This is a genomic window from Paenibacillus massiliensis subsp. panacisoli DSM 21345, from assembly GCF_000426545.1.
GTDB lineage: Bacteria > Bacillota > Bacilli > Paenibacillales > Paenibacillaceae > Paenibacillus > Paenibacillus panacisoli.
The window spans coordinates 1-230,686 of the sequence record NZ_AUFO01000007.1; the positions used below are offsets into that span (position 1 = coordinate 1).

201 protein-coding genes and 1 pseudogene (1 of these 202 cut by a window edge) are annotated in these 230,686 nt (G+C 48.7%); 57 read left to right on the forward strand and 145 right to left on the reverse strand.

Annotated features, from left to right (window positions below):
- Nucleotides 1–330 (forward strand): IS30 family transposase (locus tag K331_RS0103160; protein ID WP_028589149.1); only part of this gene is annotated, 330 nt, incomplete at its 5' end.
- Here the strand turns inward: K331_RS0103160 and K331_RS0103165 are convergent.
- The 5 genes from K331_RS0103165 to K331_RS0103185 all read right to left on the reverse strand — a co-directional run bounded on the left by K331_RS0103165 (nt 304) and on the right by K331_RS0103185 (nt 3,225).
- Nucleotides 304–813, reverse strand: a complete 510-nt coding sequence (locus K331_RS0103165) for a hypothetical protein (protein WP_028589150.1) — start codon at nt 811–813, stop codon at nt 304–306. The two genes, K331_RS0103160 and K331_RS0103165, sit on opposite strands and share 27 nt — an antisense overlap.
- A gap of 207 nt (nt 814–1,020) precedes the next feature.
- On the reverse strand, nt 1,021–1,506 hold the full coding sequence (locus K331_RS0103170; protein ID WP_028589151.1) for a EutP/PduV family microcompartment system protein: 486 nt from the start codon (nt 1,504–1,506) through the stop codon (nt 1,021–1,023).
- A 204-nt stretch (nt 1,507–1,710) separates the two neighbouring features.
- A complete protein-coding gene (locus K331_RS0103175) occupies nt 1,711–2,280 on the reverse strand; it encodes a hypothetical protein (protein WP_028589152.1) in 570 nt (189 codons plus the stop codon).
- A gap of 141 nt (nt 2,281–2,421) precedes the next feature.
- Nucleotides 2,422–2,817, reverse strand: a complete 396-nt coding sequence (locus tag K331_RS28810; protein ID WP_051289587.1) for a contact-dependent growth inhibition system immunity protein — start codon at nt 2,815–2,817, stop codon at nt 2,422–2,424.
- A gap of 201 nt (nt 2,818–3,018) precedes the next feature.
- Complete coding sequence (locus K331_RS0103185) at nt 3,019–3,225, reverse strand: helix-turn-helix domain-containing protein (protein ID WP_028589153.1); 207 nt, start codon at nt 3,223–3,225, stop codon at nt 3,019–3,021.
- A 171-nt stretch (nt 3,226–3,396) separates the two neighbouring features.
- Between K331_RS0103185 and K331_RS32580 the strand changes: the two genes are divergently transcribed.
- Entirely contained in the window at nt 3,397–3,684 is a 288-nt protein-coding gene (locus K331_RS32580) for a hypothetical protein (protein ID WP_028589154.1), read from the forward strand.
- A 214-nt stretch (nt 3,685–3,898) separates the two neighbouring features.
- Here the strand turns inward: K331_RS32580 and yqeK are convergent, their stop codons facing one another.
- From yqeK to K331_RS0103240, 10 genes are all read right to left on the reverse strand, one after another.
- On the reverse strand, nt 3,899–4,516 hold the full coding sequence (gene yqeK / locus K331_RS0103195) for a bis(5'-nucleosyl)-tetraphosphatase (symmetrical) YqeK (protein ID WP_028589155.1): 618 nt from the start codon (nt 4,514–4,516) through the stop codon (nt 3,899–3,901).
- A gap of 143 nt (nt 4,517–4,659) precedes the next feature.
- Nucleotides 4,660–4,974 carry a hypothetical protein gene (locus K331_RS28815; RefSeq protein WP_051289589.1) on the reverse strand — a complete coding sequence of 105 codons (315 nt, stop codon included), beginning with the start codon at nt 4,972–4,974 and terminating at the stop codon, nt 4,660–4,662.
- Between the two features lie 170 nt (nt 4,975–5,144).
- A complete protein-coding gene (locus tag K331_RS32585; RefSeq protein WP_051289591.1) occupies nt 5,145–5,477 on the reverse strand; it encodes a DUF3024 domain-containing protein in 333 nt (110 codons plus the stop codon).
- Between the two features lie 246 nt (nt 5,478–5,723).
- Entirely contained in the window at nt 5,724–6,233 is a 510-nt protein-coding gene (locus tag K331_RS0103210) for a GNAT family N-acetyltransferase (RefSeq protein WP_028589157.1), read from the reverse strand.
- A gap of 478 nt (nt 6,234–6,711) precedes the next feature.
- Nucleotides 6,712–7,020 (reverse strand): hypothetical protein, encoded by a 309-nt coding sequence (locus K331_RS0103215; protein ID WP_028589158.1) that lies wholly within the window; start codon nt 7,018–7,020, stop codon nt 6,712–6,714.
- A gap of 193 nt (nt 7,021–7,213) precedes the next feature.
- Nucleotides 7,214–8,935, reverse strand: a complete 1,722-nt coding sequence (locus K331_RS0103220) for a helix-turn-helix domain-containing protein (RefSeq protein ID WP_028589159.1) — start codon at nt 8,933–8,935, stop codon at nt 7,214–7,216.
- Nucleotides 8,936–8,980: 45 nt separating this feature from the next.
- Complete coding sequence (locus tag K331_RS0103225) at nt 8,981–9,757, reverse strand: (2Fe-2S)-binding protein (protein ID WP_028589160.1); 777 nt, start codon at nt 9,755–9,757, stop codon at nt 8,981–8,983.
- A gap of 1 nt (nt 9,758) precedes the next feature.
- Entirely contained in the window at nt 9,759–10,799 is a 1,041-nt protein-coding gene (locus tag K331_RS0103230) for an ABC transporter substrate-binding protein (protein ID WP_028589161.1), read from the reverse strand.
- Nucleotides 10,800–10,950: 151 nt separating this feature from the next.
- On the reverse strand, nt 10,951–11,229 hold the full coding sequence (locus tag K331_RS0103235; protein ID WP_018883110.1) for a hypothetical protein: 279 nt from the start codon (nt 11,227–11,229) through the stop codon (nt 10,951–10,953).
- Nucleotides 11,230–11,255: 26 nt separating this feature from the next.
- Entirely contained in the window at nt 11,256–11,825 is a 570-nt protein-coding gene (locus tag K331_RS0103240) for a TetR/AcrR family transcriptional regulator (RefSeq protein WP_028589162.1), read from the reverse strand.
- 177 nt (nt 11,826–12,002) lie between these two features.
- Here K331_RS0103240 and K331_RS30880 point away from each other — a divergent pair.
- Nucleotides 12,003–12,703: pseudogene (locus tag K331_RS30880) on the forward strand (NAD(P)-dependent oxidoreductase).
- A 489-nt stretch (nt 12,704–13,192) separates the two neighbouring features.
- Here the strand turns inward: K331_RS30880 and K331_RS0103250 are convergent.
- From K331_RS0103250 to K331_RS0103290, 8 genes are all read right to left on the reverse strand, one after another.
- Complete coding sequence (locus tag K331_RS0103250; RefSeq protein ID WP_028589163.1) at nt 13,193–13,774, reverse strand: chloramphenicol phosphotransferase CPT family protein; 582 nt, start codon at nt 13,772–13,774, stop codon at nt 13,193–13,195.
- 799 nt (nt 13,775–14,573) lie between these two features.
- Nucleotides 14,574–15,155 carry a hypothetical protein gene (locus K331_RS0103260; protein ID WP_028589165.1) on the reverse strand — a complete coding sequence of 194 codons (582 nt, stop codon included), beginning with the start codon at nt 15,153–15,155 and terminating at the stop codon, nt 14,574–14,576.
- A gap of 61 nt (nt 15,156–15,216) precedes the next feature.
- Nucleotides 15,217–15,729 (reverse strand): immunity 22 family protein, encoded by a 513-nt coding sequence (locus K331_RS0103265; protein WP_028589166.1) that lies wholly within the window; start codon nt 15,727–15,729, stop codon nt 15,217–15,219.
- A gap of 196 nt (nt 15,730–15,925) precedes the next feature.
- Nucleotides 15,926–16,474: a hypothetical protein gene (locus K331_RS28830; protein WP_226383524.1), complete on the reverse strand. Its 549-nt coding sequence runs from the start codon at nt 16,472–16,474 to the stop codon at nt 15,926–15,928.
- A gap of 320 nt (nt 16,475–16,794) precedes the next feature.
- Nucleotides 16,795–17,679: a radical SAM/SPASM domain-containing protein gene (locus K331_RS0103275; RefSeq protein ID WP_036634129.1), complete on the reverse strand. Its 885-nt coding sequence runs from the start codon at nt 17,677–17,679 to the stop codon at nt 16,795–16,797.
- 523 nt (nt 17,680–18,202) lie between these two features.
- Nucleotides 18,203–19,654: a 6-phospho-beta-glucosidase gene (locus K331_RS0103280; protein ID WP_028589168.1), complete on the reverse strand. Its 1,452-nt coding sequence runs from the start codon at nt 19,652–19,654 to the stop codon at nt 18,203–18,205.
- A gap of 193 nt (nt 19,655–19,847) precedes the next feature.
- Nucleotides 19,848–21,770, reverse strand: coding sequence for a beta-glucoside-specific PTS transporter subunit IIABC (locus K331_RS0103285; RefSeq protein WP_028589169.1), 1,923 nt, complete (start codon nt 21,768–21,770; stop codon nt 19,848–19,850).
- A gap of 443 nt (nt 21,771–22,213) precedes the next feature.
- Nucleotides 22,214–23,146 (reverse strand): metallophosphoesterase family protein, encoded by a 933-nt coding sequence (locus K331_RS0103290; protein ID WP_028589170.1) that lies wholly within the window; start codon nt 23,144–23,146, stop codon nt 22,214–22,216.
- 132 nt (nt 23,147–23,278) lie between these two features.
- Between K331_RS0103290 and K331_RS0103295 the strand changes: the two genes are divergently transcribed.
- The gene (locus K331_RS0103295; protein ID WP_028589171.1) at nt 23,279–23,686 is read left to right on the forward strand and encodes a hypothetical protein; all 408 of its coding nucleotides are present in this window, start codon (nt 23,279–23,281) and stop codon (nt 23,684–23,686) included.
- 117 nt (nt 23,687–23,803) lie between these two features.
- Here K331_RS0103295 and K331_RS28835 read toward each other — a convergent pair whose 3' ends face one another.
- Nucleotides 23,804–24,733 (reverse strand): helix-turn-helix transcriptional regulator, encoded by a 930-nt coding sequence (locus K331_RS28835; RefSeq protein WP_051289593.1) that lies wholly within the window; start codon nt 24,731–24,733, stop codon nt 23,804–23,806.
- Nucleotides 24,734–24,851: 118 nt separating this feature from the next.
- Here K331_RS28835 and K331_RS28840 point away from each other — a divergent pair, with 118 nt between their 5' ends.
- Nucleotides 24,852–25,760, forward strand: a complete 909-nt coding sequence (locus K331_RS28840; protein WP_036634069.1) for an EamA family transporter — start codon at nt 24,852–24,854, stop codon at nt 25,758–25,760.
- 132 nt (nt 25,761–25,892) lie between these two features.
- On the opposite strand, the gene K331_RS0103310 is transcribed toward K331_RS28840, so the two are convergent.
- The 5 genes from K331_RS0103310 to K331_RS0103330 form a co-directional block, all read right to left on the reverse strand.
- Nucleotides 25,893–27,389 (reverse strand): extracellular solute-binding protein, encoded by a 1,497-nt coding sequence (locus K331_RS0103310; protein ID WP_028589172.1) that lies wholly within the window; start codon nt 27,387–27,389, stop codon nt 25,893–25,895.
- Between the two features lie 44 nt (nt 27,390–27,433).
- Nucleotides 27,434–28,306: a carbohydrate ABC transporter permease gene (locus K331_RS0103315; protein WP_028589173.1), complete on the reverse strand. Its 873-nt coding sequence runs from the start codon at nt 28,304–28,306 to the stop codon at nt 27,434–27,436.
- Between the two features lie 53 nt (nt 28,307–28,359).
- A complete protein-coding gene (locus K331_RS0103320; RefSeq protein WP_404821466.1) occupies nt 28,360–29,226 on the reverse strand; it encodes an ABC transporter permease in 867 nt (288 codons plus the stop codon).
- Between the two features lie 344 nt (nt 29,227–29,570).
- Nucleotides 29,571–32,018 (reverse strand): helix-turn-helix domain-containing protein, encoded by a 2,448-nt coding sequence (locus K331_RS0103325; protein ID WP_028589174.1) that lies wholly within the window; start codon nt 32,016–32,018, stop codon nt 29,571–29,573.
- A gap of 267 nt (nt 32,019–32,285) precedes the next feature.
- Nucleotides 32,286–33,137: an aldo/keto reductase gene (locus tag K331_RS0103330; RefSeq protein WP_028589175.1), complete on the reverse strand. Its 852-nt coding sequence runs from the start codon at nt 33,135–33,137 to the stop codon at nt 32,286–32,288.
- A 165-nt stretch (nt 33,138–33,302) separates the two neighbouring features.
- Here K331_RS0103330 and K331_RS0103335 point away from each other — a divergent pair, with 165 nt between their 5' ends.
- On the forward strand, nt 33,303–33,752 hold the full coding sequence (locus K331_RS0103335; RefSeq protein WP_028589176.1) for a MerR family transcriptional regulator: 450 nt from the start codon (nt 33,303–33,305) through the stop codon (nt 33,750–33,752).
- A 215-nt stretch (nt 33,753–33,967) separates the two neighbouring features.
- Here the strand turns inward: K331_RS0103335 and K331_RS28845 are convergent, their stop codons facing one another.
- The 3 genes from K331_RS28845 to K331_RS0103350 form a co-directional block, all read right to left on the reverse strand.
- Nucleotides 33,968–34,348: a hypothetical protein gene (locus K331_RS28845; RefSeq protein ID WP_051289595.1), complete on the reverse strand. Its 381-nt coding sequence runs from the start codon at nt 34,346–34,348 to the stop codon at nt 33,968–33,970.
- A gap of 65 nt (nt 34,349–34,413) precedes the next feature.
- A complete protein-coding gene (locus K331_RS0103345; RefSeq protein ID WP_028589177.1) occupies nt 34,414–35,760 on the reverse strand; it encodes a sensor histidine kinase in 1,347 nt (448 codons plus the stop codon).
- Complete coding sequence (locus tag K331_RS0103350; RefSeq protein WP_028589178.1) at nt 35,760–36,437, reverse strand: response regulator transcription factor; 678 nt, start codon at nt 36,435–36,437, stop codon at nt 35,760–35,762. Before K331_RS0103350 ends, K331_RS0103345 begins: the two co-directional genes overlap by 1 nt.
- 591 nt (nt 36,438–37,028) lie before the next feature.
- On the opposite strand from K331_RS0103350, the gene K331_RS0103355 reads away from it, so the two are divergent.
- From K331_RS0103355 to K331_RS0103370, 4 genes are all read left to right on the forward strand, one after another.
- Entirely contained in the window at nt 37,029–37,808 is a 780-nt protein-coding gene (locus tag K331_RS0103355) for a polyphosphate polymerase domain-containing protein (protein WP_028589179.1), read from the forward strand.
- A complete protein-coding gene (locus K331_RS0103360; protein WP_028589180.1) occupies nt 37,801–38,487 on the forward strand; it encodes a DUF4956 domain-containing protein in 687 nt (228 codons plus the stop codon). Before K331_RS0103355 ends, K331_RS0103360 begins: the two co-directional genes overlap by 8 nt.
- 128 nt (nt 38,488–38,615) lie before the next feature.
- Nucleotides 38,616–40,868: a carbohydrate-binding domain-containing protein gene (locus tag K331_RS0103365; protein WP_226383525.1), complete on the forward strand. Its 2,253-nt coding sequence runs from the start codon at nt 38,616–38,618 to the stop codon at nt 40,866–40,868.
- Between the two features lie 593 nt (nt 40,869–41,461).
- Entirely contained in the window at nt 41,462–42,487 is a 1,026-nt protein-coding gene (locus K331_RS0103370; RefSeq protein ID WP_018883136.1) for an AI-2E family transporter, read from the forward strand.
- 316 nt (nt 42,488–42,803) lie between these two features.
- Here the strand turns inward: K331_RS0103370 and K331_RS0103375 are convergent, their stop codons facing one another.
- Entirely contained in the window at nt 42,804–43,649 is an 846-nt protein-coding gene (locus K331_RS0103375; RefSeq protein WP_226383526.1) for a methyl-accepting chemotaxis protein, read from the reverse strand.
- Between the two features lie 387 nt (nt 43,650–44,036).
- Here K331_RS0103375 and K331_RS0103380 point away from each other — a divergent pair, with 387 nt between their 5' ends.
- From K331_RS0103380 to K331_RS0103390, 3 genes are all read left to right on the forward strand, one after another.
- Nucleotides 44,037–45,545 carry a pectate lyase family protein gene (locus K331_RS0103380; RefSeq protein WP_028589183.1) on the forward strand — a complete coding sequence of 503 codons (1,509 nt, stop codon included), beginning with the start codon at nt 44,037–44,039 and terminating at the stop codon, nt 45,543–45,545.
- 313 nt (nt 45,546–45,858) lie between these two features.
- Nucleotides 45,859–46,110: a DUF3892 domain-containing protein gene (locus K331_RS0103385; RefSeq protein WP_028589184.1), complete on the forward strand. Its 252-nt coding sequence runs from the start codon at nt 45,859–45,861 to the stop codon at nt 46,108–46,110.
- A gap of 773 nt (nt 46,111–46,883) precedes the next feature.
- Nucleotides 46,884–47,786: a manganese catalase family protein gene (locus tag K331_RS0103390; RefSeq protein WP_028589185.1), complete on the forward strand. Its 903-nt coding sequence runs from the start codon at nt 46,884–46,886 to the stop codon at nt 47,784–47,786.
- Between the two features lie 155 nt (nt 47,787–47,941).
- On the opposite strand, the gene K331_RS0103400 is transcribed toward K331_RS0103390, so the two are convergent.
- The 3 genes from K331_RS0103400 to K331_RS0103410 form a co-directional block, all read right to left on the reverse strand.
- On the reverse strand, nt 47,942–48,529 hold the full coding sequence (locus K331_RS0103400) for a DJ-1/PfpI family protein (protein ID WP_028589186.1): 588 nt from the start codon (nt 48,527–48,529) through the stop codon (nt 47,942–47,944).
- On the reverse strand, nt 48,504–48,914 hold the full coding sequence (locus K331_RS28850; protein ID WP_051289597.1) for a GNAT family N-acetyltransferase: 411 nt from the start codon (nt 48,912–48,914) through the stop codon (nt 48,504–48,506). The genes K331_RS0103400 and K331_RS28850 overlap by 26 nt, the downstream gene beginning before the upstream one ends.
- Nucleotides 48,915–49,020: 106 nt before the next feature.
- Nucleotides 49,021–49,473, reverse strand: coding sequence for a MarR family winged helix-turn-helix transcriptional regulator (locus K331_RS0103410; protein WP_028589187.1), 453 nt, complete (start codon nt 49,471–49,473; stop codon nt 49,021–49,023).
- Between the two features lie 120 nt (nt 49,474–49,593).
- Here K331_RS0103410 and K331_RS0103415 point away from each other — a divergent pair, with 120 nt between their 5' ends.
- The 3 genes from K331_RS0103415 (at nt 49,594) to K331_RS0103425 (ending at nt 51,738) form a co-directional block, all read left to right on the forward strand.
- Entirely contained in the window at nt 49,594–50,040 is a 447-nt protein-coding gene (locus tag K331_RS0103415) for a GNAT family N-acetyltransferase (RefSeq protein WP_028589188.1), read from the forward strand.
- Entirely contained in the window at nt 50,033–50,668 is a 636-nt protein-coding gene (locus K331_RS28855; protein ID WP_051289599.1) for a YczE/YyaS/YitT family protein, read from the forward strand. The genes K331_RS0103415 and K331_RS28855 overlap by 8 nt, the downstream gene beginning before the upstream one ends.
- Nucleotides 50,669–50,943: 275 nt before the next feature.
- Complete coding sequence (locus K331_RS0103425) at nt 50,944–51,738, forward strand: alpha/beta fold hydrolase (RefSeq protein ID WP_226383527.1); 795 nt, start codon at nt 50,944–50,946, stop codon at nt 51,736–51,738.
- A gap of 261 nt (nt 51,739–51,999) precedes the next feature.
- Here the strand turns inward: K331_RS0103425 and K331_RS0103430 are convergent, their stop codons facing one another.
- Complete coding sequence (locus tag K331_RS0103430) at nt 52,000–55,071, reverse strand: X2-like carbohydrate binding domain-containing protein (protein ID WP_028589190.1); 3,072 nt, start codon at nt 55,069–55,071, stop codon at nt 52,000–52,002.
- Nucleotides 55,072–55,481: 410 nt separating this feature from the next.
- Nucleotides 55,482–57,107 carry an amino acid permease gene (locus tag K331_RS28860; protein WP_028589191.1) on the reverse strand — a complete coding sequence of 542 codons (1,626 nt, stop codon included), beginning with the start codon at nt 57,105–57,107 and terminating at the stop codon, nt 55,482–55,484.
- A gap of 177 nt (nt 57,108–57,284) precedes the next feature.
- Here K331_RS28860 and K331_RS31345 point away from each other — a divergent pair, with 177 nt between their 5' ends.
- On the forward strand, nt 57,285–57,461 hold the full coding sequence (locus K331_RS31345) for a YjfB family protein (protein ID WP_018883150.1): 177 nt from the start codon (nt 57,285–57,287) through the stop codon (nt 57,459–57,461).
- 59 nt (nt 57,462–57,520) lie between these two features.
- Here K331_RS31345 and K331_RS0103445 read toward each other — a convergent pair whose 3' ends face one another.
- On the reverse strand, nt 57,521–58,312 hold the full coding sequence (locus K331_RS0103445; protein WP_028589192.1) for a PaaX family transcriptional regulator C-terminal domain-containing protein: 792 nt from the start codon (nt 58,310–58,312) through the stop codon (nt 57,521–57,523).
- A 149-nt stretch (nt 58,313–58,461) separates the two neighbouring features.
- On the opposite strand from K331_RS0103445, the gene K331_RS0103450 reads away from it, so the two are divergent.
- Nucleotides 58,462–59,157, forward strand: coding sequence for a metal-dependent hydrolase (locus tag K331_RS0103450; RefSeq protein ID WP_028589193.1), 696 nt, complete (start codon nt 58,462–58,464; stop codon nt 59,155–59,157).
- Nucleotides 59,158–59,420: 263 nt separating this feature from the next.
- Here the strand turns inward: K331_RS0103450 and K331_RS0103460 are convergent, their stop codons facing one another.
- The 5 genes from K331_RS0103460 to K331_RS0103480 form a co-directional block, all read right to left on the reverse strand.
- A complete protein-coding gene (locus tag K331_RS0103460) occupies nt 59,421–60,494 on the reverse strand; it encodes a site-2 protease family protein (protein ID WP_028589195.1) in 1,074 nt (357 codons plus the stop codon).
- A gap of 117 nt (nt 60,495–60,611) precedes the next feature.
- The gene (locus K331_RS0103465; RefSeq protein WP_028589196.1) at nt 60,612–61,790 is read right to left on the reverse strand and encodes a metal ABC transporter substrate-binding protein; all 1,179 of its coding nucleotides are present in this window, start codon (nt 61,788–61,790) and stop codon (nt 60,612–60,614) included.
- Nucleotides 61,791–61,952: 162 nt separating this feature from the next.
- Nucleotides 61,953–62,855: a metal ABC transporter permease gene (locus tag K331_RS0103470; protein WP_028589197.1), complete on the reverse strand. Its 903-nt coding sequence runs from the start codon at nt 62,853–62,855 to the stop codon at nt 61,953–61,955.
- Entirely contained in the window at nt 62,789–63,508 is a 720-nt protein-coding gene (locus K331_RS0103475) for a metal ABC transporter ATP-binding protein (protein ID WP_036634076.1), read from the reverse strand. The genes K331_RS0103470 and K331_RS0103475 overlap by 67 nt, the downstream gene beginning before the upstream one ends.
- A gap of 387 nt (nt 63,509–63,895) precedes the next feature.
- Nucleotides 63,896–64,375, reverse strand: coding sequence for a Fur family transcriptional regulator (locus K331_RS0103480; RefSeq protein WP_028589199.1), 480 nt, complete (start codon nt 64,373–64,375; stop codon nt 63,896–63,898).
- A gap of 313 nt (nt 64,376–64,688) precedes the next feature.
- Here K331_RS0103480 and K331_RS0103485 point away from each other — a divergent pair, with 313 nt between their 5' ends.
- Nucleotides 64,689–67,262 (forward strand): glycosyl hydrolase, encoded by a 2,574-nt coding sequence (locus K331_RS0103485; protein WP_028589200.1) that lies wholly within the window; start codon nt 64,689–64,691, stop codon nt 67,260–67,262.
- A gap of 157 nt (nt 67,263–67,419) precedes the next feature.
- Here K331_RS0103485 and K331_RS0103490 read toward each other — a convergent pair whose 3' ends face one another.
- The 6 genes from K331_RS0103490 to K331_RS0103515 all read right to left on the reverse strand — a co-directional run bounded on the left by K331_RS0103490 (nt 67,420) and on the right by K331_RS0103515 (nt 74,262).
- The gene (locus K331_RS0103490; RefSeq protein ID WP_028589201.1) at nt 67,420–68,703 is read right to left on the reverse strand and encodes an apiosidase-like domain-containing protein; all 1,284 of its coding nucleotides are present in this window, start codon (nt 68,701–68,703) and stop codon (nt 67,420–67,422) included.
- Nucleotides 68,704–68,885: 182 nt separating this feature from the next.
- Nucleotides 68,886–70,193 carry a PTS sugar transporter subunit IIC gene (locus tag K331_RS0103495; RefSeq protein ID WP_028589202.1) on the reverse strand — a complete coding sequence of 436 codons (1,308 nt, stop codon included), beginning with the start codon at nt 70,191–70,193 and terminating at the stop codon, nt 68,886–68,888.
- Nucleotides 70,194–70,271: 78 nt separating this feature from the next.
- Nucleotides 70,272–70,592 carry a PTS sugar transporter subunit IIB gene (locus tag K331_RS0103500; protein ID WP_028589203.1) on the reverse strand — a complete coding sequence of 107 codons (321 nt, stop codon included), beginning with the start codon at nt 70,590–70,592 and terminating at the stop codon, nt 70,272–70,274.
- A 23-nt stretch (nt 70,593–70,615) separates the two neighbouring features.
- Nucleotides 70,616–70,963: a PTS lactose/cellobiose transporter subunit IIA gene (locus K331_RS0103505; RefSeq protein ID WP_028589204.1), complete on the reverse strand. Its 348-nt coding sequence runs from the start codon at nt 70,961–70,963 to the stop codon at nt 70,616–70,618.
- A gap of 223 nt (nt 70,964–71,186) precedes the next feature.
- Complete coding sequence (locus K331_RS0103510; protein ID WP_028589205.1) at nt 71,187–73,139, reverse strand: BglG family transcription antiterminator; 1,953 nt, start codon at nt 73,137–73,139, stop codon at nt 71,187–71,189.
- Nucleotides 73,140–73,200: 61 nt separating this feature from the next.
- A complete protein-coding gene (locus tag K331_RS0103515; protein WP_028589206.1) occupies nt 73,201–74,262 on the reverse strand; it encodes a LacI family DNA-binding transcriptional regulator in 1,062 nt (353 codons plus the stop codon).
- 406 nt (nt 74,263–74,668) lie between these two features.
- On the opposite strand from K331_RS0103515, the gene K331_RS0103520 reads away from it, so the two are divergent.
- Genes K331_RS0103520 through glpK form a run of 4 tightly spaced genes read left to right on the forward strand, consistent with a single transcriptional unit; the run spans nt 74,669 to nt 79,510 of the window.
- Nucleotides 74,669–76,132 carry an L-fucose/L-arabinose isomerase family protein gene (locus K331_RS0103520; RefSeq protein ID WP_028589207.1) on the forward strand — a complete coding sequence of 488 codons (1,464 nt, stop codon included), beginning with the start codon at nt 74,669–74,671 and terminating at the stop codon, nt 76,130–76,132.
- Nucleotides 76,133–76,179: 47 nt separating this feature from the next.
- A complete protein-coding gene (locus tag K331_RS0103525) occupies nt 76,180–77,025 on the forward strand; it encodes a transketolase (RefSeq protein ID WP_028589208.1) in 846 nt (281 codons plus the stop codon).
- A 2-nt stretch (nt 77,026–77,027) separates the two neighbouring features.
- Nucleotides 77,028–77,963, forward strand: coding sequence for a transketolase family protein (locus K331_RS0103530; protein WP_028589209.1), 936 nt, complete (start codon nt 77,028–77,030; stop codon nt 77,961–77,963).
- Between the two features lie 14 nt (nt 77,964–77,977).
- The gene (gene glpK, locus K331_RS0103535; RefSeq protein ID WP_028589210.1) at nt 77,978–79,510 is read left to right on the forward strand and encodes a glycerol kinase GlpK; all 1,533 of its coding nucleotides are present in this window, start codon (nt 77,978–77,980) and stop codon (nt 79,508–79,510) included.
- A gap of 306 nt (nt 79,511–79,816) precedes the next feature.
- Here the strand turns inward: glpK and K331_RS0103540 are convergent, their stop codons facing one another.
- Nucleotides 79,817–80,140 (reverse strand): MGMT family protein, encoded by a 324-nt coding sequence (locus tag K331_RS0103540; protein ID WP_028589211.1) that lies wholly within the window; start codon nt 80,138–80,140, stop codon nt 79,817–79,819.
- A gap of 244 nt (nt 80,141–80,384) precedes the next feature.
- On the opposite strand from K331_RS0103540, the gene K331_RS0103545 reads away from it, so the two are divergent.
- Complete coding sequence (locus K331_RS0103545) at nt 80,385–80,693, forward strand: hypothetical protein (RefSeq protein WP_028589212.1); 309 nt, start codon at nt 80,385–80,387, stop codon at nt 80,691–80,693.
- A 173-nt stretch (nt 80,694–80,866) separates the two neighbouring features.
- Here K331_RS0103545 and K331_RS0103550 read toward each other — a convergent pair whose 3' ends face one another.
- Nucleotides 80,867–81,106: a hypothetical protein gene (locus tag K331_RS0103550; RefSeq protein WP_028589213.1), complete on the reverse strand. Its 240-nt coding sequence runs from the start codon at nt 81,104–81,106 to the stop codon at nt 80,867–80,869.
- Nucleotides 81,107–81,378: 272 nt separating this feature from the next.
- Between K331_RS0103550 and K331_RS0103555 the strand changes: the two genes are divergently transcribed.
- On the forward strand, nt 81,379–81,858 hold the full coding sequence (locus K331_RS0103555; RefSeq protein WP_028589214.1) for a C40 family peptidase: 480 nt from the start codon (nt 81,379–81,381) through the stop codon (nt 81,856–81,858).
- 89 nt (nt 81,859–81,947) lie between these two features.
- Here K331_RS0103555 and K331_RS0103560 read toward each other — a convergent pair whose 3' ends face one another.
- Nucleotides 81,948–82,409 carry a hypothetical protein gene (locus K331_RS0103560; protein WP_028589215.1) on the reverse strand — a complete coding sequence of 154 codons (462 nt, stop codon included), beginning with the start codon at nt 82,407–82,409 and terminating at the stop codon, nt 81,948–81,950.
- 296 nt (nt 82,410–82,705) lie between these two features.
- On the opposite strand from K331_RS0103560, the gene kduI reads away from it, so the two are divergent.
- The 3 genes from kduI (at nt 82,706) to kduD (ending at nt 85,138) form a co-directional block, all read left to right on the forward strand.
- Nucleotides 82,706–83,539: a 5-dehydro-4-deoxy-D-glucuronate isomerase gene (kduI, locus tag K331_RS0103565; protein WP_025679529.1), complete on the forward strand. Its 834-nt coding sequence runs from the start codon at nt 82,706–82,708 to the stop codon at nt 83,537–83,539.
- A gap of 70 nt (nt 83,540–83,609) precedes the next feature.
- Nucleotides 83,610–84,386: a DeoR/GlpR family DNA-binding transcription regulator gene (locus K331_RS0103570; protein WP_036634082.1), complete on the forward strand. Its 777-nt coding sequence runs from the start codon at nt 83,610–83,612 to the stop codon at nt 84,384–84,386.
- Nucleotides 84,383–85,138: a 2-dehydro-3-deoxy-D-gluconate 5-dehydrogenase KduD gene (kduD, locus tag K331_RS0103575; RefSeq protein ID WP_028589217.1), complete on the forward strand. Its 756-nt coding sequence runs from the start codon at nt 84,383–84,385 to the stop codon at nt 85,136–85,138. Before K331_RS0103570 ends, kduD begins: the two co-directional genes overlap by 4 nt.
- Nucleotides 85,139–85,386: 248 nt before the next feature.
- Here kduD and K331_RS0103580 read toward each other — a convergent pair whose 3' ends face one another.
- Both K331_RS0103580 and K331_RS0103585 read right to left on the reverse strand, forming a co-directional pair.
- Nucleotides 85,387–85,908 carry a hypothetical protein gene (locus K331_RS0103580; protein WP_028589218.1) on the reverse strand — a complete coding sequence of 174 codons (522 nt, stop codon included), beginning with the start codon at nt 85,906–85,908 and terminating at the stop codon, nt 85,387–85,389.
- 75 nt (nt 85,909–85,983) lie between these two features.
- Nucleotides 85,984–87,015, reverse strand: a complete 1,032-nt coding sequence (locus K331_RS0103585) for a LacI family DNA-binding transcriptional regulator (RefSeq protein ID WP_028589219.1) — start codon at nt 87,013–87,015, stop codon at nt 85,984–85,986.
- A 232-nt stretch (nt 87,016–87,247) separates the two neighbouring features.
- On the opposite strand from K331_RS0103585, the gene K331_RS0103590 reads away from it, so the two are divergent.
- Both K331_RS0103590 and K331_RS0103595 read left to right on the forward strand, forming a co-directional pair.
- A complete protein-coding gene (locus K331_RS0103590) occupies nt 87,248–88,528 on the forward strand; it encodes an apiosidase-like domain-containing protein (RefSeq protein WP_084165328.1) in 1,281 nt (426 codons plus the stop codon).
- 69 nt (nt 88,529–88,597) lie between these two features.
- Nucleotides 88,598–90,502: a beta-glucoside-specific PTS transporter subunit IIABC gene (locus K331_RS0103595; RefSeq protein WP_028589221.1), complete on the forward strand. Its 1,905-nt coding sequence runs from the start codon at nt 88,598–88,600 to the stop codon at nt 90,500–90,502.
- Nucleotides 90,503–90,645: 143 nt separating this feature from the next.
- Here the strand turns inward: K331_RS0103595 and flgB are convergent, their stop codons facing one another.
- The 8 genes from flgB to K331_RS0103635 all read right to left on the reverse strand — a co-directional run bounded on the left by flgB (nt 90,646) and on the right by K331_RS0103635 (nt 105,262).
- A complete protein-coding gene (gene flgB, locus K331_RS0103600; protein WP_028589222.1) occupies nt 90,646–91,053 on the reverse strand; it encodes a flagellar basal body rod protein FlgB in 408 nt (135 codons plus the stop codon).
- Nucleotides 91,054–91,192: 139 nt separating this feature from the next.
- Nucleotides 91,193–94,195, reverse strand: coding sequence for a GAP1-N2 domain-containing protein (locus K331_RS28865; protein ID WP_051289601.1), 3,003 nt, complete (start codon nt 94,193–94,195; stop codon nt 91,193–91,195).
- Nucleotides 94,195–95,457 (reverse strand): TRAFAC clade GTPase domain-containing protein, encoded by a 1,263-nt coding sequence (locus tag K331_RS0103610; RefSeq protein WP_028589223.1) that lies wholly within the window; start codon nt 95,455–95,457, stop codon nt 94,195–94,197. The genes K331_RS28865 and K331_RS0103610 overlap by 1 nt, the downstream gene beginning before the upstream one ends.
- A gap of 33 nt (nt 95,458–95,490) precedes the next feature.
- Complete coding sequence (locus tag K331_RS0103615) at nt 95,491–96,126, reverse strand: hypothetical protein (RefSeq protein WP_028589224.1); 636 nt, start codon at nt 96,124–96,126, stop codon at nt 95,491–95,493.
- A 20-nt stretch (nt 96,127–96,146) separates the two neighbouring features.
- Nucleotides 96,147–97,427: a vWA domain-containing protein gene (locus K331_RS0103620; RefSeq protein WP_028589225.1), complete on the reverse strand. Its 1,281-nt coding sequence runs from the start codon at nt 97,425–97,427 to the stop codon at nt 96,147–96,149.
- A gap of 45 nt (nt 97,428–97,472) precedes the next feature.
- A complete protein-coding gene (locus K331_RS0103625) occupies nt 97,473–99,950 on the reverse strand; it encodes a hypothetical protein (protein ID WP_028589226.1) in 2,478 nt (825 codons plus the stop codon).
- Nucleotides 99,951–99,952: 2 nt separating this feature from the next.
- On the reverse strand, nt 99,953–103,342 hold the full coding sequence (locus tag K331_RS0103630; RefSeq protein WP_028589227.1) for a tubulin-like doman-containing protein: 3,390 nt from the start codon (nt 103,340–103,342) through the stop codon (nt 99,953–99,955).
- 117 nt (nt 103,343–103,459) lie between these two features.
- The gene (locus K331_RS0103635) at nt 103,460–105,262 is read right to left on the reverse strand and encodes a vWA domain-containing protein (RefSeq protein ID WP_028589228.1); all 1,803 of its coding nucleotides are present in this window, start codon (nt 105,260–105,262) and stop codon (nt 103,460–103,462) included.
- A 392-nt stretch (nt 105,263–105,654) separates the two neighbouring features.
- Here K331_RS0103635 and K331_RS0103645 point away from each other — a divergent pair, with 392 nt between their 5' ends.
- From K331_RS0103645 to K331_RS0103665, 5 genes are all read left to right on the forward strand, one after another.
- Nucleotides 105,655–106,566: a hypothetical protein gene (locus tag K331_RS0103645; RefSeq protein WP_028589229.1), complete on the forward strand. Its 912-nt coding sequence runs from the start codon at nt 105,655–105,657 to the stop codon at nt 106,564–106,566.
- Between the two features lie 281 nt (nt 106,567–106,847).
- The gene (locus K331_RS0103650) at nt 106,848–108,302 is read left to right on the forward strand and encodes a spore germination protein (protein WP_028589230.1); all 1,455 of its coding nucleotides are present in this window, start codon (nt 106,848–106,850) and stop codon (nt 108,300–108,302) included.
- Nucleotides 108,299–109,462: a Ger(x)C family spore germination protein gene (locus K331_RS0103655; RefSeq protein ID WP_028589231.1), complete on the forward strand. Its 1,164-nt coding sequence runs from the start codon at nt 108,299–108,301 to the stop codon at nt 109,460–109,462. The genes K331_RS0103650 and K331_RS0103655 overlap by 4 nt, the downstream gene beginning before the upstream one ends.
- A gap of 30 nt (nt 109,463–109,492) precedes the next feature.
- Nucleotides 109,493–109,699, forward strand: coding sequence for a hypothetical protein (locus K331_RS28870; RefSeq protein ID WP_018883196.1), 207 nt, complete (start codon nt 109,493–109,495; stop codon nt 109,697–109,699).
- A gap of 12 nt (nt 109,700–109,711) precedes the next feature.
- Entirely contained in the window at nt 109,712–110,839 is a 1,128-nt protein-coding gene (locus K331_RS0103665; RefSeq protein ID WP_028589232.1) for a GerAB/ArcD/ProY family transporter, read from the forward strand.
- 404 nt (nt 110,840–111,243) lie between these two features.
- On the opposite strand, the gene K331_RS0103675 is transcribed toward K331_RS0103665, so the two are convergent.
- The 17 genes from K331_RS0103675 to modA form a co-directional block, all read right to left on the reverse strand.
- On the reverse strand, nt 111,244–112,347 hold the full coding sequence (locus K331_RS0103675) for a toxic anion resistance protein (RefSeq protein WP_028589233.1): 1,104 nt from the start codon (nt 112,345–112,347) through the stop codon (nt 111,244–111,246).
- An 11-nt stretch (nt 112,348–112,358) separates the two neighbouring features.
- The gene (locus K331_RS0103680; protein WP_028589234.1) at nt 112,359–113,129 is read right to left on the reverse strand and encodes a hypothetical protein; all 771 of its coding nucleotides are present in this window, start codon (nt 113,127–113,129) and stop codon (nt 112,359–112,361) included.
- A gap of 172 nt (nt 113,130–113,301) precedes the next feature.
- Nucleotides 113,302–114,354, reverse strand: coding sequence for an ATP-grasp domain-containing protein (locus tag K331_RS0103685; RefSeq protein WP_028589235.1), 1,053 nt, complete (start codon nt 114,352–114,354; stop codon nt 113,302–113,304).
- On the reverse strand, nt 114,351–115,178 hold the full coding sequence (locus K331_RS0103690) for an HAD family hydrolase (protein WP_028589236.1): 828 nt from the start codon (nt 115,176–115,178) through the stop codon (nt 114,351–114,353). Before K331_RS0103690 ends, K331_RS0103685 begins: the two co-directional genes overlap by 4 nt.
- On the reverse strand, nt 115,175–116,326 hold the full coding sequence (locus K331_RS0103695; RefSeq protein ID WP_028589237.1) for a cysteine protease StiP family protein: 1,152 nt from the start codon (nt 116,324–116,326) through the stop codon (nt 115,175–115,177). The genes K331_RS0103690 and K331_RS0103695 overlap by 4 nt, the downstream gene beginning before the upstream one ends.
- Nucleotides 116,327–116,339: 13 nt before the next feature.
- On the reverse strand, nt 116,340–117,599 hold the full coding sequence (locus K331_RS0103700) for a phosphoribosyltransferase family protein (RefSeq protein ID WP_028589238.1): 1,260 nt from the start codon (nt 117,597–117,599) through the stop codon (nt 116,340–116,342).
- A gap of 58 nt (nt 117,600–117,657) precedes the next feature.
- Nucleotides 117,658–118,830: an HpcH/HpaI aldolase/citrate lyase family protein gene (locus K331_RS0103705; protein WP_084165334.1), complete on the reverse strand. Its 1,173-nt coding sequence runs from the start codon at nt 118,828–118,830 to the stop codon at nt 117,658–117,660.
- A gap of 238 nt (nt 118,831–119,068) precedes the next feature.
- Nucleotides 119,069–119,812 carry a TerC family protein gene (locus K331_RS0103710; RefSeq protein ID WP_028589240.1) on the reverse strand — a complete coding sequence of 248 codons (744 nt, stop codon included), beginning with the start codon at nt 119,810–119,812 and terminating at the stop codon, nt 119,069–119,071.
- Nucleotides 119,813–119,841: 29 nt separating this feature from the next.
- Nucleotides 119,842–121,083, reverse strand: a complete 1,242-nt coding sequence (locus K331_RS0103715; RefSeq protein ID WP_028589241.1) for a TerD family protein — start codon at nt 121,081–121,083, stop codon at nt 119,842–119,844.
- 30 nt (nt 121,084–121,113) lie between these two features.
- Nucleotides 121,114–121,695 carry a TerD family protein gene (locus K331_RS0103720; protein WP_028589242.1) on the reverse strand — a complete coding sequence of 194 codons (582 nt, stop codon included), beginning with the start codon at nt 121,693–121,695 and terminating at the stop codon, nt 121,114–121,116.
- 143 nt (nt 121,696–121,838) lie between these two features.
- Nucleotides 121,839–122,411: a TerD family protein gene (locus K331_RS0103725; protein ID WP_028589243.1), complete on the reverse strand. Its 573-nt coding sequence runs from the start codon at nt 122,409–122,411 to the stop codon at nt 121,839–121,841.
- A gap of 68 nt (nt 122,412–122,479) precedes the next feature.
- Nucleotides 122,480–123,073 carry a TerD family protein gene (locus K331_RS0103730; protein WP_018883210.1) on the reverse strand — a complete coding sequence of 198 codons (594 nt, stop codon included), beginning with the start codon at nt 123,071–123,073 and terminating at the stop codon, nt 122,480–122,482.
- Between the two features lie 422 nt (nt 123,074–123,495).
- Nucleotides 123,496–123,813 (reverse strand): DUF6509 family protein, encoded by a 318-nt coding sequence (locus K331_RS0103735; protein WP_018883212.1) that lies wholly within the window; start codon nt 123,811–123,813, stop codon nt 123,496–123,498.
- Between the two features lie 25 nt (nt 123,814–123,838).
- Entirely contained in the window at nt 123,839–125,746 is a 1,908-nt protein-coding gene (locus tag K331_RS0103740) for an ATP-dependent DNA helicase (protein WP_028589244.1), read from the reverse strand.
- Between the two features lie 80 nt (nt 125,747–125,826).
- Nucleotides 125,827–126,246: a hypothetical protein gene (locus K331_RS0103745; RefSeq protein ID WP_051289603.1), complete on the reverse strand. Its 420-nt coding sequence runs from the start codon at nt 126,244–126,246 to the stop codon at nt 125,827–125,829.
- 235 nt (nt 126,247–126,481) lie between these two features.
- Nucleotides 126,482–127,147 (reverse strand): molybdate ABC transporter permease subunit, encoded by a 666-nt coding sequence (gene modB / locus K331_RS0103750; protein WP_028589246.1) that lies wholly within the window; start codon nt 127,145–127,147, stop codon nt 126,482–126,484.
- A gap of 3 nt (nt 127,148–127,150) precedes the next feature.
- Nucleotides 127,151–128,017, reverse strand: a complete 867-nt coding sequence (modA, locus tag K331_RS0103755; RefSeq protein ID WP_404821467.1) for a molybdate ABC transporter substrate-binding protein — start codon at nt 128,015–128,017, stop codon at nt 127,151–127,153.
- Nucleotides 128,018–128,303: 286 nt separating this feature from the next.
- On the opposite strand from modA, the gene K331_RS0103760 reads away from it, so the two are divergent.
- A complete protein-coding gene (locus K331_RS0103760) occupies nt 128,304–129,266 on the forward strand; it encodes a helix-turn-helix transcriptional regulator (protein ID WP_028589248.1) in 963 nt (320 codons plus the stop codon).
- 64 nt (nt 129,267–129,330) lie between these two features.
- Here the strand turns inward: K331_RS0103760 and K331_RS0103765 are convergent, their stop codons facing one another.
- Complete coding sequence (locus K331_RS0103765; protein ID WP_028589249.1) at nt 129,331–130,218, reverse strand: helix-turn-helix domain-containing protein; 888 nt, start codon at nt 130,216–130,218, stop codon at nt 129,331–129,333.
- 169 nt (nt 130,219–130,387) lie between these two features.
- On the opposite strand from K331_RS0103765, the gene melA reads away from it, so the two are divergent.
- Nucleotides 130,388–131,689, forward strand: coding sequence for an alpha-glucosidase/alpha-galactosidase (gene melA / locus K331_RS0103770; RefSeq protein ID WP_028589250.1), 1,302 nt, complete (start codon nt 130,388–130,390; stop codon nt 131,687–131,689).
- Between the two features lie 429 nt (nt 131,690–132,118).
- On the opposite strand, the gene K331_RS0103775 is transcribed toward melA, so the two are convergent.
- The 8 genes from K331_RS0103775 to K331_RS0103810 form a co-directional block, all read right to left on the reverse strand.
- Complete coding sequence (locus K331_RS0103775; protein WP_028589251.1) at nt 132,119–133,093, reverse strand: aldo/keto reductase; 975 nt, start codon at nt 133,091–133,093, stop codon at nt 132,119–132,121.
- 276 nt (nt 133,094–133,369) lie between these two features.
- Entirely contained in the window at nt 133,370–134,374 is a 1,005-nt protein-coding gene (locus K331_RS0103780; protein ID WP_028589252.1) for an anti sigma factor C-terminal domain-containing protein, read from the reverse strand.
- A 1-nt stretch (nt 134,375) separates the two neighbouring features.
- A complete protein-coding gene (locus K331_RS0103785; protein WP_028589253.1) occupies nt 134,376–134,867 on the reverse strand; it encodes an RNA polymerase sigma factor in 492 nt (163 codons plus the stop codon).
- Nucleotides 134,868–135,225: 358 nt separating this feature from the next.
- Nucleotides 135,226–135,735, reverse strand: a complete 510-nt coding sequence (locus K331_RS0103790) for a PTS sugar transporter subunit IIA (RefSeq protein ID WP_028589254.1) — start codon at nt 135,733–135,735, stop codon at nt 135,226–135,228.
- Nucleotides 135,736–135,957: 222 nt separating this feature from the next.
- Nucleotides 135,958–138,633 (reverse strand): YhgE/Pip domain-containing protein, encoded by a 2,676-nt coding sequence (locus K331_RS0103795; RefSeq protein WP_028589255.1) that lies wholly within the window; start codon nt 138,631–138,633, stop codon nt 135,958–135,960.
- 261 nt (nt 138,634–138,894) lie between these two features.
- On the reverse strand, nt 138,895–141,321 hold the full coding sequence (locus K331_RS0103800; protein ID WP_028589256.1) for a glycogen/starch/alpha-glucan phosphorylase: 2,427 nt from the start codon (nt 141,319–141,321) through the stop codon (nt 138,895–138,897).
- A gap of 17 nt (nt 141,322–141,338) precedes the next feature.
- Entirely contained in the window at nt 141,339–142,442 is a 1,104-nt protein-coding gene (gene glgD, locus K331_RS0103805) for a glucose-1-phosphate adenylyltransferase subunit GlgD (protein WP_028589257.1), read from the reverse strand.
- 38 nt (nt 142,443–142,480) lie between these two features.
- Nucleotides 142,481–143,635 (reverse strand): glucose-1-phosphate adenylyltransferase, encoded by a 1,155-nt coding sequence (locus K331_RS0103810; protein WP_028589258.1) that lies wholly within the window; start codon nt 143,633–143,635, stop codon nt 142,481–142,483.
- 335 nt (nt 143,636–143,970) lie between these two features.
- On the opposite strand from K331_RS0103810, the gene K331_RS32925 reads away from it, so the two are divergent.
- Nucleotides 143,971–144,102, forward strand: coding sequence for a hypothetical protein (locus K331_RS32925; protein ID WP_018883228.1), 132 nt, complete (start codon nt 143,971–143,973; stop codon nt 144,100–144,102).
- A gap of 191 nt (nt 144,103–144,293) precedes the next feature.
- On the opposite strand, the gene K331_RS0103820 is transcribed toward K331_RS32925, so the two are convergent.
- From K331_RS0103820 to murI, 15 genes are all read right to left on the reverse strand, one after another.
- The gene (locus K331_RS0103820) at nt 144,294–145,097 is read right to left on the reverse strand and encodes a DUF3891 family protein (RefSeq protein ID WP_028589259.1); all 804 of its coding nucleotides are present in this window, start codon (nt 145,095–145,097) and stop codon (nt 144,294–144,296) included.
- Between the two features lie 296 nt (nt 145,098–145,393).
- Nucleotides 145,394–146,380, reverse strand: a complete 987-nt coding sequence (locus K331_RS0103825) for a copper amine oxidase N-terminal domain-containing protein (protein WP_028589260.1) — start codon at nt 146,378–146,380, stop codon at nt 145,394–145,396.
- A 296-nt stretch (nt 146,381–146,676) separates the two neighbouring features.
- The gene (locus tag K331_RS0103830) at nt 146,677–149,070 is read right to left on the reverse strand and encodes a glycoside hydrolase family 95 protein (RefSeq protein WP_028589261.1); all 2,394 of its coding nucleotides are present in this window, start codon (nt 149,068–149,070) and stop codon (nt 146,677–146,679) included.
- Nucleotides 149,071–149,204: 134 nt separating this feature from the next.
- The gene (locus tag K331_RS0103835; protein WP_028589262.1) at nt 149,205–149,687 is read right to left on the reverse strand and encodes a DinB family protein; all 483 of its coding nucleotides are present in this window, start codon (nt 149,685–149,687) and stop codon (nt 149,205–149,207) included.
- 234 nt (nt 149,688–149,921) lie between these two features.
- Complete coding sequence (locus K331_RS0103840; protein WP_028589263.1) at nt 149,922–151,412, reverse strand: UxaA family hydrolase; 1,491 nt, start codon at nt 151,410–151,412, stop codon at nt 149,922–149,924.
- Complete coding sequence (locus tag K331_RS0103845; protein WP_028589264.1) at nt 151,405–152,901, reverse strand: tagaturonate reductase; 1,497 nt, start codon at nt 152,899–152,901, stop codon at nt 151,405–151,407. The genes K331_RS0103840 and K331_RS0103845 overlap by 8 nt, the downstream gene beginning before the upstream one ends.
- A 250-nt stretch (nt 152,902–153,151) precedes the next feature.
- A complete protein-coding gene (locus K331_RS0103850; RefSeq protein ID WP_018883235.1) occupies nt 153,152–154,159 on the reverse strand; it encodes a LacI family DNA-binding transcriptional regulator in 1,008 nt (335 codons plus the stop codon).
- A 207-nt stretch (nt 154,160–154,366) separates the two neighbouring features.
- Complete coding sequence (uxaC, locus tag K331_RS0103855; RefSeq protein WP_028589265.1) at nt 154,367–155,788, reverse strand: glucuronate isomerase; 1,422 nt, start codon at nt 155,786–155,788, stop codon at nt 154,367–154,369.
- A 552-nt stretch (nt 155,789–156,340) separates the two neighbouring features.
- Nucleotides 156,341–157,831 (reverse strand): UxaA family hydrolase, encoded by a 1,491-nt coding sequence (locus tag K331_RS0103865; protein ID WP_028589267.1) that lies wholly within the window; start codon nt 157,829–157,831, stop codon nt 156,341–156,343.
- Nucleotides 157,832–157,858: 27 nt separating this feature from the next.
- On the reverse strand, nt 157,859–159,337 hold the full coding sequence (locus tag K331_RS0103870) for a tagaturonate reductase (protein WP_028589268.1): 1,479 nt from the start codon (nt 159,335–159,337) through the stop codon (nt 157,859–157,861).
- A gap of 277 nt (nt 159,338–159,614) precedes the next feature.
- On the reverse strand, nt 159,615–160,619 hold the full coding sequence (locus K331_RS0103875; protein WP_028589269.1) for a LacI family DNA-binding transcriptional regulator: 1,005 nt from the start codon (nt 160,617–160,619) through the stop codon (nt 159,615–159,617).
- A gap of 175 nt (nt 160,620–160,794) precedes the next feature.
- A complete protein-coding gene (gene uxaC / locus K331_RS0103880) occupies nt 160,795–162,219 on the reverse strand; it encodes a glucuronate isomerase (RefSeq protein WP_028589270.1) in 1,425 nt (474 codons plus the stop codon).
- A 324-nt stretch (nt 162,220–162,543) separates the two neighbouring features.
- Nucleotides 162,544–162,954 carry a ribosomal maturation YjgA family protein gene (locus tag K331_RS28875; protein WP_036634093.1) on the reverse strand — a complete coding sequence of 137 codons (411 nt, stop codon included), beginning with the start codon at nt 162,952–162,954 and terminating at the stop codon, nt 162,544–162,546.
- Between the two features lie 110 nt (nt 162,955–163,064).
- On the reverse strand, nt 163,065–163,754 hold the full coding sequence (locus tag K331_RS0103890) for an HAD family hydrolase (RefSeq protein WP_028589271.1): 690 nt from the start codon (nt 163,752–163,754) through the stop codon (nt 163,065–163,067).
- A 40-nt stretch (nt 163,755–163,794) separates the two neighbouring features.
- Nucleotides 163,795–164,586: a glutamate racemase gene (gene murI, locus K331_RS0103895; protein ID WP_028589272.1), complete on the reverse strand. Its 792-nt coding sequence runs from the start codon at nt 164,584–164,586 to the stop codon at nt 163,795–163,797.
- 244 nt (nt 164,587–164,830) lie between these two features.
- On the opposite strand from murI, the gene K331_RS0103900 reads away from it, so the two are divergent.
- On the forward strand, nt 164,831–165,457 hold the full coding sequence (locus tag K331_RS0103900) for an FMN-dependent NADH-azoreductase (RefSeq protein ID WP_018883244.1): 627 nt from the start codon (nt 164,831–164,833) through the stop codon (nt 165,455–165,457).
- 217 nt (nt 165,458–165,674) lie between these two features.
- Here the strand turns inward: K331_RS0103900 and K331_RS0103905 are convergent, their stop codons facing one another.
- The 5 genes from K331_RS0103905 to K331_RS0103925 all read right to left on the reverse strand — a co-directional run bounded on the left by K331_RS0103905 (nt 165,675) and on the right by K331_RS0103925 (nt 169,918).
- On the reverse strand, nt 165,675–166,187 hold the full coding sequence (locus K331_RS0103905; protein WP_028589273.1) for a hypothetical protein: 513 nt from the start codon (nt 166,185–166,187) through the stop codon (nt 165,675–165,677).
- A gap of 239 nt (nt 166,188–166,426) precedes the next feature.
- On the reverse strand, nt 166,427–166,582 hold the full coding sequence (locus K331_RS32135; protein WP_018883246.1) for a hypothetical protein: 156 nt from the start codon (nt 166,580–166,582) through the stop codon (nt 166,427–166,429).
- Between the two features lie 334 nt (nt 166,583–166,916).
- Complete coding sequence (locus tag K331_RS0103915) at nt 166,917–167,996, reverse strand: lactonase family protein (protein WP_028589274.1); 1,080 nt, start codon at nt 167,994–167,996, stop codon at nt 166,917–166,919.
- A 110-nt stretch (nt 167,997–168,106) separates the two neighbouring features.
- Nucleotides 168,107–168,580 (reverse strand): OsmC family protein, encoded by a 474-nt coding sequence (locus K331_RS0103920; protein WP_028589275.1) that lies wholly within the window; start codon nt 168,578–168,580, stop codon nt 168,107–168,109.
- Between the two features lie 126 nt (nt 168,581–168,706).
- On the reverse strand, nt 168,707–169,918 hold the full coding sequence (locus K331_RS0103925; RefSeq protein ID WP_028589276.1) for an MFS transporter: 1,212 nt from the start codon (nt 169,916–169,918) through the stop codon (nt 168,707–168,709).
- A gap of 330 nt (nt 169,919–170,248) precedes the next feature.
- Here K331_RS0103925 and K331_RS0103930 point away from each other — a divergent pair, with 330 nt between their 5' ends.
- Nucleotides 170,249–171,172: an AEC family transporter gene (locus K331_RS0103930; protein WP_028589277.1), complete on the forward strand. Its 924-nt coding sequence runs from the start codon at nt 170,249–170,251 to the stop codon at nt 171,170–171,172.
- Nucleotides 171,173–171,556: 384 nt separating this feature from the next.
- Here K331_RS0103930 and K331_RS0103940 read toward each other — a convergent pair whose 3' ends face one another.
- Both K331_RS0103940 and zwf read right to left on the reverse strand, forming a co-directional pair.
- Nucleotides 171,557–172,231 (reverse strand): SOS response-associated peptidase, encoded by a 675-nt coding sequence (locus K331_RS0103940; protein WP_028589278.1) that lies wholly within the window; start codon nt 172,229–172,231, stop codon nt 171,557–171,559.
- Nucleotides 172,232–172,289: 58 nt separating this feature from the next.
- Nucleotides 172,290–173,783: a glucose-6-phosphate dehydrogenase gene (zwf, locus tag K331_RS0103945; protein ID WP_028589279.1), complete on the reverse strand. Its 1,494-nt coding sequence runs from the start codon at nt 173,781–173,783 to the stop codon at nt 172,290–172,292.
- 292 nt (nt 173,784–174,075) lie between these two features.
- On the opposite strand from zwf, the gene K331_RS0103950 reads away from it, so the two are divergent.
- Nucleotides 174,076–174,393, forward strand: coding sequence for a hypothetical protein (locus tag K331_RS0103950; protein WP_028589280.1), 318 nt, complete (start codon nt 174,076–174,078; stop codon nt 174,391–174,393).
- 150 nt (nt 174,394–174,543) lie between these two features.
- Here K331_RS0103950 and K331_RS0103955 read toward each other — a convergent pair whose 3' ends face one another.
- From K331_RS0103955 to hrpB, 12 genes are all read right to left on the reverse strand, one after another.
- Nucleotides 174,544–175,146 (reverse strand): nitroreductase family protein, encoded by a 603-nt coding sequence (locus K331_RS0103955; protein WP_028589281.1) that lies wholly within the window; start codon nt 175,144–175,146, stop codon nt 174,544–174,546.
- 145 nt (nt 175,147–175,291) lie between these two features.
- Nucleotides 175,292–175,519, reverse strand: coding sequence for a hypothetical protein (locus K331_RS0103960; protein ID WP_028589282.1), 228 nt, complete (start codon nt 175,517–175,519; stop codon nt 175,292–175,294).
- A 305-nt stretch (nt 175,520–175,824) separates the two neighbouring features.
- Nucleotides 175,825–176,322, reverse strand: coding sequence for a metallophosphoesterase family protein (locus K331_RS0103965; RefSeq protein ID WP_028589283.1), 498 nt, complete (start codon nt 176,320–176,322; stop codon nt 175,825–175,827).
- 92 nt (nt 176,323–176,414) lie between these two features.
- A complete protein-coding gene (locus tag K331_RS0103970; RefSeq protein WP_028589284.1) occupies nt 176,415–176,843 on the reverse strand; it encodes an Rrf2 family transcriptional regulator in 429 nt (142 codons plus the stop codon).
- A gap of 28 nt (nt 176,844–176,871) precedes the next feature.
- Nucleotides 176,872–177,249 carry a DivIVA domain-containing protein gene (locus tag K331_RS0103975; protein ID WP_018883258.1) on the reverse strand — a complete coding sequence of 126 codons (378 nt, stop codon included), beginning with the start codon at nt 177,247–177,249 and terminating at the stop codon, nt 176,872–176,874.
- Nucleotides 177,250–177,340: 91 nt separating this feature from the next.
- The gene (locus K331_RS0103980) at nt 177,341–178,345 is read right to left on the reverse strand and encodes a Gfo/Idh/MocA family protein (RefSeq protein ID WP_028589285.1); all 1,005 of its coding nucleotides are present in this window, start codon (nt 178,343–178,345) and stop codon (nt 177,341–177,343) included.
- Nucleotides 178,346–178,369: 24 nt separating this feature from the next.
- Nucleotides 178,370–178,729 (reverse strand): helix-turn-helix transcriptional regulator, encoded by a 360-nt coding sequence (locus tag K331_RS0103985; RefSeq protein ID WP_018883260.1) that lies wholly within the window; start codon nt 178,727–178,729, stop codon nt 178,370–178,372.
- A gap of 312 nt (nt 178,730–179,041) precedes the next feature.
- Complete coding sequence (locus K331_RS0103990; RefSeq protein WP_226383528.1) at nt 179,042–180,262, reverse strand: acyltransferase; 1,221 nt, start codon at nt 180,260–180,262, stop codon at nt 179,042–179,044.
- Nucleotides 180,263–180,492: 230 nt separating this feature from the next.
- The gene (locus K331_RS0103995; RefSeq protein ID WP_028589287.1) at nt 180,493–181,125 is read right to left on the reverse strand and encodes a general stress protein; all 633 of its coding nucleotides are present in this window, start codon (nt 181,123–181,125) and stop codon (nt 180,493–180,495) included.
- Nucleotides 181,126–181,307: 182 nt separating this feature from the next.
- Nucleotides 181,308–181,490 carry a hypothetical protein gene (locus tag K331_RS32420; protein WP_211237321.1) on the reverse strand — a complete coding sequence of 61 codons (183 nt, stop codon included), beginning with the start codon at nt 181,488–181,490 and terminating at the stop codon, nt 181,308–181,310.
- Between the two features lie 60 nt (nt 181,491–181,550).
- Nucleotides 181,551–181,790 (reverse strand): hypothetical protein, encoded by a 240-nt coding sequence (locus K331_RS32425; protein WP_211237322.1) that lies wholly within the window; start codon nt 181,788–181,790, stop codon nt 181,551–181,553.
- 90 nt (nt 181,791–181,880) lie between these two features.
- Nucleotides 181,881–184,484, reverse strand: coding sequence for an ATP-dependent helicase HrpB (gene hrpB, locus K331_RS0104005; RefSeq protein ID WP_036634151.1), 2,604 nt, complete (start codon nt 184,482–184,484; stop codon nt 181,881–181,883).
- 268 nt (nt 184,485–184,752) lie between these two features.
- Between hrpB and K331_RS0104010 the strand changes: the two genes are divergently transcribed.
- Nucleotides 184,753–185,616 carry a HEAT repeat domain-containing protein gene (locus K331_RS0104010; protein ID WP_028589289.1) on the forward strand — a complete coding sequence of 288 codons (864 nt, stop codon included), beginning with the start codon at nt 184,753–184,755 and terminating at the stop codon, nt 185,614–185,616.
- 94 nt (nt 185,617–185,710) lie between these two features.
- Complete coding sequence (gene gluQRS, locus K331_RS0104015; protein WP_028589290.1) at nt 185,711–186,778, forward strand: tRNA glutamyl-Q(34) synthetase GluQRS; 1,068 nt, start codon at nt 185,711–185,713, stop codon at nt 186,776–186,778.
- A gap of 99 nt (nt 186,779–186,877) precedes the next feature.
- On the opposite strand, the gene K331_RS0104020 is transcribed toward gluQRS, so the two are convergent.
- The 9 genes from K331_RS0104020 to K331_RS0104060 all read right to left on the reverse strand — a co-directional run bounded on the left by K331_RS0104020 (nt 186,878) and on the right by K331_RS0104060 (nt 198,247).
- Nucleotides 186,878–187,699 carry an SDR family oxidoreductase gene (locus tag K331_RS0104020; RefSeq protein ID WP_051289608.1) on the reverse strand — a complete coding sequence of 274 codons (822 nt, stop codon included), beginning with the start codon at nt 187,697–187,699 and terminating at the stop codon, nt 186,878–186,880.
- Nucleotides 187,700–187,902: 203 nt separating this feature from the next.
- Nucleotides 187,903–188,751, reverse strand: coding sequence for a protein phosphatase 2C domain-containing protein (locus K331_RS0104025; RefSeq protein WP_028589292.1), 849 nt, complete (start codon nt 188,749–188,751; stop codon nt 187,903–187,905).
- 14 nt (nt 188,752–188,765) lie between these two features.
- Nucleotides 188,766–189,518 carry a vWA domain-containing protein gene (locus K331_RS0104030; protein ID WP_018883269.1) on the reverse strand — a complete coding sequence of 251 codons (753 nt, stop codon included), beginning with the start codon at nt 189,516–189,518 and terminating at the stop codon, nt 188,766–188,768.
- Between the two features lie 51 nt (nt 189,519–189,569).
- Nucleotides 189,570–191,672, reverse strand: coding sequence for a membrane protein (locus tag K331_RS0104035; protein WP_028589293.1), 2,103 nt, complete (start codon nt 191,670–191,672; stop codon nt 189,570–189,572).
- Between the two features lie 310 nt (nt 191,673–191,982).
- On the reverse strand, nt 191,983–192,258 hold the full coding sequence (locus K331_RS0104040; RefSeq protein WP_018883271.1) for a WXG100 family type VII secretion target: 276 nt from the start codon (nt 192,256–192,258) through the stop codon (nt 191,983–191,985).
- A 219-nt stretch (nt 192,259–192,477) separates the two neighbouring features.
- A complete protein-coding gene (locus K331_RS0104045) occupies nt 192,478–193,017 on the reverse strand; it encodes a WXG100 family type VII secretion target (protein WP_028589294.1) in 540 nt (179 codons plus the stop codon).
- 5 nt (nt 193,018–193,022) lie between these two features.
- The gene (locus K331_RS0104050; protein WP_028589295.1) at nt 193,023–193,847 is read right to left on the reverse strand and encodes a hypothetical protein; all 825 of its coding nucleotides are present in this window, start codon (nt 193,845–193,847) and stop codon (nt 193,023–193,025) included.
- A gap of 16 nt (nt 193,848–193,863) precedes the next feature.
- Complete coding sequence (gene essC, locus K331_RS0104055; protein ID WP_028589296.1) at nt 193,864–197,859, reverse strand: type VII secretion protein EssC; 3,996 nt, start codon at nt 197,857–197,859, stop codon at nt 193,864–193,866.
- Between the two features lie 67 nt (nt 197,860–197,926).
- Complete coding sequence (locus tag K331_RS0104060) at nt 197,927–198,247, reverse strand: hypothetical protein (RefSeq protein ID WP_018883275.1); 321 nt, start codon at nt 198,245–198,247, stop codon at nt 197,927–197,929.
- A gap of 777 nt (nt 198,248–199,024) precedes the next feature.
- Here K331_RS0104060 and K331_RS0104065 point away from each other — a divergent pair.
- Entirely contained in the window at nt 199,025–199,264 is a 240-nt protein-coding gene (locus K331_RS0104065) for a hypothetical protein (protein WP_018883276.1), read from the forward strand.
- Nucleotides 199,265–199,380: 116 nt separating this feature from the next.
- Here K331_RS0104065 and K331_RS0104070 read toward each other — a convergent pair whose 3' ends face one another.
- The 5 genes from K331_RS0104070 to K331_RS0104095 all read right to left on the reverse strand — a co-directional run bounded on the left by K331_RS0104070 (nt 199,381) and on the right by K331_RS0104095 (nt 203,107).
- A complete protein-coding gene (locus K331_RS0104070) occupies nt 199,381–199,836 on the reverse strand; it encodes a GNAT family N-acetyltransferase (protein WP_028589297.1) in 456 nt (151 codons plus the stop codon).
- A gap of 112 nt (nt 199,837–199,948) precedes the next feature.
- Complete coding sequence (locus K331_RS32140) at nt 199,949–200,092, reverse strand: hypothetical protein (RefSeq protein ID WP_166653172.1); 144 nt, start codon at nt 200,090–200,092, stop codon at nt 199,949–199,951.
- A 249-nt stretch (nt 200,093–200,341) separates the two neighbouring features.
- A complete protein-coding gene (locus K331_RS0104080; RefSeq protein ID WP_025676976.1) occupies nt 200,342–200,674 on the reverse strand; it encodes a L,D-transpeptidase in 333 nt (110 codons plus the stop codon).
- 93 nt (nt 200,675–200,767) lie between these two features.
- A complete protein-coding gene (rsgA, locus tag K331_RS0104085; protein WP_404821468.1) occupies nt 200,768–201,823 on the reverse strand; it encodes a ribosome small subunit-dependent GTPase A in 1,056 nt (351 codons plus the stop codon).
- A gap of 687 nt (nt 201,824–202,510) precedes the next feature.
- Nucleotides 202,511–203,107, reverse strand: coding sequence for a DUF2087 domain-containing protein (locus tag K331_RS0104095; RefSeq protein ID WP_028589299.1), 597 nt, complete (start codon nt 203,105–203,107; stop codon nt 202,511–202,513).
- 268 nt (nt 203,108–203,375) lie between these two features.
- On the opposite strand from K331_RS0104095, the gene K331_RS0104100 reads away from it, so the two are divergent.
- Together K331_RS0104100 and K331_RS0104105 are read left to right on the forward strand one after the other, a co-directional pair.
- On the forward strand, nt 203,376–204,347 hold the full coding sequence (locus tag K331_RS0104100) for a YpdA family putative bacillithiol disulfide reductase (protein WP_028589300.1): 972 nt from the start codon (nt 203,376–203,378) through the stop codon (nt 204,345–204,347).
- Nucleotides 204,348–204,472: 125 nt separating this feature from the next.
- On the forward strand, nt 204,473–204,916 hold the full coding sequence (locus K331_RS0104105) for a DUF441 domain-containing protein (protein ID WP_018883284.1): 444 nt from the start codon (nt 204,473–204,475) through the stop codon (nt 204,914–204,916).
- Nucleotides 204,917–205,060: 144 nt separating this feature from the next.
- Here the strand turns inward: K331_RS0104105 and K331_RS0104110 are convergent, their stop codons facing one another.
- Nucleotides 205,061–206,818 carry an ABC transporter ATP-binding protein gene (locus K331_RS0104110; RefSeq protein WP_028589301.1) on the reverse strand — a complete coding sequence of 586 codons (1,758 nt, stop codon included), beginning with the start codon at nt 206,816–206,818 and terminating at the stop codon, nt 205,061–205,063.
- 12 nt (nt 206,819–206,830) lie between these two features.
- Nucleotides 206,831–207,850, reverse strand: coding sequence for an aminoglycoside phosphotransferase family protein (locus K331_RS28885; RefSeq protein ID WP_051289610.1), 1,020 nt, complete (start codon nt 207,848–207,850; stop codon nt 206,831–206,833).
- A 111-nt stretch (nt 207,851–207,961) separates the two neighbouring features.
- Here K331_RS28885 and K331_RS0104120 point away from each other — a divergent pair, with 111 nt between their 5' ends.
- On the forward strand, nt 207,962–208,474 hold the full coding sequence (locus tag K331_RS0104120) for a hypothetical protein (RefSeq protein ID WP_028589302.1): 513 nt from the start codon (nt 207,962–207,964) through the stop codon (nt 208,472–208,474).
- Nucleotides 208,475–208,661: 187 nt separating this feature from the next.
- Here K331_RS0104120 and K331_RS0104125 read toward each other — a convergent pair whose 3' ends face one another.
- Nucleotides 208,662–208,964, reverse strand: a complete 303-nt coding sequence (locus K331_RS0104125) for a HesB/YadR/YfhF family protein (protein ID WP_028589303.1) — start codon at nt 208,962–208,964, stop codon at nt 208,662–208,664.
- 574 nt (nt 208,965–209,538) lie between these two features.
- Between K331_RS0104125 and K331_RS0104130 the strand changes: the two genes are divergently transcribed.
- Nucleotides 209,539–211,296, forward strand: coding sequence for an ABC transporter ATP-binding protein (locus tag K331_RS0104130; protein WP_028589304.1), 1,758 nt, complete (start codon nt 209,539–209,541; stop codon nt 211,294–211,296).
- Nucleotides 211,297–213,447, forward strand: coding sequence for an ABC transporter ATP-binding protein (locus tag K331_RS0104135; protein ID WP_028589305.1), 2,151 nt, complete (start codon nt 211,297–211,299; stop codon nt 213,445–213,447).
- Between the two features lie 266 nt (nt 213,448–213,713).
- On the opposite strand, the gene K331_RS0104140 is transcribed toward K331_RS0104135, so the two are convergent.
- On the reverse strand, nt 213,714–215,345 hold the full coding sequence (locus K331_RS0104140) for a PucR family transcriptional regulator (RefSeq protein ID WP_028589306.1): 1,632 nt from the start codon (nt 215,343–215,345) through the stop codon (nt 213,714–213,716).
- A gap of 171 nt (nt 215,346–215,516) precedes the next feature.
- Between K331_RS0104140 and allC the strand changes: the two genes are divergently transcribed.
- The 7 genes from allC to K331_RS0104175 all read left to right on the forward strand — a co-directional run bounded on the left by allC (nt 215,517) and on the right by K331_RS0104175 (nt 224,932).
- Nucleotides 215,517–216,761, forward strand: coding sequence for an allantoate deiminase (allC, locus tag K331_RS0104145; protein WP_028589307.1), 1,245 nt, complete (start codon nt 215,517–215,519; stop codon nt 216,759–216,761).
- 25 nt (nt 216,762–216,786) lie between these two features.
- Nucleotides 216,787–218,037, forward strand: coding sequence for a pyridoxal-phosphate-dependent aminotransferase family protein (locus K331_RS0104150; RefSeq protein ID WP_028589308.1), 1,251 nt, complete (start codon nt 216,787–216,789; stop codon nt 218,035–218,037).
- A 186-nt stretch (nt 218,038–218,223) separates the two neighbouring features.
- Complete coding sequence (locus K331_RS0104155; RefSeq protein WP_028589309.1) at nt 218,224–219,633, forward strand: uracil/xanthine transporter; 1,410 nt, start codon at nt 218,224–218,226, stop codon at nt 219,631–219,633.
- A 65-nt stretch (nt 219,634–219,698) separates the two neighbouring features.
- Nucleotides 219,699–220,955 (forward strand): amidase family protein, encoded by a 1,257-nt coding sequence (locus tag K331_RS0104160; RefSeq protein ID WP_028589310.1) that lies wholly within the window; start codon nt 219,699–219,701, stop codon nt 220,953–220,955.
- On the forward strand, nt 220,952–221,824 hold the full coding sequence (locus K331_RS0104165) for a fumarylacetoacetate hydrolase family protein (RefSeq protein ID WP_028589311.1): 873 nt from the start codon (nt 220,952–220,954) through the stop codon (nt 221,822–221,824). The genes K331_RS0104160 and K331_RS0104165 overlap by 4 nt, the downstream gene beginning before the upstream one ends.
- A gap of 311 nt (nt 221,825–222,135) precedes the next feature.
- Nucleotides 222,136–223,539 (forward strand): NCS1 family transporter, encoded by a 1,404-nt coding sequence (locus tag K331_RS0104170; protein ID WP_028589312.1) that lies wholly within the window; start codon nt 222,136–222,138, stop codon nt 223,537–223,539.
- A gap of 34 nt (nt 223,540–223,573) precedes the next feature.
- Nucleotides 223,574–224,932, forward strand: coding sequence for an allantoinase (locus K331_RS0104175; RefSeq protein ID WP_028589313.1), 1,359 nt, complete (start codon nt 223,574–223,576; stop codon nt 224,930–224,932).
- A gap of 158 nt (nt 224,933–225,090) precedes the next feature.
- Here K331_RS0104175 and K331_RS0104180 read toward each other — a convergent pair whose 3' ends face one another.
- The 4 genes from K331_RS0104180 to K331_RS0104195 all read right to left on the reverse strand — a co-directional run bounded on the left by K331_RS0104180 (nt 225,091) and on the right by K331_RS0104195 (nt 230,045).
- The gene (locus K331_RS0104180; RefSeq protein WP_028589314.1) at nt 225,091–226,056 is read right to left on the reverse strand and encodes an S-layer homology domain-containing protein; all 966 of its coding nucleotides are present in this window, start codon (nt 226,054–226,056) and stop codon (nt 225,091–225,093) included.
- A gap of 194 nt (nt 226,057–226,250) precedes the next feature.
- Nucleotides 226,251–227,993 (reverse strand): arginine--tRNA ligase, encoded by a 1,743-nt coding sequence (gene argS, locus K331_RS0104185; RefSeq protein ID WP_028589315.1) that lies wholly within the window; start codon nt 227,991–227,993, stop codon nt 226,251–226,253.
- Nucleotides 227,994–228,469: 476 nt separating this feature from the next.
- Complete coding sequence (locus tag K331_RS0104190) at nt 228,470–228,799, reverse strand: four-helix bundle copper-binding protein (RefSeq protein ID WP_018883301.1); 330 nt, start codon at nt 228,797–228,799, stop codon at nt 228,470–228,472.
- Nucleotides 228,800–228,986: 187 nt separating this feature from the next.
- Nucleotides 228,987–230,045, reverse strand: coding sequence for a CobW family GTP-binding protein (locus K331_RS0104195; protein ID WP_028589316.1), 1,059 nt, complete (start codon nt 230,043–230,045; stop codon nt 228,987–228,989).
- 225 nt (nt 230,046–230,270) lie between these two features.
- On the opposite strand from K331_RS0104195, the gene K331_RS0104200 reads away from it, so the two are divergent.
- Nucleotides 230,271–230,686: the 5' portion of a MogA/MoaB family molybdenum cofactor biosynthesis protein gene (locus K331_RS0104200; protein WP_028589317.1), read on the forward strand. The gene runs 127 nt beyond the window's last position; the window shows 416 of its 543 coding nt (coding positions 1–416); its start codon is at nt 230,271–230,273; its stop codon lies off the right edge, out of view.

Consider the following 230,686-nt stretch of genomic DNA (forward strand, 5'->3'; position numbering starts at 1 on the left):
TTTGGTGTAGCGGCCTCGCAGTACCCTGCCCATGCATTTCAAACCGCTACCGCAGACCGTGGCAAAGAGTTTGCCTGTTACGCCAGCCTGGAAGCCACTCATGGCCTAGAGGTGTATTTCGCAGATCCGTACTCCTCCTGGCAACGCGGTTCGAATGAGAATGCCAATGGCCTCTTACGAGAGTTTTTCCCCAAAGGGACGGATTTCGCACAAATCACGGATGAAGCGCTGGAGACCGCTCTGCGCTTGATTAATCTCAGACCACGAAAATGCTTGGGGTGGAGAACCGCTCACGAATCCTTTTCAGAGGAACTGTCGCACTTGGCTTGACAATCCGTCAATATCAAAATTAAATTCTAATTCATTGGCATCCATTATGCTTTTAAGGTGCTCGAATTTTTGTATTAATTCTCTAGAAAATTCAAAAATCTGAGCCCGTAGAAAGATAAACTTATTTGAACTTTCGATAGTCTGATCATTGAAAGGGGATTGCTCAGTTAACCAAATTATTCTGTCGGCCTCGTGGATTACTTCAACATAGTAACCGCCACAACCAAATATTCCGCAGGTGCATGTAAATAAAGGATATATTCCCGGATTAAGTAAGGATTTAAAAAATTCTTCTACTATAAATACTTCATCTTCATCTAGTTTATTCTCATTAATATATAAGAGGAGTCTCCAATCAACTATAGGAACCATTCGACCTTTTACTCTTGTAATATTCTTGTATGTTTTTCTGGTCTCTATTTTCATCTCTATAGACAACTTATCTGGTTTGAATTCCCTATCTTTCTTTGAGTGAAGCTCCATATTTCACCTCTGTCTTTTACGATCCTTATAAGTCATTGCAGTATTTCGCTTAACGTTCTTGTGTTCACGAGCCCGAGAGACTTAAGGGAGCGTAGCGACTGGGTGCGAAGCACTTAGTCTCGCAGGGTTGTCTGCCTGATCCACTTCTTCGCCTAACTCTTCGGGCAGACCAAGGGGGGGTGTCCCCTGCAGCGTGAACACGGGTTATCAGATGTTGTCATCTCTATTGTCAGTTAATCTAATAAGTTTATTGTTATACAATTGTAATCTCTCTTCGAAACTAATACGACTTCTTTCAAAATCTCTTGTCCATTTGTACATCATCTTTAACATTTTTATATCTGGTTTATAATGACTCTTTTCAATACCGAGTTTTTGTTTTAGAAACCGTATAAAAATTCTAAGCTTCCGTTTCCATAATGGTGTATCAAGAAAAATTATTGTATCAGCCATATCAAATAAGCATCGATATGATTCTCTATCTGTTCCTTCGAATATCCAAGATCCCCTACTGTCAATATTGTTAATTACCGCAATTTGTTCTTCCTGTGTTCGTTTATATCTTTCATTTTCTATTTGATGATGAACAATACAGTCAAGTTCAAACCATGGAATACCTAATGTCTTTGATAATCTCTTGGCTAATGTTGTTTTACCACTTGCTACTATACCAATTATCAAAATTTTGTTCATTTGAGGTTTTGCTCCTAATAAATTTTGCACTTTGGCAATTTCCGATAACGTTCTCGTATTCACGACGCCGAGAGGCTTAAGGGAACAAAGTTCCCCGGCTGCGCTTGCGTAGTTGCCTCGTAGGTGTGTTCGCCTGACTCCACTTCTTGTCGATTTATTCAGGCGAAGCTAGGAGCTGTTAGGCTCCGCCGTGTGAATATATTGTTATCGGATATCCCCTCTTACAGTGCGGCTTAAAAATGATATTATTGAAGAACTCTTAGATAGCAATGAGTTTATTTTTATGAGATCTTGAATAAACAATTCAATTTTGCTTTCTACTTCATCAATGAACTCATTTACAGTGATACAGATATTTTTCTCTTTGTCTCTATTTGAATTGATAAAGTAATTATCTTTATAGACAATGAAATCACCAAAATCTCCCGCTTCATAAAACAACTCTGATATGTAAACATAATCATTGATCCTTCTAAACTCTAACCAGACCCATGGGCTTTCAATATAATGTATAGCAACATAATCAGATATTTGCTTCTTAAACGACTTAGCCACCAAGTATAGCTGTTCAAAATGTATCAAAAGTGCCTCTGAGAATATTTCAGGGTTTTTACCTATTGTCTCCTCTGAAGGGTATGGAAGATAGTAATAATCTCCCAACCTAACATTGAATTCACCGTAAATGTTCTTAAATTCTCTTTCTAATTCTTCAAGATCTGCTAACCTTAATTCATCCTCGTAATATACTTTGTATATTATTTTTATTTTTACCATTCCTTAATTTAAGGGGATTTCCGATAACGTTTCTGTATTCACGACCCGACGTATGTCGGAGTCCGGCGAATGCCGTACCCAGGGCGTATGCCCGCAGCGTGAATATTATGTTATGTGGTGTACCGGCCTTCTTGAATCTACTTACAAATGATCGCTTCTGTATTTACTTATGTGCTCTTCTAATGTCTTTCTCGCTTCTTCATAGATTCTAATCACTTCATCCAATTCATTCTTCAACTCTTTATGTTCTTTCCAATATTCTTTCTCCACTTTGAGTATCGAACAAAATAAATCTCCGATATATAAATTTCCTGATCCGAATGGGTTCTGTATTAATTGCTCTAAGGCTAGAGGTAAAAGAAAATCTAGATTCATTTGTTGCCCAATCAAAAGTCTTAAATCTTCATTATTCAATTCACAAAGAGGTTTATTCCTTAATCGATGTACTTGGATCACTAATGAAGAAGCAAAATTCGGTTCGCCCCAATATTTTCCTTCAAGTTCTTCAAGGGTTTTGGTTAGATCTATTTGTTGCATGGCTTCACCCTCTTAAATAAATGGTTTCCGTTATGTCACATAACGTTCCTGTATTCATGGACCCCGAAGGGGTTGTCTGCTGAAATGCTTCCTGAAATCCTTCTCGTAGACCAAGGCTCCAAAGGAGCCGCTGCTTGAATATTATGTTATACGACGGAATCGCTTCTCTGATTGACCAAAATCTTCTTTTCTTCTTTAACTTTATTCGGGATCTGCTTTATGTTCCAATAAATCTCCAGGCTGGCATCCCAATGCTGTACATAATTTATCAATTACTTCTAACGATACATACTCGTTTGTATTGAGCTTTGCCATCGTCGCCGATGAAATACCCGTCATTTTCAATAAATCTTGTTTCTTAATTTCTCTGTCAATCAACAATTTTTGAAATGGTTTATAACTTATCATTGGGTACTCCTTCATATCCGTATTGAATTTTTCTTTAATTATATGAAAATATATTTCCTTAATCAAAAATATATTTGATATGTCTTGAATATATTTTTCGTTATGATAAAATAATATTCAACAAGTTAAATTTTTGTTCGCAAAATAAAATATAACGGAGTGTGATCATTTATGCATCATTCTTTAGAAGTCTTACTTGATTCGTTGATACGTAATCGAATTGAAGCCTTATATAGCGATCTTCTCAAGAACAACACCATTTATAATCAATTCTCATCTGATCGAAATCTTTACTTCAAACAGTTACATGAACTTCTACCTCAGGAAATGCATAAAACTCTATTTCTTTACGATGATGCAGACCTCTCAGTTCAAACAATCCTAGAACGTGAAATCTACTTGCAAGGTTTTAAGGATGCTCTTCAATTACATAATGAATTAAATATAACTTCTAATTGAGAGCCAAACGGCTCTCTTTTCATTTGATTCTGTCGTATAACGTTCCTGTATCCACGACGTCCCACCGACTTAAGCGACCAACGGGAGCGGCCGCGATACGGTTAGTCGGTGCGGATGTGTCCGCTGATTCTGCTTCCCTGCCGATCGCTTCAAGCGGACCGAGGGCTGTCAGGCCCGAAGCGTGGATATGATGTTAGCAGATGTTAATGTCATCTTAGAATTGCTTCAAAAGTTCTTCTCTTGCTTTGATTAACCACGGATGGACTAATTTCAATTTGTCTCTTTGTTCCCATATGTTATTTAAATAGATTAGTATTCCTTCTGTTATTTTGTGTTCATCCACTTTCGTTCGTATGTCCTTCAAATATTGATGGTCTCCTGGAAGTTCCCATGAGATCTTATCAGAAATAAATAAGACTTTATCCAATAAAGAGGAATGTGGCTTCATAGTTGTATGACACTCTACTGCACTTAACATTTCTTGATCATCAATTTTAAATATTTCAATAGCCATTGCTTTTGATAGCTTTTGATGTACGATTCGGGCATAAGTTCTCTCTTCCGGCAAGATTTCTATTGAAAGCACTTCTGCAACATGTAACATTTCTTTCACTGGAATGACATTACTTATATCATGAAGAAGTCCTACTTGCTCCGCTTTCAATGGATCTACATTATATAATTGAGCAACTCGTCTTGCTTCAGCTGCGACTTTCAATGTATGCTCCAATGTTTCTTTGTCATTATGTATTGTGAAAAACTTCTGGATATCATACTTTAGGTCATTCGTTAATTTAAAGTTTGGCACAAACTGTTCAAGTATGGTGTTCATGTTTTTGGGTTCCCCTTTGCATTAATTTCTGCTAACGTTCCTGTATTCATGAACCACGGAGGGGTTGTCTGGCGAATGCCAGATCAAGGGCGAATGTCCGCAGCGTGAATATTATGTTAGATGATGTTGCTAGCTTCTTTGAATCACTCACTATATGATCTTGAGGCTTTAATCAATTCATCTTCTTCATCAAAAACTCCCAACACTCTGTCAATATCACTTACTTCATAGCTTCTGACTACAATAAGCTGTTGCATATGAAGACCTGGTGGGTCAATGTTTGGTCTAGATAAGTTATTTAATAATCTTTCTGGTGTATATAAAATGCTCCATCTTTTGGAACCATCCGTGAAATACATCGTGATTTCTATCCAATTCCATTCTTCTGGATTATCAGTTTCAACCTCATCATCGAAATGCCATCTTAATAACCTTGATCTTAAATTCAGTTCTTTCACAATGTTTTCACCTCTCTTTGTAACCTAGCAATTTCAGCTAACGTTCCCGTATTCATGAACCCCAAAGGTTGTCTGCTGAAATGCCTCTTCGAAATCCACCTCGCAGACCAAGGCTCCAATGGAGCCGCCGCTTGAATATTATGTTATGAGATGTCATTGACCTCTTCGAATCAACCCCAAAACATTCCGTTATGCCCCTCGTCCACTATCTTTAATTGCGTTTCAAAATCTTGATTCGGTTCGATATCATCTATGAAATGCCATTTATTTTTACTATCTTGCCAATAGACTTTCCATTTGCTTTTTTCATCTATTCTGAACTGAGCTACTGGCATCTGCACCCATATATCACTTTTGTAGCCTTGTCTTTCTTCTATTAGTGTCACATTGTTTCCTCTGATCTTGTAACTGACTTTAATCTGGTTTTTCAAATGAACTGGTACTTTGTTTTGTGTGTAACTGTCCATAATTTTCATAATCCGCTTCTTCGTAAAATCATCCATTTATGGCTCTCCTGTCTTATCCGTTTTACTCTGTTTATATCACAATGATGTCTCATAACGTTACTGTATCCACGACGTCCCACCGACTTAGGCGACCAACGGGAGCGGCCGCGATGCGGTTAGTCGGTGCGGATGTGTCCGCCTGAATCCAACTTCCCAACTACTCTCCTTCTAGCGGACCGAGGAGCCGTTAGGCTCCGATGCATGGATATGATGTTATATGATTGGGATGCCTACTCGAATTACTTAACAATTCGGAATCTCGAAAGTTTGTGAAATCACTTTTTGTAGTCCTAAGCCATCAATCTCAATAGTCTCTTGTTCTTCGAAGAACTCAATATTATGTTCTTCATAGTATTTCTTCCAAAATCTCACTGCTGGTTTATTTTCCACTAGTTGACCGATACTAATTTTTCCTTTTAATTGCTTAAATACTTTCTCTATTCCTAACGAAGCAATTCTATTACCGCGATATTTCCTTAATAAAAATAATTCCTGTATTGTAAAATTAACTCCTTCTGGAACAAACGGAGGGGAACAAACTAATATGAAGCCAATTGGTTTGCCTAGATGCATAACAAAAAATGGATGCAACTCCTCTCTCTCTAGGTACAGGTAAGTATTTGTTGGATCAAATTTCCCATCATCTTTTAGATCTTCACAGGTATATTCTGATAAGTCATACAAATATAAATTATACAAATTCAAAAAAGTATCGGCTTGATCTTTTGTTATTTTTGTAATCTCAATATCCATTTGAAATGACACCTCTTTTTTATATTCTTTGCCCCCCTTTCATATAACGTTCCTGTATTCAGGAACCCCGAAGGGGTTGGCTGTATGCAACCGCTTCCCCCAAATTATCTACGGCAGACCCAGGGCCGAACGGCCCGCAGCGTGAATATTATGTTATCTGCTGTTTCTCTCTTTTTCGATTAATCAGTTAGCAAATCTTTCAATAACCATTCATTATTGTTTCCGTCTTTCGAAACAAACCAAATATGACTATACTTTTCCTGTTTATATATTGCACTTTTGTATTTAAGAAAATCACTCATTCCATATACAGGAGAAGCATTTCTGATTAACAGGGCTATAGGGTAATTACGTATATGATATCTTATACGGTGATTTTTGCGAAGAAAAATTTGGTGAAAAAGGGGGGATCTTCTGCACCCCAAGGGAATCAAGCAACCTTCCAATGTCTTCTTAATTCTTTACCCAAGCTGTAATACTAATCAATTTGTTCTGATGAATAATAATAAACCATTGAACCAGCCACTATTTCGCTTGGCGATCCCCCTTTCCCCAAACAAATACCAATATTCTTTTTACCCGCAATTGAATGGTTGATCTGAGAAGAAACAACATCATATATCCGCTCTTCTCCATCCACTGTTTTAATCACGATCTGATCACCGATAATCTCTTGGATTTTTGAAGGAAGAAGATCATCCAACTCTTCATTCGCCCCCATCACGATAGTTCCGTATTCAGGTGTATCGAAGACCAAACCTACGCCAAACAACATCTTTGTTTCCATTCTCTGACCTCCTTATCTCTAATCTATGAATAGCTCGCTCCTGATCCTGATACACTTTTTTCGTTATCATGTTTGTATATTTTAATCTCGTGATTTCAATCAGTTCATTTGGCTGCATTATATTCAGGATATTCTCCACTAATCCAATGCATCTTGGATATACGTAAAAAGGGGAGTCACAGTTCAACTCCCCTCACCCCAACAACGCCTGCTCAATCTGATCCACAATCCCATTAATCCCCATCGGCCCATAACAACCAATCCACATTGCCGCATCTACCGAATGCACTCGTTGCTCTTCGCCCCGACCAAGCATCCCCAAAACTCGCTGCTCTGTCGCAGATATCCCATCCTGCATAAGTTCATTACTTAGCAAAAAGTAGTGACTTGCCTGCACTGCTGGTAATCTCTCAACCGAGATATGATAGGCTGTGTCGGAGGTATCTGCGACAAATAACGGAACAGGCAGACCTAGATCACGGTACAGCACAGCCCCTGTGCGATGAGCGGCGGAATGCACGCGAACGAGAGAGTCCAGCGGGCGGATCAGAGCGACGCTTTTGCCTGCCAATACGGAAGCTAATTCCTCAGACAACAAAGCCGTTCTACGAAGATAATCCGCAATAATCTGCTTGCCTTCTGCTCGTTTACCTGTCAGTTCACCGAACAGACTAAGGATTGTCTGCCAGTTTTCATTACGTTTGAACATCAGTACAGGAGCAACCCCACTTAACCGTTCAAGATACTGCTCATGCACCTCAGTGCAGATAATAAGATCCGGTGCAAGTCGTTCTACGGCAGGCAAATCGGGGTATTCATACGTACCCAGTAATTCGGTGTCCTGGAGACCTGCCCGAAGGGACTGTGGGAAAGATAACACGCTGCTTCCTAGTCCAACACTCCCTACCGGAGACAAGCCCAGCGCCAGCAAATGATCTGCATACTGCACATCAAGGACAGCGATACGTTGTGGTGTTTCGGTGACAGTGTACTCCCCTTGCATATGGCAGATGACCGGTCCTTGGGCTGATTCATAGGATGAAGCTGTGCGGTTTTGCAGTAGAGCTTTCGCATAGTCTGCATCGGTTCTCGAAGAGGCAGCATGCCGGTAATGCAGCGGTGGGACGCCAACATACTTTTTAAACGCCCTGCTAAAATAATACATATCCCGATAGCCCAGCTTGTCGGCAATTTCTCCTATGGAAGCATCCGTATGACGTAGCATGCGTGAGGCACTTTCCATGCGTAGCTGAATGACGTACTCCATCGGTCCGAGGTGCTTTTCTTGTTTGAAGCGGCGCTGCAACTGTCTTACACTACAGCCCGCGAGGGTAGCCAGATCTTTCAGCTCCAGATTTTGACGATAATGCGACGCAATGTAGGAAGCGACCACATCCACCATGTCGGGCTCCGCTCCCCCCTGACCATGTTCATATGCCATGATCAGTTCGTAGATCATCCCCTGGAGCAAAGCATTGGCATAAAATCGTTCCAGCCCTTCGCCACGGCGCCATTTGGCAACGATTTTTTCGGCGTTTTCGATCCATTCGGCATGGGCTACCGAGTTTTGTACAAATGATCTACGCAGCGGATGTTTTCGGTACGAAGGCATAACAATAGAGGCTCCCTCCATAGAAGAAGCCTTGTACTTGATCACCATATAATGAATGTCCTCTGATCTGGCCGTCAGCGTGTAGGATGATCCCTTCACCGCATGACAGGCAAAAGAAGCTCCAATGTGGCAACCCTCGCCATCCATTGCAAGTTCCCCTTCCCCTCCGTATGCCAGCAGCAGTACATTAGAAGTTACATTTGTTTCGTGTAAAATGCTGCCTGTCTGCAAAGTACCGCTATATCCGTCAAGCATCTTGATTGCTGTATCACTCCAACCACTTGTCTGTTCTTGCAGCGGCATTTCTCTCATCTCCTGACAATCGCATAGGTATAATCATTGCTGTTGTCATTGTAGTTGAGATTCTTTCTCATTGTCAATTTTCGGACATTTGAGACAATATTCCCCTGACATCTGGTAGTAAAAGCAGCAGGTGATCCGCTCACTTTTGGCAACATGCACATTGTCTTTACAATCGGTAAAACGGGTCAACGGGTTCTTTCTCTCACCAAACACTTGCCCCGATGCCACCTGCGTCAAATAGGAGAAGTCCTCTTGAATGATCTTACGTTCCTGCTCCGTCTCACCTTCATCAGGAGCGAATAGTCGCCCGATCCGTACCATGATATTCTCCCAGAGAATACTCATCGAAAGGGGTGCAATCGTAGCAAGTGTCTTTAACAGAGGTGTCAGTTGAACTGCAAACATCTCCTGGACCGCCTTTTCCCGCCATATGTCCCGGTCCCCAGTCAGTTCTTCAGCCCGAAGCTCGTTCACCGCTAGAAAAGGAAATCGTGTACCCTCCTCATGTTCTTTGAGTTTCGGATGATAGAGAAAGGTGTTCTCCAGCTCAAAGGTTACATGCTGATGATGAAACGTCATCGCGGTCACCAGCGGAGCCGTCCATAGATAGCCAAGTCGCTTGGCTAACATGGAAGCAGCAACCTTCATGTCTGGTGCATCGATATAATGTTGAAACCAACTGATATACTCTCGGCACGCCTCTTCGTCATGCAGCTCACTCAGCGCAATGCTACGGACACTATGTTGAGGCGGCTCGCCAAGCAAAATCGAATGATCCTCCACCGTCTCTTTCCATATGTCTGTCGAGAGATATCGGCTCATATTAGTTCGATCCGAGCAGGGCTTCCGAAGCCTGATCTACAATCAGATTAATCGCAAGCGGTCCGTAGTACGCGATCCATAGTGTGGAGTTTACATCATACGTACGGTTATTTTTCACAGCATCAAGAGACTTCCATACCGGATTGTTCACCATCGCCTCTGCTTCTACGGCAAACAGCTCATCCGACAGGACAAAATAACGATCTGCTCCAATCTCAGGAACTTTCTCCATCGAGACTTCTACGGAAGTATCATCCTTGATTCCCTCAACGAGTGCAGGCATTTTCAAGCCCAGATCATTATACAGAATAACACCTGTACGGTGCTCGAGGCCATGAACACGAATGCCTTCTTTACGCGGACGAATCAGCGCTACCGTCTCATCACCCAGCTTCTCAGCCAGTTTCGTTTTCATTCCTGCCACTTTCTCTTCATATGCTGTACGTACTTTCTCTGCCTCGTCCTGCTTGCCAGTAATTTTAGCCACTGTAGCTAACGTATCGCGCCAGTCTTCGTAGAAATCGAGTACCAGGATAGGTGCAATTTTACTCACACTCTCATAATGCTTCTCTTGGAAGTCGGTCATGATGATCAAATCTGGATCTAAGGCTACGATGGCTTCCAGGTTCGGCTCGTCCCGTGTACCCAGAACTTCAACGCCATTCGCCTGATCACCCAAGTATTCTGGAAAATCAGTGTTCCCTCCAGCGATAACACTACCTGCCGGCTTTTCGCCAACCGCTAACATTTGATCCAAAAACTTAACATCCAGCACGGCAACTTTCTTCGGTTTTTCGTTTAGCGTGATGTCGCCCATCATACCCTTGATCGTTACTGGAAAAGCGCCGTCGGTCTTCGTTTCTGTACTCGCAGGTGTATCCGAAGGTGTTGCCGCGGATTGTTTACCGCTATCTGTACCTGCTCCGGCACCACACGCCGTCAGGACTAGAATCAGGGCCAACATCAAGCCCATCAGTAATCGTGATTTGTGAGCAGCATAGCCTTTGCTTCCGGCCGCTTGCCCGTTTGTTCCTTGTTTCATTTGTAAATCCTCCTTATGCATACTAGCGATAATGATTTTCATTATCGAAACATAAAGAGAGCATAAACGATCTGTGCATCGTGTTACCATGTACTTTTGCGACACTTCAGTCGGACTAATGCGACATCATGATTCATGTTTTACCAATCCATTATCCACCTTTTAATTTCTCAGCAATATAAGCATGCAGACGGTAAATGTCTGAAAGAAGCTCTTCTTCCTCCGGCGTATTTCCATACTCCCCGAGCCAACGTGGTGTGCGGATATGCCAATCCTCTGTCAGGTATTGCTTGTCATCGCGATACTCTAAAATATGTTCCAGGAAATATTCCAGAGAGCCGAAGGATTGTTTCTGATTATCGCTGATAATGGATTGTGTGTTCTCAATGATTGTATGTAACATTTGTTGAATATGCCCTTCTGGAGTCATAGTTGATCTCCTCCAAAGGAATATTTTTAAGGATTCATATCCAGATTTCGTTCAAGCATTGCTCCTATACGTTCAGCCATCACGGAAGGTGGGAGAGGCTTTTCATGTGTAAACCACCATTCCACGACTCCAACGATAGCTCCCCCCACAAACTGAACCTCCACAAGTTGATCTTTCATTAATTCGGTGTTCATAGTACCTGGAATGCTCTCGTTCCCCTTCTGTAATTCATGGATAAAAAAGTCCAGAAACTGCTTACGAAAAAAAGAACTGCCTTTACTCACCAGCAATGCGGAGAAAAATAAAAAGTGCTTCTCAAAATATTCAAACCACATGAATACCATGTTGTTATAACCCATGTCTATCTCCGTAGATTCACAGACTTCACGCAAATTCTCAATATGCTCTGTGATGAGTTTATTCAGAAGATCAAATTTATCTGTGTAATGAAGATAGATCGTTCTCCGGCTGATATCCGCTTTGTCGGAAATGTCCTGGATCGTAATATGATCAAAATCTTTGTTCATCATCAGTTCAATAACCGCCGTTTTGATAGCTTCTTGGGATTTGCGTATCCTTCGATCCACCTTTACCACTTCATATCACCCTTTTTCTTCATTGATAATACGCAGTCTCAAACCATCTGTGCACAAATGCACGCAATCCAGCTTTTTAGCCATTGCAAGATTTTTATTTGTGTATACCATTATACATATATGATAAATAATACACTACTGTGCACTAATTCACAGTAAGAAATGGAGTTTAACCATATGAAAATTGCAGTAATTGGGGCTACCGGAGGAACAGGAAAAAAAGTGATCGAACGCGCCCTTGGATTAGGGCATGAAGTTATTGCTGTTGCTCGTCGTCCCGAAGCCATTTCTTCAACAGAAGGACTTACTGTTAGAAAAGGGAATGTGTTCGATTTACCTGTTATGATTCAGGCGATTTCAGGGGCAGAGGCTGTCATCAGTTGTATAGGCCCTCCCCTCAACGTATCATCCACTTCCGCCAAGAAGGGCTTGGGTAATCTCAGCGCCTCTTTACGTACAATTAAGGCTAATTTCTCACCAGGAACGGTCATGTCTGAAGGAATTCCAAATATCATTACGGCCTGTCAGCGTACAGGGTTAAACGTATTGTGATGCAAAGCGGCATTAATTTGAGCGATGGTGGAGAGCTTTCTTATGTCAGCAGTCTCGCCGTGCGTCTGATGCGCCGTATTTTTTGGAAGGCCATTCAGGATAAAAGTATTGCGGAACAAGCGCTCATCCAAAGTGAGCTCGATTGGGTCATCGTTCGTGCATCCGTGCTTCAGTATGCGGAAGGGAACTTGAAATATACGGCTGGCCCACTCGCTCGCATCAATCCACTTGGTGCACTTCCTTTTGCAGATTGTGCTGATGGGCTAGTACGTGCGGCAGCCAGCCAGCCCGATTGGACCGGGAAAATTGTGAATATAGGGAGATAAGTAGTTCGGATTGGAGGTTTGTTTAATTTCTTATATGCTCTATGTAGGCCATTGTTCAAAACCAATAAATCGATGCCCCAATGAGTACGGAAACATCGATTCATATCATCTAACTATGAGGTGAGGCTTGGTTGGCCCCAATCCCTGACTTTCATGTGAAGCCATATTCAGCTCATCCTGGTCACTTCCTATTCAATTCCAGATCATATCCTTCACCAGACATAACGGTTGCCTGCCTTCCCGTAGCTCTCATCACTGCATTTCCTATTACTGCACCTTCTTTCCAACCAACTCTTGTTTGATTCTGCGAATCTGGTTGAGGCGGTTCTGCACATGAGCGACAAAAGCTTGAATGATTGCGGCTAGAGATACCGTCTCTCCTTTGAAGTTAATGCCGGTTTCTCCCATTCTTCGTTAAGTTCAGCACGATCATCAGCATCAAGATGGATTCCAGTTAGTCATCTCTTCTATTTACTTCCGCTAAGTCTTTTAACTTCGACTTAACTTCTTGAATGCCGAGTACTCCTTCTCGGAGTTCATATAACTTAGTATCATTTCCGCACATGCAGCTGAACTTAATTCTTCCGTGTTTACTTCCAGATCATACTCATCATAGGCGTATATGTAATCGAACTGGGAATGGGCTAGACCTATCTCGCGATCCCCCCTGCTTTGCTCTCTTCTGGTGAGTTCTTCTTTGGAGCAGTGAACACCAACAAACAATATCGGATAATCGGCAAGCAAATCATAAAATTCGTTAAACCACTTGTCATCGCTGATAACCGTATCCACAATTACATTCAGGCCCAGCTCCGAAAATAATTTAATGGTAGAATAGTACAATGAGCCAATCGGGCCAAAAAGGATATCTGACATCACACCCGGCTCCACTTCTCTTGTTGGTTTCATATCTGGATATGTCGTATCGATGAACTGATCATAATTTTGGAAAAATTGATCTACTGACAGATGATGCAACGGCATTTCTGCCTGCTTTTTCATTTCCAGCGCAATGCTTGTCTTTCCTGAACTTGACGTTCCGTTTAAAAAGATAATGAGTCCTTTTTCCATATACATCACCCTTATCTATAAAATTGGTGCCGCTTTAGCTGAGCCTTTCTCCTCTTAATATCTCCTTTGAATTACTGCTTCACTGCCATCATTCATTCCAAAATCCAACGATTTTCTGGTTTACCAGATCCGCTTACTCGTGATTAATCGCATGACCTGTATCTCGAATGATCTCATAATCTAACTGGTTGCGCTGCAGCTTATGTATTGCTTTTGGATAGTTAGAGAGGATGTCATGTTCCAGTTTTCAAAGCAATTGCTTTGACTGCTTTCAACTAGATAACACTAATCCAGTATATTTCGCTCCACAAAATCCAAAAAATCTCTTTGCATCGAGCCAAGAGGAAGAATTACTTTCATAATTCTGAACCTACAACGCTGCCCCTTGATGCTAAATGACCATCCTGCAGCAGACAGGGAAGCATCCTTATACTTTTGATCCTCTAGCTCAGCTACTTCGTACTCAACTTTATCTACCACTCTAGTAGAAAATAGATTGAGATACAGGATAATCACTCTATCCTGGCTTATTAGCAATATAGCCCGGCTTGTACGAGCCGAAAAGCTTTGAGGCGTTGCATAGCAAGCTAGCATATCCGGTTCTCTGTGAGGTTCGGATAGCCTGTTAATCAATTTCTTGGTGATGAATAGCATGGTCAGATACCTTTACCTTTCTACCTTTTACTTTTCTGCCATTTACCTTTTGATTGGGGTGTTCTGACACCTACCTATCCAAAAGAAAACAACAGAAGCAACAATCTAGCCATCGAGTATTAGTCACCTCAAGGCTCAGATTCTGCTACTGCTGCTCTACGGGCTCAGCATCAAATTGAGCTGCATGCACCTGGATATCCATTTCATGTCCATCATTCGTTGTGACATATACTTTCCAGTCGGTTGGAACCTCCGGCTCAGTAGGTAGCTGAAAGACAAGATTCGCTTGCGTTCCTGCTTGGACTTCTTCTACTTGATCATCCTCCGTACCTGATTGCTTTAGATGAAATATCACCATACCCGACGCATTTTTATTATCCACCTGTACTCTCAGGTATGAGCCATTGGAGGCGAGTGTTGTGAATGAATTCTCGAAGCTGTTCAATCCTCGATGTCGTGTATCCACAAATATTACTTCGTCAGGTTCGTTCGCGATGGACTCCAGCAGCGCTTTGTCTTGAATGAGTACAGGTAGGCTATCTGAATCACTGGTCTGCTCATCTACATACGATGAACTGTGGGAACTCGTCTGCACAGCAGGGGTTGAAGAAAGTGTCTCTGAATCCACGCTACTCCACATGACGTTCTGACGAATGAGAAGTGATCCGACCACGATTACCCCGATGCCTAGCACAACGGCCGGGATATATCTTTTATTGAGTTTCATGGCTATATGGGACGCATGTGTACATCATTGGGTTCACGCCCCTCCCTCCTTCCGTTCATATCTAGTCAAGTGTCTCATAACGGATGGCATGTAACAAGGCCAGCGGCATCCGATCACCCTCGTGCTCTACTGCATTTCCTGGCAGCGCCGGGCCGAGTGGTCCAATCGCACTGATACGTTCAGCCGCACTTGCTGCCGATGCACAGCTCGAAGGGTCCTCCACCAGATTGAGCAGGCATTCGTTGATCGCTCCATGCGGAGAATCATTGCCATAGATCAGGATTAGGGAGTTATAAGGAGCCAGTAGCACCTCAAGCCCTTCCGGCAGATGCTCGGTAAATGCATGATGGGGACTGTAGTCATTTCGCATATAATTTATGAATTCCTGACGTTCCTTCGGTCCCCGGATATAGTGAGCCTCCATGAAATCCTCATCCAGATCGGACAGTCCCGACTGCTGCTCAAATAACGAAGCATGCCGCTCATCGTTCGCATCCCGCACAATGGCTATGTATGACATAAATTCCTCGTCTGTAGCAAAATTCCCTGCCCAAATCGTCACAATATGCCGCATCGTTATCTCCTTATGAAGAGTTATGTAGGGTTAGATTACATCTTTCAAATGAAGGGGTCGCACTGAAGAAAGCGTAATCAAATGCATTCCTTCTAGTGTACCTAATATGTACAACCTTTTCAAATCTTTGTACTATTCTTTGTTCTTTACTCTCTGTTCTTTGTACTTTTTTCTATTCTTTGTTCTTGTTCTTTGTTTAGTTCCTTATCCTCTTCTGATTCACCAAGGTTCGTGCTTTATAGAAAATCCAAGTACTCAACAATGACTCTTGATCTCTATGAACTGCTATTTTATCGGAGAAATAAAAGTCATCTAAGGATACACTGATCTTCCCGATCGGGACTACAGGTTCTTTGCAGATCCATTCATCAAATTGCACATGCCCCTGCCCAGACATTTCAAACGGTTCTTTGGGAAGTAAATACAGCATGCCGTCCGTCCACGGATGATTCTGTAGTGTAGACTCATTAATGGAATAGTAATGATAGTTCGTGTGTCGTCCTTTAATGCACCCATTTCGAAAACTCCCGATCACTGCCCCTCGATCAAGTACAGCAAAGAACATAGACCATATAAGGTCTGTCGTTGCAAATACAGCTGTAGCTAGTTCATTGTTATACAGTGTCTGCTCCCGCGGTTCGAAGCTACTGATATGATGATGATTGGAGCCATGAAATACATATTCGCCCTTCGCGGATACATACTGAAGAAAACGGTGCTTAGGGAATTCTAAAGTATATTCCATAAGCCGCCCTTCATGGACGGATTGGAGGAGCTCTTCATATTTCTCCATTTCGTTCTTAGTAAAGACAGCTGTGGGAGAAGGATACATCAATATCGATAGAATCAATGAAATCATCTGCTCTGATATACCCTCCCTAGCCAAAGAAGTCTCCCACCCATTCACTCATCACGCTGACTGAATCTACTGCTCACAAGACATTCTCATAAACGTAAGATGCTAGTATGTGCATTTCACGGAGCTGTTTATAGCCGTATCATCAGCTCATACTCCATACTGCTCACACTACCTGCTCACGAACAATTAGGCCGCACTAGACTCGATTATGCTCCCTCGCCGAATCGCTTGCGATAGCCACATTTGCGGCATAGCTCCTCCACAGCCTGTCTATTGGAAAATCCATAATAGATCCGGTTCGCGCGGTCACCATCCACGATGCTGCTGAAGGACTGCTCATATACATTACCCAAATTAATGACGCCTTCACCATCCAGACAGCATGGCACGACGGTACCGTCGACCAGAATCGCCGCTTGACTACGGAGCGCATGGCAGAAGCCACGGCCATCATCCTCTGGCGCGTCCAGACTTGGCCATTCGAACTCGTGATCCTGGTTCAGATAGACATTCGGGGCGATTTTGAGACCTTTACCAGGCTCGACCTTTTCCTCGATTCGAAAATCCAGGTTGAATTCCTGCTCAAGCATCTCCAGTGTCTCCCGGTTACGCTGGCGCTCCATATTCGTAATGTTGTCCTGGGTCAGGTTCCAGAGACGGAACGAGATCAGGACATTATGCTTCACCGCTTCACGGACAAATGACAAAATATGTCCCACGTACCCCTCACGATCCACCGAGCCCTCGTGACCGTCAAAGCTGTGCAGCGAGAAGTTCATTTGCCGCAAAGCCGGCTGTCCGAGCAGCTTATGAGCCGTCTTCGGCAGTAGGGTGCCGTTCGTCGTTATATTCACCTTCAAGCCCTTTTCATGGGCAGATTCCAGCAATAGATCGATCTTCGGATGCAGTAGCGGCTCACCCTTGACGTGCAGATAGATATGATCCGTATGTGGCTTGACCTGATCCAGTACGGTGCGAAAGGTATCGGGATCAATGAATTTTTTGACCCGCTGTGTCTGCGGACAGAAGCTGCAGGCCAGGTTACAGATGCTTGTAATCTCAATGTATACTTTCTTGAACTTTTTCAAAATCCTAGTCCCCATTCTTACATTCTCAGGGCCCTACGGGCCGCTATCCAAGTGCTATGATTATACCGGGTTCTGGACCTAAGGTAAACCGTCGGCTGCTGTCACTCATCCCTGACCGGCTTTGTTAAGCCCTCAACTGCAGTGACGCCCACACCTGCACAACATTGCTGCCGCAGACTTTAGTTAGCTACTCCATTGCTACATACGCAAGGTTCCTGCAAAATCGTTCCCCTCTCCTATATCTATCCCAACGATTAAATTGTCGAAACCATATACCTGATCTGATCCCTCATAGATTGCTTAATAATCCCCAAAAAACAATAAAAGATCAGGAACAGAGCCTGTACCTCCCTTCCTGATCTTTACTGAATTTGTTCATTAGAGCTGTATAGTTACTTTTAGCTTATACTGGTCCTTTTGGCTTGCTGAACTGTTTTGCTTAAAAATTCATTCTTGTAGCTTATTGCTATATCCCTTACTTCAGCCACACTAATGTTAACACTCGATAGGTACAGTGTGTACGCCTCTATTCCTCAGAGAAATAGGAAGCACCATTGCTGGCAATGACTTGCTTATACCAATGAAAGCTTTTCTTCCGTACACGACGCAGTGTTCCCGTACCATCGTTATTGCGATCCACATAGATGTAGCCATAGCGCTTCTTCATTTCACCCGTACCTGCACTCACCAGGTCAATCGGGCCCCAGCTCGTATAGCCAAGCAGAGGGACTCCGTCCTGAATCGCTTCCGCCATCTCGGCAAAATGTCGATCCAGATAATCAATACGATAGTCATCCTCTACCGTATCATTGTCCAGAAGCACATCCTGTGCGCCCAGTCCATTTTCCACGATGAATAATGGCTTGTTATACCGATCATACAGCTGATTGCACGTAATACGCAGCCCCTTCGGATCAATGGCCCAGCCCCATTCCGACAGCTGCAAATGCGGATTCTTGATCGTACCGAATACGTTCCCATCCGTCGTATCTCCCTGCAGCTCCGGATCAGCACTGTCTACATTGCTGGCGTAGTAGCTGAAGCCAATATAATCAACGGTGTGACACCGTAATATCTCTTCATCCCCGATCTCCATGTCGATATGTAGCCCATGCTCACGGAAGTAACGCAGAATATAGCCCGGATATTCACCTTTGGACTGCACGTCGATGAGGAACAGTGATTCGCGCTCTCTGCCGATCGCCTTCCACACATCCTCAGGATTGCAGCTATACGGGTACACAGCTCCCGCCGCCAGCATACAGCCGATCTGGGCACCTGGAATGATCTCATGGCAGGCTTTGACGGCCAGAGCACTGGCGACCAGCTCATGATGTGCAGCCTGATATAAGCTTTGCTTGAAATTCTCTCCAGGCACCTGCACCATCCCGGCGCCAATGAACGGCGCATGCAGCAGCATGTTAATCTCATTGAAGGTCATCCAATATTTCACTTTATGGCGATAACGCTCGAAGAGTGTGCGCGCATACCGCTCGTAGAAGCTAATGAGCTTGCGATTCTTCCAGCCGCCATAGGTCTTCACGAGATTCACAGGCAGATCGAAATGACAGATCGTCACGACAGGCTCAATACCATATTTCAATAGTTCATCGAAAACCCGGTCATAAAATTGTAGCCCTGCCTCATTCGGCTCACTCTCATCGCCATTAGGGAAAATTCGTGTCCATGCGACGGACATACGGAAGCATTTAAAGCCCATTTCGGCAAATAGCTTGATGTCCTCCTCATAGCGATGATAGAAATCAATTGCCTCATGTGACGGATAGTAGGACCCCTCCTGCGGCTCAAGGGACTCCACCTTCCCCAGTGCAATATCCCACCGTTGCTTGCCGATTGGCATCAAGTCTATAGTAGATAGCCCTTTGCCGTCCGCCAGATAGGCTCCCTCCAATTGATTCGCTGCTGTGGCTCCTCCCCACAAAAATCCTTCCGGAAATGCGGTCATTCTCTCCTGCATGTTATATCCCTCCATTATAATTCTTGGCGTTACTTATATGCTTAGTATTCCTCATGTACGTTGTATTCCACTACGCACTGGCCTCTCTTCGCTGCGCCTTCTCAGAAAAAGGAGATGAACACGAACCCTGTGCCCATCTCCAATGATTGATGCTAATACATCTCACATGTCATCTGGTTAAGGTACTAGCGCGTTAAGCCAGTACAGTCAGCAGCTTATCTCCCGAGTGAATGGAGCCCCCAGACCCACTGCCTACAACATCGGCAAATTGTCCTGTATTAGCAATTACGATGGGGGTAACCAGCTCATAGCCTGCCGCCTGAATGGCGTCCATATCAAATTCCACAAGCAGATCGCCGATGCTGATCCGTTGACCGTCCTGCACATGCACGGTGAAATGCTCACCCTTCAGCTTCACGGTATCTTGACCGATATGAATCAGCAGCTCTACTCCGTCATCCGAAACGAGACCGATCGCATGCTTTGTACGATATACAGTCTTTACCACACCATTCACTGGGGATACGACCTTACCTTGGGTAGGACGAATGGCAATGCCTTTTCCCATATGCTCACCAGCAAACGTCACATCTTGAATATCCTTCAGCTGTACGACCTCACCAGTCATTGGGCTAGCGATCTCATGTTGGCCACTAGTAACAGACTGTGGTTTGTTCTCAGGAGCTGGCGTCGACTCAGCTTGTACTTGCTCCTTGAAGCCGAACAGGTATACGAGCAGGAAGCCAAGTGCAAAAGCTACCACGACTGCAACAATCGACATCAGGAAGGAGCTATCTACTCCTGTCTCTGGATTAATCATGCTTGGGAAACCAAAGATACCAAGTCCGCCGATCATGAAGGTCTTTGTACCCGCGATACCCAGAATTCCTCCGCCAACCGCTGCTGCGATACAGCTCATGATGAACGGACGCTTCAGAGGAAGCGTTACCCCGTAGATCGCTGGCTCGGTTACCCCGAAGATCCCGGAGATGAAGGCAGGAATACTAAGCGACTTGAGCTTCTGATTGCGAGTCTTCAGCATGACGCCCAGCACAGCACCAGTCTGAGCAAAGGAAGCAGCGAATACCATCGCGAGAACCGGGTCTTGCTTCAGTGTAGACAGGTTGAGGATCGCCACTGGCACCAAGCCCCAGTGCAGACCGAACAATACGAATACTTGCCACAGACCACCCAGGATGATACCAGTAATTGTCGGGCTCAGATTATAAATCCAGATAGCTCCTGCACCGATCAGTTGACCCGCCCAGGTAGAGATTGGACCAATAACAATGAATGTAGCAGGTACAATGACGAGCAGCGTGAAGAAGGGAACCAGGAACGTCTTGACGACATTCGGAATCACTTTCTTAAAGAAGTTCTCAATCCGAACAGCCACATAAGTTGCCACGATAATAGGAATAACTGATGAGGAATAGGTCATTAGTATGACCGGAATGCCCAGGAACGTAATGTGCACCGGCGATTCGAACAGTGAGCCTGAGAATAACGTGTACAGTGCATCACCACCGGTCAGCGTAGACAGCGTCGGATAGACAAGGGTCGCCCCGATGGCCATTCCGAGAAACGGCGAGCCGCCGAATTTCTTGATGGCTGTATAACCCAGGAAGATCGGGAAGAAGTAGAACAAGGAATCCCCGGTAGCATTCAGCAAATGATAGGTTCCCGAGGTATTGCTAAGCCAACCGAAGGACACGAACATAGCGGCGAAGCCCTTGATCATCCCTGTAGCGGCCAATAATCCGAGAAGCGGTGTAAATACACCGGAAATCATATCGATAAAGCGGCTGAACAAGCTTACTTTTTGACCGTCATTTGTGCTCTCATCCTCTACAAAGCCCTCCGTTGGGAGATTCCCCACTTTGACCACAGCCTTGTAGACATCTGGTACCTCGTTGCCGATGACGACCTGGTATTGACCTCCGCTTTGCATAACTGTAATAACGCCAGGGAGATTTTTAAGCTCCTCTGTCTTGGCAACGCTTTCATTCTTAAGTTTGAAGCGCAACCGAGTGACGCAGTGGAACACACTATTTACATTTTCGGGACCACCGACGCGCTGCAAAATATCTTTGGCTAATTGATCGTAGTTGCTCATCCTGATCATCTTCCTTTCTGATCAGCAATTGTGCACCATCGTTCATGAGATGGGTACGAATTGCTCATGGTCGTAAATGCTACTTAGGTTACAAGGAAAATTCGAAGCTCTAACCAACCGCCCTTTTAGATAAAGCGCTTACAAGTTCTGCTTGAATAGATTCCCACTAGAAGCAAAGATCTATCCTTGCAGAAGATACTTGAAAAAACGCAGCCTGCATGGCAGGTTCATCCAAAGTGCGAATATTACTGACGCAAAAAGGCAAAACCATACCTTTTGTCCAAAGGTATCGGTTTTGCCTGATTTAACAGTAACACCCGATCTTTGTATGCGTTTTCTTAATACTAACGTACCATCTTCGATTATGCAATAGGTCTCGCAAAATTTTTATAAAGGTAGGGCTGATGGCACACTCGCTCCTACCAATCCCCCTAGAAAACGCCTTATAATTCCCGGGTGAGAATGAGCAACCTGCTATCCACGTTGACAATCTTCGTTCCGTTGCTCAGCTCTATCATCGGCGTATCCCAATGGGTATGTCCGCAGAATACCACCGTCTCCGGCCCAGCTACCAGCTCATCGTGAATCAACACTTCCCCTTGCAGCCCCTGCTCGGCTAAGCCTGGGCTCTGATGCAATAGAAGTACATCCGGCTGGCGCTGCAGCAGCAAGCGCACGGAGCGCAGGTACGACGCCGGGTCCATGCGATTCGGCTTATCCTGACGCCCGATAATACCGCCAACTCCAGCAATCTGCAGCTGATCCGCACTCACGATGGATGGTGAGGCGATATGTTGTATCCCTTCCTCCAACTGAAGCCTCCGGGCTACCTCTATACTGACGAGATCGTGGTTGCCATCCACGCCGATGACCCAGTTGAAAGCCTGTCGGAACGCTAGCCATACAGGAAGGGGATCCCCACTTGCCCCCCTCCGCCCTCGCTGTGCATACAGATCTCCACACAGCAGTACTCCTGCTCGCTCTGGGCGAATGTTGGGAAATTCCACAGCCAGCAAGAGTCTGATATGCGCTGGTAGCACTTCCCCGAGCAGGAGATCAGCTTGAAATATATTCGTAGACGGTTCATTATGCACAGTATTCTCTACTGCTGCCTCTTCTGCACTCTGCTGTGTATCCATACCTGCAGATGTCGTTACAGATGTCGAATTAGTATGCAATTCTCCAGAAGAGGAGCGACTTACAATACCTTGCAGATCTGAAGCTACAATTAGAGCATCCAGTGATGTAGGCAATCCGGTCACTGTGCCATGCAGGATCGGAAGCCAAGCTTCCTGGACGGTTCCTCCCGTCCCTGCATTGATATATGGATACTGATCCAGCGGATCGTTACTTAGACGTACAATATTCAAGGCCATACAGCAGCCTCCTTTCATCCTTCGACCTACTAGTACTTTGACCAGCTCAAAATACTCCTTATTATATATTCCACATTTTCCCTAATGAGTGTATACTTGAACATTATAACCTGACAAAGGAAGTTGTGTCTTATGAAAATGCCTGTTCTGCTTAATGTCTTCCGCATTCTGCTTGGTGGACTTATTGTGCTCATGACGTTATCTACTGCCTTGGTATTATTTCTTCTCCCGCAGGAGCACACCTTCTCTCCCGTCCTTGGATCACAGGAAATTCCTTTCTACATCTGGATTATGTTCCGAACCTTGCTGATCCTGCTCCCACAGACGCTAGCCTTTATATTCATTACTCAGCGCAAATACAAGCTCAGTGTCACTATGCTCGCCACAGGCTGCGTTATTGCCTTGTTCAGTATAACTGGCATCTCGTTGCCGATTCAGCTTGGATTGCTTCTGGTACTACTGCTTCATGGCCCCAGCAAACAGTACATGCAGGCCAAGGCTCCAAGCTTGAATTCATCTATGAACAGACTTCAATCCTAGCGTCCCAGGCCAACATCTCACTTGCCCTCTCCTTCAACGCTCTGCCAGGACACGCCACATTGCCTCTTCTAGTGGTGTTGTCCTGTGCCTGTTATAGCCCTTTCTCTACTATATTCCCTACTCTCCTATGTCCCTTCCTATCACTGTTGCCCCGTGTCCATGCCTCCCTATCTTCTGCTTCCTGTAGGCTAGCGGGGTCATGTTCATCGCTTTTCCGAATTGATAGATGAAGTAGCTTGTGCTATTGAAGCCCACCTGATACGCCACATCCGTGACATTAGTTTCAGGCTGCTGCAGCAGCAGCAGGCTTTGTTGAATCCGATAATCCATCACATAAGTTACAGGTGTCCGCTTCAGAAATCGCTTGAAATACCGGCAGCATTCCGCCCTGCTCAGCTGTCCCGCTCCTGCAATATCCTCCAAGCTAATTCCTTCCGCAAAATGTTGATGTATATGGTCCAGCATATCCTTCATTCTGCGATTTTTCAGCATTTCTCCTTCCTTATACTCCAAAGGAAACCCGTAACTCAGCAGGCCCTTCCATATATGCGCCAACTGAATCGTGATATCCAGCTCATAATGAGCAGGTCGCTGCTCAATCAGACGATCGATTTCCATGATGGCCTCTGCAATGCTATGAGCCCAATGCTCTTGAGTATGCAGCATAAGATAAGGTAAATTCGTCGCTTCTATATACGGGTATACATAAGCGCCAAATAGCTCCTGTGAGACCATAAAGCTCGGGGACACATTCAGACAGATATACACACATCCCGAGTCGCGATAATCCGTTACCTGATGAAGTCGGCCGCTATTGATAAATAAGCCGTCCCCTTCGTTCACGATCACTTTGTCTTCTTGAATGTGGAATATGGCCTGTCCCTTAACGACCAGAACGAACTGAAACTCCTCATGCCAGTGCAACGGGATATATCCGTTTATATGGTGACTGATCGTTGTGCGGTAGCTTGCGAGAGGCAATACGGTCGTACGATGCTTGGTCAGCTCTCTATGCTGTTGATCAATGGTAAAATCCTTAATTTGCATGCCGCATCCTCAATATCCTTATATTTTTCGTTCTGATTATAGTATATATTAATACATTTTCTCTTTATCATAGTCAACGACAGATACTATTTTGATATTTCAATGGAGCGATTAAACTATGAGTAGAGGAAGAGGAATATTTTTCATCATTACTGGAGCTATCTTTTGGGGGATTGGCGGCACCGTTGCCAAAAAGCTATTTCAACAATACGGGATCGATATGGGCTGGCTCGTTACGATTCGCCTGCTGATTGCAGGCGGTCTGCTCCTTGGAGTGCACACTTGCAAAAGAGGGTTAGCTGCCACCTTTGATATCTGGAGTCATCGCAAGCTATCCATGCAGCTTATTATATTCGGAGTAGTAGGCATGCTCGGAGTTCAATATACTTATATGGCTTCTATCGACAGGGGAAATGCTGCAGTAGCGACATTGCTACAATATTTGGCTCCAGTCATGATTATGATCTATGTAGCCATCCGTAAGTACGCAATGCCGACAAGGAAGGACCTGTATACTGCAGTTCTGGCTTTGCTGGGTTGCTTTCTCTTACTGACAAATGGATCACTATCACAACTATCGGTACCGCCAGATGCAGTGATCTGGGGCGTACTATCCGGGGTTGCGCTCGCCTTCTATACTCTATATGCTGTTCGTTTTCTGGAGTCCTACGATTCGCTTGTTATTGTGGGCTGGGCGATGATGATCGGAGGAGCTGCGTTAAGCATCATCCACCCGCCTTGGCACATGGGTGCTGCGAACTTACCGTTGGAGGCCTATATTTATTTGATCTTCGTGATCCTGTTCGGTACGATGCTGGCTTTTTGGATGTATGTCGAAAGCTTGAATAGCTTATCCCCCAAGGAATCAAGTCTTCTGGGCAGTCTGGAGCCACTTGCCGCCGTATTAACGACTGTGTTCTGGCTGCAGGATTCCTTCGGATGGGTACAATGGCTTGGGACCGTCTGTATCCTTGTTATGGTGCTTTTCTTGACAGTGAAGGGAGAAGCTACATTAGAGAAGGCTTGAGCAACAAAGGTCTCGTTAGTGGAGTTATGGAGTTACAGAAAGAAGCCCCGACATTGCTGAGGCTTCTTTTCGCTTCTATGTGCTCTGCTATTTTCGACTTGAACCCTGTTATCTTCTCTTCCGTGAGACCTGCTATTTCTTCCCGAGCGCTTCATAGGAAGCCTTATACTCGGCAGCCATGGCATCCCCGCCGCTGTCTCTCCAATGCTGGATCTGTGCTCTCCAGCCCGCCTCGTCGATATTCCCCATGATGAACTTCGTCTGGGCATCCGTAATCAGCTGCTCCAGCTCACCACCACGCTCTACAAAAGTCTGCGATCGCAGTGTCAGCACAGGATTAGGCACGATATGCTGCTCATTTCCGTATACGATCTGCTTGTTCTTATTGAACAGCTCACCCTCCTTGGGCTTCCGCTCCATGTTGTAATGCTCCCCGCGCTGCGGGAATGTATCCCGATAAGGCTTCACCTCCTGAGCATCCTTATCCCGATCAATAATGACTGTGTATTCACCTTCCACCTGATAGTGGATGCCCTCCACTCCTTTATTAATCAGATTCACCATCTCTGGCTCGAATAATTGATTGATGAACGTTAGGATTCGGTCTAATTCTTCCTCGCTGGTTACTTTGGAGGTAGGGATCGCCAGGAAGCCTGTATTACCACTCTCACCGGGTACCCGAATGCCATCCGGTCCCTGAAGTGGGGCCACATCCATGACTGCACCAGGGACTACCTTATCCAGCTTGGTCTGCACAGACTGAGCGTTGCCGCCAGATATGCGCAGGTTGGCTCTGCCCGATTCATAAGCCTTGTTCAATTCGGAGGAATCCACGACGGCAAAGTCCTGATTGATCAGTCGTTCCTCATACAGCCTTCTAAGCAGCTTCATCACCTCGAAGAAGGTCTCATCCTCAAATTCGGGATAAAAGTTACCATCGGCATCCATGCCCCACTTGTTCGGCGCTCCTTGAGAGACAGCCAGCCGGGTGATCGTGGAGGCCGTGCCCTGATTGTAGCCTTTATCGAGCATCATGCCATAGGTATCGCGCTTGCCATTACCATCGGGATCACCCTCGGTGCTGAATTTGATGATTTCATACCAGTCCTCCAGCGTCACCGGTGCCTCAAAGCCGCCCTGATCCAGCCAGTCCTTGCGATAGCTTACAATCGCGCGCCCCATATCGCGGAAGAGAGGTACTCCGTACACACGCCCATCGACGCTAATGTTATCGTAGTAGGCTTGCGGCTGCGCAGCCAAATGCTCGTATTTGGGCAAATGGTCCGTAATATCCCAGAACAGTCCTGCCTCCAGCGAGTTGATCGTCGTTGGGGTGTAATTCAGCTTAATCAGCTTGGGAAGCTCATTGGAGGCGACCATGACGTTGACCTTCTCATCGTAGGCCGAGTGCGGAATCCATTGAATTCGCAGATCCGTCTGTGTGAACTCCCGCAGCTTTTCCTCTAATGGATTGGTGGAATTCGGAATCTCACCGACCTGATTCACGACCAGGGTAAGGGGATAGGGTCCGTCACCGAGCTCTGCTCCCTGATCTCCCGCACCGCATGCACTCAGTATACTTACCGCCAGTAGCGCGGATACAACCTTGCCAGCCCATCTTTTGTTCATTACCAGCCCTCCATAGCAGTTGGATTGGATGATTCAGATTCTTACTAGCCTTTGACCGAGCCCAGCATCACTCCCTTGGCAAAATGCTTTTGCAGGAAGGGGTACACGAGGAGGATCGGGAAGGTGGCAAATACGATTACCGCCATCCGAACCGTCAGCGGCTGCACGTCGGTCTGATCGAAGTTCGCGTCGCCTACGCGGCTTTGTGCCAAGATAACAATCTCCCGCAGCAGCACCTGAATAGGCCATTTCCGGTTATCGTTGATGTAGAGAATCGCACTGAAGAACTGGTTCCAGTGAGCCACCGCGTAGAAGAGACCAAATGTCGCCATAGCAGGCAGTGACAGGGGAATGACAATCTTAATAAGCACCTGGAGCTCATTGCAGCCGTCGATCTTGGCCGAGTCCTCCAGACCATCCGGGATCTGCTGGAAGAAATTCTTCAGTACGATCAGATTGAAGGCACTGATGGCGCTTGGAATCATCAGGGACCATAGCGTATTCGTCAGCTGTAGCCCGCTTACCACAAAGTACGTGGGGATCATCCCCCCGCTGAACAGCATAGTGAACAGCACGCCCAGCAGGATCATATTTCGTCCCCGCAGATTCGGCTTGGACAGCGGGTAGGCCATGAGAGAGGTAAATACGAGATTGATCAAGGTGCCCACAACGGTAATATAGACGGAGACCATCATACTGCGCGGAAGCGTATCTGATGAGAAGATATACTGGTAGGAGACTGTGGACCACTCCTTGGGCCACAAGATCAAGCCTCCTCTCGCTACCTCAGCCGGGCTTGCGAAGGACACTGCCAGTACATAGACGAATGGCAGCACACATACAACAGCGGTGAGCGCAAGCAGCGTATAATTCACTACATCAAATAGTCGATTCCGCCACGACTTGTCTTGGATCATGGCTTTCAACACTCCTTTGGGAGGAAGCTTGGAATGGATATCACTGAGTACACTTAATACACGCCCTCTTCACCGAACCTTTTGGCAAGCCAGTTAGCCCCCAATACCAGAATGAGCCCAACCAGCGACTTGAATAGACCGACAGCAGCACTGTAGCTGTACTGTGCCTGAGTCATCCCCTTGGTATAGACATACGTATCGAATACATCACCGACCTCCCGGTTGGTAGGGGCAATCATCAGGAAGATCTGCTCGAAGCCCGTATCCAGAAAGTTCCCCAGTCGCAGAATCAGCAAAATCACGATCGTGCTGCGAATGGCAGGCAATGTAATATGCCAGAGCTGGCGCCATCTGCTGGCCCCATCAATGCGGGCTGCTTCATATTGCTGCAGATCGACTCCTGCAAGTGCAGCCAGGAAGATTACCGTCCCCCAGCCTACTTCCTTCCAGATCGACTGCGAAATAATCATCGTTCGGAACCAATCTGCCTCCAGCAGGAAGGCGATCTTGTCGCCCGTAAGGCGATAGATCAGCTCATTCAGAATCCCGTTCTCGGTCGTGAACAGAATATAGAAGATTCCGACCACCACCACCCAAGACACGAAATGCGGAATGTAAATAAAGGTCTGCACAAAACGCTTGAAACGATGATGCCGCACCTCATTGAGCATGAGAGAAAGGATGATCGGCAGCGGGAAAAAGAAAATCAGATTGTACAGTGCCAAAATGAATGTATTGCGGAACAGCATCCAGAATTGCGGCTCACTGAAAAAGCGTTCGAAATGCTTGAACCCCACCCACGGGCTACCAAAGAAGCCCAAATGCGGTCTGTAGTCCTGAAAAGCCATCGAGATGCCGTACATGGGTACATATTTGAAAATAACAAAATACAGCACGCCTGGGAGCAGCATCAGATACATCCATTTATCCCGGACCAGATCCTTGATCAGCTGCTGCCGCTTCTGTCTGCGAAGATCACGTCGAAGTGATGGTCTACTGCCGTTCAGCGCTTCATTCGCATTCATTTCATTGACTCCCCCTCCTGCTTCGCCGAGGTTATTTGTAAGCGATTACAGATTCAATTATTTCTTGATCGCCCTATGTACGTCTATACGCCGTTCATGACTTCATGAGAAGACCCATGGTAGTAGCGTTCTCTGGCATGCATTGTGCCGGAAATGACCTAGGAGTGTGCCTATTTAAACTTTCAGCATGCTAGGGTCATGCAGAATAATCGTTAGCTCTCCTAGCTATCCTATCTCCCCTAGCCTCCTTTATCCCGGTATTGTCCTGGCGTCATACCGAAGGCCTTGCGGAAGGCGCGAATGAAGGCGCTAATATTGGTATACATGACCTTGTTGCCGATCTCGGCAATTTTCATATCCGTCGTATCCAGCATCACCTTGGCCTGATTCATTCGATACGTGAGCAGATATTCACTGAAGGTACTGCCGACCTCTCTCTTGAACACTCGGCTCAGATAGACCGGATGAAAGCTCATGACCGTAGCACAATAGTCCAGCGAAATATCCTGATCGAATTGCTCATGAATGATGCTGACCATCTTGTGCGCGATATTGACGAATTGTCCTTCTGTCCTTTCAGATAGCATCGCGCGTATCGGCTCAAACAGCTTCGTATGGAACCAGTGGACGATCTCCTCCTTGGTCTGAAGACGAAATAGCTGCTTCAAGGTGCGCTCACTTTCCAGCACGGTGAGTGTCGATATCCCCTGCTCCTGCACCATCTTCAGAATCTTGGAGGCCAGTTGCAGCAGCAGCAAATGACGCTGACGAAGCAGCTCGCCCTTGCCCAGAATCTCTCCCAGATACTGCTCGAATACCTCCTGAGCCGGCTCTAATCTTTGCTCCCGCAGAAAACCGATCAAGCGATCCTCCAGGGCCCGAAGGTGGGTGTAAATCGCTGTTTGGCTCTCTCCGTTCTTCTCTACATCCTCGAAATGAACGACGATGTCGGCGCCGAGACGAAAGCGAAGGGATAAAGCAGAGATACTCTCCTCGTAGGCTCTTACGGTATCAGAGAGTATGCTGAAAGACGAGCTGATGCCTATGCTCACCTGCAGTCCCAGATAATGCTTCACCTGCTCTCTAATCCGTTCGGCCCTGTGTAGGAACTGCTCCCGGCAGACGGCTGCATCATCGGAATCGGACGTTAGCAGAGTCACCTGGGACTGGTATACACTGATGGGCGTGAATCGTTCTCGTTCTGGTAGCAGCTCTGCAACGATATTGCTAATCGCAAATAGCAGCAGCTCCCGCTCCTCCTCCTGAAAGCGCGTATTTTGCAGGTTGTCTATCTCCAAGGCAAGGACACCAAGCCGCCTCCAGTCTGATGGAAAGCCATATCGTTCTGCCTGTCCTTGCTCCTGCTCCCCGGACATTTGGCCCGTGAATAGCTTGAGTACGTAGAACTCTCGCAAATAATTCGCCTGCGCTCGCATCTGTTGATCCAGCTCCTCATTGGTTCGCGCCAGGAAATGCAGGCTGCTATGGATATAATCAAGCTCGTCCGTCCTTCTCTCCCCGTGCTCATCACGGGAGCGTCGATCCAGACTCTTGGCTGCATGGAACAGCCTGTGGATCGGTCGATACATCTTCCGGCTTCCTAGCAATGCAAAAGCCAGCACAGTGATGAGCAGCAGTAAGCACATAGTTACTGTCAACACAGCCATCTTGCGCGTCTCCTCAGTCACTTGCTTCGGTGAGACGAGAGACACATAGGACCAGCCATTATATTCGGAGCTGTTATATATAACGCGGACCTCATCCCCATGGATATTCGCCAGGAATGTGCCATGAAGAGCAGCCGTACGTGCCTGCTCAGCGGCAATTCTGCGGTTAATGCCGCCGTACTCCTCCGCGTCAGCGTCAGTTGACATCAGGTCTTCACCTTGACGATTGATAATGAACTGGCGTGTAAGCGGATGGTTCGGAATTAGCATGCTACGCAGCTCGTCCTTATTGATCTCCAGGATGAGCATTCCTGTAGGACTCGTGTGCCGCTTTGGCTGGAGCGGGATCTTATGAATGAGCTGCAGCGTATCCGATGCGGCAGAGGCCGTAACTGTGATTTCATCGGCATCTGCGCGCTCGGTCATGGGTTCGTTACGAGATGTGACTCCGCTACTTGAGATACCTTGGGTAGCTGTGTTTCTTGTGGTATTTCCCAAGTCATCCGAGCCTATCACAGGAGAAATATCTAGTGTGTCTGTGGGTACGATTGCGGATGTTCTCGGCTGTGTATACCACAAGATATTGTCCTTTCTGCTCAGTATGTCACCCCAACGCTGCTCCGCTTCTCCAGGCTCCAGCTGCTTCAGTCCATAGAGATCCACCTTCCACCCGTGTTCAAGATTGACCAGTTGGACCTGATTTAGTACAGCCTGGCTTTGTAAATTGAACATCTCCAGCATGAGCTTCCTCACCTCAACGAAATCCTTACTAGTGAGCTGCTGCTTCATAACCGTATTGAATTGCGTGGATTTTTCGAACTGCAGGGCTGCATTCTCCATAGATCTAAGCAGTTGCTCCACTCGCATCTGCGTCTGGTTCAGCAGATGGACGTTGCTTTGATTCACCTTCTCTTCCATATCACGCGCAGCGGCATAATATAAAAAAATCCCGATCACAATCGTCGGGACAGCGCCTAACAGCAAGCTGAAGGTGGCGATCTTCAACATATATTTGTTCATATTCTCTTGCTCCTTCGGTGATGAGCCTTGGCTTTCATACCGTGAGCCTGTGCTTGAACATGCAAGGCCCATCCACGCTCCGCGACAGGGAGCATGAACAGGCCTGCTGGTCATGGGCTACAATTCCATATCTATGACATGTAACCAAGAAATAGAACCTACGGAAATAAAGAAAGGACAAAAGATGATCAACATGACCATCCTGCCCTTCCCTTCTTTATAGAACTGTGGTCAACACGTGATAAGTGAACGGTTCAAGCTAAGTTGTTACAGATCCACTCTCAAGGTGCCCAGCATCTTGACGAATTTCGGATCGTGATGCGAAAAGAAAAGACTTTCCCGCGTATCGAGTGCTGAAATCTGCTCAGTATCGTCCGCGCTCAATTCAAAATCGAAAATGTTGAAGTTTTCGACGATTCGCTCCTTACGTACCGATTTAGGGATCACAACGATATCACGCTGAACGAGCCAGCGCAACACGACCTGGGCCACGGACTTGTTGTACTTCGCTGCGATGGAGGTTAGCACCTCGTTGCCGAACATATTGTGAAGCCCTTCAGCGAACGGTGCCCAAGACTGATGCTGCACTCCCTGCCCTTTCATAAAGTCACCGCTCTCATACTGCTGGTAGAACGGGTGCGTTTCCACCTGATTGACGGCGGGTACGATTTCGTTATGCAAGATGAGGTCCATCAGACGGTCGGGAAGGAAGTTACTAACACCGATCGCCTTGATTTTGCCTTCACGGTACAGCTCTTCCATAGCCCGCCAAGCACCGTAATAATCGCCGAACGGCTGGTGTATCAGGTACAGATCCAGATAATCCAGCTGCAGCTTGTTCAAGGATTTGGAGAACGCCAGCTTGGTACTCTCATAGCCGGCATCCTGAATCCAGAGCTTGGTCGTAATGAACAGCTCCTCACGCGGTACACCGCTACGCTTAATCGCGCGTCCCACCGCCTCTTCATTCAGATAACCAGCAGCGGTGTCGATCAGGCGGTAACCGGCCATCAACGCTTCGTATACCGCGTTCTCGCACTCCTCCGCATCGGGAATCTGGTAGACACCAAAGCCGATAATCGGCATTTTCACACCGTTGTTCAATGTTACTGTTTGCATTGTATTTCCTCCCATGGCTCAAATGTATAATGACAAACGGCCACAATTTACTAGAACCGGACATCACAGCAGGTGATTTACGCTTGCAGCCGTTTTGCATTACACTAAGCTTATTACCTTCGAGTTACACTAAGTCAATCGAATATTTATTAAGGAGGATTACATATGCATACTGTCAAAGAAGCGGCAAGGATTACGGGGCTCACTGAGCATGCTGTACGTTTTTACACAGATAAAGGGCTGGTGCCAAGCTTACAGCGCAATGAGAATAATATCCGCCTGTTCGATGGAGAATCCATCAACTGGTTGTATGGTGTCAAATGCCTCAAGCAATCCGGAATGCCGATCGAAGTCATCAAGTTGTACGTTGATCTCTGTATTGAAGGGGATGCCACTATTAAGCAGCGCTTCGAAATCATGATGGAGCAAAGAGAAGCGGCACTCCTTCAGCTTGAAGAAGCCAAGCAGCGCGTAGCCCACTTGGAAGAGAAGACCGCTCTGTACCAGGCCATTCTGGAGGATCGGGCCCCGGACATAACCAATCCCGCTATTTGGGACAAAATTCGGCATATGCATTGTGACGTATTTTATTCGCCCACTGTCGGGAAGGCGTAGAGAAAGTATTCATAACTGTATCAACCATCTTGAGCAGTAAAGAATGAAGTCTATATCCTTCTGTATTGCGCTCATATAGCACGCTGGTTCAATGAAAATAGCGACCGTTCGGGACTTTGTTCTCTCGTCCCTGACTGTCGCTATTTCATGTCTTCATTCTGTCCACTAATGAATCTCCCAGCACTTACCGTGTAAGGCAGGGGTGTACAGAGGACTCAAATCTCTTGAGGTGGGAACTGGCCTTCGTCATAGGACAGCTTCAGCGTTTGTAGAGCCCATGATGAGGTCTCTCCGAGCAGCAGGCTCATCGCGATGAGCTCCAGATCATCGGAAATATAGGCCGAGACGTCTGGACTGGACATGACCCGATAAGACTGCTTGAAGGCTTGCTCGCGTAGAGAATGAATAGCAGCCAGCTCCTGCTCGGACAGCTGTTCACGAGACTTCTCCAGACGCTCGAACTCCGCTACCCACTGCTGGTCGAATTCTGGCTCCTCCCGTCCTTCCAGTGCCTCTTCCTCATTCAGCTCTCGCAGGAACTCATAATATTCAGGGGTTATGGCGCGATTATGCCATTGTCGAAATAATTCATTCATCGTCTATCCTACCTCTCTGTTTCCGTCCGCGTTTTTGATTATGTTAGGCCGATATAGCAATAACCTCAAGAGAGCTTGACGTAAAAGGTAGCTCCCTCTCCGAGCAAGCTTTTGGCATAAATCTCTCCCTTGTGATGTCTGACGATAGATCGGGCGATCGCAAGTCCCAGTCCATATCCGCCTTGCTTGCGGTTACGTGAGGCGTCTGTACGATAGAACCGATCAAATATTCGCTCCAGATGCTCCGGTGCAATCCCTTCTCCGCTATTGGTCACAGCCAGAACTACGTCATTATGCTGCTTGGCCAGCGACACCTCCACCGTCCCTTTCGACTGCGAGTACTTGATAGCATTATCGAGCAGGATTAGAACCACCTGTATGATCTGCTCACGATTACCATGCACCGTCAGCTTCGGCTCAACGGCATATTCAAGCCGGATATCCTTCTCGAACATGACCGCTTCCATGGTCAGAACAATATTCTCTACCGCCTCACTTATGTTGAAGGTCGTCTGAATGAGATCAGGCCGCGAATGCTCCATCTCCGTCAGATACAGCAGATCATTCGTCAGCTTGGCCATCCGCTCCGTCTCGGACTTGATGTAATGCAGCCATTTCGCCTGAGACTGAATCGTCTCCTCGGAATTCGCAAGCAGTACATCCGTATTCGTGTTAATCACCGCAAGCGGTGTCTTGAGCTCATGTGAGGCATCTGCAATGAACTGCTTCTGCTTCTCGAACGCTTCCTTCACCGGCGCTATAGATCTATTGGCAAAATACCGACTCAGGAAATAAATCACGACTAGCATAACCAACCCTACCAGTGTGAAGGTATAGATCAGATTGTTCAGTATTCCCTGACGGGAGGTCACATCCATGAACACATACATATGTCCTGCATCATTGGACATCGAGGTGTACATCCACACATTTCCATTTAGCTTGAATTGGCCCTCATTGCGCGCCTGCTTGATAGCAGCCTGAAGGGCTTCCGTGTAGAAGGAGTCCTCCATGTCGATCAGCTTGGAGGATACACTTGTCTGCTGTCGGTCCACATCGGTCTGGATCATGAAGGAGACAGAACGCTGTGGAGGTCCCTCCCCCTGCATGCCACCACCAGATTCATTTCCCCCTGCTGGGCGCGTTGGCTGATCAGCTGCACCAGTCCCACTGTCCACATTACCTTGCACGCCGCGATTTCCAGGCTCTCTCGCTCCTCCTCCACTCCCAGGCATATGTGAAGGGTCATCAGGCATTCGGTAGAAATCCGAGACACGATACAACTCCATGCGAATGTCCCGGTACACGTTCTGATACGTGATGATATAAATGGTAGCGAATGATACAAGCATCATGACAGATATGAAGATCAGATTAACAAGCAGGAAGCGATTTCTAAGCTTGTTGAACATTAAGTCGTCACCTCAAGCACATAACCTACACCCCGAATGGTACTGATCCGTACACGGGACTGCAGGAAGGTCAATTTTTTGCGTAAAAAAGAAATATAGACCTCTACGTTGTTGTACTCCACCTCCGAATCGAACCCCCACAGCTTCTCGATGATCTGTTCCTTCGAGGTAACCGCCTGCTTGCGAGTAATCAGCAGCTCCAGCAGCTCTCCCTCCTTGAGGTTGAGCTTCATTTCCTTGCCTTCTACCATCAGCTTGAGATGCGTTTTGTTCAGCTCAATATCCCCGAATTTCATGGCATCCTCCGGGATGACCTCCCCCTTGCGTCGTAAGGCTGCACGAATGCGGGCCAACAACTCTTCGGTTGCGAATGGCTTAGCAATATAATCATCAGCCCCATAATCCAGTCCGCTTACCTTATCCGAGAGCTCTCCCTTGGCTGTGAGCAGAATGACTGGAGTATGCTCTCCATTAGCCCGCAATGTCTTCAGTACAGTCAAGCCATCCAGCTTCGGCATCATGATGTCCAGCAGCAGCAGATCATAAATGCCGCTCTGTGCATAATCCAGCGCATCCCTGCCGTCATGTACCATATCCACCGAATAGTTATTCTTCTTCAGGATCTGAGATACCGCCTCTGCTAAATGCAGCTCATCCTCAGCTATCAATATTCTCATGCTTCGTCACCCTTTATGTCTGTATTTATCGCAACGGTTATTGGAGGCGATTATCTTCTTCGCACGAATCACAAGACCTTTCATGCCTGGTCCACCTCGTGAATGGCCTGCTACTTAATGTATTACTGGCTTTTGTATTACCGCCTGCTGTATTGCTATTCATTATAACAAGGCAACCTTGAAAATACCTTAATGATGTACCTATGTTCCTAGCTTCGATAAGTTAATATATCTTTCTGTTTATTTGCTTAATTTGCTAATCCGCTTATCTACTTTTTTGCTTTTGTTCTAATTTCGATTGTGTTGAGCGGGCTGTTCCATTTATTCGTATGGAAGCATCAGAGTATCACAAGGATCTGTTAAAGGAGGATTAATAGCTTTTATTAGATGAAGGTAAAAAACATTGACGCTATGTAAACATATTTAAGATTCATTAAAGGTTCGACCTCTAAGATACAGATATCAAAGCAAGACAGCATCACAACACAAACGCACAGCACAGATGCAATTCACCACAGGCAACTCAAGCAAGTGCATCACTTGGGGTGATCCCTGACCTACCAACTTCCATTTAGAAAGGATTGACTACATATGGCTATTGAAGTGTTCAACCGCTATGAAAGCAAGTATCTGCTCGACTACACCGCATATCAGAGATTACTGACCGACCTGCTTCAGTATATGGAGCTGGATGATTACAACAAGCAGCATGAGTTCTACTCTATCAGTAATCTGTACTTTGATACTCCCAGCAACACCTTGATTCGCACCAGCCTCTCCAAGCCCAAATACAAGGAAAAGCTGCGTCTGCGAGCCTACGGAGTGCCTGCCGACAATGCGAAGGTGTACCTGGAGATCAAGAAGAAGGTGTTCGGATTGGTGAACAAGCGCAGAACTGCCTTGAAGCTAAATGAGGCGTATGAATTCGTCAGAACCGGGACTGCTCCGCAACTGGCTGATTACATGAACCCTCAGGTTGTGGAGGAGATCAAGTATTTTCTAAGCTTGTACAACCTGGAGCCCAAGGTCTATCTGGCTTATGAGCGTAAAGCCCTGTTCGATAAGAGCAGTCGTGATCTGCGTATCACCTTCGACACCAACATACGCAGTCGCCGCTTCGACCTCAAATTGGAGGATGGCGATTATGGAGCTCCCCTTGTAGAAGACGGACGCTGGCTGATGGAGGTCAAGGCCGAGAAGACTGTTCCACTATGGCTCTCCCGAATGCTCTCCGATCACGGATTGTACCGGACGAGCTTCTCCAAGTATGGCAATGAGTATAAGAAAATGCTGCGCAATGGCAGTCAGGCAGAGACAGATCTGCATATCCCGCATAACCCAAGAGAAATGGAGCGTGTTCTATATGCTTGATACTTTATTTAACTCAACCGTGAGTGATTCCACCCTGACGCTGGGAACATCCATATTAACGATCTGCATTGCCATTCTATTAGGCGCCATCATCAGCTTGACCTACATGAAGACTAATACAGGGGCCCACTCGCAAAGCTTTACCTTAACCATGGTCATTCTGCCTGTCATCGTCGCCATCATCATTCTGCTCATTGGCAGCAATATTGCACGAGCATTCAGTCTGGCTGGAGCCTTCTCTATCATTCGTTTCCGAAGCGCACCTGGTGATCCGAAGGATATTGCCTATGTCCTGTTCACGATGGCAGCTGGTCTGGCTTGTGGTGTCGGTGCTTTTGAATACGCCGTACTATTCACTCTGATTCTATGTGTGCTGATGTTCGTCCTGAGCAAAGTGAACTTTGGTGCCCGCAAGCACCAGCAGAAGCTGCTGAAGGTGACCATACCGGAGAATCTCAGCTATGAAGAAGCGCTCGATGAAGTGTTCAAGCAGTACAATGTCGGCTATGAGCTGCGCAAAATCAAGACAACCGAGCTCGGCAGTCTGTATGAGCTGGTGTATGCAGTCACGCTCCATCCAGCTACGAACCAGAAGGAATTCCTGGACGCGATTCGCTGTCGTAACGGGAATCTGGACCTCTCACTCACGATGAATCCGACACCGATGGCTGAGTACTAATTCATTGATCCATTGATTGTATCCAAGTGAGTCTTAATCAACGAGTCTTATCCATTGATAAATGTAATGTTTAACCCGGATCGCATGTATTGCTCCAAATCACTAGTTCATTTCTGAAAGGATGATCCATGATGAAGAAAATAATTGCAGGCAGCAAACTTTGGTCGATTGTGATGATTACCGCTTTGGTTACCGCTTGCGGAGGGCCAACAGGCACTTCCGCAACTACGACCTCCGGCGTAGCAGCCTCTCAAGTAAGTGCCGCGGCGGTGGCCAGCTCTAGCCAGGCGAAGCAGGCTACCTTCGCAAGTCTCGTGAGCTTCGATACAGCGGATCAGACAGCTACCTGGTCAGCCAGTGAGGCAACAACCATCACCATGAATGGTACGACTGCCTCGATCTCCGGCAACGGAGCAAGCGCTGAGGGTGGACAAGTAACGATCACCGAGGCTGGTACCTATGTGCTAAAGGGGGAGCTGCGTGACGGACAGATTCTCGTCAATGTCGCTGACAAAGGCACGGTACAGCTCGTCCTGAACGGAGTGACCATACACAATGAGGATAGCGCCGGAATCTTCGTGCAAAAAGCGGGCAAAGCCATCATTACACTTGCGGATGGCACAGTAAATACAGTCACTGACGGTGCTAAATATGTGTATGCTGATGCTGCAACAGACGAGCCGGATGCCGCGATCTTCAGTAAGGCAGATCTAACCTTCAATGGAACGGGCAAGCTGAATGTGACAGCAAACTACAATGACGGGATCACGAGCAAGGATGAGCTGCGAATCGTCAGCGGAGAGTTCAACGTGAAGGCAGCCAATAATGGTATTAAGGGCAAGGATCTCGTGGCGATTCAAGCCGGTACCTTTACTATTGAGGCAGAGAATGACGGGATCAAGTCCACCAATGACACCGAAGCAGACAAAGGCTTCGTCGCTCTTCAGGCAGGTACCTATCATATCCAAAGCGCTCATGATGCCATCCAGGCTGAGACAGTGCTTGTGATCGAAGATGGAACATATCAGCTAGTCACAGGTGGAGGCAGCGCCAATGCAGAGGTGAAAACAGAGCAAATGCCTGGGGGCCGAGATGGATTTGGTGGTAGTGACTTTGGAGATAGCGGTATGACTCCACCGGAAATGGGCACGCCTCCAGAAGGTGCTCCTTCTGATGGCACTCCTCCCGAGGGGCTCCCAGACAACTCTACTCCCGACAGCAATAGTCAGGCTGGAACAGCAACAGACAGCAGCACTACAGGTACAACGGTGACAACGGAAGACACAGAAAGCACCAGCGCGAAGGGCCTCAAGGCAGGCACGGATCTGATGATTCACGGCGGCTCCTTCACCATTGATGCCAAGGACGATGCATTGCACAGCAATAGTAGCCTGACCGTGAATGACGGACAGCTCAGCCTCGCTACCGGTGATGATGGACTTCATGCCGATGCAGCGCTCACCATTAATGGTGGAACCATTAAAGTAACACAAAGCTATGAGGGGCTGGAGGCCTCGATCATCACCCTCAATGGTGGTGATGTACGGATTACAGCCTCCGATGATGGTGTTAACGCAGCTGGCGCCGAAGATCTAGTGACAGACACAAGTACAGATAGCTTAGCAACGACCAGTAATGTATCTGCTTCAGCTAGCACTTCCACCTCTTCCATGAGCAGACCTGGTGGACCGGGACAGGCGACCAATGATGCGCTCTATATTCACGGCGGCACATTGACAGTGAATGCCGATGGTGATGGCCTGGATTCGAACGGCTCCATCTACATGACAGGCGGTACCGTCATTGTCAACGGTCCTACCTCCAATGGTAATGGCGCTCTGGATTACGATGGTAGCTTCGAGATGAGCGGTGGATATCTGGTAGCAGCCGGAAGCTCGGGCATGGCGCAAGCTATCTCTGATACTTCCAGCCAGAATGCCATTTCGATGACCTTTACCGAGCAGCAGCAAGCGGGCACACTGGTGCATCTGGAGGACAACAGCGGCAACTCGATCCTGACCTTCGCCCCGGCTAAAAACTATCAATCCATCGTCATTAGCTCACCAGAGCTTAAGGCCGACGGCTCCTATGTTCTCTATTCTGGTGGTACCTCCACAGGAACAGCAAAGGATGGACTGTATAGTGGCGGTACTTACAGTGGCGGCACCAAAGTAGTCTCGTTTACCGCATCAGGAAATGTAACCTGGTTGAACGAGTCTGGAGTCACAGAAGCTCGCAGCGGTATGGGTGGCCCTGGCGGCATGGGCGGCGGCCAAGGCGGGCCTGGTGGTGGAAGAACAAGATCTCAAGGCGATGACGCAAGCTCGGATTCTAAATCGAACACAGGCTCGGGCTCTACTACGGGTACCTCCACTAATTAAGTACCATACATGGGCGACAGACTATTCATCCCTCATCACATAGAACAACATTTATAGAACAGTTCTTATAAATCAACACTTATAGATCCAACAGTTATAGATCAATTCCCAGGTAACTCTAACAATAACGCAGTAAGGCAGTGCCCTTGGTAGGTCCTTCTACCGGGGAGACTGCCTTGTTTTTTATTATCCGAGCAGCTCGGCTCAGCCCCCTGATCCAATCCACTAGAAGACTCAGAACACATGATTCGATTTACGAAGCTGTTATTCGCTCATAATCCGAGCACACACTACCGATAATATGATTTTGTAAGGGATGATTCATCCGCCTGCTCATATACATAGAACAAGTCTTGAGGTAAAATGGAAACTGTTCGGTTACAGAAATCGTATATACTTAGATGTAGCTGTCCTATACATATGTCATGCGTCAACACATGAGTCAATGACCAAGACATTGTACCCATGTCAGAATGACAGGGTGTCTCTCACAAGAGCCATCATGCGTCATTATCCATAGGTATTAGCTGTGGATCGCTCCGAGCTGTTAGCTCGTGAGATCAGTCTTTTGCAAACGGGGGAAGTAACACATTATGGAAACGTTGCGCGTATTTTTTGCCAATGCAGTGGTCCGCAGAATATTATTCCTTCTGCTGGTCGTGCTGCTCTTAGTCAGCCTGAGGCATATGCTCAGCCTGCTACTCTTGCTCTTTCTGGTGACATTCGTCATGGGGCGCCTTCAGGAGCTTGTCACACGGAAGCTCAGTCGTTTATTCCCCGTCTCACCGGTGCTAGTTATTATCTTCCTGTATTTGCTGCTAGTCGGTGGGCTGCTTTACGGGATATTCAATTACATGCCCAAGCTGGTTACGCAGCTGATCGCCGTCATTGGCAGCATTAGTCATTTTCTGGACACACCGCACAATAACGAGATCATACGGTATCTGATCAGTCTCCTGGAGAAGGGCGATATTAACTATCAAGCTTATCTTGGGAATGCCATAGCCTATATCACTACTCTCGGTAAATGGCTGCAGATTATCCTGATCGTTATTATTCTCAGCTTCTTCTATCTACTGCAAAGAAAGACGATCGTCCAGTTTACCGAGAAATTCCGTACTAGTAAAATTAGCTGGGCTTATAAGGAATTTGCATATTTCGGGCAACGATTTACTTCCTCTTTCGGTAAAGTAATCGAGGTTCAGCTGATGATTGCCCTCTTCAATACCGTGTTCACGATGATCGGGTTGTGGCTGTTCGGCTATCCATATTTGTTCGCATTGACGATTATGGTATTCCTGCTGAGTCTGATTCCCGTAGCAGGGGTTATCATTTCTCTGATTCCGATCAGCATTATCGGTTTTCAGGTGGGCGGCTTCATGCTAGTGGTCTGGACTTTCGTCATGATCATGGCAGTACACGCGCTAGAGACGTACTTCCTGAATCCGCGACTATACGCCCATAAGACTAAGCTGCCAATGTTCTACACGTTCTTGATTCTGATCTTCTCCGAGCATTATTTAGGCATCTGGGGACTGATTATCGGTATCCCGATCTTCATGTTCCTGCTGGATATTCTGGAGGTTGAACAGGGTCCCAAGAAGCCTACGAACGTATAATTACGAGTACCACTAAGCTTTCAGATCTCTATTGAGACCGCCCTAAACAAACAGGCGCTTCGCTCTATACCAGCGGAGGGCCTGTTTTCAGTTCCATACCGTGTCTGCAAAAATAAAACAAAACGAAGAAGCATCATCATCGTCATTTTCCCATATGCATATGTTGCATATAGCCACAATGTGATTTCATGTAGATCTGCATTCTTCATAGTTCGATTAGTAACACTATAAATGCAATATACAGACAATTAGAACCATTTCAAATCATATATATTGTTGAATGAATGTTGCTTGATGGATTTAAGAAAATTGCCACTTAGATTCGTTTGGCAATGTCCCGTATATTCTCGGCGTAGGCTGCAAGCTGCTGCATCGAAGCAGCGATCTCCTCTGTTCCTGCGGCCTGATTCCCGCTCAGCTCCGAGCAAGCAGTGAGCTTGACTCGTAGCTCATGGATGTGACTATGAATAGAAGTCAGCATCTCCTCCACCTCACTGGACGTAGTACTACTTGAGTCTGCCATCGTACGAATCTCCTTCGCCACAATCCCGAAGCCTCTCCCAGCTTCTCCTGCATGGGCAGCCTCAATCGCTGCATTAATGCCGAGCAGACGTGAATTATCGGCGATACTGCGAATGAAGCGAAGCATGCTGTCAGCCCGCTCCAGCTCCGTGAGCACCTGACCTCCCAGCTCATTCAGCACATGTACTTCTGACATCAGTGTATTGGCTGCTCCTGCTATGCCATCCGACAATTCCCGAATTTCAGATGAGCTATCGGCCAGCTTCTCAGCGGCTCCTTCAAGCGTTAACTGGTTGTGCAGACTGATTCCCATCGTCAAAATACCGAAACATTGCTGGTGTTCATTATGGAGGGGCATGGATATCGATTTGAAGGGATAGCCGTAGACCTCCTCCGGTACACTGACTGTAATCATACTATTCGTATCCAGAGCCTTTCGAATACCTCCCGTTGGTGGAATCGGGGCCCCAAGCTTGAGGCCTATGTCCAACTTTTCTCCGGGCAGATAATATATAAATTTCTCTTGATCCGTTAGGGCAAACATTACATCCGAAGGAATCAGTCTCTGCACCAATGGCAAAGTTGCCGCTAAGGAGCTCAGCATATGCTCTAGGCTGTTTGACGCGTCTTTATTTGTCATATCCACCATCCTCATTTCTCATGCTTACATTACAAGTCTACTAAGTATATCGGCTACCAGATTGATTTAATATGCGCTTATTTACAGCTGAATCACACAGAATATGCAACTTCGAAAAATGTAAATATAAGTCATAGAAAGCGCTTGCAATTCTTGGGGATTTTGCTATATGATGTTGCCATGAACGTTAGCAGCCTAAGTCTTGCACCGAGATAAGACGGTCTATATCTTGAGGGCGACAGGAGGGGTGTCCGGAATTGATCGTGTTCACAGCTTATACAGCTGCAACCAGAGCATGCTTATGCCAATCCATCAAATGATGGGGTAATCCATCTGTGATGGCTGATCGTCCTTCTTCTTTTAATCTCTATGAAATGAGGTACGTACATGAAGAAAAACTATTGGAACATGCTGATCGCGTCTGCCCTTGCTGCCGTCTTATCTCTTAGTGTAGTGCTGCCAGTCGGTGCTGAAGATGCCATTTCTGAAAACGTTAACATTTCTCCTGCCGTTAATGGAGTTACATCGGACGTGTATGCCAGTAGCCTGACTCTCGCCGGGGCCAACAGCGTCTATGATCTGAAGGGCTTCTCAAGCGGGAATACCGGGGGCGGGATCGTCGCCGAGAGCAATACGACGCTGTATAAAAAAGTGTATACGGCCTCAGATTTGGCTGCAGCTTTGAAGAAGAACTCCGGCGTCAAGGTTGTAGAGATTATGAACGACCTCAATCTGGGCTGGAATGAACTGCCGACCGATGCCAAAAAGTCACCTTTTGCTGCACATAACTCTCCTCTCACCCATCCTGTGCTGCTGCAGACCGGAGTCAGTAAGGTAACCATTGATGGCTTCGATGGACTGACCATCTTCTCTGCGAACGGCTCCAAGATCAAGCATGCTGCCTTCACGATCAAACGGAGTTCCAACGTCATCATCAGGAACCTTGAATTCGATGAGCTCTGGGAATGGGACGAGTCCAGCAAGGGTGATTATGACAAGAACGACTGGGACTATGTCACAGTGGAAGAGAGCGACAAGGTATGGATTGATCACTGTACCTTCAACAAAGCCTACGACGGGTTAGTTGATTCCAAAAAAGGAACGTCTGGTGTAACTGTGTCGTGGTCCCTCTTCAAAGGGGACGACCGTTCCTCTAATAGCTGGGTAACCCAGCAGATTAACGCTTTGGAAGCCAATCGCTCCGCATACCCCATGTACGATTATCTGCGTAGCAGCGCTGTTGGTCTGAGCAAGAATGATATCATTGCCGTGGCTAGCTCCCAGAAAAAAGGACATCTCGTCGGTGCCAATGAGCTAGCGTCAGATAACCCTGATCTGAGCATTACACTGCATCATAATTATTATGTAGACCTGCAGGATCGCTTGCCTCGTCTTCGCGGCGGAAATGCACACGTGTACAATGTCGTTGCAGATAGCTCCGCTGCAGAGCAGGCGAGCAAGATCATTACTCCTGCGATGGCAAGTGCCATCTCCTCCAAAGGATATAAATTTGGCGTTACCAGTAACGGGGCAATCTCTACCGAAGGTGGAGCTGTACTTGTCGAGAAATCACAGCTCATTGGCATTCAGTATCCGCTACGCAACAATCAGAAAAATGCATCGAATGCCACATACACTGGCAAGATTAAGGCTGTAGATACCATCTACACCTTTAACGGCCAGACATTCCGTGGAGGCAGCGAGACGGCTAACAGCCCATTAGCACCTATACCAGCAACGGTAATCCCCTTCTCGTGGTCAGGCATCTCCTCACTGCCTTACAGCTACAGTCCGGAGGACCCTGCTGGGCTGAAGACTCTGCTTAGCGGCAATAACGGAGCAGGTGCAGGAAAGGTGTCATGGGATAAGCAGAACTGGCTCAAGACATCCTACTAGATTTGCCTATTATCGAGAAGCGACAAACCCTATGGTGGTTTGGTGGTTTGGTGGTTTGGTGGTTTGGTGGTTTGCTGGTTTGCTGGTTTGCTGGTTTGCTGGTTTGCTGGTTTGGTGAGTTGGTGAGTTGGTGAGTTGGTGTGCCCGATGGACTCAATGAACTTGGTATAGTCCCCCTTCGATATGGGGACGATACGCATAGCCAAGATCAGCTTATAAAAGATAAGGAGTTGTTCGACTCATGCAATCTAACCAATCTAACCAACCTAATCAACTTAATCAACTTAATCAACCTATTCAAACCACACAGTCCATGCAGCCACTCCAATCAAACACCAATACGCGCGAGACCTTCGTCGCTGTACAAAAAAACGGTGACGGTGATCTGACTGCATTTCAGACCTCAGGCGGGCGCGTATTGGATTATCAGCAAGCACTGCTGGAGGTTCAGAATGGTACCATCGCTGGGGTCAACGTATTCAAGGGAAAAGACGGGGATGCCTATATCCGCGGTGATGCTGACGGAGATCCGACCAATAATCTGGACCAGCTTCCCCTATTCTGATTTTATTTCAGAAGACATCAAGAGAAACGACTCTGACGCCATTCATTGCATCACGATGAATGGCGTTTGACCTTTTACAAGCCGCAAAGATTACTTAATCTACGACAAGATTATTACCTTCCAAGTAGACTCATACAGCAACAACTAGATTGAACCTGCAAAAATAACTCCTTCTATTCATAGTGCACCTACTTGTAGGCACCTTTGTGGATGATTTGATGATAATCACCATTGCAAAGCATAACGAACTGAAATATATGGGCTGTAATGTAGCAAATCCAGGGCTAAGCCCTGGATTTTGTTGTGTTACAAAGCTCCGTACTACTGTGTCATCAGAAAGTCTGCTTAAAATAGTTCAACACATAAAATAGAAGAGTATATCTTCTTTATTCGGGAAAAGCTTAAAGAAGGTCACGCGCGACACCTCACCCAATCGACAGTTATTATCCACCCTCACTTCATGGCGCATACGTCCCTGCATGAAATGCAGGCTGCTCCATAGATCGTAATTTTGGACTTCGCTGTCTTCATTCTCCACCAGGAAGTGTTGTAAAGACATTCGCATCTCTGGTTCAAAATTTTGAAGATTTGGTGTAAATTACCCTCTCTTATTGGAAAAACCTGATTCGAATTTCCAAATAACGTATATGTACAAGTATATCCTCGTTGCTCTGATAGCTGTTACGCCAGATTGAACTGGATGATGAGCGCTGCGTCTAATTGGTTAAGCATTAGTCCAATTCATTAAAGAACTACAAGGAGGCTACACAAAGATGTTCAAACGTATGGATGAGATTGCAATTGAAATTCCTAATGTCGGAAAGCCAGACCCTAATGCTGCTGCTGCGGTACAGGAGCTTCTTGGCGGGAAATTCGGTGAAATGTCGACTCTGAACAACTACCTCTTCCAGTCGTTCAACTTCCGCTCCAAAGAAAAGTTAAGACCTTTCTATGATCTGATCATGAGTATTACCGCGGAGGAATTGGGCCATGTCGAGCTTGTCTCTCACGCGATAAATAAATGTCTGCAAGGATCTACCTTCCTTCAGGACCCCGACCGCTCACCGCTGGACGGCGTAAAGGATGCTCGCTTATCCTACCACTACTTAGCCGGAGGCCAAGGAGCCTTGCCTGTCGATTCAATGGGCAACCCGTGGAACGGTACTTATGTCTTCAATAGCGGTAACCTTGTGGAGGATTTGCTCCACAACTTCTTCCTGGAATGCGGAGCCAGAACCCACAAGATGAAAGTATACGAGATGACAGACCATCCAGCGGCCCGTGAAGTAATCGGCTACCTGCTGGTCCGTGGCGGCGTTCACGTCGTGGCTTATGCCAAGGCACTTGAAGTGGCTACCGGGGTCAACGTTACAAAGCTGGTGCCTATTCCCTCATTGAACAACAAAGCCTTCAATGAAGCACGCAAGTATGAGGACAAAGGGACACACACGAAGCTGTATACGTGGAGTGACAAGGATTTTACAACGATTGATCAGATCTGGAAAGGTACTCATCCTGAGGATGGCTCCACATTGGAGGTCGTGCATGGTGTTCCAGCAGGTGCTCCCATTCCAGAGGCTCCAGCAGTGGAAGAAGAATTTGCCCCCGGTATATCCAAGGACGAATTCAACGAAATCGCCAAGCGGCTCAAGCAGGCAGGAAATATCACAAGCTAGACCAGCTGGCAGCTGAAGGATAACACAGGGCTGTAATTCATTGAGGAGCTCCTTAGCTCAATAGCTAACCATGATTCGTTGTAGGCTACGTCATTCGCAACAGCAGGAGATTGTTGTTGCAACGAATTCTCTCCTGCTGTTGTTTTCAATATCGTTCATGCTTCTTCTACAACAATTCCCTGTGTCTCGTAGGGATAATCAATGCCTCGCTTCACCTGCTCCTTCGCTTCCTTACCCAGTATTAACTCAACCATATACAGTCCAAGGTCAATCGAGGTGGATACACCGCCAGCTGTGATTACGCCCCCATCCTGTACGATTCTAGCCTGCACAACCTCGCTTACATAGGGTTCGAGCAACGCATATTGCAGCGGATGGGTAGTTGCCTTAATATCCTGAAGTAGTCCAGCTGCCCCGAGCAGCAGAGAGCCTGTACAGACAGAGATCAGATATTGCGCGTGCTCGGCCTTCCTCAGCGAAGCTACAAACTCCTCATCATACCGCAATTGGCGTGTACCCATTCCACCCGGAATGAATACAGCATCATATTCTGACAGATCAGGATTGACGTTGTCGATCTTGATGGTAAGGCCGAGCTCATCACGAACCTCTGTATGGCGGGCACAAATATCAAAGGTTGCGTCCCTCGTGATGTCAAAATGCCGTAATTTTGTGATCACATCATAAAACCCTATGAAATCCAGGAAAGTAACCCCATCAAACAGCACGAGAGCAAACTTCATAGCAAGACCTCCTACTCCACAAAAATACGAGCCATATAATATTCATCCACGTGTTGTCCACGAATGCGAATGGAGTTCCTCTGCCTAGCCCTTGGCTCGAGTATTCACGCAATACACCGATAACCAGATAGGCACTATGACGAATCTGCGCCAATTCACTGCCCCGTGCAACTAGATGACCTACCAGACGCCCTTCGTCCTCCGCTACAAGAATGGTTGAATGCTCAGCATCCAGCAATGGCTGGTTGATGAATCGATGCTGCTCGACTGAAGTCGTTCGCTCATCAGGCTCCAGCAGCATGAATTCGCTCTCCTGATCCAGCGTATAGCATAATTGAAGATGCTGTTCCAGATCAGCTTCTGTTAACGGCCTGATCTTTATCATATGTATATTTCCCCTTCTCATGAATACACCCTGTTTATCACATTCCCCTAACATTGTAGCAGAAGCACAGGTTTTTCATTGTGACATGGGACTCCTCCGGCAGCGCTTAATATTCCCGCTTGTTCCCCTTTTTCACATGTTCCCATTCAACCTCAACGTTATGCCGAACCTGCTTCAGCAGTCGATAAATCGTCTGGGTCTCTTCCTCGGAAAGGCCTGCAAGCGCCGTGCTATTGGAATATTCCCCTTCTCTTCGCAAAACAGGATAGAGACTTGTCCCCTTCTCCGTGGGATAGAGCTTTTTGATCTTCTTATTCTTATCATCATCCCTCTTCTCAATGAAGCCTTGCAGCTCCAGCTTAGCTATGGCACGAGCCGCTGTCGTACGATCCACCTTGAGCATCTCTGCTACCTTCTCCTGAATCGTTCCAGGGTTCTCACATATTCGCACGAGATATAGGTACTGTCCTTTGGTTAACTCAAACTCCTTGAATTCAATATTGCTGATTGAGTCTAATGCTCTTGCGATCATTCCGATTTCACGGAGAATTTCTGGCATACACACACCCCTTGTTTTTTGTTGCATTTACAACAATAATCATTTCGTATATACTCTTCTTGCAACCTAGTTTTATTATGACGTGGTGCGCGTACTAAATCCAGAGTGGATGAACACGAAGTGAATGTGAAGAGAATAACAGAGGACTTTGATCTGCAGCGTGTGATGAACATTCGCAAGGAAGTATTTGTCCTTGAACAAGGCGTTCCCCTGGAGGACGAATTTGACGAGTTCGATGTATTGGATGGCTCATGTGAGCATGTATTGGTATATCATGAACTGCTTCCGGTAGGAACAGGCCGAGTCCGGCAAGTAGACGGGACGGGGAAGCTGGAGCGTATCTGTATCCTTTCCTCCTATCGCAAGTATGGACTTGGCAAGGTGATCATTCAGGCACTGGAGGAAGTGGTGCGAGAACAAGGTCTCTCCCAGGTGAAGCTCCATGGACAGACCCAGGCCGAAGGCTTCTACCAGAAGCTAGGATATCGGACAGCATCGGATGTCTTCATGGAGGACGGTATTCCTCACGTGCTGATGACGAAGACGCTCTCCCCTACATATGCGTAGAGCAGGCACCTTACGATATATCTGGTTTGTAATCGGCATAATGATCCTTACGCTTGGGGTTTCTCTCACCATTCAATCCAATCTGGGAGCCTCACCCTTTGATGCGCTACTTGTTGGGTTATCTCAAGAGGTGGGACTTACGGTAGGCAGTTGGGAATTAATTATTGCTATTATTTTGATCGCATTCAATGCATGGCTGGAAAGACGGAGGCCAGAAATACTAGGACTGCTGAGTGCTTTTCTGACAGGGCTCGGGATTGATATGTGGCTATGGGGATTGGAGAAGATACTTACCCCTGACCCATGGAGCCTGTGGATTAACCAGCTGCTGTGCTTTGCCGCTGGTCTAGTTATCACAGGACTCGGCACTGCAATATATTTGGTTACCCGCATGGCTCCAATCCCTGTGGATCGACTAACCCTGAATCTTCAAAAGCTGCTTCACACGAACATACAGCTATCCCGAACGTTGGTGTATATTCTATTCCTATCTCTCGCTTTGCTACTTCATGGTCCTATTGGGCTGGGGACGATATTAACGGTATGCTTTGGCGGGTGGATTCTGGGTTTCTTTATGTCTTTTACTGGGAGGAAGCTTCGCTTGAGAGCATCACATAAAAACACCTGAAAATCCAAATAATGAATTGAACCACAGTTGACAGGTTGAGAGCCAATAGCTGCTCGACCCCACTGGCCCATAATGAGGAGGTTCAATGAATGAGAAGGTCCCTATATATCCTGAGTTCACTAGTATTGGCTGGAATGATTAGCATAAGCACTACATGTCCTGTAGGAGCAACTAGCGCTGCTGCAACTGCTTCCACTGCTATAACTGCCATAGCTGTGGACGCTAGCAAAGTTAATCCCTTTTCCAATACTCATTTGGCAGAGGGAAACACCGCAATGCAACCGGAAGGGTTAGCTGCAACCGAAATGCACAATACACATAAGCCACAGAAGCAGCAAGCACTTACCTTTGTTCTCGTCCATGGAGCATGGGCAGATGCTGCTTTCTGGGATCGGACGGCTGAAGCTCTACGCAAGCAAGGACATACTGTCTATGCTCCTGAATACGCTGGCCATGGCAGCCTCTATAACCCCCGCGTTACTCACGATCAAATCGCTGACTCTGTCGTCAAATATATTAAGGACAAACGTCTCAAGCATTTTATACTCGTCGGTCACAGCTTTGGGGGATCTGTCATTCAAAAGGTGGCCGAGCAGGTACCTGAGCGAATTCAGCGTCTGGTCTTCTGGGATGCCTTCGTCGTGCCTGACGGGCAAAGTGTGGCCGAGCAATTCCCGGCACCACTGCGGCAAGCATTCCAACAGCTGCTGGACGCCTCCGGCAACCATACGATCAATCTGCCCTTTCCCGTCTTCCGAGACACCTTTGTGAACACAGCCACCTTGCGGCAGGCCAAAGATATCTACAGGAAGGTTAAGCCTGAGCCGGGCGGACCTCTTTTTGAACCACTAGAGCTCAAGACCTTTTATCAGCTAGGGATGATCCCCAAGAGCTATCTCTTTTTGACGTCCGACATAGCACTACCGCAGACGCCTTTCGGGTTCCATCCCTCACAGAGCAGTCATCTTGGTCAATACCGCCTTATTGTTGGCAAAGGTGACCATATGACATCAGCCTTCGTCCACCCTACCTATCTTGCACATAAGCTGTATGAGGCAAGCCGGGACTGAGCTCAAGCGGCACCCCAGGATTCTCCCTTCCACAAACTCACATGTCAGCAAGCGACAGTCATCCCACAACTGGGGTTAACTATCGCTTGCTGCGAATCACTTATAAATTTAGTAAAGCTATCCGGTTATGGGTTGTCAGACACTAAATTCAAATGCTCAGTTCTTGCCTCCAGTTCATATGCTAAGCTCACATGCTTAGTCGACATGCCAAGTTCATGACCCGGCTCATTCACTCAGTTGCTCAGCCCACATGTTTGACGATCATTTAGGCTCTCTACCCCAAATTAGCTGCCCAGCCACATAGACCGGAATCTCCGGACGCTCGATGTAAGCGGTTGCTGAAGAGTTGAAAGAATAATCATCAGCCTGATTATAGTTACTCCAGTCGTTCTTCACGATGCGCACTTGAATGTCCAGACTTTGGCCTGCAGACAGGGTACCTGCTCCTGCTCCAAAGCCAATCTCGGCGTAGGTATCTGCCGTGACGGAAGGCTGGGTTACCTTCTTGAAGCTTCCTTTCAGATGTTCTGCCCCGACAGTAGACCAGTCGAAGAAGATCTGCTGTCCCTGCTCTCCGTTAGCTGTATAGTAATAACGCAGAGTGACATCCGACAGCGCCATAGGCTCACTTCCTGTGTTCGTTAGACGAATCCTCGGATTCAGTGTGTTGGAAGCAGGTGCTGTCGTTCCATTGTAGGCTGCCACCTTCAGCGCCCCATCGGGAAGCGGGGTAGTTGGCGTTGAGTCCAGTACATTTAAGGTCAACGTAGCAGGATTGCCACTGCTGAAATGGAAGACCAGTGCATGGTTCCCCTTCGTCAATTCGGCCAGATAGTCCTTCAAGATCGTGACTGTCGAGCCGACAACGGTGTAATCACGGCCTTCGACAAGTGTGGCTGCACCGCTGCGAACATCAGTCAGTGTATTCCCATTAGGTGTGATAGTAACCTTCACATCGCCCGCCACCTCGGGATTGAGATCGAAGGTTGCGCTTTGTGGAGTAATGGATGCCGATTGCCCTGGCAGCTGCGGCGTATTCGTCGGATCGGCATATAGAATCCCCCGCCCGTTCGTGCCCAGATATACGCGTCCATAGATTCTCGGATCGCCTGTAATGGCTACATTTATAGATGCATATTGATGTGCATCATCGTTAATACGAACCCAGCTTGCGCCAGCATCATCCGAGCGGAACACACCGCGCACATCATCGACCTTGGCGCTTGTATAGATTGCCATGTAATCCTGACCTGGCGCTGCCTTACCAAAGCCTACCACATTAGCCTCCTGCACATTGGAGAGCTTGGTGAAGCTGGCTCCCGAATCCGTCGAATGCCATAATCCGTACAATCCGTCCCTCGAGCCTCCTGCTAGCCAGATATCCCCTTCACGTCCTGGCATGGCCTTGAAGTCCAGGTCACCGCTGGCCGGTAATCCCGTTGCCGCTGTCGCTGTGAAGGTAGCTCCCCCGTTGTTACTTACATAGAAGGTCCCAGCCGAGAAGCCATAGAATTTATCCGGATTCACCCGATCCGAAGCTACCTTGGCACCTGCTGGAATACCCGTGCTGAGCGTCCACGAGTTACCTGAATTTGTTGTGTAGTACACGCCTTCAGCAAGACTCCAGACGATAGCCTCTCCATCCGCAGCCAAGGCTACTGTGCCTCCGCCTTCCTTGGTCTGAGGATGGTTGGCAGTGTACCAGTTCGCTCCTCCGTCACGGGAGAGACCAAAGATTTTGGCAGTCGGATAATTGGCATCCACTCCTCCAGCTCTTACGACAAAGCCAGGGTCCAGTTCAGCATAATCCAGACTGAATGAGTTAGAGGGATTCAAGTGCATTCTGGTCGGCACTGCATCCAGTTGAGTATGCCTAAATCCGCTGATATCAGCCAAGGCACTGATTAACGGGGCCCCCGTAGGCGGACTGATCAAATCTCGAACGTACGTCTCCTCTATCCCCTTGGCCATAACTGAAATGTCTATTTTGCCATTAGGCTCGTCCCAATTGGTGACATTGTCACTTCCGTATAGTGTAGCCCCGGTTCCATACATCATCCGATCACTATCGAACGGGTCAATCTCCAGATCACCGATCATCCAGCCGAGCTTAGGTGTAGTCTCCGGTGGAGCAGGATGCGAGCCAAAGTCAAGCCAAGGAGCCGCTGATATATCTTGCTTGTACTTGAGCTTGCGGCTTGGATACCCGTCCCATTCCCAGATTGGGCTCCATGTCTCTCCGCCGTTAGTGCTCCGATAGATCTGTTCATCGGGCCACCAGGCATTCAACGAAGCGACCATCACGGTGTCAGGGTTCTGTGCATCCACAGTCAGGCCGCCGAATCCAAAGTGCAGATCAGGATCATTCGATTTGAGTGGGCTGACGTCTGTCCAGACACCTGTGGCTGTATCCAACTTCCATACCGCCCCTTTCTCCCCACGATACGGTCCCGCTCCGTCAATGTAGCTGATATACAAGTCACCGTTCGCGGACAGCACACCATGGTGCGGTATATAGCCTGCAGGCTGGCCCGGAATTGCGGTCCATGTCACGCCCCCGTCTGTGCTGCGGAACACATTATTGCTCTTATCTGCGACACCAACATATATCGTCTGAGTAGCAGTGCCCGGCGCACTTGAGGTCTTGTCGAAGGTAATCCAGGATAAGCCCACGATGTCACCCTGATAGGAGTCCCCAGGAACCTCAATATAGGTGCCCGGATTCGGGAAAGCATTTACTTGCGTCCATGTCGCTCCATAATCACTGCTCTTCCATAATCCATTGCCGCTACGTGCTCCAAAGTACAAAATATTATTCTTATTGGGATCAACAGCCAGCCGCTCTCCCATCGACCGTCCAGGCATATTGCCGCCTACCTTGAACGGAAGCTGTGTCTCTGCCCAGGTATTCCCTCGATCTGTAGAGCGCAATATATATCCATTATCGGGGTCCCAATCATTCGTGTACGTCCCCACAGCCATGTATACCCGATCAGGATCGACAGGGTCCGTGGCTAGCGCATCGACCCCATTTTTGTTCCAGTCCTCGAATCCGACCCAATCGGTTAGCGGTATCCAGCTTTCGTCACTGGGATTCCAGCGATAGGCGCCTCCTATGTCAGTTCGTGCATAGATCAGATCCTTTTCGCTTTCATTAAAAATAATGCCTGGAATAAACCCGCCACCTCCACCTGTGACTACACTTTTCCACGCATAGGATTCACTAGGTGCCGCCTCCAGCGAATTTGGAAGCGCTAACATAAATGAAGAGCCTAATAGTGCCGTCGCCAGCACCATCGTTCCCCATTTGCGACCCTTTCTTAGCCTCGACATGACAATCCCTCCTTTTTCATAGTGGATGAATTTGTTCAACCTCTGAGAAAATAAGAAATGAATGCTCATCATCACCTCACTTCCTTCAGCATGCCAGGAACATGATGCGACTGAACGATCTGTTGCTTCCTGCGGAATTATCCCTATCCACGGAAGTTGTCCAATGCGCCGGTTAAGAAAGGAATTATTTTCCTTTCAACATCTTAACACAAACCATTCCTCGCATCCATAGTTTCAGCTCAAAAAAAGTAAAAGTTTTACATTTTTAGTCAAAATAAAAACACTGTATGCCGCATCGCACACAGTGTTCTTCACTCCTCTATACTTGCATATTTCCTACCTACGTATCTCATATACCCACTTAATTTTCGCTACCCGCTCTGCTTACATTGGCTTGTGGATCAAGTATATTAAGGCTTGTCAGGCCTTTCCTGCTCCTGTTGAGCCTTTGCAGAGTGCGACGACTCGGACTCCTCCACTATGGGGTGATGCATATTCGCATCATAAGTCTCCTTGCTTGATCCCTTTCGTCCATTCCGTTCACTCCCTACCTGTCGGACTGGAGTCAGCTCTTCAGCCAGCTCTGCTGACACTGGAGTATAGGCTGGAGCAGGAACTGGACCTTGCAGCTTGGACCGCAGCGTTATGGCTTCCACGCTACTGCCGGCTGTGAGCCGCCTACGCTGCAGCAGTGCGCGAGATAGATATATCGCAGTGAACAAGGCCATGAACGACAAACCTGCTATCAAGCCTCCTCCCTGCCCCGGAATCAGTGGCATACTCACGATAATGACAAGCAGACCTGCAATCGCGATCCACGAGGTATACGGGAACCCGCGCATTGGTTGGGAGGCAGCCAGAGGGCCTCTGTTCCTGAGACGTAATCTGTAGTGACTTAGCAGCATCATGACATATGAGAATAACAGGGCGAAGCCGCCTGAACTGACCAGAAACAAGTAAACGCTTTGCGGCAGGAGCAACCCAAAGCCAAGTGCAGCCAGCATGCCACTACCGGAGATGAGAATCCCGCGATAAGGGATATCAGATCGGTCCTTCATCCAGCGTGGTGTGTGCCCTTCCTCTGCCAGTGAGCGCAGCATCCTGCCTAAGCCAAACACGGAAGCCAGCATCGTCGAGAGAATCGCAGAGACGAGCACAATGTTCATGACTGTGCCAGCCCAACCGAGACCATAGACTTGAAGCGCGGACACGAATGGGCTAATATGCTCCGATATCCGCTGTGGCGGCATCAGCATGAACAAAGAGACCATCGCTAGCAAATACAAGGTTACCAACGTAATCAACGTATACCGGATCGCCTTCGGAACGATAATGTCCGGCCGAGTCGTCTCGGAGGCTGCCAGACCAAGCACCTCAAAGCCCGCATAGGTGAACATGACCATCAGCATGCTACCGGCAACCCCACGAATCCCACCAGGCAGCCACGCGCCATGGGCCAGCTCATCTACGCCCAATGGACGTTGCTGTCCCGAAAAGGTCACCGCGACCAGAATTCCAGCTACGACGACGAAGCCCATTATGGCCGCCAGCTTCACCGCCGCAAGCCCACTCTCCAGCTGACTGAGCCGCTTCGCACCCAGCAGGTTCAACAAGGTGACAGTGATAATGATTAGCGCTCCGACTAGTGGTAGCGAAATCCCAGGGTACCAGCCTTGCAGGAGAATCGAAGCTGCCGTAGCTTCGCTAGACATCGCAAGCACCAGTCCACTCCAATAGACCCAGCCTACAATGAAGCCTGCCCCCTTTCCGAAAGCCTGCTCTGCATAGCTACGGAATGACCCTGCTGCTGGTTGCCCCACGGTCATTTCAGACAACGCAGAGAGAATGAAATACACGAGAATTCCGCCAAGGATATACGCGAGTAGCACCGACGGTCCTGCTGCGCGAATAGCAACAGATGATCCCAGAAAGAAAGACCCACCGACCACGGTTCCCAGCGCCAGCATCGTCAAATGCCACACCGACAATCCTTTATTGTGTTGATTATTATATGTCTGCTTATCGTGAGCCTCCATAACTCTCCTCCCGTACTTGTGTATACGAGAAGTATTTGCATGCAGCGTTATGCTTAACCAAAGTTTTTGCCTTGTCTTGCCATACGGCATACAAATGCTGGTAATTACAAGATTTGCAGACCATAACCGATATATACACATGTACAACACTACTCTCAATGGAAGGAGGTGTACACGATGGATATTGGAGCTTTATCCATGGCCATGAGCCAGGGCTCACTTGCTCAAGCAGCCAGTCTGAAAATGCTGTCCGTGTCTAAGAACATGGCAGAGCAGCAGGGTCAGCAATTAGCAGAAATGATCCAGAGTGTACCCCACCCGAATCTGGGTCAGCAGCTGGATATTCGCGTCTAAGGCAGGAGAAATGTAAGCAACAAGGCCGAGCAGGTGTACCCTGGTCGGCCTTTTATTATTCACACAAGAAATTGATAATAATCCGAAGAACTGGGAATGAGAGTAGCAAACGACTGAAATGAACGATACAACTCGGCAATTACACGGCGTCCCATCCAATCCTCTGGAAGCAGAGCAATCGGGAGCATCGGGTCTCTAAGGCTGAGCTCGCTAATAACCTCTCCAATGTGCAGATAAAGAACAAATAGCTCGAGCGGGTCCATCCCACCCCTGATCTCCTGATTCAAAGCCGGCAGGAACTCGGCCTGGTACCAATGCCACTTCTCTTGGTACAGGTGATGAATATCTCCTAGTGGCCAGATTTTAGTTGCCCGCTCAGGGGTAATGTCTCCAAATAGCATCGCTGCTTCAGAGATCGTGACGTATTCATTCATCGAGGACGCATGAATCCAGGGCAGAAGCTGCTTGCTATAATCCCAAGGCGAGACATAGACACCTTTGTACAGTTGACCAAATCCAAGCTGTAGTAGATGTAAGCGGAATTGGTCTCTTTTTACCCTCTCATGCTCCGGTACCTCAAAATGTACAAAACACCACTTTTGATTCCAATCCACATCGTATTGCCATGGCTTCCGATTCACGAAGGATAAGAACTGCTCCCCTTTGTCTACAATGGAATACAGAGAACGCTCCTCCGCCTGAATATACTTTTCTTTCTTCATTCGTGATAAAACGTTACGGATCGACTGTTCCTTATAACCACGCTTGGTATAGATTTGAACCAATTCCTTGGTATGCATACAACGCTTTTTTGTCAGCAGGAAAAGGATCTGTTTTTCAATAGACAGCATTCGTTAATTGAACTCCTTCCAAAATACTCGCTTACATCATACTACAATAGTTTGAACCCAAAGGAAATAAAGTTTGACAAGAAAAGAAAACAAAAATATAATCACACTGACGTCGAAAGACAAAATAAAAGTATGTGGAGGGAGTAAAAATGAACCTTACTTTTCATGGGCACTCTTGTATTCAAATTTCGGACAAGGAGCACTCGATCATCATCGACCCATTCCTGAGCGGCAACCCTGCTGCCAAGACCAAGCCAGAGGACATACAGGTTGAATATATTTTACTTACACACGGGCATACAGATCACACCGCAGATGCAGAAGCGATCGCTAGAGCTAACGATGCAACGATTATCGCTACTTTTGAGCTTGCTACCTATTACTCCTGGAAAGGAGTGAAGACGATCGGAATGAACATGGGTGGCACTGTGGATCTCGGATTTGCCACAGCCAAGCTAGTTCACGCGTTCCACAGCTCATCAATCGTATCGGATGATTCCCAGAGCATCGTCTATGCAGGCATGCCCGGCGGATTTATCATAGATTGGAACGGAACTACACTTTATCATGCCGGAGATACCTCCTTGTTCGGTGATTTGAAAATGTTCGGCGAGCTTCACGATATTGATTACGCGATACTGCCGATTGGTGATTTCTATACCATGGGACCGAAGGATGCTCTGATTGCGGCCAAGTGGCTGCAAGCCAAGAACGTGATCCCGGTCCATCACAGTACATTCCCAGGCATCGTTCAGGATGCCGTCGCCTTCGCCTCTCAGCTGAAGGAGCAAGGTATCGGAGGCTTTGCACTTCAGCCCGGAGACCAGCTTACACTTGAGAAATAAATGAACAAGCCCATCATCTATCTAGAGATACATTGACTCCAATATAGATGATGGGCCATTCAATGTTATATCTGATTGTTACGAATGTCCAAGGACATCACCTGCTGCAGGAACTGGCTGTGCTTCTCCTTTTTCAGCAGAGCTTTCATCGGTTGAGCCTGCTTGTCTGGTGGGTCCGTACCCTCACAGCAAGAATACGTCTGCATACAAAAAAGGACGGCATTTACCGTCCCATTGTCCTGAATCTTGTTGTGGCTGTTCAATCACGTTAAATTGCTATATTCGTGGGTAAGGTACATCATTCCTGCAAGGAAAGCTGCAAGCATTACATACCCGATTCCAAATTTCCAGCGCGTAACGGCAGGCACCTCGTAGTAGGCATCGTTCTCATAGAGAGCGGAATCCACCTGACAGTGCACACGCAAATACATGCCATCCTCCTTCGGGACCTGCTCTATGCTAGTCGTATAGACCTGCTTCACAATGCCCTGCTGCTTGAGAGGAATCGTGCCCTCAAGCTCCATACTATCCCACCGTAATTTGACGAATTGCTGCCCATCGAGGGTACTATAGGACGTCCAATCCAGCCCACGTCGATGATGTGGCCCAGGTAGCGGAAAGCCTTGATCCAGCAGATGCTGCACCGGGATCAGGAAGCTGTCCTTATCCTCCAGATCAATCTCATTCTTCTCTTTCTTGATATACTTCTTATATAAATCATAAGCAAAGAGAGCCCAAATGATGAAGAACAGGAAGGATTTCAAATAAATAATAGCTACAAGTCCCCCAATAAGACCAATCAGCCATAACCAGCGAGTTACCGCTGTAGCAATTCGCCCCCCATCCAGCGGGTGAATAGGCAGCAAATTAATCAGATTCAGAAAAAAGCCTACATAAGAAATCGCATAGAGCAACTGGTGATCAAGGATATGAGCGAGAGCAAATACAGCCGTAGCCCCTACCGTTCCCCAGAGCGGACCGCCAAAAGCCATATAAGCTTCAGTGGCAGCATCACGGGGATGACGCCGCATATTAATCAGCGCCCCTACGAATGGAATAAATACAGGTGCTGATACCGGAAGTCCTTTACGCTTGGCGGCAATGACATGCCCCAGCTCATGTATGAACAGCAGCAGCACGAAGCCAGCTGCAAAGCCCCATGGATATAACAAAGCATACGCTCCGATCGAGGCTGCCATGGATACCAGAGCTCCACCGAATTTACCCAGCTTGAACAGCGCGAGTAGAGATTTCCCTTTAGCTAGGAGAAATACAGCAAGCGCGCCAAGCTGAAGCCATGTCGAGCCTGTCTTCCTTGTTTCCTGCTTCAAGTCCATCACATTCCTTTCCCGGGTGTAGCCAATTATTGCTATCTGATTATTAAAACCCAGGGAAAGTATTCATGTCAAATGCTGTGAAAAATGGCCACCCGAGCTTCACAAATTACACACGGTTTATGCCTCGTTAAGTGCGCGTACCAAAGCCTGCAAATTATCCTTCATAATCGAGAGGTAATCACGATTGTTCTGCTCATCCTCAGCTGTCAGCCCTTCAAGTGGGTTTAGCACATCCGTCTTAGCCCCCACCTCGTCGGCAATCGTCTGCGCGATCTTCGGATCTACCAATGTCTCGAAGAAGATCGTCTTCACCTGATGCTCTCGTACGAAGCTCACAACCTCGGCCATCTGTCCCGGGGATGGCTCTTGCTCTGGCGACAGTCCAGAGATCGGTACCTGCACCAGTCCGTATTGCTGGGCCAGATATGCGAACGCAGCATGCTGGGTCACAAATTCCTTCCGCTTGGCCTGCTGGAGCTGGGCGCTAAACTCTTTATCAAGCTCCTGTAGCTTGGCTACATAGGCAGCCGCATTCTTCTCATAGTCTGCCTGATGAGCTGGGTCCTTGTTGATCAGTCCATCACGGATGGCCTCTACCTGCTTTTGGGCCAGCGCTGGACTTAGCCATACATGCGGATCAAGTGCGTAATCATGGTGATGGCCTTCTGCCCCGTGCTCATGATCGTGGCTGTGCTCTGCTGCAACTTCGGATGCATGGTGGTCATGGGCTTCAGTCGCTGCTTCAGCTCCGTGATCATGCCCATGATCTGCCGTATCATGTGAACCCTCAGCCTCGTGGTCGTGGACATGCTCTGCTGTGGCCTCTGCAGCATGCTCATGATCATGCGCGTTCGCTCCCTCGCCCTCATGCTCATGCTCTTCTCCTTCTGTACCTTCCATCAATTGCAGTCCATGGCTCGCCTCCACGACAACACGCTTATCGTTCGCTGTGCTCTCCAGTGCCTGCTCAGCCCAGCCTTCCACAATACCGTTATATACGAAGACATCAGCTTCCTGAATCTTCGCCATTTCCTTGGCACTTGGTTCCCAATCATGCGGCTCCGTACCGCTCGGAACGAGCATCGTTACGTCAGCGTGCTCTCCGGCTACCTGCCGTGTAAATTCATACATCGGGTAGAAGGTGGTCACAACTTTAATCGCAGCCGCTTCATTCCCTGCATTCACGGCTTTCGATGTGTCATCGCTCGTCGTACCAGCGGTATTAGAACCGCAGCCTGTCAGAATGAATGCTGCACCCGCAGCGGTAATAAATGATTTTTTCAACCATGAGTTCATAATTCGATCTCCTTTGCGTTATATATAGACTTTCTTCACCAGCAACTTGACCAGATAAAATATAGTGTAGAGCCGCTGTCCTTTAACGGTTACGCTTCTCAGACCATTCAACCTGAAATGATCCGCGGAGCGTGGTCGCTCTGAGCATTAACGCGCTGATCATTAATGCTCTGCCGTTTTACGAACATCCTGCTTATGAGCAGGTACGTATGCCCGGATTGGCCCGGCTTCTGGAACCGACCTGCTAGTGAAGCTCTTGCTGACCATCCGAATCAGCTTCTTCAATGAAATTCCTGCGATCAGAAAGAGCAGCAGTACGAAAGCAATCGTACCTCCTGGTGGTGTACTGAACTCATAGGATGCCGTCAGTCCAGTGAAGACACCTGTAAGCCCAATAATCATGGCAATGACTAATGCCGACTGAAAGCCTGGGGCAATACGGATCGCAAGAGCTGCAGGCAGCACAATTAGCGCAGACACCAGCAATACACCAACAATTGGCATGGCTGCGGCCACAATCATCCCGGTAAGTACACTGAAGCTATAAGAGATAAGATTTACAGGGAGCCCACTGGTTCTGGCGGTCTCCTCATCGAAGGTGATCAGATAGAGCGGTCTGCGGAACACAAAGAAGTACAGCCCTCCAACGACAGCGACGAATAGCATCAGGAACAGCTCTGTACTGTTGACAGCTACGACCGAGCCGAATAGATAGGAGGAGAAGCTCTTACTAATCTTCTGATCCAGACTCATGATAATGACAGCCGATGATAGTCCACCTACCATAATGATGGCGATGGAGATCTCACTGTAGGCTTTATAGAATTTCCGTACAAATTCGACGATGAACGCCCCTAGCACCGCGATCAGAAATCCACTGATGGTAGGATTCATTTGCAGATACGCTCCACCAGCAATCCCTGCCAGCGAGACATGCGAAAGCATATCCGCCATAAGCGCCTGACGTCGCAGCATCAGATACACACCGAGCACTGAGGCTACAAGTGCAATGAGTCCACCGGCGTAAAATGCCCTCTGCATGAAGTCGTAGTGCAGCATTTCCATCCTCCATCCTCCTTTCGCTCCAGCTCGATTAGCCGATCAATATATGGCTCTACCTCAGACAGTCCATGAGTCACCATAACCACAGTCCGTCCATGCTCCTTGACCTGATGATCAAGCAGCTCATAAAATCCTTCTCGACTCGCCTGATCCATGCCTGTTGTCGGCTCATCCAGCACAAGCAGATCCGGCTCCTGAGCCAACGCCCGTGCAATGCAAATCCGCTGCTTCTGTCCTCCGGACAGCTCGCCAATTTTACGTTGACGCAGCTCCCACATGCCCACTTGTCGCAATGCGTCCTCGGTCAGTTGCTCATCTCTGCGCTGAAGTCGCCGTAGCCACGAGCCCGTCACATGCCTGCCTGAGCGTACGAATTCAAATACCGAGCTGGGGAAGCCGCTGTTGAATGCAGCAATCTGCTGCGGGACATAACCAATAACCAGCTTCTGTCCTTCTTTATTCTTCGTGGTCAGATATACATTGCCACGCCATGGCTTCAGCAGACCAAGCATCAGCCTCAGCAGCGTAGACTTCGAGGCCCCGTTTGGCCCGGTGACAGCAACCATCTCACCACTATGTATCTCTAGCGTAGCCTGCTCCAGTGACGGCACATCATCATAGCCGAAGACTACATTTTCCAAAGAAGCTATTACCATGATACGTCCTCCGTTCTCTATACGATTTGTCCTGCACTATCCATTGAAGACTCCTCGTATCTCGTATCCAATCTATTAATTATGTAATTATTACGATTAAATAAATTCAAAAAAATAAATGCCTTCCCAATCATGGCAAAGTGCATTTCTAAAAAACGTAATTATTACTAATAGAGCATATCAGCTTTTAACCTTTAGGTCAACACCCATAGAAAAAGAGCGGCCACGATCCGCTCTCCTCTATCCGTGTCATATTCATTTGTGACATGATTGAATGCCGTTCTCTCGTTGCTAGCTGCAGTCGTGTACACATCTTGAGCCTAAATTGCCTAGTTCTTTGCTTTGGAGAAATATAGACTGTGGACATATCAGAGCTATGAACTAATGTCAGGATTGAACCGGTGCTTGCTGACATTCCTCACATACCCCGTATACCTCGAACCGATGGTTCACAATCTTGAAGGAGCCTGGCAGCTTGAGCGCTTGCTCCATCGGACAATAATCGAAAGTAAGTGTCTTCTCACAGTTCACACAGATCAGATGGTGATGATGATGCTCTGTGCAGCTGGCCCGGAATTTCAGACCGCCGTCCATAAAATAAAACTGCTCCAGTGCGCCCATCTCGCTGAGCAGCCGCAAATTACGATATACCGTGTCAAAGCTTACATTAGGATAAGGAACCGTCATCTGTTCATATACGTCCTTGGGCGACAGGTAGCCTTCCGCCTTCACGAAGATATCTGCAAGCTTGCGGCGCTGCTCTGTAATCCGCCACCCATGCTGGACCATGACATCAATGATATCCTCCACCGTCGGTTTATGACTATGATGTCCACCATGTGTGGATTGATGGTTGCCCTTTGTCATGATGATCGTCCTTTCTTTACCCGAAATTCACAACCGGAGCCATGCCGTATCTACCACGGGAAGCCCTGGAATACAGACTATGACCGGAACGCCCCGGGATAAGTGACAAAATTGATGCTACTATTATTTTAACAGTAAAATCGTCTTTTCGCCATCTGTCCCCTTCTTTCAGCTCATCTCCGAGGTGATAAACTTTTCAATGTCGATATATTTACAAAATTTGGTACACATGCTATCTTTACTATGAAAGCGCCACCATGAGCTGAAGATGCATAATTATTTTTCATATTTTACATGGAAAGGGACGATGTAAATGAAAAATGTGCTCACGAAGGCAAGCTTGATGATGTTGGCATTAACGATGTTGATTGGATTACTCACAGCCCCCGCTCATGCGGACACCCCACTGTTCACGATTGAAAGCGAAAATGCTGAGCTTACCCCTGATCTTCAAGTGGTAACCCAGATTTACGGACAACCGAAGCCTGGATATACGGGTAGCGGATTTGTCTGGATGCAGAATTCCGGTACGATAACCTTCAAAGTCACTGTCCCCGAGACCGGCATGTATTCAATCTCCACCCGCTATATGCAGGAACTTAGTACTGACGGAAGACTTCAATATCTAGCGGTTAACGGCGTTACCAAGGGCTCGTATATGCTGCCCTACACAACTTCGTGGGCAAATTATGATTTTGGCTATCATAAGCTGAACCAGGGAAGCAACACCATCCAACTGAAGGCGGGTTGGGGCTTCGCTTATTTTGACAGCTTCACTGTGGATTACGCCGATCTGGATCCCCTGAATGTGCAGCCTGTCCTCACTGATCCTCAGGCCACACCGGAAACTCAGCTGCTGATGAACTACTTAACAGAGGTGTATGGCAACCATATTATCTCGGGTCAGCAGGAGATTTACGGAGGCGGAAATGACGGTGATTCGGAGCTAGAGTTCGAGTGGATCTACAATTTGACTGGCAAGTACCCTGCCATCCGTGGCTTTGATCTTATGAACTATAACCCGTTGTATGGCTGGGAGGATGGTACAACAGATCGGATGATTAATTGGGTGAATAACCGCGGAGGCATCGCGACAGCCTCCTGGCATATCAATGTGCCGCGGGATTTCAATGCCTATGAGCTCGGAGAGTTTGTGGATTGGAAGGAAGCCACCTACAAGCCGACCGAGACTAATTTTAATACAGCCAATGCCGTAATTCCTGGAACAAAGGAATATCAATACGTGATGATGACCATTGAGGATCTGGCTGAGCAGCTGCAAATTCTGCAGGATAACGATGTGCCCGTAATTTTCCGTCCGTATCATGAGGCTGAGGGCAACGGTGGATTGAACGGGGAAGGCGCATGGTTCTGGTGGGCTTCGGCAGGTGCAGACGTCTACAAGCAGCTATGGGACCTCATTTATACGGAGCTTACCGAGACGTACGACCTGCATAACCTGATCTGGGCCTACAACAGCTACGTGTATAGCACTTCTCCGGCATGGTATCCTGGCGACGATCAGGTAGACCTTGTCGGCTACGATAAGTACAATACGATCTACAACCGCTATGATGGATTATCTGGCGTGCCTAACGAGGATGCCATTACCTCGATCTTCTACCAGCTTGTTGATCTGACAGACGGCAAGAAATTGGTAGCCATGACGGAGAACGATACCGTTCCAAGTGTACAGAATCTGATGGAGGAAAAATCAGGCTGGCTCTATTTCTGTCCTTGGTATGGCGAGCATCTCATGAGTACGGCCTTCAATTATCCAGAGACCCTGACCACGCTGTATCAAAGCGACTATGTCATTACCTTGGATGAGCTGCCTAACTTAAAGGTTGACAATCCTACCCCTAATGCGACCATCACACCTACGAACGTCGAATTTGACAAAAATGAACCACAAACAAGCGATCAAGCCATCACAGTGAATTTCAACGACCACACGTTAACTGCTCTTCGGGCAGGCAACAAAACGTTGATCGAAGCCCAAGATTATACCTTGAACGGAAGCACGCTCCTGCTGACAAAAGAATTCCTGGCCGGGCTGCCCGTAGGCGAGCACTCGATCGTCTTTGATTTTAATGAAGGACAGGACCCTGTGTTAAAGGTGAAAATCGTCGATTCTACATCGGGTGTCTCCATTTCACCTGTGAATGCGACATTCGATAAAGCAGCCGATCCGGGAGAGGATATATCCGTAGCCCTGACCTTGAACAGACAACAGCTGACAAGCCTAACGAGTGGATCTGTTACTCTTCAAGCGGACGAGGATTACACCGCATCGGACACTACAGTCACTTTGCACACATCCTATCTTTCTACACTTCCCTTGGGCCAGCATGAGATAACCTTTCATTTCAGTGGAGGAAATAGCGCTGTGCTTGCAATAACTGTCGTAGATAACACGGTTACTGTACCTGCGGGTGACTTAACCATCCAGGCCTTCAACGGCAACACAAGTGCCTCCACCAATGGAATTGCACCCAAATTCAAGGTAGTCAACACTGGCGATTCGGCGATTCAACTAAGTGATGTCACGCTTCGATATTACTATACGATTGACGGAGAACAAGAGCAGAGCTTCTGGTGCGACTGGGCCAGTATCGGTAGCGAGCATGTAACCAGCAAATTCGTCAAATTGGAGAATCCGGTTGACGACGCCGATTACTATCTGGAGCTTGGCTTCACAAGTTCGGCTGGAGCATTGGCTCCTGGCGAGAGCGCAGACATTCAAGCACGCTTCTCCAAGAACAACTGGTCCAATTACAATCAAGACAACGATTACTCATTCAAGGCATCCAGCAGTCAGTTCGCTGACAACGAACAGGTTACCGGGTATATGAACAATCAGTTGGTCTGGGGGATTGAGCCATAACAATAAGGAGGCCGCAAAAAAGGGTTGAGGCAGGGAATACTTCCTGCTCCAACCCTTTATACATATTCATGCTTATGTTTTTTTTGCGATCGGAAAAACACTGAACAACGGATGCCACTGTCTATTCACACCCAGTAGCTGAACTTGAGGTCAACAGCTATGGCTTCTTGACTCCCAGCACAAGCACGTCTCCCTCAAAATCATGCATGCCCAGCACGGTCTTCTGATCCTGCACCGTTACAACGGGCTTGGCAAAGCGTCTATTCTCCAGATCAATCATCGTCAGCTCGTAGCCCGACAGATCAGCATTCAATGTAACGACAGTATTTATAGGGATATATACAGCTACTCGATCCACAGCAGGTGTCGCTGCCGCACGAATTTCTTGCGTGTTGTTAAGGACGATCTCCCAAGGCTGTACATCTACCAGCTGATATGTCTCAAATACCCACTTGGCAAATCCATAGTCCCACGCACCCTCGAACTTCAGCGCCTGGCTCCATTCATAGGGGTTATCGAAGCCCTCCCCCGTCACACCGAAGCGCTTGCCTTTCTTATGCCAGCTCCATATGCCATGTGCTCCGTACGTAATACCTGCGCCTGCTCCTGACAAGAGACTTTGCCAAGCGACCTTGCGCACATCCGCCCGCTTGAAGCGACCGTAGACTCTACGGCTATACCCCATTTGCTCATAGCATGGCTCTGAATTCAGAACAGGACGTGTCTGCGGCTTCTGGTTGAACTCCAGGGCCAGCTCATAGGCTTTGTGCTGAAATTCAATATTGTGACCTGACTGATACATATAGAAATCCAGATTGGTATCGGTAGCAAAGGTGTCTGGAATTTCTCCCAGTCTGCCCTGGATGTGAAGTGTAGTCAGGCAATGCGGACTTCTCTCCTTCACAAGCCGTAGTGCCGTCTCATAATAAGCATTGGCTCGTTCTGATGGGAAATCCGTGTCCCCACTGACGATATATATGGGGTTGAAGCGTGAGAACTTGTTCGTTACATACTCTACGTAAGGCGCGACCGCATCCAGTGGCATCTTCTTCTCCTCACGTAATCGTGCAGCCCAGGTATCTGGTATATAATTACACCACAGCAGAACTAGTGCAGGTACGAATCCTTTATCGACAGCCATCTGCACCATCTGTTCGGCACGTTCAAAATAGCCTGTATTCAATGTGTAAAAATCAAAGCTGCCATCCTCCAGCACAGGAAATGGCTTGTAATCCAGATCCGTACCACTCGCATCCCATTGCTGAAGCATATTCATCTGCAGGACGTTGAAGCCTTGACTCCGGCGATAATCCAGATATACGGTCCATTCCTCTAGCGAAATATTTGTAAAGGCGCTCCACAGCGTATCCGCTAAGTAAAAGAAGGGCTGACCGCCCGACTGAAAATACCTTCGGTTGTCTGAAATGGTGAGCTGGTGCAACGTGATGCCCCCTTTCTGAACCTCAACCACACAATAGGTCAGGTTCACTTCGTTAAACGGGTGAATCTGTATTCCATTTCATTCATGCAGATTCCCATCTTCTTATGATATCTCCTGGATGTATCTGAATGAAAGTCTTCATTATATAGACTCCCGATCATTCCGAAATTCCGAGCACCGCATCAGGCGTTGCTTAATGCTGCATTCGTCGCACCAGACTGCCCTTCTGCTGATTTCTCTTTTTCAGCCGCCAGTTCTTTACCCAGCATTTGTTTATCCAGCATTTTGAAGAACGGATAGTAGATGAGCATGCACAATGGAATGAGCAGCAGTTGAATGACACCCAGCATCCAGCTTCCCTGTAGAACACCCACTACGAATACCGGAGTTCCAAAGACCGGAACAATACCGATTGCTTGTGGTAGAATGTTAGTTGCCATCAGAACATAACCAATAACTGCACAGATAATCGGTGACGCAATAAATGGAATCGCCAGAATGGGATTCATCACGATGGGAATACCGAACAGAATCGGCTCATGGATACCGAAAAATGAACCCGGAAAGCCCAGCTTACCAATCGTTCTAAGCTGCTTGCTCTTGGCGCGGAAAGCGAGCAGAAATGCCAGACCGATCATCGGGGCATAGTTGGCAAAAATGAACCAGAAAGCTTTTCCGATAATGTTGGGCAGAGGCTCCCCTGTTTCAAAAGCACTAAGGTTAGCCAGATCTAGACTCAGCCAGATCGGGTTCATAATAGCCAGAATAACAATAGCACCATGAATACCGAACATCCACAATCCCTGCATGACTAGCAGCACCAGAATCATGGCTGGCAATGTTCCGCCTAATCCCTGTAACGGAAGCTGTAGATAGGAATAGATCAAGCTGTGAACGGTTTCAAATGAGGTCTGCTTGAAGATACCAGCAATGATCATGAACAGCACGCTGATCAGAATGGCTGGAATCAGCCCTGAGAAGGTCTTTACCACCGTCGGTGGGACACCTTCGGGCATTTTAATAGTCCAGTTTTTGTCTAGAATCCAGATGTAGAGCCTTGACGCAATAATGGCTACAAACATCGCTACGAACAATCCTTGTGCTCCCAGCCATTGCAGCGGAAGAGCTCTTACAGAATCAAAGGACTGTACCGGTGTAAGAATTAAAAATGAGGCTAATGCCGTCGCTGCCGGGAGCAACGGGTCCTTATCAAAGTCCTGAGCCAGTCGATAAGCAATGAAAAAGACCGCATACAAGGATATGAGTCCCAGCGTCATCGTAGACGGAATCCCCAGTATGCTCTTCACAGGGGCAATCAGATTCTGATAAGGCTCCCACGCCAAGGAAGTAAATAAGGTAGAAAAGGCACCTATAATCAAAAAGGGCAGCGTGGACATGAGACCGTTCGAGATCGCGCTAATATATCGGTTGCGTTGAATACTCCCCGCGATTCTCTGTAGCTTGTGTGTAATTTGTGTTGTGTTTGACATTTCGTTCAACTCCTGATTAAGACTTATGTCAAATTATGAATTCAAGGGATATCCTCACTACTGGACATCTCCACTTTTCTACTGCCTTTGCATATCCTCCAGCAGATTCAAGGCATCTACCAGCACCTTTTCCCCATTCATCATGCCGTAATCGACTGTATTAATCACTTGTACCTTAATGCCTTTAGGCTCGTATTTCGTCTTGAAATCCTGCTCCAGATAACCAACCTGTGGTCCGATCAGCAGTACATCCGTCTTGTCAGCGTATTCCTTGAAGGTGCTCTCGGAGGTGGCTCTAATCTCAGCGGCGATCCCTTTCTCCGTAGCGGCTTTCACCATTTTCTGAACCAGCATACTTGTAGACATTCCCGCAGCACACACTAATGTAATTTGTTTCATGATCATATTCCTCCTCTGAATGGTTAGGATTGTGTATTGGTGTTCAATGTTGATGCTTCGTAGCGTTCCATTCTGTTGTACAAATCCACAATATGTCCCGCCAGATCCTTGGTCGTAATAGCCGACATCAGATGATCCTGAGCATGTACCATCAGAAGTGTGATCTCATGGACTGCCCCTCCTGCTTCCTGCTGAATCAGCTTGGTCTGTAATTTATGCGCCTTGACCAGCTCGCTCTTGCATTCCTCCAACAGTCCGAGTGCCAAGTCCCCACTCCCTCTCTGGGCAAGTTGGATGGCCTCCATTGCTTTGCTCTTCGCCACACCTGCATTCGTGATCATTCCCATAATAATTTCCTGGTACTCTTCCATGTCCATTCACCTCTGCGTAAATACTATATCTATTGGTTATAGGCTTAGTGTAAAGCATACCTTTCTACAACTACACCCATTCATTTTCCTCTACTAGCGGAAATGCTTTCATTGTTGCTGTAACAGCATTGTAATCGCATTCAATAATAAGCTCTGAAGTCCTACACCAACCCCTATGGCGCAGATGATACTGTGCAGAGCCGCTTGTCCTTCTCCTTGCCTATCAGTGAAGCTTGTGTCTCACAAGAATCTGGGCAAATTCGTCATAGGTCTGGCAACTCAATAACTGCTGGATCATGCGTGAGTCATCCGTCAGGCGGATAAGCTGCTCATACATTCTCGCCGGGGGCTCACTTCCTCCTTGCTGAATGCTGAGCAGGCATACGAACTGGACAGGCTTCCCTCCCCAATCCATGGGCTGCTTCAATGTACAGATCGCCCATACCGTCTGCGTGCTTTGTGGGATAATCGGATGCGGGATGGCAACAAGGTTACCGTAAGCCGTTGACGCGGCATGTTCCCGTTCCAGAACCAGACCTGTAAAGCCCGTCGCGGAACGGATCAGGCCCCTCTCAACCATTTTCTGCCCTAAAAAAGCAATAATCTCATCTCGCTGCGTGAAATCTTCCTGCAAAAATACCAATTCCTTCATCAGGTATGGAAGGTCGGGCTCGGCCTCTCCTGCAAGCGCTTGCTCAATCTTCGCCAAATCTCCGCCTCCCAATAACGTCTGCACCACAATGACCGGGACGGACAATACATCGGGAATAGGAATGGTGCTGATCAGAAAATCAATCCCATCCAAGGATATGTTTTTAAGCTTATAGTATTCTGTAGTACCGACGATCTCCAGCCTGGACCCGAATTGGCTCCGCAGCTTGTAAAACAGCAGACGAGCGCTGCCAACACCCGAGGTACACACGATTAGACATTTTTGACAACGTGCAGCATCCATTCGCTGACGTTCTATAGCCGCACCGATGTGTAAGGCCAGGTACCCCATCTCTGCCTCAGGAATGACCAGATTCAATTTGCTTTCAATCAATTTGGCCGAGATGACTCCGGCCTGAAAGGCCAAGGGATAGTTGCTTTTGACATGCTCAAGCATTGGATTGCGAATCTTCATGCCGTATCTCACCCGGTTGAGTGCCGGTTTCAAATGAAGACAAATCCCCATGAGCAGCTCAGGGTCTCCGCTGATCTTTAGCTGCAGATCCTTGTCGATCTCGCTCAATAGCTCCTGAGCCAGCTCATATATACTGCGATCCAGAAGCTTCTCAGGACCTAACTCCTCCAACTGCTGCTCCGATATGCTGGCGAACCACTTGGTTCCTGCCAAATGCATCGCTATATAGGCAATCTCATCCTCTGGAAAGCTCACCTTCATCTCCGCCTCAATCAAGGCAATAATCTGTTCCGCTGCTGCGAATTCCTCGGTATGTCGGAAATCCTTGATCTCTTCGGTCAAGATACCGACCCTGTTCCCATGGCGAATTCGTTGGCAGGCAATTGCAATATGAACGGCTAGATTGTTAAAGGCCACGTCAGACATGACGATTCCATTCAATTGGATCTGATTCAATATAATGCTTCGAATCAACGCCATCTCACGGGGAGCTACCATCATAGAGCTCTGATTCTCTCCCCTGGAACTCTCATCATGATTGCGGTTGACGATAAATTCCGACAGACAAAAGCGCAGGTGAACCTCACTGCCTGTAAGCTTAATGCCGTAATTTGGACGTTTACCTACCTCTATTTTGTAATCATGCAGCACACGCTTGACCTCTTTCAGATCATTTTGCAGGGTTGATTTGCTAATGAACAGTTCATCTGCCAGTTCCTCAAGCTTGAGGTAATCATCCGCAAGCAGCAGACGCTGAATCAGATACCGCTGTCTGTACTCTGGAGAATTGGAATTATCCGGCTCGTTATTCATGAACAACTGCTGGAGAAGGGTGCGGAAGCTGTGATCATTGGTAATCTCCAGAGCATAACCTCTCGATCTTACCGATCGGATCGAAGCACCATATTTGATGAGAAATTCATCCAACTCTCTAATATCGCTGCGAATCGTGCGAGACGTAACCTGTATCAATTTGGCCAGATGCTCGCTTCTGACCGGGGCATCCGCTGCCAACAAATGCTGCAGGATCGAGATCATACGGGTATTCATATGCTACGGCCTCCTGTTGTTGATGTATACGGTCTTGCTGTGTCACCCCAAGGTAAGCCGTTCAATGCTTATATGACACTGGAGCAGCACAGGACTTGCGTTCGACGAAATGCGTATCCACAGTAATCTTGGCCGTAACCCGTCTACCATGCTCAATAAATTCGCTAAGCAGATCAACAGCCAATGCCGCCATTCTTTCCTTCTCGACATGGATCGTCGTAAGCTCGGGGCTCACAATCAAGGATTCGTTAATATTATCAAAGCCTATCACTGACGTGTCTTCAGGCACACGTATCCCCAGCTCTCCGAGTGTCTTCATCGCACTGATCGCTATATAATCACATTCGCAGAACCAGGCTGTGGGTAGCGTATAACCTTTGTCCAGATAAGCTGTCAATTGCTGCTTGAGGGCATCCTGTGAAGTAAGTATGGTGGGTGCTACGGCCAAGATTCGCTCTTCCGGGATGTCTATTCCACGTTCCTGCAGAGCAAGCATGAATCCACGCCGACGTTCATTGAAGTTATGAATTCGCACATTTGAGGCGATATACCCAATTGAGGTATGGCCAATATTACACAAGTATGCCCCGGCCTGATAGGCACCCATGACATTATTGATCTCAATAAACTGAACAGGCAACGTCTCGAAGCATGTATCCAGCACAATCAGATTCGGGAGCTTCTCATGGATATCATGAATTTGCGCACGTGTCAGATTCGTGCCGAGCACAATGACTCCATCACTTCGTTTCTCCTCTCTTATGACCTGCGTATCTCGCTCGAAGAATTCCACATCTATGGTCGAGAACATCAGAGAATACCCATTCTGGCGGCAACGCTCCTCTACAAAATGAATAAGCTCCTTAAAAAAAGGCTGCTGATAATATTGCTCCAGCACAATTCCCGAATTCGTGCAAACCAGAAACATTAGTGAGCGCTCCACCTTCACTGCCGCCACTGCCGCGGCGCCGGTCGTTCTACTTCTCGGAACGTATCCTACCTCTTCAGCAACCTGGAGAATGCGCGCTCGTGTGTCAGATCCGATCCCCGACTTGCCACTGAAGGCCAGAGATACCGCGGATTTAGACACATTCGCCAGTCTGGCAACGTCCTCCATCTTCATCTCTTCTACTCTCCAATCCGAGCATTACGGAACTACTGCCTGTATAGAATCCGCAACGTATTCTGCTGGCTATAAATAAGAAATTTATCTATAGAGAAACCACCGCTAGATGTTCTGTAGCAGGCTAGATGTTCTACCGCAGATTAGTTTAGTTGTGAGGTTTAGTATAAACAACGCCCTATAGTTTAGTCAAATAAATGATATTTTAGCTATAAACAATACTAAAATATAAATTGACAACGTTTTTATACGATGTTAAGATGACCTCGTAATTAATAAACAACATTTAAGTTTAGTTGTGTTTAGTTTATGGAGTCGTTATTTGCATCTTTTGTTTACGTCATTTCACTGCGTTATTTGACTCATTCATTCAATCATTCATCTATTCAATGTAAGGAGACCTTGTATGAAAAAGCTAAAGCTAGGTTACGCGCCCACTAGACGCTTTACGTTTAGTGCAGAGGATGCCTTCCGCTACAAAGTGGAAATTCGCAAGCAAATTGAGAGCTTTGGGATGGACATCGACATCGTGGATTTGGAGGGACTGAACGAAGAAGGTCTTCTCTATGATGATCACATCAACGCGGATCTCATTGCCAAGCGCTTCAAGGAAGAAGAGGTTGACGCTGTATTTTTCCCGCATTGCAACTTCGGAACAGAAGATACTGTTGCTCGGGTAGCCAAGGCACTGGGCAAGCCAACTCTACTCTGGGGACCACGCGATGAAGCTCCCCTGGCAGATGGCATGCGCCTGCGGGATACGCAATGCGGTATATTTGCGACAGGTAAGGTACTGCGTCGCTTTAACGTACCTTTTACCTATGTGACTAATAGCTGGGTGCATGATCCGGTGTTTGAACGTGGCTTCACGAATTTCGTGGCTGCAGCCAATGTAGTTCGCCAATTCAAGAGCCTGCGCATTTTGCAGATCGGGCCTCGTCCAGCTTCCTTCTGGACGATGATCTGTAATGAAGGCGAGCTGCTGGAGCGCTTCGGCATCGAGATCCATCCAATCACCCTCGTGGATATCCAGCTAAGAAGCAAGAAGATTGCTGCAAGTAATAGCAGTGAGCTGCTAGAGACCATAGATTTTATCAAAGAGAAGCTGGACTACAGTGAGGTGACCGAGGATGATGTGCGACGTATTGCTGCCCTGAAGGTAGCGATGAAATCCTTTGCCCGCGAGACAGGCAGCAGCGCCATTGCTATTCAATGCTGGTCGTCCCTTCAGGATGCACTCTCCATCATGCCTTGCCTTGCCAATGCCATTCTGACGGATGAACAGATTCCAGTGACCTGCGAGACAGACATTCACGGGGCGATCACCTCCATCATGATGCAAGCAGCCACGATGAACGAGGCTCCTACCTTTTTCGCCGATATTACCGTCCGTCATCCCGAGAACGAGAATGGTGAGCTATTATTCCATTGCGGCAATTTCCCGGTATCGCTGTCCGTCGAGAACAAGCCCAAGCTGCGCAAGCACTTTCTGTTTGATGACCATGCTCCAGGCACACATGAGGGTGAGATCAAGGGAGGCAACATGACGATTGCCCGTTTTGACGGAGATCATGGTGAATATTCCATGTTTTTGGGACGTGCGCGTGGGATTGAGGGTCCATACACCCGCGGCTCTTATGTATGGGTTGAAGTCAATGATTGGCCACTATGGGAGGAGAAGCTAGTTAAGGGACCGTATGTGCATCATTCTGTAGGCGTGCATGCCAATGTTATTCCTGCCATCTATGAAGCCTGCAATTATATTCCCGGTCTTACACCTGACCCCGTTGACCCTACCGAGCAGGAGATTCAACGCTGGCTCAGAGGCTCTGATCTGACTGTCAAGCAGCCAAGCAAGCTATCGTTGTGATGCGATAACAAGCCCTAACAGAATTCATTAACTTCAAGGAGGATTCTATGAATATCCGAGAATTGAAAGTAAAAGCTGCCCAGATTCGGATGGACCTGCTGACCATTATTCATCGTGCCAAAACAGGACATACCGGAGGCTCGCTAAGCAATACTGATATTCTGACGGCCCTTTATTACGACATTATGAATATTGATCCTAGCAACCCCGGCTGGGAGGAGCGCGACCGTTTCATTGCCAGCAAGGGTCATTCCGTTGAATCGCTGTGGTGTATTCTGGCTGACCTTGGCTTCTTCCCCAAAGAAGAGCTGACAACGTATAGTCAGTTCGGCACCCGCCTCATTGGACACCCGAACAATAAGGTGCCTGGGATTGAGATGAATACTGGTGCTCTGGGGCACGGACTTCCCATCTCGGTGGGCATGGCGCTCGCAGCCAAGCGGGATGGACGTTCTTACCGCGTGTTCTGTCTCATGGGTGATGGCGAGCAGGCTGAAGGCTCGAACTGGGAAGCTGCTATGGCGGGAGCGCACTACAAGCTGGATAATTTGGTCGGAATTATTGATCGCAATCGCCTGCAGATCAGCGGCTCCACTGAGGATGTCATGGGACTTGAGCCATTGGAGGACAAATGGACCGCCTTTGGCTGGAACGTCGTATCCATTGACGGCAATGACATGGAGGCACTCCTTCAAGCCTTCCGTGCCATCCCGGAGACAGTCGGTAAGCCTACGCTGGTCATGGCTAATACCGTGAAGGGCAAGGGCGTCTCCTTTGCTGAGAATGTACCTGCATGGCATCATCATGTGCCTGATGACGAGCAGCTAGAGCGTGCACTGACAGAACTGAAGGCAAGCATTGCAGAGCTCACAGAGGAAGGACAGGTGCGATAATCATGAATACAATTCCCAATCGTCAAGTGATCTGCAATACATTGATGGAACTCGCTCAAGAGGATCGTGATATTGTCGTGCTGGCAAGTGACTCGCGCGGTTCAGCTGCTATGGCGCCATTCGCGAATGCATATCCAGAGCAGTTCGTAGAGGTTGGCATCGCGGAGCAAAACATCGTCGGTATGTCTGCGGGTCTTGCCCATAGTGGCAAGAAACCCTTCGTAACCTCCCCTGCCTGCTTCCTCAGCATGCGTAGCATCGAGCAAATCAAGGTGGATGTTGCATATTCTGGTACGAACGTGAAGCTGATCGGAATCAGCGGCGGAGTCAGCTATGGTGCTCTGGGGATGTCCCATCATTCTGTACAGGATCTTGCGGTAGCACGTGCCATCCCGGGTCTTGCTGTTGTTATTCCGGCGGACCGTCATGAGACGAAGAAAATGACTGAGGCACTCGTACAGCATAATGGCGGTGTATACGTCCGAATTGGACGTAATCCCGTAGAGGATGTCTACGCTTCGGACGATTATCCGTTCGAGATCGGTAAGGCAGTTACGATGAAGGATGGTTCGGACGTGACGATTATCGGCGTTGGCGAGACGGTTCGGGTAGCTTTGGATGCTGCTGAGGAGCTGGCAAAAGAAGGCGTCTCCTGCCGCGTAATCAACATGCATACCATCAAACCGCTGGATGAGCAAGCCATTATCGCCGCAGCCAAGGAGACGGGTCATATCATTACCGTGGAGGAGCACAGCATTTTTGGTGGACTTGGGGCAGCTGTAGCTGAAGTTGTCGTCCAACATCACCCTGTTCCCATGAAAGTGATCGGCATTCCGGATGAGCCTGCCATTGCCGGGAAAACAGCCGAGGTTTTTCAGCACTATGGCATTAGCAGCGAGAATCTCACACAAGTTGCACTCCAACTGATTAACAAGTAAAGGGCAGACGATCTATGGAACTTCATTCTAAGTATATACTGGCGATTGACCAGAGTACGTCCGGAACCAAAACCCTGCTCGTAGATCAACAGGGTGCCGTAATAGCCAAGTGCTCCATTGAGCATAAGCAGCATTACCCCCAGCCCGGCTGGGTAGAGCATGACCCCATCGAGATCTATAATCATGTCAGATACACAGTGGCCGAGGTCCTCAAATCAGCTGAAATAGCAGCAGAAGCCCTCGCAGCAGTCACAATTACGAATCAACGCGAGACAGCACTCATCTGGGATAAAGTAACAGGCTTACCCATATATAATGCTATTGTGTGGCAGTGTCAGCGAACCATTGACACCTGCTCCCACTTGAAGGAGGCTGGACACGAACCCACGGTTCGCGCCAAGACAGGGCTCATGCTTGATCCGTATTTCTCCGCAGCCAAGTTCGAGTGGATTCTCAGTCATGTCGAGGGTGCAGCCGATCGTTTGGCAGAAGGTAGACTGCTAGCCGGGACCATAGACAGCTGGTTGATCTGGAAGCTAACCCAGGGGGCTGTTCATGCTACGGATTATTCCAATGCAAGCCGAACCTCATTGTTCAATATCCATACGTTGACATGGGATGAGGAGCTCTCCTCCCTGTTCGGTGTACCACTCTCCCTACTGCCGGAGGTCAAAGCCTCCGACGAGGTCTACGGATATACAGCAGAAGGCGAGTTATTTAATCATGCCGTTCCCATATCAGGGGTCATTGGCGATTCACAAGGCGCCCTGTTCGGACATCAATGTCTGGAGAGCGGAACGGGCAAGGCTACCTATGGCACTGGCACCTCGGTCCTCATGAATGTCGGGCTACAGCCAGTGAACGGCGGTGAGGGCATAGTTACGACCATTGCCTGGGGAGCTGGTGGAAAGGTTACGTATGCCTTGGAAGCCGTCATCCGTACGACAGGGGACAGCATCAAATGGATCCGTGACAATATGGGACTGTTCTCTACTTTCGAGGAAATGCAGCAGCTCATCGACAACATCGCAGATAATGAAGGCGTATATATGGTGCCGGCGTTTGTTGGCATGGGGGCACCTTATTGGGACCCTTACGCTAGAGCCGCCATTGTCGGTATGAATCGCGGCACGGAGAAGGGCCACATTATGAGAGCCGCTCTAGAGAGCATTGCTTATCAGGTAAAGGATGCGGTAGATTTCATTCAGCAGCAATCCGGCATTGTACTGCGTCGTCTTCGGACGGACGGCGGCGCCTCCTCCAACAACTGGCTAATGCAATTCCAGACTGATATGTTGGGAGCAACAGTCAATCGCTCTACCTGTGCAGAATTATCTGCCATGGGCTCTGTGTATCTTGGTGGATTAGGTACGGGGTACTGGAATGCTATATCAGACTTACCCCAGCAGAGCGTTGAGTACCAATCCTATGAACCGTCCATGAGCATCAGTGAGCGCGACCGCCATTATGCGGGCTGGCAGCAGGCTGTCCATTCTGTTCTTGGCATCGACAAGAGTGAGGACCGTGCCACTCCGGCATCCTCATAGGCTGTTCACTGTGAATTGAGCATATGAAAGATCAATCTAACTAGTACCTTGACCAGATCAAATGTGAGTGTAGAGCCGCTGCAAGCGGGGAGCCCTGTCGACCTCTGTTAAGCTTGCTGTTCTTTTGAACGAAATGGAAAAGCCTGAAATTAGATTCGGTCAAGCTACTAGTATACTGTATATGCAATTTAAACAAGGCGAAGAAAAGGACAAACGGCTACAGCCTGTGTGCCTTCTCTTCGCCTATGGGTGCTCCAGCCTTTTTCGATACTTAGCCTTTTTTTACTTGTCAGCGTTGACGCTGTATCATGATTCATCCAGCTCCGTGCCATCATAGAGATACCGCTCCAGATTGACCTTTCGTTCTCCCATCAGCTCGATGCCTTCACTCTCCAGAAGCAGACGCTGCAGGGATAGAGCTTCATCCTCCTGCAGGCCCAGCTCCCCCTTGCTGTTGATGACCCGGTGCCAAGGCAGGCCGTATTTGCTGCTCATGGAATGCAGAATACGCACGACCTGTCTCGCTGCTCGTGGGCTTCCGGCCAAACGTGCAATCTGACCGTAGGTCATGACCTTGCCTTCGGGAATCCGTCCAATGATTCGAATGACATCCTCGGTAAATTTTGTCATCATCATTACCTCTCTTACTTCTATGTCTTCGTTGTTACCTCTCCTACTTCTTCGTGATCACTGTTACCTCTCCTACTTCTATTCTTCTTTCTGCTTCCAGCTTTCTTCAATTTCATTCTTTCCGCTTTGATCGCCACTATGTTTTCTGTGCCTAGCTACTCTGTCGTATTTTTATGTATCAAGTACCCGGACAGGGGACAGATGCATACAATGTGAGAGCCCAATCAATAAGAGGAGTGATCATATGTCTTTCCTTCCCCCATCAGGCCCTCCGGGATCATCCATGCTGCCCCAAGGCACGCAGGCACCTACCTCGGCGCCGCCATCCTTCACACCACCCAGACCGCTTACCAGCCTGTATGCGGTAGATCCGGGCGGGATTGCTGGCTGCCTGTTCAGATTCACGTTTGTCTGGCTTGAGAATGGCCAACGTTTTTGGTTTTACCCGGTATTTGTCGGTCCTACATCCATAGCCGGATTCAGATGGACGGGACGCAACTGGTTCTACTTCGGCATTGATCTGCGAAGAGTCGAAGCGTTCAGCTGTTATTGATTCCGTTACCGCTCGGGTACGACAAGCCGCCTTGAGTCATAGTCTCGCCCTGATCAAATCGGACCTCACAAGAGAGCAAAACAAGAAACCGGTGACAGGTTATACCGCTGCACCAGTTCTCTTGTTTATGCTCATTTTATCATATGGACATGCTCCAGGTAGAGGATTAAATACTAGTCCCGCCCAGCTTCTAATGGCTCTTCTGCTTGTTCCTTGGAATAGAGTGCAAGCTCGGCATAGCTTTCCATCCCTGTATGAACCTCCGTAACGATATAAGTACGACGCGTCAGATGTGACATCAGCTTATCGCCAGGGCTCACCGAATATTCCTCACGATAGTCTCCCATTTTATGAAATCCACACGACATGCGCAAGTACAGCAAGCCCTTCCGGGTATGGCCATTTACTGTCATAGGTACCCCTCCTGTATTCCCCTGATGTCATAGTCCTATTGCATGAATGTTTGCCGTCATCTGCTGGACTACCTGAAAAACGGGTTTAGTATGAAATACCTATATTATCGGTTGAATAGCGAAATTCGTTAATTGAGAAGCATAAGTAACAAAAAAGTTACATTTTATTTACAACTCACCCATCAATCCACTAAGGTAGCCCACTTCCCGATCATGGTATCGTAATCCTTAGCAAGTGCTAAATCCCATCAATGGAAAAAGGATGTGTTATCATGAAGAAAATGGCTATAGCATCTACGCTGGCTCTTTCAATGATTTTTACGGGAGCCTCCATGTCCATTGCAGGACAAGCCTCCGCTCAGGAAGTCTATGCCACCAATGGTCACAAAATTGTAAACACCGCCAAGGCATACCAGGGCAAAGTAAAATACAAATTCGGCGTACGAGATGCAGGTCGTCTCATTTTTGACTGCTCTTCATTCACCCAATTCGTATTTAAGCAAAATGGCATTAATATCCCTTGGGGCTCCAAAGCCCAGACGAGATTCGGTACACCAGTAGCGAGCAAGGCCCATCTGGCTGTAGGGGATCTGGTCATGTTTAGCGTGAGCAAGCCTGGTCAAATTAATCATGTAGGCATATACATAGGGAACGGTCAGTTCATCGGCAATTCTCCTGGCAAGGGCGTTGTGGTCTCCAGCATTCACACAGGCTATTGGGGCAGCCGCTACATTACAGCACGCCACTACTAAGCCTACGTTATGCCCCCTGCCATAACGTTATATCCACATACAGGACAAGACCCGGGAAGGTACACGATAGTGCCCTCCGGGTCTTGTCTTTACTCATTCATCGTGAATCGCTCTGCACAGTGCTCTATCCATCGGCAAAACGAGCGATTATGGCCCAGGAAGAAGGAGGACAGATCATACCTTCCCCGGCCTGGTTCATAAGTGACAAGCAAACGTCGTCTCATCATCCCCATAGCCAGCTGTACGAATCTCTCCGCTCTGTCATCAGCATACAATGTCACATAGGCATACAAGGAATGCTCCTCCGGCTCATCCAAGGGACTTACCCCTGCACACGAAAATTCTGTACGCACCCTCTTCTCTCGCAGCAGAGATAGGCTCTTATGTAGCTCCGCGTCCACCTCCACTCCTGCAAGGAGCATGGTCTGCTTGGGGTGGAGTACAATCTTCGGTCGTTCCAGCCACAGTGCGAGCTCCTGTCTTCGCCTGCTCCATAGCGCTCCTGACTGCTTACTAATTAATATCTCCTCATCCGATCGTTCCTGAAGCATAAGCGGCTTCCTTCCTTAGTTATGGTGACAGCCATTACTTTCATTTCCGTGGCATAATTATTCTATAAATTATCTTTAGATTCCAGGTCCCAAGTATCCATACCTCTATCATACCGCAGATCGTTCCATGAACCAAACACCTGCAAAGCGTCCAATGATCTCCATGATCTACAACTAACGAAAATATAAAGTTTAAATAGTTAATGATATAAGACTTGCAAAATAAACATATATGGAGTAATTTAAACTTATATAAACATAATTTTAAACAAAATGAACTACAAAGGAGAATTCACATGGAAAACCGTTATGCTTCTCATCCACATGAGGTCTCATCCTTCAAAACTACTCGCTTACGCGATGAATTCCTGATTGATTCGCTGTTCAGCCCTGATGAGCTGACGCTTGTATACTCTCACGTTGACCGTTATATTATTGGCTCAGCTGTTCCTGTCAAAGGCTCCATTGAGTTGAAAGCGGATTCGAAGGTCATTGGCGCGGATACCTTCCTGGAGCGTCGAGAGCTTGGGGTCATCAATATCGGCGGTAGCGGCACCATCCAGGTTGACGGTACAACCTATGAGCTGGGACACCGTGAATGTCTGTACGTCGGGCTCGGCGCGAAGGATGTGCTGTTCACAAGCAATGATCCTGCACAACCAGCCAAATTCTATCTGAACTCTACCCCTGCTCACCATGCATACCCTACAGCCAAGACAGGCCCAGATGACGCATTTAATGTTCATTTAGGTTCGATTGAGAATTCTAACGACCGTACAATCTACCGCTTCATCCACGAGAAAGGTATTCAAAGCTGTCAGCTCGTCATGGGACTGACGGTGCTTGAGCCAGGAAATATGTGGAATACGATGCCTGCCCATACACACAATCGTCGCTCTGAGGTGTATCTATACTTCAACCTGCCTGAAGACAGCGTTGTGTTCCATCTGATGGGAGAGCCTGAGGAGACACGCCACGTCGTAGTTCGCAACGAGCAGGCCATTATCTCTCCGAGCTGGTCCATTCATAGCGGTGTTGGTACCAGCAACTATGCCTTTATCTGGGGAATGGCTGGCGAGAACCAGGTATTCGAGGATATGGATGGCGTAGAAATGAAGCGTCTGAAGTAATTCGTCACCCACATTTGATATAGAGCATACTCATGTACCACTCAATCGCACAGAAATGGATGTATGTCGCATGAACCCTTTGCTTCGATATGAGAAGATCATGGAAGCCCTGCTAACCGATAAGGAAATCACCGTAAATGAACTAAGCCAGCGGCTTAAGGTGACAGGCAAGACGATACGCGAGGATTTAAAGCGACTGGAAGAACAAGGTCTGGTCGTACGTGTCCACGGCGGAGCCATGCTGGCGAATCGTGAGCAATTCGGAATCCTGCCTGAGAAAGAGACCCGTGTCAAGAATGCCGATGAGAAGCAGCACATCGCCGAGCTCGCGTCCCAGCTCATTGAACCGAATGACATTATTGCACTCGACGGTGGCAGTACGACGCTAGCGATCGCTCGTCTGCTGGGTTCGTCTCCTGTCACGGTGATCACCAACGATGTTCATATTATCAGTGAGCTGGCCACCAAGGACCTGATTCGTCTGGTTATTCCTGGCGGCTATCGCGTACGCAATATGCTGACGGGTCCTGAGGGTGTCAATTATGTTCAGCATTTAAATATTCAAAAGGCGTTCGTATCCAGCGCCGGCGTTCACTGGGAGCATGGACTATCTGTATACACAGGGGATTTCATTGACTTCAAGAAGGCGCTCGTGGATACTGCACAGCAGGTCTACGCCGTAGCTGATCATCACAAATTCGGACAGACCGCCCTGCGCACCTTCGCACAGCTGAGTCAACTGAATGCCGTACTGTCAGACCGATTACCTACTGGAGATATGCTGAAGGCTTTCCAAGCCACCGGAATAAGCATGATTTGCACAACTGAAGGAGTGTCCGATCTATGAAACCATTGTTTAGTCTTGAAGGAAAAACAGCTCTTGTCACCGGAAGCTCAGGGGGACTGGGAGAAGGGATTGCCATAGCTATGGCGGAGGCTGGCGCAGATGTCGTTATGGTGTCACGCTCTGGCAGCGAGGAGGCTGCACAGGCTATTACAGCTTTGGGCCGTAAAGCATTGTCCATCTCTGCCGACCTGGGCCAGATCGATCAGATCGAGGCTGTATTCCAAGAAGCGCTGACCCTGACCGGGCGCATTGACATCCTGATCAACAATGCTGGCACTATCCGCCGCGCCCCTGCTGCCGAGCACAGTATGCAGGATTGGAACGCTGTCATCGACCTGAACCTGAATTCGGTATTCCTCCTGTCACAGCTTGTAGGTCAGCATATGATTGCTAGAGGTAGTGGCAAAATCATCAATATTGCCTCCATGCTGTCCTTCCAGGGCGGTATTAACGTACCAGGCTATACAGCAAGCAAGCACGGTGTGGCTGGATTGACCAAAGCCTTCGCAAATGAATGGGCAGGCAAAGGCATTCAGATTAATGCGATTGCTCCTGGCTATATGGAGACTAACAATACCGCTCCGATTCTCGATGATCCGGACCGGACTCGTTCGATTACAGAGCGAATCCCTGCTGGACGTTGGGGTACTCCTGAAGACCTGAAGGGACCAGCTATTTTTCTGGCCTCTGCTGCCTCCGATTACATGAATGGTCACGTTCTTTGTGTAGACGGTGGCTGGCTGGCTAGATAACACAAGAATATAGACCATTACACTGCTCATTTATAGTGATATGACAGGAAGCCCCAGATTCGTCATCGAATCCGGGGCTTCCTCCTGTAATTGCACCCATAATATGTTTCACTAGGTTCGCATATTCGTCATGTCAATCATATTCATTCTCGTCAAGTTCACCATGATAGTCAGTTCACCATGTTCGTGTATTGATTCGTATGTTGATTACTATGGTGCTCCTTCTTAATGTACGCCACTGCGATTAACTAATGCACCGACTCCCAGCGGTGGCGGAATTGCTCAAGTCGCGGGTGACCCTGCTGAGGCTCATGGGTGAGAATTAGACGAATCCGAGTAATCCAGCCTTCAAAAGACGAATACGAAGCGAATTGCTCTGCCGTCTCAGGGGCCATGTACACAAAATAAGGTGCTGGATACGTATCTGCCAGATACTTCAACGCAGTATCCACTGGTGTATACTTCTTTCTTTTACCATCCCAGTTCTGGATAATCGCCTCTAGATGACCATACTCCTGCTTCCACTCGTCCAATCTCTTCGCACGCTTATGAAAAGGGCTAATCGGCAGCTTGGACATGCGTCTAGCCGTTTCCTCATGAAGAGGATAGAGCACGACGGTCGCGAAGCTTCGCTGCTCAGCCGTATGCATGAACTGCTCCAGCTCCGAATCCGTAATCTGTTCGAACGTATCATAATAAATCAAAGTCCCCTTCTCCTGTTCAGCGGGCGGCTCATAGCCGAATGGAACCTTTATATTGCCTCGGGCCACGTTTGTCCCCTCCTTAGCAGTAATTCACATGAGTAGTGTGTTCTTTATTGAAATTGTAAATACTTATCTTCAGAATCACTCCCTGACAGTCTGAGGGGGGCATGAGTTACGCTCAACAACCTCCGTGTTAATCAGAACCCCACTATTGTGGTCTTCCTGGTCATTGATCTTTCGCAGCAGGATATCCATCGCCGTCTTGGCCATTACATCTTTCTTCACATGAATAGTCGTGAGCTCAGGGCTTATCACCTTGGCTTCCAGAATATTGTCAAAGCCCATGACAGCCACTTCCTCGGGAACCTTTACAGCAAGCTCCTGAAATGTCTTAATCGCACTGATCGCCATGTAATCATTCTCGCAAAAAACGACTGCGGGCAGTTGCTTCACATTGCCTATCTCTGTTTTGAAAGCATCCTGTGACACAACCAACATGGGCTCCATCGCAAAATTCCCTTCAAGCTCCATGCCTGCCTCTTTAAGCGCAGCCATAAAACCTTCTTTTCGCTTCACAAAATTCAGAATACGCACATCGGATTCAACGTAAGCAATGCTCCTGTATCCCAGTGACAGAAGGTGTCTGCCCGCCTGATAACCTCCAAGATAATTATTGATCGCTACAAAGCTGGCATCCAAATGCTCAAACCATGTATCTAATATCACGATATGAGGATGAACAGCTAAGACGTCCTCTAGGAGTGATGCCGTCAAATTCGTACCCAGCATTAAAATCCCTGCGGAAGGCTGCTCCTGTTCCAGCGTCTGGATCTCTTCATGCAGATTCTGAATCGAGATGGAGGAGATAATCAGCGTATGTCCCTGCTCTCTTGCATAAGCCGTCAGATGATGAATCAGTTCATTGAAGAACGGCTGAGATTCATACCGATCCGTGATGATGTCCGTATTTTTACAGGCTACAAAACGAATGATGGAATTGTTTTTAGTTGACGCTTTGTTCGTTTTGAAAGTCCGCGGGGTATACCCATGGGCCTGTGAGATCTCCAAAATATGCTGACGTGTCGCTTCACTCACGCCAGCTTTATTATTGAGCGCAAGGGAGACAGCCGCCTTGGATACCCCAGCCAGTCTCGCAATATCATCTATTTTCATGCATACCACTCCTGAATAGTATTAGTGCTCTCTAAATTATAACATTATCATACGCAAAATTTCATAAAATTAACTAAACTAAACTAACTTTTATATCCGCAAAATTTATTTGACTAAATGATATTTCGGTGCTAATATTCAGATGAAAACGCATTATTTTAGTTAAAAACACTTTATTAGCAGTTTATTTTACCTAAAATAAACTAAATGAAATGTACTGAAAGGCTAGGTGATGAATGTGAAGGTAACTGTTGCGAGCCATGAAAGAGCCTTTGAGCTAAATGGTAAGCCGTTATTTTATTTAGCGGATACGGTTTGGAGTGCATTTACCAACGCCTCCCTTGAAGAATGGGCAGAATATCTCGATTATCGAAAATTACAGGGCTTTAATGTGCTTCAGATTAATACCCTGCGTCAGTGGGATGCAAGTGAATCGGATCTCCGAATGGATCCCTTCTTACTGCAGGAAGATGGCTCCTACGACTATCAGCAGTTGAATGTGGAATATTTTGACCGCGCTGAGCAGATGCTTGGCATGGCTCTTGAGCGTGGCTTCATTCCGGCCCTCGTGCTGCTGTGGTGCAATTATGTACCAGATACTTGGGCTGGGATGTTTCAGGAAGGGAATAAAATGCCCTTTGACTGTGTTGAGCCGTATGTCCGATACGCTGTGGAACGCTTCTCCAAATATAATCCGATCTACCTGGTCAGCGGTGATACCGACTTTCCAAGCGAGCAAGCTATTGCGTATTACACCAAAGCCCTTGAGGTTGTGCATGCCTTGAGTCCGAACAGCTTGAAAACGCTCCATATTCGAGGTCGGCTACGGGAGATCCCGGATACATTGGAGCAGCATGATGGCCTGGATTTTTACATGTACCAATCTGGTCACAATTCCGAGTTTCAAGCGACAGCTTATGAGATTGCCGAGAATTTTTATACACGTCCACGCACACGTCCAGTCATTAACGGCGAACCCTGCTATGAACAGATTAGCTACAGCCGCAATGTATACGGCAGATACTCTGCCTGCGATGCGCGGAAGGCCGCTTGGCAGAGCCTGTTGGCTGGTGGTGGCGCAGGTATCACCTATGGAGCACACGGCATTTGGAGCTGGCATAAACAAGGCAAAAAGTTCGGGATCGTCGAAGGGGAAGGCTTTGACGCCCCTTACGACTGGAGAGAAGCTGTCCGCTTTGAAGGGGCATGGGATTACTCCTTTATCAAATATTTATTTGAAAGCTATAACCTGATCGGGATCTCGCCAGCTGACATCGTACTCAATGAGACGCCGGAAATTCGTGCCGCCGCGAACGATACCACCATTGTCCTGTACATTCCGGTCAACACCAAGGTTCGCTTGAATCTGGACGTTCAGGATTACAGCTTCACAACTATTGATCTGACAGCCAGAAGATTCGCCTGTACAGAGATTACAACCCACGATGGGAAATCCGTCATTGCTATGCACCGTTTTGAGAAGGATGTCGTGGTCATTGGCAAGCGAAAATAGGCAGCTATGTGCCTCTGATTAGAAAGCGCATACATCTGATGAGTATTATTACTGCAAGGAGTGACTAGAGTGAATTACGAGAAAACAGCCCAGGAAATTCTGAAGTCGGTTGGCGGAGCAGGCAATGTGAACAGTGTCATGCATTGCATGACACGTCTGCGCTTCAAGCTCAAGGACAGCAGCTTGCCCGATAAGGAACAGGTCAAACAGATTGACGGAGTCATGACGGTCGTGGACAGCGGCGGACAATTCCAGGTCGTCATTGGGAATGACGTACCAAGGGTATATGCCGAATTAACAAAACTGCCAAGCATATCGGCAGAAGCTGCCCCTGTGGAAAAGGATACACAAGGAAGCCTGTTTAGTCGTTTTGTAGATGTCATCTCTGGTGTGTTCATGCCAGTGGTTGGCGTGCTCTCAGCCGTCGGGATTCTCAAAGGTCTACTCTCCTTATTCGTCACCCTCAATTGGTTAAGCGACGATATGGGTACTTACAAAATTTTGTTCGCTGCAGCGGATGCCTTATTCTATTTCTTCCCTATCTTCCTTGGCTTCTCTGCCGCTAAGAAATTCGGAGGGAATCCTTATATATCGGCAGTAATCGGAGCCGCCCTCGTGTATCCAACCATGACGGCCGCCTTTGCAGAGAGTACGCCTCTAAGCTTTATGACTATACCGGTAGTTCTGATCAGTTATACGTCATCCGTCATACCTATCATTCTTGGGTCTTATCTGGCAGCTATTGTCGAAAAATTCTTCAGCAAAGTACTACCTTCAGCCGTAAAGCTGTTCTTTGTACCCCTGTTAACCATACTGATTGTCCTGCCACTCGTCTTTCTTGCCATTGGACCTATCGCCACGTTCGTCAGTAATCAACTAGCCGCTGGCACCTTGTGGGTGTATGGCTTGAGTCCGATCATCGCAGGTCTTCTGTTGGCCGGATTCTGGCAGACCGTCATTATCTTTGGTCTACATTGGGCGTTCATTCCCATCTTGCTCAACAATGTTATGAATAATGGCTTTGATCCTATTAACGGTATGCTGTTTTGTACCATTTTCGCGCAGACAGGTGCAGCTTTTGCCATTTCACTGAAGACAAAGGATACACGTCTGAAGCCTATTGCCACCTCGGCTACGATCGCCGGGATTATGGGGGTTACAGAACCAGCTATTTATGGAGTCACCCTGCCGTTGAAGAAGCCATTCATCCTGGCCTCCATTGCTGCAGGTATCGCGGGTGCCATCGCAGGGATGTTCGGTGCCAAGAACTACTATACGATTGCTGGCGGCGGTATCTTTGGTATTCCGATGTTTATCGGTCCGGAGGGCATGGATCAAGGCTTTGTGGGATTCCTCATTTCGGTGGTTGTCGCCTTCATCGGCGGCTTCGTTCTAACTTACCTGTTTGGGTATAAGAATCAGCCCGTGACTCAGGCGGCTACGGAAGTTCAACCTACGGAAAGCCAAGCTAAGGATATCCAAGCTACAGACTTATCTACTCGTAACGTTGGGGATCAGCCTCAAGAAGTGTCTATATTCAGTCCTCTAGAGGGCGAATGGTTACCATTAAGTGAAGTAGGCGACGAAGCCTTCTCCAGTGGAGCCATGGGCAAAGGAGCTGCAATCCTGCCTACGGTCGGCGTGGTCTATGCTCCATTTTCGGGAACTGTACAGACACTGTTCAAAACCAAGCATGCCATTGGACTTGTATCATCTGAAGGCGTGGAGACGCTCATTCATATCGGTATTAACACTGTAAAGCTGAAGGGAGAGCATTTCACGACCTTTGTTAAGGAGGGTGATATCGTTCAAAAGGGCGACAAATTAGTCGAATTCGATATCGAAGCAATCCGAAATGCCGGCTACGATACGACGACCTCCGTCATCGTCTCCAGCCTTGCAACATACACAGAGATTAGCATCAAGGAACACGGGCACATCCGCTCAGGCGAGCCTTTGTTCAACCTGAAATAAAACACATGAGGGAAGCAGGCAAGATACCTGCTTCCCTTCTTATGTTCCCAGCTGAACCTTGGCATCCATATTCCACAAAAAAAGAAGGGCTATCCCAGTAGATATCTACATGGAATAGCCCCGCTCTTGCTACAACTTTGCTATTATTTCAGTTGAGACAGTAGATTCTTCATTTTTGAATAATACCCATTGACCCGATCAATGGTATAGTTATACATCAGGTGGTTCTCGGCCAGCTCCGACATTTCCTTATCCACATCGACGTTATTGAAGTTATTATTCATAGCAGTGTTCTGTGATTGGACTACCTGATAGGCAACCTCGTTAGAGCTTACTGGGGTCGGCATATGCCTAGGATCTGTGCGTCTCATCCTTAGCTCACCGTTCTTATCACGCTCCAGCTTGCGTCTTAATTCTTCCTCGAATACAACGGATTGGGCCTTGTAATAAGGCGTATCTGCATTCGCGACGTTATTGGCAATCGCTCTATTCTTCGCATTAAGCGCTACTAGCAAGGAAGCGTGCATGCTATTGGTATTCGAATGAATCATGGCTGGCTCCTCTCTCAATCGCCATTTTCACGATTTTACGTATATATACAATTTATAAGAGCAGCGTCCATCAAGTCAATCTATTTCGTAGAAAAAGTGCGTTATTTCTACAAGAATCGCATAGATTGCGCTTTTGCACTTAATTCGTTTTTCCTTTTTCTATGACTAAAGGCATAGTAACCTCATCAATCACCAGCTTGCTATTATCTTTGAAAGAGTAATCCTCTTGAATGGCAATGGTCAACGGATACGTAACAGACGGCTGTTGAGTTTCCTCAAGATCAGGACCAGAGGCTGAATCTGGCGCTACAGCATTGGACGAATCCCCCGTGCCATCAGCAGCTGTCTCATTCTCTCCTTCCGCAGAGCCGGAAGCTGATTCACCGGACGGAGTCGATTCACCAGAGGTATTTGCGTTACCAGAGCCTGCAGAGCTCGAGGAGTCATTGGTGTCTCTTGCACCCGTTGAGTCCGCAGCGCTCGAAGAATCAGAAGATGGACTCTCCATGCTAAGGGTACTGAGCTCATCAACTGGCAGCAGCTTGAACTGCTTGAACTCATGAGTTGTGCCGTCAGGCTCTATGACTGAAATATGCTCAGGAGCAAAGACCAGCCTAGAAGCCTCATCAGGAAACTGCAGCTCAAGTAACCACTCGCCTGCCTGCGATTTGACTGCTTGTAGTACAGCTGTTACTGCAGCAGGCTCCACACTCTCCTCTGACTGGCCCGATGGGGCTGGCTGCTGAACGGTTGGAGACTGTGGATCTGGCTGCTCAGCCTGATCCTGGCCCCACACACCTGCCGCAAGTAGACTACCGCAGACAACTACTCCCAGCAAGGCGATCATGATGGTCACTCGCCCTCCCTTACCCATCTTGCGAAATACGCGAAGCCAGCCTGCCTCCGTCTGGCGCTTGGCCTGGACATAGAATGACTGATAGGGCTCGGGAGCAGGCTTGAAATACTTGTTCCATAGCTGCTTCTGGTGCAGCACCTCACGTCCTTCTGCCCTGAAATAAGCTAGCAAGGCATGACGATAGCGTGTCTCGTAACCGCCTCGTACCGTTCCGAATTCAATCCGCTCCTCGCTCCAGCGAATGAACGCACAGATCGTCTCAGGGGAGGCTGCCCAATTGCGCACGGCTTGCAACATTCCAACATAGTTCACCATGCCAGCCTGTTCCCCTGTGGAAGCATAGAACGCTGGGAGAATAAGCGCAAACTTCCCTTCACGAATCTCCTCCGGAAGCCACTGTAACGCCCAATCCTGCACGGCCTTCTCATCCTCAGCGGATAGTCCCTCAAGCAAGGTCAGGCCTGGATCAACATTCGCGAACCAGTCGTATGCAGCGATGAGCTGCACTGCCCTTTGCTGCAATGAGCGGTTCAGTCGAGCCACCCAAGGTCCCAGATCCGATCGGTTACAAAAACGAAGCTGTGTAATCTGGGATGGCTTCATCTCCTGGAGGCTCTGCTGTGTAATCAGGTACATATCTGCAGCCTCTTTTAATGCATCCGCCATCCCTGGAAGGAACGAAGCAGCATCAGATCCATCGCGCTCAACTTGTTCCAGCCTGTCATGCAAGACATTGGCCGCCGCGACCAAATCTGCTTCCTTGCCCATCGTCTGTGCTACAGCTGCGATCATCGTCTCCTGAATCTGCTCATCAGCCTCCAGACCTGGACGATACCGAACCCATTGGATGAGCATACTCATCAGCTCTTGCATATTCCGAGCAGTGCGAAGCTGTCCCTGCAAATAAGGAACGAACAAGGTAGAAGTCAGCAGTGGGTTACTCAGTAGCTTGGTCAGCAGCGAATTCTTCAAATCAGGGGCCTGCTCTACAGCAGCTACAATGCGAGCAGCCTCAGCTTGTCGCCCTGTAGCAAAAGCATTGTTCAACGAACGGATCAAATATTCCACTAGCTTGAATTCAATATAGCGCTTATCTATTTTGTAGTACTCCCGAAAGGTCTCAATTAAAGACGGCTCCGGTATAAATTGATTTTTGACCCGGTCAAACTCGCGATCAAATGCCTCAAGAAACAGGTCATTCAGTCTCATCTTCTGAGGCAGTGCGTTGTCTATGGATAAGTATTGGATAAGGGCACGGAGAAGACGCTCCCGATTGTCCTCATAGCCACTTGGATCCCCATTTTCCATTCGATATAACATTGCCAGCTCGTCATAGGCATTTAGCGATAACTCTCGCTCAGACTCCATGCCCTCCAGCATTTGGGCAGCGAATTTGAAATATTCCTCAAGGGATTCCTCCTGCTGTAGCTGTTGCCAGACCCAGGACAAGTACCCTCTCTGTTGATCCTCCGGTTCCGCATTCAATACGCGGCTCTGGGCTAGATCAAATATATAATCCTTATCAATGCTTCGATCTCCGTGTCGGAGGCCGCCCGGCTCCGTGAATGTGACATGAATTCCCTTACGGCTAGAGGGCTCTTTGACATATGTAATGAAGCCAAGCTTGCGTCGGAACGCAAAGGGCAGTACGGAGTACAGGATTTGCAAGAGTGACTTCGCTGCCTTACTGGTGTCCTCTGCCTCGGTATTCAGGGCAATGTAGACCTTCTTGCGGCCTGCAACAGACATCATCACGGCGTATAGCAACTTTGTAAAGATCGCTTCATCCAGCCCCAGACGCGTCAGAATTTCACGACTGCTCTCCTTTGGAATCAAGCCCTGCGCCGGAAGCTTATCCAGCTCTGGTAGCTCGGTTCCCTGCTCGATGTCATAGCTCTCCGCAAAGGCTACATTCAGCCACAGCTTATAATCGGCTGCCCCCTCTGGAGCTCCCTTCGGGATGATCAGATTGTGGGTGAAGAACGCACTTCGCAAGCCAGTGAAGTCGGCAGCCTTAAAGACACTTCTGCCCAGAATCATTTCACCGGATTCTGTTCGTATCAGATGAAGGGCATCAGGATAGACGCTCTCCTCCTTCACTCCGCGAGCCGTCAATGCCGTAGGGGCATCATAGGTGCATAACGGATGTAGCACTTTCTTAATCCATGCCGCCTCCAGGCCCACGGATTTGGCCACCGTGTCGAAGCCTTCAGTTGTACGAAAGACCCCACGTCTTTCCCTTGTGTACATTTGCTGCTGAATGAGGTGGAGCTCTGAAAAACCCACTACGACTCTCTCCCCTCAATATACTTCAGTTTGTATAACAGCCAAATGAAGGGCTCATCCACACGGATCGGACTAACAAGCCCCTGTAGCTTCTGATCAACGGGGTTACTGCCGAGTGCAGACACCGCAAAATAAGCCGTATCTGTGAAGTATACATCCATCGTCCCCTTGAACGGCTTGTCTACCTTCTCGATGAATCGTCTAATCTCACCATCAATGTTGGCGAACTCTGTCAGATCAAGATACTTCCGATGCTCCATTGGATTGAAGACATTGCTATTTCTCTTGATGTAAGTTCCCTCATCATCTGCCAGTGCAGTCAGCATATCGCTTTTGGTCAGCACAATTGCTGTTGGAATGGACGTTTTGTTCTTCTCCTGATACGCAATGAAATCACCGAACAGGGTCAGTACCACATCTCGCGGTTCATCGTATTGGGAGACGAACTCCCCACGCTCATCACCCAGATTGAGCTTGATTCGCTCGCGGATCGAACGAATCTGTAGCGGATCGACCATGAACAGAATGCCTGCTGAGTTCTTGATATGTTGACCATGCAGGCCCAGATAGTCCTGATCGACCATGCCTTCCCCCGCAACATCGAAGAATACCAGCGTAAGGGGAGCCTTATCCTCATCCTTGAAGACGAATTGAAAAATAAACGGCTCCTGCATCTTCTCCTTCTGCGTGGAGGACAACAGATCCCCTCGCTCGAACAATGGCTCTTCATAAAGACTTCTGAACTTCCGACTGATCTCGGCCGTCAACGGCATACAGGCTGCATCAAAATGATCTGCTGTGTAATGCTGCAGAGTATGGATTAGGGAGGTCATATAGACGGATTTTCCAGCCTGTGAGGCACCAATAATCGATATGATATTGCTAGGTACCTTGCCTGCTGTAACCGGAAGCTCGTTGTGACAATGCGGGCACAAACGACGACGTGTAAGCTCACCGTATCGGTCTGTTAGCCCTGTAAGCACCTCATCAGTATAGTGATGATATTCCTCAGGTACATCCCTTGGGTCAATGATCGCTTCGATCTCATAGACCATATCCAGACCGAAGCGCTCACGATACTTGTTCAGTCGATCATCCTCGCCAAGTGCGAAATCCTCATCATCCTCACGATGATGGGTTGCCCGGAAGACGACGTCCTGCGGCTCGAATTTGCTGAAGCAATAAGGGCAGACAATATCATAATATAGTGGTCTGGGCTCTTCCTGAGGCTTCTTCTTGAAGAATTGCTGAAAAAAATTCATAGAAGCTCCTCCTCTCATTCAATCTCTCAATTCCTACTCAGGGATCAGCTCATACGTCTGACCATATGTAGCTCCCTCCGTGAAGAACAAGCGGACATACTCATCCGCTCGCACTTCAATCGAAGGCAGTATATTGGGGCCAGCCATAAAGGACTGGGTGAAGGGATAGACCGTTCCGTCCTCTTTATCGAGCGGGTATCCCCCCATCTTCTTCACATAGCAGAGAACCTCCCGCGGAACGGGAACCTCGGCTGTGACCTTGATCTGGACCGATTTACGGTCCCTGAACCATGCCTTCTTATGCTGTACAGAATACTTGATCTTCGCCTTGCCTGCACTAACAACAATCTGATTCCCGGAATCCTGCTGCAATATTATGATAGGCCCATCCTGCTCCAATACGCTTGGATAGACTGTATATATGACTCGACCAATGCCCTCCAGTCTGTCCCGATAATAGCCGGCCGCCTTGTATTCATCACGTGTGAAGAGACGGAGCTGACTCTGGTCAGGCTCAGCAGGTACGGGCAGTTCATCGCTTTGTTTAGCAATATATACAGCGTGGACTCCAGAGGGCCAGCGCCAGCGCAAGGCTAATTCATGATTTTCGATTTTGGAGCTGATGTCCGTTATTCCAGGATACCCCGGCTCTGATTGTCGTGTCTTCATTATCATCGGGCCTTTCGTCATTAGAATCCTCTGTTTCTTCTGCCCCGGGCTGGACGTTCCTCTTCCTCACCTCTACCTGTTCTGCGACCAGGTGCATGACCAGAATTGCGGCGCGTACTCTCGCTAACCGGAAGGACGAACATGAACAGCGCAAGAATACCTGAGAGCAACAACATCGCTGCTAGACGAATCAGAGAGTCACCAATAGCCGAGCCAGACAGTCCCTGCTCTAGCACCAGTCCGGCTAGCACACCGCCGACACCACCCCCAATCGCAAAATTGCGGGCAAGGAAGCGGTTGTCAAACACAAGCCCCAGCGCGAGTCCCAGCACCACACCCACAATAACAAGCGCTACAACACGATAAATGGCGAGGAAGGTGTTCATCTCCAGCTGTCCGCTACGTTCCGTGACAAGAGTACGGTCCCCGACGCTGCGCTCAAATATTTCGCTAAACACAGCAGATAACGTATCTGCTCTGGCTACATCGGTATAGGTACCACCAGTAGTCTGGGCGATATTCTGCAGCAAGGCTACACCAGACGGCTCGGTCAGCGCTAGACCAACCGTGTTGATGGCAATTCCACGCTCTGCATAGGGTGCCAGTACATTAGGTACATCCACAGCACTGTCACCGTCGGACAGCAGTATGACCATCGTACCAGCATCAGCATCTCCCTGCTCCTGAATATGGAGTAGTGCCTCGGAGAGAGCAAGCCCGATATCCGTACCTGCTGTCGTATCGACAATTTCGTCAAGCTTGGTGTTCACAGCCTGCTTCTGCGCATCCGTCCCTACCTCAGTGAGAGGCTGCAATATGGTCGCACCTACGTTAAAAAGGATGACGCCCACTCGATTGCGACGATCCATCTGCTCCACCAGATTTTTGGCTGCCTGCAGCCGTTGGCGGTCTGGGTCAGTGACCATCATGCTCCCCGAGTTATCAATGACGAGCACAATGTCCCGGACCTGTCTGCTTCCGGACGGATTGAACTGATGCCCCCATTCCAGTAAAGTACCTGCACCGAACAGAAGCACAAGGGTAGCGGGCACCAGCCATTTCCAGGACACATCCGAATATCGTTGCTTCCAGGATACTCCGTTCAGCTTAGGGGTGATTAGCTCAGCCAGCAAGCAGGCTAGCCCTATAGCGAGTGCCATGATTCCGAAATACAGTCCGATCACAATGATTCTCGGCCAGGTGTCCAGCAGCTGGTGCAGGACTATTTCGCCGAGAATGAAGCCAATGCCTCCACCCAGCAGACTGAACAGCAGAAGGAGTGGATTAAATTTACGCTGCATAGATGTTCATGCTCCCTTTCTACCTTGGATTATATCGGGGTGAGATCAGCGAAGCTCAGGCAACACCTGTGGGTCCAGCCCATGCAGGCGATAGCCGTTAGCAGTGTAGGTCTCATAGTAAGTACGTCCATTACGATAGACCAGTATATCTTCGATCTGGAAGCCTCCCATCAAATGAAGCTTCTCCACTCCGCTGCTGCGGGTCATATGCACAAATCCCAGCTTATACATACGAGCATCATGGTCATACTTCATGGCATACGGCAAAAATTCACCCTCATAGTCCCCAAAAAAATATTTTTCCTCGTAACGGTGTTCGTGGGTGTAATCGAGCAAGCGAATATGCACTGTCGCGCCTTCCTCCAGCGTATGGTAGAGCTCCTTGAATAGCTGATCCTTCGAGACGATCTGCCGATTCTCGTATGCAGAGGCTACATTGGCTCTTAGAAGAAGCTCCTCCTCGAAGGTCTGCCGGAACGGAGCCGCAGTCAGAATAAGCGATTGACATGTGTGGATCAACCGCTCCAGAAGTGCTGGACTCTCCAGTGTAACCAGAGAGAATTTACTTCCCATATGGCGATCCGAGAAAAGTACATCCTGTCCCCGCTTGCTCTCCAGTTCATCAAGCACCTCCGCCGTCACCTTCGCATAATATTCCAGCACATTCTGTCCTGTATATTGGTCAGCTCGCCGCAGGTGCTCCGTGGCTTGCGTCTGCAGCTGCTGCTCGATATCACTCAGCCGATCAAGCTGTGCCTGAACACGACCATGGAGGCGTTCAAACGCGGCCTCACAGGTGCGGAGCAGGTCTGTATACATCTGTAGCTCCAGCAGCTCCAGCTTACGGCCATAGACCTGTTCTGCAACATATCGAATGAAATTCCTGACATTCGGCTTATCCAGCAGAGGTACTCGTGGGAAGGACAACTCCTCAACCGTCTGGTTATATAGCTGTTCAAGGCTCGCTACCAGCTCTGTGCGCTCATTCGTATAGTCACGAATTAGACCTCTTACGGCTGTCAGCACATTTCCAGGCTGATCCTCATCCGTCCAGGACAATATCTCATACAGCCCAATCTCCGGATGACGTGTCTCCTGCTCCTTCAACAGCTGCTGAAGCCACTGGTCTGCATCGAAAGAGCTCACACGTTGCTTCGCAGGCAACTCAGCATGCTCGCGGAAGAAGTCCCCACAGGCTTCGCCGAACAGCGACGCCTCGGCATCTCTTAGCGTCATGCGGCGGAGCGCTGAGAAGCTGGCACCACTCGTCATCAAGCCCGTCATATCTCCAAGAAATTCAGCTTGAGGCAGCAGTGGACTCATCCAGCTCTCCCTCCCGGTTGAGTCCAGTTGGAAGAAGGACAGCTTATCCTTCGGACTCCATGCGATCTCGCTCCTCATTCGGCTCAGAAGCTGCTTGTAGAACTGATATAACACGGTGAGGGCAATCGGTTCGTTTGGACGTTTTACCTTTCCCAGACCAGCAGAAACGTAGACTGGACGCCCTGTTTCTGTACCCATATTATTCTTGAAGGATGTGTTGTTATAGCCGCCTTCCTGTGGCCAACGCTCAGAGGTACCATAGTCGTCCATAGCGCTTCCCCTGGAAGCCTGCAGACGGTTCTTCAGCAGCTGAATATGACAGATGAGCTCACTGTTCTCCCGCAGGCTGTCAGGTACAATCCTTCCTCGTTCATCCTTATCGGATAGCAGGTAGACCAGATCGAATAGGGGAGCTGGACCATGTTTTACCTTGATACCGAGTCGATCCTCAGTCATATGAAGTGTGGCTGTGAGCTGATATCCCGGGTCCTGCATATGGTCGAGTTCACGAAGGAATGCTACATTCAAGGCACTGCTGTACCCATAATTTTCTTGTGTTCCCTCATGCAGTAGCGCATACAGATCCATCTGGACTGACTTGAAGGATTGAGCCAGCAAATATTCGGATAGCAGTGTGATCTCGGGTACGAGTACATTCAACGGATCATCACCGACAGTAATGACAGTGAGATGGACCCGATCAAAAGAGGAATATAATCGTCCATATTCCGCCAATTGAAGACTAGCCCGTCGAAGACAGCCATTCAGTCCGATCAGACCCTCTTCGTCCGCGTAGAAGTCCCGGTACAGATCACTTCGCGCATAGCGGGGATTGGTAACCTCGGTATGCAAAGACAGGTGCTTATCCCCATGAACATCCTGTCGTGTATCATTCATTCTCTTCTCATCTTCTCTAGGATCTGCAGCCTGCTTATAAGGCCTGATCTGATGGGTGATCACTCTGGAATGCCCTTTTGAGACGTCCGTCCCGGAGTGAACATGAATATAGGTGACACCGGCACTGTTATCCCACTTGCGGTCATTCATGTCCATGACATGGCTAATGGCAGAGCCTGCATGGTCGCCAATAAAGAGAAACACAGCGGGGTAATGGATGCTGCTGCGTCCATCCCCACTGCCAATGAATTGGTCTTCCGCTGCCGCGTAGGACACCGCGAACTGCTCCAGCTTATCTCTCATTTCTACTTCAGCCTTCTACGAATGTCGTTTAGTTTGCTTGCCATTTGCTTGTAGAAGGAGTATAGCTCTTCTCCATTCGCATGCTCCACGCGCTCATATTCCAACTGATCTCTTGCTTCCATGAATAGGGTGACGAGGCTCTCCAGCTTATCCAGCAGAGGCGCGATATCCTCCGAAGATGTCAGCTCATTGTCCCGTCGGTCCGCCTTGCGCATCAATGCTGCACGGCTCTTCTCATCCAGTTCCCGGAAGTGCGTATACACATCGTATTCCACATAATGACGGCTCTTCAGGACATTGGCGAACGGCTCCCACGCCTCCTCCTCTGGATCACGGTCATATACGTAGAGAGCACCTTTTTTAGTAATAGTATCCGTATACAGTGCCTGGATGAATTGATCAAGCCGCTGCTCTTCATCCTGGTGCTTACCCAGCATACTCTCCAGCTCTGTCAGCTTAGCCTGCAGCTGCGCATACTTTGCAAGCTCCTCACGGAGCACACGAATCAGCTCTGGCGTGCGGATCAGGTTTTCTTTCCCCAGCTCCTCGTTAATACTGCCGAAGATATCCTTCGCTCCAGCCTGCTCCATTCCTCCGGCAAGCAGTCGCTTCAATTCATTGGTGGCACGCTTAACCTCTCCCAGATTCGGCTTGGAGGCGTCTAGCTGCATATCATAAGCAGACAAGATTCTGTCCACATCGAGAGCACCTGTGCGAATGACTTCATATCGACTGCTGGTGTTGCTCTCGTCTCCCTTCATTCGAATAGCTCCCAAGGTCAGACCACGCTCAAAATCACTTCGAACATTAGCGTTGAAAGCCTGCACCCGAGGGTTCACATACGTATCCCCCCAAGACTTCTCCGGGATCGGCGAAGGCAAGTTCGTCCAGTTATTACGACCAGTCTGCACAAGATGTCGTCCAATTCCTTCTCGGTCCAGAATCGTACGCTCATAGCTCTCCTCGTATACCTTCAGTGGTGTATATACGAAGAGTGGTACGCCGTTACGGGTGTTCAGCCAGAAGATGCGATTCTTGACCTCACTTTCCTTAATCGTGAAGTGCGATTTTCCGATCGCATTATTCTGATAATTCCGAATCCCCTTCAGGATGCTTGGTGCCTGTACAGGGACGGACACGAAGCCCCATGATGGAAAGTACAGATTTCCTGCACTGTTGCTTAGGTGGAACACCGGCACTGCTTCCTCGTCAAGCTTGCTCGCAATATGACGCTCTACGAACTTCTCAATGGCCTCATCCTGCCCGTATTTCATGACGAGGAAGTCTTCCATGGAACGCGTGATGAGATCGCCGAACTTCTCTGTCAGGAACTCCGAAATTGAGGTGACGATGTCGATATCCTGCTCCTTCACCCAACGATCGGAATTCTCCAGCAGGGCATGGGCAAAATCACGAATCAGATCGTCGCCATCCCTCTTCTCCAGCATGCCAGAGACGACCGTCTCGATATCAGGAACGCTAACAAGATTCCAGTAGTAGGTCTTGTTGCCTCTATGATCCTCCTGCTCGGCACCGTTCACGAGAAGGTCACCATTCTTCGAGAAGATACCGCTAAGAGCATTAAGCACTTCTGTATACACATGATAAATGCGATTGTTCTCCTGATTCAGCAGATCATACAGGTCCTCGTAAAATTCGATCAACTGCTCCGTACGCTCAATATCTGCGTGCAGCCAGTATTCATTGATTTTCGCTTCAATATAAGCATTCTTCTTCTTATCCTTGGATACGAAAGCACTCTTCGCATCCCCCATCTTCTCCTCGGCCTGCTCCCTGGCCGCCTCGATATCCCGAGGAATCCGATGCAGACTATCCTTCAGTGCCTCAATGTACGATAGAAGCATTTTGAGCAGACAGAAGCCCTTCTCCGTGTAAATAAGTCTAGATACGTAGAATGGCCCCTGCTCTGGATGCAGGAACATTCGGCGAATCTGATCGGTGAATTGACCGACGATCTCACCTGGTAGCTGCTTCTTCGCCTTAATGTATTCCTCACGCGCCCGATTCAGGAATGTCTGCTCCAGCTCGGTATCCATGTTCACGACCTGCATTTTGATCACATTGGCGTAGCTAAGACGCTCACTGTTCTCAAATCCAGGTAATGGCTCTGGCACACGGGATTCGAAATTCTTGATCATACTGTCCAGATCGACGCCAAGCTTACGGGCGAACTTTTCGACCTCCTCCTGCCCCGGTGCTTTCTCGAACATCTTGCCCATTTTTTCGAACAGGCGATAGGCCAGATAGGTCGTCATCTCTTCCACCGGAAGCACAGCTGAAGACGCTCCGATGATGTTGTACTCGTAATTCGCAGGATAGGCCCGATTCATCTGGGCAATGTTGGTACGGATGTTGCTGATATAGTCATGGATGGCGAACTCCTCGCCAGATTGCTTTTCTTCACTTGCCATAAAGTTCGTGATATTCTCAGCTGTAACGTTCATGCAGTAATCGTAGGCATTCTCAAGCAGCTTGCCCTCGGTATTCGTCGCTGAGATCAGATGACACAGATTGAACGGCGGCAATGGCGAGTTAACGTTTAGGATGTTGCCATATTGTTGACGGAACCGCTCACTGCGATTGTCCACGTTCATCCAATAATCAAGCTCCTTGAGCGCTGCGTATCCATTCTTCTTGATGTATTCACGGGTATGCTCACTCAAGCTCTTATTCGAGAGATTGACATCAGGCGTGAACAGATAACCAAGTGTATTAACGCGGTCAATCCCTGCTGATCCATAATCACGCTCAATAAGCCCACGTACAATGTAAGAAATATCCAGGAAAGTACCGCTTCCAGTACCACCAGATAGACCTGACAGCAGGAACACCATGAGCTTCTTGTTGGTGCCGACAGATAATGTCTTGATCTTCTTGTCGATGCTCTGCACGACCTGATTAATCTTGGTGAACAGCAGTAAACGCCCTGCCTGACGTACACCCGCCGCACCGTTCATACCATCCGTAATGCTTAGCTCTGGTGAGAGCCAGTCTGTAATATAAGGCTCCAGAATGCTGCGATTTTGCAGCAGACCGCCGATCTCTGCATTGGAGAGCAGCACGAACTCATTGTTCGGGTCCAAGCCGATGCCTCTATATTTTTTATTCCTGTCCTGTTCATTCGTCTCGAAGGCGAGGAACTCTACATTGTCTGGCTTATCATGCTTTTTCTTGGACAAGGGATCTTCTGGCAGCTTGAATCTGCGGTTGATCTGATATTTCAATCTCAGCAGAGCATCAATTCCTGTCCCGCCAAGACCGATAATAAGAATAGGGTTATCAATCGTATCTACTCTAATCTTCTCACTAACAATCCCTCCGCCCAGTGATACATCCAATTGCTGTATGTGTTCTCTGACTACTGGTTTCATTTGGATTCCCCCTGATTCCTGTAATAATCCGATGAATATACTTTATATTCTATTATTCTGATTCATTGCTTTTTAATCTGATCGTTGTTTCTTTTCAATTACTGTTTCTTAATTCAATTAACGGCTAGTGGACAAATACTCCAGCAAGATCGTCTTCCCTACACTTCCCAATGGTACGGTAATCCGATCATTGTGCCCCAGTTCGATGCCCTGTGCAGCCTGAACGGCCCGCCCGGACTTCTCAATCGGGATTGCCCCAGTGGAACGGACAGCGAGCTTATCATTACGGCCTGGAGTAAACACGATCTGAGCTGACTCTGCCAGCTCCGGGGCCAATTGCAGCAATTGATGCAGTGTGAATTTTCCGCGGAAGCCCGTCAGCTTTTTGTACTGGGGATATGACTTCTCACCCGTATTGTCATCCTGAATCTCAACTACAAGCTGCCCGACAAAGCCCTTGCCTGACTTCTGCACATATTTCCAGAGGAAGTATGCGGCCGCAAGTACGATCAGCAGTCCAGCCCCCCCAAGGATTGCAGGCAGCAGCAAGCCAGCCCTGGACTCTTCAGCTGGAACCGTTGATGAGCCTGATCCCGGAGCTCCACTTACTCCAGAACCGTTGATGGTTATCGTCGCTGATTCACGGTAGAAGCTCTTCTCCTCTGCCCGTACAGTCAATTCATAGTCGTGGGCCTCTGGCAGCTGGAATTGTCCTGCAAAATGATCCCCTTCATTGTTAAGGTCAATGGAACTGTCCGCTCCTGTATTCACATCATGCACAAGCAGCTTGGCGGTCATATTCGCATACAGGCTTTGGTCCTGAAGTCGCTGGTTGTTGCTGCTCAGGAAGGTCTGAATGTCAATGCTGTCTCCTTTGGAGTAGCTCTGCGCAGGAATGTCCGCCAATGTGAGCTGCAGATCATAGTTGAATATCAGGTTAATATCAATTTGATCCTGCTTTACTCCTTTGATCTGCAGCGTCCAGTCTCCCTCCTCTGGCTTGAGCAGCTTCAATAAAGAATAGCTCTTCGACGATGAGAGCAGAATATCGTCTGCCGGTATTGTGCGGGTCTGACCACTTGGATCGATCAGGCGAGCATCGACTGGCTGCGATGAAGTAATCGAGATATTAGCCTCCATTACACTGTCATTGGGGACGTGAATCTTGACGTCCTGGTAATCACCGTTACCCGTGATTGAATCGACTGGCACGACATTCAGGTTGAGGTTACTCGCAAAAATCTGGCTTAGAATATCTGGCAGATCCTCAGCAGAGTCCGTAATAAATGACTTACCACCAGATTGCTCTGCAATATCGGCTAGTCGATCCTTGTTCAGCTTGCCATCGGCATTCAATCCAATCGTGTAGATGGGGATTCCTGCAGCTGTTGCCTCCGCGACTGCCTGCTTCATATCCTGATCGGCCTGAGTATCCGTTCTTCCCGTGCGGGGATTGAAATCATTGTTACCGTCAGCCAGCAGAACAATCATCGGCGCATGCCCTGGCTCGGCACCATCCTTGAGCAGCTGCATCGCTTCACGAACACCTACAGAAGTATCTGTATATGCTCCACGGTTCAGACCGTCTATGAAGCTCTTCAGCTCCTCCTTGTCCTCCTGCGATTGAATTGTTAACAGCGCCTTCTCACGCTGGATAACATCGGTATAGGAGACGATGCCCACCTTGTCCCCACCCGTCGATAGCATGTCTACGAACATCTTCATCGCTTCGTTTCCAATCTTCTCCGGATCACTGGTGTTCATGGAATTGCTCACATCCACGACCAGCACTGCGTCAACGCGGGAGGCCGAGCTTGAATTCGCTGCTCGTGCAGGTTGGGCTATGAGGCCAGTTAGCAGAAGCACTACCATCCAGGCAGCCATCAGACTCCATATCGTATGTTTCATTTTTTCTCTCATGACTTGTTCCCCTTCACTTGTAGAACTTTGATACGTCCTCTAAGATGTACTCTATTGGTCTTCCATTAAATCTTTCTGAAAATGTGATGAAAAAATGCTGAAATATCTAAAATAGAGGTCCGCCTTTTGTTACAGGAGGCAACAGCGAATTTTACCAATATCCTGCAACAATGATATAATTATACCCTGATAAGTGCAAACATCTATGAATATTCTGTCATAAAATTGGAAAAGAAAGAGGACCCATATGATCTCATACGGATGTATCGCGATAATGTTTCTTTTTGTCGTCGCGAAAATCATAACTTACTATTTACATAAGAGACGTGCACCATCTTACGAGCAGATTGACAAAGAGCTGCTTACCGCTTTGAACAGCAGGAATGAACGCTATGAATAAACACAAGCAGCCTGTGCAGTTCAGGCCATTTCAGCGCGCAAGATATGCATACGATAAGCTTAAGGTCTGTCGGCGCTGCGACAGCGTTACTGCCTTGCCACGAGAAGCCTGTGCTTCATGTGGACGCCGTCGACTCGTTCATTTCATGGTCGTAGCTAACAGCAAGACGAACTGGTACTACCGGCGGGATCTGATATTCGCATTACTGTTGCTCGCTGCAGCGGTCTTTCTTGCCCCCGACTCCCTTAGTCGCGTCCTGTTCCTTGCAGGAGGCATCATCATGCTCCTCATCTTGTGGAGCTTGCAGCGTAAGCTGTATCCCTGGGAGCTGAAGCGACAGCTCCGGCGTACCTTCAAGCATCGTATCCAGTCCATTGAAGAAGGACTTGCCTATGATCGGGAGGAAGCTGCCAGCATCAGACCGGATGACGAACAGCGTGCTTACGAAATGCTTCGTGAAATCGCTGTGCTGAAGCGTGATGATCGCATTCGTCTTCAGCAGCTTGCCTTGCTGCAATCCTTTATTCTCCGCAAGGATATGGATCTCGAACTTGACTCACTGCTGCTAAGAAGCTTCGATCCGGTCCTGGTCGATTATATTGGCGAGATCGCAAAAATCAAACGGGAGCTGATCCGAAGCCGAACCTTGCTCTATGTAACCTTCTATGAGAGAAGAATATTGGAGCTTCCTGGTGGACGCGCTGTCCTGGTAGCAGTAGCCGCTGCAGCTGTAGGCAAGAAGAAATTTGTTGCTGAGCATGCAGACTTCATCTGTCGTTATGCAGCAGACCTCCCCGAGGATCGCTTCAAGCGTCTTCATCGGATCATAACGAGCAATCGCTCGACTCCTTTCGGTGACCTTATGGATGAGGTGGTTCGGATCCACAAGCTGAGGAGCTATTGATTGGGATATCATGATAGCTCCTATATATCTCCTGTAGCAGCTGGAACCCCCTTTTAATAAAGACGTCACAGGCAAGCCTCACCCCTGCAAAGTTCACCTATCCCCCATATCAAGATTACAAAGAACCCGGTTCATCAAGGAGATTCCTTGATGAACCGGGTTCTTTTTTTGTCCTGTGAAGACAATCTCTATCGATTATGGAGAATAAAACCTGTATTCCGGCACACCCTAACACCATCAACATCATTTCTATCTTTCAGATGGGAGGGTGCTCTTACATTATGAATAAATCGAACCTGCTGCTGCAAGAGGTGCTTTCCAATCTCCAAGGCTGCTCGGATCTCATTATCCAGCCCTTCCAATTAGGTAGCCTGCCTTGCAAATTGCTATACATCGCCTCCATAACGAATACGCAGCTACTCAGAGAAGCTGTAACCAAGCCGCTGCTGGAGGAAGCAACCCGTCTGCAGACAGACGAGCAGCTTTTGAACCGCATCCAGGATGAGGCTTTCTTCACCATATCTAATAAGACAGCTTCCACAGCCAAAGACGTGACCGATGCGATTGTAGCTGGTGAAGCTGCATTATATGTAGCTGGACAGCCACACATGCGCTTGTTCGAGCTGAAGCAGTATCAGAGTAGATCCGTACCTGAATCCACTAACGAAGTTGTCGTTATTGGACCCCAGCAGGCTTTTGTAGAGGATATTCAGGTGAATATGTCACTGCTGCGTCATATCATCAAGCACCCCAAGCTCAAGACTGTAAAGTATGAGATTGGACGTTACACACGAACGACGATTTATTTGACCTACATTGAAGGACTGTGCAAGCCAGAGGTGCTGAAGGAAATTACCGAGAAAATGGATTCCTTCGATATGGATAGTGTGCTTAGCATCAATTACTTGGCCGAATACATGGCTGGCACCCCGTACTCCCCTTTCCCGCAGAGTCAGTTCTCAGAACGCCCGGATTCTGTTGCTTCCGCCCTTATGGAAGGCAGGGTTGCCATTTTGCAGGATGGTACTCCTTTTACGCTGCTTCTGCCTACGACTTTTTTCGCCATGATGCAGTCTGCCGAGGACTACTACCAGGGCTTCTATCCTGCCTCCTGGATTCGACTAGTCCGGCTCCTGTTCTCCATCATGTCCTTGCTCTTGCCTTCGATGTATGTAGCTATGACGACCTTCCATCCGGAAATCATACCGACAAGCCTCCTGCTTACAATCGCAAGTGCACGGGAGAATATTCCTTTTCCAGCTCTCATTGAGGCCTTGATCATGGAACTCACCTTTGAAGGGCTGCGGGAGGCCGGTATACGGATTCCCAAGCCGCTCGGACAGACTGTATCGATTATCGGCGGGATTGTCATTGGTCAAGCCGCTGTACAGGCGGGGATCGTATCCGCCCCTATGGTCATCGTCGTGTCTATTACAGGGATTGCATCCTTCATTATCCCTCACTTTGAACTTAGCCTGACACTGCGTCTGCTGCGCTTTCCGATCCTGATCCTCGGGGGAACGCTTGGACTAATCGGCATTGTGATGTCACTATTCATTACCTACTGGTACATGGTGAATCTTCGGTCATTTGGCATACCTTATATGCAGCCGCTTGCCCCCTTCGTGTTTCAGGATCTTAAGGATACGCTCTTGCGGGTACCCTGGTTCGATATGAAGCGACGGCCAAGCTCGTTTACGAATACCAATCAATTGAAAAGGCGGAGCTCCAAATGAACCCCTTAGTCTTTGTTCGCTCACTTCTGATGGTCACTCTTCTGTTCATGTGCAGTCTCCTCACGGGGTGCTCCTCCAAGGTAGAGATCAACGAACGAGCTTTTGTGAGCTCTATCTATGTGGACAAAGCTGAGAAACCAGGCGAGGTTGAGCTCACGATTAGCGTCCCGCTTCCGAACCGCATGGCTGGTGAGAACACTGGTGGTGGTGGAGGCGGAGGCCGACCGTATGCCGTGTTCACCAAGACGGGCACATCTCTTACGGATGCTGCCGAGAAGCTGCAGACGGATCTGACCCGAAAGCTGTCCTGGGGACATGCACGAGTAGTTGTCTTCGGTCGTGAATACGCACAGGCTGGAATCGGAGATACGATTGAGTGGCTTTTCAGAGAACCGTTATTTCACATTAACAGCTATATTTTTGTAGCACCAGGTAAAGCAAAAGATATCACGTCGCTAACCCCTGTGGCGGAGACGACTCCGGGTGAGGTCCTACGAGAATTTGCCAACCAACGCAATCTGCTGCAGACCCAGATACGGGATGTGCTGATGGCTGAGGCTGACAATCAAGGCTTTGTCGTCTCCTTGCTGAATATGCAGAACGAAAAGATGATTAGTGAAAATAATGAAAACATGAATTGGGTAGGTCTGCAGGGTGCGGCCATGTTCAAGAACATGAAGATGGTTGGGGAGCTGGATCTGGATGAAGCTCGTGTTATCGCCTGGACAAGAAATAATCTCAAAACAGCCTCCATTACCATTGTGAATAAGAAGGAAAAGGCAAGTGTCTCTCTGTACGCGATCAAAAGCGATCTAAAAGCTCATATGTCGCAAGGAAAGCCGGTATTTAGCATCCACCTTTCGGCCAAGGGTCAGCTCCGTAGTATTTATCCACCGCATAAGGCCGAAGAGATCAGACGAATTCAGCAGATTGAGAAGGAGCTTGAAACTCATGTAAATGATCTGCTATTGTCCGCGCTTCATAAGGCCCGAGCCCATGAAGCCGACATAATAATGTCAGGCTATCGACTGGAGTGGAAATATCCCCATATTTGGGACAAGCTGCGGCCCCATTGGGCACAGCATTTCAAGGAAGACATACAGTTCAAGGTTATATCCGATATTAGCATTCAATACTTCGGGTCAGAGTTCCGTACCTAGCCTGAATTGCCAACAGGGAGGATGAAATGGATGATCGTTATCCTGCTATATTCGGCGCTCGCATTAATGGAATGGAAGTTTATCGACAAACGGGACAAAAAGGACCACTACATGTTCATCATCCTGTTCTGTCTGTTTGTAATCTGGTGCGGTATGGCCAACTATGTGGATAAATGGCCACAGCCTAACAGCATCATCATGATGCTATTAGGCTGGATCGACGTACTCCTCAAATAAGGTGGGAGATCTATGAAAGTTAACAATTGGCAGATCTATCGTTTTGCGTTCGTGTACCTTTACTCACAAAATGTTGCATTTCTACTGCCCAGGTTATTTGGAATGAGCAACTACTATGGCTGGATCGCCCTGCTCGGGGGATATACAATATCCGGCTTCTTCCTGCTCCTTACCGTTAAGCTCGGGAGACTATATCCAGATAAGCCATTTCAGGAATTCGGCGCTCGTATTATTGGCAAATGGCCGCATAAGGCTGTGCTTGCCTTCATCACCTTATACACCCTGGCACTTATCGGTATAGATGTGGAGAATTTTATCGTATTTCTTCACTCGATGTACATGCCGGATACACCAGTCTGGATTACCATAATGCTCACTGTACTATGTATTTCGTTAGCTGGACGCTCAGGGCTACTTACGATTGTATACATGGCTGAGGGCATTTTCCTTCTGCAATTGTTTACGACGGCTACTACCGTTCCTCCGACGATCAGTCAGGGGAATTATGATGTCCTAGTATCCATGATCACCAACCATGACTGGAAGCAAATAATAGTTCATTCCAGTATGACCGTGGCTTGGTTCACGGAATGGATCGTTATGCTTTTTCTGGTGCCGACATATAGCTTCAATCGCAGAACGATGCGGTATTTGTTCTTTGCCGGATTTACGGTGGTGCTGCTGGTGATAATGTACTGGATGATTTGCCTCATAAATTTTGGGCCATATTTATCCGCACAGCTACGTTATCCCTTGCTTGAGCTGATCAGATATGTAAGATTCGGGGATTTTCTGGACAATCTCGACCCAGTGCTCATTTCCGTCTGGTCTACAACGATGTTCATTCGAAGCTCCTTCTTAATGTATGTGTGCTCCAACTGCGTCAAAGAGATCTTCAATATCAACAAGCGTCGTATGCTTACCTTCATGATCGGAGGCACCGTAGCCATCACCGCTCTCCAGTATTCACGAGATCCGTCCAGTTATGAAATGGCACTTCGCTCGTATGCTCTGTACTTCAATGCGATCATTATCAATGCATTGCCACTACTGTATCTGCTCGTGCACCGTATCCGGTTCGGGAGACAGCAGCCTGAGGAGAACGGTACGTCAGCCGACCAGCATAACAAAACGGCCTGAGTCTTGATGTGACATCAAGTCCAGGCCGTTCTTCATGAGTATAACTCGCTGATACATCCTGCATATCCCCCATCACTACCCATCAACTACCCGTCAGCTTCACTATCGGCCACCTATACCCTAACAGACTGCTTTACACAAATGATCATCATTGTTCATTTAATTCAGCAATAGATTCAGCTTTTTCACTACTTGCTACTATAATCACAACCAGGACAATCCCCGCTATTACGGTAGTTAACATACGTATACCTCTCTCCTCAGAACAGATGTATTCCAATTCTTACGAGATTGTATGCATAGGAATCAGATGTATGTTATTCTCCCCGGAAATCTCCTTCGTAAACTTTATAAAAGAAAAAGACACCTCATATCAGGAGGTGCCTTCTGTTAAAGTTATGAAATTAGTCCAAAAAGGAACTTAGTGCGTTGCGATCTGCACTGCCTGTATTTTGAATAGCTGGCCCCTTAGAACCCTCTAAACCAAGACGCTCACTCATCTTCGCATTCAAAGCGGTCATCTTGGTTGTATAGTCATTACAGCTCTCAATGATACGACGGTTGGACTGCTCTGACGAATCCAATGCAGACATCAGATCGCCAATTGCCTGATTGACAGCTTCAATAGACATAGCTGGTTTGGACATCAGCTCGTTTGTACGCTCTGTGGTTGTGCGCAGCAATCTTGCATTTTCCTTAAACTGATCTTCAATAGTCTTGTTTGTGGCTTCGACTGCAGAGATGACCTTCTCCTGATCGTTCAAGGCCATAGCAATCATAGCAGATACTGTGATCAGGTTCGCTGTCTTATCAATCGCATTGTTCACAGAGTCGATCAGCTTGTCATTGTTATCATTAATGATATCTGTTGCAGCAATCGCTTGATTATATAGCATAATCATCTCGGTCATTGATTGAATGCGGCTCACCACCTTACGTAGTCCGCGTTCAAGATGGGGCTTCCGGTTCTCATTCTCTTGCTTGGCAATCTCAGCCTCGAACAGTGTCTTCAATTCGTTGCCGAAGGCAATCTTCGTCTGCAAATTATAAATCTCTTGAATGGAAGACCGCTTCAATTGACGCATATTCACAATGTTTTCTTGGAGATTATCCTTGCCATCCCGCAGGGCGTTAATGATGCTATCAATATTCTTACGCACTGATTGATAGCGATATACATAATTTTTAAGTGGGCTCTTGCGCAGAAGACGTCCGAATAAGCTGACATTTTTGCTTTGCTGAAGACTTTCACATTCGTCCCGTAGCTTCAGAATCATGTTGGATACTTCAGCGCGATTGCCGGACATCAGATCATTTACAGGACGGTCCAGTTGTTTCAGCGTCATTCCAGCACGCTCCTGGGTCTTGATGCCTAGACTTCCAATATCGTCCATCAGTGTATCTAGCTGAAACACATCACTTTGAGATACGCGCTGAATGAGTTGCGCCGCCTCCTGAGAAACTCGCTGCTCATCCTCTTGCTTTAATTGAATCCAATCCGTAGCCATCTCTATTCCTCCTATAATTCCGAGCTATTGTATCGCTGGTGAATGAGCTCCGCCTTACTTTGCAGCTCGATAAGGTCCTTATGCTCAATCGTAGACACGATTTCGGTAATCTTCGCATCTACATCCCTCAGACCATTAAGCAGTGTTCGCCGATTAGTCCGTTTAGCATCACCGCTAAGACGAAGGAACGGATTTATCAAGCTGTTCAAATCCTTGAGAATCAGCCTTCGTACCGTATGATTGACATCGCCGTTGTTCAAGGCATGCAAATCCGGTATGACACGCTGCAGCCGGGCAAACAGAGACAAAGACTTCTCCACAATCTCATTATCCAGCTCATTTTTTCTACCCTCGGAGATAACCATATCCTCAAGAACTTCAAGATAAGCAATAACAGGTCCAAATACAGGATCTTGCTCCGTTAGTGCATCCGGACGACTCATCTCCGGCGATTGCTGCGATTGTTGCTGTTGATTTTGTCGCTGATCTCCAATAGAGCTCTCACCAGAATGATATGAACCATCGAGATCGCTAGAGCTACCTGCACGGGGTGGCTGCATGTCCATACCGGCTTGCTCTTGTCTCAGACGTGACTCTCGACGCTGATTAGCATCTCTAGGCTCTGCCAGAGGTGCCCTCGTCGACGAAGGAATCATACTTCCTACCAAGGTAGCCAACGCCGGTATTGCCCAGGACACAAACTCAGGCATGAGAGGGCTGCTGATCGCCGCGACAACATACCCGATTAGAGCTCCCCATAAGATTTTAGTAGTTCTTAACATAGCTTGTCCTCCTGACTCTTACAACACCTAGAAGGGTAAACAACCGCTCTCCATAGCCATTCCTTACGCTAACAGATGTCTCACCCCGAAGTGTGTACTATCTGATATCTTAAGAAAACATGCAGAAGGTGTCAATCTATGGAAAGCTCACACCCATCGTCGGATATTCAAACTATGAATCCGCCGCATGCCCTCGCACCTTCCCGGCATCGATCACCAGTGGCTGTTCAACATGGCTCGCAAGGATGCCATACTGCGGCTGCAATTCACCCACACCCAGTCCAAGGGCAAGCCGGACGGCCAGATAAGGAAAGTTAATGCCCGACAGGCAGGAGGTGTGCAGGCCTCCCGACATACGCGGATTAATCTCCAGTAGCTTAGGAACTCCACTGTTATACTTCATCTGAATATTGAAGTTGTAGGGAATACGATAGGCTGCTGCAACATCGGCTGCAATCTGTAATAGCTCCGTATTCTCTTCTAACAAGCGAAGACGACCGCCTGCCTTGCGTCGTGGAACCGCAGCAAGCAGCTGCCCTTCCCTGTCTGCAAGACAATCAATGCTATATTCGTATCCTTCCAGCAACTCCATGACCATAATATTCTGGAATGACTCTACCGAAGAAAAGGCAAGATATGCGTCCTCATAGCTTATTCGGTTCTGGGCATGTCCGAATAGCTCCTGTAGTGGATTTCGACTGTTATCTATGACACGGAAGCCCATCCCACCCTCTCCGTTGCAGGGCTTGAAGCACACTTTAAATCCCTGATCAACCAGTGCTTCGTACGCTTTGGAGAACTGATCTGCATTACTAACAGCATAGTATTCAGGAATCTGCATGATCCCCAGCTCTCTGACTGATTGGTAAAAGCGATCCTTTTCCATAAGCTGTTCCAGCAATTCTGTATCGCTTAGTACCATGACCCTCGTACCATTCGTTTCGAAGAGATGAATATTTCTACTAATATCAAGCATATTCCAACGGGGAATAAAGACATCAATCTGGTGACGAGAGCAAAAATCCAGACAGAATTCAACATACTCCATCCCTGTCACTTTAGGCTCCTGCTCTGCATGATCACAGCCCTGAAGCGCCATATTCGCCGGATCGGAATGGGTGCCATAGATCTCAAATTGCATGCCATCCTCATTATTCCGAATCAGATTCATATAATGGTAGGCAACGGAGAACCAGCGGTTAAAATAAATTCGCACTTTATTCATGAAGCGGCCTCCCCTGTCAATGCTTGATAAGTAGTTCGCACGTAGTCCAAGATCTCATTGGCTGCGAACACACCAGACTGCTCGGTGAAGACATAGGGCACAAGTTCAGGATTACGTTGCTGTTCCCGATACAATTCACCATGCCTGGGAGCAATCGCGTAGTCCGCCCCATCCAGCAAGCAACGATCCAGCAGCGAATCGCCCGATGCCAGCACCGCTTCAGCACCTACAAGCTGGCGTATATGTTCAACTGCATTATGCTTGTTCACCGCTGACGGAACCAGATACAGCTTGCGACCCTGGATGGACGCCTCCCAGCCAAGAGAATCAAGCTGGCCAATGGTGTCCATTACTGCCTCTAGTGGCATGTTATCGCGCTGGATCACATAAGCGAAGAAGAGCTCATCACACAGTCGTCCTCCAATGACCCATTCATCACTCATCACCGGCTTGAATAAACGCATCACTTCATCAGGGGCTGCTGCGTTCTTCGAGAGCTGTGCGCGAATTCGTTCATTCCAGGAGGCCTCCACTTGACCATCTATGAGTATATTCCCCCCATTACTAGTGATCGCATATGCGGGTATAAACTCCTGCTGAAAAATTCGAATACGTTGATATTGCTCCACTGTACGGGTTGTAACAGGAACAAAAGTAATCTGCCGGGATATTAGCTGCAGCTCCTGTAACGCCGACTCTGACATATAAGCCGACAGCTTCCCGTCAATCCATTCCACAGGCACAAGACCCTCGCTCCCCTCAGGAACACCCATCGAGCGACGAGAATAGATCAACGTCTGATCAAGATCACTGGCAAAAATCATTCTCCTCCCCCCTTAACAGAGCGGATGATGCCGCAGCAGGAATACGTCAAGCCTGGGAATACTTCCACGGGCACTCCTCGTTCCTTGGCAAGCAGCCTAATATGCTCCAAGTGTGGATTATCCGGGTGATTCACGAGGATTTTCCACGGAATGCGTCTAAGCAATACTCTGGTGGTCTCACCAATCCCCGGCTTCACCAGATTGATATCCTGGATACTAAATGCCCGCTGGATCGCTTCAATATCCTTCTTTCCTTGCCAGGTGACTTCAGGTGGATGGTGTAGCAGCTCCTTCGCTTGCTGCGATGCAGCGGCTGCAACATCAGAGAAGCAGTCCGATATTGTATCTACGAAAAGCTGTGACAGATCCGAGCCTTCCCATTCCTTATACCATTTGGCACCATGGAAATCATCAGCTCCAATTAGATCGTCGCGCAGTACGGTACGGCTCATTAATCCAGAGACTGTGGAGTTCAGACATGCACTTGGTATCAAATAGTCTTCGCGGGTACCGTAAGTTGACGAGCATTGTCCCGGATCAGCCAGTACAGCCAAATCATCATCTAGCCTCACGCCATAGCGCTGCTCAAAATCACGGCAGGCCTCGATGAGCACCTGGCGAATGGCTCCTTTGCCTGTCCAGCCGTCAATGAATTGAAGCTTTGCATCCAGTCCATGCTGCTGCAAGATATATAGGATCGCATTTTGGTCAATGCCTTTGCCCCGGATGATGGAGATACTATAATGGGGAAGATCTGCACCATACTTCATTTTGATAAAGCGCTTCACCAAAATACCAATCGGTGTTCCGGCACGAGCCAGTGATACCAGAATCGCCTGTGGCCCCTTCTTGTGCATGATGCATTCGGCTACCGTAGCAGCTGCCAAAGCAACCTTAGTAGCTGATTGTGCAAGGGTCTGGTGGAACAGCTCTATATATTCATCCGTGGGGTGGTACTCCACAGGCAGCATCTCCGAATAATGCACACCCGACTGAATGGCATATTCACGCTCACCGGTCTCTTTTTCCAAATTGACGTTACTCAGGTCCTTTAACAGAAATACAGCATCAGACGGATCATAGCTTCCCATAGGCTCAGGCGGCTTCACCTTACGCTGCATTAGCTGTTCAATCGTTGATAGATTCATGCTCAACTTCCCCCTACTCTGGAGCACCGCAGTACACAACATGTATTTGATTGCATCCGAGACGTGACAGTACATCCATCATCGACTGCATGGACTCTTCAGGCCATCGCCTCTCCAGCAGTACGAATATTTCGTCATATTGTCCTGGCTGTACATTGTAAATATAATGAGTCACGGACAGGTCCTCTGGTGAAGCGTAGTCATAACCGGCTACGACAGCATATCCTGGGCGGTCTACCGTGTAGATCGGACTGCGCGTAGTGGACTGGTAGTGGACTCCTTCTCCCATCTCTGCGGCAATTCGCATCGGGATGTACATGAATTCCCCGGTCCCCATGACAAGGGTACGCTTTCCGGTACGACCGTTTCGCAGTGTCGAAGCCATCTTCGAAATACCAGCGCTCAGGCTGGCATTGTGGGAAGAGTGCAGCCCGAATCTACCGCTATAACGGAGATAAGGACTGGAGCAACGTCGCCCCTGTGCATCAGAGGATTCTACGTATAGAGCTTCTAGATGGTCTGCGACATACCAAGAATTCAACTGAACTGTCGGACGAAGCTCTTGGTCCTTCACAGAGGTTTCAAGAATGGGCTCTCCTTGAATATGAATTCTACCCTTCAGAAGGCTAAGGGGGGTAATCACAATGCCCAATTCTGCTTCCAACGCCTCAAATCGATGCTCATTTTCCTCTGTACGCCAGTCAAGCAAGGAGGCGATATAGTATTGCTTACGCGGAAAATTCCGCTGAATATCCCGAATGATATTCAACGTCGTATTGCCTGTTGTAATCTCATCATCTACCAGGACTAATGGAGTAGAGCCCTCTAGCGCCTCCCTCTCCAACGCATAACAACGATGTGCAGTAGCATGGGAATGCTCTTCTTCAAATTGAATATCTGGAGTGATGTCTGAGAGCTGCTCTCTCGTGGAATGAATGTACGTAGCCTGATCTGCGAATGCACCATACATGCTGTGCCCTAGCGCAGTTGCCGTTTCGGCAAAGCCGACAAAACTGATCTGCTCTGTCAATACCAGGTTCGCAGACATTAAGTATTCATAAGCCTGACGGGCATACGACGGCTCACTAAGCCCTTGTACAATATGTTTCTTCCACTCTGGAATACGCTCATCCTCCCCTGCCCGTTGCTCATAAAGTAAGACGGCAAGAGCAGCTCCGCTTAATAGAGAGGTATATGGGTTGACGGCAATATGCTTGCCTAGCAGCTTGCTTACAAAAAGAAACGAGCGCTTCTTGTTCAGTCTGGCCGCCATGGAGAATAGACAATTCAAAGGGAGTTGTAAAGGATTATGCGTGGCTTCAACAGTAACTTTAAATGTGTCCAGAATAGGAAACGTAAGTGTGCTCATGCTGTGGCAAGAGTCCGACATAGTGTTGATGTTCATGTAACACCCCATATATTTGTGATCGGATCAAGATGCGGCGGGCCCAGTTCAAATGCGGCTTAATCTCGTTCATCTTATTCGTGTAGACACTCTTGAATACACCAAGCGAGCCATTATCGCGGCTAATAATCTCTTGGGCATCCAAATATTCTTCATGTGTGACCACATACATGGCTTGCACTGGCTTGATGTGCGAAGGATGAATAATCGTTTTGCCAATGATGCCATTCTCCTTGTCCATCATGACCTCGCGCATCAGTCCATCCATCGAGCTGTTAATATACTTCATTCGCAAGCTTCGCCCTGGTCTGCCGAGCGTCTCCTCGAATGGTGTCTGCCGTAGTTGTGGCTTGAAGACCCGCTCGCGCTGGCTGAAATACTCCCAGACAGGCCCGGATATGACATAGCCTCCATCGGCACGACCATACAAATTGATAATATCGGCAATACAATCACGAATCGCCGCTACATCGTAGATGGTAATCTCGGGACTGCGCCGAAGTCCAAACAGACTAGAGAAATCTGTAGCCCCAATTCGTACATTTAGCACATACTCGGCATGGTCATCAATGACCTGCTTCAGATACTGCAAAGTATCCCAGCGCGTCTCACGATAAATAATTTCTGCGGTTTCCAGAATTGGCATCGCATACAGCGTTGGAAATTCCGAGGATCTCTGCCGGTTATATTCAAGAATGAGATTCATGTACGACTTCGCATTATGGAGCCCGAACTTGGGCAGTGCGATTCCAGTAAGCAGACTGACGCGCTCACCCAGTTGTACCAGAAGCCGCTCAAGCTGCTCCGGAGTCCTGACCCGAGCGAAGATCAGAGGCAATTTGTCATGCGCAAGTCTTCCCGTGCCTAACGCCTCTTTCAGACCATCCAGATGCTGCTCAAGGCATCGTTCCGCCAGTTCAACCTGTCCATCGCCTATAGCATCCTCCAGATCCATTACAATGCTTGTTAGGCCTTCGTATTTGCCGCTCACAATCTCTTCAACGATATGCGGGCGTGTTGCCGGCATGTATAAAGCAGCCCCAACGGTGTATGCCAGGGTGTCCTTGCAGGTCCAACGGTCAAATGATTCAGGAGACATGTAAAATAGTGCCGCTTCTTCTTCAGCGTTCAAAAAGCTAAAGTATTTCAGGGGACTTCCCTCCTTCTTCCGCTGTGACTTAAAGACCTTGCTGATGTCTTCATTTAGAGAAACTGTTGGAGGAGATAAAAACCAATCCCCCCATAAAACGGAGGGATTGTTGTGTCTAATTTTAGCATTCTAGACCATTTGATTCGTGTATTGCATCCCTGCAACATACTCATCTGTGAAAGCCGTATTAAGCCTCGCCTTTGTTTTCGTTGTTGGCTTTTTTGCTCTTGTAGGTACTTAACAGCATCGCCCCCACAAAAACAGCAATCAGCAGTGAGAAGAAAGCAACATTTGGAATATGAACGCCAAATGCGCTTAGCATCATTTTACCGGAGATAATGGCGATCAGGATGAAGGCCGCCTTCTCCAGTTCCGGGAACTTCTCTATCAGGCGAAGGAATACTTGGGCCACACCACGCATCATAAGCACCCCGATGATACCTCCAAGGAAGAGAACCCAGATCTGCTCACTTACACCGAACGCAGCAATAACACTGTCAATACTGAAGGCAATGTCCATGAGTTCGACCATGAGCACTGTTCGCCAGAAAGAATATTGCTTACCTTCATGATTATCCTCACCACTTGACTTGAATAGCCCCTTGTAAGCAATGTACAGCAGGTACAGTGCTCCAATAACCTTAATTAGTGTGAACTTTACTAAGATTGTTCCGAGACCAATAGCAATGAAGCGGAAGATGTACGCGCCAAGAATACCGTAGAATAATGCGCGCTTTTGCTGTTCTTTTGGTAAATGTCGGACCATGACAGCCAGCACCAGTGCATTATCAGCCGACAACAGGCCCTCGAGAATGATCAGGGTACCAATGATTCCCCAACTAACAGGATCAGAAAGTGTAGCTACAATTTCGGACCAGGAGAAGAAGTGACCATAATTCTCGCCAATACTTCTAAAAAAGTCACTAAACATGAAAAGGCGGCCTCCGCTAATTCAAATTATTATTTACTACCGGCTGTCCAACGCATATTCCAACCATGAGCTCGATCCAATTGTTTATGACCAGGATAAAACTGGACAATCCGCTCAATGCTGAAAGTCTCGTTATTGACATTACGAAACATAGCAATGCCACACATCCCATGCGAGCTTCCATATTCGTTCATACGAACGATGATATCTGGACCATCTTTTTGATAAATGGTGACAATCCCATCAGCTTGAGACCAATTAGCAACTCCGTCATAGATATACGTGAACACAAGAATCCGTTTAATTTCGGAGATTTTGGCACCATTAATCCGGAGATTCTCACCTGTCTTGATCGATCCGGTTCGATCGTCACCATCAAGAGAGATATAGGGGAAGCGATTCAAAGAACCGAAGGATCTCCCAAGCGCTTGTACGACCCCTTTACTGCCATCCTTCATCTCATACAGACAGCCAAGATCCAGATCAACACCACTACTCCGTCCAAACAGCCCTCGGCTCGTCTGTTGGTTCCAATTCAGATTAATTAGAATCTCACCCAGTACCCCACTGGCATTTTTCTTCAGGTTAATGGAATCGCCCTTTTTCTTCAGCTCAATCTTGCTCAAATTAAGTTCAGACTTGGGCTGAGGAATAGGCGCCGAAGGGGGTATTGGAGCTGGAGGCACTGGAACAGGTGGAGGCGTAGATGAGGCAGAAAGACTACTGTCCACTTCCACACCGAAATTACCACACAACGCATTCAGCCCTCCTGCAAAGCCCGCTCCTACCGCATTGAATTTCCATTCACTGTTATAGCGGTAAAGCTCGCCGATGACAATCGCTGTCTCCACAGTCAAGCCACTGGCCAGATCGAATCTCAACACCTCTTGGCCCACCGTATCATCAACAAAGCTGATATACGCATTCTGAACCTGCCCAAAGCTCTGTCCTCGGGACTCTCCGTCATAAATAGTAAGACTAAAAGCAATCTTCTCAATGCGTACCGGAATCATGCCTAGATCGATATTAAATAACTTTTTGGCAGTTGTCCCTACTGCATCGCTATATGTGATAAATCCGGCGGTAGGCTGATTATAAAAGATAAAATCCTCATCCCCAGACACCTTTCCCCTGGCATCAAGCAAGAAGGCAGATGTGTCAAGGTCGAGCATCGAAGACGCGTCCCAGCCAATAGCGACGGTCAACCGCGCAAGTCCGGGATTGACCTTAGTCAGATCAGCCTTTTGGCCTTTTATAATAGTCACAGCCATCAGTAATCCACCTTTTCTATGTGTTCAATCCTATTGAGCATCTAGACCGTAATTTTTGCAAAGTGCAGCCAAGCCTCCGGAAAACCCGCTACCAATCGCTTGGAACTTCCAGTCTGCTCCTGAACGGTAAAATTCACAAAAGACCACTGCTGTCTCCGTAGAGAAATCTTCTCCCAGATCAAAGCGAAGCACTTCATTATCATTAGAAGCGTCCACAACACGTACAAATGCATTGGAAACCTGGCCGAAATTTTGAGCACGTGCCTCATATTCATATATAGTCACGGTAATTCCTATACGTTGGATATTCGCTGGCACTTTACTGAAGTCAACTATGATCTGCTCATCGTCGCCTTCTCCTTCACCAGTCCGGTTATCCCCTGTATGGCTTACAGAACCCGCTCCACCAGTTGGATTATTATAGAACACGAAATCCTCAATTCCTTTGGCCTTACCATCCTCATGTAGCAAAAATGCCGATGCGTCAAGGTCGAAATCTACGCCACCGCTGTATTTGTTGGTATCCCAACCTAGCCCAACCACAACACGCACAAGGCCAGGATTTGTTTTGGTCAAGTCGATTCGTTGCCCTTTGGCTAAACTGATTGTCATTCTTTAATTCCGCCTTTCCGTGATCATAAAGTAAGGCGTAAGCCTGTAACCGTGATGATCTGGATTATAAAAGCCCTTCTACTAACTAACGTTCCCCAGCCTAACAGGCCGGAGAACGTTAGTTCAACCCAACTTAATACTTATTACAGACCATAATCGCGAGTCAGACCAAGCAAGCCGTCCTTATATCCGCTGCCAATAGCATTGAATTTCCATTCTCCACCATGACGATACAGCTCTCCTACCACAACCCCAGTCTCGATGGAGAAATCTTCTCCAAGATCGAACCGGATAATTTCTTCATTGTTGGCATCATTGACAATACGAGCATACGCGCGTGAGACTTGTCCAAAATTCTGACTGCGCTCTTGCGCCTCATAGATGGTGATCGTAAATGCAATCTTCTCTACGTTGGCAGGCACGCCAAGCAGATCGACTTTGATTTGCTCATCATCGCCATCACCCTCACCTGTCCGGTTATCCCCCGTATGAACCACGGAGCCATTTTCATTTTGTGGATTGTTGTAGAAAATAAAGTTTTTCTCACCTTCCACTTTACCCGCAGCATTCGTGCAAAATACAGACACATCTAAGTCAAAATCCTTACCGCCATCATATTTATTCGTATCCCAGCCGAGACCAACAGTGATCTTGCTCAAGCCCGGATTCGTTTTTGTTAAATCTACTTTTTGTCCTTTGGATAGATTGATTGCCATGAAATTCTCACTCCGCTCTTTTATGTTCTAAAATGCTCGTCCAGCGACTTTCATGATAGATTAAATAGTTACGTATAACGACGGGCGAGCTCATTTATATGTACTGCATGAGCACCTTCACCAATAGCAGAGAATTTCCAATCATTGTTATGACGGTACAACTCTCCACAAATTAGAGCTGTCATTCCTCCGTAATTATCTGATAAGTTAAAGCGCACTAGCTCCTGAGAGTTTCCGCCATCCAAAATACGGATATAGGCTCGCTCAATCATTCCGAAATCCTGTTTACGATTCACACAATCGTAAATATTCACTACAATAAGAATTTTGTGTACATCAGCAGGGACATCTGAAAGGTTGATCATGATTTGCTCATCGTCACCTTCACCTTGACCTGTCAGATTGTCACCAGAGTGAATGACTGATCGGCACTGACTTTGCTTGTTATGAAAACAGACAAGGTTGGTATCCTTCGCAAGTCTTCCACTCTCATCCAGCAGCAAAGCAGAAGCGTCACAATCAATATTCGTCTGCTTCAATCTGCCAAAAAAGCCTTTTGGAGTGGCTGGGTCCCATCCAAGTCCAGCAATAACCTTCGTGAGATTTGCCTTTCCTTTGGTAAGATCAATCTTCTGACCTTTAACCAAACTAATTCCGGCCATGATATTCACCTCCTTTCACGAGTCTAGTGTCTATTAACTCAAGATTCGACATATCATGACTAAATCTCTCATTAACCAGATCCCTGTCAAAGGCATCTAAATCCTGGCTCAAACTTAAATATTCCGCCAGCTTGTTTTTTTGCAGATACGTGCCCTACAAGGAATGAAAAACCTTTGGAATCACAGTTAAATTATTCCTCTACTATACGCTTTTTTTTGTCATTTTTCTACATAGAATAGTAAACACAATAATAAAATTAAGAGAGAAGACATTGATAATGGCGAAAAATGTCGAACTTCCATATTTTTACGAATTCAAAAAATGCCCTGCATTATTTTCATAATAATGGTACAGGATTATGACAAAAAAACGCAGTCTTCAGGTACATCATAATCCTGAATCTGCGTTTAATTTCCAAATTCTATTCCTCGGCCGTCCCGGTTATAATTTCTGTCTCATGCTCTCGGCAGAAGGCTTCCAGCGCCTCTAGCTCGTCCTCTTCCAGATCATAGGCCAGATAGTTACCTGAGGTGCGCTCAAGTAGCTCATATTTCACGATGCCATTCGGACGCTGTTCTGCTCCGACGCCATAGATGACTCTAGCCGACAATCCGTTCTCCGAATATAGCTCATCCTCCTCGTCAACTTCCAGCTCCAGCACTACCTCATAGCGCTTACCCGGAATGATGCCGAACGGATCCCTGATTTCCTCGCTTGAAAAAGCTGTTATCGTTATCATCTAACCAGACTCCTCTGAATTCAATTTAGGCAAAGTGCCCCAGCAATGCAGCCACTTGTTGTTGAACATCCTCATGCTCCTTACGGCTACTAAGAATGGAGACAATCCCCTTATCTGTGTGACTGCGAATTAGACGTCCGATTCCCTGCCTGAGTCGCAGTAGCATATAAGGAAGCTCCACATCATGCAGCGCACTGGAAGCATCTCTCCGCTTCGCATTGAATACCGGATCAGCTGGCGGGAACGGTAGATCCCAGATGATGACATGCGACAGCGCCGGTCCTGGGATATCCAGCCCTTCCCATAGCGAGACCGCACAGAGCACGCTGCTTTCATCTTGCTGGAAGCGGGAGATCAGATGGCTGATCTCAGCTGTTCCTTCATACAGCATCGTATACTGACAATTAGCTACTTCCCCATACTGACTGCTTTGGAAGTTATCAAGCTCTTCTCGCGACGGGAATAATACGAGTGCTTTCCCACCACTAGCTTCCAGTAGTTCAAGTACCTTCTGTGACTTTTGTTCCTCTGGCTCCTGGTACAGTGCTGTACGCATTTGCTCCGTATAATGATAGGGGGACGGTACAGTAAAGGACAGATAATCCTCCAGACCAAGGCTGTCTGCCATGTACTGGAAGGAATCTTGGGCGGATAGGGTTGCTGAGGAGAACACGATCGGCATCTTTTTGGAGAAGACACGCTCACGCAAAATCTCCTTTACTCCCTTTGGCATCATGACAAGTGTTAACCCATCCTGGTCTTCCCTAAGCCAAGTAATGAACTGACCAGGCTGCCTGAACAATGCTAATGCCGTCTGCAGCATCTCCAGATGCTCCTCTACGATCCTTAGCTGATATTCATTAAGCGAGAACAGCCCATCCTCGAATACCAGTTCTTCCTCAATCGTAGATAACAGGGACGAGAAGCGCTGCAGCTCCACTTTCAAGCGGTCCGTCATATGAATCTCCCGACGTTCAGAGCCTGACACCGCCTGACTATTCCTTGTCAGTAGCTCAAACAAGCCCTCACTGCATTCAATAGCCTGATCGACCGCCATAGCCAGTGACTCTCGTACCTCTCCCTCCAAAAGACGAAGAATAATCTGTTCAAAAACACTATGCTTCAACGAATAAGTCAGTGCATTCTGCGCTGCTTGCTCCAGCAAATGCCCTTCATCAAAGACCACCGAGCTATGCTCCGGTAGAAGTGGTAGCTGTCCTTCACGCTTCTTGGATTCGTAGGTCCAGATATGCTCCATATAGAAATCATGGGAGCAGATAATCAAGTCCGTAGCCTTGCGGTAGTAATCCCGCGAGATGGTCTGACCACAGCGATGACGCTGAGCACATACCAGACAATCCTGGAACACATCCCAACTCAAGCGGCTCCATTCCTGATCGGATAGCTGCGGGTAATCCTTGCGATTACCATAAGGCGCGAAGGTCTGCATCGTTCCTGGAAGACTCACAAAGGCAGGAAGGCTCTCATAGATATCTTGGTAGCGCTCTTCCTCCATGCGAACTTGATCCAGCTTGTTCAAGCATATGAACTGCTCAGGCGATTTCCCCATGCGGGCATCAATCTGCAAATCCAGGTAACGTGCCAGCTTCGCAATATCCCCCTCAGGCTTCACCAGCTGTTCAATTAGCGATTCATCTGCACAAGCGATAATAGCTGGCTTTCGCGTATAACGTGCATAAGTGACAGCATACAGCAGGTAAGCGAGTGTCTTGCCGGTACCAACCCCAGCCTCTGCCAGAATGGTTTTTTTCTCTGCATAAGCCTTCTCCAATTGAAAGGCCATATAAATCTGCTCGTCTCTGACCTCGAAGCCAGCTTCGGGCAATACTTCATAAAAAACATCCGCAATCCAGTCGCTCGCTTGCTCCACGAACGGCCGGGACGGATCAAATGTAAACGGATATGTGATCAAGCTTACCTTAGCCTCCACTTTCTATTGAAATGACTTCGTCATTATACCCTAAGGGAGTGCCAGTGTGAAGCTTGCCCCTTCTAGAGATTGCTGATCAAATCCTGGAGCCGGATTTCCAGCTGCATTCGCTCCATCTTGAGCATCCAGATTTGCTCATTCCATAGCCTGCGCTCGCGCGCATTCGGCTCACTCCGAAGCCTGTTCATCATCTCGGCCAATCTCTCATTAATTGCATCGAATTGATCCCACAGCCGGTTGATCAATTCCTCTACTTCCTCTTGCTCATGCTCATCGTGCTCTCCATTATAATTATTGGCCATATCAGCAACAGGCTTGGTCATGCCAACCTCTTCCTTATGCATTGTAGATAAATGGCGCAGTATATGGATCAATTCCTGTTCCCATAGCTCGTCTCCAAGCTGCTGGGCGTAATTCAGAAGATCCAGATAATCATCCGTTGCCTGGCTTAAATGCTTCGAACGTGACATGGATGTAGACATAACGAATCTCTCCTTATTAGTTATGTATACCTATCACTTTACTATGAATTAATGAAATTGCAAGATACTACACTGCATTTCTAGCTTTATTTTACAATTTACATCCCATGGTATAGGTAGCAGCGCTTCTTCAAGTTCCATGTACCAAAAAAGCTGTCTGTATTTAGGAAGTCTGAAGTCTTCCCAATACACACAGCTCTCTGACTATAGAATATGTAACACTCGCTCTGATCCATTAAATTTTTCTTCTAGCCACTAGCAGCATTATGAATGAAATGAACACAATGGCAGTAGTCCACGCCCAAGCCATCGGCTGGTTGCCAGCATCGACAGCAACATAAATGGCTGTTGGCACCGTCTGCGTCTTCTCCGGGATATTACCGGCAATCATCAGCGTTGCTCCGAACTCGCCCAGCGAGCGGGCAAAGCCCAGAATAGCTGCGGTGAGCAACGAAGGATAAGTCATCGGCAGCGTGATATAGCGAAATACCTGCCATTCTCCAGCTCCTGCAGATCTCGCAGAATCCTCCAGCGAATGATCCACGGCATCAAACGCGGTCTTCATCGTCTGATATACCAGTGGGAACGCCACCACAATGGATGCCAGCACGGCCGCCCACCAGGAGAAGATAATTGGTGCATGGAGCAGCCATTCAATCCATTGCCCCAGCCAGCTTCGGCGTCCCAGCAAGACGAGAAGCAGAAAACCGACGACCGTAGGCGGTAGCACTAACGGAAGCATGAAGATCGTCTCCAGCACCAGCTTGCCACGCATGCGACTCCGACTCATCCAGCGGGCTGCCAACACGCCTAGGACAAGCACAATTACACAGGACAGTGATGCGACCCGAAGTGAAAGCAGTACCGGAGGCCAGAACTCCGTCCAATTCACAGCAGTCAACGATTACTCCGCCTTACGAAAGCCGTACTTTTCTAACACTTGAAGTGCAGGCTCAGTCTGTAAGTAGTCATAAAATTGACGAGCGTCTTCCTCATGACTGGTGGCAGCAACGATACCGAGTGGATAGGTGATTGGAGAATGAAGCTTGGAATCTACCGTCAACGAGATACTGGTGTCTGTAGTGGACAAAGCATCGGTCTTGTATACGAAGCCTGCATCTGCATTACCTGTGGCAACGTACTGCAGCACCTGGCGTACATCCTTCGCTTGTACAAGCTTAGGCTCCAGTTCATCCCACAGCTGTTGATTCGTTAATGCTTCCTTTGTATACTTTCCTGCTGGCACACTATCAGGAATACCAATCGCAATCTTCTTAATTGCATCTCCCTTTAAGTCATCCAGTGTCTTGATTTCTACTCCGTCCTTGGCCGGAACGACCAACACCAGATCATTCTCAAGCAGGGTCTTGTTGTCCTTCACCAAAGAACTCTCTACAAGTGCCTTCATATTAGAGGCAGAAGCTGAGATAAAGACATCTGCTGGAGCACCTTGCTCAATCTGACGCTGGAGGGCTCCCGAAGCACCAAAATTAAAGTTCAGCTTCGCGTTTGGATGCTCTCCCTCATAGCTAGTCTTAAGCTCATTCAGGGCATCCGTCAGGCTTGCCGCTGCAGAGATGGTCAGTTCTACCTGCTGCTGTGCGTCTGGTGTTACTGTACTGTCCGTACTACTCTTTGCCGTCTGAGCTGCCGGAGTTGTTGACTCTGTCGGAGCGGATGAATCGGTGCTCTGTGCCCCACAAGCAACCATCAGAAGCAGTGCGCATACAGTTAGCATACTGAACATAGTAGATTTGATTCGTTTCACAATTACATCCCCCGTTTAATCTTGTTTAGTTATAATTAGATATAACTTGTATAAATTCATAACCCATTATAGCCATGAAGGGAATCCTTGTAAACTATTAACGAGCTCTATTCATATCTTCTATGCGACATTCCTTGAACGTCAATATAGAGTTCAGCGTTTTCGATTTTTCGTAGCCCCTGCTGTATCAACTGTTTTGGTGTACAATGGATATGACATGGGATATGACATGCAAATGGGACATCACAGAATTGTCACATTCCTAATATTTATTAAATGGAGGTCTCTCATGAATTCTCCTGTATCGTATACAACAGAGGAAATCGCCAAACTGCTCAAAATATCAAAACTAACCGTCTATGATCTGATCAAAAAAGGAGAGCTCCCTTCCTATCGTGTAGGCAAGCAAATGCGTGTGGATGCCAGTGATCTTGAAGCATATAAGCAGCGTTCCAAGAGCCCATCCCTCAGACAAGAATCCTCAGCTCCAGCCATTTCTGTAACTATTCCGTCACAGGCACTGTATGCAGCCCAGCCACAGGATTCCAATACAGCAGTTATTACGGGTCAGGACATTAGCCTGGACATTCTTGCAAAGCATCTGGAGAGCCCGCAAATGTCCATTCGCCCCCTTCGCTCCTACGCCGGCAGTCTGGACAGCCTGATCGCCATGTATCAAGGCAAGGCCGATATTGTCAGCACCCACCTGTGGGATGGCGACAGTGGTGAGTATAATTTGCCCTATATTCGCAAAATTCTGAACGGCTTCTCCTATATTGTCGTTCGCCTCTTATCCCGACAAGCCGGGCTTTACGTCCAGAATGGTAACCCGCATCATTTGCAGGGATGGAAGGACCTCGCACAACCAGGGCTCCGTCTGGCAAATCGTGAGAAAGGTTCTGGGGCGCGCGTCCTGCTTGATGAGCAGCTTCGACTGCATCAGATCGACCGCACTGCCTTGCTCGGATATCAGGACGAATCTGCTCATCATATGGCTGTTGCAGGTAAAGTTGCTTCTGGCGAAGCCGATGTCGGCATCGGGATCGAAAAAGCTGCCAGCATTGTAGGCTCGGTACAGTTCATTCCACTTATTCAGGAGCAATATGACATCGTCATGCTTCGCACACCCGAGCGGCAGGAATGGATTGATCGTGTGCTGCAGGTTATTCATTCGGATAGCTTCCGGCGAGAATTGGGAGCGATTCAGGGCTATGACCTGTCCGAGTCGGGGAAAATTTTGCTGGAGATCTGATTGATATGGAGATTTTGATTTAAATGTTGGCGGTCGGAAGTCATTCCTAGGATATGCAAAATGCTCAATCAATAGATTGAGCATTTTCAAGATAGATCCGTTTCATTCCATCCCTGAATTGGGTTGGCGACTTTCCTGTCCAGCTCTTGAATTGCCTTGAGAAATACAGCGGATCGGAAAATCCGCAAGAAGCTGCCACCTGCTCTACGTTAAGGCTAGTGCTTAGCAGCTCCTTCGCCTTCTCCATACGGATTCGCTTGATATACTGCTTGGGAGATAGGCCAGTGACCTGCTTGAATACCTTGGTAAAATGTGTCCGATGGTAGCCAAGTGAGGCTGCCAAATTCCCGATACATACAGGCATCATATACTGTGTTTGAAACCATCTGATCGCCTGTTCCACTACGCGTTCCGATTCTGTCAGGATTCTTGCCGAAGATGGAAGTCTATCTGTGTTCAGACGAGCAAACTCCGCCAAGAGTACACGGAACCAGCCGCCAGTGTCTAGTTCAGTTGATACCTCCCCCGCTTGTTTAGCCAGACTCTGCTCAATATGTTCATATATGTAGGCCAAGCCATCTGAATCAGCACCTTTGATGACTGGATTTGCGACTGTAATGCCAACCTTTGTGAGCATTTCCAGTACAGATATGCCCTGGATAGCGATCCAGCGGTAGGACCAAGGCTCAGACCCGTCAGATACATAGCTGAACAGTCCGCCTGGAAAGATAACGAATGTATCGCCTTGGCCCACCCGGTATGATTCTCCCTCCCACTCAAAAATACCATGACCATGGTCTACACTGTGAAGCAGAACATAGTCGTGAACAGCTGGACCGATCCTGTGATAAGGATGGGGTCTGGCTGCACCGGCAAACATGACATTCAGCTCAGGGTTAGACAGGTATGGATTAATATGTACTCTGTGCTCGTAGTGTTCCGGAGTCTCCACACTTACTCCTCCTCTGCCTAATAATATGTAATAAATGACCATTCATACGACAAATGTCCATATGTTGATTGCAATGTTCCATGCCCATCAAATCATTTCGCCTTTATAGTAAAGGATGTAAAAAGCATTATCAATATTGGGGCACAAAACATTAAGGAGGCTGAAACATATGGATAAAATCGTGTTTTTGGGCGCTGGAAGCACTGTTTTTGCCAAAAATGTATTAGGGGACTGCCTGCTCACGCCGGCTTTGCAGGATTTTGAAATTTCCTTATTTGATATTAATCCAGAGCGTCTGCGTGATTCTGAAACTATGCTGAACAACATTCGTACTACCTCCGGGAGCAAGTGCAGGATTAAGGCGTACACGGACCGCAAGGAAGCATTGCGTGGAGCCAAGTATGCCATTAATGCCATTCAGGTTGGCGGGTATGATCCTTGTACAATTACAGATTTTGAAATTCCCAAGAAGTACGGGCTTCGCCAGACCATCGCAGATACCGTAGGAATCGGTGGGATCTTTCGTAATCTCCGAACTATCCCGGTTATGGAAGCGTTCGCAGAAGATATCCGGGAGGTCTGCCCTGATGTGTTGTTCATCAATTATACGAACCCTATGGCAGTCCTGACCAACTACATGAGTCGTCATGAAGGTATTAACACCGTTGGTTTGTGCCACAGTGTTCAAGTATGCGTACCGCATCTTTTTGAGTCTTTGGGAATGGACCCTGAGGGAGTCAGAACTCGCATTGCAGGTATCAATCATATGGCTTGGCTGCTGGAAGCCTCTCGTGACGGAGTGGACCTGTATCCTGAGATCAAAAAGAGGGCCATGGAGAAGCAAAAGGAAGCCAAGCACCATGACATGGTGAGATTCGAGCTCATGCTGAAATTTGGCTACTATGTGACGGAATCATCTGAACACAATGCAGAATACCACCCCTATTTTATAAAAAGAAATTATCCTGAGCTCATTGAGAAATTCAACATCCCCCTGGATGAATATCCGCGCCGTTGTATAGAGCAGATTGACAACTGGACTCGGATGAGGGAGGAGCTCGTTGGGAATGTGAATCTGGAGCACCAGCGCTCGCATGAATATGCGTCTTATATTTTTGAAGCGATGGAGACTAATATTCCTTTTAAGATCGGAGGGAATGTGCTAAATAACGGACTTATTACCAACCTTCCCAATGAAGCCTGTGTCGAGGTGCCCTGTCTTGTGGACAGAAGTGGTATTGCCCCAACATATATAGGTGATCTTCCGCCTCAGCTGGCAGCATTGAACCGGACGAATATCAATACTCAGCTCCTGACCATCGAAGCTGCCATAACCAAGCGCCGAGAGCATATCTATCATGCAGCCATGCTCGATCCACATACGGCTGCTGAGCTATCTATGGATGATATCGTTTCGCTATGTGATGATTTGATAGAAGCTCACGGTGAATGGCTGCCTGCTTATCATTAATTACATTCCTTGAGTAATAAAGTGATGTCAAACAGGCAGTTGCTTAAATGAAGACGGGCTACTAGAATGTCAATAGCCTGTAAATACAGCGAATGTTGCCTCGACACACAAGCCGCTGATCTCTCTCGATGAGGATCAGCGGCTTGTGCTATATCTATTATTTTTTCAACCTCAACAATACACTCTAGCCACACTAATCATATCGCTTTTCAGTTGCTCGTGATCAGCTATTTTGCATATATCTCTATTAGATCCTTAGCCCTCAAGTTTGTTCGTAGGTGTCTTGAGAGATTGGCCAGACTTCTCCAGATAGATATCTAGAAATGCCAGTATCCATTCTGATGAAGTTCCTTCATGTAAAATGTAAAAATCCACTAACCATTACAGGTCTCCACACTCATGAATCCGAACCCCATTAGTCTTACGTGCTTACCATGAGTACGCTTCTGGAGCTGGTCTGCCTGGTCCAGGGAAAATCTCGTTGAGCTGTGTCAGTACATCATCACTCAGCTCAACCTCCGTGATGCGGAGAGAATCCTCCAGCTGCTCCAGTGTTCTCGGGCCGATGATCGGTGCCGTCACTGCCGGATTCGTCAGTAGCCACGCCAAGGCGACTACATCCTCCTTCTCACCTAACTCACGGCATAATGCCCCGAACCGCTCAAGCTGCTCACGATGCTGTTCCAGCTTCTCCGTGGAGCGCGCGCTACGAGCGCCGGTCCCCGACAAAGCATTGCGTCCAAGTAAGCCTCCGGATAACGGGCTCCATGGAATAACTCCGAGTCCGAGTGACTGCGCAGCCGGAAGCACCTCTAACTCAGCCGAGCGCTGCAGTAGATTGTATAGATGCTGCTCAGAGACGAGTCCCAGGAAGTGTCTGGCCTTGGCTTCTGCCTGCGCTACCGCAATATGCCAACCAGCAAAGTTACTGGAGCCGATGTAGTCCACCGTCCCTTGCTGCACAAGGCCCTCGAACACACCCCACAGCTCGTCCCAAGAAACGTTGCGATCAATATGGTGCATCTGATATAACTCAATATGATCCGTCTGAAGTCGCTTCAGTGAGGCGTCCAGATGCCTTCTAATTTTGTACGCTGACAGGCCACGGTCTGCATTAGGACCGTCTACGTCATTTTGCATATCGCCATAGACCTTGGTAGCCAGCACCACCTTCTCACGACGGCCTCCACCCTGCTGGAACCAGCGGCCGATAATTTCTTCTGTCCAGCCTCTGCGGTCCCTTCCGTATACATTGGCTGTGTCAAAAAACTGAATGCCCGCATCCACAGCAGCATCCATAATCCGAAAGGCTTCCTTCTCCTCTGTCTCCGGTCCGAAATTCATCGTACCCAGACAAAGACGACTAACTTTAAGACCTGACTTTCCCAGATAGGTATATTGCATGCTTGCACAACCTCCTGATCTTTAGTTAGAATTACTGCTAACATTTCCTATTCTACCTAATTTTTCAGCCACATGAAAGGGGCCGTAGTTTGGAAGCTTCTCAGAAGAATAGCCTGACAAGAGTTAATTAGAGGAGCCTTACACCAAATTAATAATCCAGCCCTTTGAATGAGCTACTCTGCAAATCCCTCTCATATTCCTCGCTCAGCGTGGACATGATCACCAGTGACTCATACTGTCCATTCTAACATCAGGCGCGCCACTATAGACGATCTCTTAATACTTATCTACAATCGCTCCCAATACGGCTCCTCTCACATAGCTACTTCCATTCAAAGCCTGCAGCTCCTCGGCTGTTCCTGTCAGTACGACTCCGAGCAAGCGGACATCCGAAGCCACGGGAGCACTCTTGTCCTGTCTCAAATAGTCATAGATTTTGCGAAATTCCATATCCTCACGACCATCCTGCTGAAGCTGGCGCAAATTCTCTATGAATTGAGCGGGTGCTGGCTTCACAATACCCTCCCAATCGGGCCCATACCCGTATACCTGCCTACTTGATTCGGGGATACCATATTTCTGGACTCCCGACGGCCCCGTAATGAATTCCAGCTTCTCCCTCTGCTTCTGATCATACGTGTCCACCCAATACCACGCTTGTGTTAGACCTGATGGCAGCATATTGGCGACCTCCTCTGGCGTGTAAGCCTGATCAAAGGATATGGCCATCTCGACGAGCTTGTCAGGTGACATCTCTGCCAGAGCAGGCAGATCATTCAGTATCTTGTCGTTATAATTGACACCTGGAACGTAGAAGCTCATTTCCCGCTGCCCATTAAATGGATTATAGCTGCGATAATATTCGAACTGATTACTTTGCATATGCGGATCTGGCACACTAATGCTGTTCTGTCCATATGAAATGCCACGATAATCGTTACCGAGCGAGTATTCCAGCTTCTCCGTATTCCACGGTACAGGAACACCCTCGACTACTTTATAGCGATGGCTCTCCACCTGTAGAGTCAGCCATCCCCTTCGTACCTCACGGGAGGATTCGAAGAGATTGGCACCTTTGATTTGTAAAATGGCGTGCTCTCTCCATACTGCCTTTCCATCGATCCCATTCAGAAACTGCGAATTACCAATAATGGCAGCCAGACCAACCACTACAGTTACTACTATAGATATCGTAATATTGCGAAGCCACGTCATTCGCTTAGCTTTCTTGATTAAGCTCGTGAGTTCTTGATCATCTTGCTTATTCCAGGGAGCTGTCATCTTACCTTTCACCTCTGTACTTTTTTTGAAATTGCTTCCGTGCGCGAAACAAAGCAGACTTCACCTGATTCACCCTGATACCGAGCAAATCCGATATTTCCTGATAAGATAGCTCCAGCTCATACTTCATAATCAGAAGCTCCTTGTAGAGCGGCAACAATTCATTCAGTGCCAGCTCAATATCTTCAAGCCTTTCTTGCTGCAAGACAAACTCTTCCGGGTCCTCATCCATTGCGGGTAATTCCAGTTCATCCACTGGAAGCATAATTCGTTTGCGACGACGACATAAGTCATAATAGCCGTTGATAGCAACCCTATAGAGCCAGGCGCTCAGCTTGCGTTCATCAATAGAATCCAGATACAGCAATGCCTTATACACCGTATCCTGAACTACATCCTCCGCGTCGGCCGCAGGAGCCCCGAGACGAATCAGATAGTTGCGAATTTCCTGCATTTTAGGCTGAAGTATGTACTGCAGTTGCCCGGGCTTCATCCTGCACCTCCCTTCGTATGTATAACGATTCAGCTTTTGAAATGTTAGCCTTCTTCCATACATAACTTTATAAATTCCACAATATCAATAAAAAACGCAAAAAGCCCCTTCCGTCAATCCGCCTATAACGATGAACGAAAGTGGCCATTTCAATTTTCAAGTCTTTTATTCATTTCTTTAAATGTTTTTCATGCATACCCACTATTACAGCAGTCCACTCGTTTTTGCCTGTGAACAAAAAACTGCCCTTCCCTCTATGAATTCTGAAGGAAAAGGCAGCCGATTCTATTTCAGCTTCAACATGTTATGAGTATAGGGCTCATGCGCCTTGGCTGCATTGGCTGCATTGGCACGCTTATTACCTCAGGTGAACAGTGAAGATACCACCTGTCTTCGCCGTCACCTTCGAATCGAGCTCCACCTGCCCGGTATCCACGCTCTCCACCGAATCCAGTCCATCCGGCACAATAACAGGACTCACCACTGAATATCCCGCCGCTTGAATCTCTTGTATATCAAATTCCAGCAGTAGCTGTCCTGCCGTAATCGGGTCTCCACTCTGGACATGGGCGGTAAAGCCGTTCCCCTTCAGAGCCACGGTATCCACACCGACATGAATGAGGACCTGTGCCCCACTCTCATGCTCCACGATTACAGCATGCTTGCTCTTCTCCATCAGATGAGCGACCCTTCCATCAAAGGGGGCATAGACCTTACCCTCGGTTGGCTCAATTCCTACCCCCTGTCCCATATGACCCTGCGCGAAGGCTGGGTCAGGTACTTTCTTGAGGCTGAGAAGCTTACCTGTAATGGGAGACATGACCTCCAGCTGCTCCAGCTTCTTTTTTCCCTTTAACCATTGAAACATTCCGAATCTCCTCCTAACCATCCCTGCTTCCTTCCCAAGACATCTCGCTTGTACGCTCATTCCCTTGGTGCTGGAAGCCTTTGTGATTCATTTATAGCTTATTAACCACATTTTGCTCTAGAGAAGCAGCATTCGGCGGCACAAGATTATGCTGTATCCAAGTTCTGCTGCAGACGTGACTATGCTCAAATGAACTTTTTATACCCGGGCGCAACACTGGTGTCAAGGGATCAGCTTCGTCTCACGGGCCCGTTCAGCCATTCGTTCGGTAATCCGGCTCAGCGGCTTCTTCAATAGCAGAGCTACAACGAAGCAAATCCCGATGAAGATCAGCAGCATCACTACATCTCGCAGGACCGTCTCTGGAAGGATTCCCCCCACCGTCTCACGCAGCAGACTTACTGCGTAAGTGAATGGCACCACCGGATTCAAGGCCTGGAAGAACGCCGAGCTGGTGCTGACAGGGAACGTCCCCCCCGAGCTTGAGAACTGAAGCACGAGCAGAATAACCGCCAGACCTTTGCCGATATTCCCAAATACAGAGACGAGCGTATAGGTAATTGCCGTGAATACCAGGCTGATCAGCATGGAGGATAGGACGAACAGCACCGGATGGCTCACATATGTACCGAGCAGGAACAAGTCACCTAGCGTCACACTGATCGCCTGAAAAATACCGATCGTAGCAAAGGTCATATATCTTCCAAAATATACCTGATAGCTCTTGTAGCGCCGCTCCGGGTCTTCTACATCAACACGAAACATGGATACAAGCAGCATGGCTCCGACCCAAATGGACAACGTTGTATAGAAAGGAGACATCGCCGAGCCGTAGTTCGGAATGGGATACAGTCGTTCTTCCTTCAGCTCTACCGGGTTACCGAGGAAATCACTCTCCTTCTGCACATCTCCTTTCAGTAGCTCTATGACCTTGCCGATCTCATTCCCCTTCCGCAGTGACAGGATCGTGTCTGCCGCCTTGCGAATAGCATTCTCGGCCGCAGGCAGGTCGTCACGTACGAAGGCAGCCACCTGATGTACAGCGCGTTCTATCTCAGGGAATCGCTCCTCGATCAGGTCCGCCATCTTCACGAATTCACTCTCGACGCGCGGGAGATCATTGCGCACAAAATCTGCTGCCCGATGTATCTTCTCCTTCACGCCGGGGAGGTCTTGATTTACGAAATCTGCCGCTTCATTCACAGCCGTCGTGAAGTCTCCCATTCGTGTCTGAATCGTAGAAGCAGCTTCATGCAGCTTACTGCGGATCTGCGGCAAATCTCCCTTCAGCTGGTTCAGCTCCTGCTGACCGAAGAGCGCAGCTTCCTTGGCATCAGACAACAGCTTGTCCAGCTTAGGCAGCTGTTCCAGAGCGGATTGCAGCACATTGGCCGAATTTCCTGCAATCGTCTGAAGCTGCTGCAGCGCTTGCCTGATCGCTGGCACGACATCCGAATCGTAGCGGCTCAGGATGTCCCCGACCGCTCCACTAATGCTGCGTGACAATTGATCCGCCTGATCAAGCAGTTTACTGGCTGGCTCCTGACCTTGGCGAATGGCTTGTTCGATGCGACCCAGCGTGCTACTTAATTCTGTTAGACGACCACGCACCGTATCGATCCTGCTGATGACCCCATCTAGCGGTGCACTTGGTAGATAGCTGTTGATCGTCCCAAGCATACCAGACAATCGCCCTACGATAGCTGCTGCCGTATTTAGCCGGCCTTCCATGCGATTCAATCTTTCAGCCGCGAGCTGCGGGTCCAGATCGGCATCGCGAACGAGACCGATGATCTGCGTAGTCTCATCCGCAATCTGCTGGACGAGGACCAGGTTCTGCTTCGTCACATCACCCACAGCATCAAAGGCTGCCTCATTACTCTTAAGGAACTGCTGAATACCACCCGCAAAATCGCCGCCAGTCTCCGCAATCTGCTGTAGCTGTGGCAAAGCTTGCTGGGCAGCGTCGATGACCTCTAGTGCAAGTGCCGTATCCTCTATAGCCGTATCAAGGGCATCCTCTACCTTGCCGAAGTTGCTGTCTAGCTCTACAATGCGGTCACCTGCCTTCTGAATGCCGGGTAACCGCTTCTGAACGTCCAGAATAATCTGACCGACCTCATCCAGCTTATCCAGGTTACCTTCTACCTTGAGGATGACATCTCCTGCCTTGTTAATCTCAGGTATTCGATCCCGTAATGCGAGTATTTTCTCGCCCTGCTGCTTAATTTCTGGCAGCTTTTGCTCCAGCTCCAGCGCTTGCTGTCCCAAGCTCTCCACATCCACCAGACGATCATTCAGCTCCAGCACCCGATTCTCGATGTTGCGAATGGTCGGAAGCTCCTCCTCTAGCTGGATGCCAGCCTCCTTGAGCTTTGTTAGCACCGCCCTACTTGCCGTCTCAATGAAATTCTGACTAATCTGAGCAGTTAACGCTGTTGCACCTGACGAGGTGATCTTCGGAGCGATGGCATTGACCTTCTCATTGACGGCATAGTCAATTTCCGGCTTCTGGGGATTTTCGGTCAGTACACTGCTAATTTGGGTAGAGAAATCCTCGGGGATGAGAAGACTGGCATAATACTCCCCTGTCTCTACTCCCCGCCGAGCTTCCTCAGCATCGACGAAGGTCCAGCCCAGCTTTTGGTTTTTGTGCAGGTTGCTGATGACCTCTTCCCCGACATTTATATGTTTGCCATTCACTTCTGCCCCTTGATCCTGACTGGTGACAGCCACCTTAATGCCAGAAGTATTAGCGTACGGGTCCCACATAGCCTTGAGGTTGATCCATGCATATACCGAAGGCAGCAAAGCAATTGCAATCACGAGCAATATACCTGTGGATACCTTGCCTACATTTCTCCAGTCCTGAATATAAATCTGCCAAATATTCCGCATACCTTGCTCCCTCTTGATGAAATAAATGTATCGCCTGCAACCGTTGCTTACCGGGCTATTGCTACATTAACCCAAAACGTGCTCGAGTATCCATAGTATCATACACTCTGCTAATATGATGTCCTTAACCCCCGAATCTGTCCATCACCTTCTGTGTATCTTGTTCTCCTTATAATCAAAAAATAATCAAAAAAATCCGGACCGTTAGTTGGCCCGGATGACATCAAAGGATTCAAAAATGGTTCTTACTATTGCACCAAGCTAGTGTACAGGTCGAATTCCCCAGATCTCTTCGGCATACTGCATAATCGTACAATCGCTTGAGAATTTGCCAGCATGCGCCATATTCACGACAACCTTGCGCCCCCATTCCGACTCATTACGATAGCAGCGATCAATCCGCTGGTGCGCCTCCACATAATCGTTAAAATCCTTCAATACAAAATATTCATCATTGTGATCAAGCAGCGATTTGTGAATGGACTCGAACTCATAGCCCTTACACGCGAACGGACTATCCTGCAGTAATTGATTCATAATACGATACAGTCGCGGGTCCTGCTCGGCAGCCTTGCGTGCTGAATAATGGCCTGTTCGGTAATATTCCAGAATCTCCTCTGAGCTAAGTCCGAAGATGAACATGTTGTCATCCCCGACCATTTCATGCATCTCTACGTTCGCGCCATCCATCGTACCGATGGTCAGAGCACCGTTCATCATGAACTTCATATTGCCAGTCCCGGAGGCCTCCTTGCTGGCCGTCGATATTTGCTCGCTAATATCTGCTGCAGGGATGATAAGCTCCGCCAGGGATACCGAATAATTAGGGATAAAGACAACCTTGATACGCCCCTTGATGACCGGGTCCTGGTTGACGACCGCTGCCACGTTATGAATCAGCTTAATAATCTGCTTCGCCAGATAATATCCAGGAGCCGCCTTGGCGCCGAAAATAAACGTGCGTGGTACCATATCGAGCCCCGGGTTACTCTTAAGTTCATTGTACAGATGCATCACATGCATAATATTCAGCAGCTGCCGCTTATAGCCATGCAGACGTTTGACCTGCACATCAAATATGGACGTAGGATCCACTTCAATACCAAGCTTTGAATGGATATAGGCGGAAAGCTTGTCTTTATTCGTTCGCTTGATATGCTGCAAGCGTTCCTGGAAAGACTTGTCCCCACAATATTTTAGCAACTCAATCAGTTCACGCGGCTTCGTTGCCCATGCCGTTCCAATCGTCTCGTCAAATAATGAAGCCAGCTGTGGATTCGCATGCATCAGCCAGCGACGGTGCGTGATACCATTGGTCTTGTTATTGAAGCGGCCCGGATACAGCTCATGAAACGGCTTCATTTCCCGATTCTTCAGAATCTCCGTATGCAGGGCAGCGACACCATTGACACTATGGCTTCCAACGATAGCCAGATTGGCCATTCGTACCTGATCATTATAGATGATGGCCATGTCCGCCAGCCGCTGCTCGTCACCTGGGTAACGCTCCAGTAGATAAGCACAGAAGCGCCTGTTGATTTCTTCAATAATCATATAGACTCGCGGGAGCAAGCTGCGGATCATGGATACGGGCCATTTCTCCAGAGCCTCACTGAGCGTTGTATGATTGGTATAGGATACAGAGCGGGTCGTAATACCCCAGGCCTCATCCCAGCCTAGCCCCTTAACGTCTATGAGAATACGCATGAGTTCGGGGACGACCAGTGTCGGATGCGTATCGTTAATATGCAGCGCTACATGCTCGGACAGCTGTTCATATGGCAGCTTCTGTTTTTCGTAGGTGCGAAGAATACTCTGGAGTCCCGCCGAGCACAGGAAATATTGCTGCTTCAGGCGAAGCTGCTTGCCCTCTTCATTGGAATCATCCGGATACAGAAAAGCCGAAATGGATTCGACAGAGCGATTGTAATCCAGATAGCGATAGTAGCCGCCTTCCCCGGGCATACGGCCATTAACCGCATCCATCGAGGATTCTGCTTCCCAGATGCGCAGCGTGTTCACCTTTTGGTTCTGATAGCCTACAAGCGGAACGTCGTAGGGAACCGCCCACACATTTTCCGTATCCTTCGTTTCATAGATGATCCGTCCGTTCTCTTCCCTGCTCTCGACCCGTCCCCAGAAGCGAACCTCCACCTTTTTGTCAGGTCGTCGAACCTCCCATACATTCCCCTTCTGCAGCCAGTAATCCGGCAGTTCTACCTGATTCCCGTCAACGATTCGTTGCTCGAATAATCCATATTTATAACGAATACCGCATCCGTGTCCGGCATAATGAAGCGAAGCTAGGGAATCCATAAAGCAGGCTGCGAGCCGGCCGAGCCCCCCATTGCCAAGCCCGGCATCCGCCTCCTGTTCCTCGATATCGTCAAGACTCCAACCAAGGTCGTTCAGACCGTCACGAACCAACTCCAGCATACCCAGATTCAACAGATTGTTCCCAAGTAGACGCCCGATCAGGAACTCCAGGGAGAAGTAATACACCTGCTTTTCCCCCTGCTCCTTATAGATCTGATTTGTCTGTGCCCAGCTTTTGCCGACGAATTCACGAATCATGCTGCCCAGGATCTTATAGACATCCTCGGCTTGTGCCTCCTCCATGGGCTTGCCCAGTCGACCGACCAGATGCTCCTGAAATGCTGTCTTGAATTCTTCCTTGTGATTAAACAAAAGATCAGTCCCTCCGGTTATAAATGAATGTTTTTGGCGATCACATAAGGCTTGCGGGCATCGCCAATCAGCGTTCGGCCCTGGCTCAGTCGTACATCCTTGTCAAGGATGACATTATCAATCACGGCTCCCGCTTCAATGACGCATTTCTGCATGATAATCGAATTGCTGACCCGTGCACCCTCATGAATCTTTACCCCACGGAAGATGATACTATTCTCTACGTTGCCACCAATCATACAGCCGTTGGCGACGAGGGAATTGGCCACCTTGGCTCCATCCTGATACTGGGTGGGCGGTTCATATTTAATTTTGGTGTGGGCAGGGTTTTCTTTGAACAGAGCCTTATATTGCTCTTGCTTCAGCAGCTGCATGCTGTTCTTGAAGTAGCTTTCCACCGAATTCACCACCCCATGATATCCCTCATAGCGATAGGCGTAGATTTTTAGCTTACCCGGATTTTTCTGAATGGCGGCCTTGAAGAAATGGCTCTCTCCATGGGCAATGCAACGCTCCACCTGCTCCAGATAGAGCTTTTTGTCCATGATGAACATTTCCATATAGACATTGTGGTGATCCTGCTCATGGTGAATCTCCGTTACTCTACCCTGCTCATCTACATCCAATCTGGTGCACGTCGTATGCTCTGGCTGCAGCTGTCTCACCTGGCGGTACACCAGAGTGACATCTGCCCCCTTCTCCTTATGGAAACGATAGGCATCCAGAATATCGACCTTATTGATATGCTGGGTTCCCGAGTGAACCAACGTACGGCCCGAAGCGCGGTTGAAGAAATCCAGATTGTTATGCACATGCTGAAGGTCACCGAGTGAGGTATCTGTCGGATCATTCCAATCCGGTGGCAGGATGAACATGCCTCCCACCTTGCGATCCAGATCCCAAGGGCGGCCATCCCCCAGATGATCCAGCAAGGAACGATACTTCCGGCGGATGAACAAGGCAGTATCCTTGATGCCCGCATACATCATATTGGACAAGGTGAAGTCGATCAGCCGATATCTCCCGGCGAACGGTACAGCCGCGCCGCAGCGGAAATACGTCAGCTCTTTCAGATGATCCAGTTCATAATCAAGATTGATTACACCAATTAGCTGATTCATAAACTCACCCTCCTTATTCATCACAAATGATTCCAGCATTACAGCGTGATCTCCGCAGATAGCACTTCCGAGCCATGTTCCACAAGCACAATATCCTCCTGCTTACTATAGTTCCCAATAATCGTATTGTCCGGGATGACGACATTCTCACTAATAATCGCACGGTGAATCTGCACATTGCGTCCGATCCTGACGTTCGGCATAATCACCGAATCGGTAATCCGGCTCCCCTCCCCGATCTCTACCCCATAGAACAGAACGGAATGCTTCACCTCTCCGTGAACGATGCAGCCCTCGTTAATAATGCAATTCGTGACGACAGCCTGATCCGATACGTACTGTGCAGGTTGGTTCGGACTGCGAGTGAAGATCCGCCAGCTCGGATCGTTCAGCTGCAAGGGCGGGTCTTTCTCCAGCAGGTCCATATTGGATTCCCATAGACTTTGGATCGTGCCGACATCCTTCCAATATCCCTTGAAGGGGTAAGCATACATGGTACGCCCTTTGCTCAGCATCAGAGGAATAATATCCTTGCCAAAATCATGAGAGCTTCCGTGATCAAGCGCACTGGCAATCAGATACTCGCGGAGAACCTTCCACTTGAAGAAATAAATGCCCATCGACGCCAACGTGCTTTTCGGCTGACTCGGCTTCTCCTCGAATTCATAGATCCGCAGTTGTTCATCCGTATTCAGAATGCCGAAGCGGCGCGCCTCCTCAATCGAGACATCAATGACAGAGATGGTGCAGTCTGCATTTTTATCCTGGTGGTAGGCAAGCATAGTACTGTAATCCATCTTGTAGATATGGTCGCCAGAGAGGATTAATACATGTTCAGGATCGAACTGATCAATGAAATTCAGATTTCGATAGATGGCATCTGCGGTGCCGCGGTACCAGCTGCTCCCATCCTCCCGTTCATGCGGTGGAAGCACATAGACGCCCCCATTTAACCGATCCAGATCCCAGTCACTTCCGACCCCGATGTAGGAATGCAGCACGAGTGGTTCATATTGGGTCAGCACCCCCACCGTATCAATGCCTGAGTGGGAGCAATTGCTAAGTGGGAAATCAATAATCCGGTACGTACCGCCAAAATAGACCGCTGGCTTGGCTAACGTTCTGGTCAATCCCTTAAGTCGTTTTCCTTGGCCTCCAGCCAACAGCATGGCCAGCACTTCTTTCTTCTGCATAGCAAGCTCCTCCTTCTAAAAAACTCGGCATAATGCACCAGATCCATACCATTAGCGATACGCTCAGGGTACGTCAATGAACGACTTTCAGCACGACAGCTTCATCAGATAAGAGTAAGAATTCAGGCTGGCAGGAAACATAAGATGTGGGAGCTAACGATGGCAAGCATGATTCATGCACGATATGTACACAATAGTATGCAATTGATCCATCTGGCATGAGTAATGCAATCGGGATTAGCAACCTAAGAAAAAGGGTAACAGTGTGTGTATCATTCTTATGTTGAAAAGGGTAAGTACAGTCCACTAACGATAGACAAAGGAGGAAAATTCCCATGGGAAAAAGGAAACTGTTGTTTGCAGCATTGGGACTTGGAGCCACGTATCTAATGAGGAATAAGGATGCCCGCGACAAGGTGATGCATCAGGTGCAATCATTCATGAAGAGCAAGGGTAGAATCAGGTAGGATGAATTGGTGCGAATTCAGCTGACAGTAGATGCAGCTGACGAGTGCAAACAGGAGACATGCGGCTCCCCTTGGTGTTATTCCAGGGGGAGTTCGTTATATACGATACCTCACATGAGCCATTAGGCCCATGGAGGTCATCCATAGAGGTTATCCTTGCAGCTTACAGCTGCAACATTATAGCGAAGAAGCTAAAGGGAAATGGGAGCTTGAGCCTTGCCATGTAAGGTAATTGTTCGATGTTGAGGCGGAGCATGATGAAATGCTGCGTATATTCCATGCTCACGAATGGCCTTCTTATAGACTTTACGATAAGTATGAGTAACTGAGGCATTCGGCAGCAAGGCATCTGTATCCAGCTCAATGGAATGCTCAGATGTCCAGCAGACCCGCATTCGCTCCTCATAAGATCCTGGAGAAGGGTGATGTAGCCCATCTGCGAACCATTCGTATTCGGAGCTCGGTGTGCCGGGTTCGGCGAGACATACGAACAGACTTAGCTCGTCACAGAACAGCAGCATGTGTAATTCTGCTTCGGCCCGTTGACGTAAGGAAGGCGTATCTCCCAGTTGCTCATAGAGGCGGGTACGGCGCTGCACCTCTCCATCCAGAAATGCACGGTTCGCCGCTTCATCCTGCGGATCAGGAATCTGAATTCGTTCGAACAGTTCGGTGTACATCAGACTACATAAGAGAGCTGCATAAGGGGAACGTTGTTCTACTTCTTGAATACCAAGTCTGTAAAATACATAACGTGGCCTTAGGGGAAAATCCTTGAAGGAATAAGGTGCTGTGGAAGCATCATTCCAGAAAGGGGCCGCATCCAAATTGATCCAGCCGCGATCATGCTCGGTCGCCGCTAGCTGCAATTCGTCTTTGGTATCGGGGTTGTACAGGTGTTCATTTTTCCAGTGGGCAACAACTTCTCCGGAGATTCCGGCATGATCGTGCTGCTCCGTAAGTACAAAAGCATCCGCTGTCTCATATACGATCATTTCTGAACCCTCCCCTCTACTGCGAATAATAGCGAAGTATTCGTTACACCAAACCCTACTTACTTAAACAAGGTTGAAACATAAAGTCGATCATTCGCGATCCATTTAAGGATATGAATTAAGTATACAAAATAATTATAGCATTTACGATACCCCAGCGGTTCTCGATTGAAAAATTGAAATAAACAAAATAACCCCCACAGTTGTGGAGGTTAGGGGTTAAGCTTGTCCTCTATGTGTGATTACGTCTGCTTTTCTCGTTTGGATTGTAGCTATATAGAAGTTCAGTTAAGTAATTAATGAACAGCAGACTCCTCATACACCACGACAGATTGGCTCTCAGGTTCCCATTTAACGGTCGCTCCCAGGGCTTCTCCAATTACTCGCAAAGGCACGACTGTGGTGCCATCGATCACCGCTGCCGACTGATTCAAAGTATACAGCTCGTTATTGATATACGCTTTTTTACTGTTGATCTGCAGTTTAACGTTCACCCCGTCACGGATCACGGTTACTGATTTCTCCTTAGCGTTCCAGGATACTTGCGCATCCAACGCCTCCGAAGCAGCACGTAGCGGGACAAGTGTCGTGCCATTGTGATTAATCGGCTTCGCTTCGTGCTCCTCACCGTTAACAAACAGCCTCATTCCATCTGCTCTCCCGGCTTTTTTGAAGAGCGCACCTAATCTTTTATAGCTATCCAGATGGGACACATCAGCTAGCAACGCTTCCTCCTGCATGTACACGGCATCTGTAACACTTCCGTCCGCAGCCAACAGTTCAGCAGCCTCCGTTAGCGCCTCTCTTGAATCAAGGAGTGTTTCCAGTTGAGCAATCTGCTCCGAGTTCAGCCGATCAGGGTATTTCGTTAGAAGCAGATTCGCAATAACCGTTCCCGCAGGCTTATCTTTCGTATTTTCTACAGCCTTAAGGAGTCCCTTATATCCGTTTGGTCCATTTTGTCTTTTTGGGTCTGTGGACTCTCCGTAGGTATCTTCCGTTACAGTAGCAGGGACGGCTTCGCTGTCTTCTACTGCTTTGCTTTGTTTATTGTTTTCGCCATTCTTGCCAGTCTTAATCTTGTCGTTTTTGGCTTGGCCTTTACCCCGGTCCAGGTTCTTACTCTGATTTTCTTGTTTCTTTTCGTTCCCATTTGTTTTAGACGATACAGCTTCTTGTCCGCTCTTCTGATCGTTTCCGCGTCCCTGCTTAGCTGTAGCGGTTCCTGCTGTCATACCCAACACCAGTATGCACGCTAATAAGGCTGTCCAAGTTATTCTCATGCTGTCATTCCTCCTTGTAATTAGCCGGGCATAATCGCCCCTAACTATATTTACGGCTTTTATAAGCAAGTAATTGAGAACTATAATTATCGCTAGTGATACAAATTCAACTGTCTCTACTATCTGAAGCCTACCAGCAATTAGTGGCTAGTGGCTGACTGGATAACACGAAAAAGCACCTCCTACAATGTATTGAATACCCAATTAGGACATCCAATGGTCATTGCAGAAAGTGCGTTTCAAGGCTTCGGGTTACCTCATACGATCAAGACACCCCATAATTATTCATGGCACATTCAGGCGTTAGATGCCTGCTGCATGTCGAATTCCAGGATATACCTTGAGCCTGCCTTCGTCGGAAATGATAACAGCCCTTCCCCGACAGGTGTCAAAGGAATCAACAGTCCATCTTCACGAACCTGCATTGGGTTTTCAGTAAGCACCGTACATGCTCTCCCCAGATCCGATATGACTTCAGCTTCACGTATAGCTCCGTCCTGCCAGCTCAAGCTGATCTGGAAGCCTCCCCGAGCTCTGAGTCCTCTAACAAAGCCTGACTCCCAGCGCTCAGGCAGCGCAGGAAGGAACTCCAGGTAGTCTTGATGGGATTGGAACAGCATCTCTGCGATCCCTGATGTCGCAGCAAAGTTGCCATCGATCTGGAATGGAGGATGAGCGTCGAACAGATTCGCATAGACTCCTCCCCGTTGACCGGATTCGCCATCCTTAACGAGTGTCAGCAGATTGGAAATCAGCTGCTCCGCTCGGTTCCCCTCCCGAAATCTGGCCCACAGGCCCATTTTCCAGCCGAGACTCCAGCCTGTTCCGCCGTCCCCCCTTAGCTCAAGTGAGGTTCTAGCCGCCTTGAACAGTTCGGGAGCCGAGCTGCCTGTAATCAGCCTCCCAGGGTAGATACCTACAAGATGTGAAACATGACGATGATGGACATCCTCATCCTCAAAATCAAGGCTCCATTCCTGAAGCTGCTTCTGGCGACCGATACGCAAGGGCAGGATTCCCTCTTTTTTCTCACGCAGAACCTCTACAAAATCACCATCTATCCCCAATAGCTCGGCGGCTTGAATACAGTTGTCAAATAGCTCACTAATCAAGGATATATCCATCGTCGTGGCTTCACTAATAGCATGATACCCATCTTCAGCCACGAATCTATGCTCAGGTGATGTGGAAGGGGATGTCACCCAGAAGCCCTCCTTATTCATAACCAGCCAATCAAGACAGAACCATGCCGCTTCCTTCATCAGCGGATAGGCCTGATCCCGCAGATAAGCTTCATCTCCTCCGAATGCATAGTGCTCCCACAAATGCTGAGTAAGCCACACACCACCCATCGGCCACAGCACCCAGATCGGGTCTCCGTCTCCATATTCTCCCACAGGTGCCGTCTGCCCCCACAGATCGGCATTGTGGTGGGCAACCCAGCCCTTTGCCCCGTAATTGATCCGGGCTGTCTCTCGCCCATTCACAGCCAACCGTCCAATGAACTCAAGCAACGGCTCGTGCAGCTCTGATAGGTTGCAGCTCTCCGCAGGCCAATAATTCATCTCCGCATTAATATTGAGCGTGTAATTACTGCTCCAAGGAGCCCGCAGTTCTTCGTTCCATAGACCTTGCAGATTGGCTGGTGTTGTACCGGGACGTGAGCTGGCAATTAGCAGGTAACGACCATAGTGGAACAGCAGCTCCACCAGACCAAGATCGTCGCTTCCATAGTCGGCAATCCGCTGGTCTGTTGGTAAATTCGCAGGAGCGATGCTTTCTCCTAAATGTAGCTCTACCCGGTCAAATAGCACACGATGATCCTCCAGATGACGCTCACGGACCTCCTCGTATTTCCTGTTGTACACTGCTCTAATCGCTTCAGCCGTGAGGCGACGAGGATCACGACTGCTGTTGCTTGCACCAAGGGTCGGATCGAAGGAGGTCGCCGCACTGAAGTATAGTACTGCTGCTGAGGCATCGCTGATATGTAAGCCATCCTCATCCGTTTGTAATGTGCCTCCATCCAGTACGGCGGCCAGTCTGCCGTGAAAACGCAGAGCTTTCGTGGTTGCTGCCTCACCATAGCGAACGGGATGCTCCACATCGTAATAGTTAGGCGCAACATACTCTGGAGCTACCCCAAATAACGTAAGCTCCTCTCCCTCCATAGCCGTCTGGGCCCGGAGTTGGCTATCCAAGCTGGCACGAAAGCTGAGCTGACCCGGCTTGCTCGCTGTCAGTCGAACCACCAGTGCTTGATCCGGATAGGATGCCAGCACCTCACGTGAATATTGAACGTCACCCACCTGATAGGTAACGCTTACAATTCCCGTGCTGATATCAAGTCTTCGCTGATATAGCTGGTTGCTGTCCAGAGATCCATGCTCCATCCAGATATGCAAGTCGCCAAAGGGCAGATAGGATTGAGTGTAGGGTCCCATCATCTGCTTGCTTAGCTCATCCGCTTCGGCATATCTCTGCTGAGACACAAGCTCTCTCATTTTGGGGAGAAGCTCTTGTGCGCCCGGATTATTCCATTCACGGGGGGATCCTGACCAGAGCGTATCTTCATTCAAAGCAATGCGCTCCCGCTCTACTCCTCCAAATACCATACCGCCAAGTTTGCCATTTCCAATGGGCAATGCCTCCACCCAGCTCTGGGCAGGAGAGTTGAATTGAATGTTCATCGACGCTTGGACCTCCATTGCGTGGGATCGTTATTTTGAACAGGATGCAGACGTTGTAGTTGAATCATTGACCATAACTATTCATAGTATAACGCTAATTATGCCGTGTGGCTCGCACATTTCCGTCCCTGCAGCTACAGATCAAACACGTTCTTGATGAACCTCTGAATCTGCTTGCGATGATGCTTGTCATGGGGAATGAAGCCCTGCAAATAGCCGCGTATAGCAAATGTCTTCCCGTCTCCACTCTTATACTTTCTAGTATAGGCCTCCTCAGTCAGTCCCGAGATTTCAGCAATAATGCGCTGCCGCATCACGCAGAACTCATCCACAATGTCCGCTCTGGTCTTGTTTTGTGCGTAGCGGGCCGCATCAGCATTAAATTCATCAAAGTTGAGACTACGAACAGTAACAGCCTCTCCCAACGTGATCTTGTGAATGCCCTGCTCATAAAAGTATTTGTCCCACAGCATCATATGACTGATGACGTCCTTCAGACTCCATTTTCCCTCTTCCAAGGGAATGGTCCAGTAGCTCTCCTCGAGTGCCTTCAATCGTTCTACGTATGTGCTGAATCTCGCAAATTCCTCCACCATATCAACGGTTGCTCTTGCCATCGCACACCCTCCAAATGATCAATTTTTAACGATTTCTCACATCTACCACCACTACCATAATAGACCATCTTTTTCCTTATTTCTATCCAATTGGACACCCTCCAATTACTATGATCCGTTAGTACAAAAAAAGCAGGCTGACATCGAGATCACCCTGGTACCATCCAGTGCATCCTCTCTCATCAGACCTGCTAATATATCTCCTATTATGCCATAACAAGATATCAAGACCTCTTACAGCGTTACCCCGTTCTTGAAGATCGCCAGCTCACGGAACTGATTCTTCTCGTTGTTAACTTGCTTGCCGCTCGCTACCTCAATGATATATTGTACGAATTCCTTCAAGGTATCCTCCATGCTCGCACCATCTACCAGACTACCCGCATTAAAATCGATCCAGTGAGGCTTCGACTGATAGAGTGGTGAATTGGTAGATACCTTCATCGTCGGTACGAAGGAGCCGAACGGCGTGCCTCGACCTGTCGTGAAGATCACCAACTGGCAACCAGATGCAGCGAGTGCCGAAGAGGCCACCAGATCATTACCCGGCGCACTCAGCAGGTTCAGCCCCTTAGTCTGCAGACGTTCGCCATAGTGGATCACATCATTGACAGCCGAGATACCTGATTTCTGCGTACATCCTAGTGATTTGTCCTCCAAAGTCGTAATACCCCCAGCCTTATTGCCTGGTGAAGGATTCTCATATACTGGCTGCTTGTAATCGAGGAAATATTGCTTGAAGTTATTGATCAAGTCCACAATTTTGTGGAACACAACTTCGTCCGCTGCACGTTCCATCAGAATCGTCTCTGCGCCGAACATCTCTGGCACCTCAGTCAGTACAGTCGTCCCGCCCTGAGCGGCCATATAATCTGACAGCTTGCCTACGAGTGGATTCGCCGTAATGCCAGATAAGCCATCCGATCCGCCACATTTCAGTCCAATCTTCAGCTCTGACAGCGGCACCGTCTCCCGACGATCCTGACTGGCTTCACGATGCAGCTCATGCAGCAGAGCCACACCGGCCTCGACTTCATCCCCAACCTCTTGGGATAGGAGGAATTTTACTCGCGCAGGATCATATTCGCCAATCGCTTGTTTGAAATCCTCCATGCTGTTATTCTCACAGCCCAGGCCCAGCACCAATACCCCGCCAGCATTTGGATGCTGTACGGCGTCGGCCAGAATGGTACGAGTCATCACATGATCATCCCCCAGCTGAGAACAACCGTAGTTATGCTTGAGCACGAGGGTGCTTTCAAAAGGAGCTATGCTGCCTGCCTCCTCCTTGAAGCGATTAATGATCATTTCAGCTACACCGTTCACACAGCCTACAGTCGGCACAATCCAGAGCTCATTACGAATACCGACATTGCCATTTTTGCGTACATAGCCTTCAAAAGTAAGATTCTCCAGCTCGAACTCGTTGGGCTGAAGTCTAGGCTCATATGAATAGGACTCCACACCAGTCAGGTTCGTACGCGCATTCTGGGTATGAACATGCTCTCCGACTTCAATCGTTTGCGTAGCATGACCAATCGGATACCCGTACTTCAGTACATTCTCACCCTCAGCAATGCGCGACAGTGCAATCTTGTGACCGCGTGGCACATCCTCCAGCAGCACAGTATCCTGGCCATCCACATGAATGGCCTCCCCTTTGACATAATCACGCAGGGCTACAACTACGTTATCACGTTCATGAATTTTGATAAATTCAAGCATGCTGTTCGCCTCCATATGGTTGAGATCCGCTAACAGCGTATATTTGCTGTCTTAGCGCCTCTTTCATTCCATGTGTTTCCATAATGAACATTTGATCTGCCAGCTGATCCACCAAACCCGCTATCCCGGTCAGATCCTGTCCCCACCAATCCTCGTGCTGCAGTACAGCCCTTGCAAGAATGCCCAGCTCTTCTCTCGTGCAGGTGCAATCGCGCCACATATCCTGTAGCTCCTGCAGAATGACCGGGTTATCGGAGAGCTCAATTTTCTCTGCCCCTCTTCTTCCTTTGTACATGACCAGTAAGGCCGCTAGGGCAAAGACCGTAGCTGAGGGGAGCTCATTGTGCTTAGCATGATACTCCAGAAGAACCGGAAGATTCCGGGTTCTGAATTTGGAAAAGGAATTGAGCGCAATGCTCATCACGTAGTGCTTGATGAAGGGATTGCGGAATCTATCTATAACATCCTCTGCAAAGCTTTTCAATGCCTGCTCAGACAAATCAAGCGTCGGAATAATCTCACGGTGAATCAAATTCCGGATATAAGCGCCCACCTCAGGGTCCTCGACCGCCTCGCGAACCGTCTCCAGACCGCTCAGATAGGCTACTGGCGTCAGGGCTGTATGCGCTCCATTCAGGATGCGAACCTTTTGCTCTCGATAAGGCTTCAGATCGTCCACAACAAGAAGGTTCAGCTTCGCCAGATGGGCCGGAAATTCAGTACGCACATGCTCTGGTCCTTCAATGACCCATAGATGATAAGGCTCGCCTACAATCATGAAGGGGTCCTGGTATCCCAGTTGCTGCTGAAGCTCAGCTGCTCGATCCTTCGGATACCCCGGAACAATTCGATCCACCAGACTGTTGCAGAACGTATTGGCTTCCTTCAGCCAGTGAAGAAATCCTTCCTCCAGTCCCCACCGATGGGCATGCTGCACGATAATGTCCCGCAAAATCTCTCCATTGCGCTCGATCAGCTCACAAGGAACGATGATCCAGCCCTTGGAGGGGTCTGCCCGGAACGTCTGATAGCGACGATACAGGAGAGCCGCCAGCTTGCCCGGGAAGCTGCGCTGAGGCTGGTCCTCCAGTCGATCATCCGGATCATAGACAATGCCCGATTCCGTAGTATTGGATAAGACAAAGCGGATGTCGGGGCTGTCCGCCAGCTGCATGAATGCTTCGTATTGACGGTGCGGATTCATTCCCCGCGTAATACACTCAATGACACGTTGCTCTCTTACTTCCTCCCCATACTGAATACCTTCCAGCTGTAAGGTGTATGCTCCCCCCTGCTCATTGAGGCCTTCAGCTGACGTTCCTTCTGCTCTGGCTTGCAGTACAACTACCCCTGTATTCCAGCCCAGACGTTCATTCATCACATCAATATGCCACTCGGCAAAGCCGCGCATAAAATTCCCATCACCGAACTGGATCACTCGTTCCACCAAGTCGGAGGATGCTTCACTGCTTCTGACAAGCCTCTCCATTGTTGAACCCCTCCCAGGTATGTTTGGTAACTCATTACGTTTTGTTGCCAACATGAAATATTCTCAATTCATTGCACACGTTAACATTTTCACGTAGTCCAGACTCCCCCGTATCTTAGCTGGGGAATCGTGGACTTCTATACTTTTGGGTCGCTTACATGCACACGAGCGCTTCTAAAGTGTCACCAAATGTCTGGAAGAATCATTTTCCACCAAGACCAGGATAGTGACTCGCCCCAGGTTCACTTAATTATCGCGTCCATAATGGTGCTGTCGAACGTCGCTCTATGAAGCGCGTATCTACATAGATCAGCTCGCCAGCCTGAGCGCCGGACTCCATCCGGTTCATCATCCGCTTCGCTCCGAGTGAGCTTATCTCCTCAATAGGTCGTTTTACCGTGGTCAAAGCAGGTGTCGTATACAGGGAGTACCCGATATCGTCGAAGCCTACTATGGATACATCATCTGGCACCCGCTTCCCTGACTCGAAGGCCGCATTCATGGCACCGATTGCCATATCGTCATTCGAGCAAAACACAGCTGTCGGCGGCTCTTCCAGACTTAGCAGCTCCTTCATTGCACGACTTCCACTTTCGTGATCATATCGCCCCTGCACCATATAATCGGAACGGATCGGCAGATGATGCTCAATCATGGCTTGCATGAAGCCTTCTTTCCGCTGCAGGGTGGACATGAAGCCCTCCACACCTTCAATAAGTGCGATGCGCTCATGCCCTTGGTCAATCAGATGCCGGACAGCATCGCGCACGCCTTCTTTATCATTAGGCACGATATTTACGATTCCCGGGTCGGCTACATGACGGTTCATGACGACGATTGGAATCTCCTGCTGTAGTACATGATAGATAAACGCATTATCTGCCTCACTTTGGCTCATCAGCAGAATTCCATCAAAGCGCTTGCGATGAATCGAGGAATAGCTCTCATAATCATCAATCCCCCGCACGAACAGGTTATAATTCACGTCAATGATGCTGTTAATGCCACGAATTGTGTCCGCGAAAAAGCTGGAGGATGTACCTTTGGATATGCTGGTAAAAAACAACCCCACCGTATGTGAGCGCTGTAGCACAAGGCTCTTGGCATTCACATTCGGAATATAATTCAATTGCTCGGCGATCTCCATAATCTTGCGCTTCGTTACTTCTTTAATTAGCGGGCTATTGTTCAGTGCTCTGGACACTGTTGTATGGGATACATTCGCCAATCTGGCGATATCCTTGATGGTCGCTGCCATATTCATACCTTCCTTATGCTTCTTCCATAAGATGACCATGGACATCTTTGTAATCAAGCATAGCATACCCGCTCGTTTGCGGACAGCGTATCAGCACACAAATTGCTATGTCAGTACACATTATTGCTATGGCAGTTCACATTATTGCATAAATGTGGTGGTTAGCTCCGCAAGAAGCTGCTGCTGCCCTGAACAGCTATGTTCCTGTTATTGCTTAACCAGTGCAGGAAAACGGAAGTATTCCACAGCATTATGGTAGCAAATTCCCCGAATCAGCTCTTCCAGCAGCTCATCATCCGCAGGCGCTTCGCCTTCCTCTACCCACGTTCCAACCAAATCACACAGGATACGACGGAAATATTCGTGACGTGTATAGGACAGGAAGCTACGGGAATCCGTTAGCATTCCGATGAAGCGTGGCAGGACACCAAGATTGGCGAGAATCTTCATCTGCTCCAGCATGCCTTCCTTATGATCATTGAACCACCAAGCTGTACCGAACTGAATCTTGCCCTTGACTCCACCAGATTGGAAGCTGCCAGCAACGCTAGCCAGTACATGATAATCGGTTGGGTTCAAGGAGTACAGGATCGTTCTTGGCAGGCCACTTGCCTGCTCCAGCGCATCCAACAGCTTCATAAGCGGCTCGGCAATTGGACCATCATTAATGGAATCGTATCCGGTATCCGGCCCCAATTTGCGGAATGCTGCTGTGTTGTTATTACGCAGAGCGTGAATATGGAATTGCATCGCCCAATCCAGCTCGGCGTAGAGCTGACCCAAGAAGACCAGTGTATAGGACTTGTGCTTCGCTTCTTCCTCAGCGCTGACCTGACCTTGCTCCAACGCTTTAAGGAAAATCTCCGATACTTCCTCCAGCGATGCATGCTCGTATCCGAGCGTATCCAGAGCATGGTCTGACACACGACAGCCAATGGAGTGGAAGAAGCGAACACGAGATTCAAGCGCTTTCAAAAACTGCCCATAATCCGTAATCTCTTGCTTCGCTGCCTCCGACAGCTTCGTTACCCACGGGCGGAATGTAGCGCGATTGATCTCCAGGCCCTTGTCGGGACGGAAGCTTGGCAGCACCGCTGTCTCAAAATTCGGAAGCTGGCTGATCTTCGTATGATAATCCAGATCATCTACAGGATCATCCGTCGTGCAGACCACCTTCACTTTGGACTTGGTAATCAGGTCACGTGCACCGAAGCCCTCTCCCTGCAGCTGTGCATTCACCTGCTCCCAGATGGCTGGCGCATTCTTCTCATTCAGAAGCTCTGTTACACCAAAAAAACGCTGCAACTCCAGATGCGTCCAATGATATAACGGGTTGCCGATGAGCTGAGGTACGGTTCTGGCCCATGCCATGAATTTATCGTAGTCGTCTCCATCTCCCGTAATTAGCCGTTCTTCAACTCCATTTGCGCGCATAACTCTCCATTTATAATGATCGCCGTACAGCCACGCCTCAGTAATGTTCTTGAAGGTCTTGTTCTCATAAATCTCCTGCGGGCTCAAGTGACAATGATAATCCACAATCGGCATATCCTTGGCGTACTGATGATACAGCTTGACAGCTGTGGGTGAGTTGAGCAGAAAATCTTCATTTAGAAATGCTTTTGCCATGAGATACATTCCTTTCTGGTAAACAAGATTATGTTAACGTGAACATTTCGCAATCAGCTACACCTCATTATAAAACATATATCATATATAAATGCAATACCCTTTTATGATATTTATCATATCCCCCTTGTAAAACAGTACATTTCAGAGCTATGTCGCCTATTTCCATACCTAGGATGCAGCAGTATGCACACATGTGCACAGCTTCACTTATCTTACATCATCCATTTACCTCTGGATGACAGCAACAAGACTCCTGACCGACTGGGGGCGGCAGGAGTCTTGAGATTCAATGACAACACTATTCAAGCTATAATACCAACTAATACAGACCTGTTAACAACAGTCTACAATAACAATTCGAATAACCATTTCAATCATAGGTTAAAAGACAAGTTAAATAATAAGCTATAAAAAAGCTATAATTATTCTATAAACTTAACACATAAGCTTTTTCAAAGGCTTCTTCAAAGGCTTTTTCAAAGGCTTTTTCAAAGGCTTTTTCAAAAACTTATTCAAAAGCTCACTGCATACCCTTCTTCCTAGCGAATCTTATAGGGTAACGCCGTTTTTGAATATAGCAATCTCGCGGAACTCATTCTTTTCGTTATTGACCCATTCCCCGCTAGCCACTTCGATAATATAATCGATGAATGCATTCAGGCCATCCTTCATGCTGACATCTTCAACCAGGGAGCCTGCGTTAAAATCAATCCAGTGCGGCTTCGAGTGATACAGGGCCGAGTTCGTTGACACCTTCATCGTCGGTACAAAGGCACCGAACGGCGTACCGCGTCCTGTCGTGAAGATGACGAGCTGACAGCCAGCAGCCGCCAAGGCCGATGAAGCTACCAGATCATTCCCTGGAGCGCTCAGCAAGTTCAGCCCCTTGGTCGTAAGTCGGTCTCCATACGGAATCACATCCATGACCGCTGAGTTGCCCGACTTTTGTGTACAGCCTAGAGACTTATCCTCCAGCGTTGTGATGCCACCCGCTTTGTTACCTGGGGAAGGATTCTCATATACTGGCTGTTTGTAATCCAGGAAATATTGCTTGAAATCATTAATGAGATGCACGATTTTATGGAATACCTCTTCGTTCGCAGCCCGCTCCATCAGGATCGTCTCTGCGCCGAACATCTCCGGCACTTCCGTCAGCACAGTCGTTCCACCTTGAGCAGCCATGTAGTCCGATAACTGACCGAGCAATGGATTCGCCGTGATACCCGAAAGCCCATCTGACCCTCCACATTTGAGGCCAATCTTCAGCTCGGACAATGGAACAGGCTCACGCCGATCCTGCTGCACCTCTGCGAAGATCTCCTTCAGCAGACGTACTCCTTCGGTCACCTCGTCTCCCACTTCCTGCGATAGCAGGAATTTCACACGAGACTCATCATATGCTCCAATGGCTTCCTGGAACTCGCCCATACTGTTATTTTCACAGCCTAATCCCAGTACCAGCACGCCAGCCGCGTTCGGATGCTTGACTGCATCAGCCAGAATCGTCCGCGTATGGACGTGATCATCTCCTAGCTGGGAGCAGCCGTAATTATGCTTCAGCACAAGCGCATTTTCGAACGGCGCAATGTCACCCACCTCCGCTTTGAAGCGGTTCAGGATCAGCTCGGCGACGCCATTGACACAGCCCACTGTAGGCACAATCCACAACTCGTTACGGATACCTACGTTCCCGTCTTTTCTTCGGTAGCCCATGAAGGTCCGTTTCTCCAGCTGATATGGATTCGCTTCCAGCCTTGGCTCGTACTTGTACTCCTCTACCCCGGTCAGATTAGTCTTCGTATTATGTGTGTGCACATGCTGACCTGGCACAATATCCTGCAATGCATGACCGATCGGATAACCATATTTGAGCACATGGCTTCCCTTAGCGATCGGAATCAATGCAATCTTGTGGCCTCTTGCTACAGGCTCCAGCAGCTCAAGCTCTGTATTCCCAATAGGGAGCTTCTCTCCCTGCTGATAATCTCTTAATGCGACTGCTACATTGTCTCGTTCATGAATCTTGATGAATTCCTGCATGTGTGGCTCCTCCCTGACCTACGTGCTTTACTGGCTAATTTTATTTATATGTCTATCCATCAGCTTATGAAGCGTCGAAGTCATTCCTTCCAGGCTCAGCTTGTTCAGATATCCAGTCAGTTGCTCGGTAAGCCCGTCAATCTCGTTCAGATCCTGCCCCCACCAATCTTCACGACTCAGCACTTGCTTCGTCAAGACACGCAGGGAAGCCGGGGTTCCGTCATATCCACGCCATAGCTCGCGGAAAGCTTCCAGTATATCTTCATTATCTGCCAATTCAATAACCTGACCGTTGCGGTCTCCCTTGTAGAAATAGAGCAGGGAAGCGAATGCGAACACCAGCTTCTCTGGCAATTGCCCACGATCCTCCACATAACGCAGCAGCGTAGGCAAGTCTCTAGTCTTGAACTTCGAGATTGAATTCAAGGAGATGCTCATCAGATAATGGCGTACGTAAGGGTTACGGAAGCGCTCCAGCACAGCATCCGCGAACTCTCGCAGCTCACTCTCTGGCAAATCCAGTGTGGGAATAATTTCCTCATCAATCAGTGCCTGAACGTAAGGACCCACCACGTTATGCTCAACGGCATCACGCACCGTATCCAGCCCGTACAGATATGCCACAGGCGTCAGTGCCGTGTGCGCCCCGTTCAGAATGCGTACCTTACGGGTACGATAAGGAGTCATATCATCTACGACCAGCACATTCAGACCAGCCAAATGAGCAGGGAACTCTTCCTTGATGAATTGCGGACCTTCAATGACCCACAGATGGAATTGCTCTGTCACCACGACAAGCTGATCCTTGTAACCCAACTCCTCAGTAATTTCCTCCATACGGTCACGCGGATACCCAGGCACGATACGGTCTACAAGACTGCAGCAGAACGTATTCGCTTCATGCAGCCATTTGACGAAATCTTCCTCCAGGGACCACAGCTGTGCATATTGGAGTACGATCTTCTTAAGCTCATCCCCATTTCTGTCGATCAGCTCACACGGTATGATGATGAAGCCCTTGTCAGCTGCACCATTGAACGCCAGATATCGACGATACAGTAGTGCTGTCAGCTTGCCCGGGTAGCTGCTCTGCGGCTTATCCTCAAGACGATCCTCAGGCGCAAAGGCAATCCCTGCTTCGGTTGTATTGGATACAATGAAGCGCAGCTCAGGCTGGCGTGCCAGATCCTCATAGGCTTCATTTTCAGCATAAGGATTGATCACCCTTGTCACACAATCCACTAACGTGTGCTCACGAACAGCCTTACCTTCCTTTATTCCTTCCATGTATGTCGTATACAGTCCATCTTGCGAATTCAACAAATCTGCCAGCCCGCCTGCCAGTGGCTGCACGATGACAACACCGCCATCCCAATCTGCCTTCTTGTTCAACTCGTGGATCTGCCAGTCTACGAATGCACGCATGAAATTCCCTTCACCGAATTGAATGACCTTCTCTGTGTGTCTGACAGCGGATGGACTGGACGCTCTGCTTAAATTTTGCATTGGATGAACCCTCCTAGTCGCTTTATAGTTTTAGTTTAATAAATGCACACGTTAACAAAAGTGATAAAAATCACAATGTTATTTGTTTTTTTCCACAATTATGTCTAATCGTCAACAGATTCCTTCGTAAGCATGGATACACTAACACAGAATCCTTTTCTTATACGCACACGCTTTCAACTTACAGGGTGAATCTCTATCGGCTCTGTATTCTCATCCCCATATTAATTGCTCCATCCTCTATATGCAGTCAGGGTCCAGCATACTATTCTCTCTATCATGTATGGGGCGCTGAGACAGAGCCACGCGTAACGAGTTGGGTGCTCAGCAGGACCTGCTCCTCCTTGCAGGAGGTAGCATCCATCAGACTCAGGATATACTCGGCTCCTCTGGCGCTGATCTGCTCAATCGGGCGCTTGACTGTTGTTAACGCAGGTGTAGTATAGCGTGAAAAGCCAATGTCATCGAAGCCGACCACAGACACATCTCCAGGAACCTGCAACCCCTGCTGGAAAATGGCATTCATTGCACCGATCGCCATATCATCATTGGAGCAGAATACGGCGGACGGGGGCTCTCTGAGTGCTAATAGCTGCTCCATGGCATAGCTTCCGCCTGTCATCGTGTAGTCCCCCCTGACAATATAATCGCCACGAACTGGTAGATCATGATCCATCAAGGCGTTCAGGAATCCATCCCTCCGCTCTTGAGTCGACTTGAATCCCTCCACTCCCTCGATGAGTGCGATACGCGAATGCCCCATGCGAATCAACTCCAGTGTTGCCGTATATGCCCCTTCTTTGTCATTGGACAGTACATTCACAATCCCATGACCGCTCATCTGACGGTTCAGGATGATTAATGGAATGCCCTCCCGGATAACATGATACACGAAGGGATTGTCCGTCTCGCTCTGACTCATCAGTATCATACCGTCAAATCGCTTGCGATGAATGGAAGAATAATCATCATATTCGTCAATACCTCGGACAAGCAGATTGTAATCAACACCGATCACACTGTTCACACCCCGAATCGTATCTGCGAAGAAGCTTGACGAGGTCCCCTTGGAAATACTCGTGAAAAACAGTCCAATGCTATAGGACCTGCGCAGCACGAGGCTACGAGCGTTATAGTCCGGAATGTAGTTCAACTGGCTGGCCAGGTCGAGAATACGGCGGCGGGTCTCCTCTTTGATAAGCGGACTGCCATTAAGTGCTCGGGACACCGTCGTATGTGACACATTAGCCAATTTGGCAATATCCTTGATTGTCGCCGCCATTACTCTATCCTTTCTGCTGCACCCAGCGTCATATCTGACAGACTCACAATTTGTTACGACTCTCACCTAACTTGCCTAGCTCATCTACTAACTTGTTTATGATATTCACTAACTCACTTATAAAATCCAGTGGCGCGCTTTAGATCGTCTACGCTCTAATTGAAGCCTTTGCGATCTATTTCACCGTTACGACTGCTGGAAAAGCAAAATATTTCTCTGCATTGTGATAGCAAATATCCTGGACAATGCCACCCAGTAGCTCCAGATCATTCGGTGCCTCGCCATGCTCAGCCCATTCTCCGATCAGATCGCACAGCAGACGTCGGAAATACTCATGTCGCGTATACGACAGGAAGCTGCGGGAATCTGTCAGCATGCCAATGAAGCGAGAGAGCACACCCATGCTTGCCAGGAGCTTCATCTGCTCCAGCATGCCTTCTTTGTGGTCATTGAACCACCAAGCGGTGCCGAATTGGATTTTTCCTGCGGTCCCACCAGCCTGGAAGCTTCCTGCCACACTTGCAAGCACTGGGTAATCTACCGGGTTCAAGGAATAAAGAATGGTTTTCGGAAGATTGCCTGTTGCGTCCATTCCGTCCAACAAAGCCGCGAGCGCCGAAGCGATACTTCCATCATTAATAGAATCATAACCGGTGTCAGGGCCCAATCTGCGGAACATCGCCGTGTTGTTATTCCGCAAGGCATGAATGTGGTATTGCATTGCCCAGCCACGCTGAGCGTACAATTGTCCAAGATGAATTAACGTAAAGCTTTTATACTTGGCCTCTTCCTCCAATGTAACCTGGCCTTCTTGGAGTGCCTTGGCATAGATAGCCGATACTTCCTCCAGTGTAGCAGGGGCATACAGCAAGACGTCCAAAGCATGATCCGATACGCGACAGCCGACGCTGTGGAAATACTCTACTCTGCTCTCAAGAGCACGCAGCAAGCCGCTATATTCCGTCACATCAATACCAGATACCTCGCCTAGCTTATCGATCCATGGACGGAAGGTAGAACGGTTAAGCTCCAGCCCTTTATCCGGACGGAAGCTTGGCAGGACAGCTGTGTCAAAATCCTTCAGCTTGGCGATCTGCTTATGCTCCTCCAGAAGATCCGTCGGGTCATCCGTTGTGCAGACTACAGTCACGCCCGATTTGGTGATGAGATCGCGTGCACCGAAGCCCGGGCCCTGCAGCTGGGCATTCACCTTTTCCCAGATTGCAGGAGCTGTCTGCTCATTAAGCAGTTCATGTACATCGAAAAAGCGCTGAAGCTCCAAATGTGTCCAGTGATACAGCGGATTGCCGATCAGGGTAGGAACGGTTTTGGCCCACGCCATAAATTTGTCAAAATCCTCCGCATCCCCCGTGATGTATTTCTCCTCGACCCCGTTGGCACGCATTACCCGCCATTTATAGTGATCGCCATATAACCATGCCTCTGTAATATTCTTAAAGCTCTTGTTCTCATAGATTTCCTGCGGATTCAAGTGACAATGATAGTCCATGATCGGCATATGCTTGGCAAACTGGTGGTACAGCTGGACGGCAGTCTCGCTGTTCAGCAGGAAGTTGTCACGTAAGAAGGAGACGGACATTGCTTATCAATCCTTTCCTGAGATTTTGATTTTGTTAAAATGTTAACGTTAACATTTATGGACTTATAATAGCGCTTTCTATTCTTCAGGAAAGTGACTTTTATCATGCTGCATGAGGCGAATACGTGAACATTTTGTGGTCATTGTACATCATCTCGTTTTAAATCATGCTTTATCGTCTTGTTTATGACCTTGTTTTCGGGCTCGCTATTGAACTTACTATTAAACTTACTATTGAGCTTGCTTTCTTGCTTTACAACCCTTTTCACAGTTATGTATTTCAACTTCATTTAGGGGGTGATTTTTATGCAATGCCCTTTGTAATCAATTATGAGATCGGCCCAGTCGCCAATCGAGAAGATATGCTAGGCCGATTCCAGCCGTATAACGGAACAGGTCCACTACGAGAAAGCCTCTCCCCAGCACCAATGCACCAAGCGTCGTGCTGCGAATCGCATTAAGCCAATCCAGCTGAAGCAGCTGCGAAGCCTCAATCGCATAGCAGAACAGTAACCCTATGAGGGCTGCGAGACGTCTGCTTCCTTGTGGCCACAATGTTCTTACACCAAAATAAATCATGACAGCCCATAGCGCATCTCCTGCATGAGCCGTGATCACAGCAGGCAGGTGCAGCCCATCATAGCGGGAAGCAAGTCCCAGCCCGATCGTCACAGCGACACCTGCTGCATAAATGAACCTCTTCCGCCACACCCCTGATTCTCCTGCCTTCTTCATCTGTAATTAATCCCCTTACAATTTAATGTATTATCTATATACATTCTCAATCGTCTACAGCCTCACGCAGTTGCTGCATAGCAGGTATTCGCACCTGACCCTCCACCTCTTTACCATTGGTTCCAAGCATGTAGCTCCGACAACTGGCGAATCGTGTGCTGTGGACGCTCCATGACCTCATCGGGCCACTCCTCAAAGCCCTCCAGCCAAACTGTCCGAAGGCCTGCCCGACTTGCCCCCTGCACATCGTTGACGGGATGATCTCCGACATACCAGGTTTCATGGGGAGAGACCTTCATGCGCTGTAAAGCTAGCTCAAAAATGCGACGATCCGGCTTTTCCAGCCGAACCGCCTGTGACACGATAACCGTCTCGAAATATGCTCGAAGCTGCAGCTGATCCAGCTTGCGATTCTGCACAGCGACCGAGCCATTCGTAATCAATCCTAACCGGAAGCCTTGGGCGCGAAGGTCATGCAGCAGCTCTTCTGCTCCCTGCATCATGGTCGTATGACCGACAAATTCAGAATACCAATATTCCAGTAAGTGTCGTACAGTCACCCGTTCATCCTTGAAGGGCAAAGTATGAAGCAGCTCCTGAAACAGCTCCCGCTTGCTTCTGTATCCATTCCGGTCAGCGATCCGTATAGTCTCCATTAGTGCAGCCTCGTTGTCCATACTGGAAGTGCCAATGTCAGAGGTAGCCAGGAAATTTACAATGAATTGACGTGTAAAGCTATCAAATGCCTGCCTGCGATTAGCGAGCGTATTATCTAGATCGAATAGCACCGTGGTCGTCACGCCATCACCTCATTTGATTACTTAAATCCCTGTTGCCTGCTTAATTCCCTGCCGGAATTCCTCTGCGGCTTCGTAGAAAGGAAAGGGCATGCTGCATCTTCTCTACATACTGCTCATCCCCGCTTGAGCACATATATCGAATTTCAGAGTGTGTGGATGCTCCCAGCAAATGGTTCTCTTGAAGGACGCTCTGCAGACGCTTAACAGTCCCTTCACTCCCATCAATGATGTGTATATGTCGTGGTAAAATTTCTTCTAATAGCTTTCTATAGTAGGGATAATGCGTACAGCCGAGCACCACCGTACCATACTGATCCAGATCAAAGGATGCTAGCTTCGTTGTGAAATAATCCACGATCACCTCGCGGTCCCATATCAGCTGCTCACAATATTGCACCAGCTCAGGCAAGGGAAGTGAATCCACACTGCCCTGGTCGTCAACTCTTGCTACCAATTCTGTGTATTTGGACTGGCTTAGTGTCAAAGGGGTAGCCATGACGAGCACTCGCTTGCCGTGAGGACGGCTCAATGCGACTGCTGGTTTCACAGCTGGCTCCATTCCGATGACAGGAATCCGATATCGGGCGCGAAGCTCTGAGATCGCAATGCTGGTAGCTGTGTTGCATGCCACCACAAGCGCCTTGACATTCTCCTGCATAATTCGGTCTGCACACTCCATAATATACCTGCGAACTTCCTCTTTTGGCTTACTGCCATAAGGGACATGCAGGGTATCTGCATAAAATAAGTAATTCTCTCCAGGCAGGACAGACAAAGCCTCATCCAGGACGGTCAAGCCGCCAATACCTGAGTCAAACAGCGCTACTCTCATATCATTCACCTGATTTGTTTAAAATTGATGTCAACATGCTCATCTAGGTCCTGTATCATTCTAACATGATTACTACATAATTGTATGCTGGCCCTCAGGCATGTGTATTTACTTCCAAGCAATGATGAGTCACCATAAAAAAGAAAGTAACTCCATAAAAAATATTATGTGAAAATATGTTGACTGAATTGTCTTAATGCTGTAATATTCCACTTGAGAATAACTCTTGGGAGGAATTAAATCCATGGCTAAAGTTCTATTTGTAAAAGCTAATGACCGTACTGCTGAAGAAGCAGCAACAGTTAAATTGTATAACGCATTTCTGGAAAGCTACAAGGCTTCCCACCCAGCTGATGAAGTAACTGAACTGGACCTGCACAGCGTAGAGCTGCCTTACCTGAATGCTAACATGATCCGTGGTCTGTACAAGACTGCTAACGGATTCGAAGCGACTGCTGAAGAAGCACGTCTGGCTGGTATCGCTAACGGCTACCTGGACCAATTCCTAGCTGCTGACAAAGTCGTATTCGCATTCCCACTGTGGAACCTGACAATTCCAGCTGTCCTGCATACTTACATCGACTACCTGAACCAAGCAGGCAAAACGTTCAAATACACTGCTGAGGGTCCTGTAGGTCTGGTAACAGACACTAAAGTTGCTCTGCTGAATGCAAGAGGCGGCTTCTATTCCGAAGGTCCTATGGCAAGCTGGGAAATGTCCCTTAACTTCGTTAGCAACATCCTTACTTTCTTCGGTGTTCGTGACATTACGAAGATTGTTCTGGAAGGTCACAACGCAACACCTGACAAAGCTCAAGATATCGTTGCTGATGCATTGAAGCGTGCTAGTGAAGCTGCTGCTCAATTCTAATTGAGCTAGGGAGTCTTAACGGCTCTCGCCCATGTATCTGACTGCATCCGCTGGCAGGATGATACAACATGAACAATACACCCGCAGTCACACGATTTGTGCTGACAGCATCAAAAAGGATGCTTCCAGAGTCCATCGACCTGAGAGCATCCTTTTCTTATTGCTTTGATTTGTACATGTACACCTGAGCCCCATGTTGAATATAATCCTATACTGTTTATGGAATGAACTGCTGTACGATCTTCACAATTTGTCCGTTCTCCACCGTGATATGATACGGGAAGTCTCCCAAATCCAGACGCTCCTTATTCTCAAAGCCATCCACGAAGGTCTGCAGCGATACTTCCTCATTCCAGTTCACCTGGACATCCTCCAATTGACCTGTGCGATCATAGATCTGCATGATAACCTTGGCATCAGCTGCAATGGGCAGCTCCTCGTTCTCAATCTGTTCATTCACGATATAATAATTGTCAGGGGCCTCCGTCATCTCCGAATCTCCTTCACGTTCCCGGAAGATTTCGTGTGCTGCCTCGCCCTCATACCATTCAATCCGATCAGCTTGCACATAGACTGCGCCATCCTCATTCCGCTGTAATCCGTTAAAGAAGACTGTCTCCTGTTGATCTGCTGCCTGCACTGGTTCATAGCCTGTGGCTGCAGTTCCACCTGCTGTAACGAATATTAGGACTAATGTGAACATCATCAGCTTTGCAGTAGCTTTTATCATGTTGCTTCCTCCTCACGGTACGGGAATGGACACCGCCATCTGTGTCTTACAAGTTCATTACCCTTCTCTTCAAATCATAAACGATCCTGCCTGCAAAAAAGTTTCAGAAATCACTGAAAGTAGTTACAATTTCTTCAGAATCGCTTGGTGGGCAAGCGTCTGGATGAACCTAATGCTACAGTGGTCTGCTTCTTGCAGTGGGTTGCCTCTTGCAGTGGGTTGCTTCTTGCAATTGCCTGTTATCGCAGTAGCCCAAGCTTTCTAGCTCGTTCCTCTGAGAGAATAAACTCCTCACTCTCCCATACAGTATCATCCTCATCCAAGCCAAACATCGTCATGATCTCAGGCCAGATGCCCTTCTCCAGCGCTTCCTGCTGCGTGATGATGACCTTCATACATTAACACTCCTTTTATTCTACAGGCTGTTTGTTACGTCTCATACCCATTGCCTAGCGCCTAATCTCAGCACCGCCCAGATCATTGCTTAATGCTATGTATGCTAATTGAACTGATTTGGCTACGATTGATCCACAATATACTTGTCTTATTTACTATATACACAGGTTTGTCCAGGTATGCATACTTAAATGTATACTGTAATGCCTAATTTCTTTGCAAATAAATAAAGAGCCACAGGATTCACCCAAAAGGTGAGGCCCATGACTCTTCACTTCATTTCCTATCTGTATTCTCTATGTTCACTGCTCCCATCAACTAGTATGGAATGCATTAGATGGAGAAGTATACTGGCTTCACGCATACCGGCTTCGATACTTCAACGCTGAGTCCGGTGTATTGCAAGCGACCTGTTGTGCGATCTACCTTGAAGGTCACAATGTTGTTGGTGTCACGGTTCGCAGCGAGCAGGAATTCCCCACCTGGTACGATAGCAAAGTGACGTGGGTGACCGCCTTCTACAGATACATATTCAACCACTTCCAGCTTGCCGGACTCGCTATCAAAAGCATAGACCACAATGCTGTCATGTCCACGGTTAGAGCCGTATACATACTTTCCGTCCTCAGACACTACGATCTCAGCCGTCGTATTCTCGCCCTCGAAGCCGGCAGGAAGCGTGGAAATGTTGCCTACCTCTGTAAGCTGTCCCTTCTCAGCATCATATGCAAATGTCGTCACAGAAGAATCCACCTCGTTGATTACAAAAGCATATTTGCCATTAGGATGGAATGCCAAGTGGCGTGGGCCTGCACCTGGATGCGTCTTAGTCTCCCCATGCAGCACCAGCTTGTCCCCTTCAACCTTGTAAGAGCGGATCACGTCGAGACCGAGGTCCTGTACGAACAGGAAACGTCCATCCGGGCTGTAGAAGGAGGAGTGTGGATGTGGGCGATCCTGACGCTCTGGATGGTGTCCATGACCTTCATGCTGCGCAACATCCAGCAGCTCGCCGATCTCGCCATTCTCGCGGATCGCCAGGAGTCCAATCATACCACCATGATAGCTGGTTACGGTAAGGTAAGGCAGCGTGTCATGCTGCTGAATATGGCAAGTCGTTCCAGCAACGGTGTTTACGCGATTCAGCAGAGTCAGCTTGCCAGTAGATGGGTCAATGTCGAAGGATACTGCTTCTCCGGCTTTGCCGCCTTCTTCCGTCACTCTGTCACTGATGGAATAGAGCTTACGCTGGTCTGCATCCACATGCACGAACGTAGGGTTGCTCAGACCGGACTGCTCGTCCAAGAGCTCCAGGGCACCTGTTTTTTCATCAAATGCGTATACGTATACGCCGCTCCCTTGACTTTCAGCATAGGAACCTGCAAATACCAATAATTTTTGTGCATTAGACATGTGAATATCCTCCTTGGTGTGTTAAGAATAGTATAGAATGTGTACAAAATGAATGACTACATGTGGTTCATTATGGACCACTATGGATCGCCTTTCTTCATTAGAAGCGGCTATCCGGCATCATCCAGCACCACGACTGCCTGAGTAGACAGCTCTACATTGCCTGCTAAGGCGCGAGAGATCATACACGATTGCTCTGCCTTGTCAGCCAGACGCTCCGCCTGCACCAGATGCTCATGGCTTGATCCAGCAGCAAGCACAATTCGTGGGCGGTGAGTAATACGTCGGTAAGTAAATATGTTATTCGTCACATCCACAATGCCCTCAGAGGACAAAGCTAGCGATTGAACCAGCAGTCCTGCTCTCTCCATCATAGCAGCTAATGTAATGATATAACAGGTGGACGCGGCGCCCAGCAGCATTTCATCCGGGTTGGTCCCCGTCCCGGGTCCACCCATCTCTGCAGGTATGGAGATCACTGAACGCAGACCGCCTGCATCAATCTCCCCTTCACTGTTACGCCCACCCTTCCAGGTAGCCTCCAAATGAAATACATGCTCTACAACCAGCAGCTCCTTTCCCATGGACTCTCACCATAATCTCTGTCAGCCCAGACATTTCATTCTTTATTTCATGGCGCTGATTCATTGACACAGACTCGGGCAGCATTAACTCATCAGCACTAACTAAGCGACATTGGCAAGCCCTGTCTACGTGAGCTCCTTGCCCTTCGTCTCCGTACCAAGAAACAGCACAGCGAAAGCTCCAATCAGAATAGCGATAAAGAAGATGCTGAATACCGTGACAAGACCGACACCGCTGGCAAGCAGAATCCCGACCAGATAAGGGCCAATAACCCCACCGATTCGGCCAAAGGAAGCTGACATACCGACACCAGTCGAACGTACCGATGTTGGATACAGCTCTGGTGTGTAGGCATACATGCCACCCCAGGCCCCCAAATTGAAGAATGACAGACAGATGCCTGCTGCCAGCAAGGAGCCTGCGCTCTCCGCTGTACCGAACCAGATCGCAGCTCCTGCCGTAAGTAGCAGGTAGACCACCAGCACGAATTTGCGTCCCAGCTTCTCAATCAAATAAGCCGCCGTAAAATAACCCGGGAGCTGTGCCAATGTCATAATCAGTACATATTCGAAGCTCTTCACCAGCGTGAAGCCCTTTAGTACCATGACACTTGGCAGCCATAGGAACATGCCATAGTAGGAGAATACTACGGTGAACCACAGCACCCAGAGCATGATCGTGGATCTACGATGAGGCACTGACCAGATCGAGCGCAATCTATCCCCTAACGGCAGACGGTTCGCCTTTTGCTGAAGATAGCGAGGCGGGTCCTCTATGGCTTTGCGTAGATACAGGGCATACAGGGCTGGTATGGCTCCAATCAAGAAGGCGGCCTCCCAGCCAAAGCGTGGAATAACGAAGTAGCCTACGAGTGCTGCCACAATCCAGCCACCCGCCCAGAAGCTCTCCAGCAGCACGACCATTCGGCCGCGCTCATTCGCCGGAACAGATTCGGAGACCAAGGTAGAGGCAACCGGTAGCTCTCCCCCAAGGCCTACCCCTGCTACAAAGCGTAGAATCAGTAGCATACCAAAGCCCACAGCAAAGGCAGATAAGCCTGTCGCGATTGAAAAGACGAGCAATGTCCACATTAGAATCGCTTTACGTCCATACTTGTCCGCCAGAATTCCAGCAAAGGCGGCTCCAAAGACCATCCCGATAGAATTCATGGCTGTCAGCAGCCCAACTTGCTCCTTCCCAAGCTGCCAATCAGCAGCCAATGCAGCTACCACAAAAGACAGCAGTCCGATATCCATGGCATCGAACAGCCAGCTGAGTCCTGCACTGAACAGCAGCTTTTTCTTCTTGGCAGGGCTCAAAGCAGGAGTATCATTCATATTCTCGCCCCTTATCCATGTACAATGTTATGTATTGCATAACTGTGGGTCGGATTGGCAGACAGCAATGCATCCGCATATTGACCCTCTCCCCTCAGGAGGTATACAGTAATGATTATACATCCAAATTCATCATTTGCATAAAACAAACAAGCGACTTTTCAATCAAGCCATCGAACACTCGTGCATTTCGAATGGAACCTACTGAGATTTTCCATCAGGAACATGCAGCTGAATGTGCTTCTTGTTGAGTGTTCGATTTGGGTGAATGATGCAATAGGCTTAATTCAGTTATTTGATTGAAAACCTTTCAGAAAGTAGGAGTCATCGTTGCTGCATACGTTCCTGATTACGCTCTACGAAGTATTTGTCCCTATTGCCCTACCGCTCGTCGCCGGAGCAGCACTTGCCCGGTTCCGCTCTATGGAGACACGACCGTTGACCACGCTCGCTCTATATGTACTTAGTCCGGCCATCATCTATCATACGTTAGCGAATGCTGCCATTTCCTATGCTGATGTGCGCGATAGCGTTCTATTCTCACTGAGCAATCTGCTCGTGCTATGGTTGCTTGCAATCAGCGCCTCCCGATTACTCCGGCTGGATCGGTCGGAGCAGGCTGGTCTTACATTGGTAGTTGCCTTTACGAATAGTGTTAATTATGGGCTTCCGCTTGTCTTGCTGGCCTTCGGTCAGCTCGGTCTGGACAAGGCCTCGGTATATGTCGTTACCCAGATGATTATCGTCAATACCATCGGTATTTTATTCGCGGCACGTTCGCACTTCAACTGGAAGCAGGCTGGCTTGTCCGTATTGCGACTGCCCAGTATTTATGCAGCAATAGCCGCCATGCTTGTCCGTGGCGCAGACTGGCCGCTTCCTTCGGCACTACAGGAAGGAATCTCACTGATTGCCGCTGCCTATTCTCCGGTAGTACTGGTCATCCTTGGTGCGCAAATGCTTCATGTCTACAGGGCTCCGCGCGCAGAGCAGATGGATCGGGCCCTTTGGGCCGGAATGGGCATTCGCTTGTTGATTAGTCCGGCTGCTGCTTTTGCCATCCTGCTGCTGCTGAATGTCGAAGACACCCTGTTCCGGGTATTATTGATTTTGGCTTCAATGCCTACGGCGGTGAATGCGGTCCTGCTCGCTGAGCAATTCGACGCCTCACCAAGGCTAGTCTCTCGCTGTATTTTGTGGACGACGTTGTTATCGTTCATTATGTTGCCATTATTTATTTCCTGGCTAGCCTGAGGCCTATGAACAAAGAACGCTGGATACAGCATACAGCCTGTAATCCAAGCTTATCCAGCATTAACGAAGCGATGAATCCACCGTATTTCAAGCTCACAGCCCCACACAGTATCTCAAAAAAAGACGGAAGCCCAGCCTCACGGCCAGCTCCCGTCTTCTGGAAACCTACGACCTACCGGCACCAGAACTCAGACCGATGATCATGACGATGAGCACCAGCAGTTGGATGAGTGTCTCGATACTCATATCCAATCGCCTCCATCCCTCATGGAATGCTCCTTCGGCCGATTCCCCTCTCCCCGGAACCTTGCGCAGTTTCCCACTAACATACCTATGAGGGATGTGACGGGATTATGTATAACGGAGGCTGGTGCTTCTATGAGGTCATGGCTTGAACCAGGCCAGCTTCAGATCCATTTCCTGAATGCACTGTCTAGTGTCATGCTGATCGTTTCCGACGAGGGGAGTTACTGGATAGATCTGCATATCTGTTTCCTCATAGGTCTGTAGCAGCGGCATCAGCCGATCCATCTCCTGAATATCCGGATCAAGCCAGCGATTGGCTTGGTCAGCGGTCAGGATGGCTGGCATACGAGAATCGAATTCACGAATGGCCGTATTGGCCACGGTCGTGAGCATCGTGCAGGTCCGAAGCGGCTCCTTGCGCGTATCCTTCCATACCTCGTATAATCCGGCCACTCCGAACATGGCCTGCCCCGGGAGCACAACTCTTACTGCACAGCTCCGCTTTCCTTCATTCCTCCAATAATAGAAGCCATTGCAAGGAATGATACAGCGCCGGGTCTCAATCATTTTGCGATAAGTGGGATTTACCCGCACCGTGCTTAGCTCGGCATTCACGCAATCTTTGCCCCAATAAGGAATGATGCCCCAGCGAAATTCATCAAGGACACGCTCGCCATCTTGCTCCAGCACGATAGGAACTTGTTGGGTCGGACTCATGTTGTACCTTGTCTTATAATAATACATGACCCGCTGCACCCCGAAATGCTCCCGCACCTCATCTAGCTCCGCAGATAACGAAAATCTTCTGCACATGTCATCATCACAATCCTTTCTGGTTGCTATGATTACAGTGTGCAGAATTTATGGAAAATTATACAGGAATCGCCTTGGTCTGAGGCTCGTACGCATCCAGATGCCAACGGAAGCCATCGCTCGCCAGCAGATCATCCGATGCCTGTGGGCCACAGCTTCCTGCAGGATATGGATGCAGCGGGAAGGAAGCTACCTGGAAGGCATCCAGAATGGGCTGTACCCATGCCCAGGATAGCTCTACCTCTGCCCAATGCGCAAAGAAGGTGGAATCTCCCTGCCAAGCATCCAGGATCAAACGCTCGTAAGCTTCAGGGACATTACCTGCTGGTGCATGGAAATCCATCGTAATCTTCTCAAGCTGTCCGTTCAGCGGATTGGTGCTGTTGAGCTGTAGACTGGCTCCCTCCTGCGGATTGACGGAGATCACCAGCAGATTCGGAGCTGCAGCCTCGTGAACGCCTGCGTGGGGTACAGATGCCTTCGACTTGAATTCCACAACAATGCGCGTCGATTTCTCCTTCATCCGTTTACCTGAACGCAAATAAAACGGAACGCCACGCCATTGCTCATTATCAATCCACGCTCGCGCTGCAATAAAGGTGTCATTGCTGGAGCCAGCCTCAATACCAGGCTCCTCCAGATAACCGGCATAAGCGGTGCCCTGATGCTCAGCTGCTGTGTATTGCCCACGGACAATGTCATTCGATACATCAGCCGTCTGTAAAGGACGAATGGCCTCCATCACCTTGCGCTTGGCCGTACGGATCCCTTCCGGGGTGAAATGCTCAGGTTCCGGCATGGCCGTCATCATGAGCATTTGTAGCAAATGATTTTGAATCATATCACGTAGCGCGCCCGAATGATCATAATAGGCAGCTCGCTCCTCCACCCCCACAGTCTCGGAGGCAGTAATCTGAATATTCGCGATGTGCTCGCGATTCCAGATGCCTTGCAGCAACGGATTCGCGAACTTCAGCGTCTCCAGATTCTGAATCATCGGTTTGCCAAGATAATGGTCAATACGGTAAATTTCCTCTTCCGCAAATGCCTGACTCAGATGCTCGTTCAGCTTGCGTGCAGATTCCAGATCATGACCGAACGGCTTCTCGATAATGAGTCGCTTCCAGCCTTTGGTACCTGCGAGTCCGCTGTCTCTGATCTGACCGGCAATGACCTCAAAAAACTCCGGGGCAACCGATAGATAAAACAAACGATTACCTGGGATGCCCAGCTCTTCTTCACGCTGTTCCGCCATGTGCAGAAGCTTCTTGTAGTCTTCGGTATGATGTACGTTCAGCGAGCAATATTGAAAGGCGGATAAGAATTGACCCATTCGGGCGGGATCCCCATCCTTCTGTCTTGCAAATTCAGTAATGGAGTGTTCGACCCGCTGGCGGAAATCAACATCTGTTACCTCACGTCGTCCTAGGCCTATTACAGAGAATGAAGCAGGAATTTTGCCCTCGATGAATAGTTGATATAATGCAGGATATATTTTGCGCTTTGCCAGGTCCCCTGTTGCCCCGAACAAGACAAATGTAGTTGCTTCCATGATTCAATCCCTCTTCCCCATCGTAATACAGGTCAGCCGTTGGCACCTCTGGATTTCGCTTATCCTCTATATATGAAGATGTCATATCCTAAGTGTTCATGACTCACGCCTAATGCCTAGCTTATTAAAAGTTACTCGTTAAATTAATGTAACCTATAATACACCTTTTGGTCCTTTTTAGTCAATTTAGTCGATATGATTTGTAAGCTATCTCACGGATTTCATTACGGGCCTATGCTATGCTATTATGTTAGTCAGGAACATCGTCTAACAGGAAGGACGGGATGACCAGTTGGCATTCGGTATTACTAGACAGGAGCTGATTGAGTGGAAAAGGCGAGTAAGCAGCGGTGAGATTGCCTTTCTCACACACTATTGGACCGATGAACGCTTCCCACATGCTACAACGGTCACCAAGGTTGGCTGCTCGGACTTGGCCCGGTTGGAGGACTGGTGCAGGGCGAATGATCTGAATCCGAGGTACATTCATCGCCGGGATGAGTATCCACATTTTGATCTGATCGGGCCACGTCAGATTGAGATATTGTTCAGCCATGGGCTGGAGGACCATCTCCGCCGCTTTCGCTTACTTCCGGCCTACAAAGCTTGATCAGTCACACTTATATAACGAGTAGCATGACAACAGGGGCTGCATTCACGCTACTATAGCGATGTAATGCAGCCCCTGTTTATTGGAGTCCTAATGCTCTCTAGAGCAGATCTTCCACTCATATGAAGCTCAGACTGTTATTGAAAGTATTTATTTGAAGCTCTTTACACGTTCCTCGATTGGCTGGAACTCTTTGTCGCCTGGCTCGAACGTAGGTGCACCAAATGGCATTTGAGCTATCAGCTTCCAATTCTCAGGCAGCTTCCATTCATTTTTCACATGCTCATCGATCAATGGATTGTAGTGCTGAAGGGAAGCTCCCAGACCTTCCTCTTCCAGAGCTGTCCACACGACCAGCTGAAGCATGCCGTTGGATTGATTAGCCCAGATTGGGAAGTTGTCCGCATATGCCTTGAAGTTCTGCTGTAATCCTGCAATCACATCATTATCCTCGAAGAACAGCACGGTACCATAGCCACTGCGGAAGCCAGCCATTTTCTCAGCTGTGGACTTGAATTGCTCTTCGTTACCCACAACCTCAAGCAAAATATTTTCTGTAATGTTCCACAGCTTATCATGCTCACCGCCGAACAGAACTACAGCACGAGCCGTTTGAGAGTTAAAGGAAGATGGAGTGTATTTTACTGCTTCTTGAACGATTTCTGTAATCTTCTCGTCGGATACTGACACAGATTTGCTGATTCCATAATAGGAGCGTCTTGCTTTAAGTGCTTCAAAGAACGATTTAGCCACGTAAAAAACCTCCGTTGTTTTTATATTTCATTACTTTTCGTAACTTAATATACATTACATAGAATCAAGAAGTCAAGTAAAATATACCAGACTGATCATATTTATTTTACCCTGCTACCTATTTGTACATTCAATATCGACGGAATTATGACTCAGGCTTGTATTTTCGTTCGCTGGATGAGCTGCTTTTGGTCTTGTCCTTCTCCTGCTCCTCTTGCTTCTCCAGCCTCAGATCTTCCATGGGAATGGCATCTACACTCTGCTCGGCCTCATGGATATCCAAGATACTCTTACGCTCAGTAGGATATTGCTCAGGGTGATCCCGGTTGAATGGTTGCTTCTCTTCGTCCTCACGCTGATCACTACGTCTCATGGCGTGCTCCTCCTTCCATACTGCGTGTCTACTATTTCTTACCTGTTCCTGTAAAGGACTAAACACCATTCGTGAAATTCCTGAGATATAGGAAAACATCTGTTGTCGTACTTTCACGGGAGACAGGCCGCGTGTAGTAGAAGTATTTCTGGCGATAATCGAATGGCTCGGCTCCGGTAAAATTTATAAAACTCTACGATCCTGAAAAAGGCCAAGACTGGACAATGCTGCCCGTTGTCTTGACCTTATATCGGATGTACATGGAATATAGAAATTGATATTGTTCATGCCTGCAATCTGGATATTCATCGCGCTGAGTAAAAAATATGCTCCGCATGCAGCTTGTCCGCATGCACTGTCAGAATGGCAAACGAATATTGCTGTTGCATCCGCTTATCCGTCGCAGATCCAGGATTGAGCAGCATAATTCCGTTAACTTCATCAAGCAGTGGCACATGAGAATGGCCAAACACAATGCAATCCACCTGCTGGTCGGCAAAAGCCTTCAACGCCCGCTGTTCCGTCGTTCCCCGGAAGCCATCCCCGTGAATCATTCCGATACGTTTGCCCTCTACTTCAATAAGCTTCTCATAGCCCAGACGGGATACGATATCCTCCCCATCATTATTGCCTGCTATCCCCTCTACCGGAGCATAGGCTGCCAATGCTTCATAGACGGACCAATCCGTCCAGTCCCCTGCATGCAGAATCAGATCTGCTCCGGGAAGCTCCTCCAATAACCTTGCTGGTAAGCCTTTGGACCTCTGAGTCATATGGGTATCAGATACGACGATGATTTTCAAGACTTCTCCTCCTTGCAGTAGCCTGCCGCTGGCCTGACTCACAGTCTCACACCGAGAACGGTGTAGATAGCAAATTGTCATTTACGGACGGACTAGCATATGGTGTCTTTATCCAATTGGGCAATCGACTGCTTCAGGTCATTTAGTGTAATGGTCTCGAAAAATTCGAGTACCTTCTGCTCAGCCAGGATATTGATGGACTGCAGTAGCGCATCTATATTTCTTCCCACATCACAATCGGGATTGGTATCCTGATGGACCGTGAATAACGGCCTGTCTTCCTTCGTCGCTTCGTAAATATCCCTTAAATGGATTTTCGCGTCGCTGCGCACCAGACAGAAGCCTCTTGTACCCGGGGAAGACTCCACAAGGCCGGCTTTCTTAAGACTGCCCATAATTCTTCGAACTACGACAGGATTGGTGTTAATGCTCGAAGCGATCACGGAGGACGTAATGCGATCCGGTGCACTCTGGCTTAACAACAGCAAGCAGTGAATGCTCACCGAAAAATGGGTGCTCATGCTTCATCATCCTTTATTAATCTAAGGGTTACTCTGGAAAATAATCATGCTCGGGTCTTAGTCGAACCTTTAGCATCCGTACACTGTTCTCCAGTTGCTTAACTACATCCTCTAGCTGACGGCGATCAATGCTCTGATAATCGGGTACGGGCTTTGGAGCATTTTGCAGGTCACGGAGTGCAATCTGCTGTTCCTGCCATTTATCCATCAAATCGGAAATATGGGCGTAAAAGCGCTCATAATCCTTAATAATCTCGTCTAGATAAGCATCCACTTCCTCTGGGTCGTAGCCGCGCATCTTGGTCTTGAACTGCTTCTCATGTATGGCTAAAGCATCGAGCTGAATCCCAAGCTGATTGAATAGCTTCTTCTGTTTATCCAGCCGACGTTTCATATGCTCATCCATGCAAATCCCCCTTCCACTTCCTCTACAATTTATATCATATTCAGGCTTGAGATGAAAACACGTTGGTCACAGGTAATTGAATAAAATAGTCTCAGCCCACCACGACCCGCTGCCGGGTCTGAGCCGATTGCAGGCAGGCATCAATCACCTTCATATTCAGCACAGAATCCTCCGGTGAGTAGGGTAGCGGTGTTCCATCCAGTACGGCACTTGCGAACACATCAGCCTGTATTTCGAAGGAATTATGGCCCTTCAGCCGCTCTTCACGAGTAACAGTGCCTCTATGGACGAAGATCTGGGGAACAACTGCTGTTTTCTCCCACCCGAACATTTTTGGCATGGCGATCGTGCCGTTAGTCCCCAGAATCTCCATATTCGAACGATGAGCCGCCCACATTCCACAATCAAAGGTAAGCGTAACGCCATGAGGGAATTCCAGTAATCCAGACGCCATCATATCCACATTATCGTGCTCCTCCGAGAACAGTGCATGCACCGTAACCGCTTCCGGTTCACTCTTCAGATACATTCGCGCTGCGGAGATCGGGTACACCCCCACATCGTACAATGAGCCGCCACCCATCTCCTTGTGAAAACGCACGTTATCACTTCCATTGGCATCATTATACGTAAATGTGCAATGAATGCCTCGAATCTCGCCAATCTCACCACTGTCAATGATTTCCTTAATCCGCTGATGCTTCGGATGATAGCGATACATGAAAGCCTCTGCGAACAGCACACCATGTCGCTTACATGCCTCCACCATCTCCTTGGTATCACTGGCACATAGAGAAGAGGGCTTCTCACAGAGCACATGCTTGCCCGCTTCCGCCGCCCGTATGGTCCATTCCTTGTGTAGGTGATTCGGTAGCGGTATATACACCGCTTCTACCTCGGGGTCCAGCAGCAGTTCTTCATAGCTGCCATAGGCAGTCTGAATATTACACTGCTTGGACACCTCCACCGCCAATTCAGCATCACGGCTGGCAATGGCGATGACCTCACCGCGCTCGGATTGCTGTATGGCCGGAATGACAGCGGTTCTCGCAATTTCTGCTGTACTAAGAACTCCCCATTTCAACTTGCGGGTCATGACGATCATCCTTCCCGTATGTGATTAGTAGTTGTCCTGTTCGGCTTTATGCAGCAGACCCAGACATCTGTCCAGATCGGCCTTCACCTGCTTCCTGTAAAGCTTGGCTTTCTCGGCACCCTCATCGGTAAAATGATACAATACTATTTCCTGGAAATCGACGCGTGGATCGGAGCCTTTCAGACGCTTGGTCCTGTAAAATATCCCCTCCTGCACAAGCTCATGAAGAGCTCTGTATACCTCACTCTGCGGCGGGATATACCCAAAGCTGCCAAACTCGCTTTTCATCGCCTCCAGCATTTGATACCCGTAGCCCTGATGCCTCTCCACCATGGTAATCAAATAAAGCTTGATGAATGCCCGCTGGGATATCATGAATGCCATCTGCATCCCCCTTTTCGTAGTCAAAATGCTACCTCATCCTTCCATTATAAACCAATCCTTCTGGATGCTCTATTCGCAATTCCCGCTTGCAACGAAGCAGGTGCGAATGATCTGGATGCTCAAGTGGGCAGTAGCACGGGTGCGGAGTATGATTTTCTATTATGAATTTTTCATATAATGATATTTTGACAAAGATATAACAAGGGTGTCAATCGTTCTGGCGAACGGTTTTTGGGCGGATACTTAGACTACTGTTTATCGTACCTTGCGGACTCATACTTTTCCGATGATTGGACTGCTACTTTTCGCACCTTACGGTACCAGGCTTCGATCAGGAGCTCGCGGCGGGACTCCAGTGCCCTTGTAGCGATGATCGCTCCTTCTTCTCAGCTTCATCCCCGTGAGCCATCGTCCCCCTGGCAGGCGGGCAAGCAGCCATGTTGCTGCAGTCGACAACGCCAATGCCAGCACGAAGGAGACAAGCATTCTAACAACGACTGGTAAGGAGGTCAGCAGAGACTCATCAGGTACGTAGGTTACCCTCAGCATCAGAGCATGGATCAAATAACTCCCGTAGGACAAATCGCCCAGCACACTCCACCAGCGAGTCATACGTTCACTATAATTTACAATCATTAAAGCGATCCTGTAAGCAGCCAGCACGAGTAAGATACAATATAATGCCATCAAAGGCCGCAGTAAGGATACGCTATGAAAACGAATCACCAGCTCCTGTCCCTGCTGAAAGCTACCTGTTAGTGTATATAGCAAATATCCTGTAATCACGGCAATAGCTGGCCAGTATACCCATTGCAGCCTTCGGGACCATTCGGTCCATTGGTGCATCTGGCTTCCAGCTGCTGCTCCCAACACGAAATAGAAGATAAAATAAAGTATATTACGGTCAGCAAGTGTCGTGAACATAGCCGTAACGAGAGGTATATTCGTTCCAGACAACAGCTGCTGCATAGGCCCTACTGCGTACATCAGCGCGATATATAGCAGTCCTGCACCAGCAAGTACACTCAGCCTCCATCGCTCGGATATAGCTGCTGTAATTGCACGATACCCCTTAAGGAACAGCGGATACACCAGATAAAATTGAATGATCATGATGATATACCACAGATGGTAACTACTCTTCCCCGTGAAAAGCTTCACTACGCTGTCTGTCAGGGCAGCGAGATTCCAGTCGGTAAGTGGAATCCCACCATTAGCTATCTGATAAATGACGGACCATAAGAGATATGGAATGATGACGCCTGACAATCGTTTTCGTAAAAAGACGCCGTAGCCCACATCCGCACCGGGCCCCCGATCGTTATAGAGAAGAAGCATCCCCGTAATGAAGGCGAAGACTGGCACTGCAAATTTGGACAGCAGCAGCAGGATCGACATGAGGACTCCGTCCTCCAGTCTTACCTCCTGTACGATGGAGAAATGGGCTATTGCGTGCTGCAATACGACGGCACTGAAGGCCATTCCCCGAAGGACGGCTATTTCATTTATTTTCTCTCTTGAATGTTGGCTCACGTTGACCCCCTGAATTTCTATGGACATGCTGGAACGGAACACACAAGAGAGCAAGGGCATCTGTCGGAGGCTTCATTGCTCTTCCGAAGATACCCTTGCTCTGCACAGACTCACCTTGGTCTGATCTTGTCAGCTAATATCCGATTATAACTCCTTACTAAATCAAATGCGGGTGTAGAGCCGCTTGATACGAATATTTAGTGTGCAGCATAGGTCAACAGCTGGATGAATTAAAGGATTCGATGGGAATCAGGGTACGCATTGCGAGCAGCCTCTACCCGCCGATCGCGATCCTCATCACGCAACCTTGGCTTTCCCTCGCCGGGGACCACATCTGCTCGTTGATTCACTGGGAGCTCATCCCCCCACGCATAACGATCTGTGTTCAGAGAACGGTTGTCACGAAATGTATTATAGATGTCCTCAGCCCGACCATTCTCATCGACGAGCACCAGAATTTTCCCCTGATCCACAAATTTCTCGTACTCAGCGGCCTCATCCTCCGGAATGCCAAGTCCAACAAGTCCACCTACCAGACCACCGGCTCCCGCACCTACAGCTGCTCCAGTCAAGGTTGCTGCAATTGGGCCAGCCGCTAGGATTGGACCGACGCCCGGAATCGCCAATGCACCAATTCCAGCCAATAGGCCGGCCACTCCACCCAGAACACCTCCAGTTGCAGCTCCTGCGGCTACCCCTTCGGGTGCCCGCGTTCCAGTGTCTTCCTCAATCGCCCGCAGATCGTCCCGATCCTTGGTAAGCACTGAGATCTCATCCTGATGGATACCTTGGCGCTTCAATTGGTCAATTGCTTCCGAAGCCTCTCGCTCTGTATCAAATACTCCTACGATTTTCCTGCTCATGACAGATACCTCCTCGAAGTTTTGAGTAGCATGTCATGTAATTACCCTATATTCATAGATTCAAACGATTGTAAGGAGATTTGCTAGCTTAACTTTGAATCTATTGTAATAAATAGACCAGCATAATATCACTATGAAACTTAGGAAAAAGGACCAGCATATAGCAGCTTCAGCGGTTCAACCTAATCTACCTGCAATGGAAGACAACTTAGAAGCAGCTCGTCGTTACCTATATTTAGCACCACATAAAAATTAGCCGTAGATTGAATGTACAGCAGATCATCTTTTCTGATCATGTTCACGAAGGGATTGGAGGTTGTGGAGAAGATCGCCCATTTCACTCTGTTACTTGAATCGGTCTTCACAATAAACCCTTCATTGCCCATCTCGCCTTCGCCACACAGGACTACCGTCTCTTCATTTACTCATAATGTATCGTTAACTTGAATCGCTGACCAAATGTCGTCCTCGTCATAGCTATTAGAAATGGCTGCTAGTGTGGTCTCTTCTCCATAGTTAAGACGGTATTCCCTCCTAAAGCTGTATATGAATTGATCATTCGGAATGCAGTCGATCTCTACATTGATGACCTTACCTGATTCATAGATGAGCGTGTCAAGGCCCAGCAGCTTATGTTGCAGCCACTGCTCCTGTATTTTATGCATGTATTTCACAGCCTCCTTACTAAGGCTCAGTAGGTAGCATCCAGCGCGGGCTAAACGATCTGGTAGCTCTCAACTGTAGCAGCCTTCATCTCACGCTTTGGGCGTCTGCCGCGGCTTCGCCCGGCTCGTTGGTTCAGCCTCCAGCGGATTATCCGGCCAGTAGTGCTTGGGGTAACGGCCCTTCAGGTCCTTCTTGACCTCAAAATACGCATGACGCCAAAAGCTCGCTAGGTCTGTCGTAACTTGGACGGGCCGCTGCGCTGGTGATAATAAATGCAGCACGACAGGCACCCGACCAAAAGCGAGTCTAGGCGTATCCACTAGCCCGAACACCTCCTGCAGCCGAACATGGAGGGCCGGGGCAGATGGATTCGAGTAATCCAGAGGAATACGCGAGCCGCTAGGCACTCGCACATGCGTAGGAGCCTCTTGGTCCAGTAGCCTCTGCTGCTCCCAGCTGAGCATTCCTGTTAGTAGCTCGGCTGGATTCAGACGCTTCAGATCATCTAGACGTGAGGCTTGGGCTGCATACGGAAGCAGCCAGCCCTCCAACTGCTGTAGGAGTGACTCCTCGCGTACATCAGGCCAGCTTGCATCCTGCTCATGTAGTAACTGGAGTCGAAGCTGCAGCTGTCGCGCTGCCTTGGACCAGTTCAATACGCTTAATCCTTGTTGGCGGATGCCATCCATGAGGGCAGCTGCTACTTCTTCTTGTGACGGGTTAGTCAGCGGCTGATCCTGAAGCACAATAGCCCCAAGTCGGGTCTGCTGACGGGCACGGACCTGCTTCCTGTCTGCATCCCAATAGACATTGGCCTGTATGGTCACGAGCTCGTTCCGCAGACCTGTGAGCTCTTGTTCCTCCACCGGAGCCGCCCATTGTATGGTTCCATCTGCACCCTGATCATCGGCAGCAGCTACTACGATGTAGGATGCCCTTGACAGCAGCTCCTCTTTGACAATGCTGACACCGCGTCCGTTACTCAGCAGGAAGCGTCCATTACCGCGTGCTTGTCCGATTCGATCCGGATACGCATAGGATAACAGAAGACCGCAGTAATTGGAGAGGCTCTTGTAAGTGAAGAGACTATCCACTTTGGAGAGATGCTGAGCTTTGGAGAGATTCTCCATTAATTCAGGCTCAGTTACTGCAGGAACGGTCACAGTAGCGAGAATAGACAGTATTTGTCTACTGCTCATCCATATCCGCTCTACAAGCTCACTGTTCACCTCCCTGTAGCCTCCCACACCGGATTGGCCCGCAGCGGCACGCTTATGTAGCTGCAGCTTTTGCAGTCGATCACGAAGATCTACCCCTCCCCGTGTTAACGGGTCACGCTCCTGGAGTAGAGCTGCAAGGAGTGCGGCTTCTTCTGTTAGTCCGTAGCTGGCTGACCTGATCAGCATATGTCCCAGACGAGGATGTACGCCCATCTTCGCAATGGTCTGTCCATGTGCAGTTATAGCTCCCTCCTTCAGACAGCCGAGCTGCTCCAGCAACTCCTGTGACTGCTGGAACACAGCAGGTGGCGGAGCATCCAGCCACTGCAGCTCCGCAGGGCTCTCCACACCCCATACCGCCAGCTCCAGTGCCATGGAGGTCAGATCCGCAGCCAGGATCTCCGGCTTACGCTCCTCCGCCAGAGCTCGATGCTCTTCCTCACTCCACAGTCTGTAGCATACCCCTGGCCCTAATCGTCCTGCCCGACCACGTCGCTGATCCGCAGAGGCTTTGGATACACGGACAGTTACGAGACGGCTCATGCCTGTATGATGTGAGTAGAGAGACTCGCGACTTAGACCGGCGTCCATCACGATTGTTATGCCTGCAATGGTAAGACTGGACTCAGCGATTGAGGTCGCAAGGACGACCTTTCGTTGCCCGACAGGTGCAGGGCGCACGGCGATATCCTGCTCCTGTAAAGACAGGGAGCCATACAGCTTGTGCACCTGCGTCCCCACTGGCAGCGACTGCTGTGTCAGTTCCTGAGCTGTCCGGTGAATTTCTCGGGCTCCAGGAAGGAAGACCAGCATATCCCCGTCATGCATGCGAAGTGCCTGTTCTATCTTCCCTGCTACGAATCCTTCAAGCGCAGCCATTGCGGGTCTGGGACTATAGATCGTCTCGACCGGAAAGGTTCGCCCGGGACAATGCAGTACAGGCGCTTGCTGCAACAATTCACTTACACTGGACGTATCCAGGGTGGCTGACATCACAATCACTCTCAGATCTGGTCTGAACAATTCTCTTGCCTGCAAGGCCAGTGCCAGTCCCAGATCCCCATGAATATTGCGCTCATGGAACTCGTCGAAGATGAGCAGTCCCACCTCCTCCAAGGCTGGGTCCTGCTGCAGCATACGTGTCAGGACCCCTTCCGTGACCACCTCAATGCGGGTACGGGAGCCGACCTTTGTATCCATACGAACTCTGTAGCCGACCCGCTCCCCTGTCTGCTCCCCTAGAGAAGCTGCTAGACGTGCTGCCGCAGAGCGAGCTGCGAGACGCCGGGGCTCTAGCATAATGATTTTTCGTTCAGCCAGCCAGTCTGCGTCCATAAGGGCCAGAGGTACTACTGTCGTTTTTCCCGCACCAGGCTCTGCAACAAGCACAACCGAGCATTGCTGCTCCAGCGTATGCTGTAATTCGGGAATGATTTGAACAATGGGTAGGGATGTTGTTTCAGTCAATTTCATCGCTCCATACTGTATTCTAATACCTTGACCAATCAAATGTGAGTGTTCATGCTCTATTGAAATCAATGCATCATATGTTTGCGTAATTGCAGCCAACAAATCACGACTCATTATAGCATAGTGGCTCACGTAGTAGTTTTGGTTAATTGGAATGGTGGTTGCGTTCCTGTAGGCGAATAGCTCAGTTGCACATACTTCCCAGTTAGAGCTACACTTAAAGATACATTATTCGGAAAATATATATTGGAAGGTTACAGGAGGAGACACGATGACGCAATTCATTCATCTTGCACCAGAAGACACGATTTCGGCCATTCGGCGAAGCGGTATACGCAAGAGTCGTATCCACTATCCGGAAGCGAGCAGCGGAGTCTTCTGTATGCCTGTCATTGATGATTACTATGCGGTCCATCAGTGGCTAAGGGAGCTTAAGCGCTTCAACAAGAAGAATCTAAAGGCCGTTCATTTTCGTGTACGTGATCAAGAGCAGGTCTACTTTGGTAGCTTTTCAGGTAAGCATCGGTACGGTACTGCCGCAGCAGCGGCTGGCCAATTCAGACAGACAGAAGACCGCATGGGCTTCCAAGTCATCATTCCACGCAGGATCACTGCTGCGGAGATCATTTCTGTACGCTCTGTATCGCAGGTAACCGGCTGGCGTTACTCTCCCACCTCCAAGGGACGTCCCCCTTGTCTATGCCCGGCTTGCTTTTGGACAGGACAATATGATGCGAATCGACTGGTCATGCACAAATTCTCACAAATGCTCACGCAGCTTCGTGAGCCAGAACCTCGCAAGCAGATTCAAGCCTTACAGGAAATTAGTGAGCTAAGGTTCAATCATCCAGGCCGGATCAAGGACTTCGAGCCGCTGCTTCATTTATTAAGCTCGCCTGACACGGAAGTCGTCATCCATTGTCTTGATGCTCTTGCCCAATTCCAGAATAATACGGCTTGGCACGTACTTACGGACCATCTGCACCATCCTGTGCAGCAGGTACAGCTCGCGGCAGCACAAAAGCTGCTACACTGGCGAACCACTCAGGCACAAAAGCTGCTCAACCCCAGAAAGGATGATATTCCTGGACTTCATGAAGTGTTGATGCTATACGGAGAGGATGCAGAAGCCTAAAAAGGCCATATTCACGGTCTTGAATCGCAGCAAATTATAGTCCTTAGCACACAGTACGTGATACATAAATACTGAAAATAAGGAAGCGAAGCCGATGAAGCCATCAGTTCATGATTTGAATCAACCATCACATGCAGGCAATATACCTGATTCCTCTGCAGCTTTCAAGGACCAACACCCCTCTAGAGAAAGACGTGGACGATTTGCGCCCACTCCCTCTGGACAGCTCCATTTGGGCAATGCCAGAACAGCCCTGCTTTCCTGGCTTCAAATGCGCTCAGCAGGTGGAGAGTTCGTATTGCGAATTGAGGATACAGACCTGAACCGTTCTCGTACAAGGATTACCGAAGGAATCATCGAGGACCTCTACTGGTTAGGTATCGACTGGGATGAAGGTCCCGATGTCGGTGGAAGCCTGGGACCCTATCAGCAGAGCTCCAGGCTCTGGAAGTACGAGGCCGCCATGAAGGAGCTTGCGGCAGTAGACCTTCTCTTTCCATGCTTTTGCAGCCGCGCTGATCTGGCAGATGTCGTGCACGCTCCGCATGGCTTGACCCGTGAAGGTCCTCGTTACCCCGGAACCTGCCGTACACTTACCCTGGAGCAAGCTGCGGCTAAGACCAAGCAAAAGGGCCCCTCCTATCGCATACGGGTGGACAGGTTGCCTTCAGACGAAATTCTTTTTGTGGATGCCATGGAAGGGGTAACAACATTTCCTGCAGGCTACGGCGGGGATTTTATCATCAAACGGGCAGATGGGATGTACTCCTACCAGTTAGCTGTTGTAGTGGACGATGCTGACATGCAGATTACAGATGTATTACGGGGAAATGACCTGCTAGATTCCACCCCAAGACAGCTTATGCTATATGCTGCTCTTGGGCTGACTCCTCCACGATTCACCCATGTGCCGCTTGTATATGGCCCTGATGGACGAAGATTAGCCAAACGGCATGGAGGAATCTTTCTTCAAGCGGCACGCAGCCGAGGAATTCGGCCGGAGCAAATCGTAGGCTGGCTAGCTTACCTGAGCGGGCTGCTCGAATACCCTGAGCCTGTCGCGGCCACTGAGCTTATCGCTCACTTCGACCTCGACAGGCTGACAAGAGAAGCTATCCACCTGTCTAGTGAAGATTTGCAGCGACTCCAGACAGCACTGTAGAGTGACTTCCACTTTAGCAGTATTTATACTGTTGGATTCCTTTCAGTCAAGCCTGCTTGAGCAACTTTAGAGCAATCAAGCGTTACAGCAATGTATAGGCTAAAATAAGAGGGACTCTGCCCCATCAATGACAATTTGCGAGCCAGTAATATGTGAGGACTGCTCCGAAGCCAGGAAGGTAACCAGATCAGCAACATTCTTCGGTTGGCCAGGACCATCCGCCAGTGGCTGTCCACCCTCAGGGAATTCTACCGGAATAACAATTTCCTTCAGCCCGTCCGTCTTATCAGTAGTCTCATCAATGTTCGTGGCAATCGCACCCGGGCAGATGACGTTGACGCGAATTTTGGATTTAGCCAGTTCCAAAGCTGCCATCTTGGCAAACGCCGTCTGAGCTGCCTTGGAGGTGCTGTAAGCTGTCATGCCAAAGCTAGTGAACCGCTGATTCCCATTGATCGAGCTCGTAATGATTATACTTCCGCCACCTCGTGCCTTGAGATGGGGAACAGCATATTTTACTGTCAGGAAGGTACCATCCAGATTAATATTGAGCGTCTTCCGCCAATCCTCCAGTGACAGCTCCTCAATCGGCGCAAGCACCCCGTTGATTCCAGCATTAGCAAATACAATATCCAGCCCGCCGAACAACTCCACCGTCTCCAGCACAGCTCTCTCCAGCCGTTGTGAGTCTGAGATATCCACATCGAACGCGCGTGCAGCACCAGGACTGAAGCTGTTGATCTCCTGCTCAGTAACTGCCGTACGCTCATTAATCAGGTCAAAGAGCGCTACCTTTGCTCCCTCACGAGCCATCTGGATCGCTGTAGCTTTGCCTATGCCGGAGCCAGCTCCAGTAATAATTGCTATTTTGCCCTCAAACCGTGGGCCATGCACTGCAGGAAAGTCCACTGGAAACATCATATGTATACACGCTCCTTTGCCATTATTAGCATTCTGTATTCAAGATTACCCAAAATAGCATGGATTATAATCAACTCATTAGTGGATGGTCTTATTGCGGATGCTTAAACCACATTAGGGACGGCAAAGAGCACCGAAATAGCCTGTCAGCTCTCCGGTGCTCTCACTTGTACTTATCATGTTCCGTAACTTTCCCGTATAACCTATGATGTCCCTTGCCAGCCAAGTTCAATGTAGGCTGCGTCATCATCCAGTCCATTTGTATGTCGCGCATCTAGCAGGACCTGGATTTGATCATCTGGTAGCCAGTCTCGAATAGCATCCAGGTCAGACAGCCCATCCGTGTACATTTGGAGACGGATTGAATCCTTGGGGGATAGCTTGAATTCCTGCCAGTGCGGTTCGCCCCCGACAGGGCCCCGAGCAGAAGACCAGCGCTCTCCCGTCTGGAAGGAGCCACGGAACATATGCTCCAGTTCCTGATCTCCCTGCCATAATCGCAGACGTGAATCCCCCTGCCAGGCGAGAATCATACGCCCCTTCTTACCGCTGCGAGCTGGAAGTTCGATTTTTCCACATATGTACATCGACTGACTGCCTTGCTTGCGCTTGTCCTCCAGCACATTTCGGAGCATCTCCGATACATGAGACAACGACTCGGCTGCCAGTTCGCTTGCTGCGTCTGCTGCGAGTGATTTCAGATAGGACTTGAATCTGGCGGGGGTAATGTCGCTCTCGCGCTCCATCCAGTCCAGCAGAGATGAGCCCAGAAAACGGGCTGCGAAATCTCCGCGATAGCTCATGCCCACCCCGTCACATACAACAAAGCTGCAGCTCCCGTCCTTAATCCGAATAGCCGCAAAATCCTGGCCGCTCTCTCCTACACTGATAGATTCCGCTGCCCGTCCATAACCATAGCGACAGTAGAACCGGCTTTGAATTGAGGTCAATGGTTGCTCTCCCATCTGGGAGCTGATGTATTCAAATGATGTTCCCTTCTGCTCCTGCTCTCTACGCTTCTTCAAGGATAACAGTGACAGCAATGGCCTCATAGACAAATACCTCCTTACCTCACTGGTGTAGCTGCTGACATTTGAAAACCGATGGATATCAGCTCGGCACAGGTACCTGGCAGCATCATGGTGGCCCCTTCACCCAGCTGATAATCTGCTTCATATAGCATTTCACGGTAGCTCTCTGGCAGCTTGGAGGACATATTGCGCAGCTTGATGGCATGCTCGTCCTTTAGCTCTGTCTCGTCAGTAATCCCCTTCCAGCGACGCGGGTCCGGAATGGGGCTATCAAGCAAGCGATCCGATATAAAAATATTCTCCACCAGCACGTTGCCGTCCGGAACACTCATGGACATAATCCGCTTGGCGATTGGCTCCGGATCGTCCCCTGTCGACACACCATCTGTCATATGGCATACGAGTGGAGCCGGACAATCCTGCATGCTAGGTAGCTCTGCCTGCAATATACGCTCTGCCTGCTGAAAAGCCTTGGCCGAATCCGAGAAGCGCTTGGGTGTCAGATCAGGCAGTGACCCGATGGCCGCAATCTCATCAATACCCTTGATACCGTTCAGTAGGTCATACACATCGTCACTATAGGCCAGAATCGCGATTCGATATCTGGGTGTCAGGCGATTGCCCTTCGTGGAACGAAACACCATCTGTCGTATCGCTAGAGACAGTGCCTCGTACACCACATCCATTCTGCGCCGTCCATCCATGAGCATATTCATGGACGCACTGATGTCAATCAAATAGATAACCAGAGCCGGAGTTCGTTGGGATGCTTGTATACTGTAATTCATTGTTTATGGTCACCTCGGTCAGCCATTAATTTCTCTAGTGTCCCGCTCTGGTCAGATTTTCGGAAGTCTATAGTCTGAATTCCCCAAGAAATTATAGATCGAATTCGCCCGATAGCCGACTTCACCTACTGATTTATAATAGCTAGGGTCCTGATTATAGATTTGGAGGAACTGCTTGGCAAATGTTTTTGCCTTGTCTGTACGTCCTCCTTCTTGTGAGCTATAAGCCTTGTTATAGATATTAATCAATTCAATAACGTTGGCTTTGCGCTCTGCTGCCAGTTGCTTTTTACGCGCCTCAGCCGCTGCCTTTTCTTGGGCTACCTTGGCATCGCGTTCCTTCTTCCATGCCAGATAGGACTCATACTTGGCCTGGCGATCATATTTATCCTGCAAGGCCTGTTTGTCTGCCTCGGCCTGCTTCTGCTGCTTCTTCACTGCTTCGGCTGCCTCCTTGGCTTTAAGATCAGCTTCAGCCTGTAGTCGCTTCTGCTCTTCCTCCTCTTGCTTCTTCAGTACAGCTAGCTGAGCTTCCTTGGCTTGATTATCTGCTTCAGCTTGAATACGTGCAGCCTCCTCAGTCTGTCTGCGCTCCTCTTCCTCCCGAGCAGCCTGCTCCAGCTGAGCTGCAGCCTCCTGTTGCTTGGCATGATCTCGATCTGCCAGAATCTGCACCGTCGGAATAGAGGCTACCAGTAGCACCGCTACAGCAGCGGATGTAATCATTACCTTCTTCGACTTGTACCAGGCAGGAGTCTTGGGCTTCTCCACAGGAGGCGGATTCAATTCGGCTTCGAGACCATCAATAGCTGCCCGAATCTCAATCTGCAGGGGGCTATCCTCCTCTGTAAAGTGATACAGAGAACGATAGATCTCCAGAGCTGCCGCGAGCTTGTTCTGCTGCTCCAGCTCACGCGCTTCATCGAATAAGCGATTCATCACACCTTTGTCGCCCCGCATCTCAGCGGAATTAAGTCCCGACAAGGCTGCCTTGGCCTCTTCACTCAGGTCCTCAACGGATAGTTGTCTTCCTACTGGGCTTCCAGCCACTACACTTGTCTCTGCAGCCTGTCCTACCCTTTCGGTGGCATAAGGTACAGGTCTGGATGGCGATGGCTGCCCTGCCACGGAATCGGACAAAGCAAGCTCGTCCGAAGACTTAGCGGCGGCCTGGTTGTTCCCGCTTGCAGAGCGTGGAGGCACGGATGACATATAGTTCTCCATCCGCAACGAGCTAAGCACCACCAGCCATTCTCCAAAGGTAGGACAGCTACTCAAATCCTGACTGTCCCAGGCCCGCTCGAACAATTCAGAGACCTTGGTCCCCCAGCGGGTTTGAAGGGATTTCTTCAGTATGTGATAGCGCTCGGATGGACTCTGCATTTCATGCTGGTCAAAATAACTCTCGCCCCACGCTTTGTCAACGACAATGGCATCGGACCAGCCCATCATCTCCGCGATGATGACTGCCCCTGCAAAACGATCTGCGTAGCCGCTCCACATGCCGCTAGACACCGTTCTGTGTGCAGCATATCCCGGTGAGCCGGCCAGCAAGGAATCAGGCCTGTCCAGCTTGGTGCTGTACATTTGCTCGACATCCACCAGCTCCACGGGTGATCTTCCATCTGGCAGTTCTACTTCAGAAAAAAACGGAAGCATGACATTGGGAGCAGACAGATCACAATGAGCCAGACCGCGCTGCTCCATAGATGAACCAATGCCGGCCAGCGACTTCGCCAATGCGAGGCTCTCAGCAGGGGTGAGCACCCGTTGCTCTGTAATGCAGTCGAACCATGTCATACCATGGACCCATGGCATGAGGACCGCATACAGCAAATCCGGCTGCGCGGCAATTAAGTCTCCGTTTCTTTCGGGAGTGAGCACGTCTCTTTTGCAGACCTGCAGGCCAGGGATATTTCCGTAGGCTTCCATGTGCTCCGATTGGTATACCATGGAAGGTATACGGAACTTAGGAAAAAATACCTTTAACGCTTTGGCTTCATGAAGCTCTCCATTAGGTGCAAGCAATTGATAGACAATTCCCTGTCGACCTGCCTGCGCGTAAGCAATACCAGGTGCTGCAGGATGGCTGCCGACAACGTACCTCTTTCCATTAATCAGCAATTCATCCCCAGGGTTGGGTTGAAAAGACATTCGACATCCCTCTCTTTTACTTCGATCGGTAGGTTATACATGACTGTAGAGGATTGCTCATCCTCTAGCATGTCAGAATCCACTTTAATGATGGTGTATGCTTAAATGACAATGTATGGCAAGAAAACCGGGTGTCCTAAGAGCGCCCGGTTTTCTTGCTTGCAGCCTATCGCCGATCTAACGATCAGCCTATGCTGCTCCATACATCCATTGTACAACAGGCCTCCCGCCGTGAACACATGCGAGGTGTTCAGCACCAGCTTGACTCTGTATCTTTAAGTAGGTGCAACTACGGCTAACAGAAGCACTGTTACTTCGCTTGGTCCACTGTACGGAATTTATTGGCAATAGCAGTCAGCTCTTGGCTGATGCTGTTCAATGTTTGAACGAACAATTGCATTTGCTTGCTAGCTTCCTGGAACTCCTGGAAGAAGCGTTGCTTTGTCATACCTTCCCATTGGCCTTCCATGCCTTGAATGGATTGTGTCAGGCTGGAAACGATCTGCTGACTTTGCTCGCCACTTTGTTTAAATTGGTTCGCCACCTGATCTACTTGTTCTGGTGTAATTAAAATACGTCCTGCCATGGAATGAATCCTCCTTGTTGAGTTAAATTGATTTGGATGAAAATGTTGGGAATCGAACTGGTTCAAATTGTACTATAACCTTTTTTCAGATGACAAAAGGCAAAAGACCTAATCCTTATTACCCCATTTCCCTCACATAAAACACATCTTTAGTAACTTTTAGGAGACGGCAGGTCCCATATGACTGCAAGCTGGCATTAGATAAAAGTGAATCAAAGCTTAGCTTTGTGCAGCTGCATGTTCATTACGTATGAATGCTGGATCGGAGAAATGCCAGTCGCTAGGCTGCTCCAAAGACGCTTGTCGCAGAATATCACCGTGCAGATCAACCGCACGATACTCGGCTCCTCTAATGACGGTCATGACAGACGAGGGGTCTGAAATATTCATCATTCGTTCACCCTGCTCGGTCAGCAAGGCGGATGTTCCTGAGAAGGAATGTCTGAACATCGTAGCTGGCCGGGCTTGGCTGGAGTGGGCAAAGGACAAGATGGTGCTGTACTGATGATCTGCAGTCTGGAATTGATCGGCCTTGGTGTTCAGCTGAGTCCCCATCGTCCGAAGACTGGAATGAATGTGCTCGGAAAGCCTCCTGGCCTGCTGCCATTGCCGCAACACGTCCTCACGGGCAGAGGTCTCCCAGCTCATGGATTGAAGTGCCCTTTCCAATTCAGATGTCAAATGTTGAATCTGCTCCGCCGCGTTGTGTAGCTGACTGCTAAGCGTTCGAAGCACATCCGGTTCTACACGAATGCGCATGTCTATCACCTTTCTTCTGTCCCTGCAGACTGTCTTAACCAATCAAGGAGTAATGCCAAAAACTGCTCCTGCGTCGTTAATGTAGCAATCAACCAATCCCCGTTACCGACTGAGCTCATCCGATACAGCCAGCTCATGGAACCACATACCGTAAAGGCTGCACGCTGTGATTCCCATTCCTGTCCGTTCCATACCAGAAGGGTAAGCTCCCCTTCAGACACCTTGGAACAGAGCGTCTTGGCCAGCATAGCTGCTCCCTCGGGATCACCACTGGCTTCGGTCAGCATGGCACGAATTACTTCTGTGTTGTTTTTATCGGCCAGCTTATTAATTTCGTGAAATCTTTTTTGGGAGAACATTAGAGCCGGGGATTCGGCTGGCACCTGTTCACGCCATCCCATCTTCTCAATGATTGTTTCACAGGCGTTCTCTACATCACCAAGCTCACTTAAGCGGTACTCATCTTCATCCGACTGCGCGAGCTCTACAACCTTCTCGTTCGTGCAATGAAGATAGCCCTCAAATCGCCTGCCATCCCTCGTATACTCGATTAGACATGCTCTTCTGGATAGTCCGGCAATAGCAACTCTTGAGAAGACGGTCGGCGGAATTGCCAGCTCGCCCCCCTCTTCCATCTGCCGCAGATAACCCTTCTCCAGCAATGACGTCTTTACCTCTTCCCATTCTCGGGTTAGCTCCTCAGCAAGATATCCCTGAAATGGATCTTCCACGCCCAGCAGTCTCTCCGATCCAAGTACACCTGCCAGAAAAAACAGCTCCTTGGATTTCAGATGTATCATTTTTTGTTGGGATACTTCAAACGTTAACATTATGTGCCACCTCCCCTCAAACCACAACGTGCCATCGGTCACGAATTTTGATAATCCATTCCTCACAGTTTTGGCTATTTTCAAATGGAATTGCCGCTTTAATCCTTGTAAATTTGCGACGTACGTAGTATCCCTGGCCAGGAGGCAGGACTTTCAGCCCTCCTGATACGGAGTTCGATTCGGTATAAGGAATACGAAAGACGGATAAATCATTAGGATCAACGGTGCCAAATAAAACTCCACTTTGACTGGCCTTGACATCGTTGAACCAATCTACACCAAAGGTCGGGAAATCAGCAGGTACACCCGAAAGGACTACGTGCACGTTCCGATCACGGCCAAGCCGCACAATCGCGGACAACTGATCCTTCACTGTAAAATCATTAAGCTGCTTGCCAAGCATATCAGCATCATCAATAAATAGTACAATCTCCGGGTCGGAGCCATCCTTCGTCCGTTGCTGCACGGCTTCATAGAGCCTTGCTACAAGCGGTGCCAGCTCTTCCTCGCTTTCTGCGGCTGCCGTTACATGCGGGAGATGTCGCAGTCGGGAGAGTCCACCACCACCATAGCGTGTATCAACGGTATAGATCTCCAGACGAGTTGGAGAGTTGTAATAAGACAATGATAGAATCCAGCTCATTAGGAAGGACGTTTTGCCCCCTTCCATCGGACTACCAACGAGAAAGTGCGGGCCTTCCTTCAGATTCAGCAAAAACGGCTCAAGGTCATCACTTTGCAAGCCGACAGGTACATGGAACGGTTGAGCTGTCTCCCAGCCTTCCGGCCTGTTCCAGCTAGCTAGGAGATCAGCCAGCTGAACCCTCTCGGGCAGTGGCAGAATCGCAGGAGCCGTGCTCCCCTCCCAGCATTCAGCGATCTTGCGAATCCATTGTCGCAGATTGGACGAACGCTTCGTCTCATCCTCACCCGGAGAAGGAAGTGCTGTCTGGAACTCCAGTGGCGGAACCTGCCCCTTGAGCAAGGCTCGGCCTGGAATCATCGGACCAGGGATTTTCGCTGGTCGTCCTACGGCGTAGTAGTAATCACTTGGATCGGACAGCTCGAAGCTGACAGCATTAGGTATATTGCTGCGGAACTTCTCGAATAGATCCGTAATCCGATTAGCAGTAATAATGAAGGTAATTCCAAGACTTCCACCCTCACGCAAAATCGTCTCAAGCAGCTCATTTTCGTCTGGAAACGCATTGCGGAAGTTCAGATAGCCGTCGATTACAACTAAAATTTGCGGGATGTTCTCCACTGCCGAGCGACGATAACTGTTCACAGTCTTGACTCCGGCTTCCGCGATCAGTTCTTTGCGCAAAGCTGCCGATCTAGACAGGTAACGGAACAATCTCTTGATCCGGTCCTCCTCTTCAGCCATCATTACTGCACCTACTTGCGGTAGGTCTACAAAATCACGCATCGTTCGGCCCATATCAATAATATAGCCGTTCCATTCTTCCGCTGTATATTGACTGGCCATCGAGATGAGTAGTGTCTGGACAAAGGTAGTCTTCCCCATGCCAGGCATACCGTAGATCGCCCAGTGACCGTGGTCAGTAGCAATACTAACAGGCTCCTGACGCTGATTCGGTAGGTCATCAATAAGGCCTACCACGGTCGTTAAGTCTTTTGGACCATAGAGCCCAGCCTCCTTGGCATGCGGGGAAGGGATCTCTGTAAGATCAATGCTCTCTGGCAACGGAGGAAGCCAAGGACCTTGCAGCCTCTGGATGCCTGCCTGCTCAGCCTGCGCTGCAATATAATCAATGAATACCTGCAGCTGCTTTTGGGATTCCTCCATCTGCAGCCCGGTTGCTGCCCGCTCTCCAGTCAGCAACGGCTCACGCTTGCCATTCAAGCGTAGCTCATTCACAGGCAAGGCAGCCGATACATCATTATCTGTTCGGTAAGGAGCCCCGCTCCAGGCATACTGAAGCTCTTCGAAGATTTCGTCACTTCCGACTTGAAAATAACCTCTGCCCGGCTTCGTAATCCAGGCAGCATTCGGAATCTTGATCATATCCCGGCTATCTCCTTCGCTTTGTACACGAAGACATATTCTGAACCGGGAGTTACTCCATATTTTATCGTCAACAACGCCTGCTGGTTTTTGAGTCGCAAGGATCAAATGGACCCCCAACGTACGACCTATAGCCGCAATACTGATGAGTTCATCCATGAATTCAGGCTGATCCTTCTTCAACTGTGCGAATTCATCAATAATAATGACGAGATGAGGCAAGGGCTCGGCCTGACGTTGTCTGAGCAGACGATAATATTCATCGATATGCTGTAGATTTCCTGCCTGATTCAATATTTTCTGACGTCGTACCAGTTCCGCCTTGAGCGAGATTTTTGCTCGCTCGATCAGGCTATTGTCAAGATTGGTAATCGTCCCTACCACATGAGGCAGATTTATGAAGGTGTTTGACATTCCTCCGCCCTTGTAATCAATGAGCATAAAGGCCAGATCATGGGGGTGGAACTCTGCCGCAAGCGAAGCTACGATGGATTGGAGGACTTCACTCTTACCCGATCCGGTCGTCCCAGCGATCAGACCATGCGGACCATGACCTTGTCTCTCAATCTTGTCGTGCAGGTTGATCATTACAGGCTTGCCGCCAGCTCTGACTCCCATTGGCACTGGCAGCGTATCTGGATGTCTGGTCTCCTGCCAACGCTCCAGCACACTCAGCTCCTCCACTCTAACAACACCAAGCATATCGAATAGCGGCAAAATCGCTGGAATGTCCGAGGCGGAGGAACGCTTGAGGCGGATGGGTGCCATAAAGCGGGCAGCTGCTTCTGCCTCTTCTAATGAGAAGCGATCCAATGCGAACTTTTGCTGTACTACAGCAGCAGAGTCAGATTTGAGCGTCGACACGCCCGATTCAGAATCCACCTCTACGATCAGTTGACACTGCATCGGGAGCGCCTCCTTACGTGAGGCGAGAACAATGGTACAGGAGTCGATGGCATCTGCTTCCTCCAGCAGCAAGGGCAGTAATGGCTCTTCTTCAATAATCTGACCGTCAGACAGCAGCGTAATGTAGCATGGAAGCTCCATCTTGCGATTGCTTCGTTCTGAACGATTGCCCTTGCGACGATTCAGCACAGCAAACAGGCTGTCTGCCAACTGGTGTGCACTGCTGCTGCGATCAGACAGCATTCGCTGCGAACGCTCATCATCCCACACATGGGGCATCCAACGCATCCAGCTCCATTCCTGCTGCTCGCGCTCCTCGTAGAAGGCAGCGATCTTCACCTCATCTGGTGAGTGCCGCACAGTCACCTGGGCAATCATAACGCGCAATGCGGCAAGCACATGCTTGCGCTCGCCAACGATGCCGATGACCTTGGATTTGAACAACGGTAGTGTAATGGAAGCCTTGGATACCGTCTGAAAATCATGGGCCAGCTCATGTGCTGCCTCAATAAGCGGCTCCTTTTCGTAACCGTCGGCCCTTGGAACCTGCACCTGAATATGAAAAGGAACCTCCCCGGTTCCAATTCTTACATCGAGAAAATCTTCGTCCTCGGGAGACCGTTCCCACAAAGAACTGCTGCGGCTTTTGACAACCTGGGCGCACAGCTGAGGATCACCATGTATGTCATACAGGATTCGTACCTGCTCCTGTCGCTTCTCTTCCAGTTCTGCGCGATGCTTGTCCAGCTGCTCACGATACATCCGTTCACGCTCCTCTAGTCGCTGCCGATATTCCTTCTTATTATGAAGGTATACGAAGAAGGGAATGGTGTAGGAGCTAAGCATCATGAAAATCGTCACCATCTGAAACATTAAATAGTTGCTGTTAGCCATTTTACCGGTTCTGCTCATATAAATGTAGAAGCCGACAGTTACAGCCGTCATAATTACTGGGATAATAATAGAAATAATCGAAAAGGTTGGTTTGCTTGGCTCGGACGGCGGCCGCAGAATCTCCAGTTTCTCATCCTTTAGAGCAGGGCGAAGACGCGGGGATCGTTGATAAAGTGCATTCACGCCAAAAGTCCCCTTTCTATAAACTGATCAATTTGACCTCGTTTGAAGTCACTAGATATGGGTGTATTTACCCATTTTTTTGTTTTTGAAACAGAGTCCTTCGTCCATAAATCGGAGCCTCATCCTCTGTCGTAGAGAAGGTCCGTTGAATCCGGATCGTACAGCCCTCTCGCAGGCCTGCGTCCATCAGCAATTGCCTGTCATCCACCAGGAACCACAGACCATCCGGAAACTTGGCTTCCATCATATATTGCATCCCCTCACTCGGGGCCTCTCCAAATATTCGAATTCCGAGCATCAGCTTCAAATGCTGCACAGAATACTCATCATCGACATCAATATCGAACCAGTCACTTTCCTCTCTTCCTGAGAGTACGGTCAAAATCATCCCATGGCCTCCGCATCTGTTAAGGATTGTGTATGGGGTCTGGAGGAACTCCATCTATTTATTTAATTGCATTCTACTATTACCTATTATATAGAAGCTCCACATTCATGGATTAGCAGCAGTCCCATATAACTGATTGGCAGCTAATCCAGTCAAGAGCTATGTGATTATTAGCATGTTAGATTAAATCTTATGACTTCCTTATAAACTATATCTGATAAGGTACACCTGCAAAATCAGTGTGGATTATATGTGCTTTTCATTATATATACTGTCTGAACGTTAATCTGTTGCGCAAAGACTTGGACAACCTCTAAATCCGCCTTTTCCTGCTCGCTCCAATTGCCTGGCAGCTCTCAGCCTGAACAATTAAGTGTAATCCCACCTGAAGAACGCGCTAAAGAGCTAATGTAACTGTACCCTAGCCCTATGAATCTGTCAATTTGTTACAAAATACCCATAGACCCTTATAAAATAAGCCTTTAGTAGTCTTTTTTATCTAGTAGAAGTGTCTAGCGATGCGATTAATCATACTTCGTTTGTAGGGAATCGATTGCTCTTTGCTTGTTCAACGAGCACGCTTTACTTGTAGTTCAAGGGATCGTGAACGCAATCGACAAAAATCCCCTAACAGATAATTGATTGTGACTTCATTCAATTGTGAACAGTTTGAAAACTTTTATGAGCTTTATGTTTTTATAAGGTGCTTTTAAGGTAATTTTAAGCAACGGCTTTTAGAATAAATACCATGAAATAACTCTAGCGAGGTGATTTCTTATGAAAACATTAATTACATTCCAAGACAAAAAAATCCCTGTGTACTTTACTCAAGAAAATAAACAGCCTATGCAAAAAACCTTAAAGCTTCTCTCCAATACCTTGGAGAATAAAATTAGCACTGGCAAACGTACTCTGCAAAAGTATTTGAATTCCTTGATCAGTATCGAAATTGTTGGTAGCGAAGCTATTCTGCACAGCATTAATGAGAATGATTCACTCGCATTGTCCCTCTACTAATCTTAATCAGTAATCGAACATGGACGCAGTGACATAGACCAGCCCCTAACTTCACCGAAGCTTAGGGGCTGGTCTCAATTTACCATTGTACATCCGCTATAATTGTCAGAACAATCCTAGATTTGATAAGCATAAATGCTTAACTCCTGATCATTCAGGGCGTAGCCTGTACCGGTGTGACTCCATCCCGTTCTCTCATAGTAGCCCTCAAGATCTGTGCACAGGAACAACCGTGAATAGCCCATCTCACGTGCTTCTTTCACAGCATGATTTTGTAGTAGATCTCCAATTCCTCTACCTCGATGTGAAGGCTCCACATGAAGACAGGCCATCCAGGGAGATAAATCCTGTCTACTATTAAGATCACTTCTGAGCAATGCATACGAACCAATAATCTGTTCGTCCTCCATCGCTAGATAAAATCTGGGTACTTCGCTATCCGTACTACAGGACTGAATAATACAATCTTGATAAAAGTTAAAATTAGATTCTGCTCCCCAATGCGTCCAGAAATATTGAACAGCCTGCTCAAGCAACTCAGCATGATCACGAACATTAACGATTGCAATCATCTTGATCTCCTTTACAAATAAGTTTCGTCTATAGAATAGCACAATATGAAAATAGAGACCCTGATGGGTCTCTTCAAAAAGTTGTTGTTTGTTGTTACGTACTCTACAGCTCTTATACTTTTCCCTTCATATGCCTGTGTGAGGACTGCACCTTGGCTTGCTCAATGCGAATCCTGAACAGCTGCAGCAGATTATGTCTGGTGTGCACATCCCGGCAGTTGTCCAATTTTCGCAAGATAAACCGATCAATGGACATTAGACTCGAGGCTCCTTTACAGCGTTCTCTGCCGCTCAGGTAAGTACAACCATCTGCGGTAATTATACTTTACCCAATATATGCCATTCCAAACCGTGTCTACAGCCAAGATCCCGTGCTGTCAGCATCCAAGGAACACTTACGTAAGAGAGTCCTTATCCGAATTGGGCATCATACAATCCAAAGCCACTGGCCTTCTCTTTCGATTCTGTGCTTAAGCAAATCAATGAACATGAACTGGCCTGGAGGTCAGGGGCGGATTGTCACCGAGGTTCCAATGGGCACTAACCCCGCGAGTTCAACAACATCGTCGTTGTACATTCTTATGCAGCCATGTGATACAGCCTGCCCAATGAGCCAAGGCTCGTTGGTACCATGAATGCCGTAATGCGGCTTCGATAGTCCCATCCAGAACGCACCGTAAGGACCGCCCGGGTTGGCCTGTTTGTTCACAATGGTAAATTGACCGTGAGGAGTCTGTGTTGCCAATTTTCCAACCCCAATGGGATAACCTCGGACGACCTTGCCATCCTGAATGAGATACAAGTGAAAGTCGGACAGGTCAATAATAATGCTGTACATATATCGCATCCCTCCTGCTAATCAATGTATGCAGATGAGGTTCACGATATCGCAAAGCACGGTCGACAGCGCTCCCCGCTGACAGCGACTACACTACCAGCCCAAATCTCGACGCCAGCCCGTCTCCCTGCGATTAGCCGCAGAGCCACCACTTTGTCTCTTGCGCTCCTTTTGCGCCTCCTTACGTGCTTGGTACTCCAGCTCCCGGCGCATTTTCTTGAAGCTCTCTATTCTCTGCTGAGGGATCTGACCATTCTGCACTGCTTCCTTCACCGCACAGCCTGCTTCATTCTCATGACGGCAATCCCGATAGCGACAATTCCCTGCCACTTCATCAATCTCTTCAAATGCTGCCGATACGTCGGCACCATCGTCCCACAGCGTAAGCTCCCGCATCCCGGGAGTATCGATCAACACAGCTCCGCTGGCAAGTGGTAGCAGATGCCGATGTGTCGTCGTATGTCGCCCTTTGCTATCATCCTCACGAATGCCCTGAGTCACCTGCTGCTCGGAGCCTGTTAGCCAATTGGCCATGGTTGATTTGCCACAACCTGACGAGCCGACCAGAGCAATCGTGTGCCCAGGCTGAAGGTAGCTTGCCAGCTCCTCCATACCTTGCTCCATTTTGGCGCTGATCACAGCTACTGGCACACCAATGGCGACACTACTAATCTCGGCCACGAATGGAGTGGGGTCCTCGCATAGATCACTTTTGCTCAGTACTACTACGGGATTCGCACCGCTATTCCATGCCATGGTCAGATACCGTTCCATTCTGCGCACATTATAGTCTCCATTCAGAGCCTGCACCAGAAAGAGTGTATCGACGTTCGCTGCAATCAGTTGTTCCTTCGTTTCCATCCCCGCTGCCTGTCTGGATATGCGGCTTCGACGCGGGAGCACCTGATGAATTACGGCATCATCCACAAGGCCAGTGCGGGTAATCATTACCCAATCGCCAACAGCAGGAAAATCAGACTGGCGTTCTGTCTGATGCCTGAATTTGCCGGAGACCCCGCCCCAACACTCTCCTTCCTTGGTTACTAACTTTAATTTTTGACCGAAATCCGCAATCACTCTGGCAGGCTGTGAGTTCTCCTTGAATTCCGCCCCCTGTCTTTCTGACGCTTCTGCTTGCGCTAGCAGCATCCCATTCCATACCTCGTTCCAGTCTTCTGTCCAACCATAATGTCTAAGTTCTGTTACTTGATTATTCATTATTGTTCATGCTCCTAATCGTGTATTTAAATGTGTACTCTACCCATAACGACGATCATTCGTAATTTGTCAGCCCGGAGAAGCCTGAAGCCTTGATCTTTTACCGAAAATTGTGCTTTTCAAGCTCCATTCGCAGGCTGCCTCCCGCTGCGGAACAACGCAAAAAATCCGCAGGGATATCCCTGCGGAGACTGCGCTGTGCATTGTACATACACGGCAACCAGAACCGCTGCGCTCCACATCAAACCTCATCAGGACAGACGACGCTTGAGACACAGTAATTCCAGTTATTACAAAATTGAGGACCTCTTAAAGAGACCTACCCAATTCTGCAATGCAAAAACCGCAGGGAATCCTCCCTGCGGCTCAGCATTAAAACAGCTCAGACTGCCAATATTACAGTCTTACTGCTCACTACTATTCCGTACGGGAGGCGATATTTACAATCTGAGCAATTCTATTCAGCTTCATCATAGTTACCGCCTCCTTCTTAAATTTAACTGGATTATACTTGTAATTGAACTGCTTTGTCAACCATGAACTTCCAAATACAGACCACAGATCAGCTTCCCCTATTGTTCATCCGTACTGAGCAGCGCTATAGAAGATGAGACAGCACTAATGGACCTGCTCCCAATGGGTCCACATTTCTGGCGGATTCAGCTCATACACATCATTCTCCCGATACATGAATTGATGCATGATGAATTCCCGTCTAATCGTGGCAAAATCATCATGGAACTGCTTGATCCAGACATTCAACTCTCGCTCCTCGTATTTGCGCCCAGGCTCCAGCTGCTCGGCAAGCAGCTTCAGCACGATTAGCTTTTTCTTATATTGAGCCGGGATCTGGCGAAGTCGTCCATCCTTTGCAAAAAAATTACGCTTTACAGAAGCCTCCATCCCCTCATTCACCTCCGTGTTCATCGCTGTATCATCCCCTTTTCCAAAAATAAACTGCACGGTCGCAGCCGCATGCTGCTTGATCAGTTCGGCATCTAGGCGAAAGTACACTGTATTTCGTTCCCTACGTTCCTTAATCAGCCCAGCTACTCTGAGCCTAGAAGCGTGATGCGTTACTGTAGGCTGAGATAAGTTGAGCTTCTCTGCCAAAGTCTGTCCATTCAGCTCCCCCTGTGAGAGCATAAGCAGCATTCTCATTCGAGTAGGATCAGCTAGCGCTTTATGGTAATTGATCATTTTATCCAGCTGCACTAATTTCACAACCTTTTAATTAGATATATATCTAATATATAAACATTTCTTCTCCCTTGTCAATTCTCGCTCCTAAAATTCATTCCTCGAGAAGCCTACAGCTGCTCTTCCGCTGCAATCTCAGCTTAACTAGTAGCCTCCTCAGGCAAATTCGGGGTAAACCCGGAGTTTTTTGGGAGCTTCGCTGGAAATCCGGCCATGATTGCGGTAGGATGGTAATGCTCTGGTATGAATAAAATAGTCTGTATATCAGGAGGTTGTACCCATCATGCAAGACATTATCATTATTGGCGGTGGACCATGCGGTCTGTCCGCAGCTATAGAATGCGGCCGTAGAGGCCTGAAATCACTCATTATTGAAAAGCATAACATTGTTCAGTCCATCTATCTGTACCCCACTAATATGCAATTCTTTAGTACAGCAGAGCTGCTGGAGATCGGAGACATTCCGTTCAGCTCATCTAATGAGAAGCCCTTCCGTCACGAAGCATTGGCTTATTACCGGAAGGTCGCAGAGCATTATGATCTGCAGGTAAAGCCATATGAGGAAGCACATACCATCGAAAAGCAACCAGACGGCACATTCATAGTACATACACTGAATCGACGCGGCGAAGCGCAAGCTTACGCTACACGATATGTGGTCGTAGCAACAGGCTACTTCGATCATCCCAACTATCTGGGCATTCCTGGCGAGGATCTGGACAAGGTTACCCACTATTTCCGTGAAGCACACCCTTATACGAGAACACGGACAGCCATTATCGGCGGGAGTAATTCAGCTGTAGATGCTGCTATGGAATTGGTGCGTGTAGGTGCTGAGATTGATATGGTCTATCGCGGAGACGAGCTCTCCACTCACATCAAGCCGTGGGTACGCCCGTTATTCGAAAGCCTTGTGACCAAGGGAAAGGTGCGACTCTATCTGGCCTCTCGCGTCACCGATATTCGTCCCCAAGAAATTACGGTCACTCCGACTCAGGGGGAGCCATTCGTTCTGCCTAATGATTTTGTACTGGCTATGACTGGCTTCCGTCCGGATCGCAAGCTCTTGGAATCAGCAGGTGTACAGATGAATGATGACCTGAACAAGCCTGTCCTGAATCCCGAGACGATGGAGACGAATGTACCAGGCGTTTACGTGGCAGGAGTTATCGCTTCTGGAAGTAATGCTAACGAGGTGTTTATCGAGACAGGCCGCTGGCACGGAAAGCTTATTGCTGAGCATATTATAGGCTAGTCGCAGGGAATTCTAGACTACAGACACACCATCTGCTCTACCAGACTACTCACGAAGAATAATTCTGCTAGGGAACCAAGTATTTAAATCACGTTATTAACTTGAAATTGGAGGGTGAACTGCTAATGGATATCACCTCATTGCTGCTCCTCCTACTCGCTGCATTAGGCATTCTGAGCGGGAATGCAACAGTCACAATCCCGATGCTCATCTTGCTCCTGCTGCGAATAGCTCATGTGAATCAGGCCTTCCCCTGGCTGGAAAAATACGGCCTGACTATAGGCATCATTATTCTGACGATTGGCGTGATGACCCCGCTCGCCAGTGGGAAGATCAGCATGAATCAAGTGCTCGAATCCTTCACACACTGGAAATCGCTACTTGCGATCGTGATCGGGATACTTGTTGCATATCTGGGGGGACGTGGGGCCTCTCTGATGTCAAGCCAGCCTACGATCGTGACCGGGCTATTGATCGGTACCGTTATCGGCGTCGCGCTCTTCAAGGGCGTGCCCGTTGGCCCACTTATTGCTGCAGGTCTGTTGTCACTGCTCATCGGCAAAGTGTAGTTTGAGGCTACACCCCTATGATGTTATACTGCTCAGATCCACTTGCCCGGCTTATGCTTATTTATACACAATAAGGGTCCCCGCACAGCCTATTACAGGATGCCGGGGACCCTTGTCTTACAGATCTGTTCCATCTGCCCATAGCTAGTGTGTATGTTCTGGAAGCTGCTGAATATTGTACAGCCGGGCGTAATCTCCCTCACGCTGCAGTAGTTCCTCGTGTGTACCCTCTTCGGTGATCCTACCCTCCTGAATGACAATGATCCGGTCCGCATGGGTAATCGTGGACAGACGATGTGCAACGATGATCGTCGTCCTCCCTTCAGAGAGGCGTAATAGTGATTCCTGAATTTGATGCTCCGCTTCCAGATCCAATGCGGAGGTAGCCTCATCCAGGATGAGTACAGCAGGATTCTTCAGAAATACACGTGCAATCGCAATTCGCTGCTTCTGTCCACCCGACAGCTTGACTCCGCGTTCACCAATTTCGGTATCGTAGCCTTGAGGCAATTGCTCAATGAAGATATCTGCGTTGGCCGCTCGAGCGGCAGCTCGCACCGCATCCTTATCTGCGTCAGGGTTGCCAACCCGGATGTTATCATGGACCGATCCGCTGAACAGGAAATGATCCTGCAGCACCATTCCCATTTGGGAACGCAAACTGTTCAATGTCCACTCTCGCACATCCAGTCCATTCACCAGCACGGCACCTTCCTGCACATCATAGAATCTCGGCAGCAGACTGATCAAGGAGGATTTGCCGCCCCCACTCATTCCCACCAATGCTATGGTCTCGCCACTACGAATATGTAGCTGAATATTCTGCAAAATCCATGAACTGGATGTCTCATACTTGAAGGAGACCTGCCGTAATTCTATGTCCTGGATCGGTTCCTTGAGCTCCTTGGCCTGCGAAGTATCACGAATATCGTAGGGCTCCTCCATAAGCTCCATGACTCTTTCCAGTGAAGCTGAGGCTTGAGTCAATACGGTAGAAGCATTCACTAGGCGCCGTAGCGGATTATACATTCGTTCCAGATAGCCGAAGAACGCCACGAACGTTCCCAGCGTCACCTCACCCTGAATAACAGCGTAGCCGCCATAGCCAATGACCAGCAAGGGCGCAATGTCAGTCAACGTATTGATAATCGCGAAGGTCATGGCATTCCACCGTGTCTGGCTGAGTGCCTTTTGTAGAAATTGCTGATTGACCTGACCAAATTGCTCACGCTCATAGCGTTCAAGTGTGAAGCTGCGAATGACAGCAATGCCCTGGATACGTTCGGTCAGATAGGCCTGAATTCCGGCTAGCGCCTTTGAGCGATCCTTCGTCAGCTGCTTCAGTCGTTTATACAGTATTTTCACAGAGATCCCATACAGAGGCAGAACTACAAAAGCCGCAATTGTCAGCTTGAAATCCATATAAACCATGAATCCCAATGCCAGCAGTAGCGAGAAAAGATCCAGCCAGACATTCATCATGCCGACCTCGACGATATTTTTGGTCTGCTCGACATCATTGATGAATCGTGAGATCGTGTCGCCCGTCTTGCGGTTATGATAGAAACGCAGTGACAATCGCTGTAGATGATCATACATTCGATTGCGTATATCGAACAACACGCTGCTCGTAATCCATTGTGCAAGGTACTGCCGTGCGAATTCCACCGGGCCTCGTAGCACAATGAATACCACGGCCGCCCCACCAAGCAGCCAGAATAATTGGCTGATCTTCTCTTCTACACTTATGCTCTCCTCCAGCAACAGATGATCCACCGTATACTGGATCAATAGCGGCAATAGTAGCGGAATGCTGAACTTGATAACACCAATGGATAAGGCTGCTACAATACGTAGTCGATAAGGCTTGATAAAGCCCAAATACCATTTCAAATCCTTCATGCTTCCCCCTTCTTATCCATTCCTTGCTCGGGCGGCAATCACTAAGGCATATCTATCCAGCCGTTCTGCCATTAGGGTAGTCGTCATCGGAAGTCCCAGATCTAGCCAGCCCTTGTGCACCTCGAGTGGGTCTGTTACAAAGTCAGTGAGCGCATTCATATCCCAATAGTGATGGCTTGCTTCCTGCAATCCCCCGGCGTTAAGGTAGCTATTCATAAAGGAATCTGCCATCTCTTCCCCTCCAAGAATGGCGAGATTCACCCGGCAGTGGCCTGTATCCGCTCCAGCAGGTCCCATACAAGCGTTCACCCAATCAACGACCCCACTAATTTTCCCTTGATCCCAGAGCAGGTTGCCGGGATGGTAATCGCGGTGGATGAATACAGGCTGATAAACAGGCAGCCCCTGCTGTACATGATCAATAATGAACTGCCAAGCCTCAGGCTCACGGCTCCAGCTCGGTACTCGAAGCTCTGCGGCTGGCGTGTACCTGGAATAGCTCCAGGTTAGGCTGGCGCTAGAGGCGTGTAACAACGCTAATACTCTTCCCATCTCTCCAGCCCACAATTGGCAAGGCAACTCTGGCGGAGCAGGCTGAACATAAGGCTTTCCTGGAAAAAAGGACATAAGCACTGCTGGCATTCCAGCTATACTACCATCTGTATCTCGTGCGATCGCAATAGGTACAGGAAGTCCTGTAGTCGCCGCCGCTCGTAGTGCTTCACTCTCGTGAACGGGCAGATCAGGCTCCTGCTGCAGCCACACTGCGTCTGTAAAAAGCCTCATTACCACAGCCTGATATGCCGGTCGCCTGATGGCATCAACCGTAGAATCCGAGATATTGTCAGGTTGAGGACTGGCATACTGTGTCAGATCGCTTGGGCCAAGGCTCCATTTCAGCATTTGTGCCGATGCACCACCCTTTAGCTCTCTAGACTGCAGTGGGACCCCAACATCTATCCCCAGCACTTGTCGCAGCCAGTTCGTAGCAAGACCATCAGTTGGCCGTGTTCGTTCATAATCTCGCTCCAAAGGTTCTCCCCCTTGCTCTCAAGAACAGAATGTCCGCACCTGCCAAGCTGTATTTCAAGCGTGAGTATGTTATACTCAAGTCGATTTACACCGTTAGCAGGAGGAAATGCTATGTCCCGACAGTTTGTAACCGAGGCCGTAATGCTCGCCATCTACGGTCAGTTGCTCTCAGCAGCCGAGTCTGTAGAATATATTGTACCCTATACCTCGTTTTTGGAATTATATGAGCTGCAGGAGACGTCCGATCCCCTGATGGACAATACCGCGGATGATGAGTATGTGAAGAAGAAAATCCGGGAGTTGGTCGGATATCTGGAGGAGCCGCTGAATCAGAAAAAAATCAGGCGTGCCCTGCAGATGCCCTGGGGAGCCAGCGCTCCGATCCTGGTCGGTGATACTACCGCAGTGACGATTGTCAATGCCGTGGATGCTGCACAATTTGGGGATGATTTTGATCCGATCGAGACCGAGCTTGTGCTCACGGCCCAGCGCAGACAGCTCCCTCTGTTGACAGACCAGATTGAATGGATTCAGCGCCTGCTGGAGCATACCATTCCCGTGCAGGTCTATGATATCGAAGATTTCGAATTCGCACTGGAGGACCCGATGCTGCATCAGCCTTAGGAGATTATGCACTTCCCTTGAGACCCAAAAGCGGCGCAAGGTGCACGGAGTATGTCTCCCGTGGCCCTGCAGCCGCTCTTTTTGCATGTAATCTGAATCAATTTCACAATACCTTTAGCTCCTTCAAGCAGGACTACTACAGTCACAAAAATCAACTTGAATGAGCTCTGTCATTGATTCGCACTAATTAACCCTCGGATTCCTCCGCGTAATTGTACACAATGTCGTCATGATCTTGCAGATAATTCACTTCCACCCGGTGTCCCTTCAAATACCAAGAGTCCTGATCCTCCATATAGAAAGTAAGCCCCCCGGCGGTATTCTCCATGACAGGACGCTGCGGGGATTCCACGGATATACCCAGTGAAAATCCGGGATGCAGGCCACCACCTGAGCTGTAACGAGCAAATAAACGAATGCTATCTCCATCCTTCAGCCCCAGCTCCTTCTTGTACCAAGCTGCTGCCTGTTCAGTCACATGGATACTCATATGCTGCCGTTCATCTCCTTATCCTATCTCTAATGCTTAATTTGATTGCATACTCGTATTCTATCATAACACCGCTTCGACGATTAGACCAACCAGTTGATAAACGGAAGTACGGGGAGCGCACTTGAATTTTTTGTGAAAAAGGTTTGACAGCCGCCAAAGCCTAGTGATAAGATTCAACCATAACGAGATCAAATTCAAATTTATGACAGCATCGAATCATCTGTTCGGGGATAATGCTCTGGACACCGATGGTCAAGATGACTGACAAGAAAGGGGAATCCGGTAATGATGATTGTATTTACATTTACTACTCAACCAGCAGGTCATTCATTACAATTGCATACCGGAGTAACCGAACTGTCGTCGTCAGAGGAGTCCTGCCAGTAGGTCTGATCCTTTAGCGTACATAATTGCGTCAGGTAGTTAACGGTTACTCACGTCTACACCTGAGCACGCCATATGACATGCATCCAAGGCATATCGTTTGCACACGGTATGTCTTTTTTGTTGTCTTTTAAGCATGATTTCTCATGGCGACAGGTTCACTTTTCGTGAAAGGAAGCGATTTTACATGTTCTCAGTATTAAAGAATTTGGGATGGTTTTTCAGGCAAGAGAAAAAACGCTATACCGTTGGCCTCATCTTCCTCATTGTCGTTGGCGTACTGGAGCTCATCCCCCCACGTCTGCTCGGCACCACAATTGACGAGATCAGCAACGGCTCCGTGACCTGGACTTCATTGACTCAGACAGTCCTGCTCATTCTAGGCATGCTCGTATTAATCTACTACATCACCTACATATGGATGCATAGATTATTCGGTGGTGCCAATCTGGTTGAGAGCTTGCTGCGCAGCCGCTTCATGCGACACCTGCTCAGCATGACCCCGCCCTTCTTCGAGAAGAATCGGACAGGAGACCTCATGGCGCGAGCCACGAACGATCTACGTTCAGTAGCAGCTACAGCCGGATTCGGCATGTTGACCCTGACGGACTCCACAGTCTATTTGGCCACTGTACTGATCGCCATGTGTACTTTGATTAGCTGGAAGCTTACACTTGCGGCCATTATTCCCCTGCCATTCATCGCCCTCGCCATGAGCATATATGGCAAGGCCATCCATCAGCGTTATACGCTGGCACAGGACGCCTTCGGAGATATGAACGATCAGGTACTGGAATCGGTCGCTGGCATTCGGGTCATTCGAGCCTATGTGCAGGAGCGGCATGATGAGCGTAGATTTGCCCATATTACAGACGATGTCTACCATAAAAACCTGGCCGTCGCCCGCATGGATGCACTATTCGAGCCGACCATTCGTCTATGTGTAGGACTCAGTTACGTCATCGGGCTTGGCTATGGGATTCATCTTGTATTTCGTAATGAAATCACATTGGGTGATCTGGTCTCCTTCAACATGTATCTCGGGATGATGATCTGGCCTATGTTCGCCATCGGCGAGCTCATCAATCTGATGCAGCGCGGCAATGCTTCCCTCGATCGGGTCAACGAGACGACCTCTTATCAGCCTGATGTCAAGGATGCACAACACCCCGCTCAGGTCAGCCATCCTGAGTCCATTGTGATGAAGGACGTGACCTTCCGTTACCCATCTTCGACGATGGATAACCTCAAGGATGTCCAGCTTAGGCTGAAGCGTGGGGAGACACTTGGCGTAGTAGGCCGTACAGGTAGTGGCAAGACGACGCTGCTGAAGCAGCTTCTACATGAATATCCTACAGGCAAGGGTGAGATTCTGATCTCGGATACACCTATGGAGCGCATTGCAGTAGATCAGCTTCATAGCTGGCTTGGCTACGTGCCGCAGGAGCAGATTTTGTTCTCCAAATCCGTCCGCGACAATATTCGGTTCGGTAAGCCTGGTGCAACGGATGATGACATTATGGAAGCCATTCGTACTGCCGCCTTTGAGCGTGATATTGTGAATTTAGCAGACGGACTGGATACGCTTGTAGGGGAAAAAGGCATTGCACTATCCGGCGGGCAGAAGCAGCGTGTATCCCTAGCGCGAGCCTTCATCGCGGACCCTGAAATCCTCATCCTTGATGACGCCTTGTCTGCAGTAGATGCCCGTACCGAGGCTCGCATTATTGAGAATATCCGAAGCAAGCGCGCCGGTAAAACAACGCTGATCTCCACACACCGTCTGTCCGCTGTAGAGCATGCAGACCATATTGTAGTGCTGGAGCAAGGCCGAATTATTGAGGAAGGAACACACGAGGAGCTGCTGCGTGAGCAAGGCTGGTATCATGAGCAATATTTGCGCCAGCAGCTGGAATCGGACCTTTCCTCCAAGGAGGTTAAGTAATTGAAGCAGAATATAGGCAGGCGATTATTCCAATACGCCTTGACGACTAAATATACATTCATTGTAGCCCTCATCGCTCTGGCGATCGGCGTGGCTGCCGAGCTGGCGGGGCCATTCCTTGCCAAGTCCATGATTGACAATCATATGCTGGCTATCGAGAAGCCTTTCTATCAGACCAACGATACCCATCAAGCAGCCTCCTACAAGGGAGAACATTTCAAACGAAGTGACCGCTTCACACCGCAAGAGCCTCGTGGCCGCGAGGTGCGTATTCTACAGGCTGGCTCTTCCTTCGTATTCGTCAACGAGGTTGTATCCATCGCGGAGGGCGAGCGCAGCTTCAGCGACGGGATACTAACGATTACCCGTGGCGGCGAGACATTCCGTTACCCAGCTCAGGTGCTATCCACAGGCGAGCTGTATGCTTTTTACGAGCCGGAATTGCCGGGGATCTACCAATTGATTATGTGGTACTTCGTATTCCTGGTTATCTCGATCTTCGCTGAATTCGGCAAGACCTACTGGCTTCAATCCGGTGCGAATCGGGTAATCCAGAAGCTTCGACTTGATCTGTATGCACAGATTCAGCGTTTGCCGGTGAACTTTTTTGACAACCTGCCTGCAGGGAAGGTCGTATCCAGAGTTACCAATGATACCGAAGCGATCAAGGACCTGTTCGTAGCGGTGCTGGCGAATTTCAGTTCAGGCATCGTGACGATCGCAGGAATCTATGTGGCACTGTTCATTCTGGATCTTCGTCTCGGATTGATCTGTCTCTTCCTTGTGCCGATTCTCGTCCTGTGGGTGGTGCTATACCGCAAAGTAGCTACACGATACAATACCATCATCCGCTCCCGACTAAGTGAGATTAATGCCATTATTAATGAGTCCATTCAGGGGATGTCTATCATCCGAATTTTCCGTCGGCAGCAGCAAACGCTGGATGAATTTGAGACGCTAAATAAAGATTACATGAAGCATCAGAATAAGATGCTGAATCTGAATGCGCTCACCTCCCACAATCTGGTGAATGTGCTGCGGAATTTCTCGTTTGCCATTGTACTGTGGTACTTCGGCGCAGGAACACTGACGGGCTCCTCGGCGATCTCGCTCGGTGTACTCTATGCGTTCGTAGACGTACTAAGTCGGCTATTCCATCCGATTACAGGCATGATGAACCAACTTGCGGCTCTGGATACATCCATTGTATCTGCAGGGAGGGTATTCAAGCTTATGGATGAAGACGGAGAGCCTGTCACAGATGGCTCCATGCCACGCTATAAGGGTCATGTAGAGTTCAAGGATGTGTCCTTCGCCTACAAGAATGACTATGTACTAAAGAACATCTCCTTCACTGCCAAGCAGGGGCAGACCGTCGCTCTCGTCGGACATACCGGCTCTGGCAAAAGCTCGATCATCAACCTGCTCTTTCGCTTCTACGATCCGCAGAAGGGAAGCATCACGATTGATGGTCAGAATATACGAGAGCTTCCCAGACAGTGGGTGCGAAGCCACATGGGAATCGTGCTGCAGGACCCTTACCTGTTCACAGGAACAATTGCCTCCAACGTCAGTCTGGACGATGAACGGATTACCCGTGAGCAGATCGAGAAGGCTCTGCAGGATGTAGGCGCAAGCAAGCTCTTACAGCATTTGCCGCAGGGCTTCGATGAACCTGTACTGGAGAAGGGTAGTACGCTATCCGCAGGGGAGCGTCAATTGATCTCCTTCGCCAGAGCGCTCGCCTTCGACCCGGCCATTCTCATCCTGGATGAAGCGACCGCGAACATCGATACCGAGACCGAAGCAATCATCCAGGCAGCACTTGAGGTGCTGAAGAAGGGGCGTACGACCTTCATCATTGCTCACAGGCTCTCTACCATTCGGAATGCAGATCAGATTCTGGTCCTGCATCAAGGTGAAATTGTGGAGCAAGGTACTCATGATGAGCTGCTTGCCGGTCAAGGTCGCTATCGCCAAATGTATGAGCTGCAACAAGGAAATGTGGGCGCTACGGTCCAAGATGTGAACCAGTCAGCTCTTGGAGCTGACGGCACTCATGCGAAGGAGCAGCAAAGCGAGAAAGTCACCGCTGGAGCTGTTCAGGGCTCTGGTGGGCTGAGACCCTCGACCTCAAGCGGCACAGCTTGAGCTGCAGTGAATGCAGAGTGAATCGAAGCAAAGTTCAGATTCAGTAACTGCTGGCTGATTAAGACGGAATTGTAAATTGAACAGTTTAATAATAATATCCCCTTCTAGTAGACATGAGAAAAAAGACATCTGGTAAGATGGATTTAATCTTGTTGAACGGAGGGGATTTTTTTATGAATAAGAGCTTACTTTGCGGAAATACGCCTTGCAGGAAAAGATTAGACTGAACTGCGTTACTAGGGCTGCGCTGCTCCTCTACCCATCCATTATTCCAACCTTCCATCTTTCGGCGGCAGCAGTGCTTTGATTCGGAATGCCATGCGAAGACGCAACGTTTCCTCCGGGTCCTTCAGGCTGCGACCGATAATTTCCTCGCATTTTTCCAACCTATAGATCACTGTATTCCGATGAATGTACAATCTCTTTGCCGTCTCGGCAAGTTGACAATGGGCCTCCAAATAAACGGATAGCGTCTGGATTAACATATGATGATCCTTAAGCGTCTCATCCTCGAAGCCCTGCATCGTATCGGCGTAAAATTTCCGTAGATGCTCAAGAGGGATCATACGCAAAATCTCGGGCACTTCCTTCGGATGATACATCTCGATAAACCGTGTCTTACCTGCCATGCTGCCGAAGTAAAGGGCTTCGTTCGCCTCTTTGTAGGAGACAGGGATCTGGGCTAGTGGTTGTGCATAGCTGCTGAATCCAAACGACAACTCCGAACCGAAATACGTAGCAATTTTCCCCTGAAGGTGTTCCAGCAGCGCAAAAAATGAAGGTTTGAGTGTCTTCCATTCCTCGACCATTGGCATGAGCAATACGTAGGCGTGGTCGTGAGTGAACAAATGTAGCGGATAGCGAAAATGGACCAGCTCGCCTTCAAGATGCTCAGCGATCCGGTCTTGCTCGGCTTTATACTGCATAAATGAGCTCGTTTTGTCTCTGCCATCGAGTTTGCCGACCGCACAAAGATAGCGGTGATCAACAGATAGACCGAATTCCCTTCCTCGGCTGGCGATCTCCTCGCTGCTTGAGAATGCTCCCCCGATAAAATTGGTGAAAAATTCATTCTGGATGCGCCGGCGATTTTGCTTGAGCGCATTGTCCTTCATCAGCTCGAAAGCAATCACGTTGGTTGCCTGTTCAATAGTCAGGATACTCGAACGTTCCGACGGCGGAACAAATCCTTCAATACAGAGATAGTGTAGTTGTCTGTGGGTATAGACGGGAAATAACGTCAGTGTCTCCCCTTCTCCGCCCAGCAGGGAAAAAGCAGTAAAGTTGGATGTCTCCACATGAAAACGACCGCCGTCAGATAACAACGCTTCGAGCCGCGTGGCGGTGGAGGCGGTGAAACGACCGGATATCCGTTGAAGGTAAGGGCCAAGTAGAAGAACAGGTAATCTCAACAAGGAGGACAACTGATCCAATAGCTTCGGGATGCCCTGGCCGCTCATGATATGCTGGGTGAATTGTCGGTGTGTCTGCATTGCGTTGTGCAGCTCGGTTGTCCGCACATCAAGAATATGGCTTAGCGACTTGTTGACAATATCGCCGAGCGAAGGCTCGACGGGCAGCTCCATTAGCGGTAGGTCCAACTGGTCAGCAAGCGTGATCGCCGATTCAGGAATGCTGCCGAGGAACCGCTTGCTTTTGATACCTAAAGCCGCGCAGTTCTGGTGGCTCATCTCCCGAATCAATTCCAACAGCGCTGGCAGATCATCCTTTAAGTGAAAAGCGGTCGTAATGAGTAATTCATTGCTTTTAAGGTATGGAATGATATCTGGGGCGTCCATCATATTGACCGTGTGAACTTCCCGACTCAAGCCCTTTGCTCCCGCGACGATCGTTGTTCCGTCAAATACGGGTAGTTTCAGCAGATCATCCATTTTCATTATTCTCACGCCCCTTTAGTTAACATGACCAACAATTCCTCTGATTCTTCTACATTTTCGTGAATGATTTCCCTTTTGTTTTATTTTACGATTAATTAATAGCATTGCCAAGTTAAACAATATAACATCGATTGGAAAGCTTGGGCTGCCAGATTGGGGGAGATTACATTGATGATCAAACAACCGAAGCCGTCCGCCTTATTCGAACAGGTCGAACATATGATTGAATGGCTGGCTTCGCATGGGGAAGAACAAAGTGGCGGAGTAACACGGTTGCTGTATGACCCGGCTTGGAGCGCGGCCCAGCGGGCGATCGAGGGAAAAATGAAAGAAATTGGACTAACCACACACTACGACGATGCCGGCAACCTGTTTGGACGTGTCGCTGGACGTGATCCCGAAGCGCAGGTCGTACTGACAGGATCGCATGTAGATACAGTGACCGGAGGCGGAAAATACGACGGAGCCTATGGCATCGTCGCTGCACTAATCGCCGTGCAATATTTGCTTACACATTACGGACAGCCACTCAAGCCAATTGAGGTTGTGTCCCTGTGCGAAGAAGAAGGAAGCCGCTTCCCGATGACCTACTGGGGTTCTGGTAATATTACGGGGGTGAAGAGCCGCGAGGCGGTTCACAACCTTAAGGACGCAAAAGGCGTACCGTTCGAACAGGCGATGCGCGATGCCGGCTTCGGATCAGGTCAACACCCGGAGCCAAAGCGCAAAGACCTGGAATGCTTTATCGAATTGCATATTGAGCAAGGCCAGGTGCTGGAACGGGAGGGCAAGTCGATCGGCGTCGTCAGCCACATCGTTGGACAACGCCGTTATGATATTACAGTCCATGGCGAGAGTAATCATGCCGGCACGACTCCAATGCAATGGCGCCGAGATGCCATGGCTACGGCTGCCGAGCTAATTCGAATACTAACGCATCGAGCCAAAGCAGATGAGAGCGGACTCGTGGCTACCGTGGGTCGAATGGACGTTCACCCCAATGTCGGTAATGTCATTGCGCGCGAGGTCACCTTTAGCCTGGACGTGCGGCACAGGGATGCAGAGACGATTCGGAACTTCTGCGAGGAATGCTTCGGGGAATTCGAGATGGTTGCGGCCGAACAAGGAACTCGCGTCGTGTGCCACAAATGGATGGATGAACCTCCGGTAGCAATGGACCCTGCTCTAAACGCGGCTGCTGAGGACATTTTAAAGCGCGAAGGCATTTCGTACAAAACAATGACTAGCGGGGCGGGACACGATTCGCAGATATTCGGAACGTACTGTCCAACCGCACTGTTCTTTGTACCAAGTCGGGACGGCATTAGCCACTCACCCGCAGAATTTACGGATACGGAAGATTTACAGCGCGGCGTGCGCTTGCTGATCGACATGCTGCACAAGTTGGCTTATTGAAGAACACTGAGGAGGCGGTTACGAGATGACGAAGTACCGGGAAATTCATGCACCTTTGAGAACAATCATGACACCAGGGCCAGTTGAGGTCGACCCTAGAGTTCTGCGAGCAATGGCAACGCCGATTCTAGGCCAATTTGATCCGGAATTCACGCGAATGATGAACGAAACTATGGAAATGTTAAGACAAACATTCCAGACGACGAACCAGTGGGCCTTCCCTGTCGACGGTACTTCCCGCTCAGGCTTGGAAGCGGTACTGTGCAGTCTGATCGAACCGGGTGACAAAGTACTAGTGCCAATCTTCGGCCGCTTCGGCCATCTGCTGACCGAGATTGCCGAGCGCCACGGTGCAGAGCTTCATCTAATGGAATGTCCATGGGGAGAGGTATTCGACCAACAGGCGGTCATCAGCGAGGTGGAGCGAGTACAGCCGAAAATCCTGGCGATTGTGCATGGGGAGACTTCGACGGGCTGTATGCAGCCGTTGGACAAGATCGGCCCGGCCTGCCGCAAGCTCGGCGTATTGACGGTGGTCGATGCCGTCGCTTCAATCGGTGGCACCCCAGTCAAAGTGGATGAATGGCAGCTTGATGCGGTTATCGGCGGTACACAGAAGTGTATTTCCGTGCCGTCTGGTATGGCACCCGTCACATACAACGAGCGAGTTGAGCGCATTCTGGCGAGCCGAAAAAAAGTCGAGCGCGGTGTCGCAATTGAAAGCGACCGTCGGGACGTGGCGCAGCCGATTCGCAGCAACTACTTTGATCTAAGCCAGCTACAGGATTACTGGGGGCCGCGTCGTCTGAACCATCATACGGAAGCAACGTCTATGCTGTACGCGCTGCGCGAAGGCCTGCGCATCCTGCTTGACGAAGGGCTTGAAGAACGCTTCGAACGGCACAAGTTGCATGAAAAGGCGCTGATGGCCGGTATCCGTGGTATGGGACTAGAGCTGTTCAACGACGTGGCATGGAAGCTGCCAGTCGTGACGTGCGTGAAGATTCCGGAAGGTGTCGACGGCGAGTCCGTACGAACGATGCTTCTGAATCAGTTCGGTATCGAGATCGCAAGCTCATTTGGCCCGCTGCACGGGCAGATTTGGCGAATTGGCACGATGGGCTACAGTTGTCGCAAGGAGAACGTACTATTCGTTCTGTCCGCGCTGGAAGCTGTGCTGATCCGACATCATGCCCCGATCGTGATTGGGCGCGGAGTGCAAGAAGCACTGGACGTGTATGAGCAGGCCCAATCAGGTACGACAGTACTCGCCTAAGTGGCCATGGTGTAGAAGGTGTTGCCCAAAGGCCCTTGCTGTCGCACTTGGATTTTAGGGAAAGATAAGGATTCCGGGAATTTCCGGAATCCTTTTGTATAAACTCAGCTTTGTTCAAGGAACCCCGGGTGCGTAATAAAGCTGCTCGGATACCATCTCAACGAAGCTCCAAGCGGAGTGTGAAATATGAAAAATATCAACTGGCTGCGCTCAGGACTCGCAGGGCTGCAGTGGCTTTTCTTCTTATTTACTAATACGGTAGTCATTCCAATCACAGTCGGAGCAGCGTTCGGGCTCCCGCAGGAGAAGATTCAATTTCTGATTCAATGCTCGTTTGTCCTAACAGGGCTCGCTTGCGTAATACAGGCAGGACTCGGACATAAGAGAGCCATCATGGAAGGACAGTCTGGCTTGTGGTGGGGTGTCATTCTAAGCCTTAGCGCGGCTGCGCCATCACTGGGCATTTCGCTGACGGAACTGGGCGGCAGCCTGGCTGTTGGAATCTTGATCTCGGGTGTAGTCACCATTCTGATCGGTGTCTGTGGCCTAGCTGCTCCATTGTCGAAGCTGTTTACGCCAGGAGTGATGGCTGTGTTCATGTTCCTGCTTGGCTGCAGGCTGAACATGATTTTTCTCGAAGGCATGCTCGGCATTTCATCTGGGTCATCGACTGAAGCCACAGCAATTCAGCCAGCCGTGTTCCTGTTGGCTGCTGCCGTTGCCGTTTTTGTCGCAGTCTTGTCAGTAAAAGCCCGGCCCGCGATCGGGCAGTATGCGCTGCTGATTGGTATTTTGGGCGGATGGGCGCTATATGCGCTTAGCTTTGGTAGAGACGACGGAGCCTCCAGCGTTGGAAGTATAGACATGGGCTGGTTTCCACTCGGCGGGCCTACGGACGGACTGAACGCCGGTGTGGTAGCGATTGCCGTTATCGCCGGGCTCGTCAACGCCTCCAATACGTTCGGCGCACTGAAAGGAACGGATAGTATTTACGAGCAGGAAGCATCAGGAAGGCAATACAGACGCTCCTTCACGATCAGCGGTGTGCTCGCAGTTGTCTCAGGATTACTGGGGCTTGTCCCCTACGCTCCCTACGTTTCCTCTGTCGGCTTCCTCCAGCAGACTCGTATCCGGGATAGACTTCCGTTTGTAATTGGTGGTCTTCTGTTCGCGGGCATCGGCCTAATTAAGGGGATCAGCGGCGTATTGACGCAACTCCCGCTTAGCATCGGAAGCGCCGTGCTTCTCGTGACATATCTGCGATTGCTAGGCTCCTCCCTGCAATATTTCGGGCAGATTCGCATGGATGCCGCCAACCTGTACCGAACAGCGGCACCTTTATTCGTAGGGATCATCATTATGGGATTGCCTTCCGATTCGTTCACTTCACTGCCCGCTCTACTGCGGCCGCTACTTGGAAACGGTCTGCTGGTCGGCATTTTACTCGCATTACTGTTAGACCGACTTCGGATCAGCTCTCCCCCACAAGATCAGGCGAATACCTTGAGAAAGGTTCAAATCCCTGACACGGTAAAGTCTCAGCGTTCCCGTAGCACGCTTACTACGAATATGAAACCGAAAGGAGAACAGCAATGAGTACGAAAAACGAGAATCAAACGGAGGGATTCAAACTCCACACAAAGTCGAAGATGGTGTCACCCGTGTCCGACCAATGGAGAGCATTCGTAGATACTTCTATGAAGCGACCCGCCAACGGAACAGGGTTACTCACTGGACTGACGTTCGCAGTGAAGGACGTCTTCGATATCAAGGGAGCTACAAGCGGAGCCGGCAACCCGGATTGGCTTCGCACGCATGAGCCTTCGGAATCTACAGCTCCTTCAATATTGGCATTGCTGTCAAACGGCGCGAGGCTTGAAGGCACGACGCAGACGGACGAATTGATGTACAGCCTGAACGGAGAAAACGCACATTACGGCACACCGATTAACCCTCACGCACCAGATCGAATTCCCGGGGGCTCGTCAAGCGGTTCGGCCGTAGCAGCTGCTGCAGGACTGGTCGATTTCGCCGTAGGAACGGACACTGGTGGTTCGGTGCGTATTCCATCATCGTATTGTGGCCTATACGGCTTCCGTCCGACGCATGGAGCCATATCTGCGGAAGGAGTCATTCCGCTGGCGCGAAGTTTTGATACGGTGGGCTGGATGAGTCGGTCTGCAAAGATCTTGCTCGACGTGGGCAGGGTCCTGCTGGAACAAAATTCAGCTAATTCTGATCGTGAATCGAGCTTAAGCGTCGAGAGTGAACACGACATAGATCACCTATTCAATATCAGTACACCCCTATTCACCCGCTTTCTCTCAGCGGAAGAAGCCTGGAGCCTACCGAAATCGGATGACCGTTCGATCCTCCTTGCGAAGCTACATGGTCTCGGCGGCTGGAGCGATAACCACACGGCTATCCGATTAACTGAGCCTGAAGAGAGCCTGGCAGACTGGTCGGCGGCGTTCCGTGTTCTTCAAGGGCTAGAGATCGCACGTGAACATAGCGAATGGATCGCCAAGGAACATCCGACATTTGGGCCGGGCATTGCGGAACGCTTCGAATGGGCCGGGACACTGGAGGAATCCGCAAGTACGGTCGAAGCAGCTTTACGTGCTCGTGTACAGCGCGCGCTGGTGGAACTACTAGGTGAAGACGGAATTCTGGCCATTCCCACTGCACCTGGCCCAGCTCCACTGTTGGGATTACAAGGTCCAGAAGCTGAGGCATACCGAGCGAAGACAATGCAGCTCTCCTGTATTGCGGGACTTTCCGGTCTGCCTCAGGTTACCGTACCAGTAATCCGTCAGGACGGACTGCCGATCGGACTATCTTTTATCGGCGGCTTGAATACAGATCTCCGGTTGCTGTATTGGGTGACTAAACATTTTACAGAAGAGGTGCATGGATGAAACTCGTGACGATTACGCACAAGGGACAGGAGCAAGTTGCTTTTTTAACGGATCGGGGCATGATCCCTCTGGCTTGGGTGAATGAACAGGAAGGCACAGATTGGAACATAGACCTCTTCACGCTACTGCAACAAAAACGACTGAGTACGCTGCGCCACTGGTATACTAGCGGTGGTCAGGAGCTCCTCGACAGGGCCCCTGCCCTGCTCGCAGGCGAAGTTTCTTACCGCGCTCTTTACAGACAGCCGGGCAAAATCATTGGCGTCGGTATGAACTATCTGGCAAAAGCGATAGAGCTATCCGGGCGTCCTCCTGAGGATGAGCCAGTCATTTTCCTCAAGCCGGATACATCACTGATTGGCCCTGGTGAAGCGATCCAGCTTCCCACTGGAGCCGGACAGATCACCGCAGAAGCGGAGCTAGCCATCGTCATCGGACACACGTGCAAGAAGCTCAGTGAAAAGGAGGCGATGTGCGTTGTTGCTGGATATACGACAGCACTCGATATGACCGCCAAGGATATCCACGCTCGCAATCCTCGGTTTATGCAGCGTGCCAAAAGCTTTGACACGTTCCTGAGCCTTGGCTCCTCCCTGTCCACACCTGACGAATATGACAATCTACCTGATCTTGAGATCGAGACCATACTCAACGGCCAAGTCGCTCACAGCAATACCGTTAGCCGAATGATCTTTTCCCCCGCATACCTGATCTCTTTCCTGTCACATGTGATGACACTGCAACCGGGAGATGTCATTTTGACGGGGACACCGGGGTCGGTCGTTATTGAGCCAGGAGACGAGGTGGGTTGTCAGATTGCAGGACTGGAGACGCTGAACAATTCGGTAGAGCCAACTCCACCTTTGTAATTTCATTCAAAAGATTGTTCCAAAAACTATAGCTAACATATATGTTACATCATACGAAATATTTTTTTGTTCAATTCCAACAAAAAACCTGATTATAATTTACGTTTTTGTCAATGCATTGTGGAACCAAGGTGATAAAATAAGAATCAGTAATCATGAGATAGAATACATTACATATTAAAGTTATGTTATCTAACGATGATTCAATCACCTGTGGTGTATGCAAGGAACTGGCAGAACGACTTAAGTAATCTTGAAGGCGACCAGTTCAGCCTGCGCACCCCATATAAAAAGAGGGAGTGGAGCCGAATATGTCTATGAATTTGACAAGTCGTATGTTGGAGGAGACACCATTGCAAGAAAATATCAGTGTGGACGACTCCCTAAAACCAAAGCAGGAGAGCGACAGAACGATTGGATCGGTCTCTTACATGTTTATGTGGATTGGGGACGGTGTAAATCTCGGTAACATGACACTCGGCGCAAGCCTGATTGCTGCTGGCATCGCTACGCTTAATCTCTTCCAGACTGTTGTGGCCGCGATCATTGCAATTGGCATCATTTCCGTGCTTTTCGCCTTGAACGACCGATTCGGCTACCGGACGGGCATTCCTTATGTGGTCCAGTTACGGATGTCTTTCGGCATCAAAGGCTCCATCATCTCCTCGTTCCTGCGCGGTGTCCCTGCTATCGTCTGGTATGGCTTCCAGAGTTGGGTCGGAGCAACTGCACTGAACGAAATTGTCAAAGTGCTGAGTAGCGGAAGCTTCGATAGCATCCCGATTTGTTTCGTGGTATTGCAGGCGGCTCAGATTGTCCTTTCGCTTTATGGCTTTCATGCGATCAAGTGGGTGGAGACGCTTGCCTCTGTCGTCATCATGCTAGCACTTGTCTACGTATTCGGCATACTGCTCAATTCCCACAGTGCCGCGATTACCGAAAATTGGGTAAATGCGCAAGGGACATGGGGACTCCCGTTCTTCGCCTTCATCATGGTGTTCCTCGGTAACTATGCAGCAATCTTCCTGAGCGCAGGTGACTATTCCCGTGAGCTCAAGAGCGGTATTAGTGACAAAAAACGCAGCATGCTGTATTTCTTCCCCATCATTATTGCTTATGGCTTCGTCCTGACCATCGGAGTTATGATGGCTGCTGCGACAGGTATCTCAAATCCGGTCAAAGCATTTGCGGTCATCGTCGACAATCCGTATATCACCGTTGGTGTATCGGCCTTCATCGTCATTGGTGCGGTTGCTGTCAACATGGTCGCCAACATCGTGCCGCCAGCTTACGTTATTTCACTCGTCACCAAGCTTAAGTACAAAGCTTCTGTTATTGTAACCGGATTGCTTGCACTCTGTTCCTTCCCGTGGGTTCTCGTACAGGATTCCTCCGCTAAAGGCTTGAATACATTCATCCTGATTTACTCTGCTTTCTTAGGCCCAATTGTCGCCATTATGTTAGTCGAATACTACATCCTTCGCAAACAGAAGGTCAACACGACAGAACTGTACCTAGAAAATGGCTCCTTCAAAGGCTACAATCCAAGCGCCATGCTCGCCATGCTCATCGGAGCTGGTGCGGCCTTCCTGCTGGTCGACATCGGCTGGATCATCGGATTTACCGTGGCAGGTATCGCATATCTTTTGCTAAGCAAGCTAGCATTCAAAGGCTCATCTTTCAAGAAGGGTACGATTTTTGAAGAATCTGTCTGAACAATACATTAAAACCACCTAAGGAGAGATGTGCATGGAAAGTTATGATCTGATCGTACGTGGCGGCAGCGTGGTGCTGCCAAATGGGGTCTCGAAAGTCGATGTCGGCGTCAAAGACGGAAAAATTGCTGCGATTGCCGCCAAGCTAGTGGGCGCAACGGAGCATGAGTGGGACGCAAATGGATTCCATGTACTTCCGGGTATGATCGATGTGCACGTCCATTTCAGCGAACCAGGCCGTGAGCACTGGGAAGGCTTCACGACTGGATCAGCCATGATGGCTGCCGGGGGCTGCACCACGTTCTTCGACATGCCTCTAAACGGTATTCCATCAACGGTACATCAGGAGGCGCTGCTCGACAAGGCACGTCTTGGAAACGAAAAGTCGCTCGTCGATTTCGGTCTGTGGGGTGGACTCGTGCCAGGCAACGAAGACGATCTACAGCCATTGGCGGAATCCGGTGTAATCGGGTTCAAAGCGTTCCTATCCACGACCGGCAACAAGGAATTTGAAGCGGTCGACGATATAACACTGCTGACTGGCATGAAAAGGATTGCAGCCCTCGGCAAGGTGCTGGCCTTGCATTCCGAGAGCGCAGCAATCACCAACTGGCTGAAAGCAGAAAAAGAAGCAGCGGGACTCGTGAGCGCCGACGACTATCTAGAGACACGCCCGATCCTGGCCGAAGTTGAAGCCGTGGAACGTGCACTCTACTATTCAGAGATAACGGGTTGCGCGCTGCACTTCGTCCATATCAGCTCGGCGGCGGCTGTAGGTAAAATCGAGGCGGCTAAAGCTCGCGGCATGAATGTAACCGTGGAGACATGCCCGCATTATCTGCTCTTTAACCACGACAGCCTACGTGAAAAAGGTAGCCTCGCCAAGTGCGCACCTCCCCTGCGAGAAGCAGACGAACAACAACGGCTGATTTCCCTGCTAGCGGAAAGGAAATTCGATATGCTATCGTCAGACCATTCGCCGTGCCCATACGATATGAAGGACCCGAAGGATTATAATCTCTTCCAGGCATGGGGCGGCATTAGCGGCGGTCAGTTCACATTATTGTCAGCGCTGGAACTGGCACAAGCACAAGACATTCCGCTGGAGCAGGTCGCTGCTTGGACGGCTTCGAATCCCGCAGAGCGCTTCGGTCTCGCAGAGCGCAAAGGTCGTATCGCCATCGGAATGGATGCGGATTTCGCCATCGTTGACCTGAACCAAGCGTTTACTGTAACGGAAGAGAACTATTATGCTAAGCATAAACAGAGCCTGTATATCGGACATACATTCCCATGTAGTGTAATCGGCACGATCGTTCGTGGTCATATCATCGTTCGCGGCGGCGAAGTGGCGACTGCTACGGCGAAAGGTAGCTGGCAAAAGCCAATCTAGACGAACATCAAGAGACCTGAATTTATCATTTCGCTCCCTGAAAAATAGACAGTATAAAACTCCCATCATGCGTAGCCATAGAAGTTTTTGCTTCTTTTACTTCTACTTCTACCTCTACTATGATGGGAGTATCCTTGAGCCTTCAGAACAGCCCAGCCTTAGTAACGTACAGTACCCGGGCTCGGTTGAGGCAGCGTGGTTCCTGCTACTGGCTTGATGGTTACTTTATACTTACTGTCCACCAGCGTGCTGGTTTGTGTATCGGTAATGACCTGGATATTCATCTCCCCAGGCTTCGGACTCAGCAGCTTGTAGTAGACCACAGCCTCTGTATCGCTTACATACTCGATATGATCAACTGCAATCCCATAGCCTGGGTTCGGTGCATCCTTACGTGTCAAAATGACCTTATTCTGCTGATCATTTTGCTTCTCGATACTCAGCTCAACTCGCTCCTGAATGACTGGCTCTTCAGGCTCTGGCTGTGGCTGTGGCTGTGGTTCACTCTCTGCAGGCTGGTTCATTCGATCTACGAATTCTATCGCATTATAGACCATTTGAGCAGCTTCCATACGAGTGACTCGCTGCTGTGGCAGAAAGTTCTGGTTCTCATCCAGACTCGTAATCTTCGTCAGCAGCAGGAATTGAATTGCCTCCATACTGTTCGGGTTCATTTGCTTCTCGTCAGCAGCCTGGATGTACATTTTAATCGTTGGATACTGTCCAGTTGCATTGATCCCCTCATATAGGGCCTTGGCAAATTGCTCCTTGGTCAGCACTGTAGCAGGCTTCGCATCGGACAACGCAATACCATTCGCCTTGGCGACCTCATAAGCATCTGCATACCATGTCTTGTCATTCTTAGCAACGGTAGCTTGGTCGGTCCCTTCTACCTGCAGCTTCAGAGCATTCACGATCATTTGTAGCCCCTGGGCCGCTGTCAACGAGCCCGAAGGGGCAAATTGCTGTTCATTCACACCGGATACAACTCCTTGCTGTTGGAGTGCTTGGACAATTTTTGCGTTTTGCGGGTTGCTAATATCGCTGAATGCCGCCGCCGCTGTAGCAGCTGTTAATGAGCAAGTGACCACCAGGGCCATTACCGTTTTTTTTGTATGCTTCATATTCATACCTCCAGATCTTCTCTTTATTATGGATAGATTTCTCAAAATGATGTTCTCTATTCTTACAGACGACATGGAAGACGAATATGTTTCAGTTCATTCGCAAAAGCATCTGCTCCCTCCAACGGCTAGAGGAATAGCAGCCTGGCACCACCCACAATTGTACTCGGTCAAAGTACCACTAATCCAAGCCACTACATCCGCTCAGGTGCCTGAATACCTAGCAGCTTCAACGTACGTGAGAGCAACATTGCAGTCACACTCGTCAATTCCCTTCTCCAGACCCCACCCCCATCTATTCGCTCCTGGTGGTAGAAGCGGTTGAAGGCTTGAGCCGTATCAAGCGCAAATCTCGCTAGCTGCGAGGGCTCCAGCCGTACAGCAGCCCGCTCAAGCGCGGCCTGATAGGTCGCTAATTGCTTCAGCAAGCTCCATCCAGCCTCACCTAATGTCGGAGCTGATTCCTGTGCATCATTGTTACCCATGCTTGCATTTGCAAGGCCATCTCCACTCGAATCAGAAGCTCGTGCAGACTCTGCCGCTGCAGCTTCAAGCTTGCGAAGAACACTTTGTGTACGAGCGTACGTGTATTGGAGATACGGACCCGTCTCCCCATCGAACTGAACCGCTTCCTCAAGCGAGAAATCAATCTCATTGGTCCGATGATGCTTCAGATCACCGAATATGATAGCTCCTACTCCGACTGCTTCTGCGATAAGCTCGCGCTCGGGTAGCTGAGGGCTTTTTTCTTCAATCACAGCAAGCGCCCGCGCAGCTGCTTCATTCAGAACCTCCTCCAGCTTGAGCACCTTACCACGCCGAGTGGACATTTTCTTACCTTCCATCTTCATCAGGCCAAAAGGTACATGCTCGCAAGCCTGTGCCCAATCATATCCCATTCGCTCCAGGACGGTGAATACTTGACGGAAATGCAGCTGCTGCTCAGCGCCAACCACATACAGCAGGCGATCAGCCTCCATGTTCTCATGTCGGTATATAGCAGTCGCCAGGTCCCTTGTTGGATAGATGGTGGTTCCATCCTTCTTCAGAATCAGGCACGGTGGCAGCTCCAGATCATCGAGCCGGACCACCAGCGCCCCGTCGCTTTCCTCCAGTAGACCTTTCTCCCTGAGCGCCTCCACTACAGCCCCCATCTTGTCATTATAGAAGCTCTCGCCGAGCACATGGTCAAAGGAAATACCAAGGCGGTCATACATCCGATTGAATTCCTTCATGCTAATGGTCACAAAATAGTGCCACAGCCGCTGCGCCTCCGGGTCACCCTGCTCCAGACGTCGGAACCAGTCTCGGGCCTCGTCCTCCAGCTCAGGCCGATGCTCCACTTCCTCATGAAAGCGAACATATAGCTGCAGGGAAGCACCGATCGGATCGGCCTCCAGCAGCTCATCAACCCCCCACCGCTTGTAGGCTACAATCTGCTTGCCGAACTGGGTGCCCCAATCCCCCAGATGATTGACACTAACGGTCTCATATCCGGCAGCTCGCAAGATGCGATATAGGGCTGCACCGATAACCGTCGATCTCAGGTGTCCGATCCCGAAGGGCTTGGCAATATTGGGAGAGGACATGTCAATAACGACTCGCTGACCTTTACCCAGTTGAAGGGACCCATAGCTTTCCTGAGACATCTGCTCCAGTAGCTTAGGAATATAGGCACTCCGCTCAAATGTCAGATTAAGATAAGGTCCTTCAGCGGAGGCGAATAATCCACCTTCATTCTCTTCCTCGTTCAGTCTTTCGGCCAGCTCCGCAGCGATCCGCTGAGGCGCAAGCCGCAGCCTCTTCGCAAATCGAAAACATGGCAAGGACACGTCGCCCCATTCCGGGCGAGGGGGCGTCTCCAGCAGGTGGATCAATTCCTCCTGCGACTCCTCTACGTACTTGGATAACAGTTGTGCAGCAGCTTGTATCAACATGACAGGTTCCCCCTTTTTTATAAAAGCAAAATTTATTGCTTCGCAACCAAAAAAGCCCTCGTCTCTATAAAAGAGACGAGAGCCTAAGTTCCCGCGGTACCACTCTTCGTGAAGAACGAATGCACAGAATCGTTCCTTCCACTCAAACAACGCATAACGTGCGCCACCCGTTCAGACCTGCCTGTATGACGACACTCCATCCCAAATGCGGCATAGACGACGAGCATACACTGAATCTGACGTCTCCCGAGTGCGCTTCACCATGTTTCCCATACCGGCTCCCACCTTCCCGGCTCGCTACAATGGGGATTCACCTGGCTACTCTCCCGTTCCCAGACGTTGGATATTCATATAATGACTCACATTATAGAACAGTTCTGTTGCCAAAAGCAACCTCTAAATTGCTATTAACGAGAGGCCGGTAGCTATCGGCCATCCATACCACCAATGTCATAAGTTGACATGGAGTCGAAGAATCAAGCAACGCTCATGATCCGGCAGGCTTCGGCACAACGGAGGCAAGCTTCAGCGCATGCCTGGCAATGCTCATGATTATGCTTGCCGCACTCCCTGGCACAGGCCTCACAAGCCTTGGCACACAGCTCGCAAATCTCGGCCGCGAATTCCGTTCCACGACCAAGAGACTGTGCGGCAAATGAACAAATATCGGCGCATTCTCTTGTCAGTCGCAGACAGTCCCGCAGCAAGGCCAGATCGTACTCCTTCAGACTGGATACATAGCAGAGATTGCATGCGTTCATGGCTTCCAGACATGCCTCAATGCTTTTATGATAAGAATGATTCATTACACTACCTCCTGGTCGATAAAATACTGTATACCTTTTTACCCATCAGGTACAGAGACTAATCACCCCTCGGGCTTTCATTCCTGATACTATGCAATTCATAACAGCTTATCAATGTGTACGCGATCCGGCATGTACGCTATCATGATTTCTCCATATACCCACTTACCCCGTGCCCCGATTGCCGTCACACCAGTCGCTTCAAGCTCTGCACTAGCTGCTCCTTATCAAAATGCTCTCCAATAAATACAGCAACGTCTCTGATTTGTCCCTGCGGCTCGACCTTCATAAAATCAGATTCTCGGTAAGCGTACTGGAACATGAACCGTCCACTCGTGTCACTAAAGGTCAGAATCCCCTTGGCTCTATAGATATCTCGCGGCAGATTGCGCAGCAGCTCCTCAAAATGCACGCTATTCACCGACCTATCAAAATAATGCGTATACACCATCACATGCTCATGCGATTGGTGGCTATGCCCGGATAAAGGCTGGGCATGCTCATGCTGATGTCCATGCTCATAATTATCGTCATGATCGTGCTTAGGCTCAAGATCATGTTTGTGCACATCATTATGCGAGTGATCCTCGTGATCGTGCATATCCTCCTGATGCAGCTCAGCATTCGCCCCCTCCGAAGAAGGCGTATGGAAGAGAATTGCTGGGGAGACTTCGCAATGCTGGGCCGGAACGATCAGAGCATGGGCATTCCACTGCCTTAGTAGCCTTTCCAGTTGTTCCTGCACCGAAGCGTCAATGCGGTCTGTCTTATTCAAAATCAGAAGAGATGCACAGCGAATCTGCTCCTGCATCAATCTGTAGGTTCTGCCCTTCTGCTGCTCATACAGATCATGTAAATGGATCGAGTCCACTACAGTAATAAGCTGTTGTAGAGCCAGTGGCGTATATAGCGAGACCTCAGCCACTGCATCCAGAATCTCCATCGGATTAGCTGCTCCGGTAGCCTCGATAACGATCAGCTCAGGGGACTCCGTACTGACCAGACTAGCCAACTGAGTCGTCAAATCATTGCGATAAGAGCAGCAGATACAGCCGCCCAGAATCTCTGCCATTGGAATGTCACCGGCAAGCGTCTGTCCATCCAGATTCACATCCCCAAGCTCATTCATTACAACTGCTGGACGCTTACCTTCACGCTTAGCCTCCGTCAGCATCCGGGCGAGCAGTGTTGTCTTGCCGCTACCCAGAAATCCGGACAGGACGTATACAGGTATTGATTGTGTCATCATGTTCCTCCAACATATCTAATGTCCAATTTGTATGTTTCAATTTATATTGAAGCAAAAAAACAACCTGGATACGAGGGTCCAGGCTGCTACTTATGCAACCTATTCAACCATTAATGGTGTAAAGTATGTGACATCTGTTCCCATTTTAGCATGAGAGAATGTAAAATGAAACATAACATCTCAAACTCAAACACTATCATACCTGAAAGGGAGATTGTTCAAATGGCTGACCTATCACCATCCCAACCCACAACACGCTCTGTCGATGAGCATCGCGCAGAAGCACCGCAGCAAGTAGCCTGCATGGTCATTACCGTATCAGACACGCGCACGGAAGAGACGGATACAGGCGGGCAGCTAATGATGCAGCTGCTACGTGAGCATGGCTATTCGATTAGCAAGTATACCATCGTCAAGGACGAACCGGAGGTTATTCGCCAGTTGCTGCTCGATGCTGCAGCTGATCCCTCCATCGAAGCTGTTCTTCTCACGGGTGGAACCGGAATCGCTCCTCGTGACGGCACCTATGAAGCCGTAGCTTCCCTGCTTGAGAAGACACTGCCGGGCTTCGGTGAGATCTTCCGCATGATCAGCTATCAGGAGGACATCGGACCTGCAGCGATGCTTAGTAGGGCGAT

Coding starts and splice junctions, on each gene's coding strand:
- K331_RS0103265 (WP_028589166.1), bottom strand. CDS start 15,729: ATGCGGCATATTGTGACGATTTGGGCAGGGAATTTTGCTACAGACGAG.
- K331_RS0103500 (WP_028589203.1), bottom strand. CDS start 70,592: ATGAAACAAATTACATTAGTGTGTGCTGCGGGAATGTCTACAAGTATG.
- K331_RS0103590 (WP_084165328.1), top strand. CDS start 87,248: ATGAATGTGAAGGTAACTGTTGCGAGCCATGAAAGAGCCTTTGAGCTA.
- yqeK (WP_028589155.1), bottom strand. CDS start 4,516: ATGAACACCATACTTGAACAGTTTGTGCCAAACTTTAAATTAACGAAT.
- K331_RS0104175 (WP_028589313.1), top strand. CDS start 223,574: ATGGAAAGTTATGATCTGATCGTACGTGGCGGCAGCGTGGTGCTGCCA.
- glpK (WP_028589210.1), top strand. CDS start 77,978: ATGGAACTTCATTCTAAGTATATACTGGCGATTGACCAGAGTACGTCC.
- K331_RS0103630 (WP_028589227.1), bottom strand. CDS start 103,342: ATGAAACCAGTAGTCAGAGAACACATACAGCAATTGGATGTATCACTG.
- K331_RS0103905 (WP_028589273.1), bottom strand. CDS start 166,187: ATGATAAAAGCTACTGCAAAGCTGATGATGTTCACATTAGTCCTAATA.
- K331_RS0104130 (WP_028589304.1), top strand. CDS start 209,539: ATGTTCTCAGTATTAAAGAATTTGGGATGGTTTTTCAGGCAAGAGAAA.
- K331_RS0104050 (WP_028589295.1), bottom strand. CDS start 193,847: ATGTTAACGTTTGAAGTATCCCAACAAAAAATGATACATCTGAAATCC.
- K331_RS28810 (WP_051289587.1), bottom strand. CDS start 2,817: ATGCAACAAATAGATCTAACCAAAACCCTTGAAGAACTTGAAGGAAAA.
- K331_RS0103680 (WP_028589234.1), bottom strand. CDS start 113,129: ATGTTAAGAACTACTAAAATCTTATGGGGAGCTCTAATCGGGTATGTT.
- K331_RS0103375 (WP_226383526.1), bottom strand. CDS start 43,649: ATGACAAATAAAGACGCGTCAAACAGCCTAGAGCATATGCTGAGCTCC.
- K331_RS0103985 (WP_018883260.1), bottom strand. CDS start 178,729: ATGGCATTCATGATATCCCAGCGGGCATTCATCAAGCTTTATTTGATT.
- K331_RS0103615 (WP_028589224.1), bottom strand. CDS start 96,126: ATGAAGACACGACAATCAGAGCCGGGGTATCCTGGAATAACGGACATC.
- K331_RS0103900 (WP_018883244.1), top strand. CDS start 164,831: ATGGCTAAAGTTCTATTTGTAAAAGCTAATGACCGTACTGCTGAAGAA.
- K331_RS0103785 (WP_028589253.1), bottom strand. CDS start 134,867: ATGAAGCCCGGGCAACTGCAGTACATACTTCAGCCTAAAATGCAGGAA.
- K331_RS0103730 (WP_018883210.1), bottom strand. CDS start 123,073: ATGGCCGGAATTAGTTTGGTTAAAGGTCAGAAGATTGATCTTACCAAA.
- K331_RS0103690 (WP_028589236.1), bottom strand. CDS start 115,178: ATGATTTTTGCCAGTGATCTTGATCAGACGTTGATCTATTCTCGTCGC.
- K331_RS28870 (WP_018883196.1), top strand. CDS start 109,493: ATGATCGTTATCCTGCTATATTCGGCGCTCGCATTAATGGAATGGAAG.
- K331_RS0103530 (WP_028589209.1), top strand. CDS start 77,028: ATGAATACAATTCCCAATCGTCAAGTGATCTGCAATACATTGATGGAA.
- K331_RS0103995 (WP_028589287.1), bottom strand. CDS start 181,125: ATGAGCAGGAAAATCGTAGGAGTATTTGATACAGAGCGAGAGGCTTCG.
- K331_RS0103760 (WP_028589248.1), top strand. CDS start 128,304: ATGAATTCTCCTGTATCGTATACAACAGAGGAAATCGCCAAACTGCTC.
- K331_RS0104020 (WP_051289608.1), bottom strand. CDS start 187,699: ATGATGTTTCCAGTGGACTTTCCTGCAGTGCATGGCCCACGGTTTGAG.
- K331_RS0103335 (WP_028589176.1), top strand. CDS start 33,303: ATGCATACTGTCAAAGAAGCGGCAAGGATTACGGGGCTCACTGAGCAT.
- K331_RS0103840 (WP_028589263.1), bottom strand. CDS start 151,412: ATGCTTGAATTTATCAAAATTCATGAACGTGATAACGTAGTTGTAGCC.
- glgD (WP_028589257.1), bottom strand. CDS start 142,442: ATGAATCAGCTAATTGGTGTAATCAATCTTGATTATGAACTGGATCAT.
- K331_RS0103825 (WP_028589260.1), bottom strand. CDS start 146,380: ATGAGAATAACTTGGACAGCCTTATTAGCGTGCATACTGGTGTTGGGT.
- K331_RS0103610 (WP_028589223.1), bottom strand. CDS start 95,457: ATGAATTTTTTTCAGCAATTCTTCAAGAAGAAGCCTCAGGAAGAGCCC.
- K331_RS0103165 (WP_028589150.1), bottom strand. CDS start 813: ATGGAGCTTCACTCAAAGAAAGATAGGGAATTCAAACCAGATAAGTTG.
- K331_RS0103850 (WP_018883235.1), bottom strand. CDS start 154,159: ATGGCAGCGACCATCAAGGATATCGCCAGATTGGCGAATGTATCCCAT.
- K331_RS0103515 (WP_028589206.1), bottom strand. CDS start 74,262: ATGAAGATGGAGGACGTTGCCAGACTGGCGAATGTGTCTAAATCCGCG.
- K331_RS0103410 (WP_028589187.1), bottom strand. CDS start 49,473: ATGCCAGAAATTCTCCGTGAAATCGGAATGATCGCAAGAGCATTAGAC.
- K331_RS0103520 (WP_028589207.1), top strand. CDS start 74,669: ATGAAAAAGCTAAAGCTAGGTTACGCGCCCACTAGACGCTTTACGTTT.
- hrpB (WP_036634151.1), bottom strand. CDS start 184,484: ATGAAATTGACTGAAACAACATCCCTACCCATTGTTCAAATCATTCCC.
- K331_RS0103810 (WP_028589258.1), bottom strand. CDS start 143,635: ATGCAGAAGAAAGAAGTGCTGGCCATGCTGTTGGCTGGAGGCCAAGGA.
- K331_RS0103290 (WP_028589170.1), bottom strand. CDS start 23,146: ATGGCCTTGAATATTGTACGTCTAAGTAACGATCCGCTGGATCAGTAT.
- K331_RS28845 (WP_051289595.1), bottom strand. CDS start 34,348: ATGAATGAATTATTTCGACAATGGCATAATCGCGCCATAACCCCTGAA.
- K331_RS0104105 (WP_018883284.1), top strand. CDS start 204,473: ATGGATATCACCTCATTGCTGCTCCTCCTACTCGCTGCATTAGGCATT.
- K331_RS0103445 (WP_028589192.1), bottom strand. CDS start 58,312: ATGCTGTCTATTGAAAAACAGATCCTTTTCCTGCTGACAAAAAAGCGT.
- K331_RS0104170 (WP_028589312.1), top strand. CDS start 222,136: ATGTCTATGAATTTGACAAGTCGTATGTTGGAGGAGACACCATTGCAA.
- K331_RS0103875 (WP_028589269.1), bottom strand. CDS start 160,619: ATGGCGGCGACAATCAAGGATATTGCCAAATTGGCTAATGTGTCACAT.
- K331_RS0103330 (WP_028589175.1), bottom strand. CDS start 33,137: ATGCAAACAGTAACATTGAACAACGGTGTGAAAATGCCGATTATCGGC.
- K331_RS0103570 (WP_036634082.1), top strand. CDS start 83,610: ATGAACCCTTTGCTTCGATATGAGAAGATCATGGAAGCCCTGCTAACC.
- K331_RS0103835 (WP_028589262.1), bottom strand. CDS start 149,687: ATGGCAAGAGCAACCGTTGATATGGTGGAGGAATTTGCGAGATTCAGC.
- K331_RS0103480 (WP_028589199.1), bottom strand. CDS start 64,375: ATGACAAAGGGCAACCATCAATCCACACATGGTGGACATCATAGTCAT.
- K331_RS0103325 (WP_028589174.1), bottom strand. CDS start 32,018: ATGAACAAATATATGTTGAAGATCGCCACCTTCAGCTTGCTGTTAGGC.
- K331_RS32140 (WP_166653172.1), bottom strand. CDS start 200,092: ATGTCCATTGATCGGTTTATCTTGCGAAAATTGGACAACTGCCGGGAT.
- K331_RS0103465 (WP_028589196.1), bottom strand. CDS start 61,790: ATGAACTCATGGTTGAAAAAATCATTTATTACCGCTGCGGGTGCAGCA.
- K331_RS0103870 (WP_028589268.1), bottom strand. CDS start 159,337: ATGCAAAATTTAAGCAGAGCGTCCAGTCCATCCGCTGTCAGACACACA.
- K331_RS0103970 (WP_028589284.1), bottom strand. CDS start 176,843: ATGAGCACCCATTTTTCGGTGAGCATTCACTGCTTGCTGTTGTTAAGC.
- rsgA (WP_404821468.1), bottom strand. CDS start 201,823: ATGCTGCTAGCGCAAGCAGAAGCGTCAGAAAGACAGGGGGCGGAATTC.
- K331_RS0103675 (WP_028589233.1), bottom strand. CDS start 112,347: ATGGCTACGGATTGGATTCAATTAAAGCAAGAGGATGAGCAGCGAGTT.
- kduD (WP_028589217.1), top strand. CDS start 84,383: ATGAAACCATTGTTTAGTCTTGAAGGAAAAACAGCTCTTGTCACCGGA.
- K331_RS0103555 (WP_028589214.1), top strand. CDS start 81,379: ATGAAGAAAATGGCTATAGCATCTACGCTGGCTCTTTCAATGATTTTT.
- K331_RS0103585 (WP_028589219.1), bottom strand. CDS start 87,015: ATGAAAATAGATGATATTGCGAGACTGGCTGGGGTATCCAAGGCGGCT.
- K331_RS28875 (WP_036634093.1), bottom strand. CDS start 162,954: ATGAAGAAGGCAGGAGAATCAGGGGTGTGGCGGAAGAGGTTCATTTAT.
- K331_RS0103695 (WP_028589237.1), bottom strand. CDS start 116,326: ATGAATCTATCAACGATTGAACAGCTAATGCAGCGTAAGGTGAAGCCG.
- K331_RS0103920 (WP_028589275.1), bottom strand. CDS start 168,580: ATGGGAAAGGAGCTGCTGGTTGTAGAGCATGTATTTCATTTGGAGGCT.
- K331_RS0104065 (WP_018883276.1), top strand. CDS start 199,025: ATGAAAACATTAATTACATTCCAAGACAAAAAAATCCCTGTGTACTTT.
- K331_RS0103385 (WP_028589184.1), top strand. CDS start 45,859: ATGCAGCCACTCCAATCAAACACCAATACGCGCGAGACCTTCGTCGCT.
- K331_RS0104070 (WP_028589297.1), bottom strand. CDS start 199,836: ATGATTGCAATCGTTAATGTTCGTGATCATGCTGAGTTGCTTGAGCAG.
- K331_RS0103175 (WP_028589152.1), bottom strand. CDS start 2,280: ATGGTAAAAATAAAAATAATATACAAAGTATATTACGAGGATGAATTA.
- K331_RS0103540 (WP_028589211.1), bottom strand. CDS start 80,140: ATGACAAAATTTACCGAGGATGTCATTCGAATCATTGGACGGATTCCC.
- K331_RS0104045 (WP_028589294.1), bottom strand. CDS start 193,017: ATGCGCATTCGTGTAGAACCGGATGTGCTTCGAACGCTTAGCAGTCAG.
- K331_RS0103450 (WP_028589193.1), top strand. CDS start 58,462: ATGAACCTTACTTTTCATGGGCACTCTTGTATTCAAATTTCGGACAAG.
- K331_RS0103220 (WP_028589159.1), bottom strand. CDS start 8,935: ATGCCGCTGCAAGAACAGACAAGTGGTTGGAGTGATACAGCAATCAAG.
- K331_RS0103460 (WP_028589195.1), bottom strand. CDS start 60,494: ATGGACTTGAAGCAGGAAACAAGGAAGACAGGCTCGACATGGCTTCAG.
- K331_RS0103865 (WP_028589267.1), bottom strand. CDS start 157,831: ATGCAGGAATTCATCAAGATTCATGAACGAGACAATGTAGCAGTCGCA.
- K331_RS0103390 (WP_028589185.1), top strand. CDS start 46,884: ATGTTCAAACGTATGGATGAGATTGCAATTGAAATTCCTAATGTCGGA.
- K331_RS0103830 (WP_028589261.1), bottom strand. CDS start 149,070: ATGAACATTCAATTCAACTCTCCTGCCCAGAGCTGGGTGGAGGCATTG.
- K331_RS0104195 (WP_028589316.1), bottom strand. CDS start 230,045: ATGACACAATCAATACCTGTATACGTCCTGTCCGGATTTCTGGGTAGC.
- K331_RS0103780 (WP_028589252.1), bottom strand. CDS start 134,374: ATGACAGCTCCCTGGAATAAGCAAGATGATCAAGAACTCACGAGCTTA.
- K331_RS0103315 (WP_028589173.1), bottom strand. CDS start 28,306: ATGATCCAAGACAAGTCGTGGCGGAATCGACTATTTGATGTAGTGAAT.
- K331_RS0103250 (WP_028589163.1), bottom strand. CDS start 13,774: ATGGAAAAAGGACTCATTATCTTTTTAAACGGAACGTCAAGTTCAGGA.
- K331_RS0103820 (WP_028589259.1), bottom strand. CDS start 145,097: ATGATCGTATATGAGACAGCGGATGCTTTTGTACTTACGGAGCAGCAC.
- K331_RS0103380 (WP_028589183.1), top strand. CDS start 44,037: ATGAAGAAAAACTATTGGAACATGCTGATCGCGTCTGCCCTTGCTGCC.
- K331_RS0103700 (WP_028589238.1), bottom strand. CDS start 117,599: ATGGCGGCCAGACTGAACAAGAAGCGCTCGTTTCTTTTTGTAAGCAAG.
- K331_RS0103260 (WP_028589165.1), bottom strand. CDS start 15,155: ATGAAACTCAATAAAAGATATATCCCGGCCGTTGTGCTAGGCATCGGG.
- K331_RS28855 (WP_051289599.1), top strand. CDS start 50,033: ATGCGTAGAGCAGGCACCTTACGATATATCTGGTTTGTAATCGGCATA.
- uxaC (WP_028589265.1), bottom strand. CDS start 155,788: ATGGCAAAAGCATTTCTAAATGAAGATTTTCTGCTCAACTCACCCACA.
- K331_RS0104165 (WP_028589311.1), top strand. CDS start 220,952: ATGAAACTCGTGACGATTACGCACAAGGGACAGGAGCAAGTTGCTTTT.
- K331_RS32135 (WP_018883246.1), bottom strand. CDS start 166,582: ATGAAGGTCATCATCACGCAGCAGGAAGCGCTGGAGAAGGGCATCTGG.
- K331_RS0103665 (WP_028589232.1), top strand. CDS start 109,712: ATGAAAGTTAACAATTGGCAGATCTATCGTTTTGCGTTCGTGTACCTT.
- K331_RS0103925 (WP_028589276.1), bottom strand. CDS start 169,918: ATGAATGATACTCCTGCTTTGAGCCCTGCCAAGAAGAAAAAGCTGCTG.
- K331_RS0103355 (WP_028589179.1), top strand. CDS start 37,029: ATGGCTATTGAAGTGTTCAACCGCTATGAAAGCAAGTATCTGCTCGAC.
- K331_RS0103320 (WP_404821466.1), bottom strand. CDS start 29,226: ATGTATCTGATGCTGCTCCCAGGCGTGCTGTATTTTGTTATTTTCAAA.
- K331_RS28860 (WP_028589191.1), bottom strand. CDS start 57,107: ATGGAGGCTCACGATAAGCAGACATATAATAATCAACACAATAAAGGA.
- K331_RS0104035 (WP_028589293.1), bottom strand. CDS start 191,672: ATGTCTTTTCAACCCAACCCTGGGGATGAATTGCTGATTAATGGAAAG.
- K331_RS0103400 (WP_028589186.1), bottom strand. CDS start 48,529: ATGAAGTTTGCTCTCGTGCTGTTTGATGGGGTTACTTTCCTGGATTTC.
- K331_RS0104060 (WP_018883275.1), bottom strand. CDS start 198,247: ATGATTTTGACCGTACTCTCAGGAAGAGAGGAAAGTGACTGGTTCGAT.
- K331_RS0103475 (WP_036634076.1), bottom strand. CDS start 63,508: ATGGTAATAGCTTCTTTGGAAAATGTAGTCTTCGGCTATGATGATGTG.
- K331_RS0103470 (WP_028589197.1), bottom strand. CDS start 62,855: ATGGAAATGCTGCACTACGACTTCATGCAGAGGGCATTTTACGCCGGT.
- K331_RS0103735 (WP_018883212.1), bottom strand. CDS start 123,813: ATGATAACGATAACAGCTTTTTCAAGCGAGGAAATCAGGGATCCGTTC.
- K331_RS0103485 (WP_028589200.1), top strand. CDS start 64,689: ATGAAAAATGTGCTCACGAAGGCAAGCTTGATGATGTTGGCATTAACG.
- K331_RS0103185 (WP_028589153.1), bottom strand. CDS start 3,225: ATGATAAGTTATAAACCATTTCAAAAATTGTTGATTGACAGAGAAATT.
- K331_RS0103345 (WP_028589177.1), bottom strand. CDS start 35,760: ATGTTCAACAAGCTTAGAAATCGCTTCCTGCTTGTTAATCTGATCTTC.
- K331_RS0103430 (WP_028589190.1), bottom strand. CDS start 55,071: ATGTCGAGGCTAAGAAAGGGTCGCAAATGGGGAACGATGGTGCTGGCG.
- K331_RS32585 (WP_051289591.1), bottom strand. CDS start 5,477: ATGGATGATTTTACGAAGAAGCGGATTATGAAAATTATGGACAGTTAC.
- K331_RS0103645 (WP_028589229.1), top strand. CDS start 105,655: ATGAATAAACACAAGCAGCCTGTGCAGTTCAGGCCATTTCAGCGCGCA.
- K331_RS0103635 (WP_028589228.1), bottom strand. CDS start 105,262: ATGAGAGAAAAAATGAAACATACGATATGGAGTCTGATGGCTGCCTGG.
- murI (WP_028589272.1), bottom strand. CDS start 164,586: ATGAGAGTAGCGCTGTTTGACTCAGGTATTGGCGGCTTGACCGTCCTG.
- K331_RS0103170 (WP_028589151.1), bottom strand. CDS start 1,506: ATGAACAAAATTTTGATAATTGGTATAGTAGCAAGTGGTAAAACAACA.
- K331_RS0103495 (WP_028589202.1), bottom strand. CDS start 70,193: ATGTCAAACACAACACAAATTACACACAAGCTACAGAGAATCGCGGGG.
- K331_RS0104150 (WP_028589308.1), top strand. CDS start 216,787: ATGACGAAGTACCGGGAAATTCATGCACCTTTGAGAACAATCATGACA.
- K331_RS0103710 (WP_028589240.1), bottom strand. CDS start 119,812: ATGTTTAGTGACTTTTTTAGAAGTATTGGCGAGAATTATGGTCACTTC.
- K331_RS0103685 (WP_028589235.1), bottom strand. CDS start 114,354: ATGAATAAAGTGCGAATTTATTTTAACCGCTGGTTCTCCGTTGCCTAC.
- K331_RS0103285 (WP_028589169.1), bottom strand. CDS start 21,770: ATGAGCAACTACGATCAATTAGCCAAAGATATTTTGCAGCGCGTCGGT.
- K331_RS0103720 (WP_028589242.1), bottom strand. CDS start 121,695: ATGACAATCAGTTTAGCCAAAGGGCAACGAATCGACTTGACCAAAACA.
- K331_RS0104155 (WP_028589309.1), top strand. CDS start 218,224: ATGAAAAATATCAACTGGCTGCGCTCAGGACTCGCAGGGCTGCAGTGG.
- K331_RS0103745 (WP_051289603.1), bottom strand. CDS start 126,246: ATGTCTACATCCATGTCACGTTCGAAGCATTTAAGCCAGGCAACGGAT.
- kduI (WP_025679529.1), top strand. CDS start 82,706: ATGGAAAACCGTTATGCTTCTCATCCACATGAGGTCTCATCCTTCAAA.
- melA (WP_028589250.1), top strand. CDS start 130,388: ATGGATAAAATCGTGTTTTTGGGCGCTGGAAGCACTGTTTTTGCCAAA.
- uxaC (WP_028589270.1), bottom strand. CDS start 162,219: ATGTCCGTCTCCTTCTTACGTGACAACTTCCTGCTGAACAGCGAGACT.
- K331_RS0104100 (WP_028589300.1), top strand. CDS start 203,376: ATGCAAGACATTATCATTATTGGCGGTGGACCATGCGGTCTGTCCGCA.
- K331_RS0103790 (WP_028589254.1), bottom strand. CDS start 135,735: ATGTTTCAATGGTTAAAGGGAAAAAAGAAGCTGGAGCAGCTGGAGGTC.
- K331_RS0103650 (WP_028589230.1), top strand. CDS start 106,848: ATGAATAAATCGAACCTGCTGCTGCAAGAGGTGCTTTCCAATCTCCAA.
- K331_RS0103975 (WP_018883258.1), bottom strand. CDS start 177,249: ATGGATGAGCATATGAAACGTCGGCTGGATAAACAGAAGAAGCTATTC.
- K331_RS0103715 (WP_028589241.1), bottom strand. CDS start 121,083: ATGGCTGTGACTATTATAAAAGGCCAAAAGGCTGATCTGACTAAGGTC.
- K331_RS0103940 (WP_028589278.1), bottom strand. CDS start 172,231: ATGTGCAGAAGATTTTCGTTATCTGCGGAGCTAGATGAGGTGCGGGAG.
- K331_RS0103280 (WP_028589168.1), bottom strand. CDS start 19,654: ATGCAGGAGAGAATGACCGCATTTCCGGAAGGATTTTTGTGGGGAGGA.
- K331_RS0104080 (WP_025676976.1), bottom strand. CDS start 200,674: ATGTACAGCATTATTATTGACCTGTCCGACTTTCACTTGTATCTCATT.
- gluQRS (WP_028589290.1), top strand. CDS start 185,711: ATGAAGCCATCAGTTCATGATTTGAATCAACCATCACATGCAGGCAAT.
- flgB (WP_028589222.1), bottom strand. CDS start 91,053: ATGATTCATTCGAATACCAATAGCATGCACGCTTCCTTGCTAGTAGCG.
- K331_RS0103655 (WP_028589231.1), top strand. CDS start 108,299: ATGAACCCCTTAGTCTTTGTTCGCTCACTTCTGATGGTCACTCTTCTG.
- K331_RS0103365 (WP_226383525.1), top strand. CDS start 38,616: ATGATGAAGAAAATAATTGCAGGCAGCAAACTTTGGTCGATTGTGATG.
- K331_RS0103370 (WP_018883136.1), top strand. CDS start 41,462: ATGGAAACGTTGCGCGTATTTTTTGCCAATGCAGTGGTCCGCAGAATA.
- K331_RS32425 (WP_211237322.1), bottom strand. CDS start 181,790: ATGCATAAAATACAGGAGCAGTGGCTGCAACATAAGCTGCTGGGCCTT.
- K331_RS0103215 (WP_028589158.1), bottom strand. CDS start 7,020: ATGGAAACAAAGATGTTGTTTGGCGTAGGTTTGGTCTTCGATACACCT.
- zwf (WP_028589279.1), bottom strand. CDS start 173,783: ATGGAAGCAACTACATTTGTCTTGTTCGGGGCAACAGGGGACCTGGCA.
- K331_RS0103795 (WP_028589255.1), bottom strand. CDS start 138,633: ATGCGGAATATTTGGCAGATTTATATTCAGGACTGGAGAAATGTAGGC.
- K331_RS0104120 (WP_028589302.1), top strand. CDS start 207,962: ATGTCCCGACAGTTTGTAACCGAGGCCGTAATGCTCGCCATCTACGGT.
- K331_RS0104030 (WP_018883269.1), bottom strand. CDS start 189,518: ATGAATTACAGTATACAAGCATCCCAACGAACTCCGGCTCTGGTTATC.
- K331_RS0103915 (WP_028589274.1), bottom strand. CDS start 167,996: ATGTCTAATGCACAAAAATTATTGGTATTTGCAGGTTCCTATGCTGAA.
- K331_RS0103725 (WP_028589243.1), bottom strand. CDS start 122,411: ATGGCAATCAATCTATCCAAAGGACAAAAAGTAGATTTAACAAAAACG.
- K331_RS28850 (WP_051289597.1), bottom strand. CDS start 48,914: ATGATAAAGATCAGGCCGTTAACAGAAGCTGATCTGGAACAGCATCTT.
- K331_RS31345 (WP_018883150.1), top strand. CDS start 57,285: ATGGATATTGGAGCTTTATCCATGGCCATGAGCCAGGGCTCACTTGCT.
- K331_RS0103360 (WP_028589180.1), top strand. CDS start 37,801: ATGCTTGATACTTTATTTAACTCAACCGTGAGTGATTCCACCCTGACG.
- K331_RS0103980 (WP_028589285.1), bottom strand. CDS start 178,345: ATGACCCGCAAGTTGAAATGGGGAGTTCTTAGTACAGCAGAAATTGCG.
- K331_RS0104190 (WP_018883301.1), bottom strand. CDS start 228,799: ATGAATCATTCTTATCATAAAAGCATTGAGGCATGTCTGGAAGCCATG.
- K331_RS28830 (WP_226383524.1), bottom strand. CDS start 16,474: ATGGAATATACTTTAGAATTCCCTAAGCACCGTTTTCTTCAGTATGTA.
- K331_RS0103425 (WP_226383527.1), top strand. CDS start 50,944: ATGCAACCGGAAGGGTTAGCTGCAACCGAAATGCACAATACACATAAG.
- K331_RS0104125 (WP_028589303.1), bottom strand. CDS start 208,964: ATGAGTATCCATGTGACTGAACAGGCAGCAGCTTGGTACAAGAAGGAG.
- K331_RS0103550 (WP_028589213.1), bottom strand. CDS start 81,106: ATGACAGTAAATGGCCATACCCGGAAGGGCTTGCTGTACTTGCGCATG.
- argS (WP_028589315.1), bottom strand. CDS start 227,993: ATGTTGATACAAGCTGCTGCACAACTGTTATCCAAGTACGTAGAGGAG.
- K331_RS0103845 (WP_028589264.1), bottom strand. CDS start 152,901: ATGGAGAGGCTTGTCAGAAGCAGTGAAGCATCCTCCGACTTGGTGGAA.
- K331_RS0103210 (WP_028589157.1), bottom strand. CDS start 6,233: ATGGATATTGAGATTACAAAAATAACAAAAGATCAAGCCGATACTTTT.
- K331_RS0103545 (WP_028589212.1), top strand. CDS start 80,385: ATGTCTTTCCTTCCCCCATCAGGCCCTCCGGGATCATCCATGCTGCCC.
- K331_RS0103705 (WP_084165334.1), bottom strand. CDS start 118,830: ATGTCTCCTGAATCATTTGACCGTTGGACCTGCAAGGACACCCTGGCA.
- K331_RS0103505 (WP_028589204.1), bottom strand. CDS start 70,963: ATGGAAGAGTACCAGGAAATTATTATGGGAATGATCACGAATGCAGGT.
- K331_RS0103310 (WP_028589172.1), bottom strand. CDS start 27,389: ATGAACAAAAGATGGGCTGGCAAGGTTGTATCCGCGCTACTGGCGGTA.
- K331_RS0103350 (WP_028589178.1), bottom strand. CDS start 36,437: ATGAGAATATTGATAGCTGAGGATGAGCTGCATTTAGCAGAGGCGGTA.
- K331_RS0104180 (WP_028589314.1), bottom strand. CDS start 226,056: ATGAAGCATACAAAAAAAACGGTAATGGCCCTGGTGGTCACTTGCTCA.
- K331_RS0104040 (WP_018883271.1), bottom strand. CDS start 192,258: ATGGCAGGACGTATTTTAATTACACCAGAACAAGTAGATCAGGTGGCG.
- K331_RS0103620 (WP_028589225.1), bottom strand. CDS start 97,427: ATGCAGCGTAAATTTAATCCACTCCTTCTGCTGTTCAGTCTGCTGGGT.
- K331_RS28835 (WP_051289593.1), bottom strand. CDS start 24,733: ATGCAAATTAAGGATTTTACCATTGATCAACAGCATAGAGAGCTGACC.
- K331_RS0103525 (WP_028589208.1), top strand. CDS start 76,180: ATGAATATCCGAGAATTGAAAGTAAAAGCTGCCCAGATTCGGATGGAC.
- K331_RS0104110 (WP_028589301.1), bottom strand. CDS start 206,818: ATGAAGGATTTGAAATGGTATTTGGGCTTTATCAAGCCTTATCGACTA.
- K331_RS0103225 (WP_028589160.1), bottom strand. CDS start 9,757: ATGAGCCGATATCTCTCGACAGACATATGGAAAGAGACGGTGGAGGAT.
- K331_RS0103775 (WP_028589251.1), bottom strand. CDS start 133,093: ATGCAATATACCTATCTGGGAAAGTCAGGTCTTAAAGTTAGTCGTCTT.
- K331_RS0103510 (WP_028589205.1), bottom strand. CDS start 73,139: ATGAATACCCGTATGATCTCGATCCTGCAGCATTTGTTGGCAGCGGAT.
- K331_RS0103230 (WP_028589161.1), bottom strand. CDS start 10,799: ATGAAACAAGGAACAAACGGGCAAGCGGCCGGAAGCAAAGGCTATGCT.
- K331_RS0104140 (WP_028589306.1), bottom strand. CDS start 215,345: ATGAAAATGGATGATCTGCTGAAACTACCCGTATTTGACGGAACAACG.
- K331_RS0104025 (WP_028589292.1), bottom strand. CDS start 188,751: ATGAGGCCATTGCTGTCACTGTTATCCTTGAAGAAGCGTAGAGAGCAG.
- K331_RS0103625 (WP_028589226.1), bottom strand. CDS start 99,950: ATGAGAGATAAGCTGGAGCAGTTCGCGGTGTCCTACGCGGCAGCGGAA.
- K331_RS32580 (WP_028589154.1), top strand. CDS start 3,397: ATGCATCATTCTTTAGAAGTCTTACTTGATTCGTTGATACGTAATCGA.
- K331_RS32925 (WP_018883228.1), top strand. CDS start 143,971: ATGGGAAAAAGGAAACTGTTGTTTGCAGCATTGGGACTTGGAGCCACG.
- K331_RS0103560 (WP_028589215.1), bottom strand. CDS start 82,409: ATGCTTCAGGAACGATCGGATGAGGAGATATTAATTAGTAAGCAGTCA.
- K331_RS0103295 (WP_028589171.1), top strand. CDS start 23,279: ATGAAAATGCCTGTTCTGCTTAATGTCTTCCGCATTCTGCTTGGTGGA.
- K331_RS0104010 (WP_028589289.1), top strand. CDS start 184,753: ATGACGCAATTCATTCATCTTGCACCAGAAGACACGATTTCGGCCATT.
- K331_RS0103235 (WP_018883110.1), bottom strand. CDS start 11,229: ATGACTCCAGAAGGGCATATTCAACAAATGTTACATACAATCATTGAG.
- K331_RS0103960 (WP_028589282.1), bottom strand. CDS start 175,519: ATGAGACGTAGTGATCAGCGTGAGGACGAAGAGAAGCAACCATTCAAC.
- K331_RS28840 (WP_036634069.1), top strand. CDS start 24,852: ATGAGTAGAGGAAGAGGAATATTTTTCATCATTACTGGAGCTATCTTT.
- allC (WP_028589307.1), top strand. CDS start 215,517: ATGATCAAACAACCGAAGCCGTCCGCCTTATTCGAACAGGTCGAACAT.